This window comes from Anaerobiospirillum thomasii (assembly GCF_900445255.1).
Classification (GTDB): Bacteria; Pseudomonadota; Gammaproteobacteria; order Enterobacterales; family Succinivibrionaceae; genus Anaerobiospirillum_A; species Anaerobiospirillum_A thomasii.
Genome location: NZ_UAPU01000007.1, coordinates 450,001 through 680,686, shown reverse-complemented (window position 1 = coordinate 680,686; position 230,686 = coordinate 450,001). Strand labels below are relative to the sequence as shown.

General features: G+C 41.8%; 186 protein-coding genes, 2 tRNA genes and 1 pseudogene (2 of these 189 running past the window's edge). 97 read left to right on the top strand and 92 right to left on the bottom strand.

Translation table 11 applies throughout. The annotated features are described in order from the left end of the window. From DRZ93_RS10195 to DRZ93_RS10170, 6 genes are all read left to right on the top strand, one after another. Positions 1–519: the end of an NADH:ubiquinone reductase (Na(+)-transporting) subunit B gene (locus DRZ93_RS10195; protein ID WP_113743731.1), read on the top strand. 717 nt of this gene lie to the left of the window's left edge; the window shows 519 of its 1,236 coding nt (coding positions 718–1,236); the start codon falls outside the window, past its left edge; it ends in the stop codon at positions 517–519. Continuing rightward, complete coding sequence (locus DRZ93_RS10190; protein ID WP_172458184.1) at positions 506–1,381, top strand: Na(+)-translocating NADH-quinone reductase subunit C; 876 nt, start codon at positions 506–508, stop codon at positions 1,379–1,381. Before DRZ93_RS10195 ends, DRZ93_RS10190 begins: the two co-directional genes overlap by 14 nt. Next, positions 1,381–2,040, top strand: coding sequence for an NADH:ubiquinone reductase (Na(+)-transporting) subunit D (locus DRZ93_RS10185; protein ID WP_113743733.1), 660 nt, complete (start codon positions 1,381–1,383; stop codon positions 2,038–2,040). Before DRZ93_RS10190 ends, DRZ93_RS10185 begins: the two co-directional genes overlap by 1 nt. Continuing rightward, positions 2,040–2,639, top strand: coding sequence for an NADH:ubiquinone reductase (Na(+)-transporting) subunit E (gene nqrE, locus DRZ93_RS10180; RefSeq protein WP_113743734.1), 600 nt, complete (start codon positions 2,040–2,042; stop codon positions 2,637–2,639). Before DRZ93_RS10185 ends, nqrE begins: the two co-directional genes overlap by 1 nt. A 12-nt stretch (positions 2,640–2,651) precedes the next feature. Continuing rightward, positions 2,652–3,881, top strand: a complete 1,230-nt coding sequence (gene nqrF, locus DRZ93_RS10175; protein WP_113743735.1) for an NADH:ubiquinone reductase (Na(+)-transporting) subunit F — start codon at positions 2,652–2,654, stop codon at positions 3,879–3,881. 214 nt (positions 3,882–4,095) lie between these two features. Next, complete coding sequence (locus DRZ93_RS10170) at positions 4,096–6,036, top strand: hypothetical protein (RefSeq protein WP_113746525.1); 1,941 nt, start codon at positions 4,096–4,098, stop codon at positions 6,034–6,036. An 81-nt stretch (positions 6,037–6,117) separates the two neighbouring features. Here the strand turns inward: DRZ93_RS10170 and DRZ93_RS10165 are convergent, their stop codons facing one another. The 4 genes from DRZ93_RS10165 to map are packed head-to-tail and all read right to left on the bottom strand — an operon-like array spanning position 6,118 to position 10,794. Beyond that, on the bottom strand, positions 6,118–6,468 hold the full coding sequence (locus DRZ93_RS10165) for a hypothetical protein (protein WP_113743737.1): 351 nt from the start codon (positions 6,466–6,468) through the stop codon (positions 6,118–6,120). An 18-nt stretch (positions 6,469–6,486) separates the two neighbouring features. Next, positions 6,487–7,329, bottom strand: coding sequence for a 2,3,4,5-tetrahydropyridine-2,6-dicarboxylate N-succinyltransferase (dapD, locus tag DRZ93_RS10160; RefSeq protein WP_113743738.1), 843 nt, complete (start codon positions 7,327–7,329; stop codon positions 6,487–6,489). An 11-nt stretch (positions 7,330–7,340) separates the two neighbouring features. Beyond that, positions 7,341–9,989: a [protein-PII] uridylyltransferase gene (glnD, locus tag DRZ93_RS10155; protein WP_113746524.1), complete on the bottom strand. Its 2,649-nt coding sequence runs from the start codon at positions 9,987–9,989 to the stop codon at positions 7,341–7,343. 16 nt (positions 9,990–10,005) lie between these two features. After that, positions 10,006–10,794 carry a type I methionyl aminopeptidase gene (gene map / locus DRZ93_RS10150; protein ID WP_113746523.1) on the bottom strand — a complete coding sequence of 263 codons (789 nt, stop codon included), beginning with the start codon at positions 10,792–10,794 and terminating at the stop codon, positions 10,006–10,008. Positions 10,795–11,316: 522 nt separating this feature from the next. Here map and DRZ93_RS10145 point away from each other — a divergent pair. After that, a complete protein-coding gene (locus tag DRZ93_RS10145) occupies positions 11,317–12,099 on the top strand; it encodes a substrate-binding periplasmic protein (RefSeq protein ID WP_113743741.1) in 783 nt (260 codons plus the stop codon). 241 nt (positions 12,100–12,340) lie between these two features. Next, positions 12,341–13,342 carry a peptide-methionine (S)-S-oxide reductase MsrA gene (gene msrA, locus DRZ93_RS14035; RefSeq protein WP_113746522.1) on the top strand — a complete coding sequence of 334 codons (1,002 nt, stop codon included), beginning with the start codon at positions 12,341–12,343 and terminating at the stop codon, positions 13,340–13,342. A gap of 141 nt (positions 13,343–13,483) precedes the next feature. On the opposite strand, the gene aspA is transcribed toward msrA, so the two are convergent. Next, the gene (gene aspA / locus DRZ93_RS10135) at positions 13,484–14,908 is read right to left on the bottom strand and encodes an aspartate ammonia-lyase (protein ID WP_113746521.1); all 1,425 of its coding nucleotides are present in this window, start codon (positions 14,906–14,908) and stop codon (positions 13,484–13,486) included. Between the two features lie 684 nt (positions 14,909–15,592). Between aspA and purL the strand changes: the two genes are divergently transcribed. Together purL and glgC are read left to right on the top strand one after the other, a co-directional pair. Beyond that, positions 15,593–19,489 (top strand): phosphoribosylformylglycinamidine synthase, encoded by a 3,897-nt coding sequence (gene purL / locus DRZ93_RS10130; RefSeq protein WP_113746520.1) that lies wholly within the window; start codon positions 15,593–15,595, stop codon positions 19,487–19,489. A gap of 324 nt (positions 19,490–19,813) precedes the next feature. Further along, positions 19,814–21,133 (top strand): glucose-1-phosphate adenylyltransferase, encoded by a 1,320-nt coding sequence (gene glgC / locus DRZ93_RS10125; RefSeq protein WP_113746519.1) that lies wholly within the window; start codon positions 19,814–19,816, stop codon positions 21,131–21,133. Positions 21,134–21,258: 125 nt separating this feature from the next. Here the strand turns inward: glgC and DRZ93_RS10120 are convergent, their stop codons facing one another. Continuing rightward, on the bottom strand, positions 21,259–22,566 hold the full coding sequence (locus DRZ93_RS10120) for a citrate synthase (RefSeq protein WP_113746518.1): 1,308 nt from the start codon (positions 22,564–22,566) through the stop codon (positions 21,259–21,261). Positions 22,567–22,737: 171 nt separating this feature from the next. Between DRZ93_RS10120 and purU the strand changes: the two genes are divergently transcribed. Next, complete coding sequence (purU, locus tag DRZ93_RS10115) at positions 22,738–23,577, top strand: formyltetrahydrofolate deformylase (protein WP_113743757.1); 840 nt, start codon at positions 22,738–22,740, stop codon at positions 23,575–23,577. A 166-nt stretch (positions 23,578–23,743) separates the two neighbouring features. On the opposite strand, the gene pdxH is transcribed toward purU, so the two are convergent. Continuing rightward, on the bottom strand, positions 23,744–24,382 hold the full coding sequence (pdxH, locus tag DRZ93_RS10110; protein ID WP_113743758.1) for a pyridoxamine 5'-phosphate oxidase: 639 nt from the start codon (positions 24,380–24,382) through the stop codon (positions 23,744–23,746). Between the two features lie 168 nt (positions 24,383–24,550). On the opposite strand from pdxH, the gene DRZ93_RS10105 reads away from it, so the two are divergent. The 4 genes from DRZ93_RS10105 to DRZ93_RS10090 all read left to right on the top strand — a co-directional run bounded on the left by DRZ93_RS10105 (position 24,551) and on the right by DRZ93_RS10090 (position 31,428). Then, positions 24,551–25,762, top strand: coding sequence for an acetate kinase (locus DRZ93_RS10105; protein WP_113746517.1), 1,212 nt, complete (start codon positions 24,551–24,553; stop codon positions 25,760–25,762). Between the two features lie 87 nt (positions 25,763–25,849). Then, positions 25,850–27,799, top strand: coding sequence for an ABC transporter ATP-binding protein (locus tag DRZ93_RS10100; protein WP_113746516.1), 1,950 nt, complete (start codon positions 25,850–25,852; stop codon positions 27,797–27,799). A gap of 8 nt (positions 27,800–27,807) precedes the next feature. Further along, complete coding sequence (locus DRZ93_RS10095; RefSeq protein ID WP_113746515.1) at positions 27,808–29,370, top strand: UvrD-helicase domain-containing protein; 1,563 nt, start codon at positions 27,808–27,810, stop codon at positions 29,368–29,370. A 231-nt stretch (positions 29,371–29,601) separates the two neighbouring features. Beyond that, a complete protein-coding gene (locus DRZ93_RS10090) occupies positions 29,602–31,428 on the top strand; it encodes an AAA family ATPase (RefSeq protein ID WP_113746514.1) in 1,827 nt (608 codons plus the stop codon). Between the two features lie 379 nt (positions 31,429–31,807). On the opposite strand, the gene DRZ93_RS10085 is transcribed toward DRZ93_RS10090, so the two are convergent. The 3 genes from DRZ93_RS10085 to DRZ93_RS10075 all read right to left on the bottom strand — a co-directional run bounded on the left by DRZ93_RS10085 (position 31,808) and on the right by DRZ93_RS10075 (position 34,687). Next, positions 31,808–31,894 (bottom strand) — tRNA-Leu (locus DRZ93_RS10085). Positions 31,895–31,946: 52 nt separating this feature from the next. Beyond that, positions 31,947–33,107, bottom strand: coding sequence for an anhydro-N-acetylmuramic acid kinase (locus DRZ93_RS10080; RefSeq protein ID WP_113746513.1), 1,161 nt, complete (start codon positions 33,105–33,107; stop codon positions 31,947–31,949). A 122-nt stretch (positions 33,108–33,229) separates the two neighbouring features. Then, positions 33,230–34,687 carry an ISL3 family transposase gene (locus DRZ93_RS10075; protein ID WP_113746512.1) on the bottom strand — a complete coding sequence of 486 codons (1,458 nt, stop codon included), beginning with the start codon at positions 34,685–34,687 and terminating at the stop codon, positions 33,230–33,232. Between the two features lie 526 nt (positions 34,688–35,213). On the opposite strand from DRZ93_RS10075, the gene fsa reads away from it, so the two are divergent. The 5 genes from fsa to fbaA all read left to right on the top strand — a co-directional run bounded on the left by fsa (position 35,214) and on the right by fbaA (position 41,957). After that, positions 35,214–35,867 (top strand): fructose-6-phosphate aldolase, encoded by a 654-nt coding sequence (gene fsa / locus DRZ93_RS10070; protein ID WP_113743764.1) that lies wholly within the window; start codon positions 35,214–35,216, stop codon positions 35,865–35,867. A gap of 148 nt (positions 35,868–36,015) precedes the next feature. Beyond that, positions 36,016–37,350 (top strand): hypothetical protein, encoded by a 1,335-nt coding sequence (locus DRZ93_RS10065; protein WP_113746511.1) that lies wholly within the window; start codon positions 36,016–36,018, stop codon positions 37,348–37,350. Positions 37,351–37,364: 14 nt separating this feature from the next. Further along, a complete protein-coding gene (gene tkt / locus DRZ93_RS10060) occupies positions 37,365–39,359 on the top strand; it encodes a transketolase (RefSeq protein WP_113746510.1) in 1,995 nt (664 codons plus the stop codon). 287 nt (positions 39,360–39,646) lie between these two features. Next, positions 39,647–40,810 carry a phosphoglycerate kinase gene (locus DRZ93_RS10055; protein ID WP_113743767.1) on the top strand — a complete coding sequence of 388 codons (1,164 nt, stop codon included), beginning with the start codon at positions 39,647–39,649 and terminating at the stop codon, positions 40,808–40,810. A 64-nt stretch (positions 40,811–40,874) separates the two neighbouring features. After that, positions 40,875–41,957, top strand: a complete 1,083-nt coding sequence (fbaA, locus tag DRZ93_RS10050) for a class II fructose-bisphosphate aldolase (RefSeq protein WP_113743768.1) — start codon at positions 40,875–40,877, stop codon at positions 41,955–41,957. A 131-nt stretch (positions 41,958–42,088) separates the two neighbouring features. Here the strand turns inward: fbaA and DRZ93_RS10045 are convergent. Continuing rightward, positions 42,089–43,000, bottom strand: a pseudogene (locus DRZ93_RS10045) (flagellin N-terminal helical domain-containing protein). A gap of 230 nt (positions 43,001–43,230) precedes the next feature. Continuing rightward, positions 43,231–44,241: a type I glyceraldehyde-3-phosphate dehydrogenase gene (gene gap / locus DRZ93_RS10040; protein ID WP_113746509.1), complete on the bottom strand. Its 1,011-nt coding sequence runs from the start codon at positions 44,239–44,241 to the stop codon at positions 43,231–43,233. A gap of 309 nt (positions 44,242–44,550) precedes the next feature. On the opposite strand from gap, the gene malQ reads away from it, so the two are divergent. The 7 genes from malQ (at position 44,551) to thiI (ending at position 55,448) form a co-directional block, all read left to right on the top strand. Beyond that, positions 44,551–46,752: a 4-alpha-glucanotransferase gene (malQ, locus tag DRZ93_RS10035; RefSeq protein WP_113746508.1), complete on the top strand. Its 2,202-nt coding sequence runs from the start codon at positions 44,551–44,553 to the stop codon at positions 46,750–46,752. 30 nt (positions 46,753–46,782) lie between these two features. Then, positions 46,783–48,972, top strand: a complete 2,190-nt coding sequence (glgB, locus tag DRZ93_RS10030) for a 1,4-alpha-glucan branching protein GlgB (RefSeq protein ID WP_113743772.1) — start codon at positions 46,783–46,785, stop codon at positions 48,970–48,972. 38 nt (positions 48,973–49,010) lie between these two features. Next, positions 49,011–51,185: a glycogen debranching protein GlgX gene (glgX, locus tag DRZ93_RS10025; RefSeq protein WP_113746507.1), complete on the top strand. Its 2,175-nt coding sequence runs from the start codon at positions 49,011–49,013 to the stop codon at positions 51,183–51,185. A 143-nt stretch (positions 51,186–51,328) separates the two neighbouring features. Beyond that, positions 51,329–52,498 carry a 1-acyl-sn-glycerol-3-phosphate acyltransferase gene (locus DRZ93_RS10020; RefSeq protein ID WP_113743774.1) on the top strand — a complete coding sequence of 390 codons (1,170 nt, stop codon included), beginning with the start codon at positions 51,329–51,331 and terminating at the stop codon, positions 52,496–52,498. 4 nt (positions 52,499–52,502) lie between these two features. Then, entirely contained in the window at positions 52,503–53,153 is a 651-nt protein-coding gene (locus DRZ93_RS10015; RefSeq protein ID WP_113746506.1) for a hypothetical protein, read from the top strand. A 10-nt stretch (positions 53,154–53,163) separates the two neighbouring features. Continuing rightward, a complete protein-coding gene (locus DRZ93_RS10010) occupies positions 53,164–53,913 on the top strand; it encodes an FKBP-type peptidyl-prolyl cis-trans isomerase (RefSeq protein WP_113746505.1) in 750 nt (249 codons plus the stop codon). A gap of 68 nt (positions 53,914–53,981) precedes the next feature. Beyond that, positions 53,982–55,448, top strand: a complete 1,467-nt coding sequence (thiI, locus tag DRZ93_RS10005; protein WP_113746504.1) for a tRNA uracil 4-sulfurtransferase ThiI — start codon at positions 53,982–53,984, stop codon at positions 55,446–55,448. 2 nt (positions 55,449–55,450) lie between these two features. On the opposite strand, the gene DRZ93_RS10000 is transcribed toward thiI, so the two are convergent. Next, on the bottom strand, positions 55,451–56,020 hold the full coding sequence (locus tag DRZ93_RS10000) for a DJ-1 family glyoxalase III (RefSeq protein ID WP_113743778.1): 570 nt from the start codon (positions 56,018–56,020) through the stop codon (positions 55,451–55,453). A gap of 281 nt (positions 56,021–56,301) precedes the next feature. Here DRZ93_RS10000 and DRZ93_RS09995 point away from each other — a divergent pair, with 281 nt between their 5' ends. Further along, positions 56,302–56,547: an AAA family ATPase gene (locus tag DRZ93_RS09995; RefSeq protein ID WP_113746503.1), complete on the top strand. Its 246-nt coding sequence runs from the start codon at positions 56,302–56,304 to the stop codon at positions 56,545–56,547. A gap of 135 nt (positions 56,548–56,682) precedes the next feature. On the opposite strand, the gene DRZ93_RS09990 is transcribed toward DRZ93_RS09995, so the two are convergent. The 8 genes from DRZ93_RS09990 to DRZ93_RS09955 form a co-directional block, all read right to left on the bottom strand. Further along, complete coding sequence (locus tag DRZ93_RS09990) at positions 56,683–57,366, bottom strand: hypothetical protein (RefSeq protein WP_113746502.1); 684 nt, start codon at positions 57,364–57,366, stop codon at positions 56,683–56,685. Positions 57,367–57,572: 206 nt separating this feature from the next. Beyond that, positions 57,573–58,814 (bottom strand): FtsX-like permease family protein, encoded by a 1,242-nt coding sequence (locus tag DRZ93_RS09985; RefSeq protein WP_113746501.1) that lies wholly within the window; start codon positions 58,812–58,814, stop codon positions 57,573–57,575. Then, the gene (locus DRZ93_RS09980) at positions 58,814–59,485 is read right to left on the bottom strand and encodes an ABC transporter ATP-binding protein (RefSeq protein WP_113743782.1); all 672 of its coding nucleotides are present in this window, start codon (positions 59,483–59,485) and stop codon (positions 58,814–58,816) included. Before DRZ93_RS09980 ends, DRZ93_RS09985 begins: the two co-directional genes overlap by 1 nt. 8 nt (positions 59,486–59,493) lie before the next feature. Next, the gene (locus DRZ93_RS09975) at positions 59,494–60,678 is read right to left on the bottom strand and encodes an FtsX-like permease family protein (protein ID WP_113746500.1); all 1,185 of its coding nucleotides are present in this window, start codon (positions 60,676–60,678) and stop codon (positions 59,494–59,496) included. Between the two features lie 2 nt (positions 60,679–60,680). Further along, positions 60,681–61,715, bottom strand: coding sequence for an LpxL/LpxP family Kdo(2)-lipid IV(A) lauroyl/palmitoleoyl acyltransferase (gene lpxL, locus DRZ93_RS09970; protein ID WP_113746499.1), 1,035 nt, complete (start codon positions 61,713–61,715; stop codon positions 60,681–60,683). An 84-nt stretch (positions 61,716–61,799) separates the two neighbouring features. Further along, a complete protein-coding gene (locus tag DRZ93_RS09965; RefSeq protein WP_113746498.1) occupies positions 61,800–62,813 on the bottom strand; it encodes a substrate-binding domain-containing protein in 1,014 nt (337 codons plus the stop codon). Positions 62,814–63,025: 212 nt separating this feature from the next. After that, positions 63,026–63,961 (bottom strand): site-specific integrase, encoded by a 936-nt coding sequence (locus DRZ93_RS09960; RefSeq protein ID WP_113746497.1) that lies wholly within the window; start codon positions 63,959–63,961, stop codon positions 63,026–63,028. Between the two features lie 75 nt (positions 63,962–64,036). Continuing rightward, positions 64,037–64,387 carry a restriction endonuclease subunit S domain-containing protein gene (locus DRZ93_RS09955; RefSeq protein WP_113746496.1) on the bottom strand — a complete coding sequence of 117 codons (351 nt, stop codon included), beginning with the start codon at positions 64,385–64,387 and terminating at the stop codon, positions 64,037–64,039. 931 nt (positions 64,388–65,318) lie between these two features. Between DRZ93_RS09955 and DRZ93_RS09945 the strand changes: the two genes are divergently transcribed. From DRZ93_RS09945 to galK, 7 genes are all read left to right on the top strand, one after another. Further along, positions 65,319–66,914, top strand: coding sequence for a type I restriction-modification system subunit M (locus tag DRZ93_RS09945; RefSeq protein WP_113746494.1), 1,596 nt, complete (start codon positions 65,319–65,321; stop codon positions 66,912–66,914). A 2-nt stretch (positions 66,915–66,916) separates the two neighbouring features. After that, positions 66,917–68,152 carry a restriction endonuclease subunit S gene (locus DRZ93_RS09940; RefSeq protein ID WP_113746493.1) on the top strand — a complete coding sequence of 412 codons (1,236 nt, stop codon included), beginning with the start codon at positions 66,917–66,919 and terminating at the stop codon, positions 68,150–68,152. Between the two features lie 5 nt (positions 68,153–68,157). Then, positions 68,158–71,148, top strand: coding sequence for a type I restriction endonuclease subunit R (locus tag DRZ93_RS09935; RefSeq protein ID WP_113746492.1), 2,991 nt, complete (start codon positions 68,158–68,160; stop codon positions 71,146–71,148). 21 nt (positions 71,149–71,169) lie between these two features. Beyond that, positions 71,170–72,411: an AAA family ATPase gene (locus DRZ93_RS09930; protein ID WP_113746491.1), complete on the top strand. Its 1,242-nt coding sequence runs from the start codon at positions 71,170–71,172 to the stop codon at positions 72,409–72,411. Positions 72,412–72,650: 239 nt separating this feature from the next. After that, positions 72,651–73,670: a UDP-glucose 4-epimerase GalE gene (galE, locus tag DRZ93_RS09925; protein WP_113743793.1), complete on the top strand. Its 1,020-nt coding sequence runs from the start codon at positions 72,651–72,653 to the stop codon at positions 73,668–73,670. A gap of 6 nt (positions 73,671–73,676) precedes the next feature. Then, positions 73,677–74,717 (top strand): galactose-1-phosphate uridylyltransferase, encoded by a 1,041-nt coding sequence (gene galT, locus DRZ93_RS09920; protein ID WP_113746490.1) that lies wholly within the window; start codon positions 73,677–73,679, stop codon positions 74,715–74,717. Positions 74,718–74,726: 9 nt separating this feature from the next. After that, positions 74,727–75,881, top strand: coding sequence for a galactokinase (gene galK / locus DRZ93_RS09915; RefSeq protein WP_113746489.1), 1,155 nt, complete (start codon positions 74,727–74,729; stop codon positions 75,879–75,881). Between the two features lie 55 nt (positions 75,882–75,936). On the opposite strand, the gene DRZ93_RS09910 is transcribed toward galK, so the two are convergent. After that, positions 75,937–76,614 carry a TIGR04211 family SH3 domain-containing protein gene (locus DRZ93_RS09910; RefSeq protein WP_172458182.1) on the bottom strand — a complete coding sequence of 226 codons (678 nt, stop codon included), beginning with the start codon at positions 76,612–76,614 and terminating at the stop codon, positions 75,937–75,939. A 270-nt stretch (positions 76,615–76,884) separates the two neighbouring features. Between DRZ93_RS09910 and DRZ93_RS09905 the strand changes: the two genes are divergently transcribed. The 3 genes from DRZ93_RS09905 (at position 76,885) to glnE (ending at position 83,139) form a co-directional block, all read left to right on the top strand. Beyond that, positions 76,885–78,573, top strand: coding sequence for an IS1634 family transposase (locus DRZ93_RS09905; protein ID WP_113746167.1), 1,689 nt, complete (start codon positions 76,885–76,887; stop codon positions 78,571–78,573). A 451-nt stretch (positions 78,574–79,024) separates the two neighbouring features. Continuing rightward, entirely contained in the window at positions 79,025–80,209 is a 1,185-nt protein-coding gene (locus DRZ93_RS09900) for a CYTH domain-containing protein (protein WP_113743797.1), read from the top strand. 2 nt (positions 80,210–80,211) lie between these two features. Continuing rightward, positions 80,212–83,139: a bifunctional [glutamate--ammonia ligase]-adenylyl-L-tyrosine phosphorylase/[glutamate--ammonia-ligase] adenylyltransferase gene (gene glnE, locus DRZ93_RS09895; protein ID WP_113746488.1), complete on the top strand. Its 2,928-nt coding sequence runs from the start codon at positions 80,212–80,214 to the stop codon at positions 83,137–83,139. On the opposite strand, the gene DRZ93_RS09890 is transcribed toward glnE, so the two are convergent. Continuing rightward, positions 83,136–83,534 (bottom strand): hypothetical protein, encoded by a 399-nt coding sequence (locus tag DRZ93_RS09890; protein WP_113743799.1) that lies wholly within the window; start codon positions 83,532–83,534, stop codon positions 83,136–83,138. The genes glnE and DRZ93_RS09890 overlap by 4 nt on opposite strands. Further along, positions 83,534–83,908, bottom strand: coding sequence for a hypothetical protein (locus DRZ93_RS09885; RefSeq protein ID WP_113743800.1), 375 nt, complete (start codon positions 83,906–83,908; stop codon positions 83,534–83,536). Before DRZ93_RS09885 ends, DRZ93_RS09890 begins: the two co-directional genes overlap by 1 nt. Before the next feature lie 208 nt (positions 83,909–84,116). Here DRZ93_RS09885 and DRZ93_RS09880 point away from each other — a divergent pair, with 208 nt between their 5' ends. Together DRZ93_RS09880 and DRZ93_RS09875 are read left to right on the top strand one after the other, a co-directional pair. Continuing rightward, on the top strand, positions 84,117–84,773 hold the full coding sequence (locus tag DRZ93_RS09880) for a single-stranded DNA-binding protein (protein WP_113746487.1): 657 nt from the start codon (positions 84,117–84,119) through the stop codon (positions 84,771–84,773). A 3-nt stretch (positions 84,774–84,776) separates the two neighbouring features. After that, positions 84,777–85,889 carry an AAA family ATPase gene (locus DRZ93_RS09875; protein WP_113746486.1) on the top strand — a complete coding sequence of 371 codons (1,113 nt, stop codon included), beginning with the start codon at positions 84,777–84,779 and terminating at the stop codon, positions 85,887–85,889. 289 nt (positions 85,890–86,178) lie between these two features. Here DRZ93_RS09875 and DRZ93_RS09870 read toward each other — a convergent pair whose 3' ends face one another. Next, positions 86,179–87,867, bottom strand: a complete 1,689-nt coding sequence (locus tag DRZ93_RS09870) for an IS1634 family transposase (protein ID WP_113746167.1) — start codon at positions 87,865–87,867, stop codon at positions 86,179–86,181. A gap of 266 nt (positions 87,868–88,133) precedes the next feature. Here DRZ93_RS09870 and DRZ93_RS09865 point away from each other — a divergent pair, with 266 nt between their 5' ends. Continuing rightward, positions 88,134–89,981 carry an IS1634 family transposase gene (locus DRZ93_RS09865; protein ID WP_146741114.1) on the top strand — a complete coding sequence of 616 codons (1,848 nt, stop codon included), beginning with the start codon at positions 88,134–88,136 and terminating at the stop codon, positions 89,979–89,981. A gap of 108 nt (positions 89,982–90,089) precedes the next feature. Here DRZ93_RS09865 and DRZ93_RS09860 read toward each other — a convergent pair whose 3' ends face one another. Then, positions 90,090–91,676: an IS1634 family transposase gene (locus DRZ93_RS09860; protein WP_113746484.1), complete on the bottom strand. Its 1,587-nt coding sequence runs from the start codon at positions 91,674–91,676 to the stop codon at positions 90,090–90,092. A gap of 288 nt (positions 91,677–91,964) precedes the next feature. Here DRZ93_RS09860 and DRZ93_RS09855 point away from each other — a divergent pair, with 288 nt between their 5' ends. Continuing rightward, positions 91,965–92,942: a hypothetical protein gene (locus DRZ93_RS09855; RefSeq protein ID WP_113745498.1), complete on the top strand. Its 978-nt coding sequence runs from the start codon at positions 91,965–91,967 to the stop codon at positions 92,940–92,942. 35 nt (positions 92,943–92,977) lie between these two features. Next, positions 92,978–94,090 carry a DDE-type integrase/transposase/recombinase gene (locus DRZ93_RS09850; protein ID WP_113746483.1) on the top strand — a complete coding sequence of 371 codons (1,113 nt, stop codon included), beginning with the start codon at positions 92,978–92,980 and terminating at the stop codon, positions 94,088–94,090. Positions 94,091–94,362: 272 nt separating this feature from the next. Here DRZ93_RS09850 and DRZ93_RS09845 read toward each other — a convergent pair whose 3' ends face one another. From DRZ93_RS09845 to DRZ93_RS09830, 4 genes are all read right to left on the bottom strand, one after another. Further along, entirely contained in the window at positions 94,363–97,299 is a 2,937-nt protein-coding gene (locus DRZ93_RS09845) for an IS66 family transposase (protein WP_172458021.1), read from the bottom strand. Positions 97,300–97,360: 61 nt separating this feature from the next. Beyond that, positions 97,361–97,870, bottom strand: a complete 510-nt coding sequence (locus tag DRZ93_RS09840) for a hypothetical protein (RefSeq protein WP_113745867.1) — start codon at positions 97,868–97,870, stop codon at positions 97,361–97,363. A 151-nt stretch (positions 97,871–98,021) separates the two neighbouring features. Continuing rightward, positions 98,022–98,336, bottom strand: coding sequence for a hypothetical protein (locus DRZ93_RS09835; protein WP_113743094.1), 315 nt, complete (start codon positions 98,334–98,336; stop codon positions 98,022–98,024). Between the two features lie 16 nt (positions 98,337–98,352). Then, positions 98,353–99,165: a hypothetical protein gene (locus DRZ93_RS09830; protein WP_113745866.1), complete on the bottom strand. Its 813-nt coding sequence runs from the start codon at positions 99,163–99,165 to the stop codon at positions 98,353–98,355. A 148-nt stretch (positions 99,166–99,313) separates the two neighbouring features. On the opposite strand from DRZ93_RS09830, the gene DRZ93_RS09825 reads away from it, so the two are divergent. Then, complete coding sequence (locus DRZ93_RS09825; protein ID WP_113746482.1) at positions 99,314–99,721, top strand: hypothetical protein; 408 nt, start codon at positions 99,314–99,316, stop codon at positions 99,719–99,721. A 10-nt stretch (positions 99,722–99,731) separates the two neighbouring features. Further along, on the top strand, positions 99,732–100,586 hold the full coding sequence (locus DRZ93_RS09820) for an ExeA family protein (protein ID WP_113743087.1): 855 nt from the start codon (positions 99,732–99,734) through the stop codon (positions 100,584–100,586). A gap of 128 nt (positions 100,587–100,714) precedes the next feature. Here DRZ93_RS09820 and DRZ93_RS09815 read toward each other — a convergent pair whose 3' ends face one another. The 14 genes from DRZ93_RS09815 to coaE form a co-directional block, all read right to left on the bottom strand. Continuing rightward, the gene (locus DRZ93_RS09815) at positions 100,715–101,368 is read right to left on the bottom strand and encodes a hypothetical protein (protein WP_113746481.1); all 654 of its coding nucleotides are present in this window, start codon (positions 101,366–101,368) and stop codon (positions 100,715–100,717) included. Positions 101,369–102,052: 684 nt separating this feature from the next. Continuing rightward, the gene (locus tag DRZ93_RS09810; protein WP_281268129.1) at positions 102,053–103,750 is read right to left on the bottom strand and encodes an AAA family ATPase; all 1,698 of its coding nucleotides are present in this window, start codon (positions 103,748–103,750) and stop codon (positions 102,053–102,055) included. 307 nt (positions 103,751–104,057) lie between these two features. Further along, positions 104,058–105,305: an IS256 family transposase gene (locus DRZ93_RS09805; RefSeq protein WP_113743108.1), complete on the bottom strand. Its 1,248-nt coding sequence runs from the start codon at positions 105,303–105,305 to the stop codon at positions 104,058–104,060. Between the two features lie 48 nt (positions 105,306–105,353). Next, a complete protein-coding gene (locus DRZ93_RS13590) occupies positions 105,354–105,530 on the bottom strand; it encodes a hypothetical protein (RefSeq protein ID WP_172458180.1) in 177 nt (58 codons plus the stop codon). 208 nt (positions 105,531–105,738) lie between these two features. After that, a complete protein-coding gene (locus DRZ93_RS09800) occupies positions 105,739–107,565 on the bottom strand; it encodes an AAA family ATPase (protein WP_113746479.1) in 1,827 nt (608 codons plus the stop codon). Positions 107,566–107,773: 208 nt separating this feature from the next. Beyond that, positions 107,774–109,600, bottom strand: a complete 1,827-nt coding sequence (locus DRZ93_RS09795; RefSeq protein ID WP_113746478.1) for an AAA family ATPase — start codon at positions 109,598–109,600, stop codon at positions 107,774–107,776. Positions 109,601–109,808: 208 nt separating this feature from the next. Then, positions 109,809–111,635: an AAA family ATPase gene (locus DRZ93_RS09790; RefSeq protein ID WP_113746477.1), complete on the bottom strand. Its 1,827-nt coding sequence runs from the start codon at positions 111,633–111,635 to the stop codon at positions 109,809–109,811. 239 nt (positions 111,636–111,874) lie between these two features. Next, on the bottom strand, positions 111,875–112,681 hold the full coding sequence (gene rsmA, locus DRZ93_RS09785) for a 16S rRNA (adenine(1518)-N(6)/adenine(1519)-N(6))-dimethyltransferase RsmA (RefSeq protein ID WP_113743808.1): 807 nt from the start codon (positions 112,679–112,681) through the stop codon (positions 111,875–111,877). Beyond that, positions 112,681–113,724, bottom strand: coding sequence for a 4-hydroxythreonine-4-phosphate dehydrogenase PdxA (gene pdxA, locus DRZ93_RS09780; protein ID WP_113746476.1), 1,044 nt, complete (start codon positions 113,722–113,724; stop codon positions 112,681–112,683). The genes rsmA and pdxA overlap by 1 nt, the downstream gene beginning before the upstream one ends. After that, positions 113,714–115,042, bottom strand: a complete 1,329-nt coding sequence (locus tag DRZ93_RS09775) for a peptidylprolyl isomerase (RefSeq protein WP_113746475.1) — start codon at positions 115,040–115,042, stop codon at positions 113,714–113,716. The genes pdxA and DRZ93_RS09775 overlap by 11 nt, the downstream gene beginning before the upstream one ends. A 113-nt stretch (positions 115,043–115,155) precedes the next feature. Then, positions 115,156–117,738 (bottom strand): LPS-assembly protein LptD, encoded by a 2,583-nt coding sequence (locus DRZ93_RS09770; RefSeq protein ID WP_113743811.1) that lies wholly within the window; start codon positions 117,736–117,738, stop codon positions 115,156–115,158. Between the two features lie 25 nt (positions 117,739–117,763). Then, positions 117,764–118,051: a DNA gyrase inhibitor YacG gene (locus tag DRZ93_RS09765; RefSeq protein ID WP_373854193.1), complete on the bottom strand. Its 288-nt coding sequence runs from the start codon at positions 118,049–118,051 to the stop codon at positions 117,764–117,766. Further along, positions 118,048–118,794 carry a cell division protein ZapD gene (zapD, locus tag DRZ93_RS09760; RefSeq protein ID WP_113746474.1) on the bottom strand — a complete coding sequence of 249 codons (747 nt, stop codon included), beginning with the start codon at positions 118,792–118,794 and terminating at the stop codon, positions 118,048–118,050. Before zapD ends, DRZ93_RS09765 begins: the two co-directional genes overlap by 4 nt. Before the next feature lie 19 nt (positions 118,795–118,813). Beyond that, complete coding sequence (gene coaE, locus DRZ93_RS09755; RefSeq protein WP_113743813.1) at positions 118,814–119,449, bottom strand: dephospho-CoA kinase; 636 nt, start codon at positions 119,447–119,449, stop codon at positions 118,814–118,816. A 421-nt stretch (positions 119,450–119,870) separates the two neighbouring features. Here coaE and DRZ93_RS09750 point away from each other — a divergent pair, with 421 nt between their 5' ends. Together DRZ93_RS09750 and DRZ93_RS09745 are read left to right on the top strand one after the other, a co-directional pair. Next, positions 119,871–120,383: an early set domain-containing protein gene (locus DRZ93_RS09750; RefSeq protein ID WP_146741113.1), complete on the top strand. Its 513-nt coding sequence runs from the start codon at positions 119,871–119,873 to the stop codon at positions 120,381–120,383. 5 nt (positions 120,384–120,388) lie between these two features. Then, positions 120,389–121,282 carry a site-specific tyrosine recombinase gene (locus DRZ93_RS09745; protein ID WP_113743816.1) on the top strand — a complete coding sequence of 298 codons (894 nt, stop codon included), beginning with the start codon at positions 120,389–120,391 and terminating at the stop codon, positions 121,280–121,282. A gap of 2 nt (positions 121,283–121,284) precedes the next feature. On the opposite strand, the gene DRZ93_RS09740 is transcribed toward DRZ93_RS09745, so the two are convergent. Then, positions 121,285–121,698, bottom strand: a complete 414-nt coding sequence (locus tag DRZ93_RS09740; protein WP_172458178.1) for a GNAT family N-acetyltransferase — start codon at positions 121,696–121,698, stop codon at positions 121,285–121,287. A gap of 533 nt (positions 121,699–122,231) precedes the next feature. On the opposite strand from DRZ93_RS09740, the gene DRZ93_RS09735 reads away from it, so the two are divergent. Continuing rightward, positions 122,232–123,173 (top strand): hypothetical protein, encoded by a 942-nt coding sequence (locus DRZ93_RS09735; RefSeq protein WP_113743818.1) that lies wholly within the window; start codon positions 122,232–122,234, stop codon positions 123,171–123,173. Between the two features lie 74 nt (positions 123,174–123,247). Here DRZ93_RS09735 and accC read toward each other — a convergent pair whose 3' ends face one another. The 3 genes from accC to aroQ are packed head-to-tail and all read right to left on the bottom strand — an operon-like array spanning position 123,248 to position 125,641. Continuing rightward, positions 123,248–124,612: an acetyl-CoA carboxylase biotin carboxylase subunit gene (gene accC, locus DRZ93_RS09730; protein WP_113743819.1), complete on the bottom strand. Its 1,365-nt coding sequence runs from the start codon at positions 124,610–124,612 to the stop codon at positions 123,248–123,250. Positions 124,613–124,663: 51 nt separating this feature from the next. Then, positions 124,664–125,149 (bottom strand): acetyl-CoA carboxylase biotin carboxyl carrier protein, encoded by a 486-nt coding sequence (gene accB / locus DRZ93_RS09725; protein WP_172458267.1) that lies wholly within the window; start codon positions 125,147–125,149, stop codon positions 124,664–124,666. Between the two features lie 39 nt (positions 125,150–125,188). Then, entirely contained in the window at positions 125,189–125,641 is a 453-nt protein-coding gene (gene aroQ / locus DRZ93_RS09720; protein WP_245933797.1) for a type II 3-dehydroquinate dehydratase, read from the bottom strand. A gap of 439 nt (positions 125,642–126,080) precedes the next feature. On the opposite strand from aroQ, the gene glyA reads away from it, so the two are divergent. The 8 genes from glyA to DRZ93_RS09680 all read left to right on the top strand — a co-directional run bounded on the left by glyA (position 126,081) and on the right by DRZ93_RS09680 (position 133,445). After that, positions 126,081–127,334: a serine hydroxymethyltransferase gene (gene glyA, locus DRZ93_RS09715; RefSeq protein WP_113746470.1), complete on the top strand. Its 1,254-nt coding sequence runs from the start codon at positions 126,081–126,083 to the stop codon at positions 127,332–127,334. 59 nt (positions 127,335–127,393) lie between these two features. Continuing rightward, a complete protein-coding gene (gene ribD, locus DRZ93_RS09710; RefSeq protein ID WP_113746469.1) occupies positions 127,394–128,581 on the top strand; it encodes a bifunctional diaminohydroxyphosphoribosylaminopyrimidine deaminase/5-amino-6-(5-phosphoribosylamino)uracil reductase RibD in 1,188 nt (395 codons plus the stop codon). 1 nt (position 128,582) lies between these two features. Further along, on the top strand, positions 128,583–129,248 hold the full coding sequence (locus DRZ93_RS09705) for a riboflavin synthase (protein WP_113743824.1): 666 nt from the start codon (positions 128,583–128,585) through the stop codon (positions 129,246–129,248). 15 nt (positions 129,249–129,263) lie between these two features. Next, positions 129,264–129,740: a 6,7-dimethyl-8-ribityllumazine synthase gene (gene ribH, locus DRZ93_RS09700; RefSeq protein WP_113743825.1), complete on the top strand. Its 477-nt coding sequence runs from the start codon at positions 129,264–129,266 to the stop codon at positions 129,738–129,740. A gap of 31 nt (positions 129,741–129,771) precedes the next feature. Then, positions 129,772–130,206, top strand: a complete 435-nt coding sequence (gene nusB / locus DRZ93_RS09695; RefSeq protein WP_113743826.1) for a transcription antitermination factor NusB — start codon at positions 129,772–129,774, stop codon at positions 130,204–130,206. Between the two features lie 2 nt (positions 130,207–130,208). Beyond that, on the top strand, positions 130,209–131,171 hold the full coding sequence (gene thiL / locus DRZ93_RS09690) for a thiamine-phosphate kinase (RefSeq protein ID WP_113746468.1): 963 nt from the start codon (positions 130,209–130,211) through the stop codon (positions 131,169–131,171). Positions 131,172–131,366: 195 nt separating this feature from the next. Then, the gene (locus DRZ93_RS09685; protein ID WP_113743828.1) at positions 131,367–132,131 is read left to right on the top strand and encodes an FKBP-type peptidyl-prolyl cis-trans isomerase; all 765 of its coding nucleotides are present in this window, start codon (positions 131,367–131,369) and stop codon (positions 132,129–132,131) included. Positions 132,132–132,425: 294 nt separating this feature from the next. Next, complete coding sequence (locus tag DRZ93_RS09680) at positions 132,426–133,445, top strand: aldose 1-epimerase family protein (RefSeq protein WP_113746467.1); 1,020 nt, start codon at positions 132,426–132,428, stop codon at positions 133,443–133,445. A 99-nt stretch (positions 133,446–133,544) separates the two neighbouring features. Here DRZ93_RS09680 and dsbD read toward each other — a convergent pair whose 3' ends face one another. Next, positions 133,545–135,476, bottom strand: a complete 1,932-nt coding sequence (gene dsbD / locus DRZ93_RS09675) for a protein-disulfide reductase DsbD (RefSeq protein WP_113746466.1) — start codon at positions 135,474–135,476, stop codon at positions 133,545–133,547. 54 nt (positions 135,477–135,530) lie between these two features. Here dsbD and DRZ93_RS09670 point away from each other — a divergent pair, with 54 nt between their 5' ends. Then, positions 135,531–136,118, top strand: a complete 588-nt coding sequence (locus tag DRZ93_RS09670; RefSeq protein ID WP_113746465.1) for an FxsA family protein — start codon at positions 135,531–135,533, stop codon at positions 136,116–136,118. 54 nt (positions 136,119–136,172) lie between these two features. Here the strand turns inward: DRZ93_RS09670 and DRZ93_RS09665 are convergent, their stop codons facing one another. Then, a complete protein-coding gene (locus DRZ93_RS09665; protein WP_113743832.1) occupies positions 136,173–137,159 on the bottom strand; it encodes a DMT family transporter in 987 nt (328 codons plus the stop codon). Positions 137,160–137,575: 416 nt separating this feature from the next. On the opposite strand from DRZ93_RS09665, the gene DRZ93_RS09660 reads away from it, so the two are divergent. The 4 genes from DRZ93_RS09660 (at position 137,576) to DRZ93_RS09645 (ending at position 143,805) form a co-directional block, all read left to right on the top strand. Continuing rightward, a complete protein-coding gene (locus DRZ93_RS09660; RefSeq protein WP_113743833.1) occupies positions 137,576–137,866 on the top strand; it encodes a co-chaperone GroES in 291 nt (96 codons plus the stop codon). 34 nt (positions 137,867–137,900) lie between these two features. Continuing rightward, positions 137,901–139,550 carry a chaperonin GroEL gene (groL, locus tag DRZ93_RS09655; RefSeq protein ID WP_113743834.1) on the top strand — a complete coding sequence of 550 codons (1,650 nt, stop codon included), beginning with the start codon at positions 137,901–137,903 and terminating at the stop codon, positions 139,548–139,550. A 382-nt stretch (positions 139,551–139,932) separates the two neighbouring features. Beyond that, a complete protein-coding gene (gene phoA / locus DRZ93_RS09650; protein ID WP_172458176.1) occupies positions 139,933–141,381 on the top strand; it encodes an alkaline phosphatase in 1,449 nt (482 codons plus the stop codon). 354 nt (positions 141,382–141,735) lie between these two features. Further along, positions 141,736–143,805 carry an IS1634 family transposase gene (locus DRZ93_RS09645; RefSeq protein ID WP_113746464.1) on the top strand — a complete coding sequence of 690 codons (2,070 nt, stop codon included), beginning with the start codon at positions 141,736–141,738 and terminating at the stop codon, positions 143,803–143,805. A 310-nt stretch (positions 143,806–144,115) separates the two neighbouring features. Here DRZ93_RS09645 and DRZ93_RS09640 read toward each other — a convergent pair. The 4 genes from DRZ93_RS09640 to DRZ93_RS09625 form a co-directional block, all read right to left on the bottom strand. Further along, positions 144,116–144,189: transfer RNA gene (locus DRZ93_RS09640), tRNA-Gly, on the bottom strand. Positions 144,190–144,242: 53 nt separating this feature from the next. Beyond that, entirely contained in the window at positions 144,243–145,562 is a 1,320-nt protein-coding gene (locus DRZ93_RS09635) for a four-carbon acid sugar kinase family protein (RefSeq protein WP_113743835.1), read from the bottom strand. A 4-nt stretch (positions 145,563–145,566) separates the two neighbouring features. Continuing rightward, the gene (ptsP, locus tag DRZ93_RS09630) at positions 145,567–147,234 is read right to left on the bottom strand and encodes a phosphoenolpyruvate--protein phosphotransferase (protein ID WP_113746463.1); all 1,668 of its coding nucleotides are present in this window, start codon (positions 147,232–147,234) and stop codon (positions 145,567–145,569) included. A gap of 91 nt (positions 147,235–147,325) precedes the next feature. Beyond that, positions 147,326–148,507, bottom strand: coding sequence for an MFS transporter (locus tag DRZ93_RS09625; protein ID WP_172458174.1), 1,182 nt, complete (start codon positions 148,505–148,507; stop codon positions 147,326–147,328). Positions 148,508–148,790: 283 nt separating this feature from the next. On the opposite strand from DRZ93_RS09625, the gene gltX reads away from it, so the two are divergent. Beyond that, positions 148,791–150,188, top strand: a complete 1,398-nt coding sequence (gene gltX, locus DRZ93_RS09620) for a glutamate--tRNA ligase (RefSeq protein WP_113746462.1) — start codon at positions 148,791–148,793, stop codon at positions 150,186–150,188. 72 nt (positions 150,189–150,260) lie between these two features. Here gltX and DRZ93_RS09615 read toward each other — a convergent pair whose 3' ends face one another. From DRZ93_RS09615 to DRZ93_RS09605, 3 genes are all read right to left on the bottom strand, one after another. After that, positions 150,261–150,680, bottom strand: coding sequence for a rhodanese-like domain-containing protein (locus DRZ93_RS09615; RefSeq protein ID WP_113743839.1), 420 nt, complete (start codon positions 150,678–150,680; stop codon positions 150,261–150,263). A 242-nt stretch (positions 150,681–150,922) separates the two neighbouring features. Further along, complete coding sequence (gene hldE, locus DRZ93_RS09610) at positions 150,923–152,350, bottom strand: bifunctional D-glycero-beta-D-manno-heptose-7-phosphate kinase/D-glycero-beta-D-manno-heptose 1-phosphate adenylyltransferase HldE (RefSeq protein WP_113743840.1); 1,428 nt, start codon at positions 152,348–152,350, stop codon at positions 150,923–150,925. A 207-nt stretch (positions 152,351–152,557) separates the two neighbouring features. Continuing rightward, positions 152,558–153,511, bottom strand: a complete 954-nt coding sequence (locus DRZ93_RS09605; protein ID WP_113746461.1) for a flagellin N-terminal helical domain-containing protein — start codon at positions 153,509–153,511, stop codon at positions 152,558–152,560. Between the two features lie 264 nt (positions 153,512–153,775). Here DRZ93_RS09605 and DRZ93_RS09600 point away from each other — a divergent pair, with 264 nt between their 5' ends. The 8 genes from DRZ93_RS09600 to DRZ93_RS09565 all read left to right on the top strand — a co-directional run bounded on the left by DRZ93_RS09600 (position 153,776) and on the right by DRZ93_RS09565 (position 162,253). Then, positions 153,776–155,188, top strand: coding sequence for an MFS transporter (locus DRZ93_RS09600; RefSeq protein ID WP_113743843.1), 1,413 nt, complete (start codon positions 153,776–153,778; stop codon positions 155,186–155,188). Positions 155,189–155,705: 517 nt separating this feature from the next. Continuing rightward, the gene (locus tag DRZ93_RS13610) at positions 155,706–156,224 is read left to right on the top strand and encodes a shikimate kinase (protein ID WP_113743846.1); all 519 of its coding nucleotides are present in this window, start codon (positions 155,706–155,708) and stop codon (positions 156,222–156,224) included. Positions 156,225–156,227: 3 nt separating this feature from the next. Continuing rightward, entirely contained in the window at positions 156,228–157,316 is a 1,089-nt protein-coding gene (gene aroB / locus DRZ93_RS09590; RefSeq protein ID WP_113746460.1) for a 3-dehydroquinate synthase, read from the top strand. Positions 157,317–157,371: 55 nt separating this feature from the next. Then, positions 157,372–159,276 (top strand): SPOR domain-containing protein, encoded by a 1,905-nt coding sequence (locus DRZ93_RS09585; protein ID WP_113746459.1) that lies wholly within the window; start codon positions 157,372–157,374, stop codon positions 159,274–159,276. Beyond that, a complete protein-coding gene (rpe, locus tag DRZ93_RS09580) occupies positions 159,277–159,945 on the top strand; it encodes a ribulose-phosphate 3-epimerase (protein ID WP_113743849.1) in 669 nt (222 codons plus the stop codon). Next, the gene (locus DRZ93_RS09575) at positions 159,945–160,631 is read left to right on the top strand and encodes a phosphoglycolate phosphatase (RefSeq protein WP_113746458.1); all 687 of its coding nucleotides are present in this window, start codon (positions 159,945–159,947) and stop codon (positions 160,629–160,631) included. Before rpe ends, DRZ93_RS09575 begins: the two co-directional genes overlap by 1 nt. Positions 160,632–160,639: 8 nt before the next feature. Then, positions 160,640–161,647, top strand: coding sequence for a tryptophan--tRNA ligase (trpS, locus tag DRZ93_RS09570; RefSeq protein ID WP_113746457.1), 1,008 nt, complete (start codon positions 160,640–160,642; stop codon positions 161,645–161,647). A gap of 255 nt (positions 161,648–161,902) precedes the next feature. Next, entirely contained in the window at positions 161,903–162,253 is a 351-nt protein-coding gene (locus DRZ93_RS09565) for a hypothetical protein (protein ID WP_113746456.1), read from the top strand. 29 nt (positions 162,254–162,282) lie between these two features. Here DRZ93_RS09565 and DRZ93_RS09560 read toward each other — a convergent pair whose 3' ends face one another. Beyond that, positions 162,283–163,623: an amidohydrolase family protein gene (locus DRZ93_RS09560; RefSeq protein ID WP_113746455.1), complete on the bottom strand. Its 1,341-nt coding sequence runs from the start codon at positions 163,621–163,623 to the stop codon at positions 162,283–162,285. Between the two features lie 318 nt (positions 163,624–163,941). Between DRZ93_RS09560 and DRZ93_RS09555 the strand changes: the two genes are divergently transcribed. Next, positions 163,942–164,595, top strand: coding sequence for an NUDIX domain-containing protein (locus DRZ93_RS09555; protein ID WP_113746454.1), 654 nt, complete (start codon positions 163,942–163,944; stop codon positions 164,593–164,595). A gap of 28 nt (positions 164,596–164,623) precedes the next feature. On the opposite strand, the gene DRZ93_RS09550 is transcribed toward DRZ93_RS09555, so the two are convergent. From DRZ93_RS09550 to DRZ93_RS13585, 5 genes are all read right to left on the bottom strand, one after another. Continuing rightward, a complete protein-coding gene (locus tag DRZ93_RS09550; protein WP_113746453.1) occupies positions 164,624–166,930 on the bottom strand; it encodes a two-partner secretion domain-containing protein in 2,307 nt (768 codons plus the stop codon). A 9-nt stretch (positions 166,931–166,939) separates the two neighbouring features. Beyond that, positions 166,940–168,460 (bottom strand): ShlB/FhaC/HecB family hemolysin secretion/activation protein, encoded by a 1,521-nt coding sequence (locus DRZ93_RS09545; RefSeq protein ID WP_113743856.1) that lies wholly within the window; start codon positions 168,458–168,460, stop codon positions 166,940–166,942. A gap of 198 nt (positions 168,461–168,658) precedes the next feature. Then, a complete protein-coding gene (locus DRZ93_RS09540; RefSeq protein ID WP_113746452.1) occupies positions 168,659–168,982 on the bottom strand; it encodes a hypothetical protein in 324 nt (107 codons plus the stop codon). Between the two features lie 24 nt (positions 168,983–169,006). After that, complete coding sequence (fliS, locus tag DRZ93_RS09535) at positions 169,007–169,477, bottom strand: flagellar export chaperone FliS (protein WP_113743858.1); 471 nt, start codon at positions 169,475–169,477, stop codon at positions 169,007–169,009. Positions 169,478–169,552: 75 nt separating this feature from the next. Continuing rightward, positions 169,553–169,693: a hypothetical protein gene (locus tag DRZ93_RS13585; RefSeq protein WP_172458171.1), complete on the bottom strand. Its 141-nt coding sequence runs from the start codon at positions 169,691–169,693 to the stop codon at positions 169,553–169,555. A 65-nt stretch (positions 169,694–169,758) separates the two neighbouring features. On the opposite strand from DRZ93_RS13585, the gene DRZ93_RS09525 reads away from it, so the two are divergent. From DRZ93_RS09525 to tilS, 22 genes are all read left to right on the top strand, one after another. Further along, on the top strand, positions 169,759–169,974 hold the full coding sequence (locus DRZ93_RS09525; protein WP_113743860.1) for a hypothetical protein: 216 nt from the start codon (positions 169,759–169,761) through the stop codon (positions 169,972–169,974). A gap of 89 nt (positions 169,975–170,063) precedes the next feature. Next, complete coding sequence (locus tag DRZ93_RS09520; protein ID WP_113746451.1) at positions 170,064–171,692, top strand: methyl-accepting chemotaxis protein; 1,629 nt, start codon at positions 170,064–170,066, stop codon at positions 171,690–171,692. A gap of 69 nt (positions 171,693–171,761) precedes the next feature. Further along, a complete protein-coding gene (locus DRZ93_RS09515; RefSeq protein WP_113746450.1) occupies positions 171,762–172,529 on the top strand; it encodes a substrate-binding periplasmic protein in 768 nt (255 codons plus the stop codon). A gap of 119 nt (positions 172,530–172,648) precedes the next feature. Beyond that, on the top strand, positions 172,649–174,277 hold the full coding sequence (locus DRZ93_RS09510; RefSeq protein ID WP_113746449.1) for a methyl-accepting chemotaxis protein: 1,629 nt from the start codon (positions 172,649–172,651) through the stop codon (positions 174,275–174,277). 72 nt (positions 174,278–174,349) lie between these two features. Continuing rightward, positions 174,350–175,126 carry a substrate-binding periplasmic protein gene (locus DRZ93_RS09505; RefSeq protein WP_113746448.1) on the top strand — a complete coding sequence of 259 codons (777 nt, stop codon included), beginning with the start codon at positions 174,350–174,352 and terminating at the stop codon, positions 175,124–175,126. A gap of 281 nt (positions 175,127–175,407) precedes the next feature. Further along, complete coding sequence (rpsB, locus tag DRZ93_RS09500) at positions 175,408–176,151, top strand: 30S ribosomal protein S2 (RefSeq protein WP_113743865.1); 744 nt, start codon at positions 175,408–175,410, stop codon at positions 176,149–176,151. Positions 176,152–176,256: 105 nt separating this feature from the next. Further along, positions 176,257–177,135 (top strand): translation elongation factor Ts, encoded by an 879-nt coding sequence (tsf, locus tag DRZ93_RS09495; RefSeq protein WP_113743866.1) that lies wholly within the window; start codon positions 176,257–176,259, stop codon positions 177,133–177,135. Positions 177,136–177,150: 15 nt separating this feature from the next. Next, positions 177,151–177,885, top strand: coding sequence for a UMP kinase (gene pyrH, locus DRZ93_RS09490; RefSeq protein WP_113743867.1), 735 nt, complete (start codon positions 177,151–177,153; stop codon positions 177,883–177,885). A gap of 3 nt (positions 177,886–177,888) precedes the next feature. Then, positions 177,889–178,446: a ribosome recycling factor gene (gene frr, locus DRZ93_RS09485; RefSeq protein ID WP_113743868.1), complete on the top strand. Its 558-nt coding sequence runs from the start codon at positions 177,889–177,891 to the stop codon at positions 178,444–178,446. Positions 178,447–178,462: 16 nt separating this feature from the next. After that, the gene (uppS, locus tag DRZ93_RS09480; RefSeq protein ID WP_113743869.1) at positions 178,463–179,221 is read left to right on the top strand and encodes a polyprenyl diphosphate synthase; all 759 of its coding nucleotides are present in this window, start codon (positions 178,463–178,465) and stop codon (positions 179,219–179,221) included. Beyond that, positions 179,211–180,071 (top strand): phosphatidate cytidylyltransferase, encoded by an 861-nt coding sequence (locus DRZ93_RS09475; RefSeq protein ID WP_113746447.1) that lies wholly within the window; start codon positions 179,211–179,213, stop codon positions 180,069–180,071. The genes uppS and DRZ93_RS09475 overlap by 11 nt, the downstream gene beginning before the upstream one ends. 106 nt (positions 180,072–180,177) lie before the next feature. Next, positions 180,178–181,368 carry a 1-deoxy-D-xylulose-5-phosphate reductoisomerase gene (ispC, locus tag DRZ93_RS09470; protein ID WP_113746446.1) on the top strand — a complete coding sequence of 397 codons (1,191 nt, stop codon included), beginning with the start codon at positions 180,178–180,180 and terminating at the stop codon, positions 181,366–181,368. Between the two features lie 2 nt (positions 181,369–181,370). Next, positions 181,371–182,753, top strand: coding sequence for an RIP metalloprotease RseP (rseP, locus tag DRZ93_RS09465; protein ID WP_113746445.1), 1,383 nt, complete (start codon positions 181,371–181,373; stop codon positions 182,751–182,753). Positions 182,754–182,780: 27 nt separating this feature from the next. Further along, entirely contained in the window at positions 182,781–185,180 is a 2,400-nt protein-coding gene (gene bamA, locus DRZ93_RS09460) for an outer membrane protein assembly factor BamA (RefSeq protein WP_113743873.1), read from the top strand. An 18-nt stretch (positions 185,181–185,198) separates the two neighbouring features. Beyond that, entirely contained in the window at positions 185,199–185,741 is a 543-nt protein-coding gene (locus DRZ93_RS09455; protein WP_113743874.1) for an OmpH/Skp family outer membrane protein, read from the top strand. Positions 185,742–185,747: 6 nt separating this feature from the next. Further along, positions 185,748–186,779: a UDP-3-O-(3-hydroxymyristoyl)glucosamine N-acyltransferase gene (gene lpxD, locus DRZ93_RS09450; protein WP_113743875.1), complete on the top strand. Its 1,032-nt coding sequence runs from the start codon at positions 185,748–185,750 to the stop codon at positions 186,777–186,779. A gap of 18 nt (positions 186,780–186,797) precedes the next feature. Continuing rightward, entirely contained in the window at positions 186,798–187,262 is a 465-nt protein-coding gene (fabZ, locus tag DRZ93_RS09445) for a 3-hydroxyacyl-ACP dehydratase FabZ (protein WP_113746444.1), read from the top strand. Positions 187,263–187,286: 24 nt separating this feature from the next. Then, on the top strand, positions 187,287–188,075 hold the full coding sequence (lpxA, locus tag DRZ93_RS09440; RefSeq protein WP_113746443.1) for an acyl-ACP--UDP-N-acetylglucosamine O-acyltransferase: 789 nt from the start codon (positions 187,287–187,289) through the stop codon (positions 188,073–188,075). Next, positions 188,075–189,424, top strand: a complete 1,350-nt coding sequence (lpxB, locus tag DRZ93_RS09435) for a lipid-A-disaccharide synthase (protein WP_113746442.1) — start codon at positions 188,075–188,077, stop codon at positions 189,422–189,424. Before lpxA ends, lpxB begins: the two co-directional genes overlap by 1 nt. A 3-nt stretch (positions 189,425–189,427) precedes the next feature. Further along, positions 189,428–190,120, top strand: a complete 693-nt coding sequence (locus DRZ93_RS09430) for a ribonuclease HII (protein WP_113746441.1) — start codon at positions 189,428–189,430, stop codon at positions 190,118–190,120. A gap of 43 nt (positions 190,121–190,163) precedes the next feature. Further along, positions 190,164–191,117, top strand: a complete 954-nt coding sequence (locus DRZ93_RS09425) for an acetyl-CoA carboxylase carboxyl transferase subunit alpha (RefSeq protein ID WP_113743880.1) — start codon at positions 190,164–190,166, stop codon at positions 191,115–191,117. Between the two features lie 8 nt (positions 191,118–191,125). Further along, the gene (gene tilS / locus DRZ93_RS09420; protein WP_113746440.1) at positions 191,126–192,484 is read left to right on the top strand and encodes a tRNA lysidine(34) synthetase TilS; all 1,359 of its coding nucleotides are present in this window, start codon (positions 191,126–191,128) and stop codon (positions 192,482–192,484) included. Here tilS and DRZ93_RS09415 read toward each other — a convergent pair. From DRZ93_RS09415 to DRZ93_RS09405, 3 genes are all read right to left on the bottom strand, one after another. Next, complete coding sequence (locus tag DRZ93_RS09415) at positions 192,481–192,795, bottom strand: WG repeat-containing protein (protein ID WP_218564286.1); 315 nt, start codon at positions 192,793–192,795, stop codon at positions 192,481–192,483. The genes tilS and DRZ93_RS09415 overlap by 4 nt on opposite strands. Before the next feature lie 319 nt (positions 192,796–193,114). Then, positions 193,115–194,362 (bottom strand): MFS transporter, encoded by a 1,248-nt coding sequence (locus DRZ93_RS09410; RefSeq protein ID WP_113746439.1) that lies wholly within the window; start codon positions 194,360–194,362, stop codon positions 193,115–193,117. Between the two features lie 48 nt (positions 194,363–194,410). Continuing rightward, positions 194,411–195,514 carry a Gfo/Idh/MocA family protein gene (locus DRZ93_RS09405; protein ID WP_113743885.1) on the bottom strand — a complete coding sequence of 368 codons (1,104 nt, stop codon included), beginning with the start codon at positions 195,512–195,514 and terminating at the stop codon, positions 194,411–194,413. 224 nt (positions 195,515–195,738) lie between these two features. Here DRZ93_RS09405 and DRZ93_RS09400 point away from each other — a divergent pair, with 224 nt between their 5' ends. Further along, a complete protein-coding gene (locus DRZ93_RS09400) occupies positions 195,739–196,875 on the top strand; it encodes a transposase (protein WP_113746438.1) in 1,137 nt (378 codons plus the stop codon). Between the two features lie 43 nt (positions 196,876–196,918). On the opposite strand, the gene DRZ93_RS09395 is transcribed toward DRZ93_RS09400, so the two are convergent. The 5 genes from DRZ93_RS09395 to DRZ93_RS09375 all read right to left on the bottom strand — a co-directional run bounded on the left by DRZ93_RS09395 (position 196,919) and on the right by DRZ93_RS09375 (position 202,601). After that, entirely contained in the window at positions 196,919–197,821 is a 903-nt protein-coding gene (locus tag DRZ93_RS09395) for an ROK family protein (RefSeq protein WP_113743887.1), read from the bottom strand. A 112-nt stretch (positions 197,822–197,933) separates the two neighbouring features. Next, complete coding sequence (locus tag DRZ93_RS09390; protein ID WP_113743888.1) at positions 197,934–199,463, bottom strand: sodium:solute symporter family protein; 1,530 nt, start codon at positions 199,461–199,463, stop codon at positions 197,934–197,936. Positions 199,464–199,535: 72 nt separating this feature from the next. Next, positions 199,536–200,417 (bottom strand): N-acetylneuraminate lyase, encoded by an 882-nt coding sequence (locus tag DRZ93_RS09385; protein ID WP_113743889.1) that lies wholly within the window; start codon positions 200,415–200,417, stop codon positions 199,536–199,538. A gap of 22 nt (positions 200,418–200,439) precedes the next feature. Beyond that, a complete protein-coding gene (locus DRZ93_RS09380) occupies positions 200,440–201,111 on the bottom strand; it encodes an N-acetylmannosamine-6-phosphate 2-epimerase (protein ID WP_113746437.1) in 672 nt (223 codons plus the stop codon). Positions 201,112–201,467: 356 nt separating this feature from the next. Beyond that, positions 201,468–202,601, bottom strand: coding sequence for an N-acetylneuraminate epimerase (locus DRZ93_RS09375; protein WP_113746436.1), 1,134 nt, complete (start codon positions 202,599–202,601; stop codon positions 201,468–201,470). Positions 202,602–203,020: 419 nt separating this feature from the next. Here DRZ93_RS09375 and DRZ93_RS09370 point away from each other — a divergent pair, with 419 nt between their 5' ends. Then, positions 203,021–203,893, top strand: coding sequence for a MurR/RpiR family transcriptional regulator (locus tag DRZ93_RS09370; RefSeq protein ID WP_113746435.1), 873 nt, complete (start codon positions 203,021–203,023; stop codon positions 203,891–203,893). A gap of 46 nt (positions 203,894–203,939) precedes the next feature. Here DRZ93_RS09370 and DRZ93_RS09365 read toward each other — a convergent pair whose 3' ends face one another. From DRZ93_RS09365 to leuS, 13 genes are all read right to left on the bottom strand, one after another. Further along, on the bottom strand, positions 203,940–204,917 hold the full coding sequence (locus DRZ93_RS09365) for a SanA/YdcF family protein (RefSeq protein ID WP_245933795.1): 978 nt from the start codon (positions 204,915–204,917) through the stop codon (positions 203,940–203,942). Between the two features lie 9 nt (positions 204,918–204,926). Then, the gene (locus DRZ93_RS09360; protein WP_113746434.1) at positions 204,927–205,202 is read right to left on the bottom strand and encodes an HP0495 family protein; all 276 of its coding nucleotides are present in this window, start codon (positions 205,200–205,202) and stop codon (positions 204,927–204,929) included. 6 nt (positions 205,203–205,208) lie between these two features. Beyond that, entirely contained in the window at positions 205,209–206,372 is a 1,164-nt protein-coding gene (locus tag DRZ93_RS09355) for a serine hydrolase (protein ID WP_425450911.1), read from the bottom strand. 105 nt (positions 206,373–206,477) lie between these two features. After that, the gene (locus DRZ93_RS09350; RefSeq protein ID WP_113746432.1) at positions 206,478–207,623 is read right to left on the bottom strand and encodes a septal ring lytic transglycosylase RlpA family protein; all 1,146 of its coding nucleotides are present in this window, start codon (positions 207,621–207,623) and stop codon (positions 206,478–206,480) included. 9 nt (positions 207,624–207,632) lie between these two features. Further along, on the bottom strand, positions 207,633–208,643 hold the full coding sequence (mltB, locus tag DRZ93_RS09345) for a lytic murein transglycosylase B (RefSeq protein WP_245933794.1): 1,011 nt from the start codon (positions 208,641–208,643) through the stop codon (positions 207,633–207,635). Positions 208,644–208,657: 14 nt separating this feature from the next. Further along, entirely contained in the window at positions 208,658–209,800 is a 1,143-nt protein-coding gene (gene rodA, locus DRZ93_RS09340) for a rod shape-determining protein RodA (protein ID WP_113743896.1), read from the bottom strand. A gap of 3 nt (positions 209,801–209,803) precedes the next feature. Further along, on the bottom strand, positions 209,804–211,822 hold the full coding sequence (gene mrdA / locus DRZ93_RS09335) for a penicillin-binding protein 2 (protein WP_245933793.1): 2,019 nt from the start codon (positions 211,820–211,822) through the stop codon (positions 209,804–209,806). 11 nt (positions 211,823–211,833) lie between these two features. Continuing rightward, entirely contained in the window at positions 211,834–212,304 is a 471-nt protein-coding gene (gene rlmH / locus DRZ93_RS09330; protein ID WP_113743897.1) for a 23S rRNA (pseudouridine(1915)-N(3))-methyltransferase RlmH, read from the bottom strand. A gap of 1 nt (position 212,305) precedes the next feature. Beyond that, the gene (gene rsfS, locus DRZ93_RS09325; protein WP_245933792.1) at positions 212,306–212,662 is read right to left on the bottom strand and encodes a ribosome silencing factor; all 357 of its coding nucleotides are present in this window, start codon (positions 212,660–212,662) and stop codon (positions 212,306–212,308) included. 248 nt (positions 212,663–212,910) lie between these two features. After that, positions 212,911–213,576, bottom strand: coding sequence for a nicotinate (nicotinamide) nucleotide adenylyltransferase (gene nadD / locus DRZ93_RS09320; RefSeq protein ID WP_113746431.1), 666 nt, complete (start codon positions 213,574–213,576; stop codon positions 212,911–212,913). Beyond that, on the bottom strand, positions 213,561–214,661 hold the full coding sequence (gene holA, locus DRZ93_RS09315; protein ID WP_113743899.1) for a DNA polymerase III subunit delta: 1,101 nt from the start codon (positions 214,659–214,661) through the stop codon (positions 213,561–213,563). The genes nadD and holA overlap by 16 nt, the downstream gene beginning before the upstream one ends. Positions 214,662–214,672: 11 nt before the next feature. Next, positions 214,673–215,434 carry an LPS-assembly lipoprotein LptE gene (locus tag DRZ93_RS09310; RefSeq protein ID WP_172458168.1) on the bottom strand — a complete coding sequence of 254 codons (762 nt, stop codon included), beginning with the start codon at positions 215,432–215,434 and terminating at the stop codon, positions 214,673–214,675. A gap of 50 nt (positions 215,435–215,484) precedes the next feature. Then, positions 215,485–218,079, bottom strand: a complete 2,595-nt coding sequence (leuS, locus tag DRZ93_RS09305; protein ID WP_113746430.1) for a leucine--tRNA ligase — start codon at positions 218,077–218,079, stop codon at positions 215,485–215,487. 495 nt (positions 218,080–218,574) lie between these two features. On the opposite strand from leuS, the gene DRZ93_RS09300 reads away from it, so the two are divergent. Continuing rightward, positions 218,575–220,257 carry a transposase gene (locus DRZ93_RS09300; protein ID WP_113745435.1) on the top strand — a complete coding sequence of 561 codons (1,683 nt, stop codon included), beginning with the start codon at positions 218,575–218,577 and terminating at the stop codon, positions 220,255–220,257. 212 nt (positions 220,258–220,469) lie between these two features. Next, on the top strand, positions 220,470–221,381 hold the full coding sequence (locus DRZ93_RS09295; protein ID WP_113746429.1) for a L,D-transpeptidase family protein: 912 nt from the start codon (positions 220,470–220,472) through the stop codon (positions 221,379–221,381). Between the two features lie 67 nt (positions 221,382–221,448). Here DRZ93_RS09295 and DRZ93_RS09290 read toward each other — a convergent pair whose 3' ends face one another. From DRZ93_RS09290 to miaB, 8 genes are all read right to left on the bottom strand, one after another. After that, positions 221,449–222,210 carry an SDR family NAD(P)-dependent oxidoreductase gene (locus DRZ93_RS09290; RefSeq protein ID WP_113743903.1) on the bottom strand — a complete coding sequence of 254 codons (762 nt, stop codon included), beginning with the start codon at positions 222,208–222,210 and terminating at the stop codon, positions 221,449–221,451. Next, complete coding sequence (locus DRZ93_RS09285; RefSeq protein WP_113743904.1) at positions 222,211–222,609, bottom strand: (deoxy)nucleoside triphosphate pyrophosphohydrolase; 399 nt, start codon at positions 222,607–222,609, stop codon at positions 222,211–222,213. A 15-nt stretch (positions 222,610–222,624) separates the two neighbouring features. Next, entirely contained in the window at positions 222,625–225,585 is a 2,961-nt protein-coding gene (locus DRZ93_RS09280; RefSeq protein ID WP_113746428.1) for a DUF3427 domain-containing protein, read from the bottom strand. Between the two features lie 10 nt (positions 225,586–225,595). After that, positions 225,596–227,176: an apolipoprotein N-acyltransferase gene (lnt, locus tag DRZ93_RS09275; RefSeq protein ID WP_113746427.1), complete on the bottom strand. Its 1,581-nt coding sequence runs from the start codon at positions 227,174–227,176 to the stop codon at positions 225,596–225,598. Between the two features lie 5 nt (positions 227,177–227,181). Then, positions 227,182–228,039: a CorC family transporter gene (locus tag DRZ93_RS09270; protein WP_113746426.1), complete on the bottom strand. Its 858-nt coding sequence runs from the start codon at positions 228,037–228,039 to the stop codon at positions 227,182–227,184. Positions 228,040–228,135: 96 nt separating this feature from the next. Continuing rightward, positions 228,136–228,606, bottom strand: coding sequence for an rRNA maturation RNase YbeY (gene ybeY / locus DRZ93_RS09265; protein WP_218564285.1), 471 nt, complete (start codon positions 228,604–228,606; stop codon positions 228,136–228,138). Between the two features lie 61 nt (positions 228,607–228,667). Then, on the bottom strand, positions 228,668–229,741 hold the full coding sequence (locus DRZ93_RS09260) for a PhoH family protein (RefSeq protein ID WP_113746424.1): 1,074 nt from the start codon (positions 229,739–229,741) through the stop codon (positions 228,668–228,670). Between the two features lie 9 nt (positions 229,742–229,750). Further along, positions 229,751–230,686, bottom strand: partial view of a tRNA (N6-isopentenyl adenosine(37)-C2)-methylthiotransferase MiaB gene (gene miaB, locus DRZ93_RS09255; RefSeq protein ID WP_113743910.1) — the 3' portion only. The gene runs 420 nt beyond the window's last position; the window shows 936 of its 1,356 coding nt (coding positions 421–1,356); its start codon lies off the right edge, out of view; it ends in the stop codon at positions 229,751–229,753.

Sequence of the window (230,686 nt, the reverse complement as noted above, 5' to 3'; positions counted from 1 at the left end):
TCAGAAGGTGGCGAGAGCGCACTTGTAAACTTTGCCGGCGAGAAGATCTCATGGATGGATGCCTTCTTAGGTAACATTCCAGGTTCCATGGGTGAGGTTTCAACACTTATGATCCTGGTTGGTGGCCTTATCATCGTTGCAACTGGTATTGCCTCATGGCGTATCATGGCCGGTGTAGTAATTGGTGCCTTCCTGTGCTCATCAATGTTCAATGCCATCGGTTCTGAAACCAACAATATGTTTTCAATGACAATCATATGGCACATCGTATTAGGCGGTTTCGCCTTCGGTATGATTTTCATGGCTACAGATCCAGTATCAAGCTCCTTTACCAACAGCGGTAAGTGGGCCTTTGGTATCCTGATCGGTGTCATGGTAGTGCTCATCCGCGTTGTAAACCCTGCATACCCAGAGGGTATGATGCTGGCAATCCTGTTTGCAAACTGCTTTGCACCACTGTTTGATTACCTAGCAACACAACGCAACATCAAGAGGAGACTTGCTCGTGCCAAAGCTTAATAAAGACTCCGTATTTGGAACATTCGTTGTTATTATTACTTTCTGTCTTGTCTGCTCAGTATTAGTATCTACTGCTGTAGTAGCACTTGATCCATTCAAGAAGGCAGCTATTATCAACGATCGCCAGATCAGTATTTTGCGTGTATCAGGCTTTGAAGTTCAGAGCACTGTCGCAAAAACCTATGAAAAGCACATTGATGCTCATCTTTTAGATGTTGCAACCGGTGACTTCCTTGCTGATAGAAAGGCAGAGGCTGACAGCTACAACTTTGCTTCTTTAGCAAAGCAGCCAGAGTTCTCTGACTCAATTCCTGCAGACGTTGACTTTGCCGGTATCCGCAGCAGATCAAAGCTCATGCCTGTCTACTTCTCAAGAGATGATGAAGGTCAGGTTGTTCGTATTATTCTTCCATTCTATGGTCAGGCCCTGTGGTCAACAGCCTATGGTTACATTGCTGTTGCCGCCGATGGCAATACCATTGAAGCCGTTACCTTCTACAGCCACGGTGAGACCCCAGGTCTTGGCGGTGAGATTGACAACCCACGCTGGCAGTCAATCTGGGTTGGCAAGAAGCTGATGCGTGAAGATAATACCTTTGGTTTCAAAATCACCAAGACCCCAGATCACTCAGGCGAGGGCAAGGACTATGACGTAGATACCCTATCAGGTGCTACTCTTACCGCCCGCGGTGTTGAGAATGCCGTCCGCTACTGGATGAGCGTTGCCTACAGACCATTCCTTGACAAATTACGTCAGGGTCAGGTTGACCTGAGCCCTAAGGTTCTTGCTGCAGAGGAGAGTGCTCCTACAGCTGCAAAGCCTGCAGTTCAAGCAAAGACAGTAAAAGTGGAGGCTAAATAATGTCTGATGTAAAAGCCCCAACATGGAAAGAGGCGCTGGTTGATCCTCTCATTGCCAATAACCCGGTAATGATTCAGGTTCTAGGTATCTGCTCTACTCTGGCTGTTACCTCATCAATGAACACCGCCTTTGTTATGGGTATATCAGTTATCGCTGTTACTGCACTGGCAAACCTTGCAGTATCATGCACACGTAACTATATCCCAGGTTCAGTACGTATTATTGCTCAGATGACCATTATTGCCTCTCTGGTAATTCTGGTTGACCAGGTTTTAAAGGCTTTTGCCTATGATCTGTCAAAGCAGCTGTCAGTTTACGTAGGTCTGATCATCACCAACTGTATTGTTATGGGCCGTACTGAGGGCTTTGCTCTTAAGTATCCACCAATTCCTTCATTCTTTGATGGTATTGGTAACGGTCTTGGCTATATGCTGGTGCTGTGTGTTATTGCAAGTATCCGCGAGATCTTCGGTTCAGGCTCATGGTTTGGTATTACCCTCTTTGAGACTGTAAACAATGGCGGCTGGTATGTACCTTGCGGTCTGCTCGTTATGCCACCTTGCGGCTTCTTCCTCGTAGGTCTTTTAATCTGGGCTGTTAAGTCCTATCGTAAGGATCTGTGCGAGGCTCCTGAGTATGAAACTCACAAGGAGGACTAATGGTTGAGCATTACTTATCTCTTTTTGTAAAGAGTATTTTTATTGAAAACATGGCTCTTGCCTTCTTCCTGGGTATGTGTACTTTCCTTGCTGTGTCAAAGAAGGTTACCACATCTGCAGGTCTTGGTATGGCCGTTGTTATGGTTCAGGTTCTGGCTGTTCCTGTAAATAACATCATCAATACATATGTATTAAAGCCTGATGCAATTGTGCAGGGTCTTGACCTGTCATTCTTAAGCTTTATTACCTATATCGGTGTTATTGCCGCATTAGTACAGATCCTTGAGATGTTCCTGGATAAGTTTGTACCATCACTCTACAGTGCTCTTGGTATTTTCTTACCACTTATTACTGTAAACTGCGTTATCTTCGCCGGTGTATCATTCATGGTACAGCGTGAGTACAATTTCGCAGAATCTGTAGTATATGGTCTGGGTTCAGGTATTTCATGGGCACTGGCTATCGTTCTGTTGGCAGCCATCCGTGAGAAGCTCAAGTACTCAAATGCTCCTGCCGGTATCCGTGGTCTGGGCATCACTTTTGTCACTACAGGACTAATGGCCATTGGCTTCTTGTCCTTCTCTGGCATTCAGCTCTAAGAGGGAGGAAACATGACTACAATTATCTCCGGCGTGATAATGTTCGTAACTCTGGTTGCAGTATTAGTAGCTTTAATTTTAGTTGCTAAGAAATTTCTGGTGCAGTCAGGCGATATCACTATCGGTGTAAATGGCGATCCTTCCCTGGCTATGACATGTCCAGCCGGCGACAAGCTTTTAAACGATCTGTCCAACAAGGGCGTATTCGTTTCATCAGCCTGCGGTGGACGTGGTGCCTGCGGTCAGTGTAAGGTTAAGGTCACCAAGGGCGGTGGCGACGTATTACCAATTGAGTACTCACACTTCACCAAGCGTCAGATCCGTGAAGGCTGGCGTCTTGCCTGTCAGGTAACTGTAAAGTCTGACTGCGAGATCGAGCTTCCAGCCGAAGTATTTGGTGTTAAGAAGTGGGAGTGTACAGTTGAGTCAAATGACAACGTAGCTACCTTTATTAAAGAGTTAAGACTGCGTGTACCTGAGGGTGAGGAAGTTCCATTCCGCGCCGGTGGTTACATTCAGATCGAGGCCGAGCCACATACTGTTGCCTATAAGGATTTTGATATCCCTGAGCAGTATCGTGCTGACTGGGAGCACTTTGGTCTGTTTGATATAGTATCAAAGGTTGACACCCCAACAATCCGTGCCTACTCTATGGCCAACTACCCTGAGGAGAAGGGTCTGATTATGCTTAACGTGCGTATCGCCACACCTCCTCTGCGTCAGCTCAAGGAAATTCCACCTGGCATCATGTCATCTTACATCTGGAATTTAAAACCAGGTGATAAGGTAACCATTTCAGGTCCATTTGGTGAGTTCTTTGCCCGTGAGACTGAGAACGAGATGGTATTCATTGGTGGTGGTGCCGGTATGGCTCCAATGCGTTCACACATTTTCGATCAGTTAAAGAGACTCAATTCAAAGCGTCGTATTTCTTTCTGGTATGGTGCACGTTCCTTAAAAGAAGCCTTCTATGTTGACGAGTTTGATCAGCTGGCTAAAGAGCATCCAAACTTCACATGGCATCTTGCTCTGTCAGAGCCTCTGCCAGAGGATAACTGGACTGGTGCCACTGGCTTTATTCACAATGTTCTTTATGAGAACTACCTCAAGAACCATAAGGCTCCAGAGGATTGTGAATTCTACATGTGTGGTCCTCCAATGATGACCAAGTCATGTGTTGACATGCTTCATTCATTAGGCGTTGAAGATGACAACATCCTCTTCGACAACTTTGGCGGTTAACCAATAACCACTTTGAAAACGCTCACTTATGTGGGCGTTTTCTTATTGGTCGGCAGTATTTTGCTTTGTAAAAGGGCAGACTTTGATATAAATTGCACTCAAACACAAATGACTTAGAAAAAAGACCCTTATAAGAATAAAATTGCATATAGATAAGTTTTTAGTTATTAAATATATTACTATATACAAATAGGATAATACTTGACGTTAATATATGCGCTATATAGTGTTTTGTGCTTTACTTTTTAGCACGGCTCTTGCCCATGCAGCAGGAATGTGGCAGACAGGAAGGCTTGATTATGGTGACGGATCATCTGAGATCTCGGCCTTTGTTGATATTAGCTCTAATGCACAGCTGCAGGTTGTGCTGTGTTCAAAAAATCAGAGTTTAAAATACAGATTTACTCTGGTTCTGCCTAAGGAAATTACCAACTATACTATAATCGAGGCCAAAATCAGCACCGGAGGCACCTCCTCTACTGCCTATGCCGAGGCTGCCGGTAACTCACTTGAATTTCAGATTGACCCTTACACCCTGATTGCTCTGCCTGACAGTCCTGATCTTTCCATAGAATTTAAAGCGGAAGATGCACAGTTTCTTGGGCTTGATGAGCGTATAAATGTAAGCATGTTAGGTGCAGATCTGTCACTTAGATCTGTAGCCTCTGAGTGTACAGCCTTATGTACCACCAATGGTTTTAACTGTCAGGAGTCACTGCTATCTGCCATATTATGGCCGGTACGCGGTTTTATACATGATGATCCTGTGCGCCTAAAGCATCTTTGCAGCAAGGAGACATCGGCTCTTAGCAATATCTTTACACTTACAGATAAATGTAAAGCTGAGCTTGATGACTACTATAGCAGTGTAGGCAGGGTACCTTTGTCTTTTATCTATAAACTCATGCATGATGAAAAAGGTTCATACATGCGCTATAAAAGACTGTGGAATGAAGCTGTAAGTGATTATACAGGACAGAGTTTTACAGAAAAAATCTCAGTTGATGAGAGTGACTGGTATTTACTTGAATATGCTCTGTTGCACTCTCATGGGCTTAAGGAATATCCAAAGAGCTTTTATGATATTTTATCCTACAAACAAGATCCTACCACGCTCATTTATGAAATAGACAACCGTTATGAAATGGAGAGCTTAAAGTACAAATCTGTACTGATGCGACGTGTAGGATCCTCACTTAATACCATTAAAAAAATAGACAGGGCTCTTAAGCACTGGAATGAATTTTACAGGCAGTTTAGTGCGCAGCTACCTCAGGTTAAGCAGGCTTTGGCTTTAAAGCCTCTTATGTACAGAAAGATGCTGCTGCGTCTGTGGCATTTTGCAGGTATGCCTCATGGGCTTGAGCTCAAGCCTGAATATGCATTTATTCAGGGAAGTGCCGGCAGGCTGACATCTGATGATACGCTTGAGAAAAAATGTTCCTACTTTGAAGGAGCCCGTGAAGATCAGTTTTTCCTAGGTGGCGCCGACTGTCTTAAGACTATAAAAAGCTCACTGCGTGACAGAGGTTTGAAGACACCTTTGTATTATGAGATGACCAAAAAGTATGAAACTTTTATTGAGGCCTGGGAAAAATCATCCTTTAATACCGATGGTACTGACAAGGATGCATTAGAGCTGCCTTTAGGGCTGACGCTGCTCTCTGCTCTTAAGGTCTATGGCTTTGGTGATTATTTTTTAATGCGCGAGTGTATTTCAACACGTGATAATGATATCTGCTCCTTTGAGGCACAGCGCTCATACGAGAGCTATATACATGAGTTTAAAAACTCAAGTGCCGCCATTGCTGCAGTTTCACAAAGTGATGGGCGCAGGCTCTTTGATCTCAATACACTCTGGCAGGATTATCAGACTGCACTGTCTGAGTATACGCAGGATCTTTGTGATAAGGGCAAAATTGAGAGCTGGAGAGCCGATCTGATGCTTGGTATGGCCTCTATTATGCAGACAGATCTTCTGTTAAATGCCAGTTATGATAGAGAGGAGCTGCCTGATGAGTCACTGCTACTTGAGTATTCAGATGTGGCAGATGATGGTCTTGTCGCACCTGCAAGAGAGGATAAAACACAGAGCAAAAAGGGTCGTACCGAGCTTGTTGATCTTGACGCCATGCACTACATGGATAAAGATTAATGTTCTGATGCTGTATATGGACAATAGCTGGCAGGGAAAACTCAGTAGGATTGACAGGAGGGGCCATATGGCCCCTTTGTATTAAGAGTTAAGCAGAAAATAAAAGGTACCAACTACTGCAGCCACTGCAAGGGCAATGAGTAGTGCAGTATTGATGGTTTTCTGATAGCTTACGCCTATACAGAAGAATATACACACTAAAATACCGCAAAAGGTTGCTGTTATGCCATTTGGGTAGAGTGCAATTGCTACAGTAAGGACTATAGTCAGAATAAGCGAGGACACAAAGAAGTGCACGCGTCTTTTGGCCATGATCATTTTTTCACGGCGCACGGCATCCTCTCGGGCCTGTTTTAATGCCAGATCTTTTTCCTTTTTGATTTTATCAAAAGGATCTTCTCTAGTTGGTATATTTTGATTTGTATCTTCCACAAAACTCTCCTGAGATAATTAGGCTTTATCGTCTTCAGCCTGGCGCAGAAGCTCATTAATACCTACTTTGGATAATGTCTTCTCGTCAACCTTCTTAACGATAATAGCAGCATAAAGTGAACACTTGCCATCTTTTGAAGGCAGTGAACCTGAAACAACAACAGAGTGAGGCGGTACGCGACCATACATGATCTCACCTGTTTCTCTATCATAAATACGTGTAGATTTGCCGATGAATACGCCCATGGAAATTACAGAGCCCTCACCTACAATCACACCTTCAACAACTTCAGATCTGGCACCAATAAAGCAATTGTCTTCAATAATGGTAGGACCGGCCTGTACAGGCTCGAGAACACCGCCAATGCCGACACCGCCAGAGAGGTGAACATTTTTTCCGATCTGAGCACATGAACCTACGGTAGCCCAGGTATCAACCATGGTGGCTGAGCCTACGCGGGCACCTATATTTACAAATGAAGGCATAAGCACAGCATTTGGCTCGATGTGGCTGCCGCGTCTTACGACGGCGCCAGGGCAGACACGGATCTGCTCTTTGGCAAAACGCTCTTGTGTATAGCCGTCAAACTTTAAAGGTACCTTGTCAAAATAGGCACCACCTGGATATTGTGTAATAAAATTATCCTGAATTCTAAATGAAAGCAGTACAGCCTTTTTAACCCACTGATTTACGATCCAGTCGCTGCTCTCTTTGTGAGCTACGCGCAGTGTTCCGTCATCAAGGCCAGAGATAACATCTAAAATTGCACTTTTAACATTTGGATCAACATTATTTGGATTAATAGAGGCACGGTTCTCAAATGCATCCTCAATAATGGAGATTAACTTTGCTTCAGACATAATGTCTCCTTTTATGTATTATTTAGTTCTAAAACTTTATACAGTTCTTTTTGTAATTTATCCTGTAAAGGCTGACTTAATGGTAACCCTTCATCTGTGGTAATGGAGAAGAAATCGTCAGCGCGTTCTCCTGTAGTGGTAATCCTGGCAGTTACAATCTGACAGTTACACCTGTTAAATACCATGCCGATCTTAGCCAATAGTCCATGAGTGTCAAGAGTTGAGATCTCAAGGCAGGTGTTTTTTGCACTCTTTGTGGGCAAAAATGTAATCACGGTTGGTACTTTAAAGGGTGACTTTACATGAGCAAATAATACATCATATTTAGGCTGATTATGCAAAGAATCGTATAGGGAATTGCGTAAAAGGTGTAGTCTGTCACTTTCATACAGACCACCATGCTGTGTCTGAAACTTTATGGTGCACAGAGTAAAGTTATCATTTTTGCGCATTATTTGTGCACTCTGTACATTAAGCTTTCTGTAAGCCATAGCCAGCACTATACTTGCAAAATTAAAAATCTTATTATTGCTGATAATAAGAACCTCAGTGCCAATATCTGCATGCTGTGCAAACAGAATAAGGGGTTTGTCCTTATTGTTAAACTCAAGAATATTGCGTGTATGCCAGGCAATTTCAAAGGCACTGTAGTGTATAAAATATGTATTTTCAAAACCGCTCCACAGGGCGCTTATCTCCTTGATGCGGTTTTTGGGCAGATGGCGCAGGGCAATCTGCTGATTTTCTTTGACATGCAGTGACATGTCGCGTGGGTTTTCAAAGCCCTGGCGTAGCACCTGACGGGTGGCAAAGTACAGCTGACGGAAGATGGAGTCTTTCCATGAGGTCCATTCTCTGTCATTGGTGGCTGTGATGTCGGCCACGGTCAGGCAGTACAGACAGTTGAGATGATCCTCATCCTCAACCTCGCGGGCAAAGCTGTTGACTATGTTTGGATCGTTGATATCACGTCTTTGTGCTGTAGATGACATTAAAAGATGTTTTAGCACTAAAAATGATATGAACTGTGTCTGATACTGTGTATAGCCGTGCAGCTGACAAAAATACAGAGCCTCTTTGGCACCTTCAACTGCGTGATGGCCACCGGTGCCTTTTGCTATATCATGTAAAAAGGCCGCCACATTTAGAATTTCCACATCTGCAATCTGATTGTAGACATTTTTAAATAAAGCAAAGATGGAATTGTCGCTTTCATTTAAATCGCAGATGTTTTTAAGCACACGTATGGTATGTTCATCTACTGAATACATATGGAACATATCAAACTGTGACTGACCTTCAATTCTCTCCCACTGTGGCATATAGGCAGATAGTATGCGGTGATCATGCATTAAAGGCAGTGTGGTGTTAAGGGCATTGCGCTCATTTAAGATCTTTTTTAGTGTGGCGCGGCACTCTGGAATTTCAAAAAGATATATAGGCAGACGGCGTCTGGCCTCACGCAGCTGACGCAGGCAGTTTACATGCAGACCTAATATATTGTCATGCTTGGAGATTTCATAAAAAACCTCAAGCATCTTCTGCGGATCCTGCATGAAGATATCAGGATCGGCAATATCAATCAAAGGGCCACGGCGCAGAAAATAGCTGTTTAGGTACTCAGGCTCGTCATCATCGCCAAGATGACCTGTAATGCGCACAGTCTCAAGCTGCAACGCCATGGAGTTGAGCTCACGTATACGTCTTACAGTGCGGTAAAAAGAGCGCATGAGCTTTTCAACAGGTCTGTTGCCATCATCGCCATAGCCAAGCAGTGAGGCTACAGCAATCTGCCTGTCCAAGGTAAGTCTGTCACCATGTCTTTGCGTAGCTACATGCAGAGCATAGCGTATATGCCACAGAAAGTTGCGACACACCACAAGCTCATCAAACTCAGAGCGGTTTAAAAAACCAAGATTGAGCATGTCATCTATGGTCTTGGCCTTAAAGTGGAAGTTTGCAATCCACTGCATGACCTGAATATCGCGCAGACAGCCAGGATTGTTTTTTATATCAGGCTCAAGATTGTAGCCTGTATCTTTATAGCTGTGATGGCGGGCCACCTGTTCATTGAGCTTGCCCTTTAAAAACTTTCTTGTATCCCAGAAGTTATCCTGCTCCAGGGCATTTAAAAGCTCATTGTAGATATGCTCAGAGCCTGCTATAAAGTGGGTTTCAAGTAAATTGGTCTTAACTGTTATATCAAGGCGTGAATTTTCAACAGTCTGTGCAACAGAGCGTACAGCAGAGCCTAAATCAAGCTTTAAATCCCACAAAAAGGAGATAAAGTTTTCAATTCTGTCCTTGCATGTCTCATCAGTTATCTCTTCTGCACTTACAACTAAAATGTCTATATCTGACATTAAAAACAGCTCGCGCCTGCCAAAACCTCCTACAGCTAAAAGAGCAATATCAGTGTAGGTGTCAAGGTTGAAGTGAGAGTAGATTTTACTTAAAAGATCATCTATAAAATCAGAGTAGCTAAAGAGCAGGGATTGAATATTATAACCTTCGGCAAAGGCCTGACATAAAAAGTCACGATAGGCACTGATGCTTTTCCTGCCATCTTCGATGCTGACATTGACAAAAGGGGTATCAAAATACCTGTCTTCAATGTCAAGGCTTATCTCAAGACGAGGAACGGTTATAATTTCGTACATGGATAAAAGAGCCTGTTTAGTGCCTTATGATGCGCTCAATACTCTCTTCCTCGCGCCAGGTGAGAATTTCGACACCGTCTTTAATAAGGACAAGAGAGTGCTCATACTGAGCTGAAGGCTGTTTGTCAGCTGTGGTTGCAGTCCAGCCATCCTTTTTTGAAACCTTGCACTTGTAGGTACCGGCATTGATCATAGGCTCAATAGTAAAGGTCATGCCTTCTTGCAAAATAAGAGAAGCATTGTTTCTATAGTGCAGAACCTGTGGCTCTTCATGGAAGTTGCGGCCAAGACCGTGTCCGCAGTAATCGCGTACTACAGAAAAACCGTTTTTATCGGCTATGCTTTCAATGACGCGACCCACCTCTGTAAGATTGATTCCAGGTCTTATAATCTTTATGGCCTCATACAGACACTGCTGTGTAACCTCGCACAGCTTTTTATTTCTAGGAGCGGTCTCGCCGCCTACTATGAACATTTTTGAGGTGTCGCCGTAAAAGCCGTCTTTGATAACTGTAACGTCTATATTGACAATATCGCCTTTACGTAATTTCTTGGTTGATGGAATGCCGTGACAGACCACCTCATTGACTGAGATACAGGTGCACTTTGGATAACCATGATAGCCAAGACAGGCGGAAATAGCATGCTGTTTGTTCTGTATATGATCAAGACAGATATCATCAAGCTCCTGTGTGGTGACACCGGCTACCACATAAGGCTCAATTATCTTTAAAACCTCGGCTGCAAGAGCTCCTGCAACACGCATTTTTTCTATTTCACTTTCTGTTTTTAATGTAATACTCATATCTCACTCCGTTGATGCGCATATTGTATCAAATCACTCTTTTAAAAACTTAAATTTTGTATACAAAAGTTATTAGGTACAGCTCAAATTTAGGCAGGCTGGGCCATAGGGCATATAAAAAAGAGAAAATGAAAAAAAACTTCTTATATATCATATAAATTCCTGTAAGCTTTTCTTGTAGCTACACAAGAGCCATTAGCACTTTGCGCAAAAAATACTTAATGTGTATCTAAATGGCTGATATAAGCTATATAAAGCTATGTTTATGTATAAGAAAATTTAAAAATTTATAGTTTAAAATTTTATGTACAATTGAGCTTTTACCGTAGATAAAATCATACATATGATAAAAATGTTAATCAAAAGTAAAGTATAATTAAGGTAGGATGGAGTAAAATTTTACAAAACCGGGTTAAAAGTGTTTGCAAGATCAAATTTATTGGATTTTTCCTATAGGTTTTAGCTTTTATTTACACCATAATCACTATAGCTATGATGATTTTTTCTACAGGAGTGTGAATTATGCGACGCCTATATTTACGCTTTATCCTTGGCATTGCTGTATGCCTTTTATCAACCTCAAAAGCCATAGGCTCAGAGTCTTTGCATGGGGTGACCTTCAGGGTCTTCTGCGCAGCACAGATGGCTCCTTTCTCCTTTATCAATGATAACTGGCAAAGCCCAGAGGGCATAGATATTGATATTCTTTTAGAACTGCAAAAACGCCTGGGTTTTGAGCTTGAGAACAACAGAATTATTCCTGTACCGCAGGATCTGGCGCTTTATTTTCTGCAAAGCGGTAAATCAGATATTTCCATAGGTGGTGTAGCCGCAACCTATGAAAGAGAAAAGATTTTCTCCTTCTCAAGAGTCTACTCACAATCAGCCCTTGGTATTGTAAAACGCTCTAATGACAATGAGATAACCTGTTTTAGCAGCCTTAAGGGCAAAAGAGTGGCTGTAGTGAGCAGATCAGATGCCTATGACTATGTGACAAGTGTGCTAAAGGAAAGTCAGATTATAGAAATTCCACAGCTGACCAAAGGCTTTTTTATGGTCTATAACGATCAGTGCGATGTGCTCGTGGCTGACAGATATGCCCTGTCATATTTTGTAGATACAGTGCCATCAATTGAGCTGACACTGCTTACTGATGCCTTTAATCTTGATGCAGGGCGTATGGCCATGGTCTTTAATCAGAATTTTGCCTACAAGGATATTATCAATCAGGAGCTTGATCGCATGATGGCAGATGGCACCGTGGAGAAGATAAATCGTAAGTGGCGCACTAAAAGCTCCTATTAAACCATTTTACGTAAATCATTTTATTAACTCTTAAAATATGGCAGGACCGACCATCCTGCCATGCTTTTTGTAATTAAATTTTTCACATTATTTTAAAGCACAGCCAAAATAGTTTAGAGTTTAGTGATACGAGACTTACTGTGGGGTATTTATGCGTTTTTTATCTTTATTAGTACTATTTCTATCCATTTTTTCATTAAACACTGCTATGGCCAATCAGAGCAGTAAAAGGACTTTTTCTATGCTCAGTGTTCACAAGGAAATATATCTGGCAGGCGGATGCTTCTGGGGAGTTGAGGAGTATTTTTCACGTATTGACGGTGTGGTGGATACCATATCAGGCTATGCCAACGGACATACACAAAATCCAACCTACAAACAGGTAATATCACAAAATACAGGCTTCGCCGAGACTGTAAAGGTGGTCTATGACCCAAAGGCTGTGGATTTAAAAACTCTTATTGTGCAGTATTTTAAAATCATAGATCCTACAGTGCTTGACAGACAGGGCAATGATATTGGCAATCAGTACCGCACCGGTATCTACTTTAAGGATAAAAAGGATCTTGATGTCATTTTGCCTGTTATCATGAAAGAGCAGAGCAAATATAAAAAGCCTATAGTGACTGAGGTCAAACCGCTTGAAAACTTCTATGTAGCTGAGGATTACCATCAGGATTATCTTAAAAAGAACAAGGATGGCTACTGCCATATCTCCTTTGACAGCCTTGAGGATCTGAAAAATGAGGATGTGGTTGATGCTGATGACTATGCCATAAAGAATATAGAAGAGGCTATTGCCTCACTTACAGATGAGCAGCGTCATGTAACTCTTGAGGCCGGCACAGAAATGGCCTATTCAGGTGAGTATGACAAGCACTTTGACAAAGGCATCTATGTTGATGTTATAAGCGGCGAGCCTTTATTTATCTCGGCTGATAAATATGACTCTGGCTGCGGCTGGCCTGCCTTTATAAAACCAATCAGCGACAGTGTGATCAAGGAGAATATGGATTATTCACACAATATGGTAAGGGTTGAGGTCAGATCGCGTGTGGCTAACTCCCATCTTGGTCATGTCTTTGATGACGGTCCTGTCATTGACGGTAAAAGACAGCTGCGCTACTGCATCAACTCAAATGCTCTGCGCTTTATTGCCTATGATGATATGGAAGCAAAGGGCTATGGCAAATACAAGGCTCTTATAGATGAGGCTGACAAAAAAGGCTTTAATCAAAAATAGCGTGATAGTCTAATCTGTTATATAAGACACAGGGGCTTAAATAAAATCAGTGCCTGTATTTAAGCACTGATTTTTATGTACCTTAAATTAAAACTAAGACAGGCACTTTTTTACATATAGGTCTGTCTTTATTATATGCAGCTAGTGTCTGAATTTAAGTCTGTCCTCAGCTGACATATGTGGATTTAGCATATTTTCAGGTCTAAAGAGCTCATCTAGCTGCTCTTTGCTCAAAAGGCCACGCTCTAAAGCCAGATCATATACTCTCTTACCGCTGACAAGTGCCTCTTTGGCCAGGGCTGCTGACTGCTCATAGCCAATATATGGATTAAGGGCTGTAACAATACCAATAGAGCCATAGACAAAGTCAGAGCAGATCTTTTCATTGGCTGTAATGCCGTCAATACATTTGTCGACAAGTGTCTCCATGGCATTTTTAAGCATGGTAATTGATTTAAAGAGTGAGTAGGCAATAACAGGCTCAAAGACATTAAGCTCAAGCTGACCGCCCTCTGCGGCAAAGGATATGGCCACATCATTACCTATCACGGCATAGCAGACCTGATTTACCACCTCAGGAATTACAGGGTTGACCTTGCCTGGCATAATGGAGCTGCCAGGCTGCATCTTTGGCAGATTGATTTCATTAAGACCGCAGCGTGGACCTGAGGATAACAAGCGCAGATCGTTACAGGTCTTTGACAGTTTTATTGATATTCTCTTGAGCAGATTGGAGATCTGCACATAATCGCCGCAGTCAGGAGTGGCGGCAATAAGATCCTCTGCTGTTTTGAAGTTAATGCCTGTCACCTGACGCATATACTTCTCAACTGCCTTGGTATAATCTGGATGGGAGTTGATGCCTGTTCCAATGGCTGTACCGCCCATATTGATTATGGTCATAAGCTCGCGGGCATCGGCAAGAAGCTTGATATCACCCTTTAGCACATCGGCATAGGCCTTAAACTCCTGACCCAAGGTCATAGGTACGGCATCCTGCAGCTGTGTACGGCCCATTTTAAGCACATCTTTAAACTCAACTGCTTTGCGATCCAAAGAGGCGAGCAGATAGTGCATTTTATTAATAAGGCCTGTAAGCTCATCGTAGACTGCAAGCTTGATGGCAGTAGGGTAGGCATCATTGGTAGATTGTGACAGATTGACATGATCATTTGGATGACAGTACTGATACTCACCCTTGTTATGTCCCATAAGCTCAAGGGCCACATTGGCAATAACCTCATTGGCATTCATATTGGATGAAGTGCCGGCACCACCCTGAATCATATCTACAACGAACTGATCATGATAGTTACCTTCAATAATTTTATCGCAGGCTTTGCATATGGCAGAGGCAATGGTGCCATCAAGCACACCAAGTTCGCTGTTGGCAAGAGCAGCTGCCTTTTTGACGCGCGCAAAGGCTGTAACAAATGAGGTGTGATTTGACAGTCTGTCACCTGATATTACAAAATTCTGCAAGGCTCTGTAGGTCTGCACTCCATAATAGACATCATCAGAAATCTCAAGTTCACCTATAAAATCATGTTCTATGCGCTTGCTCATATTCAGCTCCTGTAGCTTAAAAAATATATTGCACTTAATGCATATCTAAAACTTACATCAATAATAGTTCATATTTATTAAATAATTTACAAGTTCAAAAAATAATATGCATCTGTGCACACATTTAAAGCTTTATACAAAATAACATTATGATTTTACAAAAGTTTTTGTGAGCTTTGGTACTAACCGCTGTGCCCTTATATTAATTTTTTACTAAAGATAGTGTAAAACAAAAGTTTTTATCTCAAACTTAAGCATAATCAGGCCATAGCTTGTAAAAAAGTAAATTTTTAGCCTGTATCTGAATTAAAAAAGGGGGCTTATTGAAGAATCTGATTGAAGTATAAAACTCTCTTTATAATTTTTTTATCCGCTTAAAAAATTGGCAGGAATAAAAGAGCATTTAGGCCAATCCTATATGCTAAAGAATTAAAACTCTTCAGATCACTGTACTCATGATAAAGTCATATCGCAGCCCTAGTGTAAGCACGTTGCTAAAGGTACATACGTCTTTTGACAAAGTTTTTATCAGTATTTTTAAAACACAGGACAGAGCTTTTTTTATATGTGGTATATGAGGGCAGGTAAATGCCTTCTATTGTGTTATTTAAAGCTTATTTTTGGTAGAATATTAAAGTCGGATTTATCATAAACTAGCATTTAAAGAATGTAGGATCTTATCGTATGGAAATTCTCTTAGGTTCCCGTGCCCTGTCTGATTATAAAATCGAAAAACTCAAAAGCGCCCTTTTAAAGGAAGGTGTGCAGATCTCTTCGATCAATACCTGTTTTGTACATCTTGCAGATACAACTGCTCCGCTTAGCGACAGTGACAGAGATATTTTAAAGAAAATCTTAAGCTACGGCCCTGCATCTGTTGAAACTGCCAGCAAAGGCAGAGTGTTTTTTGTAATTCCACGTGTAGGCACTATCTCTCCTTGGGCCTCAAAGGCAACTGATATTGCCAGAAACTGTGGTCTTAACCATATTCACCGTCTTGAGCGCGGTATTGCCTATTATATTGAAAGCGCTTCAGGTACTCTAAGTGATGATGAAGTTAAAATTATCAAGTCACTTATCCATGATCGCATGATGGAGAGCGTACTTGATTCATTAGAGCAGGGCGAGGCTCTGTTTGATTCACAAAATCCAAAACCATTTAAGACAGTAGCTCTAAAAGAGGGCGGCATCGAGGCCCTTAAAAAGGCCAATGTCGAGCTTGGCCTTGCTCTGTCTCAGGATGAGATGGAATATCTGCTGACTAGCTTTAAGAGCCTTGATAGAGATCCTAGCGATATTGAGCTTTACATGTTTGCTCAGATGAATTCAGAGCACTGCCGTCACAAGGTATTCAACGCCAGCTTTGAAATTGACGGCAAGACCATGGACAAGTCTTTATTTGGCATGATTCGCAATACCTATGAGGCCAATCATGACTATGTGCTCTCAGCCTACAAGGACAATGCCGCTGTTATGGAAGGTTCAACAGCCGGCCGTTTCTTTGCTGACAGAAATACACATGAGTACAACTACCATCAGGAGGATATGCCTATTCTGATGAAGGTTGAGACTCACAACCATCCGACAGCCATCTCTCCATTCCCAGGTGCCGCCACAGGCTCTGGCGGTGAGATTCGCGATGAGGGCGCCACAGGTGTAGGCTCAAAGCCAAAGGCAGGTATGTGCGGCTTTAGCGTATCAAATCTTAAGATTCCAGGTGCCACACAGCCATGGGAATTTGATTTTGGCAAACCAGATCGCATAGCCTCAGCCCTTGATATCATGATTGAGGGTCCTTTAGGTGCAGCCTCATTTAACAATGAATTTGGACGTCCAAACCTCTGCGGCTATTTCAGAACCTATGAAGAGCAGGTTGATAGCTTCAACGGCCTTGAGATCCGCGGCTATCACAAGCCAATTATGCTAGCAGGCGGCTGGGGTAATATACGCCGTGAGCACATTATCAAGGATAAGATTCTGCCAGGTGCCAAGCTTGTAGTTTTAGGCGGCCCTGCCATGGACATAGGTCTTGGCGGCGGTGCAGCCTCTTCTATGAACTCAGGACAGTCAACAGAGGATCTGGATTTTGCCTCTGTACAGCGTGGCAACCCAGAAATGCAGCGTCGCTGTCAGGAAGTTATCGATGCCTGCTGGCAGATGGGTTCTGCCAATCCTATTATGTTTATCCACGATGTGGGTGCAGGCGGTCTGTCAAATGCTATGCCTGAGCTTGTATCTGATGGTGGTGTAGGCGGCCGCTTCAATCTGCGCGCCATTCCAAATGACGAGCCTGGCATGAGCCCGCTGCAGATCTGGTGTAATGAGTCTCAAGAGCGCTATGTGCTTGCCGTATCTGAAGAGAACTTTGCTATCTTTGAGCAGCTGTGCAAACGCGAAAGAGCACAGTTTGCCGTCATTGGCGAGGCTACAGAGGAGCGTCGTGTGGTTCTTTATGATTCACACTTTGACAACTGCCCTATAGATCTGCCGCTTGATATTCTTTTAGGCAAGCCTCCACGCATGCACAAGTGCGTTAAGAGCGCCACCCACAACTCACAGGAATTTGTAGAGGATGGCATCAATGTGCTTGAGGCCTGTGAAAGAGTACTGCGTCTGCCTACAGTTGCCGAGAAGACCTTCCTTATCACCATTGGAGACCGTTCTGTAACTGGTCTTGTCGCAAGAGATCAGATGGTAGGTCCATGGCAGGTACCTGTAGCTGATGTGGCCGTAACTGCAGCCTCCTATGACACCTATTACGGTGAAGCTGCCGCCATGGGTGAGAGAACCCCTGTGGCTCTGCTTGACTATGGTGCCTCAGTGCGTCTTGCCGTAGGTGAGGCCATTACCAATATTGCAGCTGCCTATATTGGCGATCTAAGCCGCGTCAAACTCTCAGCCAACTGGATGGCCGCCAACGGACATCCTGGTGAGGATGCCGGTCTGTACGAGGCTGTAAAGACCTTAGGTATGGATATATGCCCAGAGCTTGGTCTTACCGTACCAGTTGGCAAGGACAGTATGTCCATGCGCACCACATGGCAGGAAAATGGTCAGGACAGAGCAGTAACAGCTCCTATGTCTCTTATCATTTCATCCTTTGCCCGCTGTGAGGATATAAGAAAGACCTTAACTCCACAGCTAAGAACTGATATGGGTGATACCACCTTAATCATGGTGACATTATCTGGCGGTCAGAACCGTCTTGGTGGCTCATGTCTTGCCCAGGTTTACAGAAAGCTTGGCCGTGCCTGCCCAACTCTTGATGACACCTCACGTCTCAAGTCACTCTTTGATGCCGTGCAGTTCCTGAACAAGAATTCACTGATTCTTGCCTATCATGATATCTCTGATGGCGGTTTATTTGTAACAGCTGCAGAAATGGCCTTTGCAGGTCACACAGGTTTAGAGATAAGACTTGATCAGATAGGCTCTACAGATTTAGGTGCCCTCTTTGCCGAAGAGCTTGGTGTGCTTATGCAGGTTAGAACCGAGGATAAGGAGCAGGTGCTCAATATTCTCTCAGGTCATGGTCTGTCAAACTGCTCCTATGCTGTAGGTAAGCTGCGCGATGATGACATGATTGTCTTTACCCGCGATGGCAACAGCGTAGTTTCCCAGTCACGCACCCACTTTAGAACCATCTGGGCTGAGACTACACTGCAGATGCAAAAGCTCAGAGACAACCCACAGTGTGCACAAAGCGAATTTGAGCTTAAGAAAGATGCCACTGACAAAGGCCTATTTGTTGATACCACCTATGATATCAATGAGGATATTGCAGCTCCGTTTATTGTCAAAGGCACTGCTCCACGCATTGCTATTTTACGTGAGCAGGGTGTCAACTCACAGAACGAAATGGCTGTGGCCTTTAACAGAGCAGGCTTTAGCTGTATTGACGTACATATGTCAGATATTCTCTCAGGTGCAGTCAGCCTGGATACCTTCAAAGGTTTTGCAGCCTGCGGTGGCTTCTCCTACGGTGACGTATTAGGTGCAGGTGAAGGCTGGGCCAAGTCCATCCTCTTTAATGCAAGAGCCAGAGAAGAGTTTGAAAAGTTCTTCAACCGTGCCGATACCTTTGCCCTTGGCGTATGTAACGGCTGTCAGATGATGTCAACTCTGCATGAGCTCATTCCTGGTGCCGACAACTGGCCACGCTTTGTAACCAACGAGTCTGAGCGCTTTGAGGCAAGATTTGTACAGGTTAAGGTAGACAAGAGCCCATCTATATTCTTCAAGGGAATGGAAGGCTCCTCAATGCCTATAGTGGTCTCCCACGGCGAAGGTCGTGCCGAGTTTGCCCAGAGCAAGAAACTTGAGGCCTTAGAGAGCTCAGGTCAGATTGCGCTGCGCTATGTTGATCACAACGGCGATGTAACATCTGCCTACCCTCTTAACCCTAACGGCTCACCAAATGGTATTACAGCTGTCACAAACGCTGACGGCAGATTTACCATCATGATGCCACACCCAGAGCGTGTGATAAGAGCTGTGGCCAACTCATGGCATCCTGACTCATTCAAAGAGGACAGCCCATGGATCAGAATCTTTAGAAATGCTCGCGTCAATGTAGGTTAAGATTTAAACTACAGATAGATTAAAGATAAAAAACGGTGCAGATAGTAAAAATCTGCACCGTTTTTTTATTCCTGTTATACTGGTGTAAAAATAAAAAAATATATTTAAAATCAGCATGCCAAAGCGCCTAAAAACAAACATTTATTTATAAAAATGTGCGATAACACGCTTTATTAATAAAAATAAACTAATAATTTGGTGGCGGATCAAAAACTTTAATAAATGAAGTGGAATTCTTAACAGCTTGGGCACACAATAAGGCTGGGAGCTAAGATTAGCCACATGATTTGAGTTAGATATAAAGTATTAATTAAGAGGTGTTAATTGGATAATCCACGTGACGTCGCTAGAGACACAATGGCCCTGGTATTAGCCGGCGGACGCGGCAGCAGACTTCGCATGCTCACAGATTACAGAGCAAAACCAGGCGTATTTTTCGGTGGAAAATTTAGAATTATAGATTTTGCCCTGTCAAACTGTGTAAACTCAGGTATCACCCGTATTGGTGTAGTAACTCAGTATAAATCACACAGCCTTTTACGTCATCTGCAGGCAGGTTGGTCATTCCTGCGCGGTCAGTTCAATGAGTTCATTGATCTGCTTCCAGCTCAGCAGCGTGTGGATGAGGAACACTGGTATCAGGGTACTGCCGATGCTGTTTTCCAGAACGTCGATATTATTAAAAATCACAGACCAAAATACATTGTAGTTCTTGCAGGTGACCACATCTACAAGATGGACTACACCGCCATGGTTATGGATCACATCCGTCACGGCAAGAGAGTGACAGTGGCCTGTATTCCAATTCCACGCAAGGATGCCTATGCCTACGGCGTTATGAAGGTTGACAGCAACTGGATGATCACAGACTTTGTTGAAAAGCCAAAAGATCCTCCTGCAATGCCAAACAATCCTGATATGGCCTTAGCCTCAATGGGTATCTATGTATTTGATGCAGACTTCCTGTATGACATCCTTGAGAGCGATGCCCGCAACCCAGAGTCCAAGCGTGATTTTGGTATGGATATTATTCCATCTCTGGTGCAGAAGCGTCAGGCCCATGCCCATGACTTCTCCTTATCATGCATCAGAAATGAAGGCATGCCAGATATCTGCTACTGGCGCGATGTAGGTACCATTGATGCCTACTGGGAAGCCAACATGGATATTGCAGCTGTACAGCCACAGCTTGACGTATATGATACCAGCTGGCCAATCTGGACCCATCAGGTACAGATGCCTCCTGCAAAATATGTACAGGACATCAATGGCACATCATCCATTGTACGTAACTCTGTATGTTCAGCAGGCTGTATCATCTCCGGCTCATCAATCTGCCAGTCAGTACTGTTCTCAGCCACACGTGTGCACTCAAACTGTTTCTTAATGGATGCTGTTGTACTGCCATCATGTGTTATCCACCGTGGCTGCCGTCTGACCAAGGTTATTTTAGATAGAGGCTGTGAGATTCCACGCGGACTTATTATCGGTGAAAATGCAGCACTTGATGCCAAGCGCTTCTACAGATCAGAAGGCGGAGTAACTCTCGTAACCCGCGAGATGTTAATCAAGCTGCGTGAGGATGAGCCACAGCTCTTTGAAGGCTTTGACTCATACGCAAGCCAGAAGTCACCTATTTACTAAATAACTGTCAAACAGACAATGATAAAAATGCCACCGCGAGGTGGCATTTTTATGTGCACAGTATTATGGTTACACCAATAAAAATGCCACCTTGCGGTGGCATTTTACGAAGATCGTAAAAACTGTTATCTCTTGGAGAGAACCTTTACATTGCGCATGGTCTTGCCTGTGTAAATCTGGCGCGGACGACCGATGCGGCTCTCTGGCATTTTCTGCATTTCTGTCCAGTGGGCAATCCAGCCTACAGTTCTTGCCAGGGCAAAGATAACGGTAAACATAGATGTTGGGATGCCAATTGCATTGAGGATAATACCTGAGTAGAAGTCAACGTTAGGGTAGAGGTTGCGCTCGATGAAGTATTCATCTGACAGGGCAATACTCTCAAGCTCGGTTGCAACATCTAAAATAGGGTGATCCTTGATGTGCAGCTCATTTAAAACCTCATGACAGGTCTCGCGCATAACCACTGCGCGTGGGTCATAGGCTTTATAAACACGGTGACCAAAGCCTGACAGACGGAATGGATCATTCTTGTCTTTGGCACGGGCTACGAATTCAGGAATTCTGTCTGTAGTACCGATTTTCTCAAGCATACGCAGACAGGCCTCGTTGGCGCCGCCGTGAGCAGGGCCCCATAATGAAGCAATACCTGCGGCAATACATGCATAAGGGTTGGCTCCAGAGGAACCTGCAAGACGCACTGATGAGGTTGAAGCGTTCTGCTCGTGATCAGCATGCAGAGTGAAAATACGGTCAAGTGCTCTTTCAACAACCGGATTTATTTTATATTCCTCACAAGGTGTGGCAAACATCATGTGCAGGAAGTTGCCGGCATAGCTTAAATCATTTCTTGGGTACACAAATGGATGACCAATTGAGTACTTATATGACATAGCGGCCAGGGTTGGAATCTTGGCTATAAGACGTATGGCTGTTCTTTCTCTGTGCTCAGGATCATAGATATCCAGATCATCATGATAGAAGGCTGACAGCGCGCCTGCGATACCACACAGTACAGCCATTGGGTGGCTGTCACGTCTGAAGGCTTTGAACAGGGAGGTAATCTGTTCATGGATCAGAGTATGATGCAGTACGGAGTTTTCAAAATCCTTGTATTGAGTTTTGTTTGGCAGTTCTCCCTTTAACAGAAGGTAGCATACCTGCAGATAATTGGCCTTGGTGGCTAGCTGATCGATTGGATAACCGCGATAGAGCAGAACACCTTTGGCACCGTCAATAAAAGTTATACGTGAATTGCATGATGCTGTTGACACAAAACCTGGATCGTAGGTGAAGTAGCCGTTTTTGCCAAGAGCTGAAATATCGATAACTTCAGGGCCCATGGTGCCTTTGAGTATAGGCAGCTGAATAGGATCACGGCCAGGTATGGTTAATGTTGCATATTTGTCGAGAGAAGGATCTTGATTGGACATGTTTAAACCCTCAAAACATCTTTGCAGATAATATAACCAAAATTAGCATGTACATAAAATATGATAATGGTATTATTACGAAAAATGCTCAAAAACAGTGCATGTTTAGTTTTTTTCCATATAATATGTAAAATCTAAAAGATATTGGTTTTTTCGGGTCGTAATACAAATATGGAAGAGAGAATTTTACTTACCGAGTGTGCAGACGCTACAGGAATTATTTCAAAGGTTACCAGTGAGTGTTTCAACTATCAGGTAAATATTGTCCATCAGGATCAGTTTGCTACAACTGATGATAACAGATTCTTTATGCGTACAGTGCTTGAAGGTGATTTTTCCTGCGAGAACGAGCTGGTGCAGTCAATACGTGATCTCCTGCCAGCAGATGCCAAGGTCAGACTGGTGAGCAGAGCTAAAAAGCGCATAGCTGTACTTGTTACCAAGGAAGCTCATGTTCTTGGCGATCTTCTGATTAAATCATATTCAGATGCCATGCGTGGTCAGATTGTCATGGTGGCCGGCAATCACCCTGATCTGCGTGATCTTGTAGAGAAATTTGACATACCTTTCCATTATGTACCAACAGAGGGTATCTCACGTGAGGAGCATGAGGAGAGAATGTGCCAGCTTATAGACGAGGCCAATGTTGACTATGTGGTTCTGGCCAAATACATGCGCATTCTGTCAGAGAAAATGGTGGCCCGCTATCCTCTTGGCAAACTTATCAATATTCACCACTCATTCCTGCCAGCCTTTATAGGTGCCAAGCCTTATCAGCAGGCTTTTGACCGCGGTGTGAAAATCATTGGCGCTACAGCCCACTTTGTAACCAACAATTTAGATGAGGGACCTATTATCGAGCAGGACGTCATCAAGGTAAATCATCGCTATGATGCACGTACCATGGCCAAGGCCGGTCGTGATGTGGAAAGATTGGTGCTGTTTAGAGCTCTAAGCCGCGTGCTTGAGGACAAGGTCTTTATTCACGGCAACAAGACCGTGGTCTTTTAAAGACAGAGAAGATTATAGGCCCTGCTCTGATGCAGGGCTTTTTTATGCCTTCAGGTTGAGTTTTACTTTTTAAATATCATTAATAAATGATCTTTAAAAAGATAGCATAAAAATTTGCAATTCTTTATCAACTACCAGAGGGCAAAAAATTGATACAGATCATGTTTTAAGGGCTGAGACGGTCCACCTGCCAGCCATCATCCTTTCTTACATACATAAATCTGTCATGCAGGCGATTTTCACGGCCCTGCCAGAACTCAACAGTATCAAATTTTATGCGATAGCCACCCCAGAAAGAAGGCAGCGGCACTTCCTTGTTTTTAAATTTCTCTTTTAATTCAAAGAACTTGGCCTCAAGTACTGAGCGGGCAGATATCTTTGACGATTGTGCCGAGGCCCAGGCTCCTAGCTGACTGTCTCTTGGGCGTGAGTGAAAATAGTGCACAACCTCGCTTAAAGAAAGTCTGGAGCAGCTGCCGGTGAATATGACCTGTCGCTCTAAAAAGTACCATGGAAACAGGACGCTGACCTTGGGGTTCTGCTCAATATCTTTGGCCTTTCTTGAGCCAAGATTGGTGTAAAAAACCAGTGAGTCTTTATCATAGTTTTTTAAAAGAACAATGCGCGAATGCACGTTTGCATCAGAATCTGCAGTTGAGATGACCATGGCGTTTGGGTCATAGACATTGGCATCAATGGTCTCTTTGAGCCATTTTTCAAACAGCTCCATAGGATCATCTGTCAGATCCTGCTCTGATAGTCCACTTTGAGTGTACGAACGTCTCAAACTTGAAACATCTATCATATTTTTATTTCCGTAAATTTTTTCAATACATGGTACATGTATTACTTGAATATCTAATAAGTGCTAGAATATAAAAATATTAACACCTTGCATTTTGTTATGTAAGTTTTTTTTGGTTTTTGTAACACGGGCATTGTTCCTGAAAGTTTATCCAGGGTTGTTTTAAAAATGAATTTAAAAAACGCACTTGTTATTAATTGTGGCAGTACCTCTGTCAAGTTTGCAATCATGAATCCAGAAGACGGTACCGTATATTTAAGCGGTATTGCCGAGGCTTTAACTCTGCCAGAGGCAGTTATTTCATGGCGCTTTGGTGATGATGCCAAGCAGAAGGCTACTATTGCCAAGGCTGATCACAAGGATGCATTAAACTACCTGGTTAACACTATTTTAGCCACCCGTAAGGATCTGCTCGACTCAATCATTGCCTGCGGTCACCGTATCGTGCACGGCGGCGAGTTCTACAGCGAGCCTACCCTGATTGATGACGAAGTTGTTACCAACATTGAGAAGGTTATTCCTTTTGCTCCACTGCACAACCCAGCCCACATTCTTGGTATTGAGGCTGCCCGTCACTCATTCCCTAATATTCCACACGTAGCCGTATTTGATACCGCATTCCATCAGACCATGCCTCCTGTAGCATACCGTTTTGCTATTCCTGAGGAGTACTACACTGAAATCGGTATCCGTCGCTACGGCGCCCACGGTACTTCACACATGTACCTGTCTCAGCAGGCAGCCAAGTACCTTGGTAAAGATCTTGAGGACACCAATGTTATTACCTGTCACTTAGGTGGCGGTGCCTCTGTTACTGCTGTAAAAGGTGGCAAGTGCCTTGACACATCAATGGGTTTAACTCCGCTTGATGGCCTTGTAATGGCTACCCGTACCGGCTCTATCGATCCTTCTGTAGTATTCTTCCTGTGCGACAGATACAACATGACACCAGAAGAGGTTAAAGATATCTTTAACAAGAAGTCAGGTCTGTTAGCTTTATCAGGCGTATCATCAGACATGCGTCCTATCTGTGAAGGCTATGAGAATGGTGATGAGAAGTGCACTCTGGCTCTTGAGATGTTCTCATATCGTCTGGCCAAGTTCATTGCCTCTTACTTCATTCCATTAGGCCGTGTTGACGCCATCGTCTTCTCAGGCGGTATTGGTGAGAACTGCTTTGAGGCCCGTGAGCTGACATGCCGTTACTTAAAGGATTCATTTGGTGTTGTACTCGATGAGGAGAAGAACAAGACTGCCCTGGCCCGTTTAGGCTTTGAAGGCGGTGAGCTGTCATTACCTGAGTCACGCCTCAAGGTTCTTATGATTCCTACTAATGAAGAGCTTGTAATTGCACGTTCAGCCATGAACTTTGTCAAGTAAGCTACAAAAATCCTTCAAAAAAAGGTATCATTAAAGCTTGAAGATCCCCCTGTAGATGGGGGATCTACTTTTTATGGAGCCCAAGCTTTGACAGATACTCAAAATTCAAGCACAACATCTACACAAACATCTTCCGATAACAATACTAAAGCTACCACTGCAGAAGCTGCTGGCAAAAGAAGCTATCCTATTGTCCTTAGTGTCACCGATCAGAATGCTCAGACGAGTTTTATCCGTGGCTATAAACAGTTCTGGCCCTTTTTAAAACCTTACTGGCCACTGGCTGTACTTGGCATATTGCTTACCATTCCTGTAGGTGCCCTTGATGCTGTGGTTGCCTATTTTCTAAAGCCTTTTATGGATCTGGTCATGATTGAGCAGCAGACAGAGTTTGCCTCATATGTACCATATATTATTGTAGGCTTTACTGTAATTCAGGGTATCTTTATCTATCTGTCATCCTATGTAAACAGCTATGTCGGCGGCAAAATCAATCTGCTTATAAGATCACGCCTGTATAAAAAGCTTTTAGACTGTGACAGCAATTTTTATGATGTAAACAATTCAGGCTCTGTAATATTCCGTTTCTTTCAGGATGCAGAGCTGGCATCGGCAGGTCTTATTGCCAATATAAAACTGTTTTTAACCAAGTTTTTCTCCTCCATGTCACTAGTTGGCGTCATGATCTATAACTCATGGGAGCTGACCTTGTTTTCAATTGGTATTCTGGTCTTTTTAGTAATTCCGCTGCGTATTGTAAGACGCCGCATTAAAAAGATTGTAGGTAAGACAGTATCTGGCAGTACACAGATTATTACACTGTACAATGAGACTACACAGGGCAACAGAGTGATCAAATCCTTTGGCCTTAAGGACAAGATGTTCAGAATCTTTAAAGAAAGAGCAGATTTCCTTTTTGATATGGGCCTTAAGATGGTGCGCGATACCAACTGGCTCTCTCCTGTTATGCATTTTGTAGCATCTATTGGTGTGGCAGGCGTCCTGTTTTTAGGTACACATCTGATTTTAAGCGGCACCATAACCTCAGGATCCTTTGTCTCATTCCTAGCCGCCCTCATGATGCTCTACACTCCGATTAAATCAATTGGCAACAATTACATTCAGGTGCAGCAGTCACTTTTAGCCATTGACCGTATCTATCAGCTTTTAGATACAGTAAGTGTTGAGGAGCTCTCAGAGCATAGTGAGAATACTGAACTTACAGATATTAAAGAGAGTATATCCTTTAAGGATGTACACTTTTCCTACAATGAAGAGCGCGAGATCCTAAAGGGCATAAGCTTTGATATCAAGGTTGGCAGCAAGGTGGCTTTAGTTGGCAACTCAGGCGGAGGTAAGACCACTGTCTGCTCGCTTATACCGCGCCTTTACGAAATTGACAGCGGTCTTATCACTATTGATGGGCGTGATATTAAAGAGTATTCACTTTCATCTTTGCGTGAGAATATAGCTATGGTCTTTCAGGACAGCTTTTTATTCCAGGGCAGCATTAGAGACAATATTGTCTGTGCCAAGGAGAATGTAAGTGAAGAGGATCTTGAAAATGCCATCAAGGGCGCCTATCTTGATGATTTTATAAGCTCTCTGCCCGAGGGACTTGATACTCAGATAGGTGAGAGAGGCGTATCCTTATCAGGTGGACAGAAGCAAAGATTGTCAATTGCCAGAGCTATTTTAAAAAATGCTCCGTTAGTTATCTTGGACGAGGCAACATCAGCTCTTGACAACAAATCTGAAAAGGTTGTGCAAAAGGCCTTAGATTCACTTATGAAGGGTCGCACTACCATTGTTATTGCCCATAGACTCTCAACCATACGCGATGCCGATACCATCATGGTTATCAATGATGGTTATGTGGTTGAAAGGGGCAGTCATGATGATCTTATGCAGATTAAAAACGGAGCCTATGCCTCCTTATATAACTCACAGTTTAAAAAGCTTGAAGAGCAGCAGACGGCTGCAGATGACAAGGGCGATACTTTAAACACTGATACAGAAAATACTCAGAGTCTTTAGAGGCTAACATGCAGTTAACCGCTCAGCAGTATGAGATAATTGAGCGCTCGAGGTTTATGGAGCGCAACAGTGTCATGAAGATTGAGGCCTGCGCCGGATCTGGTAAAACCTTTACCCTGACGCAAATTGCAGCTGCCAACCCTCACAAGCGCTTTTTATATCTGGCCTTTAACCGGGCCATAGTAGAAAGTGCCAGAAGCAAATTTCCGCAGAATGTAACTATTATGACCACGCATGCCCTGGCCTACAGAGCTGTGGTGATGCGCTTTTTTCAGGGGCGTGACATAGTAGGTATGTTAAGACCTTTTGATATTGCTCCTTTATTTGGTAAAAAGAGCAATTCAGAGCTTATGGAGCTTTTGCGTCAGTTTAACAATTTTCTGCACTCATCTGAGCGCTATACCAATGATCAGCAGCTCTTGCAGCTAATCTCTGCCATTGAGCAGGGAGCTGTGCCCATGACGCATGATTATTATCTTAAGCTCTATCAGGTCATGAATGACAAGGGTCTTAATCATTTTGACTTTATTCTGCTTGATGAGGCACAGGATACCAATGATGTAACCTTATCTATCTTTTTTGACAATACCTGCTCAAAAATTATTGTTGGTGATTCCAATCAGTCAATTTATGGCTTCAGAGGAGCAGTTAATGCTCTTAACAAGATAAAGGCTGATATTGTGCACAAGCTTAGCATTTCCTTTCGCTCCAATCAGGAAATACTAGATAAGGCCAATTATTTTGTAAAAAACTATGCCCGTCCTTCCATTTACAATCAAATGCAGGCCATGTTTGATAAAAAGACTATCATAGGGCATCTATATGGTAATGAAGACAAGGCTGTACTTACAAGAACCAATGCGGCACTGATTGAGCAGATTGCCAATATCTCAAATGCCAATCTTGGCAAATACAATCTTATAAAAAATCCGCGTGATATCTTTTTGCCATCTATAGCCATATTTAATCTGATGAAGGGCGACAGAGACAAGATAGCCCCCTCTGAGGCTTTTATTAGACGCTTTAGAACAGTACTTGAGCTTGAGACCTATGCCAATGAGTGCAAGGACAGGGAGATTTTATTTGCCATTGATATGGCCGAAAAATACAAAGGTCAGCTCTTTGAGCTCTATGAAAGGGGCAAAAAGATCTTTAACAATGCAAGTGCCGGTATTGTGCTGACCAATGCTCATCAGGCCAAAGGGCTTGAGTGGGCCCATGTAACACTGTGCTCGGATTTTGCATCCCTGGCCGAGCTTAAGGCCCGTGAGCTCGATCTGCACAACAGTGATGACAATATTGAGTATATAGAGTCACAAAGCTCATTATCTTTAGTGCAGGAGGCCAATCTTTACTATGTGGCCATGACCCGCGCCAAGGTAGATATTATAGATCTTACTGACAATGACAGTGAGTATATTCAGTTTATGGCCGGACGCAGTCATAAAGATGTGCTTTTGCAAAAGGCATCTGATATTGCAAGAAGTGAAAATAGTATGGCTCAGTCTCAATACAAGGAGACTGCCCATAAGAGCCGTGGCAGAAAAAAATCAGCATCAAAGCGCAGATAGGTTTTATCCCCAACGTAAATGATAGTGTAACTGTACTTTAAAATGTAATATTTGCTGAAATATCATGATATCGCAATTGCGAGCTTCTGATCTAAGCATTGATAAATGTATTCTAATTTATCAAGAATACTTGTAATATAAGGATAAAGTGCGCACATGGATGCATGAAAAGTAATAAAAGAACGACACAAAGGTATTATATAAAATCATAGTGCATTAGAGGTTTTTATTATGGACACACACGCAAAGCCAAAAGTATTACCAGGCTGTGAGATCTTTGAAAAGCTTATTGAATCTAATGCCTATTATGTAGATAAAACCTCATACTTAAAAAATCTCCTTGAAAGCTCTGATGAGGTTGAAAATGCCTTATTCACAAGACCCCGTCGCTTTGGCAAAACCTTAAACATGTCCATGATAAAGGCCTTTTGTGAGCTTGACTATAAAAATCCTGGGGACACATCATATCAGCAAAAACTCTTTATAGACAATGGCCGTAATCTTGCTGTAGCTCAGGATGAGTATAAAGAGCTTCGTGATAAGGTTATGGGACAGCTGCCTGTTATCTATGTCTCCTTTAGAGGTGTTGAGGGCTCCTGCTTTTATGAGGCTGTTGAAAAATTAGTAATTAAGATTTTCAACTTATATGAAGAATTTGCCTTTTTGCTAGATAATCCGAAAATATCAGATAACAGAAAAACTATTTTTTCCACTATATTCGATTTTTGCGCAAATAACCTTAATCTGTCAGCAGATTTAACAAAACTCAATGATGCTGTAACTTATTGTGGTCTTTTTATACCCAATCTTGCAAAAATGTTATACCTTGCATATGGCACAAAGGTTTTAATCCTTATAGATGAGTATGATGTGCCATTGCAAAAGGCAGTAGTGGCTGAGAAGCCTTACTATAATAAAATGCTTGGCATAATACGTGATATAAGTGTTAATACCTTTAAACAGGATCCTGATGCCTGGCTGTATAAGGGCATTATTACAGGCTGTTTAAAAATTGCCCATCAAAGTGTCTTTACTGATGCTAATAACTTTACTACCTTTAATGTAAACGATGAGCTTTACTCATCCTTCTTTGGCTTTACACAGGAGCAGACTGATAAAATCATCAGTGACTTTGGTGTAGAGTCTAAAAGAGATGAGATTAAAAAGTGGTATAACGGCTATAGATTTGGAGATGATTATGTCTACTGCCCATGGTCTTTAATGGAGTACTGCGCCGCATCAAAACGTAACGGAAGCAATGAGCCAAAGCCTTTTTGGGTCAACACCTCAGGCAATGACATTATTACTCTGTATACTAAAAACTCAATTGAGGCTAAAAAGCAAGGTAATATTGATAAATTACAGGACTTAATGGATGGCAAATCAATAGACATTGAGCTATCTGAATTTACAGTTTATCCTGATATAAAAGATTGCCTTGATTTTGATACATTTTTTACAATGCTGTTGCAGACAGGTTATGTTACCTTAACTGAGGACTCAGCACTAAGAGGTGATGTCAGGGTTAAAATACCAAATTATGAGATAAAAGAAGCTTTTGAGAATAAGACTAAAGTTTTTTATTCAAAGAAATATAAAAACTGGAGCTCTCAGGGTTTCAATCTTTTAGATGCATTAATGAGCAATGATATTGCCAGGGCTCAGGATATTATCAATACAGTATTAAAAACCTATATAAGTATTAGGCACTCAGGTCATGAGCAATACTATCATGGTTTTATGCAGGGTCTTTTGATAGAGGCTGTAACCGATTGTGGTATTACTATGTTAGATGAGAGTGAAAGTGGTCTTGGCTATAGTGACATTATTCTTAAAGACTCATCTAATGATAGAGCAGTTATTTTAGAGTTTAAAAGAGCTGCAACAGATGACTGTCTAGAGGTCGCTAATGAGGCTACAGATCAAATCAAAGAAAAGAAATATGCAGATCTGTTTAGTGCACAATATAAACATGTCTATGGCATTGGCATAGGCTTTTTCAAGAAAAAATGTAAGATTGCATCTTTGGGCAATATTGCAAATCAGGATAAAATTTAGGCTCAAGTAAAAAATCTTTGGTTTTTTTTATTAGCACTGTATTTTGCTATGATGCATCCATGTTCATTTTAAAGCATTAGTAAAGGCAAAATACTGAGGGTCAATGATTAGCAAGTCCAACACCCCTAAGGTCTGGTCATTGACTGATAGTTTTGGCATAGATAGTGTAGCATAGGTCTTACACATTCTTATACTTAAGACCTTAGATACTCTTTGCAATTTTGGGTCAAGTAGCTATCTTAGGACTAGCAAAAGCTAATACTCATAACTTTTCTCTTGATCTGCAATTTTTATCTACTCAAACACAGATGTAATATAAAGCCACAAAAAAAGCAAAGCAGGTATTAAAAGCTATTTTAAAAGGAATAAAAATTTGATGTGGTGCCTGAGAAGGGACTCGAACCCTTACACTATCACTAGCGGCGGATTTTGAATCCGCTGCGTCTACCAATTCCGCCACTCAGGCATCAAAATAAAGTTGTGCTATTTTATCTTTAAAAAAATAAAGTGTAAAGTATTTATTTTAGCCTCCTTGAGTAGCAGCCATCAGTTGCAGGGCACAGACAGCCAAGGATTGAAGGTCTTGTCGCTCCCGTGCAGTCTTTTATATCAGGTGCTATGCCTGAGACGAATAAATAGGCAAAGTAGGCAAAGGCCTGAGCCTCAAGATAGGAGGCATCTATACCAAAATCCTGTGATATATAGGTTTTAATATCAAAATCAAGCATTGATTTTTCAAAGAGTCTGACAATAAGAGGGTTTAGGGCTCCACCGCCGCACAGTACAAGCTCGCCGCCACGCTCAAGTTTGTACTTATTTACAATTGCCTCTATATGTAAACTTACGCATTTTACTGTATAGACACTTAGGGTATAGAGCAGATCTTCAATGGCAAGCCTGCCTGCCTTACACATGTCAAGATATGGGGCAATACAGTTGCGGTTAAAGTCCTCACGCCCTGTGGACTTTGGAAATGGCTTTGATAAATAACTGTTTTGTAAAAGCTCATTTAAAATACTATCAACAACATGACCCTGTGATGAGACTTTGGCATCTGCATCATAATCAAGATGCAGTATTTCACGGCAGCACAGATCCAAAAGAGTATTGGCAGGGCCGCAGTCAAAGCCGCACAGTATGCATCCTTTATCATCTAGTGCTGTAATATTGGAAATACCGCCAAGATTTAATACAAAGCGATTGACCCCCTGTTTTGATAAGAGCAGCTTGTGAAAAATAGGGGTCAGTGGTGCACCCTGACCTGCATTTGCAAGATCGGCGGCTCTGAAATTGACAATGGTATCAATGCCGGTAATCGCAGCTACCATAGGGCCGTTATCAAGCTGCAAAGAAAAGTTCTGCTCTGGCCTGTGTCTTACTGTCTGTCCATGTGTGCCTATGGCGCAGATTTTATCAGCGCTGATATTGGCTTTGTCTAAAAGCTCTGTGACAACTCTGGCCTCATGCTCTGCAATAGAGTTGCAGGCTAAAGGCATTTTTTCAATTTCATCAGATGATGAGCTGCAAAGACTATGCAGCAGTGTGTGGACACTTTCATCCCACTTTATGGTGTGGGAGGCAATAAGTTTAAAGCTGTTTTGTGATATGCGGCAAAGGGCGGCATCGAGACTGTCGATGCTGGTGCCTGACATAACACCTATAAATAACTTATCTGACATATAAAATCATCGTGTTGAAAATAGCAAAACAAAAATGTCATATTATCCTACAAATGTTTATTTTACCTACAGATAATGCAAAATTTGAGGTAAAAATGCAGCTGTGACAATTGGACTCATCCCTAAATTTGGGGGTTGACATTATTTTCAACAGGCTCTGAAACTACGGCAGCTTTGAGTGTTGATTTTCTATCTCGAGACAGAGCCTGATGCATTTTCAATATATAGTACCCTATATCTCTAAAGCCGTAGGCTACCCTTTTAATGGTTTTGAATTTAGCATTGCATCCCTCTAAAATACTGGTGTTTAAGCCAGTTGTAGCCGCATGAATAATATAACAGCTCCAATCTTTTAGCTTCTTGCAGAACCTTATCAGTAAAGGAATTTCTGTTGCTTCAGCTTGTGAATACAGGTTTTTAATTTCTGTTTCAACCTGCTCAAGTGTACCTCCGCTATGCCATAGATCTCTGATATGGTCTCCAAAAATTGATATTGTAAACAAGCTCTTATTCTGTTTGAGGGTTTCTACAAGATCTTTTTGCGACTCTTCAAGAGTGTTGAGTTTATCTGAGCCCATGTAAGTCAGCCACTTGCTCTGTCTAAGATCTTTTATACGCTTCTTGTATTCACTTTTCTTTTGTTGATACTCGCCGGCGTCCATGGCGCCAAGCTCCTTGCGTAAATCTTTTATTTTATCAAGCCTTATGGCATCTGCCACTTCACTGTTAAACTGTTGCAGGCAGTGGAATAAATCAAGCACTATCTTTGCATTAGGGCAGAGCTCTTTGACTAGATTCTGATATCCGCAGTTGCCATCCATTACTGCACCTTCAATCTGGTCAAGCAGTCCAAGCTCTTTTAATCTATCAAAGAATGGCCTTAAATCATCTTTCTTTCTGCCGTAGGCAGCATACAAAAGGCGCCTGGTATCGGCATCTATGATGACTGATATATACTTATGGTGCTTTTTAACGCTTATCTCGTCTATAGCTATGTTCCTAACGTCTTCAAGACTTATATCTTTGAACATCTCTATAAGCCTTGCCTTATCAATGTTCCTGACAATATCTGCCTCTACAGCCGTGATAGAGCTTATTTTCTTTAAATCTAGATGACTCTCGCCCAAATCAAGAAGCTGCAGTATCTGCCCATATAAGCGTAAGGTTATCCTATGATGCGGATGGACAAAGCTTGGCTTTAGCCACCTGGCATGATCACAACCACAACAAATGACCTTAGGTACGCGTATCTTTAAAATAACCGCAAATGGTCCTAGTGTGCAATCCTTTACTGTGCGCTCTCCCCAGTCCTTTATATTTACTTTATGGCAGCCACAGATTGGGCAGTTTTGTTCAAGCTCCTCTCTCCAAAGCGTATAGCCAAGATGATAGGTAACAGTCATTGCCGTAGCATCTATTTCAGGCTCACCAGACATTACACAACCCGGGTACATATTGAGAACGCCGTGTTCAAACTTACAGTGCATTAATTCATTAGCACTGGCTTTGATTAAAGTTTCATTTGTTTCTGTATTGGCAGCACTGTAGGAATTTATTATAATGGCACTAGGCTCTGTCATATTCTTTCCTTTGGTCGGGTAAAGTTGTTGTCAGGGCCCTTATTTTATCTGAAATATAAAAATTATTCTCAAGGGAAAATCTTTGGGATTTTTCATAAAGCTTTAGCAAATGCAAAAGACTGACAGTCAATGATTGGCAAAGCCAACCCGTAAGGGCTCGTCATTGACGGACAGTTTTTGCATTGACAATTTGGCCGGGTCTTAAGCATTCTTGTGCTTAAGACCATAGATACCGTTTGCGATCTTGGGTCAACCCCCAATTTCAGGGAAGAACCGACAATTGTGTCTTTGTTTATGATTTAAAGGAAGTTTTTTTGATTTTATGGGCTAATTTTAAGGTACATTTTTTATAATATGGTGAACTGGCTCAAACTTTTAGGTATAAAAATCTACATTTGTTCACAAACGTTTGAATGTGATTTACTAGCAGTATTTAGTCTTGTATTATAGTGATAATTGTTTGCAATAGGCGCCAGCCTAGGTGCTTTTTTCAGTATCACAGACAATAGCAATAGTAGGAGTTGAAATGCGTTTTTTTATTGATACAGCAAATGTTGAAGATATCCGCAAGGCCAATGACATGGGTGTTATCTGCGGTGTAACCACAAACCCATCACTTATTGCCAAAGAAGGCCGTGATTTTAAGGAAGTTATCAAGGAAATCACCTCAATTGTTGATGGTCCTATCAGTGGTGAAGTAAAAGCTACAACATTAGATGCCGAGGGCATGATCAAAGAGGCCCGTGAGATTGCAGCCATTCACGAGAACATGATTGTTAAGATTCCTATGACTGTAGAGGGTCTTAAGGCATGTCACATGTGTAAGGTTGAAGGCATCAAGACCAACCTGACCTTAATCTTCTCAGCCAATCAGGCTTTACTGGCCGCAAGAGCCGGTGCCACCTATGTGTCACCATTCCTTGGCCGTTTAGATGATATCTCACAGCCAGGTATAGATCTTATCCGTCAGATCTCAGATATGTTCTTAGTAGGTGACATTGATGCCCAGATCATCTGTGCCTCTGTACGTAACCCAATCCATGTAACTGACTGTGCCTTAGCCGGTGCTGATATTGCTACTGTTCCTTACAGCGTAATTGAGCAGATGACACATCACCCACTTACAGATCAGGGTATTGCCAAGTTCCAGGCCGACTACAAGAAGGTCTTTGGTGAATAAAATCATGTAAACATTTTAAAGTGCCTGAGTCCAATAATTCAGGCACTTTTTGTTTAATTTTTGATATCCATGTTGGTGCCGCAGCTGTTTTTTAGTTAAAATCAGAAGTTATCCAAAGTATTTAAACATCTCTCAGGATAGAAAGAATATGAAACTTGCCGCAACTCTAATCGGAACAGCTGTCGTACTGACAGGAGCCTATGTAGGAGCTGTTTCCGTTACCTCATCCATGGTTGACAGCCAAATTCGCAATGTAGTCAATGATGCCAGTGAATATATAAACCGCTATTTTGAGCCTGTTCAGATAGCCAATGGCGATATAAGACCTGCCATTACTGTTGCCCTGGCTCATGGTGACAGCGCCATATTTGATAAAAAGGCTGTATTTATTGTAAAGGACAACAGAACAGACAAGGCAGTAACCATTCCGCTTAATATCAAGGTTGGTGCTTTAAATTTTACAGTCAGGGCCGAAGAGGTTGACACCAAGACTCTTGAGGATTTAGGCGTGGTGCAGCTGTTTGAGGATATGCACTATGATCTTGCCGCAACTAAAGTAGACTCACAGTTTCATGTCTCTTTATTCCCATACTCAAGTGAGCTTAAGGTAAATTTAAAATCACCATCAACCCTGGATATTGACAATGCAGTCAATGAAGAAAAATACCCTTTTGAGTTATCTTTAAATGTAAAATCCAAGGGAAATAATGACATTCACACCAGTGCCGATGTCAGACATTTTTTAAGCAGTGATTTTTACATTGACAGAATGACTTTAAATCATGCCTATGAATTTGTCGACAATGATTTTACCAAGTATCAGAGCATTGAGCCTTTGAATATCTATGTTGACGGTTTCTACGCTCCTGAAATGGATTTTAGGGATGTGCTTCTTGAAAACCGCTATATGGGAGATATCAGATCCTACTGCACCAGAAATTCACAGATTAAGAATTTAATTTTAAAGCAGGATATTCTCTCACTCAAAGAGGACAATTTCTCTGTAAGCTTTAATTTTAGTGCCGACAAGATGTTCTCACAAAGAAATGTAAGTGCATCTGGCAAAATCAACAATATTCCAACATCGCTCATTGCAATACACGACGGTCTTGATTTTATCCATGAGATTATGCGCAACAAGCCAGAGCTTGTACTCAAGAACTACAAGGCCGATATGCGCTATATTGCCGAGCGCCCAATTCCAAATGTATCAAAGTACGCCAAGCAGAAGACTATGGTTAAATATGACACCATAACTGTTGAAGGTTCAGGCAAGGCAGGTTTTGATGATTCATTATTAGGCTTAAATGCCAACTTCAGCTTTGAGGCTGACAGAGCCAAGATGGAGGAGCTTAAAAAGAATAACTTCAATCTGCAGGGCGTTATGTCGTTGTGTAAGTACTTTGAAGGCAAGGATAAAAAATCTACCCTTAATTTAGTAATTAATGACAACAATATCTTAGTTAATGGAAAAAGCTATTAAGTTTAGGAGTTTATATGGCAGAAAATTTTAAGAATTTGGCTAATGCAATCCGTGCTTTGAGTATGGATGCTATTCAGAAGGCAAATTCTGGACACCCTGGTGCTCCACTGGGTATGGCTGATATGGCCGAAGCTCTGTGGCGTGGTTTTATGCGTCACAATCCAAAAAATCCTAAATGGGCCAACCGTGATCGTTTTGTTTTATCAAACGGTCATGCTTCAATGCTTATTTATTCACTGCTGCACCTAACAGGTTATGATCTGTCTCTTGAGGATTTAAAACAGTTCCGTCAGCTGCACTCAAAGACTCCAGGTCACCCAGAGTACGGAATAGTACCTGGTGTTGAGACCACCACTGGTCCTTTAGGTCAGGGCATATCAAATGCAGTTGGTATGGCCATGGCTGAGGCTATGCTGGCCTCAGAGTTTAACAAGCCAGGTTTTGATATTGTTGATCACTACACCTATGCCTTTATGGGCGATGGCTGTCTTATGGAGGGTATTTCCCATGAGGCATGCTCCATTGCAGGTACCTTAGGTCTTGGTAAACTGATTGCTTTTTATGACTCAAACGGCATCTCTATTGACGGTGAGGTTAAAAACTGGTTTGGCGATGACACCAAAAAGAGATTTGAGTCCTACCACTGGCAGGTTTTAGAGGTTGACGGTCAGGACGGTCAGGCTCTGCGTGAGGCTATCAGTGAGGCTCAGAAGGAGACATCACGTCCATCACTTATTATCTGCACAACAACCATTGGCTTTGGCTCACCTAACAAGGCCGGCAAGGCATCATCACACGGTGCACCACTGGGTGATGAGGAGATTGCACTTACCAAAAAGGCTTTAGGCTGGAACTATGGTGCCTTTGAAGTACCTGATGATGTTTATGCACAGTGGAATGCCTGTGATAAAGGTGCCAAGCTTGAGAAGGCATGGGATGAGCTTTTTGCCAAGTACAAAGAGCAGTATCCTGCCGAGGCTGATGAATTTGTACGCCGCATGAACGGTGAGCTTGTAGACGGTCTTAAGGAGAAGGCCCGCGAGTTTGCCATGTCACTGCAGAATCAGCCAGCTTCACTTGCTACCCGTAAAGCAGGTCAGAACGCTCTTGATTTCTTTGGCTCAATCATGCCTGAGCTTGTAGGCGGCTCTGCCGACCTGGCTCCATCAAATCTTACAGTAAACAAGGCCTCTGTGAGCGTAAAACCTGGCATTATTTCAGGTAACTACATTCACTGGGGTGTACGTGAGTTTGCCATGGCCGGCGCTATGAACGGCATTATGCTGCACGGCGGTTTCAGACCATATGGCGGCACTTTCCTCATCTTCTCTGAGTATGCAAGAAATGCTATTCGTATGTCTGCTCTGATGGGCATTCCTACCATTTATGTATTTACTCATGACTCAATTGGTGTAGGCGAGGACGGTCCAACCCACGAGCCTATTGAGCAGACTGCCACACTGCGTCTTGTACCAAATCTGCACACCTGGAGACCATGTGATCAGGTTGAGACTGCTATGGCCTATCTGTCAATGGTTGAGAGAAAGGATGGTCCTTCAGACATCGTTCTTACCCGTCAGAATTTAGAGCAGATGTCACGTACTCCAGAGCAGGTCGATAACATTCTGCGTGGTGGCTATATCTTAAAGGACTGCTGTGGTACACCTGATCTTATTATCATTGCCACAGGCTCTGAGGTGGCTTTAGCCTACCACAGTGCTCTGAGCTTAGAGGCCGAGGGTAAGAAGGTACGTGTTGTATCCATGCCTTGCTGTGAGATCTTTGATGCTCAGAGCGATGAGTACAAGGAGCATGTACTGCCTTCAGAGTGCACTGCACGTGTTGCTGTTGAGGCAGGCTCTACCTCACTGTGGTACAAGTATGTAGGACTTAAGGGCAAGGTGCTTGGTATTGACCGCTATGGTGAGTCAGGTCCTGCCGGCAAACTCTTTGAATTATTTGGATTTACTACAGAAAACCTGGTACAAATAGCCAAGAGTGTATTATAATATACTCTTAGGTTAACAAAGCTAAAAAGATCTACAGGTACTCCTGTAGATCTTTTTCACATCATAGGCTCTTAAAATCTTTTAAGACGCATCTTCAATACATGAATTGTAAACGTTTACATAAGTGTGACGCGGCGCATAATTTTTTTTGTGTTTTGCATAAATTAAATGGTTGGCAGGCGTGAGTTTTACAGATTAATAGGTTAAAATAGCTAAGGTAAAGGCTCAACAAAAGAGTTAGTATTTTGTCTAACAAAGACAGGTTTTAATAAGAGGAAATTCTCATTATGGCAATCAAGAAAATGGCCGACCTCGACCTACAGGGTAAGCGTGTTTTAATCCGTGCAGATTTGAATGTACCTATCAAAGATGGTAAGGTCGCTTCAGACAAGCGTATCGTAGCTACATTACCTACCATCGAACTGGCCCTTAAGAAGGGTGCCAAGGTTATGGTGACATCTCACCTCGGCCGTCCTGAGGAAGGTGTATACAATGAGGAGTTTTCTTTAAAGCCAGTTGTTGATTACATGAGCACCAAGCTTGATTGTAAAGTACGTCTGGTTAAAGATTATCTCGACGGTGTTGAAGTTAATGACAATGAAGTGGTTGTTCTTGAGAACTGCCGTTTCAACGCCGGTGAAAAGAAGAATGATGATGCTCTGGCCCGCAAGTATGCAGCTTTATGCGACGTATTTGTAATGGACGCCTTTGGTACTGCTCACCGTGCTCAGGGTACAACCTATGGTGCAGCTCAGTACGCCCCTGTAGCCTGTGCAGGCCCTCTGCTTGCAGCCGAGCTTGATGCTCTGGCTAAGGTAATGGACAATCCAGCCCGCCCAATGGTTGCCATCGTAGGCGGTTCAAAAGTTTCAACCAAGCTGCCTGTATTAAACAGCCTGCTTAAGGTTGCAGATCAGTTAATCGTTGGTGGCGGTATCGCCAATACCTTCATCGCCTCAGCCGGCTTCAAGGTAGGCAAATCACTGTGCGAGGAAGATCTGATTCCTACTGCCAAGGAAATTTCAGAAAAGACTGAAGTTCCTGAGTTTGTTGACGTAGTAGTCGGCAAGGAGTTTGATGAGAACACCAATGCTGAGCTTAAGGATCTTAAGGATGTTGCCGATGACGATATGATCTTCGATATGGGTCCTAAGTCAATGGAGAATATTGCTAAGGTTATCAAGAATGCCAAGACCATTTTATGGAACGGCCCAGTTGGCGTATTTGAGTTCAATCAGTTCGCCTCAGGCACCAAGGCTTTAGCCGAGGCTATTGCTGAGTCTGACGCCTTCTCAGTAGCTGGCGGTGGTGACACAATTGCTGCTATTCAGAAGTTTGGCGTAACCGAGAAGATTTCATACATCTCAACCGGTGGCGGTGCTTTCCTTGAGTTCGTAGAGGGCAAGAAGCTGCCTGCAGTAGAGATTCTCGAGAAGAGAGCTGCTGAGTAATATTTGAAAATCCCGCCGCATCGGCGGGATTAAATCCTATTTTTCTTTTTTCAGGGCTATAAAAATGACCAAGATTTTAGATGTAGTAAAGCCAGGTGTTTTAACTGGTGATGATGTAAACAAATTATTTGCTGTTGCCAAAGAGAATGGTTATGCTTTCCCTGCAGTTAACTGCGTAGGTACAGATTCTGTCAACGCTGTTCTTGAGGCTGCTGCCAAGGCACGCTCAGCTGTTATTATTCAGTTCTCAAATGGCGGTGCTCAGTTCGTAGCAGGTAAGGGCTACAAGACTGAAGTTCCACAGGGTGCTGCTATTTTAGGTGCCATTTCAGGTGCTCTGCACGTTCATAACGTAGCTAAGGCCTATGGTGTTCCTGTTGTTCTGCACACTGATCACTGCGCCAAGAAGCTCCTGCCATGGATTGACGGCCTTCTTGATGCCGGCGAGGAGTACTACAAGGCTCACGGCACTCCATTATTCTCATCACACATGATTGACCTCTCAGAGGAGAGCCTTGAGGATAACGTTGAGTTGTGCTGCAAGTACTTAGAGCGTATGTCAAAGATCGGCATGACTCTTGAGATCGAGCTTGGCTGCACCGGCGGTGAGGAAGACGGTGTTGACAACTCAGACAAGGATGAGTCAGCTCTGTACACCCAGCCACAGGACGTAGCTTACGCTTATGAGAAGCTGAGCAAGATTTCAAAGAACTTCACCATCGCTGCCTCATTTGGCAACGTACACGGTGTTTACAAGCCAGGTAATGTTAAGTTAAAGCCAACCATTCTGCTTGACTCACAGAAGTTTGTTAAAGAGAAGTTTGGTTTATCAGAGGACAAGCCATTAAATCTCGTATTCCATGGCGGTTCAGGCTCAACAGAGCAGGAGATTGCTGATTCAGTATCATACGGTGTTATTAAGATGAACATCGACACTGATACACAGTGGGCCTGCTGGAAGGGCATTAAGGATTACTACGAGGCCAACCGTGACTATCTGCAGGGTCAGCTTGGCAACCCTACAGGTCCTGATGCTCCTAACAAGAAGTACTATGATCCACGTGTATGGTTACGCAAGGGCCAGGAGACCATGGTTGAGCGTGTAATCGAGGCTATCAAGCAGTTAGGCTCAGAGAACTCACTCTAAGATTTGCTTCATTAAATTAATGATACAAAGGGCGCCATACGGCGCCTTTTTTAATTGCTGAGGAGCAGGGTAAGTATCTTCTGGCAATAAAAAAGGAGAGCTTGGCTCTCCTTTGCTCATAGAGTTAAATATTATCTTAGCAGTGATAAAGCCAGCTGAGGTCTTGAGTTGGCCTGTGTGAGCATTGATGATGCTGCCTGCTGAATAATGGTCTGCTGTGACAGTTTAGCAGACTCTTCGGCAAAGTCTGTATCACGGATACGGGCGCGGGCATCAGATACGTTCATAGAAACGTTAGCCTGATTGCGTATGGATGACTCCATACGATTCTGCATTGCACCTAATGAAGCTCTTTGTGAATCAATGATTCCTACGATTTTATCAACTGCATCAATTGCAAGAGCTGCTTTTGACTGAAGGCTTACTGTAAAACCACCATGTGCCTTGTCAAAACCGTCTGAACCGTCATCTTTGAGCTGAGCTGCAGAGGCAAGAGCTGCCATTGTAAAGCCGCTACTATTGAATTTCATAGTGAGGCTATCACCCTTATAAGCGCCAACCTGTATAGTAAGTTCACCTATAGAGTTTAAGAGACCTTTCATCTGATTAGCAGTGCCAGAACCACCAGCAAGCATTTGATCTCCACCAAACTTGGTCTGACAGGCTATACGTGTAATCTCATTTGATAACTGAGTAACTTCCTGCTGAATTGCTTCACGATCCTTGGCATTATTGGTGCCGTTTGATGACTGTACAGCCAAAGTACGGATACGCTACAGCATATTTGTCATTTCATCCATGGCGCCTTCTGCTGTCTGAGCCAGAGCAATACCGTCATTGGCATTACGGTTACCCTGGTTTAAACCGTTGATTTGTGAGGTTAAACGATCGGCAATCTGTAAACCTGCAGCATCATCTTTAGCTGAGTTAATACGAAGGCCTGAGGATAATCTCTGATAGGTGGTATTAAGGTTGTTAGTAGCATTAGTCAGATTGCGCTGACCATTAATTGATGAAATATTGGTATTTACAAACAGGGCCATTTCATTACTCTCCTAAGAAAACTTTTAATATTAAGGCTTAGCTAAGTTAACGGCCGTATAAAAGCTAACTTTAGATAATAAAATATTTATAAATCAAAGAGTTGTGAAAATTTATTCAAATGGAAAGTAATAGGTTGTGAATAAGATCTAAAGAGGGTATTTTTTTATAATGTGATGACATTAAAAAAGAGCGCCTGAGCGCTCTTTTTTAGAATAGAGTCGAAGGATAATTACTTGCCTGACTCTTCCATTGACTTGATTAACTCAAGAACCTTGTTTGAGTAGCCGATCTCGTTGTCGTACCATGATACTAACTTAACGAACTTATCGGTTAAAGCAATACCAGCCTTCTCGTCGAAAACTGAGGTGTGAGTGTTGCCAAGGAAGTCTGATGAAACAACGTCATCAGCAGTGTAGGCCAGAACACCCTTGAGCTCGCCCTCTGAGGCGGTCTTTAATGCTGCACAGATTTCCTCGTAGCTTGCGCCCTTCTTTAATACGCAGGTGAGGTCAACAACTGAAACGTCAGCTGTTGGTACACGGAATGCCATACCGGTAAGTTTGCCGTTTAATTCAGGAATTACCTTACCTACAGCCTTGGCAGCGCCGGTTGATGAAGGGATGATGTTCTGTGAAGCACCACGGCCACCGCGCCAGTCCTTTAATGATGGACCGTCAACAGTCTTCTGAGTGGCAGTAGTTGAGTGAACAGTTGTCATTAAGCCCATCTCGATGCCGAAGTTGTCGTTGATAACCTTGGCCAGTGGGGCTAAACAGTTGGTGGTGCATGAAGCGTTGGAAACGATGTCCTGACCAGCATAGGTCTTGTCGTTAACACCAACTACGAACATTGGTGTAGCGTCCTTTGATGGAGCAGACATAACAACACGACGGGCACCTGCCTCAATGTGCTTGCGGGCCTTCTCATCAGTCAGGAACAGACCGGTTGACTCAACTACGTAGTCAACGCCGATATCGCCCCACTTCAGAGCAGCTGGATCGCGCTCAGCAGTTACACGAACTGTGTTGCCATTTACAACGAGGTTACCGTCAACAACTTCAACTTTACCCTTGAAAGCACCATGCATTGTGTCATACTTTAACATGTATGCCATGTAGTCAGGTGGAAGAAGGTCATTGATACCTACAACCTGAATACCAAGCTCTGGGCGGTAAACAGAAGCGCGGAAAACAAAACGACCGATACGGCCAAAACCATTAATACCAACTTTAATTGTCATTTGATTGTCACCTATAGTAACCTATAAAAATTTACAATATAAATTTACTCTTATTCCGCTCAATGTCAAGATGCGAAAATAAAAATCATCTGATTCTATATGTATTTTTTTTACTGATTTTTTCTGCTATATGGGAAAAACAGGCAATTCCTTATTTTTGTATCCCAAAATGACGCATATGTATACTTTTTGCGTGTCAAATATCACAGGATAACTAATTATACTGACGTTTTTTTCAGCGTGGCTGTACAATATAAAGCATAATAATAAAACTTTAGCTTGGACAAACATTAAAACAAAGTTGTCATTATGAATGATAAGATAGAAAAAATTGAACAGATTGTAGGACTTGCACATTCATATGTAGATGTCTGTAATCAGACTGTAAATATTAGTCAGGAGCACAGAATAAATGCCCTCAAGGCAATGGGCTACGCCACTGATGATGAGGACAGACTGAGCGCTCAGATAAAAGAAAAAGAGTTAAAACCATATGCAGATATAGTTGATCCTGTCTGCGTAATAAGAGATGACGACTTTAATTTTATTTATATCTACGTAAGTGAAGATACAGATGAAAATGCTGTATTTGCCTATGAAATACAACTTGAAGACGGTACTCTTATTAAAAAAAGTATGCCTCTTTATGAAGTTGAGATTGCCTCATACAAAGAACTTTATGGCCAGGTCTATGACAGACGCCGTCTTATCCTCGATAAAAAACTGCCGCATGGCTATCACACCTTCAGTTGCTCTATTGACGATGGCAGAGAGCAGTTAAAATCAATAAACATGTCTTTGATCTGCACTCCTGTAAAATGTTATATGCCAGAGTGTATGGAGCAGGGACAAAGACTGTGGGGTGTTAGTGTACAGCTGTACTCACTGCGCTCAAAGGAAAACTGGGGTATAGGTGATTTTGGCGATCTTAAGAGTCTTGTCAAACATATTGCAAGAAGCGGCGGTCACTTTATAGGTTTAAACCCTCTGCATGCAGGATATCCTGCCAACCCCGATCCTGACATGATAAGCCCATATTCACCTTCATCAAGGCAGTGGCTTAATATTATCTACATCAGAGTTGAGGATATTCCTGAATTTAATACCTGCAAAAAGGCCATAAGTGCCGTGCAGGAAAAGGGCTTTAAGCAAAAGCTAAGAGCATTGCGTGACAGGGAGTATGTAGACTACAGACAGGTTCTGGTTTTAAAGTTGCAGATCCTGCGTCTTATCTTTGATAATGTGCGTGTGGATGACAGACGTACTATACGCGGCCGTAAATTTATAGAATTTATGCAAAAGCATGGTGATGAGCTTATCAATATGGCAACCTATGATGCCCTGCAGGCCCATTACTATGCTAAGGGCGTTGATGCCTGGGGCTGGCAGAAGTTTGACAAGGAATTTGACAATGCAGCCTCGCCTTTTGTAGCTCAGTGGCGCAAGGATCATGAAGATGACGTGCGTTTTTATGCCTATCTGCAGTTTATTGCCGACGAGCAGCTGCATGAGGCCTTTGAGATTTCCAAAAAAGAGGGCATGATTTTAGGTCTGTATCGCGATCTGGCTGTAGGTGTATCAAAGGGCAGCTGTGATGTCTGGTCAGATACAGATCGTGTCTATCGTGACGCCTCGGTAGGAGCTCCTCCTGATCCATTAGGTCCTATTGGTCAGTCCTGGGGTCTGTCGCCTATGGATCCTGACAGTCTTAAGATGGCAGCCTATCGTCCACTTATCAATCTGTATCGACAGAATATGAAATCATGTGGCGCCATGCGTATTGACCATGCCGCAGGTCTTTACAGAATGTGGTGGGTGCCGCTTGGAGAAAATGCCTCAGAGGGGGCCTATGTAAATTATTCAATGCACGATCTTTTAGGTATTATTGCCCTTGAGTCAGTGCGCAGCAGATGTCTTATCATAGCCGAGGATCTTGGCACTATACCGCAGCAGCTGCGTGAAGAGCTTAAAAAGGTTGGTGCTTTGTCCTACAAGCTGTTCTTTGGTGAGATTGCTCATGACGGTGGCTTTATTGCACCAAAGGATTATCAGAGCGTGGCCATGTCGGCCATTACCACACATGACATGCCAACTTTAGTTGGGTGGTGGGGCAATGGCGATCTTACATTAGGTCAGAAGCTTGGGTTGTATACACCTGAGCAGGCAGAGAAGATTGGTCATGACCGCAATATATCCAAGCAGAGAATTTTAGACAGTCTGCACGGACTTCATTCTGTTGGCTCAGAGGTACCGTACAGAGCCTGTGAGATTGAGTCTATGACAGAGGATCTGTGCTTAGGTCTTCAGGTGCATATGTGCCGCGGCTCATGCCTTTTGTACAGCTCACAGCTTGAGGACTGGACCTTTGTAGCCACTCCTGTCAATGTGCCGGGTACATTCAGAGAATATCCAAACTGGAGACGCAAGCTTACATTAAATATTGACGAAATATTTGAAAAGAAATTTGTCTCAAGGCTGACAGCTGCCATGAGCGCTGCCAGGGATGAATAGAATTAGATTTGGTATGGAGTTTAGTTGATTATGTTAATAGATGCATTAAATTCAGCAACATTAAGAAACCCTTTTGAAACTCTCGGCCTGCAGCAAGATGCTGACGGCAAATGGCGCATGCGCGCCTGGATGCCGGGAGCTAAATCTGTAAAAGTGCTGCCTTTAAAGGGGGGCAATGAGATATGCACCTTAAGCTGTATAACTCCAGAGGGTCTGTTTGAAAGTGAAATTGATGTCAAAGAGCCATTTCACTATAAATTCAAGGTTGAATATCCAGATGCCACTATTGACGTAATTGACCCATATCAGTTCAGAGACGAGGCTTTCTACGGTTTATCCACCATGTATGAAAAGCCTGAGAATATCTATAAGACCTTAGGTGCCCAGCTTATTGAAGTTGAAATTGACGGCGTTAAAGTGCGCGGTACCAAGTTTGCAGTCTATGCCCCATCAGCCACCTGCGTAAGCGTCATAGGCGACTTTAACTTCTGGGATGGCCGCCGTCATCCTATGGCCCGTTCATTAATGGGTCACTGGGTATTATTTGTACCAGGTATTGAGCAGGGCAACCGCTATAAGTTTGAGATCAAGGATCCAAACGGCAACAGACTGCCGCACAAGGCCGACCCTGTTGGTTTCTATCACGAGCAGTATCCATCATTTGCCTCTATTGTCTGCGATCAGAAAAACTATCAGTGGAATGACAGCAAGTGGATCAAGAGTCAGCTTAATGACAAGCTAAGACGTCCTATGTCAATTTATGAGGTACACCTTGCCTCATGGAAGAGAAAACAGGATGGTTCATCCTTATCCTACAGAGAGCTTGCCGATGAGCTTGTAGCCTATGTCAAGAATATGGGCTACACCCATATTGAGCTCTTACCTGTCATGGAACACCCATTCTCAGGTTCATGGGGTTATCAGCCAACAGGTCTGTTTGCTCCAACCTCACGTTTTGGCTCAATAGATGATTTTAAATTCTTTGTAGATACCTGCCATCAGAATGAAATTGGCGTGATTTTAGACTGGGTACCAGCCCACTTCCCAACCGATGCTCATGGTCTGGCCCGCTTTGACGGTACACCTCTGTATGAGTATGAGGATCCAAGACGCGGCTGGCATCCTGACTGGAACTCGCTGATTTATGACTTTGGCCGTGATACTGTGCGCAACTTCCTTATTGCCTCAGCTTTAATCTGGCTTGACTACTATCATATAGACGGTCTGCGTGTTGATGCTGTAGCCTCCATGCTCTATTGGGACTACTCACGCAAGGAAGGTGAGTGGGTGCCAAATGTCAACGGCGGCAATATCAACTATGAGGCTGTAAGCTTCCTCAAGTGGTTTAATGAGGAGGTTTACAGAAACTATCCTCATGCCATGACCATAGCTGAGGAGTCAACTGCCTTTACCGGTGTATCACGTCCAACCTTCTCAGGCGGTCTTGGCTTTGGCTTTAAGTGGAATATGGGCTGGATGCATGACTCACTTGAGTACATGAAAGAGGATCCTCTCTTTAGAAAATATCATCATGGCGAGATGTCCTTCTCCATGATCTATGCTTACAATGAAAACTTCGTCTTATCCATATCCCATGACGAGGTCACCCATGGCAAGCATTCACTGCTTTACAAGATGCCAGGAGATGAGTGGCAGCAGTGTGCCAACCTAAGAGCCTTCCTTGCCTATCAGTATGCCCACCCAGGCAAGAAGCTCAACTTCATGGGTACAGAAATTGCCCAGAGCTCTGAGTGGAATCATGACTCTCAGCTTGAGTGGTGGCTTTTGCAGTATGACAAGCATCAGGGTGTCAACAGGCTTATCAAGGATCTTAATACTCTGTACAAGAGTGAGCGCGTCATGTGGGAGAATGACTATGATCCTAAGAGCTTTGCCTGGCTTGATGTTAATGATGCCGAGCATTCTGTTTTTGCTATGCTGCGTACACTGCATGACAAGAGCGGCAATATTGAGGATGAATTTGTAGCAGTATCCAACTTCATACCTGTGCCATATATTGCCTATAGACTTGGTGTGCCGCGTCCTGGCACCTATAAGGTAGTGGTCAATACCGATGACAAGCAGTACTGGGGTTCAGGCTTTGTCACAGGCCCTGAGAAGATGGTTTCATCAAATATCTCATGGCATGGACAGTATCACTCCATAGTGCTTGATCTGCCACCTCTGGCCACTGTATTTATCAAGCGTATAGGTGATTAATAAATTAGGGTAGCTTAAATAAAAAGGGGGTTTGAGCCATGCTTAAATTGCGATCTAATATTCAGTTTTTACATGGCCTTACCTACGGGGCAACACCTACTGAGGATGGGTGTTACTTCGTAATCTGGGCTCCAAATGCCACAGGTATAGTCATTCATTTTTACACCCTGACCGAGCATAAGCTTGGGGCCATTGAGCTCAAAGAGCGCAAGGGCGGTAAATGGATAGGCTTTATCGAAGGGGCTCAGGTTGGCATGTGCTATGCCATTGAGGCTCTGGGTGAGGAAAATATTGATAAGGGCTATTATTTTAAAAAGGGCCGTTTTTTGGTAGATCCTTATGCCAGGGCATTGAACAGACCTTTTAAATATGATGAGGAACTGTATTTAAACAATTCAGAGCAGTTTATACCCAAGTGCATAATAAAGCCTGAGGTTATGGAGTTTGACTGGCAGGGTATAGGCAAGCCTTATGTAGACAGAGAGGGCATCATTCTGTATGAGGCCCATATCAGAAGCATGACCATGCTAAATCCAAAAGTACCGCCACATCTGCGCGGTACCTATCTTGGTTTCTGTCACGAAAGCGTCATTGAGCATCTAAAGCGTCTTAAAATCACCACAGTGCAGATTATGCCTGTAGCTGCGAGCATGTCAGAGCCGCATCTTGTTAAAAACGGCCTTGTCAATTACTGGGGCTATAATCCTGTGTGCTTTATGGCACCAGATCCCCGTTATGCCTGTGATCCAAACAATGTCATAGATGAGTTTAAGACCATGGTGCGCGAGCTGCATCGCAACAATATCTCTGTTATTCTTGATGTGGTGTTCAATCACACAGCAGAGGGCGGCATTGACGGTCCTGTGGTGTGCTACAAGGGTCTTGATGCTATTGGCTATTACTCCTATGAAATTGTCAATGGCAGACGCGATCTGCATCAGTTTTTAAATTATACAGGCTGCGGCAATACCTTTGACTGTGACAACAAGATTGCACTGCGACTTGTCTATGAGAGCATGGTCTACTGGACCAATCAGATGCGTGTTGACGGCTTTAGATTCGATCTTGGTGTCACCCCGGCGCGCGATCATAGAAATACAGGTTTTGAGTTTAACCGCAAATCAAGTTTCTTCAAGCTCTTTACCTGTGACAGATATTTAAATACAGCCCTGCTTATAGGTGAGCCGTGGGATTTAGGTCCTGGCGGCTACAGACTTGGCGGCTATCCTACAGGCTGGTCTGAGCAGAATGATAAATTCCGCGATACAGTGCGTCGCTTCTGGCGTGGCGATCCTGGCCTTACTGCTGTCTTTGCCACAAGACTTATGGGTTCGCGTGATGTCTTTGCCAAGGGGTATCGCTCTATTAATGCTAGCGTCAACTATGTCACCTATCATGATGGCTTTACGCTTGAGGATCTGGTCTCATACAGCCACAAGCACAATGAGCTAAACGGTGAGAACAACAGAGACGGCACTGATGAGAACTTTTCATCCAACTGCGGTGTGGAGGGACCTACAAAAGACAGGGCCATTTTAAAGAAAAGACGTCAGCTCAAGCGCAATTTCCTGGCTACAGTCATTATCTCGCAGGGCATTCCGCACATACTCTCTGGTGATGAGCTGTGCAAGAGTCAAAGGGGCAATAATAACAGCTACTGTCAGGACAACGATCTTAACTACCTTGACTGGACGCACACACAGGAGAAGGAGGATTTAATTAAATTCATAGGCCTTCTGTGCTCACTGCGCAAGCAGTCAAAAGCTATATCAGAGCTTAATCTTGATGATGACAACTTCCATATTCTTGAGAAGAATTATATTGTCAAATGGCGTCTTCCATCAGGGCATCCTGTACGCGATGATGTATGGGAAAGTCCATCATTCAAGAGCTTTTTACTCTATCTTGGCAGTAAGGATATAGATCATGAGCGCTGGTGTCTGCTCTTTAATGCATCAGACAGAGAGGTTATTTTCAATCTGCCAATTACACCGCACAACAAAAAGTGGAGTGCACGTGTGGATACATCAGAGGAGGATGGCATACCGCGCCGTCTGTCTGATGAGTCAGGTCTTAAGGATGTATGTGCCCCATGGAGTCTTAAAATTCTGTATATGGAGACACTTACACAGATACAGGAGTTTGAGACAGGATCAGATCTGCTGCGTCATTTAAACCGTATGACACAGTTAAAGTATGGTAAAAACAGATAGTGTGGCGGCTACATGCTTAAGTAAAAGGTACTAAAAATAATCAAGTACCGCCAATTGAAGCCGAAAGATGCGTTTTTTTCGGCTTTTTTCTAGTATAATGCACAAGTTTAAAAAGGTTTTAAGAGGTTGTAAGAGGTTAATCTATGTCAGTGCAGCGTAACGCTGAAACCAAGCCATTGAGTTCTGAAGATTCAATATTTGATGATATAAGACCATGCAGAGACAGTGAAGTTAAAAGCGAACTTGAAAAGATTTACAATGATGAAGAGCTTATAAGCGGAATTATAAAATTCAGATATCCTCTTTTATCACGACTTGCATCTTTTATCTTAAAACCGCTAATCAGGGCCAGACTTAAAAAATACTGTTCTACCATCAACACCATTGCTGATTTTCAGACAAAGGTTGCAACCTATATGCGCCATATGATGAGTACTACCACAGATGGTGTAGAATTTGTAGGCTTTGATAAATTAGATAATAAAAAAGGCTATCTTTTTATCTCCAATCACAGAGATATTTCACTTGATCCTGCCTTTGTCGATTACGGTCTGCACGAGTGCGGCTTTCAGACAGTGCGTATTGCAATTGGTGACAATCTGCTGCGTACTCCGGCTGCCACTGCCCTTATGCGTCTTAACAAAAGCTTTATTGTAAAAAGAAAGGCCATGTCGCCGCGTGAGAAGCTCAAAGCTATTTTACAGCTTTCATCATATATAGGACTGTCAATTCAGGAGGGGCATTCTATATGGATTGCCCAGAGAGAGGGCAGAGCCAAGGACGGCGATGACAAGACAGAGCTTGCTGTACTTAAGATGTTTTATATGTACGGCCGTGATAAAAAGATGTCCTTTAAGGATTACATGAAGACACTCAATATTGTGCCTGTGTCCATATCCTATGAATATGACCCATCCGATCTGGCCAAAGCCCGTGAGCTTGACGAGCTTGAGCGCAACGGCAGTTATAAAAAGGGTGAGCTTGAGGATATTGATAGCATAGTCAACGGTATCAGAGGTTATAAGGGCCGTGTGCGTATTGTGGCAGGCTCTCCTATTACAGATGAGGTTGAGACCCCAGAGCAGCTGGCATATCTTATTGACAATTTTATCTACAATAATTATGCCATGTATCCATCTGTCATGTACGCTGCAGGACATAAAGACAATTTAAATGCCCAGAGTGTGGATGTCTTTGAAAAGCGCATCAGTCAGATGCCTGAGAATTTACGCAAGCGTGTCCTGTCTATGTATGCAATGCCTTTTGTAAACAGAGAGAAGATAAACAGCCTCAAAGAGAATTACAGGGATTAGACATATGCTTTTTCACCCGCTGTACAATGCAGACGGATCGCTCTCCGTCTTCAGACTAGTATGTCTTACAGTAACAGCCTGCTGTCTGCTATCCTATCCTTTTGTAAAAAATAGCACTCATGGCAGTGAAAGTGCAGATGTCGCACAGGAAGTATCTTCTTCTAAAACCTCGGTTTTAGGCTCATTTATTGAAAGTGATGAGAAAAAGGAGCTAAAAAAACTGCAAAAAATACGCAAAGATGCTCTGGTGGAATTAAAGAGCGGTTTTGATTTTTTAAATTCATGCGGCAATATAAATGCAGGCTTTGAAGGCTGTTCTTTCAAGTTTTCCGAGGAAGTTTTAAAGTTCTACGACGCCAAAGTCACCACAGCCGATGATGGTTTTTCTATTGAACTTAAAGCAAAAAAAGATATACAAAAGGACGAGTGTGTGCAATTTTCTATCAATTCGCTTGGCGAGTTTAAAGCTCTTGATAAAATGAACAGAGCTACTGATAAATGCACGCCCAAGGATTTTGTTAAGAAAAATCTTAGCACAATTTACAGAGCGACAGATTATATTGAGGGGCAGGCGGCACCATCTGGCAGGATACCTGTAGAGGTCAAGACCGCACAGAGCTCATCAAAGCAAAAGGATATTACTTCGATAAACTAGGGAATTATCTATGAAAATTTCACGTAATACAGTTGTGGCTGTAAGTTTTGTTGCAACAGACGAGACAAATCAGGTTGTAGGTCGCACCCAGGCCGGCAAGCCAATTATTGCTCTGGTCGGCCACGGCTATCTCGTGCCAGGTCTTGAAAAGGCCATTGATGGACATCAGCGCGGTGAGGAATTCTCCGTAACTTTAAATCCTGCAGATGCCTATGGCGTTTATGACGAGTCCTTACGTCAGACAGTTTCCATCGATATGTTTGGTGATTACCCTATTGAAGAGGGTGATGTATTTGAAGCTGAAGACTCATCTGGCAGACTGATACCTGTTGTTATCAAGAAGATCAATGAGACCACTGTTGACCTTGACAGTAATCATCCTTTAGCCGGCAAGACAATTACCTTCCTCGTAACTATTGAGGATGTAAGAGCTGCCACTCAGGAGGAGATTGCCCACGGTCACGCCCATCCAAATGGCGTATGCCCATCTGAGAATCAGGGTGGAGGATGCTGCGGCGGTGGCTGCGGTTGCGGCGGACACGGCCACCACCACGGTGAGGATCATGAGTGCTGCGGCGGACATGGCCATCACCACGGTGAGGATCATGAGTGCTGTGGCGGACACGGCCACCACCACGGTGATGATCACGAGTGCTGTGGCGGTCACGGCCATCACCACGGTGAGGATCATGAGAGCTGCGGCGGACACGGTCAGCATGAAGGTCATCATGGCTGCGGCTGTGGCAGACATCAGCACTGATTTATTGTTTAATTTTTAATTTTAAATCCTCTGTCACAAGGCAGGGGATTTGTCATTTTTAAAGATCTATGAAACTAATAGTAAGACTTTTTCCTGAAATATCTATCAAAAGCCGTCCTGTTCGCAACCGTCTTATCAAGCTTTTGCAGAACAATATTATCAATGTAGGCCGTCACCATCACTATGAGTGTCATGTCACTGCACAGTGGGACAAACTTTTAGTGCGTATAGGCGAGGCCTCTGACATGTCTATGCGTGACATGGTCATAAGAGATTTTGGCAGAATTCCTGGTATTCACTCCTTTATGGAAATAAGTGAATTTGAATTTAAGACCTTTGAGGATATTTTTGCAAAGGCAGGCCCTTTATACGGACCTTCTCTTGAGGGCAGAAGTTTTGCTGTACGCGTCAAGCGCAGAGGCAATCATGAGTTTACCTCACAGCAGGCTGAGCGCATGATAGGTGGTATGTTCAAGCAGGGTTATGCCAACAATGGTGTAAGTCTTAACAGCCCTGAGACTACTATCAATATTGAAATAGATCAGGACAGATGCTATCTGATAACTGACAGACACACAGGTCTTGGCGGTTATCCTGTAGGCTCTCTTGGCTCTGCCATGTCTTTAATCTCAGGTGGTTTTGACAGTGGCGTTGCCACCTATCAGGCCATACGCCGCGGCCTTAAGGTTCATTATCTGTTCTATAACATGGGTGGTACAGCCCATGAACTTGGCGTCAAGCAGGAGAGTTATTTTATCTGGGATCGCTTTGCCTCATCCCACAGAGTTAAATTTGTAACTGTTCCTTTTGAGCCTATTGTAGGTCAGATTTTAGAGCGCACCCATCATGGTGTAAGAGGTGTTATTTTAAAACGCATGATGGTGCGTGTAGCCTCGCTTATTGCCTCAAAGCTTGAGTGTGAGGCTTTAGTTACAGGTGAAAGCTTAGGTCAGGTTTCATCACAGACTTTAACCAATCTCTCCCATATTGACAGAGTAAGCTCTATGCTGGTGCTGCGTCCTCTGTCTATGTCAGACAAGCAGGATATTATTGATGAGGCAGAGTTTATTGGTACAGCTGATTTTGCCAAATCCATGCCCGAGTACTGCGGTGTGATATCAGATCATCCTAATGTCTGCCCTAAGGAGTCTTTTGTGCTTGAGCAGGAGGCTTTAATGGATGACAATCTTGTAGAGCAGGCTGTAGAGAGCTGCCGCGTCATGGATATTAAAGATATTCCTGGTGATACACAAAAGCTTGAGACAGAGCTTGAATTTACAGATACCATAGCCTCAAATGAGGTGGTGATTGATGTAAGAGCACCTGATGATGCGCTAAAGACACCGCTTGCAGTTGAAGGATCTGAGGTACTGACTATTCCTTTTTATAAGATTGCCCGTGAGTTTGAAAGTCTTGACAGACTTAAAACCTATGCACTCTATTGTGATCAGGGCATTATGAGTCGCATGCAGGCAGCCCAGCTCAAACAGATGGGCTACCATAATGTCAAAGTCTACAGACCAAAGAGTCTCTAACTTTATTTTGCAGCGCAGCTGTGCAGCATGCCGGCTGCCACTCTGTCAGCTACATCTTTGCCCTCAAGTGCCTCAAGCAGAGCGAGGGCAAAATCAAGAGCATAGGCAGGACCCTGTCCAGTCACCAGTCTTGCATCACTGTCTGTCACCACACCATCTGTGCAGTAATTGATAATGGTATCTGTTTTGCAGCCAGGATAGCCTGTGGCTCTGGCATTGCCAATAAGCCCATGGGTTGAGAGCACAAAGCCTGGAGCGGCGCAGATTGCACCTATATAGCGTCCTGCATTTTTCTGTGACTTTAATTTATTGATTAAAATCTCACAGTCACGGCAGGCCTCAGATCCGGCAAGACCGCCAGGAATTGCAATAAGATCATAATTGTCAGTACAGTCTGCAATATTTTTATCTGTAGTTATAACACTGCCATGAGCCAGTGTCACTGTAGTACGTCCGCTCTCTGCCACTGCAGCCTTTACAACCTTGACGCCGCCACGATTTAGAATATCGGTAATGGCAGTAACTTCAATATCCTCAGAACCATCTGCATAACAGACCAGTGCAGTTGTCATAAAAACTCCTTATATTAACTATTAAGCCTATCAATAGCATGAGTGTATAACACTATATAGGAAAAATCAGCCTTGTGATAAAAATAGACAGGATAGGATATAAATTAACCCAGCCTGACGATACATGCTCTGAGGCTCAAGTAAGTGCTGTGCAATGCTATAATCTACGCACGCCATAATATTTTTATCTTTTATAGCTTTGTAGAATTAAAATTAGCGCCTGGATCTTAAATATGCACAATCCAAATATAAAGCAGGGTAAAAAGCAAGGTAGGGCCTAGATGAAACAAAAATATCTGACATCTGTTTCTGATTTTAAAACAATTATTGAGTCTAAGGCTGTATATGTAGATAAAAGCAGATATTTAAAAGCCATTTTAGATTTTGACCCTGAAAGTTTGGATCAAGGCGATGATATTATGCTTTTTCTAAGACCGCGCCGTTTTGGAAAGACACTTAGTCTGTCTATGATAGAGCACTTTTGCAGGTTAGACTATGATTCCCAGTCAAGTCAGATACAGTTGTAAAATCCTATATCTTTTTATAACTGATCCAAAAAACTTTATACATGCAATCCTGAAAAGCCTTTAACTCGTTTATAGGTTTAAGTTAAAAGAGCGGCTATTTCATGGCAGGGACTCTAGAGCTCAGTTATGTGTAATCTAAAGAGGTCTTTTATTTACTATCTCTATCATAAATGGCTTATTTTCCAAATTAAAATAGACTGATATGCTAAGCTTATGATTATCTAAAAGCTGCTCAATTGTATGCTCTAAAGATATTCCAAATTCAGGGTGGTCTTTATAATTTGTAGGTATATGCTCGTAGTTGTTATCTCTTGTGTAATCTTTAAATAATGTCTGTTGAGTAAGGGATCTTAACTCTTTATTGTTTAATTTTATGCTTGAGCAGTTTTTATCATAAATGGCTGTAATGGACGTGACAACTCCATCTTCAATTTTAATATAAGGTCTGTCACCGCTGCTGTGATTTGAAATTCTAACCTCAATAAATACGCCATCTTTTTGCAAAAGCCTTATAATGCTGCCGCCATCTAAAATGCCCCTGCCATCTTTAGTTAATGACAGATTGGCCCTTGCGGCATAATAATCACTCTGAGAAAAAAAGGTAAAAAAATAAGGCTGTTTATCGCTTATTGACCAGCCATCTTGTATAAGTTTACTTAAGGCGCAGGGCACTGCAAGATGATCGTCATTGACACTAAGAGATAGATCAAGACTATAGATTTTAAAGGCGTTGTTAGCCTTGATATCTTGAGCATAGGTGTTTATAGAGTAAAGTAAAAAGAGAGATATTATAATAATTAAAGGCTTTTTAATTTTCATTGAAATGCTCTTTGCAGTTGCATCTGCAATACTCTTTGTATGATGGCATACATTTTATCAGTCTTTTGACAGGTAAAGAAGCTGTTGCAGATGGTCCTTTCTAAAAGATCCTGCCTTAATTTACTGTACATACAGCCTGATAAGACTACAGCTAAAGCTCAGGCTGTTACAGAGAATATGCAGATTTTGTTTGTGCATATCTAATGTCAGTAGTTAAGACCGTCTACAACATTGGTGCGTGAGGCCTTAAGGGCTGGATATAAAGAAGCTGCAACAGATAAAGACATGGCTGTTGTCACAATAATCATTATGTCAGAGAGCTTTAACTGTGATGGTATAAAGCTTATAAAATAAAGATCCTCATTTAAAAGCACTATACCAAAGCTGTTTTTTAAATATTCTGTAAAAGGTGTCAGCAGTACAGAAAAGGCAATACCTATAAAAGCTCCTATAGCTGTTCCAATAGAGCCTGAGATAAGGCCTAAAAGACAAAAGCTTTTTATAATCTGACTGCGCTTTAGACCCATTGTCAGTAAAATGGCTATCTCTCTTTTTTTCTCTGTCACTGTCATAATAAGATTGGAGATAATATTAAAACAGGCCACAGCCATTACCAGAATCATAGCCAGATACATTATCTGCCTTATCATCATAATATCATTGTAGAGCTTGCCCTGAGAGGTAATCCAGGTGCTAAGTGATGCCCCTTCAGTCAAACCTTTTGCTGCATTGACCACAATATTGCGGGCCTTTAGCAGATCATCTGTTTTTATATGTATGGCATTAGGTCCCTGCAGTGAGGCAAGGTGTAAGGCTTTGTCATAAGCAATATAGACAAGGGAGCTGTCAAGCTCGCCGCCTATCTTTAAAAGACCTGCAACCTTGATGGTAAATTTGACTGAGTGTGAGAGCAGATCAGAGCTTGCCTCACTGCCGGGTTTTACACCAAAGGCTTTGAGTTCATCTCCCACATTGACTTTAAGTTTTTTGGCAAGATTGGCACCAATGATGGCTTTAATCTCATCATTGTCACTGTAAAGCTCAGATAAAGGAGCTGACATAAAGTTCTGTATAGAGACAACCTTACTTTCGCTCTTAGGATCTACACCCATGAGCTTTACAGGATAAAAATCTTTATTGTTAGTTACAACACAGTCAAGCTCCACAGCTGTGGAGAGTGCCTGAATATGGCTGCTTTTACTTAAAATCTCAAGTGTATTGTCACTGTATCTGAAATAATCATTCTGAGCATTTAAAGTGGCATTGGGAATGACTGAAAGTACTCTTGAGTGCAGCTCTCTTTCAAAGCCGTTCATAGCTGAAAGACCTATGATAAGGGCGGCAACACCAAGAGCTATGCCTGTGGTAGAGGCAATGGACATAAAGCGGGCTAAAGGTCCGTACTTTTTTGACAGATAGAATTTTAAGGCAAGTTTTAGACTTAACATCAGCTTATTACCACACCGTCAGACATTTTATAAATAACATCACAGCGCTTTGCAAGTGACATATCATGGGTCACCATGATGACAGTGGTGCCCATCTCGCGCACCAGGGACTCAAAGAGATTGAAAATATTATGGGCATTGCTCTCATCAAGATTTCCAGTAGGCTCGTCTGCAAGAATAATATCAGGATTGTTGATAAGGGCTCGGCCTATGGCCACTCTCTGACGCTGACCGCCTGAGAGCTCTGAGGGCAGATTATCCTTTTTATCAGACAGAGCTACGAGCTCTAACATCTTGCAGGCCTTCTTGTAAGCCTCATCTTTTTTCATACCTGAGATTAAAAGAGGCAGCATAATATTTTCAAGGGCACTAAAATCATTTAAAAGATGATGGAACTGATAGATAAAGCCAAGATGGCGGTTGCGGAATCTGGCCTTTTGCGCTGAGTTTAGAGAGTCAAGGCTCTGCTCTTTAAAGTAAATTGAACCGCTGCTTTTACTGTCAAGCGTGCCAAGTATATGTAAAAGTGTGCTTTTACCTGAGCCTGACGGACCTGTAATGGCACAGAGCTTTTTCTCTTCAATTTCAAGATTGACGCCGCGCAGTACCGGTGTTTCTATTTTGCCCTCTTTATAGGTCTTATAAAGATCGCTGACTTTTAAAATAATCATAAAAACTCCTAGCTGTGGGCAAGATTGGTAATGGCATCTGCTTTGCCGGCCTTATAGGCAGGGTAGAGTGAGCACAGGGCACACAGCAGCAACGTTGACAGTGCTATAAAGGCTATGTGTGCTGCACTTATAAATACAGGCAGAGTGGCAGCATGGGACAGGGCATTTATACCAAGCACTGAGGTGATAAATGAGGCATTGTAGGCAAGAGGCACTCCTGCTGCAATGCCAAGTGACACACCTAAAACACCATAGGTAAGTCCCATGAAGATAAAGATCAGAATAATTTTAAAACTGCCAAGACCCATGGTTTTTAAAATGGCAATATCGCCCTTGCGTGAGCTTACCATCATGGTCAGGGCCGAGAGTATATTAAAGGCGGCCACTACAATAATAAGACAGAGCATAAGCGACATGGAGATACGCTCCATACCCACAGCCTTGAAAAACTCTCCCTGAGTGTCGCGCCAGTCAGAGTAGATAAGTGAGCTGTCTATATTTTCAATCACACTTTGAATAGTAAAAGGGTCTTTTAAAAACATCCTGTAGTAGTGCTCATTGCCAGGTATTCTAAAAAGTGATCTTACATCTGCAAGATTTGATTTTAGAACATACTGCCCCTTAAGCGCTCTGTCATAATTGTAATCGGCAATAGTAAAATTTCTCTGTCGTGGGGTCAGACCTAAAGGACCGTAGGATGCATTGAGTGTAGATATAAGACGTACCTTGCCATCTGGGGTGAGGTTAAAGTCATCAAGAAACAGAGCATTGACCTCAAGCCTGTAGCTTTTTTCCTTAAGTATAGGATTTATATAATCATCAAAGTAGTAGTCAAAATCAGCACGCTTTTTGACAATCTCGCCCTGACCCTGCAAAGTGACTATGCCTATACCAAAATTGCTCTGCACCAGAGCTCTGCCTTCAAAAAAGGGAGCATAGCCTAAAATTTCTTCATTTTGTGCAAAGATTTTCTCAGCTGCAGCTTCATCTGCCTTTATAACAAGATGGGCTGTAGAGCCAAGTACATTGTTTTTAAGTTGCAGCTCAAGACCCTGCATGACAGAGCTTACAACTATAAGGGCCATGACACCTATGGCAATACCAAAGGTTGAGATCATGGCAACAAAGAAGGCAAAAGTATTGGAGCGCCTTTTAAGGCTGTAGCGCAGGGCGGTTTTTATAAGAAAAAGCATAATTATGATATATCTGGATAACGCGGCATCTCACCTTCAGGGGCAGTCTTGAAGCGGCGGTGCATCCACAGATACTGCTCTGGTGCCATTGATATGATGTCCTCAAGTATTTTATTGCAGCGTGCTGTATCAAAAACCTCATCCTCACCTGGAAAGTTTTCAAGGGCATCTTTGACATAAAGATGATAGCCATCAGCTTTGCGTATGGTAAAGGCAGGCTGTACTATAACACCTTTGACCTTGGCCAGATCGTGGGTGCCTGTTACTGTAGCTGCTTTATCCACACCAAAAAAAGGTACAAAGACCGAGGCTTTGATACCATAATCCTGATCAGGGGCATACCATATAGGATGGCCCTGCATCAGAGCTTTGATCATAGAGCGCGGATCCGATCTGTCAATTAAGGCAAGATTGGAGCGCAGACGGCCTCTGACCTGAATATACTCCCAGACAGGATGATCAGATGCTCTGTAGACACCAACACCTGGTTTTATTAAAAGGGCATAGAGTCTTGCCATAATCTCAAGGGTGACAAAATGGCAGGTAAAAACTAAAGTACGGGTATTGGCAGCAGCCAGCTGACAGGCTTTTTTCTGCTCATTTTCAGCTATATGGGCAAGCTTTAACAGTCTTTTATCTGACCAGAACCAGGCTATGCCTGTTTCAAACAAAGCCATGCCTGAGTTTTCAAAAATATCATGTATAAGTTTGTCTTTTTTAGCCCTGTCCATGTCAGGAAAGGCCAGATCCATATTGCGCTCTAGCACATAGGCACGTGATTTCATAAAGCGCTGCATCAGATGGCCAACAGTTCTGCCCAGACCTAAAATGGCGCGGTATGGCAGCAGGGTTACGCACAGATATAAAGTGATGATGGCAGCCCATGAACCCCAGAAGACAGGGTGGAGCATTCTTAACTCAAATTTAGCCTGACTGGTGGCACCTTTGCCCCAGCCGTTTCTTGATATGGTATTTCTATGACTTTTGGCTCTTTTTTCGTAGGACGTATGAAGTTGTATCTTTTTTTTATCGGACATATTTTGCCTGTAAATTTAAGTTCTTAGCAACCTAAAGTATACAGGATAGAGCATGTTTTGTAAAAAATAAAAGGCAGGTGCAGCCTAGTTGGCAACACTAAGATCTCTTACTGATTTTCTTTGCACCAGTGAGATGTCAAAATGGTTTTTTTTGATATGTTTTTGCTTGAATAAAGCAATGGACATCTCTATGGCAAGACAGGCAATCTGATCCACAGGATGGTGCACAGTGGTCAGTGGCGGATTGGTACAGCGGGCAAGATAGAGATCATCAAAGCCTACAACTGAAATATCCTCAGGTATTTTATAGCCAGCCTCGGTAAGGCGGGCCATGGTGCCGGCTGCAAGATAATCGTTATAGCAGGCCACAGCAGTAAATTTATGGCCCTGCTGCATTTTTTCTATAAGCTCTGAGGCAGCATCAAAACCACCTTCAAGATAAGGCTCACGCAGCACAATAAGTGATTCATCCATTTTTATATTGTTCTCTAAAAGGGCTTTTTTAAGACCCTCAAGGCGCTCGGCGGCGTCGGCAATAGTATGGGATGAACCTACAAAGGCTATTTTTTTATGTCCCTTTTTAATAAGCTCCTGACCTACAAGATAGTAGCCTGATACGTTGTCGATATTTAAACAGCGCTCTTCAAAACCCTTTAAAGTGCGGTTGATTAAAATCATGGTAGGTACTTTTTGCATATAGTGGGACAGTTTCTCATCGTCAATACGCAAAGCGTGGACAATCATGCCTCGGCAGTTGCGTGAAATAAGATTATCTATAGCCATAATCTCACGCTGCTCATCATGAAAACCCTGAGTTACGATAAGAGAATTACCACTTTGTCTTGCTGCATTTTCACAGTATTTAACCATAAGACCAAAGTAGGGATCGGACAGGTCAGAGACTACAACACCTATGGTTTCACTGTCCTGATGGGCAAGGGCACGGGCATTGGCATTTAAAACAAAATCAAGCTCCTTCTGGGCCTTGAGCACGGCCTCACGGGCCTTGTCACTGACCTTGCTTGATCCGTTTAAAACTCTTGAAACTGTAGCGACAGAGACATTAGCTATTTGCGCTACGTCACGAATAGTTGCCATGAAAAAAATATAACCTTGTGCCTGTATTTAGTGGTAACGTTTACATTCTATATGATAAGCTTTTGCAAATATGTGATAAATATAGAAAATTTAATAAAAAGTAAACGATTGAGCAATTGACAAAAGTTGAAAAATTGAAAACTTTGTTGATTTTTTGCACTGTTGCGCACAAATTTGAACAGTGCAAAGGCCTCATCATGGAATTGTGACGACTAACTTAAACTTGATAAGGATCGCATCACAAGATCAACGTCCTGGTTTTCAAGTTCATGGATAATGTGCAAATAGGTTTTTTGTGTGGTGTTCATGCTGGCATGACCAAGGCGTCTTGCCACACTGGCAATTGTGACACCTGCAAAGAGCAGTAATGAGGCATGGGTATGCCTAAGACCGTGAATGGAGATTTCAGGTATTTTAAGTTTACTGCAGTGTCTACTAAGAATATCATTGACTGTAGTGTTATACACCTGCTGTCCCTCCTTGATGAAAATTGGCTTGTCAGGATCTTTATCCTTTAAAAGCTCTGAGAATTGAACCACAACCTGCCAGTCAATTTGAATTTTTCTTACAGATGATTTGTTTTTAGTTGGCATAAAGCCGCCTTCCTTGTCTTTGTAGTTCCAGGTTTTATTGATAGACAGAGTCTGATGTGAAAAGTCAAAGTCCTTTGGGGTTATGGCAAGAGCTTCTGAAAAGCGAATACCTGTTTTAGCAACAAGCAGAATAAACCAGTCCCAGGTAATTTTGGAGCCAAGGTGCAATGACTTGAGCAGAGTGTGCAGTTCAAACTGATTTAGATATTTGATCTTTTTACTGCCAGGCTGTCGGCCTTTGATGATGACCTTGCGTGTCGGATCTCTATCAATCAGTCCTTCATCCACAGCATCCAAGATGGCACCTTTTAGCTGATGATGAAAGTCCATAGTAGTCTGACGCTCATGCTCCTGTGCATAGTCATTTAAAAGCTGCTGATAGTTGATGCGGCTTAAATCCTTAAGTGACAGAGTAGGGATAAGCCTTTCAAGCCAGCGTAGTGTCATATGGTATTTGTTGAGCGTTACTTTGCGAATGGCACCCTCCTTATAAACCTTGATCCATTGCCTGTAGTAATCTATAAATAGCGTATTGCAGGTTATCTTGTCTAACATATTACTGCCCTCATGTTGTAAGTGATAAAAATGATGAAGCCTTGATATATATAACGACGGGTAAAAATTGAGTTTTTACATACGCTGATGAAGGGTAATAAGGTTATCTAATTTAGTTAAAAGGTAAGAAATCTTAACTTGCTCTCTAGTAGATGGAAATATGACAAGGCCTTTTAAGGCATTTGCACTAGAAATTTTCATGTCATTTTTTGCGCCCTTATTTACTAGAGGGTGAAGATATTTATTAAGCCTTGAGTCTAGTTGAAAGTATTCTTGTATAAAACTTGCATAAGTATTTGATTTAACGCTATAAACTGCGTATAGAGTAGAAACTATTCCTGCATCACCTTTATTAACCCTAATTATTCCATATGGATTTGATTTTAAAGGTGATTTTGTATATACAACGTCGCCTTTATTAACCACCCCATATTTTTCTAAAGAGTCTCCAGCAAAAGATCTTCCGTGAAATTTTATCTGGTTAATAATTCCAAACTCACCTGATACAGATAGAACATCTTCCCTTAAAAATATGTTATTGATATTTTTTTGATTAGATACATCTAAGTAGTTGTTTAACCTACGCTGTTCCCAAGTGTAATTGAAATTAGTAATATTACTTATGTAACTTTAAGTTTTAAAGTAAATAATTAAAATTCACATACGCTGATGAAGGGTAATAAGATTGTCTAAACAGTTAAAGAGTGTACATATTTTTAATTGCACATCTAGGTTAGGAACACAGACCGGCATCTTAAAAAAAGACTTTGGCTGTACCCTTTTTGCTTTTCTACTGCCATCAGCAATCATCCCATGTTTTATATAAAAATTTGGTCTAGCCACATAATGATACAGAAAGAATGGATTAATACTATGACAATCAAATGCCGGTAAATCCAGCGTCGATTCAAAGCCTTCTAACTCACTTGGAATAACTGCAAAAGCTCCATTTAAAAAGTCTAACTTGCTATAAATAAATTGATTTTGATGCCGAATATAGTACTGGGTACTGTTACTGCCCAAATCATATTTTGGAATAACACCTTTACCCCATAATTTTACAGTGAGCTTTTGGGCTCTATGCCCTTTGTTTCCTTTTTCATGACTCTCTGTTACTAACTCACCAATATTACGCTGTTCCCAAACTTAATAGCTAATCTTTGATAACATATATTTATTACTTGAAGTTTTTATAAGTATTAAAATTTATTACCTAATAAAAAATTGCTATTTACATCTAATCGAGATGATTGGTAAGTTTAATCTTAGAAGGTAATTGTTTTGCTACTTTGCGCAAACTATGGTGTATAATTTTATTGTATGATTGTCCTGTTTTTGTGTTTCCTGAGGAATTTTTATGTCTGACTCTACCAACCTTTTACCTGTGCTGTGGTCATGCGCAGATGTGCTTCGTGGCAAAATGGATGCCAACGAATACAAGAACTATCTTCTTGGTCTGGTTTTCTTTAAGTATTTGTCAGACAGTTATTTGTGTAAAGTATATGACTTTGTAGAAAATTCCAAACCAGAGTCAATGGAAAAGGCTCTTGAGGTGTATGTTCAGGCATATAACGACAGTGATGCGGCCGATCTCCTCTCAGAGCTCAAAGACTCGTGCCACTATACTCTTGAGCCAGATCTTACTTTTACAAGTATCTTAAGATCAGTAAATGAGAATACTTTTACCAGAGAAGTATTAAAAAGGGCATTTAATAAGATTCAAGAGTCAGATTCACTGTTTAACCATCTGTTTGATGATGTTGACTTGTATTCAAGTAAACTTGGAGCTAGTGATCACAAGCAATCTGCTACTATAGCTGAGCTTATCAAGGTTCTTGCCGACGCCGATCTTATTAATACACGCGGTGATGTACTTGGCAATGCCTATGAGTATTTAATTGGACAGTTTGCATCTGAGACAGGTAAAAAGGCCGGTGAGTTTTATACTCCTCATGGTCCAGCTCAGATCTTATGTAAAATTGCAATGTTAGGCCAGGAAGATAAAAAAGGCCTGCAGGTTTATGATCCTTGTATGGGATCAGGCTCCTTACTTCTAAGCTGTAAAAACTATAGTAATCACCCTGATTTTATTAAGTACTATGGTCAGGAGTTGATGACATCAACCTTCAACCTGGCAAGAATGAACATGTTCCTGCATTCAGTACTTCCAGAAAATCAGCATTTAAGAAATGGTGATACTTTAGATGCTGACTGGCCTACAGATGAAGAGACAGAGTTTGATCTTGTAACAATGAATCCTCCATATTCATCAAAATGGTCTGCTGATCCTGGCTTTAAGACTGATGAGCGCTTTATGGATTATGGCGGCGCTCTTGCTCCTAAATCAAAAGCAGACTATGCCTTTTTACTGCATGGCTTCTATCATTTAAAGCAGACAGGAACAATGGCCATTGTTCTTCCTCATGGTGTTTTATTCAGAGGAGCAGCAGAGGGGACTATAAGAGAGATATTACTTAAAAAGGGAGCCATTTACGCTGTCATTGGTCTGCCGGCTAATATGTTTTTTAACACATCAATTCCAACCTGCATCATAGTATTGAAGAAACACAGAGAAGGAAGAGATGTTCTGTTTATTGATGCATCAGATCTGTTTAGTAAGGAAAAGAAGCAGAATGTGATGCATGATGAGCATATAAATCAGGTTATAGAGTTATACAAAAACCGTACTAATGTTGATAAGAGGGCTTATCTAGCTTCATTTGAAGATATTGAGGCAAATGACTTTAATCTGAATATACCTAGATACATTGATAACAGTGAAGAAGAAGATCCTATTGATATTGTTGAACTGACTACAAGCATTACAGAAACTGATTATGCTATTAAAGAAGCAACAAATGAACTTATGGCTATGATTGACGATCTCGATGACAGTACACCTGAGGCTAAGTGCGCTATAGAGAGTTTACGTAAAATCTTTGCAGGTGTCTAACTATGAAGAATGTGCCAAAAATTAGATTTAAAGGTTTTACTGATGCTTGGGAACTGCGTAAGTTAGGAGATGTAGCGGATATTGTGGGCGGGGGAACTCCAAATACTAATAATAAACTATACTGGAATGGAAATATCAATTGGTACTCTCCTACTGAAATATCAGATCAGACATATTTAGAATCAAGTCAAAGAAAAATATCTGATATAGGATATAAAAATTGTTCAGCAAAAATACTTCCAAAAGGAACAGTGTTATTTACATCTAGAGCAGGAATAGGAAAAACTGCAATATTATTGAAAGAAGGGTGTACCAATCAAGGTTTTCAGTCAATTGTTCCTCACAAAAATTCTCTCGATTCTTACTTCATTTTTTCAAGAAGCTTAGAGTTAAAAAAATACGCTGAAACTGTTGGTGCTGGCTCGACATTTATAGAAGTTTCTAGAAAACAAATGCATGAAATGAAACTTATGCTACCAACTTTTTTTGAAGAACAAAAAAACATAGGAATCTTTTTTAAAAATATTGATAATCTTATTACCCTTCATCAGCGTAAGTGTGAGCAGCTAAAAACGCTTAAAAAATTTCTTCTTCAAAAAATGTTTCCAGAAAATGGAAATGAAAAACCAGAGTTACGATTTACCGGTTTTACTGACGCTTGGGAACAGCGTAAGGTCACTGATATTGGTAAAATATTCATAGGGTTAGTAACAACAATGACCGAAAATTATGCAAATAAAGGGACTCTTCTTATAAGAAACTCAGATATTCAAGATGGTCAATTTGTACTTAAAGAAAACCCAATTTATTTAAAAAATTCTTTTGCAGAGACGAACAAATCACGACGCCATAAGCTAGGCGATATAATTACAGTGCATACTGGAGATGTTGGAACATCTGCTGTAATTTCAGAAAATGAAGTAAATTCAATAGGATTTGCGACTATTGTAACAAGACCAAACAATAAACTAGTTGACTCTAATTTTATTTGTTCATTTCTAAACACACATAAGCATAAAAGTATAGCATTAAAGCTATCCACTGGTGATGGTAGAACCAACTACAACTTAAAAGATTATTCAAAACTAGAGGTTCCAATATGCTCCCTAAGAGAACAACAAAAATTGGCAAACATTATAACTACCCTTAGCAACCTAATTACCCTTCATCAGCGTAAATGTGAAGAATTAAAAAAAGTAAAACAGTACTTGCTTCAGAACATGTTTCCTCAGGAGTAGTCATTATGGCTGAATTAGAATCAGAAATAGAACAAAAACTAATCGACCAGCTCTGCAGAACTGACTCTCAGTGGACTTATCGTGACGATCTTAACAATGAAGATAAGCTCTGGGAGAATTTTAAATATATTCTTGAGCAGAATAATAAGGATATTTTAGGAGATACTTGTTTATCTGAGCAGGAGTTTGCCAAGATAAAAAACGATGTTTCTCATTCTTCATTCTATGATGCTGCTGAATGGCTTATAGGAGAAAACGGCAGAGTTCAGGTTCATGTACAAAGAGGCAATGAAACATTGCATCTACTAGTGCTAAACAATGAACATATTGCAGGTGGTACCACAACCTATGAGGTTATAAATCAGTATCAGGCCTTTAAAAATGAAGATGGTGGGGACCACTCAAGATCTCGCAGATTTGACGTAACGCTTTTAATCAATGGTCTGCCTTTAATCCATATCGAATTAAAAAGCAGGTCTCATGCCTATCATGAAGGCTTTAGACAGATTAAAAAGTATATTAGAGAGGGTAAATTTACAGGCCTATTTTCAAATGTGCAGATGTTTGTTGTAAGCAATGTTGTGGATACAAAATACTTTTCTGCAGCTGATGAGTCAGAGCTTAAAATAGATTTTTTAAGTGGCTGGGTGGATGAGGATAACAAACCTGTAGGCAATTATCTTGATTTTGCCAAATCTGTATTAAAAATACCTGAGGCCCATGAAATAGTAACTAAATATAAAGTGCTTGATTATGAGGCTAAGAGACTTCTTCTTTTAAGACCATATCAGATCCATGCCATTCAGGCTATGAGAAGAGCCTCTAAGTTAGGTCAGTCAGGTTATATATGGCATACAACAGGCTCAGGCAAGACCTTAACCTCATACAAGGCTACAAGAAATCTTTTGATGGATATCCCATCAATTGATAAGACCATATTTTTAATTGACAGAAAAGATCTTGATCAGCAGACATCAACAGCATTTAAATCATATGCTGAAAATGACACTATTGATGTTGAGGATACAAATCATACACAGAGCCTTATCAAAAAGCTGTCAGATAACAACAGACGCATGATTGTTACAACTGTGCAGAAACTGACAATCATGATTAATAAAAAGCTTGAGGAGGGCAGCTCTAAGTACAATAAGATTAAAAATCTGCGTCTTGCTTTTGTTGTCGATGAGTGTCATAGAGCCGTATCCCCACAGATGCAGAGAGTTATTAAAAAGTTCTTTCATAACTCTTTATGGTTTGGTTTTACCGGTACACCAATATTTCAGGAAAACTCATATGCCATAAAAGGCGATCTGCCACAGACTACAGATGAGCTCTACGGGCCATGTCTGCATAAATACACTATCAAGGAAGCCATACACGATAAAGCTGTACTTGGCTTTATGATTGAAAATCTTGGGGTTAATCCAAAATCCAATACTGATTTTGAAATTGAGGGAAGCTTGGAGCACATGCGTACTGTGCTTGATGTCATTCTCAATAAATCACAGCATAAGCTTGGATTGAATCTTGGCCGTGGCAATACCTTTGAGGGCCTGCTTACTGTAAGCTCAATCAGGATTGCACAGGAATACTATAAACTTCTAAAGAAAGTTAAAAATGGAGAGGATGAGCTTAAAATTGATGAGGATATTTTAAAAGCCCTGCCTGATTTTCCTAAATTTGCTATTACTTACTCACTGTCAGAAAATGATGAGGCCTCACAGGTTAATCAAGATCTTATGCAAGAGGCTCTTGATGATTACAATGCTATGTTTGGCACAAATGACAGCATTGAAAATATTGCAGCTTATAATGAAAAGCTCAATGAAAGACTATCAAGAAAGAAGAAAAAGTATGCCAAGCGTTCAGAGCAGCTTGATCTGGTTATAGTGGTGGACAGACTGCTGACAGGCTTTGATGCTCCATGTCTGTCAACTGTTTTTCTTGATAGGCCACCTATGAAACCTCAGCATATTATTCAGGCCTTTTCCAGAACCAACAGAATTTATAATGAGTATAAGAAGTTTGGACAGATAGTAACCTGTCAGATGCCTCTTGACTTTAAGGATGCAATTGATGAGGCTCTTACCTTGTACTCATGCGGAGGAGATACTGAGTCAGTGTCTGAGTCCTGGGAGCAGGTATTAAAAAATTTTGAAAAGGCAATCAGCGCCATTAGGAAGCTTATAAAGATGCCAGAGGAGACTCTTACCTTATCTGACAAAGAAAAAAAGATATTTATAAAGCTCTTTAGAGATCTTGATTTTAACTACTCACATCTTAAGGCTTTTTCAAAATTTACACCTGAGGTGTTAAAGCCTTATGAATTTAGTGAAGATGAATATATTGAGCTTGCAGGATATTATCGCAATCTTATAGAAGAGTTAAAGGCCCCTGAGGCACCTGAGAATCCTGATGGAGATGAAGGCTCTGGTAGGGGAGATGGCACAGATGATCCTATATTGGATGATTACGAGCTTATTGCCTTTAATAAAGTTACAGTAGATTATGAGTATATTGTCAAACTCATACGTGAGTTTGTACGCTCATTATCTAATAAAGAAGGCGAGAGTGGAGGACACAGTGACAGCGACCTTGCAGAGATCAGAAAGGTTATAGGCGAGTACTCTGTAAGCAACCCTAAACTTGCAGGTATTTTATATGAGATCCTGGATAAGGCACTTGTTGATCTATCAGCCTTTGATGACGAGGACGTCTCTGTATCAATCCATAAAATGCGCAATATAGCTATTGATAAAGAAGTTGAGAAGTTTGCAAGAAAATGGGGTATGGATCTTGATGCGGTCAGATATGAGGTTATGCACTTTAGAAATGGCGAGATAGCCAATGAGAATAAACTAAAAGAGGCGGCAGACTATGATGCTTACTGTGCACATACTGACAGTCCATTACCTAAATTTAAATTCAGAAAAGCTCTGGTTGATGAGTTTAAGAATGTGCTTATGCCGGAGGTTGCTGAGTTTATAGACTAAAGAGCATATACCAGGATAAAAATGCACGTGTGTAAAAAAAGACTGCCAGCTGATATCTGCTCCTTTGAGCATATGATCTATGACAATTATATCTATGTGGATAAAACAGATCTAATAGGTTCATTGGTGCAGCACAAAGGGCCATTCTTATTTATACGCCCCAAAGGTTTTGGCAAGACTACCTTGCTAAGCACCATGCAATGTCTTTTTGTAAAAGGCCATGAGCACTTCTCTGCCCTTAACATTTCACATAACTTTCAAGTACATAAAAGCTATGCAGTATTGTTAATAGATTTTGCAGCATTTAAAGGCTCAGGATCTGACATTAAAGGTCAAAGAGCCTTTTATATAGAGCTGATTAAGGACTTTTTTAAAGAGCAGGGCGTTGATCTTTGTGATAGCTATATGTCACTGGCCTCTGTGCTTGATGCAGGGCTTAGCCGTATAAAAAAACAGGTGGTTTTACTTATAGACAATTATGACGCGCCATTGTCACAGGCCCTTTGCAATAAAGATCTGTTTGCAGGTCATGCGGCAAGTCTTGGCAATTTCTATGCAGTTATAAAAAGCTACAGTGACAAATTTAAATTTATCTTTATTACAGGATCTTTGCGTTTTACTGACAGCACAGTCTTTGCCTCTTTTAACAATATGCACGATATAAGCTTTAAAAGTGAGTATGCAGCCCTGACAGGCTTTACACAGCAGGATCTTGATCTTTATTTTAAAGATTACATACAAAGCATACTGACAAATAAGTACGCTTTGGGCAATGACAATGCAATCCATTGCACATATTCAAAACTAGTTGAGAGTATGCGCGCGCATTATGGTGGCTACTGCTTTGATCTTAACTGTAAAAACGAGCTGTACAATCCGGCACTGCTTATTGATTTTCTCCAAAGGATACAGCAGGGCCTGTTAAGTTACAATACAGATATTAAAGCTATCACTCCTTCATATTTATCTGAGTTTGTAACTGAGCATAATGATGACAGTGCTGCAGATAGTATGGTAGCAGATGGTATTGCCTCAGTCTTTAATAAGCACTCTTTTATAAAGAGCATAGATTCACTAAAACTTGATGTAAAAGGCTGTGATAATGTGGCAGAGCAGCTGGTCTCTCTTATTTTTTACTCAGGCCTTGTGTCTATTAAGAGTGCGCAGTTAAATGCCCTTGAGCTTGTCATCCCAAATCTTGTATCAAAAAGGGCTTACAGTGCCTTACACTCTTTGCCTGCCACAGGCTGTTATGATACATAGCGACACAGCCTGCTTTTATAAAATGTCTTTAAAAACAGTGTATTTGAGCTTTGACAGTATCTGAATACCACACATTTATAATTGATCCTTTAAACAAATAAAAATTTATTTCCATACAGATCAGTAAAATGTAAAAAAGTTTTAAAGTGTGAGTTTGTGCACATTGAAAAAAGTGATAATAAGATTATAATGTAAACGTTTACATTATGTATTTTATCCTATCTTCGAGGGTTTGTTCTATGGCCACTATTTTAGTCACTGGCGGTGCAGGTTATATAGGCAGTCATACAGTAATCGAGCTTGTCAATGCCGGTTATGATCCTATTATTTTTGATAACTTCTGTAATTCAAAGCCTGCAGCACTTGCCCGCATTAATAAAATCTGCGGACGCAATATTCCATTTGTCTGCGGCGATATCAGAGTTGCAGATCAGCTGCGCCAGGTTTTTGAGACATATAAAATAGATGGTGTCATTCATTTTGCAGGTTTAAAGGCAGTAGGCGAATCAGTTAAAAAGCCTCTTGAGTACTATGACAACAATGTCAACGGCTCACGTGTACTGCTGTCAGTCATGAAAGAATATGGCTGCAAAAACTTTATTTTCTCATCATCAGCTACAGTTTACGGCGAGCCTGATGTTGTGCCAATTACAGAGCAGTCTCCTGTCAAGAGAGCCAACTGCCCATATGGTCAGACCAAGGTAGATGTTGAGTACATGGCTCAGGAGTTATTTGTATCAGATGAGAGTCTGTCAATTGTACTGCTGCGCTACTTCAATCCTGTAGGTGCCCACAAGTCAGGACTTATAGGTGAGGATCCTAAGGGTATTCCTAATAACCTGATGCCATATCTGACTCAGGTTGCAGTAGGCAAACTGCCGATTTTAAATATTTTTGGCAATGACTATCCAACTAAGGACGGCACCTGCATCCGCGATTACATTCACGTAGTTGATCTGGCCAAAGGCCACGTTGCAGCTTTAAATACCTGCCTTGATAAAGCAGGCGTACATATCTACAACTTAGGCACAGGTATTGGCTATAGCGTACTTGATATGGTAAATGCCTTCTCCAAGGCCATAGGCCGCGAGCTGCCACACAAGTTTGCCCCACGCCGTGAGGGTGACGTGGTACAGTGCTATGCCGATCCTAAGAAGGCTTTTGAGGAGTTAGGCTGGAAGGCTGAGCTCACCCTTGATGACATGACTGCAGATTCATACAACTGGCAGAAGAATAACCCTAATGGTTACGAGGATTAAGATACTATGAGCAAGTTTGACGTTTTAGATCACCCACACCGCAGATACAATGCCCTGACAGGCGAGTGGATTTTAGTCTCCCCACACAGAGCTAAAAGACCATGGCAGGGTCAGACTGAAAAGGCAGCCGTTGAGGAGAAGCCAAGCTATGATCCAAAGTGCTATCTGTGTCCTACCAATACCCGTGTCAATGGTGATGTAAACCCTGACTATGAGAGCAATTTCGTCTTTACCAACGACTTTGCCGCATTGACCCCAGATACTCCATTAGATGGTCCTGAGGGCAATGATCTGTTTAAACTTGAGCCAGCCCGCGGTACAGCCAAGGTTATCTGCTTTAGTGCCGATCACTCAAAGACTCTGCCTGTTATGGAGCAGGGCGAGATCAGATCAGTTGTAGATCTGTGGGCCTCAGAGCTTGAGGAGCTGTCAAAGACCTATAAATATGTACAGCTCTTTGAGAACAAAGGTGCTATTATGGGCTGCTCCAATCCTCATCCACATGGACAGATTTGGGCCTGCTCCTTCCTGCCTGAGGAAATTTCAAAAGAGCTCAAGGCCCAAAAAGAATACTATGCAAGACACAACAGCCCACTGCTTTTAGACTATGTACAGCAGGAGCTTGAAAAGGGCGAGCGTATAGTCTGTGAGACTGAATACTTTGTGGCTTTGGTTCCATACTGGGCTTTCTGGCCATTTGAGACCATGATACTGCCTAAGTTCAGGGTCAATGCTATATCGCAGTTAAATGACGCACAGCGCGATGATCTGGCTCTTGCCATCAAGAAGCTTACAACACGTTATGACAATCTGTTTGAGTGCTCATTCCCATACTCAATGGGCTGGCACAATGCACCTGCTGACGGTGAGGAGCATGAGGAGTGGCAGATGCATGCCCATTACTATCCACCTCTGTTGCGTTCAGCCACTGTCAAGAAGTTTGTGGCAGGATTTGAGCTTTTAGCAGAAAAGCAGCGTGACCTTACAGCAGAGCAGGCTGCCGACAGATTACGTAATGTAAGTGAAGTTCACTACAGCAAAAACTAGGAGATTGTTATGACTGATGTAAAGCACAAAGCTATAGAGGCCTTTAAAGAGCATTTTAAGAAAGATCCTACAATGCTCTCTTATGCACCAGGTCGTGTCAATCTTATAGGTGAGCATACTGACTATAATGACGGTTTTGTACTGCCTTGTGCCATTAAGTTTGGTACAGCCATTGCCGCTGCTAAAAGAGATGATAACAAGATCAATGCTCTGGCCCTTGATATAAACGGCGACTGTGATGAGTTTGAAATCACAGCCAATATGGACAAGCATGAGAGCAAGACCTGGAGCAACTATCTGCGCGGTGTTGTAAAGCTCATCTGTGAAAAGGGCTATAAATTTGGCGGTCTTGATATTGTTATCTGCGGTGATGTGCCATTAGGTGCAGGTCTGTCATCATCAGCCTCTCTTGAGGTATGTTTTGGCAATCTGCTGTCAAAAGCCTACGGCCTTAATATTGCCTTGCAGGATATTGCCCTTATAGGTCAGGCTGCCGAGGCCTTTATCGGCTGCAAGTGTGGCATTATGGATCAGACCATATCAGCCTGCGGTCATAAAAACTGCGCTTTAAAGATTGACTGCCGCTCCTTAAAGCTTGAGCAGGTACCGGTACCGGAGTCACTTGAGGTCTTGATTGTAAACTCAAATGTAAAACATGCTCTTGTTGGCGGTGAGTACAATGAAAGACGCGAGCAGTGTGAAAAGGCTGCACAGGTTTTAGGCGTCAAAGCTCTGCGTGATGCCACCATGGAAATGCTTGAGGCTAAAAAGGCTGAGCTTGATGATGTAACCTTCAGAAGAGCACGTCACGTCATTACCGAGGATGACAGAGTGATTGAGGCTGTAGATGCCTTCTCAAAAGGCGATTTGAAGCGTCTTGCCAAGCTTATGTATGCCTCACACGTGTCAATGCGTGATGACTTTGAGATTACCATCAAGGAGATCGATGCCTTAGTTGAGATTATACGTGAGGCTATTGGTGAGGATGCTGCTGTAAGAATGACAGGCGGCGGCTTTGGCGGCAGCGTTGTTGCTGTAGTTGAGCCATCAAAGGTTGAGGCAGTAACTAAGGCCATTGATGAGAAGTATGAGAAGATTGCAGGCCGCAAGGCTACAATTTTTGCAACTCATGCTACAGACGGTGCAAGTTTTCAACTTCTATAATATTTAAGCAAAAGGCCTCATATGAGGCCTTTTTTAAAACTGTATAAAACGGATTTTAGAATCTGTCACGTCTTTTGGCGCGGGTAGGTCTTGGAATAAAGATAAAGAGCGCACCTGCTATAGCACCGCACAGAGCAATTAAGGCACCTTGAGTCCACCAGCGCATCTGCATATCAAGCTCTTTGGTCTGCAGCCTGTCTGCATACTCACGTCTGGTTTCATCTAATGAGGCAATGGTCTCATCTTTCTGGGCAATGGCCTCTTTCATGCCGGCATTTTCAGCAGTCAGCTTTTCAAGCTTCTTGGTGGCATTTTTAAGTTCACGGCTTAATTCATTATCATAGTTTTCAAGCTTGTAGCGTAAATCCTCAAGCTCTTTTTTATACATGGCATCCTTGGTATAGCCAGATGGCTGTGACTGAAGATTTTCCACGCTCATCCAGAAGGTATCGCCGTTGAAGGTCAGCTCGGCATATTTTTTATCAGCGCTGTAGCGTACAAAGCTCATGGCATCACCAGGAATTCTGGCACCTGTTACTCTGTGATTGGTGCTAGGGCCTGATCTGGTCCAGACTTTGACGGCGTCAGTTACATAGATACTGTCACCTTCTTTAAACTCCTGTACATCAAGAGCTGTATTATCCTCTGTCTGCTCTTGTGACCAGGCATTAGAGCCTACAGTCAGGGACAGCACTGATGCACAGATAAGGCTAAATGCACAAAACCGCTTCACTTCAAACCTCAGAATCTATTGTAATAAAAAGTAAGTTAATATCTTAAAGTACACAACATCTTAACAGATTTATACAGCTTTATAAAATTAAAAATAAAGTTGTACGGCTTTGCCTTATAACCTAAATCCCCAAATTAATTATAGGGTAACATAATGGGGTAGCGTTATAATACCATAAAACTAGCATAAACAAGCGATTTTGAGACTTATATGCTAGTTTTTTTATGCACTTTATGATACCCTATAAATATATTTAATGGAGTATCATATATGCTGTACACTGATGTTTCTATATCTTTACCTAATGACTCTAGATATGAGCTTCATAGGCAAAAAAAAGGCCAGACCTATGTAAAGTATCGCATTAAGAGCTATCGCGTTGATGGTAAGCTTAAGCATGATAGACTTTTAATTGGCAAGATAAGCAATGAAGATATTGAGGGAATTAAAACTTTTCATCCAAATGAGAACTACTACTCTTTTTTTAAAATCCCACTTCCTAAAGTCTCAACTGTAAAAGGTCCTGGACGGCCTTGTAAAGATATATCTACAGCGCCGGCACGTAAAGCAAACATTACGTCTTTTGGATATACCTTGGCCTGCCATTCTATTGCAAAAGAGTATTCTCTTGATGTGATGCTTAGGAACGCATTTGGAGAGTCCATGGCTAACAAGATCCTTGCTGTAGCATCCTTCTTTGCAGCTAGTGCTCCTGGTGGGCTTTCAAACATTGATCACTTTACAGATAAACACATGTGCTTTACTGACAGCGTGATATCCTCTCAGGCTTTAAGTCAGCTTTATCGTAGTATTAGCCTTGTTGAGTGCAATGATTTCTTTCAAGACTGGATCAAGTACTGTTGTGCCGATGACTGCATTTGCTATGACGTCACATCGATATCAAACTACTCCACTTCATTACCTATGGTTGCATGGGGATATAATCGCGATAAAGAAAGACTTCCTCAAGTAAATGTAGGTATGTTTTGCACCATTCAACGCAAGTTGCCTGTTTATTTCAGTTGTTACAATGGCTCAATTAATGATTTTACAAATCTGCCATATGTTTTAGAGCAGGCCAAAGCTAATGGTCTTAAGTTAGATGTACCTATAACATTGGTAATTGATGGAGGTTTTGCTGTTGGGGACGCTCTTGATAATGCAAGAGCTCATGGCTGTGACTTTATTGTTGGTGCTCCTCTTGACTTCTGCAAGGACATTAGAGAACAGGTTTTGAACTGGAGACGAAATCCATTATCAGAAAATACAATCCTTATTCAGCGCAGTGATGAGACTATACGCTGCTCTGTTAAGGACTACAATATTGGCCGCATAAATACAAGACTTATGATGTATAAGTCTCCACTTTCAACCTCAAGAGATGAAGCATCTTTGAGCTCGTATGTATCTAAAATTAGTGAAGAGTTAAGATCTGCAACTCGCCTTGGTCCAAATAGGTACAAGCAATACTCTCAGCTCTTTCATATTAATGTAAATGAAAAGAACGAGATTTTAAGTTTTGAGATCAAGGAAAAGCACTACTCTGAGATCCTGGAACTTTGTGGATGTTTTGCTTTGTTCTGTACACGCAATGATTTATCGCCACAAGAGGTGCTTGATATCTATAGAGCTAAAGATTGCGTTGAGAAAGCTTTCAGTGTCTTCAAGAACGATATTCTCTATGAAAGACTCGAGGTTAAGAGTCAAGAAAGCATATACGGCAAGTTGTTTATAGCCTTCATTGCGCTTATTATTCGACGCATGCTTGATAACAAGCTAAGACCTTATCTAAAGATCTCTCGTATTGGTTTAGATAGTGCTATTGCTCGGTTATCTGACATTACCTGTAGAAAATATGGGGAAAGCTGGGTTCTAACAAGCTCCCTTTCAAAGCAACAGAAAGAGCTAGTAGAGACTCTTAACATCCCTATAAGTTTCTTAGATATAAAGAAGGGGTAGTGCCGACCCTCAGTTTTTGGCTTGACACTACTTTAAGTGATACCCTATATTAAATTACGGGATCTAGGTTATAAAGGACAGATGCTGTATGCAAAAATTTAACTCAGATATAAAAATTGGCTCTACATACTTTACAGTTATAAAAGATAAAAAGGGACGCAGACTGATTTTATATACAAAGGTTGGCTGATAATGTCATAAAGGCAGTATCAAAGGAGCTGCAGATTGTGCCTAAGATCCAATATAAAACCTATAAAAGTGGTTTTAATCATATAGTTGCATTAGAATAGAAAGTAATACAAAGCAAATTTGTGTAGGTAATTGTATATATTATTTTATGCACACCTAGCCTATATCATGTCAGTTCTGCAAGGCATTTTTGCAGGTATAAGACAACTGTCATAATATGCAGTTTTGTTCAATAATTTATAAATTTTAAGATGGTTTATATATGAGTAATAATCAGGAAATAGAACTTAAATTTGCCCTTGCAGATAATGTCAGTATTGAGTATCTGCACGATGTGCTCGCCAAGATAGGCAAGGTGGGCGAGATCAAAACTGATAATCTTGCCAATACCTATTTTGACAATGAAGATGGTGATTTTACAGCCAACAAGGCAGGACTGCGCATAAGACAGGCTAATGCCTATACTGAAATGACCCTTAAGGTCAGCAAGAAGCAGGGCAGTTCACTGCATCAGAGAGCTGAATACAATGTGCCTTTGATGGAGGTTTATAAAAAGCCGCCGCTTGAGCGTTTCCCTCTGCCTGTACAACTGTTTTTACAGGAAAATGATCTGCTCTCAAAAGAGATTGGTGAGATTGCCTATATTAAATTTGAGCGCTCCTATTTCCTCTTTGAAAATGAAACAGGCATTTATGAATTTGCCAAGGACGAGGGCGACATAGTACTGCAGGATGGCGTGCTGCCTATTCATGAGCTTGAGATTGAAATAAAGAGCTTTAGCGGTGATGAAAAGAATCTGTATATGACATTGCAGAGCATTGTCAAAACCCTAAGTGACAACAATATTCCAATTACTACCGATCCATACTCCAAGCTCTCAAAGAGTCTGCACTTTAAAGACTATCTGTTCTGCCGCGGTATGCTTACAAAGGCTCAGAGTCTGCAGGGCAGCGAGCGTATCTGCAACAGAATACTTGCACAGGAGAATATGCGTCTTATAAAGGACAGAGCCCGCAATGTCATACGTCATCTTCTAGACAAAAAGTGCTCAACTGAAAAGACCTATATACGTGCCTGCTATGATATGGAAAACATGCTGGGTCTGTATCGCATTACCCATAACTTCTATTATCTGACACTGGCCAAGCTCTCTGTTGACAGAATGTGTGCCATGCAAAATGCTTTTTTAGAGTGCTGCACACAAAAATCAGCCAATCTGTCAAATGGCAAATTCCTGATGCATGAGCTTGCCCTGGCACAAAGTGCTTTTGTGGATCTGCAAAAGCGCCTTGATAATATCATCTGCACTAAAAACGAGTACAGTCTTACCTTAGATGCCGACGATGACGCCTTTGTCAAAGATGTATTTATGGCAAGTGCCTTATCTAAAATTGCCTTTGCCACTATTGCCATAAAGAGTGCTGTCTTATATTTAAATCTTGATTAAAAATGGTTATCAACACACAAAATTTTGATATAACCCCCAATCCAGGTGCGCTCAGGACCCTGCCTCCTGAGCTTTATGATGATGCCAGTGCCTATTATGAGCGATTAAAGATGCGCGCAGATGCAGATGACATGGCTGTCTTTGAGAGCGTTGATTATCTGCACTATGTACTTGGCATGTCAGATTTTATTGCCAAAACCTTAATTCAGTATCCGCATGAGTGCGCCACCATTATACGTGAAGGAGCCCTTGACTCTGAGATCTATTCACTAGATCCAAGTGATGCTGTAGACAGTGTCATTGTGTCAGGCCTTAGTGATGTTGAGCTTAAAAAACGTCTGCGTGTGCTAAGACGTACACGCATGGTGCCAATTGCCATACGCGATCTTACAGGCCGCTCTGATATTGAAGAGACCTTTGTGGCTCTGTCAAACCTGGCTGAGGTTATAGTTATAAAAACCATCAAGGTGGTAAGAGAGGCTATGACCCGCTCCTTTGGCGAGGCCTATGATGAAAAGGGGCAGGTCATGCCGCTTTTGATTTTAGGTATGGGTAAATTAGGCGGTGGCGAGCTTAACTTTTCATCTGATATTGATCTTGTGTGCTGCTATCCCTACGATGGTATGACACAGGGTGGTGCCCGCTCTATAAGCCATCAGGAATACTTTTCAAAAATAGTACAGAAGCTTTCCAATCTTTTATCAGATGTAACTGTGGATACCTTCTGCTACAGAATAGATTTAAGACTTCGTCCTTTTGGTGATGCAGGCCCTTTAGTCAGCTCCTTTGATGCTCTGTCAGTCTATTATGAGACACAGGGGCGAACCTGGGAGCGCTATGCTCTGGTTAAAGCCAAGCTTCTGGGAGATTTCAGACAGTGGGGCAGCTATGGCGATGAGCTTATTGAGCTTTTGCGGCCTTTTGTCTACAGACGCTATCTTGATTATGGTGCTATTGAGTCTTTAAGAAAGCTCAAACATATGATTGAAGCTGAGGTCAGACGCAGACAGCTTAATGACAATTTCAAGCTAGGAGCCGGCGGCATACGCGAGATTGAGTTTATTGCCCAGGTCTTTGAGCTCATGCGCGGCGGCAGAATTCCTGAGCTTGCTGAGAGATCACTGCGCAAGACTTTAAAGTTTTTGGGTAAGTTGCAGCTTCTGCCTGAGGATGTCTGCGCCATGCTCGATGATTATTATATTTATCTGCGCCGTTTAGAGAATATTATACAGGAGATAGGCGATCAGCAGACACAGACACTGCCTGTAAAAGACAAAGACAGAATGCGTGTCACCATAGCCATGAATAAAAACTCATGGGATGAGCTTGTAACTGAGCTTAACATGATTATGGAAAGGGTGCATGATGAATTTGTGCGCGTGATCCGCGATGATGAGAGCGATAATAAAGAAGAGGCTTCACAGAATCTTGAGCTGTGGGAGAGCAATCTTAGTGTTGATGAGATGGAGCAGACACTGCTGCCGCTGCTTAAAAACCAAGATGGCGCTAAAGATATGGCTACAGCTATTGTGTCGCTAAAGCATACCCTCTCACGTCTGCCTGTAGGTCCTGTAGGGCGCAAGACTTTAGTGTCTCTTATGCCCAAGGTTATAAGACTTGTAGCTCATGAGGATAATGCCGGGCGCCTTTTTGCCAAGGTTGCAACCTTGATTGAAAGGGTGGCGCTGCGCACCACCTATCTGCAGCTGTTATCAGAAAATGCCGCAGCCTGCAGACGCCTTATCAGTCTTTTAAATGAAAATGAATTTGCAGGCACGCTGATCTCTGCTCATCCAATACTTTTAGATGAGCTTATAGCTCCGCATTATTTTAAAGCTCCGCCCAAGCCGCATGAGTTTTTAGCCTGGCTGCGTGAAAAACTGATGCGCATTGATCCTGATGATCTTGAAGAGCAGATGGAGGAGCTAAGATTATTTAAAAAGATCATGGTGTTGCGTATTGCCATGTCAGACAGGGCCGAGTCTCTGCCTTTAATGAAGATCTCAGATTCACTGACCTGGCTTGCAGAAGCCATAGTCAGAGAAATATCCATATTATCCTGGAATCAGACACAAAAGCGCTTTGGTGTGCCTCATGGCACCTCAATTGCAGATCCTGGCTTTGCCATTATAGGTTATGGCAAGTTAGGCGGTCTGGAGCTTGGCTATAAATCAGATCTTGATATAGTCTTTATCCGTGATGATAATGACGATGGTGTTACAGACGGCGAGCACAGTGTGCCAAATGCCATGTTCTATCAGCGTCTGGTGCAAAGACTGCTGCATTTATCCACCACGCGTATGTCTGGCGGTACATTGTATGAGCTTGATATGCGTCTGCGCCCTGATGGAGATTCAGGCCTTTTGGTTACTGATATTTCAGGTTTTGGTGATTATCAGAAAAACCGTGCCTGGACCTGGGAGCATCAGGCTCTGGTCAGAGCCAGGGCTATAAGTGGCTCCAAGAGTGTCATAGACAAGTTTAATAAAATACGTGATGATGTGCTGCGCATGCATCGTGACGAGGATAAACTGCGTCAGGATGTAATGGATATGCGCCGTAAAATGAGCTCGCATCTTGATAAGAGCTCTGCTACACTTTTTGATTTAAAGCACGGTGCAGGTGGTATGGTCGATATTGAGTTTATAGCTCAGTATCTGTTGCTGCGTGAGGCTCCGCATCATCCTGATATGGTGCTGTGGTCAGATAATGTACGTATTTTTGATGAGTGCGAGAGATTTAATATACTCTCATCTAAAAATGTACAGGCTCTTAAAAATGCCTATCTTGCCATACGCGGCTATTATCACAGACTGTCTTTGGCCGATCTGCCACGCATTGTGGCCATCAAAGACAGACCTGTGGAATGTGATGATGTCATTCGCATCTGGAATGAGGTTTTTTCTATGAATGAGCTGTGCTCACTTTAGAAAAACTCAGGATCATCAAAAGGTACAGTTATATATTCATACTGCAAAAGGGCTTTGGGATCTGTGCTGGCAGGTCCCTGGCCCTTTTGACATTTATAGGCACGCCCTGACAGGGCAGGGCCATAATCACGGCTTATGCCAAGCTGTGCTGTATAGACATGGGTTTCAACCACATGGGTGGCACCAAGCATGGCGGCGGCATATTTAAGATCATATCTGGCATCCGACAATGTTATGCGAGCACTGCTATCCACATTGCCAAGAAAGATACAGCCATTGATGCTATCTGGCAGAGCCTCAATTACGCTCTGACTTAAGGCTATCTGCTCATCGCTCATACAGCCTGAGACAGCTGCACAGGAGGCTACAATCAGGGCACATAGTGTTTTTTTCATTATTTACCCTCATCCTTGCTCTCATACATAACAGATTTGCTCATAGGCTCATAAACCTTAGGGCCTTTGCCCGCAGGGCATTTATAGGCTCTGCCTGAGAGGCCTACACCAAGATCGCCTCTAAAGCTCATCTGTACAGGATAGGCTATAGTCTCTACAAGGTGGGTGCCGCCAAGTCTTGCTGTCTGCAGTTTAAGATAGGTACGACCACCCTGAATATTAAAGGCCCCTGTGGTATCAACATTGTCAATAAACTCACAGCCTTCAACCTCATTTGGCAGTGCTGTAATTACATTTTGAGCCATATCAAGCTCAGCCTGTGAGGTACAGCCATAAAGTGCACTCATGGCTGCAAGTAAAAGCAGTTTTTTCATATAAATACTCCTTTTTTTTAAATCATAACAAAAAAATTATAGACCCTGGCAGTTTTAATAATTAACTCTTTTTAATATTTAAAAAAAATACTTATAAATCATATAAAAACTGTATGGATTTTAAAAAGATATATGCTTTGAGTGCTTTTAGTATGCGCTTTTTTTTAGCTGTAATTAAGATTTAAGCTCTATATTAAAGAGGTATCTTATGTTTTTTAATACAAATCAGGTCATGCTGCTTGGCCATATATCTACAGAGCATATCAAGAAATTCTATTCATCATCAAATCAGCTAAGTGTGGTTTTTGAGCTGCGTACAGCCGACACCTGGCTCTCGCGCGAGGGGGAGGTCAAAAAGCATTATGATTTTCACAATATCATTATAAGGGATATAGGCAAAAGGGATGTGGCCAGCCGCTATATGCCTCTTATTGTGCCAGGCAACAAGGTTTTGGTGCAGGGTAGATTAAGATCACATATGGGTAGTGACAATACCTGGACTAACAGAGTCTGTGAGATTGATGCAAGCTCCATAGAGCTTATAAGTACAGCTTTAAGCTCTGTAAAAAAAGAATATTATGGCAAAAAGAGTACAGATGCAGGTACTGATGTAACCACTGATTCTGGCGCAGATACGGGCAGTAAAGATACTCTGTCTCAAAGCCTTAGTGCTGCACAGCCTACAGAGTCTGCAGATATGAGCGTGGATATTATGTGTGTATCTGACAGTACAGATAATGTTCAGGATCTGCCATCTTACAGTGGGGCAGTGGACAAGAGCTTAGAGGCTATGGCTCTTTGTGTCAGGGGCACGCAGACAGAGAGCGAGGGTGCAGCGCAAGATGGTGACAGGCAGCAGATGTAATTTATGAGACAGATAGATATTAAAACTACCTTTGGTACCGATCTGGGGCTTGAGAGTATATGCGTGCCTGATCTTATAGACAATGCCTATATTCCTGTAACGGACAATGCCTATGTTTTTGACAGGGATAAACTGCTGCCTGTGCTGCACTATCTGTACAAAAGCTATGGTGATGCGCTGTTTTTGGTGGGACCTGCCGGTGTGGGTAAGACTACACTTATCAATCAGGTGGCCTCGCGCCTTGGCTGGCCTGTACATGAGGTGACACTGTGCAACCGTTCGGTAATAACCGATCTTGTAGGCACGCCTGTGGTTTTTGACAATGCCATGCAATATGTCTATGGACCTTTGACTCTGGCCATGATGCATGGGCATATACTTATTTTAAATGAGATAGATACCATAGGTGCTGGCGATCTGACATTTTTAAATGATGTAATTGAGGGGCGTATGCTGCAGGCGCCTGACAATCCATCACTCAAGGTTAAAGCGCATCCTCTCTTTCGTGTGGTCTTTACTGCCAACACAAGAGGCGATGGGGATGACTGCGGTTTTTACAATGGTACCAGGCTGTTCAATCAGGCCTTTGTGGACAGACTGCGTTTTATTACCTTTGAGAACAACAGTCCTGAGCTGGAGCGGCAGATTTTAAAGCTGCACTGTACAAAACTAAGCGACGAGGATATCAATCTGATGCTAAGTTTTGTAAAAGAGGTAAGATTTAATACCATTGGCAATTTAAATGGGGCCGAGCAGCTGACATCGCCTCTGACCACACGCTCCTTAGTCAAGATTGGACGTTATGTCTGTGATTTTGAAAAGGTAAGTATACAGCAGTCAATTTCAAGCTTTTATGCCAGCCGCTTTAGTGAAGTTGAAAGTGAGTATATTATGCGTCTTTGTGCAGATGTCTTTGGTAACAGCCCTTACTATATAGGTAAAAGCGTCAAGGAATATGACATGGCAGATAGTAAAGATACTGCACAGAAGATCTCATCTGCGCCGCCTGAAACAGGTCTCTGCGCTGCGCTAGATGGGGCGGTGGCAAAGACTGATGGGGCAAAAAGTACAGTGCGTCGAGGCAGAAGAAAAAGTGTGGCAAAAGGCAGCTCTTAAAGACAGGGCAGGAATTATCCTGCCCCTGATGGTTTAAAAAGATTTGAATACAAGTGAGGGACCATTTGAGATTTAACAGATAAACCCGAGTTTAACAGTATTAAAAATTAAAAAACGCTATAAACGGCGTATAAATCGCCATCATAGCGTTTTTCCCATAAAGTGCGTCTATAGATAAGTATAGGCGCATTAATTTTTTCCGACTCTATCTTTACCTAAAACCTAGATCCCGTAATTTAATATAGGGTATCACTTAAAGTAGTGTCAAGCCAAAAACTGAGGGTCGGCACTACCCCTTCTTTATATCTAAGAAACTTATAGGGATGTTAAGAGTCTCTACTAGCTCTTTCTGTTGCTTTGAAAGGGAGCTTGTTAGAACCCAGCTTTCCCCATATTTTCTACAGGTAATGTCAGATAACCGAGCAATAGCACTATCTAAACCAATACGAGAGATCTTTAGATAAGGTCTTAGCTTGTTATCAAGCATGCGTCGAATAATAAGCGCAATGAAGGCTATAAACAACTTGCCGTATATGCTTTCTTGACTCTTAACCTCGAGTCTTTCATAGAGAATATCGTTCTTGAAGACACTGAAAGCTTTCTCAACGCAATCTTTAGCTCTATAGATATCAAGCACCTCTTGTGGCGATAAATCATTGCGTGTACAGAACAAAGCAAAACATCCACAAAGTTCCAGGATCTCAGAGTAGTGCTTTTCCTTGATCTCAAAACTTAAAATCTCGTTCTTTTCATTTACATTAATATGAAAGAGCTGAGAGTATTGCTTGTACCTATTTGGACCAAGGCGAGTTGCAGATCTTAACTCTTCACTAATTTTAGATACATACGAGCTCAAAGATGCTTCATCTCTTGAGGTTGAAAGTGGAGACTTATACATCATAAGTCTTGTATTTATGCGGCCAATATTGTAGTCCTTAACAGAGCAGCGTATAGTCTCATCACTGCGCTGAATAAGGATTGTATTTTCTGATAATGGATTTCGTCTCCAGTTCAAAACCTGTTCTCTAATGTCCTTGCAGAAGTCAAGAGGAGCACCAACAATAAAGTCACAGCCATGAGCTCTTGCATTATCAAGAGCGTCCCCAACAGCAAAACCTCCATCAATTACCAATGTTATAGGTACATCTAACTTAAGACCATTAGCTTTGGCCTGCTCTAAAACATATGGCAGATTTGTAAAATCATTAATTGAGCCATTGTAACAACTGAAATAAACAGGCAACTTGCGTTGAATGGTGCAAAACATACCTACATTTACTTGAGGAAGTCTTTCTTTATCGCGATTATATCCCCATGCAACCATAGGTAATGAAGTGGAGTAGTTTGATATCGATGTGACGTCATAGCAAATGCAGTCATCGGCACAACAGTACTTGATCCAGTCTTGAAAGAAATCATTGCACTCAACAAGGCTAATACTACGATAAAGCTGACTTAAAGCCTGAGAGGATATCACGCTGTCAGTAAAGCACATGTGTTTATCTGTAAAGTGATCAATGTTTGAAAGCCCACCAGGAGCACTAGCTGCAAAGAAGGATGCTACAGCAAGGATCTTGTTAGCCATGGACTCTCCAAATGCGTTCCTAAGCATCACATCAAGAGAATACTCTTTTGCAATAGAATGGCAGGCCAAGGTATATCCAAAAGACGTAATGTTTGCTTTACGTGCCGGCGCTGTAGATATATCTTTACAAGGCCGTCCAGGACCTTTTACAGTTGAGACTTTAGGAAGTGGGATTTTAAAAAAAGAGTAGTAGTTCTCATTTGGATGAAAAGTTTTAATTCCCTCAATATCTTCATTGCTTATCTTGCCAATTAAAAGTCTATCATGCTTAAGCTTACCATCAACGCGATAGCTCTTAATGCGATACTTTACATAGGTCTGGCCTTTTTTTTGCCTATGAAGCTCATATCTAGAGTCATTAGGTAAAGATATAGAAACATCAGTGTACAGCATATATGATACTCCATTAAATATATTTATAGGGTATCATAAAGTGCATAAAAAAACTAGCATATAAGTCTCAAAATCGCTTGTTTATGCTAGTTTTATGGTATTATAACGCTACCCCATTATGTTACCCTATAATTAATTTGGGGATTTAGGCTAAAAATAATTACAACACTTTGATATTTATTTAAATATTTTTTTATTTACCTCTGGCAATTCTAATTTACTTATGCTATCATAGGTACGTATTATTGTACATCTATGAGGTTAATATGGCTGAGCTTATCATTCCTACACTTCCATCTTTGCTTGTCAACAAAGGTAGCAAGTACGACGTTTACTATGTATACACCTATCAAAATGTATGGAACTCTGAGAAAAAGCGCTCTGAGCGTAAGAACTCTAAAAAAGTGGGTGTTATTCATGGCGGCACTAAAGATGGTCTTATTCAATGGGATGAGAGCTTTATTCAGCAGTATCCTGAGCTTGAGCACATTGATACATTCAGAGAAAATGGTAAATATATTTTTAAACCAAAAGCAGATGATGAGACCACGGCTCCTACCATTGAGCGCCCATCTAAAATCTATCATGCTGGCGCTACCTATGCCCTTGATAATATTGTTGCTCAGTCTCATCTTGGTAAAGCTCTTGCCAATGCCTTCCCTCAGCATAATGACTTTAAGAAAATACTCTCTGTTGCTTATTTCCTTATATTAAACAGAGATAATAATATCTCTTTGTATGAAGACTTTGCTGAGAGCACTAGACTGCCGTATCAGCGTGAACTGTCAAGCTCTGCAATTCATAGACTCTTTGCCAGAATTGAACCTCATGACGTTGAGCGTTTTATACAGTTCATGACAGACTACTTTATTAAACATAACTATAAAGATGATGAAAATATCTTTTTAGCCTTTGATTCAACCTCCATCTCAACCCACTCTCAAAACCTCTCTTTAGCAGAGTATGGTAAAAACAAAGATGGAGATGAAATGCCACAGATAAATGTACTAATGCTTACAGATCAGAAAACCGGCATTCCTTTATACTACAGGGCATACAATGGAGCTGTTCCTGACGTTGTTACCTTGCGCCGTACCATTGCTGATGCTACAAGACACAACTTTAATAAAAATCTTGTGTTTGTTATGGATAAAGCCTATCCTTCAGCAGCAAATCTCAATGACTGCATGTGCAACAATGTAAGCTTTGTGGCCAATATGAAAACCAATGTTGCCGGCAGTTTCACTCAGGATGAAATCAATGCAAATTATAACGACCTGATCTCAAGAGCAAGCTACAACCGTCAAATCAAGCAGAACATATTTACCGTTAAGATTAAATGGAAATATGATGCTTATCCTGTACATGGTAAAAATAAAAGCTATAAAGATGAAAAAGAACTGTTTTTACATCTGTACTATGACCAGCAGATATACAATAAATCCTCTGAGGTAATTACGCAAAATGCTGCTCTGGTGTGCGAGATCCTCAATAATGGCGGTGAAATAAAGCACGAAGCTCTAAAATCGATAAAAGAGCGTTTTGTAGTCTTTGATGATAAGCGAAAGGCCTGGATCATATCTGACTTAAAGGTTGAAGAGCATATCAAATATAAAGGCATCAGAGCACTTCTTACAGACTGCGAGCAGGATGCTGTCAAATGCTATGAAGCCTATTATGACCGTAATGAGGTTGAATATGCCTTTAATACGCTTAAATATAGACTTCACTGCAACAGAGCTAAATGTCATACAAATGAAGGATTTTATGGACGTATATTCACGCAGTTTATAGCTACTTCTATTGCTATTATGTTTAGAAAGAGGATTAAGGAGTTTAAAAATAATATTAAAAGCGCAAATATTAGAAATAAGGTGCTTTACTGCAGTGATAACAAGATCCTCTCATCGCTCAACAATATAATGCTTTTAGTTACCCAAAGAGGAAATTTTTACGACGAAGTGGTAGGCAAGAAGGCAGACTTTTTCAGGGCATTAAATATTGAAATACCGTGCAGTACAAAGGATGGATATGATCTTATCTCTGGACTAACTGACGAGAATGAGAATGATATTGATGCCGAGGATCCAATCTTTGATGATATCTTTGCTTAAAACTAAGGTAGGCTACTAGGCCTACCTTTTTCCAATAAGGCACCAATCTAGATCAGTAAATTGGCGCACTTTATGGGGTTTTTATTTTGTGAATCTCTTTATTGCGAATTATGCCTGAGCCATATAAGATTGAATCTTGCAGTTGTCAGCACCGACTAGTTGTTCATAGCCACCAAAAACCTTTAGGCTTCTTGCTACATCCTTTGCATTCATAGCTCCAATCAATGAAGCCAAATTGACAGATTTCAGAATAATATCTATATGACTTTGTCCATTTTTTAATTTATTAATATATCTATCAATAGGAGTAAGCATAGGATCAAGAGGATCTATCTTTGTGTTTTCAATAGAATAAATGTTGTCGTGACATTGGGCATTAGTAAAATATCCATCAATACCATTAGAGCTATGAGCTACTATATTGGCGTTTCTTAAAGCACTGCTTATTTCATCTACACTAAGTTTATTGCCACTTTCTTCAATCTTGATTTGTAATATGCGCAATAAGATCAAAGCCATAACACAAATTGTGATATGTCCTGAAATATGCTCTTTATTTCGCACAAACATAGGTCTTATTGAAAAATTGCTTTTCATTACTCTAAAGCAATCCTCAATACGCACAAGCTTTTTGTAAGAGCTCAGAATATCAGCATCATTAAGCTCTTCTTTTATCTCTTCAGGTTTTTTATAAACCATAGCACTAAAGCCGGCAAGACGTCTGCGCTTTTTAATTAGCTCTTCCTTTAATCCCTTTGCTATATACAGGCTTTCTTTTTTACCCTGTGCACTGTCTGCATCTGTAACTTTTACCTGTACTATAGAACGCCAGTCAGAGCTACATACGGGGGCCATATCTTTTTGGTCCTCAACAGCTTTGCGCGCTTTGATAATATCACTCTCAAGTTGTGCTATATCTCTTTTTTTACGAGACTCACTAAAGGTAAAGACAATCTGACATTCTACTTTTTCCTTACGCTTTTTACCTGTTGATGGGTCGGTAATATAACCGCTCTTTACATATGGAAGTTTACGGTAGTACAGATTATTAGCTCCGTATGTATTTATTTCTTTATCAATATAATCAAGATTTTCATCAAATATATCGATAAAGCTTACATCAGAAGCTTGTATATTGGTATCCTGTGCACTGGTCTTAGTGTATGATTCAAGATCTAGCATCTGAGATTCAAGTTCACTGCTAAGCGCCGTAACCTTTTGAGCTACAATAAAACCAAGTTTGTGATCTAAAAGATTTAAAAGGTTACCAAGTGAGTTTAGCCCTCTATCTGCAACAACGACTGCTGTTTTAATGTCATATTTACTCTTCATCTGCTCAATAAGAACAGGTAAAGTCTTATACTCTGAGGTATTTCCTGCAAAAATTTCAAAATCAATTGGTATGCCTTTATCATCAATGACTAAAGCTACAGAAATTAGTGGTAAGTCAAACCTATGCTCCTTCGATAAACCATGCATACGTACAAGTTGCTCACCATCATCTATGGCTTCATTGAACTTGGTTGTAAAGGCATCACTAAATTCCTGAGAATTAATGTACTCCTCAAACTCCTTAAGTGACATACCATCATTAAGTTTTTGAGCCTTGATATAGTTGATTACCTTACGCTCTAAAAGCTGTTTATCATCATATGGTGACTCAAAATAGCAGTTGGTGCAGTCATAGAAGACCATGGTGTCTATGACATATGAGTATGACCAATTATAGCTAAATCAGTTTGTCATACTTATTTTTATTGTGTCAGCTATTTTTTCATACATTATTTTTATCTACATGCATGTGATCTGAAAATTTGGAATAGAGTGTGCACAAAGATCAGGGTTGCATATGCTTACCTGTGCTCTTTGTTTTTATGTGATTTATAATTAAAATTAGGTGGGTTTCTTATAGAGTTAGATTTTATAAGGGCTACAGCTGCACTGTTTTGGACGACATCAGCTGTAGCCTGCTCAAAAAGCAGTATGATTATATCACAACTTTGTCATCAAAACTCACACAATAAAATAGATAAAGAACAAATTATTCCCGCTTCATTTGCACGCTTTTCTGATAGAGCCACGCTTGTTGACGGTCAGACCGACTTTAAGGCCAGGGTTATTGACTGCACCATAGGTGAGGCTCAAAGAGACAAGGCTGTATGTCCTTACTGTGGCCATCCTTTAAATTTCTTTGGTTATCACTACAAAGCCTTTAAAGATGAGCTTAACGAGTGTCTTTATGCTGTCATGGATAGCAACAACGTCTATTACCTAAAGTGCAACAGAATGCAGTGCACCAACCATGACTGCAGAGGTAAAACAAGATTAAGAATATCCAAAACTCAGGATAGTAACCAACCTGATGAAAGTAAGGAGCAGGATGGTACACAGGTGCAGTGTGGGCATGCTAAAGCAACTGATAACAAAAAAGCAAAGAAAAAGAAGCCAATAGTACTTGTCGCTCATACTCAGAAGCACAGGCCTACACATTTGGTTTTAAGCCCTATATCTTTTCCATTTACATCTTTGTCATTAGATACTGTAGAGGCTTTGATAATATTAAAAAATGATAATGACATTAAAGCTGTCTATCGGCATATCAGAAAGTGTTTGCAGCTTGAGAAAAATGCGGTCAACGATGAGAGAGTACAGAGCATAGCGCTGTATCTACAAGCGCTTTTGCTCGAGCCTACAGCCAAATTGATATTCAAAGTGTATAACAACATATCAAGGATGCTTAACTCAGGCTTAAGTGCGCAAAAGGAGCATGATAAATCGCAAAAGGCTGGCGGTGTTAAAGAAAGCTCTGATTTTGTTCCTGAAGATTGCAGTGATTTTTTAAAACAGCATACATCTGCAGCCTACAGGCTGCAGGCCCTGCTCACCCACCATTTTCCTAATGTATCAACACATCTGTTATGGCTAGAAGGACTGTTAGATATGAAAATAGACTCATCCTAAGGCAAGAGCCTACTTTTTAAAGGGAGGGGTCTGTTATGACCATAAGAAAGAAAAAATATATTGTCGATTTAGACGCCAGATTACGCATTCTGTCAGCGCTTATCATTGCCAAAAATACAGGATGCACTGACGGCACTACCTTTACTGCCATGATAAAAATGGCAGCTGCGAATGCAGGATGCTCGGTCAGGACATTGCAGCGTTGGCTGGAGCGATACATTAATAATGGTAAAGATATTCAGGCTTTAAAGCCATCCTATAAAGGCTCAGAGCCAAAGGCAAAGACCAATAGGCTCTTTGACGCTGCTATTAAGATTGTCATTGCATATCGCAAAGAAAATATGACTTTAACTGTGCCTCAGCTTTTACGTGTAGTTGAAAGTGAGTTCCCTGATTTTGTCGGTTTGCTAAAACGCTCTACAGTGCAGTTATATCTCAAGCGCAACAACTGCAACAGAACACAGATTAAAAAGGACACCTGCGATTACAGAGAGATTTATCTGCGCTACCGCAAAAAGCATGTGCTTGATTCTGTGCAGTGTGACGTAAAGGAGCTGCCTAAAGGTCTGATTACAGACGACAGTGGTATCAGCTGCAATGCCTATATACAGCTCTGCGTGGACAATCACTCAAGAAAAATCATTTCATTTGCTGTGTCGACAGAGCAGAAGGTACAGCTGGTGACAGACTCAATTAAATCACTGGTCTGCAATCTGGGTATACCTAAAACACTGGTTCTGGACAATGGCTCTATATATCGCAGCAAAATACTGGCCAGAGCTGCTTATCTGCTTGATATGAAGCTGCATTACTGCCGTCCATATGCAGCAGAGTCCAAGGGTATGGTTGAGAGAGTAAATCTGGATCTTAATGAAATTGAGAATGACATTAAACATCTGAAAAACATAAGTATTGAAGGTCTCAGGGAGATTGTGGAGATATGGGTTAATGAGCATAACAACAGATCACACTCAACCCTGGACAACAAGACGCCAAATCAGGTGTTTGATGCAGACACGTTTCCAAGGCGCTTTACTACTCCTGACATCATCAATACTGCTTTTAGAATTACTAAAACACGCGTTATAGGCAAGGACGGTACTGTGAGTATCAATGTAACTAGTAACTATTGCGACCCTAGATTGTAAAACCAAGTCAGATTACTATAACTCCCATGGGGAAACCCATAGGATCTGCCTTGTTGCAAATAGATTAGAGTAGCCATGCCGGCTTTGATATATGGCTATAGACGGTCAGCAGCTCGAGTGCAGAGAGTGTAGGATCATTAGAGGCTTTTATTTAAATGCATGCTTTGATAAAAAGCCTTGTTATCAGAGGTAAAATTTTCAGCAGCGCTCAATATAAGACACATTTAATCACTTATATAGGCCTTGGCTCACAAAGAGCCGAGGCTTGGTTATCATTCTCCATGACTTAAGATCAGAGTCTTGAAATCGTATGGGGTAAGTCCTTCATAGCTGATTTCATCAAATATGGTCTTATTAGCCTTATCATACAGCCCAATGCGGATCTTTACTTTATTGTCCCCATCTTCAATAATTTCTGTTCTTGATTTTGGCAGTGAAACTGCATGTGACTGCATACCTTCGAGCATCAGTTTCTGCACAATTCTATATCTGATATTGGCCATAAGCCATAATGTATACTGCGTAAATGATACATTATTCATTGTACAGGTATTGGCAATAGTCAGGTGATCTGCAAAAGCCTGAGCACTGTCCGGGTGATTTAAAAACTGGAAACTGTGACGCGCACAGGCTCCCAGCCTTATAGCTCTTTCAGCTGCTGATGAGGATAGCTCTATATGTGGTTTATCTACAAACTCTCTGAGCTTTGTCTCCTGATTGAGCAGATAGATAAGAGGACCAGAGACAGCATGCTGATTTGATTTTCTGTATTTGACACGGCCATGGCGACTGCCAGAGCATTTAATAACTATATTGCCATTTTCTCTGATTATGTGTCTTACCACATCAAATATAGCATCCAGCACCTTAGAGGATATATTCTTTCTGTACTTTTCTATCTCATCTTCAAATGAGGTGCCTTTAATGATAGCTTCCTGCCAGGCGCTGCTGTCTATATAAAACAGGCAGTTGATGAGGTAATAGACAATAAAACAGTCTCTGTTCAGAGCAGATAAAGATTTTGCACCTTTATTCTTTTGCTCATATTTTATCAGGTTCTCCATAAAAGCACTCATCTCACAGCCATCTGGCAGCAGATATTGATTGTAGATTTTAAGCAGTCCTGATTCAGTTAAATAGCGGTGCAGAGGTCGTCTGGCATGAGTCCAGCACGAGGCATGGCAGATATCTATGCCGGCCTTTTTAAACTCCTCGACGGCAGCATCATAACCTGCATAGCCATCAGTGGTTATAGTATCAATTGAGCTTGGATTTTTACTGTCGAGCAAATCCAGGACATTGTCAGCATTTCTACTGTCTGAGGCTCTGAAATAGGTGGCACTTACCTCCTCCGTCCAGGATGTGGCCATACACCATAACTGTGACTTTTTAATATAACCGCCTTTAGTCTTTTGCGAGCGTACCTTAAGTGTGGTCTCGTCCATAATAACGCTGCGACAGTTATAGAGCATGTCATTATGAATAACCTCAGCCACTCCATGGAAAAAAGCTCTTGAGCCTCCATTTATAATATCTGTGATATGTACACGCGACCAGTCAACACCCAGGCCGTTGAGCATGGTGGTAATACGGCTCTTAGGAGCACTGAGCATGGCAAACATTGAGTGTAATGCACTCATAAGCCCAGCAGATAGAGCGCATTTATTAAAGCATGGCAGCAAGGCAAAGGCATCAAAATCAAAAGTGTTGGGATTTATAATGTCATTTCTGCCCTTATAGCTAATTAAATCATGGGCTATATCATGTGAGCTTTTAACTGCACCATCATGGCGGCAGATATTCTGCAGGATCTTCTTGTTAACCTTAGCTTTATTGTCTGAGTTTTTAAGCTCGCTGTTATCTGCAGACTCATTCGTGTGGGTTTTGGGTGTATTTTGTCTGTCCTGATTTGTAACAATAACCTCTTGATTTAATGACTGTTCTATTTTTGAGTCACATTCGTTTGAATTACGAACACCTTCCTCAGGCCTATCATCGCTTCTGGTTTTTACCTCATAGGTATCATAGGCAGTTATCAGAGCAGGATTGTATTCTATGGTAGTGCCGCAGCCTACACCTATGAGATTCTGTACAGCACTGAGGCTGATTTTGGTATCAATACCCTGATACTCTTTAACCTCATTTGCTCTTTTAACCTTGCCGTCAAATTTAAATTCATGGATATGTTTGCATGTAGGGCAGTAGCATCTGATTCTAAAACCTGTAGGCACTTTGATGGCTTTTGTAATGTCGCTGTCTTTAGAGAGATTTAAAATGCTCCTTTCTTCTGCAAGTGGATCTAAAACCACACCTGCTGAGTTTTTATTATTTTTTCTAATCTCACCTGACAGCTCAATAACACTTTGCACGCTTTGCAGTGTGGACATGCTGTCAGCACAGCACTCTTTCTCCTCCACATCACACATTAAAGAGAGCTCTTCCATGTCCCTGTCATCGTGGCTGACTATAGAGGCCGCTGCCACATCTACATCTTTATGCTCTGTATAATCAGGGTATGTGGCATAGGTTGGTGCAGTATTTTCGCTGTCTTTTGGCTCTACGTTATTTGCACTGGCGCTCTCTGAGCCTTTTATGCTGGAATCTGAGCTATTTTCAGAATCGCTCTGGATTTTATAGTTTTTATTGCTCTCGCTTTGTGATGATACATATGTACCCCTTATATATCTGCCAAGTTGTGCAGTAGCAATGCGGGCATTGGATAAAAATATCATCAGATATGAGTTAATCTCTTTTAGATTATATAAATCCTCAGGAGGATTGTCCTTTATAAGATTTGCAAAGGCATCTCTGTTATCCTTGATAAAGGTGAGTGCATTGACTATAACGTCCTTCTGGCCTGCATTGCCTGCCTTGAGCTCCTCAATTTCATTCTTCTGTTCAGAAGTTAGCTTCTTATAATCGGCAACAGAGTCATTTAGCTCGTTTATACGTGTATCCTGACTTTTAATATGGGCTCGCAGCCTGGTTATGATATCAATCTGGCTTTTCTGCTCTTTAACAGAATGACTCTGTAGCTCCTGCATTTCTTTTTTATGCTGCTGGCTCTGCTCCTGCATCTCTTTTTTATGCTGCCGGCTCTGCTCCTGCAGCAGAGCAATAAGCTGCTCCTTGCTAAGAGCATTTAAGTCTGTACCTGCAATATTGGTGGCAGGGGCTGTGTTACTGTTGTTGCGATCTAAGTGAGCCATATTAATATCCTTATATCCGTATTGTACCGTACCTGAGGCCAAACCCATAGAAGTATGCAGGTCAGCTTTGCTTCCTGCGTCTGCTGTTATTCATTGCCTTGCACTGCTCCATGGTGTAATAGCAGTTGTTTATTATCTTGCCCAGATATATGGTCTGAGTTTTATACTTGTCATCGACTTTAAAGCGCTTACGCTCGACCACATAGATAAAATTACCTGTCTTATAGATACGGACATCAGGACCTGTGGGCAGATTTTTAACCTTGCTCAAATCCACGCCATGCTCTTTAAGTGTGGTATTAAGCCTGGCATGCCTGCGCCTCGTTGGTACAGAGCCATCTGGAACTTCGCGTAAAGACAAATCCTTTTTAAAGCGGCTATGAAACTCTTCCATAGAGTAATAGGTATTATCAACCACACGGCCTACAATAGTTCTTATTCTCTTTTTTCTTCCAGTAGCTTCATCTACCTGAGTTTTATATACAGCCACATAAATTTTGCCCTTGTCTTTATATACTGATACAGGCTCATCCTGTGGCAGATTTTTTATGGAATTTTTATCAATAGGCATAATAAACACCTCAATTCGTGGATAGGTCAATTATACCATAATTATATTGATAAATAAAGAAAATCACCTAAAATAACAGCATTTTTAGGTGATTTATATCACAATTCTATACAGATATTTTTCTTTTATTTTCAATGGTTTAAATCGCAACTTAAGTATCAAGTCTTAGCAGCTCTTCAAGCTCACTGCGAGTATAAGAAAGGGGAATTTTTCCTTCATCTAGCTCTATATCAAAACGACCAGAGTTGAGTACTCTGCGTACCAGCGAAGTTCCACTACTATCCACTATAATCATCGTGGCTATGGTCCTTTTCTTGTTAAAGGTAAGTACTGCTATGCGGTCTACTCCGTTCCAGCCAACACCAAATGCATTATTAGACAGCTGAGCTAAAAGCCTGTACATGCCAAAACGGCCACTGACAGGCTCTCGGACCAGCACAATACGCATATTCTGAGGTAAAAACATTATCTATCTCCTAAGCTCACGCCTGATTTATGCCAATATGACTTATAAGTTTTGCTATAGATAGCTCTGGCTCAGCTACACTGCAGTATTCAAAAGAGATAGTGCCCATATTTACTTTTATCAAATGATTTGATTTAGTATCTGAGTGGGTTACACCATCCTGATTTATAAGCGCAGGAACCGATTTGACGCCGTCTTCTTCCTCTGTTTGACTTCTTAAAGCCACCGACATGGTTGATGAACCTGCCATATCATGTGAAGGCAGAGCTTCAGCTGGTAGTGTTGTATCTGCTAAGGGTGTGGCCTCTGACTGAGCATCATCAATTACATCTATAAAACTAAATGGCTTTAACTTTTCAGAGCAGACATAACTGCCTTGGGTATCTGCCAGCTCATGCTCTTTATTGTTCTGTGGAATATCATTGTTATAATGAAGTATTAGTGTTGGCAGATACATGCCATCGGCAGACTTAAGCAGCGTACCATTCTCAATACAATATTTTGTGGTAGGATGTGAAAACTGTCTTATGATTTTATAACCGAAGTGATTTGAAATACCAAACTTTTTACAAATATATGCTAATCCTCTTCCGTCCTTCACCAGACGGTATATTTCTTTAAGCAATGTTATCAAGGCCAGTTGCTCGCGACTTTCAAACAGATCACCTAAGATCTCTCGGGCGAAAATTAAAATGCTACGCTGAGTGGCCATACCATACTTATGGCTTAATTGATAAGAGCAAAGCTTGGTCTGAATCAAATCGTTAGTAAGAGCCTTACGTTCTTCTTCAGAAAGATTATTTACAGATTTTAAATTTGGGCGATCCATATAGTCTCCTCCGTTTTGGAAATATTCTATATAGATCAGCGACTTTTTAAAGGGTCCTAATAGTTTCTAGTTACGTATCAATAACATAAGCTATAAAGCTATTGTGGATTCCTCTAAAGGTATTTATGTCAATGACTCTGCAGAATTCATGATAGATGAAAAAGGCATTGTTTATCAGGTCCTGGATGTTAAAGATATAAGAGTCATTGAGCCTTTAAATCTCAAGAGCTGCCCTCAGCCAGATTATAAAACAGATACAGATAATAAGGCACCTGCAGACAATGCCTGTGACAAACCTGCAAAGACTGGAGGTAAAGGACAGGGACATAAACAGCGCCCTGATGAGGTCAACACATGCCCACCCCGCTACTGTATGGCTCTGTCACGAGACAAAGCCAGACGGGATGGCACCTATACTACTGAGGATGAGTTTGTCCGAGATTTTAACAGTAAGTTTTATAAGAGCACTGAGAGCAGAAATATGGCAAGAGGCCCAGAGGTGGCATCTCCATATGCTGTTCAAAGCAAAATCAACAATGATAACAACACTTTATAGGATATAAATTATGTACGAGAATCTGCCAAACCTGGATTTTAAGGCTTTTTTCAATATGTCATCTACCCCATTTACGCAGAATATACCTGTCGAGGCCCTCTATCAGTCAGAGCAGTTTCTAGACAGCATGGGGCGTCTGCTCTATGCTGCCAAAAACAAGCAGTTTGCTGTACTTACAGCAGCCCCTGGCTGTGGTAAAAGTACTCTGCTAAGAGCTCTTAGTGCCGAACTTGATGATGACAAGTACACTATTCTCTATGTATCTGACAGTAATCTCTCTGCCCGCTGGCTCTATGCAATACCTCTGACAAAAATGGGCTATGAAGCCAAGTTCCATACCAAAGATGCACGTATACAGCTCCAGGATATGCTCTATAAGGAAATGGAGGTCAAGGGCAAGAATGTAGTCATAATTGTAGATGAGGCTCACCTGGTAGATCATCACAATAATCGTAGCACTCTGCAGGAAATTAGATTTATGCTCAATTGCGAATTTGATTCTGGCAATCCTCTGAGTCTAATCCTCTCTGGCCAGAACGAGTTATGGGACTTGATAGCACATAAAGATCATAAGGCTATTATTCAGCGCATAGATCAGATCTGCAAGATTCCGGCTCTGGATAACTGGCAGGTTGCTCAGTACATAGAGACACATCTCAAATATGCAGGAACCGATGACACCATAATTTCATCGGCCGCTATAGAGATGATAAGTAACGCCTCAGCTGGCGTGCCTAGAGTTATCAACAAAATCTGCACACATTCTCTGATCTATGCAGCTAAATGCAGACAGTCTGTGATCAATGAAGATCTTGTTAGAGCTGTCATTGAAAGAGAACTGCCACCAAACATGTGTTTGGGATAAAGAAGATAATACAAGAAGGATAATACACGAAAATGGTCCCTATATGGGATCATTTTTTTTATGTGCTATTTGAGGTTATTTAATACAATTAGAACAAAATGCTTTAAAGGCATGACAAAATGACTTAGCTAAAATGCGTCATTCTCATTTAGCAGTGACACCATGGTCATCGAGCGATTGAAATTATCACAGATACGATTGTGTATATGGATAAAAATTTCATCCTTAAACTTATGGGCAAAGTCCAAAGCCCTGTATAGGTCGTGCAAGCCTATATCCTTAAGAGGCGAACATAAAAACTTTGTTTGATGATTAAAGGCCTTAAACTGAGATTTTGGATCAACCACCTTTAGAAAAGTCAGATAAGATAACACAGCATTTACATCAAACTGTACTGAGCTTTTACTGTTCTGAATATAGTAAATATGACGCTTTAATGTCAGTACGTTATCCCATAAAGGTTTTAAAGCCCAAAGCCCATAGTTAAGACTTATGGATACGGTCTTTCTTTGTAAATCTGCCTGGGTAATATCAATGCCTTTAATATGTTTCTCAACTAGATCTGCCCTTTGCTCTCTATATTTTAAAGTAGGGGTTTGATATTCCTTGCGTAATTTGGTTAAGGCATCAGGATCTTTCTCAAGAAGCTTATCTAAAGGTCCAAGAGATTTAATAGTCTTCTGTTTTTGCTTTTTGACACCATTAACCTTTATAGATGTAACCTCAACAATGGAGACATATTGGACGCCTTTAGTTTTTTTAACGGCGACAATAGTAGACATAGCAAGACCCCCTATAAGCTTAACTATAGCACCATTATATATTGTATCTAAATAATTCGCAATAGTTTGCAATAATAGAATTCAATAAGTTTTAAGTCAAAAAAAATTGGCAATCCTCGATGGAAAGCCAATTGTATTAATTGTCGTGATTACAAACTGTCAAACTCGGGAGGTCTCTGCGCTGCGCTAGATGGGGCGGTGGCAAAGACTGATGGGGCAAAAAGTACAGTGCGTCGAGGCAGAAGAAAAAGTGTGGCAAAAGGCAGCTCTTAAAGACAGGGCAGGAATTATCCTGCCCCTGATGGTTTAAAAAGATTTGAATACAAGTGAGGGACCATTTGAGATTTAACAGATAAAAATACTGTAGTGGCGTATTAGTCATTATTATATGGTTTTTAGTTCACTCTCAAATTTGTTTATTGCAAACTATGTCTGTTCATTCTGGAGCTGAACTTGCAGAGATCTGCCTTAACGGTCAGCTTGAAAACATCAAAAATAGTTGAGTATTTTGCTGCCTGCTTTGCATCTAAAGTATCACCCAAAGATGGAAAATTTATACCAGATTTTGAGAATAAAACCATGTGTCAAAAGCACTAATCAGCACGCCTTGATGATGGCAATATTACAGTGTGACAATGCATATAGTTCTTAAATCACTTGATATTACTTTTAAAGATATTTCTTTTAAGACATAGCCCGTTTTGCAATATTGCCAAGAGATGATATCTCACAGTATTTTCTACAAAAGCCAATACCTATACCATATACCTGTGTATACTGTGTATCAAAAAGATCTGCATATCTTTTTTTAATAATCTGCTCTGTGGCCTCATTAGCTGTCCTAAGGCATAGATCTTCATCGCCAGCGCGTTTAAACTCCAGGATTATAGCTCTTTTATACATAAAATCTTTAAGTATAATATCGCTATAACCAATACCGCTCTCGCTCTCATCTAGTACCTTAATATTGTTCTTTTGTGCAGCGCTAATTAAAAGACCCTGCATCAAGCCATGATAGTATTGCTCAGAGCCTGAGTGTCTTATACTTATATAGATTCTCAGAACAGAGTTTATAATAGCCTGAGCCTTGTCAATATCATTGCCCATCAGTGCATCTAAAAGCTTAAAACCCTCATCTTTCCAGCTATCATTGTTATTAGAATATAAGTAAGAGAATTTAGTCTCAAAGGCTTGCCTTACCTCATAGTTTGGTATTTTAACGCTGACCATTCCTTTGAGTTTTGAATTTTCATCAAAGGTGACATAGCCTGTTTGCAGCATCATGGTACAAAAGGTATCAAACTCCATACCTTTTGTAATATCAGGATAAACACTAAATTCAGAGAGTTTTATTAAAACTGAATTACCATCCATTAAATCCTGTAGCTTTTGTGTATTGTCAGCATCATTGGCCTCAATTGAGTTTTTTGTATACAGAGTGATAATGTCATTGCCTGAGGTGTTAACCCAAAAAGGCTTTGGCTCATTACTGCCGTTGCGTTTTGATGCGGCGCAGTACTCCATTAAAGACCACGGGCAATAGACATAATCATTGCCAAATCTGTAACCGTTATACCACTTTTTAATCTCATCTCTTTTTGACTCTAGTCCAAAGTCACATAGGATGTTCTCTGTCTCATCCTGTGTAAAACCAAAAAAGGATGAGTAAAGCTCATCGTTGACATTAAAAGTGGTAAAGTTATTAGCATCAGTAAAGATACTTTGATGAGCAATTTTTAAACAGCCAGTGACAATGCCCTTATACAGCCATGGATTACCCTGCTGTTTAAAGACAGATATGCTTATACTTCTTATGATGGAGAGCATTTCATCATAGTAAGGCTCTTTAGCCACAACAGCCTTTTGCAGTGGCACATCATACTCATCTATAATAATTAATACCTGTCTATTAAATTCTTTATGTAAAAGAATTGCAAGAATGCTTATAAAAGATTTACAGAAAGAAACAGCCTGATCTAACTTAATAGGATCAGATAAGTTTTTATATTCAGCTTTACAAAAATAATCAATATCAGTAAATCTATATAAATCATCAGCGGCTAAAATCTTGCTGTTTTTTAAAAAAGAGTAATTAGAATATACCTCATAAATAACTCTTAAAAATTCGACTATGGCTTCTTTAAAACAAAGGCCTTCAATACCTTTAAAAGACACATAGATAACAGGCACCTGTCCCATAACCTTATCACGAAGCTCTTTATACTCATCCTGAGCTACAGCAAGATTACGGCCATTGTCTATAAAGAGTTTTTGCTGATAGGAGGTATCCCCAGGGGTTTTATAGTCAAGCTCACAAAAGGCCTTAATCATGGACATATTTAAGGTTTTGCCAAAGCGGCGAGGTCGGGAGGGAACGGAGATCTGTGTAAACTAAGATCTCTTATTCTTTAATTGCGCAATTTTAGAATCTAAATTTATGCTATCTTGTTTTTTTCAACAATTCAATACCTCATTTCATGATTTTGCCTCTTCCTGCCCCTGAAAGCCTTTTATGGATTGGCGTAGCCAACCCCGTAGGGGCTTGTCCATAAATGGCTGAGGGGGCAGGAATCCCATGTTTATCACGTTTTGTCTCCCTTGGCTCTATGTTTTACAGGATGCGACAACCCATAGGTAATACGTAGTATTACCTATCCGCGCGGCGGGCTTGCTCCTATACGCTTAAAAACTAGTTTATATATGGCCTTATACGTTCAGCCAGACTATCAATGCATGTCATCTGGTTTAAGACAGATGTCCAGTTCCTGACTCTGCTCACACCCCATTTCTTGGCCAGGTCGCCTGTAATTCTTAAATAAAAGACTTTAAACACGGCATTCTTGTTCTCAAACATACCTATTTTAGTGACCTTACGTAAGCTGGAGTTTACGGCCTCTATAGCATTAGTGGTGTACATGATTTTGCGTATTGCCGATGGATAGTTAAACAGCTGTGTTACATGGTTGAAATTGTTCTCCCACACCCTTATAGCTCCAGGGTATTTATCACCCCATTTGTCTATAAGGTGCAGCAGAGCTTCCTCAGCTGCCTCTGCATTAATAGCTCCATACATTGCCTTGCAGTCGGCACAGAAAGCCTTTAAATCCTTGTAAGGGACATATTTACAGGCATTGCGTATAAGGTGCACAATGCATCTTTGTACAACTGTCTGCGGGAATATAGACTTTACTCCGTCTTCAAGACCAGAGACACCGTCCATAGACAGGAAAAGTATGTCCTTAACGCCTCTGCTCTTGATATTGTCAAATATATTCATCCAACATGACTTTGACTCTGTTGGGGATATATAAAGCCCCAAAACCTCTTTATACCCCTCAGCATCTAAGCCTAATATTACATATACGGCATGATTCTCTGTAGAGCCCTTGTCATTCTTCATCTTGACATAGATGCAGTCTACAAAGACAAAGGTATACAGAGGCTTTAACGGCCTGTTAAGCCACTCATTAACATCCGACAGGATAAGGTCCGTTATAGTGGAGATCTTGTCTTGAGAGAGCTTAAAACCATAGATTTCCTCAATGGTTGAGCTTATATCCCTCTGACTCATGCCTCTTGCATACATGGCCAGGACCTTTTGCTCTATCTGAGATACGTCTTTTTCCCTTTTTGGGATAATTACTGGCTCAAAGGTTCCTTCACGATCACGTGGAGTGTTGATCTCTGCCTCACCAAATGAGCCTTGAATGGTTTTCTTAGAATAGCCGTTGCGCCTGTTGGTGGTCTCCTTCTCATCAGTGCTGCTCTTGCTATAGCCTAAATGAGCATCAAGCTCAGTATTAAGGATCCTTTCAAAAACAGGTGCAAATGCTTCTTTAATAGCATCTTGAGCACTCTGGGCATCTTTTGGGTTGTAGTGCTCCATTATAAGGTCAGCTATCTTTTCAGCCATTGGGCTATGTTTAATTCTTGCCATATTAAGTAAACTCCGATAATGGTTATATTTTAAATCATCTATCTTCGTTTACACAGTTTTTAGTTCACTCTCGCGAGGTCTGGTGAATAAAGTGTTTTTATCACCTCTGTTTATAAAGAGATCATTAAGATAATATGTCTTATCAACATAATAGCCATTATTTAAAATATGACTGGCAAAGTCCTCTTCACCAGATAAGACAACTGTGCCATTGTTTTTAATCATAATACGTCCCTTTATCCTGATTATTTATAGCTGCTCTTGTATAAAGATTCGTACTTTATCCAATCTTACTTTACAATCAATATGACACATGGTCATACATACATAAAAAAGCTAATTGTCTATGTGAGCAAATATATAGTTTGCATCACTGTATAAGGTTTTATGAGTTTGACAGCCAGATGAAATCTTCATCTTTCAACATTGCTCACTAAATTGTATCCTGCTTTGCAATATTGCCAAGTGATGCTATCTCACAGTATTTTCTACAAAAGCCAATACCTATACCATATACCTGTGTATACTGTGTATCAAAAAGATCTGCATATCTTTTTTTAATAATCTGCTCTGTGGCCTCATTAGCTGTCCTAAGGCATAGATCTTCATCGCCAGCGCGTTTAAACTCCAGGATTATAGCTCTTTTATACATAAAATCTTTAAGTATAATATCGCTATAACCAATACCGCTCTCGCTCTCATCTAGTACCTTAATATTGTTCTTTTGTGCAGCGCTAATTAAAAGACCCTGCATCAAGCCATGATAGTATTGCTCAGATCCTGAGTGTCTTATACTTATATAGATTCTCAGAACAGAGTTTATAATAGCCTGAGCCATGTCAATATCATTGCTCATCAGTGCATCTAAAAGCTTAAAGCCTTCATCTTTCCAGCTATCATTGTTATTAGAATATAAGTAAGAGAATTTGGTCTCAAAGGCCTGCCTTACCTCATAGTTTGGTATTTTAACGCTGACCATTCCTTTGAGTTTTGAATTTTCATCAAAGGTGACATAGCCTGTTTGCAGCATCATGGTACAAAAGGTATCAAACTCCATACCTTTTGTAATATCAGGATAAACACTAAATTCAGAGAGTTTTATTAAAACTGCATTACCATCCATTAAATCCTGCAGCTTTTGTGTAGTGTCAGCATCATTGGCCTCAATTGAGTTTTTAGTGTACAGAGTGATAATGTCATTGCCTGAGGTGTTAACCCAGAAGGCCTCAGGTTCATTGCTGCCATTTTGTTTTGATGAGGCGCAGTACTCCATTAAAGACCATGGGCAGTAGACATAATCATTGCCAAATCTATAGCCGTTATACCACTTTTTAATCTCATCTCTTTTAGACTCAAGGCCAAAGTCACTGATGATTTTATCAGTCTGCTCCTGCGTAAAGCCAAAGAAGGATGAGTAAAGCTCATCGGTTACATTAAAGGTGGTAAAGTTATTAGCATCAGTAAAGACACTTTGATGAGCTATCCTTAGACATCCTGTGACAATGCCCTTGTACAGCCAGGGATCAGGATCCTGTTTAAAGGTATTAACACTTATATCACGTATTATGCCAAGCATTTCATCATAATACGGCTCTTTGGCAATTACTGCCTTTTGCAATGGCACATCATACTCATCTATAAGGATTAAAACCTTTGTGCCATAGGCAAGGTATAACATTTTTGCAAGATTGGGTATAAAAAGACCACAATAAGTTACAGCATCATTGAGTTTTGTTAAATCTGCTGACAGATTAAGGTTATTTGCGCAAAAATCGAATATAGTGGAAAAAATATTTTTTCTGTTATCTGATATTTTCGGATTATCAAGCAAAAAGGCAAATTCTTCATATAAGTTGAAAATCTTAATTACTAATTTTTCAACAGCCTCATAAAAGCAAGAGCCCTCAACACCTCTAAAGGAGACATAGATAACAGGCAGCTGTCCCATAACCTTATCGCGCAGCTCTTTATACTCATCCTGAGCTACAGCAAGATTACGGCCATTGTCTATAAAGAGCTTTTGCTGATAGGAGGTATCGCCTGGATTTTTATAGTCAAGCTCACAAAAGGCCTTAATCATGGACATATTTAAGGTTTTGCCAAAGCGGCGAGGTCTGGTGAATAAAGTGTTTTTATCACCTCTGTTTATAAAGAGATCATTAAGATAATATGTCTTATCAACATAATAGCCATTATTTAAAATATGACTGGCAAAGTCCTCTTCACCAGATAAGACAACTGTGCCATTGTTTTTAATCATAATACGTCCCTTTATCCTGATTATTTATAGCAGCTCTTGTATAAAGATGCGTACTTTATCCAATCTTACTTTACAATCAATATGACACATGGTCATACATACATAAAAAAGCTAATTGTCTATGTGAGCAAATATATAGTTTGCATCACTGTATAAGGTTTTATGAGTTTGACAGCCAGATGAAATCTTCATCTTTCAACATTGCTCACTAAATTGTATCCTGCTTTGCAATATTGCCAAGTGATGCTATCTCACAGTATTTTCTACAAAAGCCAATACCTATACCATATACCTGTGTATACTGTGTATCAAAAAGATCTGCATATCTTTTTTTAATAATCTGCTCTGTGGCCTCATTAGCTGTCCTAAGGCATAGATCTTCATCGCCAGCGCGTTTAAACTCCAGGATTATAGCTCTTTTATACATAAAATCTTTAAGTATAATATCGCTATAACCAATACCGCTCTCGCTCTCATCTAGTACCTTAATATTGTTCTTTTGTGCAGCGCTAATTAAAAGACCCTGCATCAAGCCATGATAGTATTGCTCAGAGCCTGAGTGTCTTATACTTATATAGATTCTCAGAACAGAGTTTATAATAGCCTGAGCCTTGTCAATATCATTGCCCATCAGTGCATCTAAAAGCTTAAAACCCTCATCTTTCCAGCTATCATTGTTATTAGAATATAAGTAAGAGAATTTAGTCTCAAAGGCTTGCCTTACCTCATAGTTTGGTATTTTAACGCTGACCATTCCTTTGAGTTTTGAATTTTCATCAAAGGTGACATAGCCTGTTTGCAGCATCATGGTACAAAAGGTATCAAACTCCATACCTTTTGTAATATCAGGATAAACACTAAATTCAGAGAGTTTTATTAAAACTGCATTACCATCCATTAAATCCTGCAGCTTTTGTGTAGTGTCAGCATCATTGGCCTCAATTGAGTTTTTAGTGTACAGAGTGATAATGTCATTGCCTGAGGTGTTAACCCAGAAGGCCTCAGGTTCATTGCTGCCATTTTGTTTTGATGAGGCGCAGTACTCCATTAAAGACCATGGGCAGTAGACATAATCATTGCCAAATCTATAGCCGTTATACCACTTTTTAATCTCATCTCTTTTAGACTCAAGGCCAAAGTCACTGATGATTTTATCAGTCTGCTCCTGCGTAAAGCCAAAGAAGGATGAGTAAAGCTCATCGGTTACATTAAAGGTGGTAAAGTTATTAGCATCAGTAAAGACACTTTGATGAGCTATCCTTAGACATCCTGTGACAATGCCCTTGTACAGCCAGGCATCAGGATCCTGTTTAAAGGTATTAACACTTATATCACGTATTATGCCAAGCATTTTATTATAGTAAGGCTTCTCAGCCACTACTGCCTTTTGCAATGGCACATCATACTCATCTATAAGGATTAAAACTTGTCTGTCATACTCTGTATAGAGCATATCAGCTAGTGTTGGTATGAAGGTTCCACAATAAGATATTGCTGTATCAAGCAAAGCATCATTTTTTAATTCACCTTTGTGTTTGAAACAAAAATTGTAAATGCTTAAAAAAAGATCCTTTTGCGCCTGAGGTATTTTTTTACTATCAGCAAGAAACAGAAAATATTTATACAGCAGTGCTATCTTAGTAAGAATTTTATCAACGGCATGATGAAAACATAGGCCCTCAACACCTCTAAAAGAGACATAGATAACAGGCAGCTGTCCCATAACCTTATCGCGCAGCTCTTTATACTCATCCTGAGCTACAGCAAGATTACGGCCATTGTCTATAAAGAGCTTTTGCTGATAGGAGGTATCGCCTGGATTTTTATAGTCAAGCTCACAAAAGGCCTTAATCATGGACATATTTAAGGTTTTGCCAAAGCGGCGAGGTCTGGTGAATAAAGTGTTTTTATCACCTCTGTTTATAAAGAGATCATTAAGATAATATGTCTTATCAACATAATAGCCATTATTTAAAATATGACTGGCAAAGTCCTCTTCACCAGATAAGACAACTGTGCCATTGTTTTTAATCATAATACGTCCCTTTATCCTGATTATTTATAGCAGCTCTTGTATAAAGATGCGTACTTTATCCAATCTTACTTTACAATCAATATGACACATGGTCATACATACATAAAAAAGCTAATTGTCTATGTGAGCAAATATATAGTTTGCATCACTGTATAAGGTTTTATGAGTTTGACAGCCAGATGAAATCTTCATCTTTCAACATTGCTCACTAAATTGTATCCTGCTTTGCAATATTGCCAAGTGATGCTATCTCACAGTATTTTCTACAAAAGCCAATACCTATACCATATACCTGTGTATACTGTGTATCAAAAAGATCTGCATATCTTTTTTTAATAATCTGCTCTGTGGCCTCATTAGCTGTCCTAAGGCATAGATCTTCATCGCCAGCGCGTTTAAACTCCAGGATTATAGCTCTTTTATACATAAAATCTTTAAGTATAATATCGCTATAACCAATACCGCTCTCGCTCTCATCTAGTACCTTAATATTGTTCTTTTGTGCAGCGCTAATTAAAAGACCCTGCATCAAGCCATGATAGTATTGCTCAGAGCCTGAGTGTCTTATACTTATATAGATTCTCAGAACAGAGTTTATAATAGCCTGAGCCTTGTCAATATCATTGCCCATCAGTGCATCTAAAAGCTTAAAACCCTCATCTTTCCAGCTATCATTGTTATTAGAATATAAGTAAGAGAATTTAGTCTCAAAGGCTTGCCTTACCTCATAGTTTGGTATTTTAACGCTGACCATTCCTTTGAGTTTTGAATTTTCATCAAAGGTGACATAGCCTGTTTGCAGCATCATGGTACAAAAGGTATCAAACTCCATACCTTTTGTAATATCAGGATAAACACTAAATTCAGAGAGTTTTATTAAAACTGAATTACCATCCATTAAATCCTGCAGCTTTTGTGTAGTGTCAGCATCATTGGCCTCAATTGAGTTTTTAGTGTACAGAGTGATAATGTCATTGCCTGAGGTGTTGACCCAATAGGCCTCAGGCTCCTCGCTACCATCAGTTACTGATAAACAGTACTCCATTAAAGACCATGGGCAGTAGACATAATCATGGCCAAATCTGTAACCGTTATACCACTTTTTAATCTCATCTCTTTTAGACTCTACACCAAAGTCACATAGAATTTTATCAGTCTCATCCTGTGTAAAGCCAAAGAACGAGGAATAGTGCTTAGAGTTGACATTAAAGGTGGTAAAGTTATTAGCATCAGTAAAGACACTTTGATGGGCAATTTTTAAGCAGCCTGTAATAATGCCCTTATACAGCCAGGCATCAGGATCCTGTTTAAAGGTATTAACACTTATATCACGGATAATGCCAAGCATTTTCTCATAGTAAGGCTCTTGGGCAATTACTGCCTTTTGCAATGGCACATCATACTCATCTATAAGGATTAAAACCTTTGTGCCATAGGCAAGGTATAACATTTTTGCAAGATTGGGTATAAAAAGACCACAATAAGTTACAGCATCATTGAGTTTTGTTAAATCTGCTGACAGATTAAGGTTATTTGCGCAAAAATCGAATATAGTGGAAAAAATATTTTTTCTGTTATCTGATATTTTCGGATTATCCAGCAAAAAGGCAAATGCTTCATATAAGTTGAAAATCTTAACTACTAATTTTTCAACAGCCTCATAAAAGCAAGAGCCCTCAACACCTCTAAAGGAGACATAGATAACAGGCAGCTGTCCCATAACCTTATCACGCAGCACTTTGTACTCATCCTGAGCTACAGCAAGATTACGGCCATTGTCTATAAAGAGTTTTTGCTGATAGGTTGTATCCCCAGGATTTTTATAGTCAAGCTCACAAAAGGCCTTTATCATGGACATATTTAAAGTTTTTCCAAAGCGACGGGGTCTTGTGAATAAGGCATTTTCAACCTCATCAGAGCTTTCAAGGAGATTTTTTAAGTATGAGGTTTTATCTACATAATAGGCATTAGATTCAATCAGCTTTTCAAAGATCTCACAGCCTGGTAATACTTTTGGCTTTGCGTGTGTGTTCATAATAAAGACCTATTATTCTATGTTTTATGTGTGGTGCCTGTTTAAAGATTGATTATGTATCTAATCTTACTCTAAAAGACTTAGATTAACACAGATAAGATTGAGTAAAAATAGATTCTATTGCAATTAAAGATAGAGGCGCACAGAATGATAAAAAGTGCAACGCGCCACGGTAAAAGAAAAAGTGCGTCACAAGATGGCGCCTAGGGCAGGGCAGGAATTATCCTGCCCCTTGTGTATTAAAAAGCTTTTTGTTTGCCTTTGTTTAAAAGATACTTTGCCAGCTCTACATAGGTTTTAACCGACAGATTTTCAGCTCTTTTCGTGCCATCAATATTAAGTGCATTAAGCTCATGTTCATCAAAAAGGCCAGAGAGGGCATTGCGCAGAGTTTTTCGTCTGGCGCTAAAGGCCTTGGTGACAACTGTATTTAAAAATGGAGCCAGAGCTCTCGTCTTTTCATCAAGATTATATGGCTTTAATCTTACAACGGCAGAGACTACCTTTGGACGTGGTGAGAAGGCCTCAGGCGGTACCTCAAGCACAGGCATAATAGCTGCATAAAACTGAGCCATAACAGTAAGACGTCCATAGTCCTTGCTGTCAGGGCCTGAGCACAGACGCTCTACGACCTCACGCTGCAGCATAAAGTGCATATCTTCAATGCCATTTTGCTCAAGCAGATGAAAGATAATAGGCGAGGTTATATTATAAGGCAGATTGCCAAAGACTCTGATAGGACCGTCTTTGGCCAGTTGTGAAAAATTAACTTTCAATGCATCGGCCTCAATTATCTCAAGGCCTTTTAAAAAAGGATCCTCACGCAGCAGTGCGGCGAGATCTCTGTCAAGTTCAATGGCTGTAAGGGCATGAGCTCTGTCAAGCACAGGTCTTGTGATAGCGGCATGACCTGGACCGATTTCAATTAATCTCTGCCCTGGTTTTGGGTTTATTGCATCAACAATTGAGGCAATAATGTAATCATCAATCAAGAAGTTCTGGCCAAATCTTTTTTTGGCTTTCATATGTGGTGGTGGAAGTGCCATTAATTATATCCGTGTTTTATCATATCCATGGCCTTGTCTATGGCCACAAAAAGAGAGTTGGGACTTGCGCTGCCTGTACCTGCTATATCAGGTGCAGTGCCGTGATCAACCGAGGTTCTTATAAAAGGCAGGCCTAAGGTGGTATTAAAGCCATCATCAAAACCTGCAAATTTGAGCACAGGCAGACCCTGATCATGATACATGGTTAAAAAGACATCGCATTTATCAAGATTGTGTCTGCAGAACATGGTATCGGCAGGATAGGGACCTTTAATATCAATACCTTCTTTTTGCAGATCATTGATACAAGGAATAATAAAATCTATCTCCTCTGTGCCAAGATGTCCTCCCTCACCTGCATGAGGGTTTAGACCTGAGATTAGAATGCGCGGCTTTTTAACCCCCATAAAGCGCTTAAAATCACTGTCTATGATTTTTACTGTTTTATAGATTAAATCATAGTTGATGGCAGATGGTATGTCAGCAAGTGGCTGATGTGTGGTAACCAGGGCTACATTTAAAGTAGAGCAGCCTAGCATCATGACCACATGCTCAGCCTTGCTCTTTTGCATAAGATATTCTGTATGCCCTGTAAATTTTAACCCTGTCTCATCAATGACAGCCTTACTGATAGGGCCTGTGACCAGGGCTTTAAACTCACCTGACAGGCATCCATCTATGGCTCTGTCCAGCGTGTTTAGCACATAAGGGGCATTTTTGATATTTAAAACACCAGGCACAGACTCATCATACGCATCAATATTTAAAACTCTGATGCATCCGTATCCTGCCTTGGTGTCAGAACCTTGAGCATAGTCAGTATAGACAATATCCTCAGGGGCTATGACAAAGCTTTTATCCTGTGTTTTTTGTTTATCTTTGAAAATTGAGCTGAAGGTTTGAATGATACGTTTTTGTATCAGAGCCTTTGAGCCTATGACAACTATGTCCTGATAACGGTCAGTCTGGGCAAGATGGTAGATTAGCTCTATACCGACACCTGAAGGCTCACCAGGTGTCAGAGCTATAAGATTATTTTGCATTGGCTACTTGATCTATATCAATTCTGGCATTTACAAGAGCAGGATCCTGTACCTTGATAAAGGCAGAGTCACGCAGCTCCTGCTCCCAGATTATAGACTCCTGGGCAAAAAGTTTTCTGTATATAAGATCGCGGGCCTTGTTCTTGTAGGCCTCATCAGAGCTGCTGTCAAGTTTGACCTTGTTGAGCTTGATAAGATGCCAGCCAAAGGATGACTGTATTGGCATGGAGATCTCACCCTCCTTGAGGGCCACCATGGCACGGGCAAAGCGCGGATCGTATTTCTCTGGTGTGGCAAAGCCCAGATTGCCACCTTTGATGGCAGAGCCTGGATCCTCTGAAAACTTGGAGGCGGCCACATCAAAGCTTACAGCTCCTGATAGAATTCTATCGCGCAGGGCATTTAACTGATTGTAGGCGGCCTCATCTGAAAAGATGATGGATGTTGTCAGAAGAATATGACTTGCATCGTACTCTTTAATAGGAATTACTGCATCGTGTGATACATCAATAAGTTTTATAAGATGCAGACCATATGGTGATCTAAATGGTCCTACCACATCGCCAGCTTTGGCCTTAAGCAGAGCCGGCAGGAAGGGAGCTGGGATCTGAGACTCTGGCATATAGCCAAGATCGCCGCCCTGAGTGGCAAGATTGCCCTGTGTATACATGGCAGCCAGTGAGGTAAAATCATCACCATTTCTTAATCTTGATTTGATGTGGGCTACTGTATTTTCAGCCTTCTGGGCACTCTGGGCGCTGGCTCTGGCTGAAAGTGGCACAATAATCTGTGAGATATGATAGCGCGGCTCAATACTGCCTACCTTTTTTAGGTTTTTGGCCAGAAGATCAACTTCAGTGTCGGAGATGGCAATGCGGTTGCGCACACGTGATCTTTTAACCTCATTTAAAATAAGGCTCTGTTTGAACTGCTCACGGGCCTGTGTCGCGCTAAGACCTGGGGCCAGTCTTTTTAAATACTCATCCACACTTACATTGTTGGACATGGCATTCTGATTGAGGATTTCATCAAGCTGCAGATCGGTAAGATCAATACCCTGTGATTTGGCCATCTGCAGTATAAGTGAATCTGTAATAAGGCCTTCAAGAGCTGCCTTTCTTGCTGAGATCTCATCAATGTTCTGACCTCTTTGCGCAAAGGACTTTTTGACAAGAGCTGTAGCCTGATTGAGCTCTGAGGTAAGAATAATATCATTGTTGACAACAGCTGCGGTTGAATCAAGAGTTATCTCCTGAGCACCAGCATGCATGGCTGTTACCGTACATAAGATGGCAATTGCTTTTATAAATTTATTCATAGCCTTTTAAAACCTTGTGACTGTCTGTCTAAATTGTGCCATATTCTTTTTACATTGTGAACTACAGTGTTTTTAAGAACAGGCACAATTGCTGTATTTTTTCACATACTGCTCTAGCGGTTGAGACTTGTTGGGTTGAAGTATGGAATAAGATGAGTATCTGTACTCTTTGGATCATCATCGCCGCTGATATTAAAGGCCCCAAGTCCCTTGAGCTCAAACTGCACGCCCAGTACTCTGTCTCTCTTGCGCTCAAGTACATCCCAGTTGGTCTGGGTGTAATCTTCATACATAATTGTTGCAGAATAGCAGCACTGCTCATAGCTTAGCGCTACTTTAAAATCAATATTGTTTGACTGCTCAAGATCATAGTATGAAGCCATGACCATGTTCATGTTAAGCCCAAGTGGAATGCGTCCTTGTAAACCTACCTGTGACAGATCAACACTCTTTTCATTGTCATAGGTGCGGTTGCCTTCCCTGGCAAAACGGTAGCTTATCTGACCCATATAGCCGCTGTCACTTTGATACTGCAAGAAGGCATTGTAGTTTGAGATCTCATTGGTCTCATTGGTATAGGCCATGGCACCATGTATGGTCAGCTGTTCAATAGGACTTGCATTGAAGTTAACAGAAAGAGGTGATCTTGGATACTTCTTAGGTGAGTCATTAGGATTTAAGGTCACACGTGTAGGTACAATACTGTAGGTCTGAGCCACAGACATACGATAGAGCTCTCTGTCATGAGGATCTAAAATTCTGGTGGTAAAACCTGCTGTAATTGAGTTATTGTCGGCAATACGATCTATGCCCATAAAGTTTCTGTATGAGAAGTTGGCATAGTAGTCACTCTGTCTGTCGGTGGTATCGTAATTGACTATATTGTCCTGATTTTTATACGGTATATAGCGGTATTCAAATTCAGGCTCAAGAGTCTGTGTATGGCGCAGATCAAGTATCTTTCTTTCAAAGGTGGTTTTGCCGCGCACTGAGAGCATATACAGATTACGATTGACGCTATCATCAATTTCATTAAAGCCAAGACGTCTTATATCAAGGGGCAGATCCTCAATATTATCCTGTCTGTAGCCAGTATAGAAGTATTTGCCAACAGCAGAGAGTGTAGTGCCTCTGGTATTTAAAATCTGATACTCAAGTGCAGGCTCGACATGGATACGGCTTGCATCAAAGTTATGATAGTCAGAGCCTGAGGATGACTCAAAGCGTGTAATCTGAGTTTTTGTGCTAAATAAAAAAGGTCCATAGACAGAGGCAAACTCACCCTCAACTCGCGGCATCAGTGAAAATGGGCGGGAGGAGACTATATAGTCAGGAATAAGGGACTGATATTTTCTGACCTCAAGATTTATATTGTAGTTTTCTCTGTCATAGGTGGTTTTAAAGCTGCGCTTTAAATGATCATCTGTAACCTCAAGATTCTCACCGCCAATATCGGCAATAAATGAATAATCCTTTGATCTTACCTGCTGATAGTCAAGGTTGAACTTAAGATCGCCTTTAAAAAATTCAGAGGTGTGCACCAGATCGATAAGGTAACGGGCGCTGTCGCCTGTCTCCTCACGCTGCTGCCAGCTTGTATCATTTGGCAGATAGGTGGTACGCAGCACGCCATAGCTGCCCACAAGCGGCATATAGCGCAATTCATTTTCAAGCACCAGACCGCGTCTGCCCATAACCTGAGGGGTAAAGGTCATATCATAATTTGGCGCTATATTAAAATATATAGGCTGGGAAAAGGTTATACCATCTTGTGATGAGTATGAGCCTGATGGATATAAAAGACCGCTCTTTCTCTTGCTGGTTATAGGAAAGCTTACATATGGGAAATAAAAGACAGGAATATCTCCCACATAGAGCTTGGCATCTTTAGCGCTGCCAAAATCTGAATTTTTGTCAATATCAACACTGCCTGCGGCTATGGTCCAGGAATTGTCACCTGCAGGACAGGTGCTAAAACGCAGATCCTCCATATGCAGTGTGGAGTTTTTATTATCAAGCTCTATAAGAGAGCTTTTACCGCTGGCAACAGAGCCGTTGAGCTGATAGCTTACATCCAAAAGGCGGGTTTGCTGTTCATCAAGTTTTGATCTGACAGGAGATGAGGTCTGCAATGTGTAGGCGCCGGCATTGTATACAGTATTGCCTGATGAGACAAGAGTCTGATCTTTTGATTTATAGGTAGTCCTGTCAGTTGAGAGGACGTTGTCAGCCTGTGTTATCTGCACATTGCCATTGTAGACAATATTGCCGTCAATATCGCCATAGACAGTATCAGCCTCAAGGGTGACAGGCTCTGTATTGATATCGTACTTTACAGGCTCCTTGTATGACGGTACACCATAATAGCAGGCCATATCCTTTTGTGGTATAGGCATAAAAGGGGCACTCTGCCATGGATTGGTTGCAGCAATATGCATGAGTTTGGCCGGCAGCAGTGAGCTGTCAGCTACATGTTTATTTAATAAAAAGCGCCTGGAGCTCTGTCTTTGCATAGTCATATAAATGCTGTTTGCAAGAGCTGTGGCTTTTTCATTTTTATCAAAGTCAGCTACGGTCTGATTTTTAAGTACATAGGTTGAGGCTGCAAAGCTCTGTGCACTAAATGACAGAATAGCTATAAGCGCAACATGCAAAGCGCTGTAGATATATTTTGAGTTGGTTACTGACTTGTTCAAGGCTAAAACCTGTAAATTAGTGACATCAAAGTCGTGGCAGATTAGGATCTACTATCTGATCTGCATCTTCATCCTCAAGGGCATCCTTGCCTTTGAGTTTTATCTCATCATTAGCCCAGGCTCCAAGATCTATAAGCTTGCAGCGCTCTGAGCAGAACGGTCTGAAAGGATTGGCACTGCTGTAGATAAGCTCCTTTTTACAGGTAGGGCAGGCTACTTTCAATACCTTACCTTGTGTCTGTTCAGGTTCAATACCGCTCTCTTTTATGATTTCATCATAGGTTCCATCGGGCAGAAGATTTTTCAGACTCACATTGATGTTCCTTTGATATAGGCCAGTTCAAATTCAATATCGCCCACAGTGGCACCTTTTTCATAAGGCAGGAAGCGGACGTTGACGCTTGACTGAAAGCCGCTGACCATAGGATAGCCGCGCACCGAGCGTGGATATCTTATCTCAATCAGATCGCAGCTTGAGGTGGTCTCCTGCATAAAGCCGTTTTTGGCAAGTTTAACCTGATATTCGGCACAAAGACGCCACATATAGAGTATAGTGGCTACAGGTATGCGTATGGAGTCAAGTTCATGCAGCCATTTGGTTATGGTATTAATCTGCTCTTCTTTTGGAAGACTTGACCAGAAGGTAAAGAGCGGGGTGTCAAAGCAGTTGACGCCGCATGGGGTTAAAAAGCGTGGTTTAATGGTCTCTAAAATAGGATCATCCTGCAGCACAGTTCTTTGTCTTGTAAACTTGTCAAGAGCCAGGTGGGCCTCGTTGAGCTGGGCTAAAAGCTCCTGCACCAGCTCACTGTCAACCTCAGGGTCATCAGCCCAGATTTTAAGGTTGTGATGCAGTCTTTCAAGATCTTTTACAATCTCTATTTTAAGAGCGCCCGAGCCGTCTATAAGATCCATATAGTCAACTACACCGCGGATCAGAGAAAAAAGCTCAGCCTCTGAATTTATCTGACGGCATTGTTCAATGCGATTGAATATTGCCTCAAACTTCAGATAAGTTCTGGCCTTAGGACTTAAAGGAAAATCGTATACAAACATAAATACCTGCTTTGTAAAATTATTTATGCTGTGAAAGTGCAAGCTCTCTGTAGATTGAATCTAGCTTTTGCACTTTACTGTAAAGTTCATCGGCACTGATATTTTCAGTGTTTATAATATCATCGGCCAAGCTTAGGCGTGTATCGCGGCTGACCTGTCTTTTTAGTATATTATGTGCAATATCCTCACCTGAGCCGTCACGTGCGCATATTCTTTGTATCTGCAGTTGTTCACTGCAGTCTACAACAAGTATTCTGTCAAACATGGCATTAAGCTTATGCTCAAACAAAAGAGGAATTACAGCAATGACATAAACGCTTTGTTTACTGTTAATCTGCTCAATGAGCATTTTATGCACATAAGGGTGCACAATGGAGTTGAGCACCATAAGTTTTTTGTCATCACTAAAAACAATATTTCTTAATTTTCTGCGATCAAGGGTGCCATCGTCATTTAATATATCAGGGCCAAAGTGCTCTGCAATGGCATCAAGGGCCAAAGAGCCTTTAGCTACGGCCTGCCTTGCTATAAGATCTGCATCGACAATATCAATGCCAAGTTCTGCAAACAGGGCAGCAACTGTGGATTTGCCACAGGCAATACCCCCAGTCATACCTATACACCATGGCCTTATAATATCTTTTGATACTGTCATTGTCCTGTAACTTTTTTACGCAAAAAACTCTTTATATAATAAAACAATACCATTTTAAAATCATGTATAAATGCCACAAAGAGCGTAAAAAAAATAAAAATACCGCCATGCAGGCAGCTATATAATTTTTGTGTAGCCAAAAGGCAGTAAATTATGCTTATGCTCTGCACAATAAATTACTTCCATGCTCTTAAGGAAGATTAAAGATCCTTTAAATATTTACATGCAAAAAGGCTCTGATGGATATAACACAGGTCGCTGCCGCTGGATAAAAAAAATTAGGTATGACATTGATTTTTTATCTTATATGACAGGTTATTAAAATAAAGTTGTAACAGAGGCTTTAAAGTCTGAATTTAGGTTGTACAATAAAAAGCCCATATATTAAAAATAACACAAAAAATTTCTATAGGTTTTTATTGTGAAAGTCATGACTGTTGCGGCCTGTGCCGCCTCTTTGCTGGTGCTGTGTTCATGTCAGAGCCATGATGGCAGTTCCAATCTGTTAAATCCTGGTATGAGTATTGACGGCAGAGAAATCTATCTGCGCGGTGAGATGAACGATTATGCTGTAATGTCAGCCTACAGATTGAATAAAATTGATGAAAATACTTTTTGTACTGTAGCCCCGCTCAGAGCGGACTGGGCCCCATACCGCTTTAAATTTGCCGACAGTGCATGGAGCTCAGGCTCCAATTTTGGCTATGCAGCTCCACCTGGTGTACTGCATGTTGACGGCCCTAAGGTTAAGCTCAATGCGGCCTCACGCTTTGAGGAGCTTAGCTTTTCACCAGATGAGGATGGCAATTACCGTTTCTGCCTTATAAAAGAAGGTAAGAGCTATCATGCTACAGTGGATAAAAGCGATGATGAGCTTGCTACACTGCATGATCTGCTCTTTAACAGCGGTAGTTTATTAAGTACTCTTAACTAAGAGCCATGGCAGATAAAAAAGACAGGGTTTATATATTTTTTGCAGACTACATGCTCCTTGAGCTGTCACTGTCACAAAGTACCATAGACTCCTACTGCAGAGATGTGAAGCTCTTTGAGATGCATCTTAAAGAGAGAGGGGTAGATCTTTTTAACTTCACGTTAGATGATATCAGAGTTTTTTTACAGCAAAAAAACTCAGGCAGCGAGCGCTCTATGCGACGCTGGCTTGCAGCTATGCGTCTTTTCTGCAGATTTTTAACTGTTGAAAAGATGCGCCCCGACAATCCTATGTCTACAGTGGAAAATCCAAAAGCAGGACAATATCTCCCGGTAGACATGTCAGAACATGATGTCAATGCCATATTGAACGCACCTGATGTTGCTACCTATGAAGGGCTTAGAGATAAGGCCATGCTTGAGCTTTTATATGCTACAGGGTTGCGTGTCAGCGAGCTTGTCAATTTAAAATTTGAAAATATAAATCTGCAGGAGAATTTTCTTATCATACGCGGCAAGGGTGATAAGGAAAGGGCAATTCCTTTTGGGAAGTATGCTAAAGACTTTTTGGTTGACTTTCTTGAAAATGGTCGCGTTCAGATTGATCCAAAGGGTAAGATTGCCTATATCTTTTTATCATTGCGCACTAAGGGACCTATCTCGCGCAATGCTTTCTGGGGCAGGGTTAAAAACTATGCCAAAAGTGTGGGGCTTAACAAACTGCCATCACCGCATACCTTCAGGCATGCCTTTGCCACACATCTTTTAAATCATAATGCCGATCTGCGCACAGTGCAGATGCTGCTAGGTCACTCAAGTTTGGTGACCACACAGATTTATACCCATGTGGCCACAGAGCGTATGCACAGTCTGTTTAAAAAATGTCATCCGCGCGCCTGATGCTATTTATTTGTCTGGCACTGCCGCATTGTGTACTGCACATAGGCAGTTGCCATATCCACACTCATTCTCTCTATACAAAAGCCATGGTGCAGATAAAAGTTTATGGCTCTTTGATTCTTTTTATAGACATCAAGAGATAAATCCTGGTACCTGTGTACAAGATGCTCTATAAGAGATGTGCCAAAGCCTTTGTGCTGCATACTCTTTTTTATAAAAAAACCTGCAATGTAAGTATCGACAAGGCCTGCAAAACCTGCAATTGTGCCGTCATTATCATCATTTATGATGTAAATTGTCGCACTGTCAAAGGCCTGTTGCACATAGGGAATATGATCTCTAAAGTAGTGCTGTGAGATAAAGCTGTGCGCATCAAGATTGCCCTCAAGCCATATATCAACAAGTGTCCTTATCATCTGAGGGTTGTGCTTTGTGTCTAATGCATAAATCATAAATAATGTGTCGCATAAAAAAGCTGGCATAAAGATTATATTATGCCAGCCGGACGAGGTATTATTGACTTTTATTGTAGAACATAGTTATTAAAAATTTAGTGTTGTGGATCGGAATTTTGATAAAAATCCTGGAATCAGGGTGGTACAAAAAGGCCTTTTTACAGGATAAAAAGCAGTAGTGCTGCAGGGCAGTTCAGGATTTGATGGGGTATAAAGAGCGCAATAAGATAAATTCAGAGCAAATGAATTATAAAAAATGTGTCTAAACTTGGTAGAATAGAAATATTATACAGTTTGCGCCTGTTTTATGGCATGATCTTACCTTTTGTTATATTTTTCATTAAATTTGAATATAACTGCGCTGCAAGTTTTTTATGGCATATTTATATGCTTTGCTGTAAAAATCCCTGATACCTTTGATTTTTTTTAGCAGTTATATTTTAAAATAGACTATATTTGACATTTGTCCGTTTGCGCACTTATAAGGAGTCAATGTGCAGATTTCATACAAGAGCCTGAGCTCGGATAGTTTCAATATTGAATTTAAGCTTGTAAAAAGCGATCAGAGCAATTTTGTTGCTCAGCAGGGAGATGTAAAGTACAAATCACGTATTAAAAAGGCCTTTATATTTGCACAAAGAACATATCCTACACTACAGGAGCATATGCTTGAGCCAATTAGCATCAATCAGACAGATGATGCAGGCATTGTTACAGCACTTTACCGCAATATGGATATTGCAAGAGCTGAGGACTTTTTAAAAAATTCAAACAGTCTGTGGCAGTATGTAATAGGCAAAAGAATGGGGCGTGTGCTCAATCTGCTGCACTCATGTGAACTTACACAAAAGGATGAGTTAAGGGCCAGGCATCATCATGATCGTATGGTTAAAAACTTTCATGCCTATTTAAATGACAGACGCATGCGCTTTTTAAATGATGGTGAGCTTATAGAGGCTATTGAGCCGCGCCTTGATAATTTCACCAGCAAAAAGAATGTGCTGCTTATGGGTGTGGCCGGATTGCAGAATATCTTTTTAACCCATGATGCCACAGTGGTCATAAAACCTACCTATAATTTTGCCATTGGCGATTATGCCGAAGATCTGGCCTCTATTACCAATGAGTGCGCCCAGAGCTATCCTCTGTTTGTAGGTGGTGTGCTAGATGGCTATTTTGGCGCCAAGATTCCATCACAGTTTTATGTAAATTATGCGCTCTTTACCGCCATGAATGTCATCAACCGCGGTTATGCTCAGATCTCACGCTCCATTAAACTAAATGATGGCAGCTCCTTTGAGATTTTCAGAGCCTATATCAGCAAGATTGATTTTCTAAAAGAGCAGTTCTCTGGCTATAAAAAACCAATTCCGCAGTTTTTAATGACAGAGCAGCTGCAGCAGGTAAGACAAAAGGCACTCTCGCGTGCTCTTTAGCAGGTAAAAGCTTTTTTAAAATTTTCAGGTAATAAAAAACCCAGATAAGAATCTGGGTTTTTTAGTAATATTCTTTAGCCTAAATTAAGATCTTTTTCCTTTTCAAGCTTTTCTTCAAGATAGTGAATTGAAGCACCGCCTCTTATCTCCACAGGATCTACTAAAAGCTCCTTGTGCAGAGGAATATTGGTCTTGATACCTTCAATTACAAGCTCGTCTAAAGCCTCAAGGGTACGGGCAATGGCCAGATCTCTGTTATCATCATGAACAATAAGTTTGCCAACTAATGAATCATAGTGTGGCGGAACCTTGTAGGTCTGATAGATATGGCTGTCCCAGCGTACACCAGGGCCTCCTGGCACGTGCAGTGTGGTAATGGCACCTGGAGATGGCAGGAAGGTTCTTGGATCTTCGGCATTGATACGGCACTCAAAGGCATGGCCTTTGATCTTGATATCTTCCTGTCTGATAGACAGTGGATCGCCTGCTGCCACACAGATCATCTCACGTACAATATCAATACCTGTAATCATTTCAGTTACAGGGTGCTCAACCTGTACACGGGTGTTCATTTCAATAAAGTAGAACTCGCCGTTTTCATAGAGGAATTCGAAGGTACCGGCGCCGCGATAGCCAATATCAACACAGGCCTTGGCACAGCGCTCACCAATGGAGCGGCGCTGCTCTTCGGTGATGAAAGGAGCAGGTGCTTCTTCTAAAACCTTCTGATTGCGTCTTTGCATGGAGCAGTCACGCTCGCCTAAATAGACGGCATTGCCATGGCTGTCTGAGAGTACCTGAAATTCGATATGACGTGGGTTTTCCAGGAATTTTTCCATATAGACGGCAGGATTGTTAAAGAACATATCTGCCTCACGGCGGGTCAGAGCTATGGCATCATCAAGCTCTTCATCCTTGTAGACAACGCGCATACCGCGGCCACCGCCGCCACCTGCTGCCTTGATGATAATAGGATAGCCAATCTTGTTGGCAAGAGCTCTGTTCTCCTCGGCATTGTCACCAAGGGCACCTTCAGAGCCAGGCACGCATGGCACACCTGCTCTTTGCATGGCTTTTTTGGCAGAAACCTTGTCGCCCATAAGACGTATGGTATCGGCAGTAGGGCCTATAAAGACAAAGCCTGATTTTTCAACCATTTCAGCAAAGTCGGCATTTTCAGATAAAAAGCCATAGCCTGGGTGGATGGCAGAAGCGCCTGTGGCCTCGGCTGCTGCAATAATGGTTGGAATATTAAGATAGGAATCCTTGGCAGCTGCAGGTCCTATACAGATTGACTCATCTGCAAGTTTAACATGCATCAGATCTCTGTCAGCTGTTGAATGTACAGCCACTGTCTTGAGACCAAGCTGACGGCAGGCACGCAACACACGCAGTGCAATTTCACCGCGGTTGGCAATAACAACTTTTTCAAGTTTCATATTTTTTCCGCAAATAAGATTAATCCGCAGTGTAACTGCGGATTGGTAATTTTATTCAAACTCAAATATTGGCTGGTCAAATTCAACTGTTGAGCCATTGTCAACAAGGATCTTTTTGATCTTGCCGGCTCTGTCTGACTGAATCTGATTCATCATCTTCATGGCCTCGATGATGCACAGAGTATCGCCTTCTTTAACGGTCTGACCTTCCTCAACAAAAGGTGCGGCGGTAGGACTTGCGGAACGGTAGAAAGTACCGACCATAGGGGAACGCATTACATTGCCTGATACAGAAGCAGGTGCTGCCTCTGCAGGGGCTGCAGCTGGAGCAGCGGCTGCGGCAGCAGGAGCTGCTGCAGGGGCGCTGACATGTGCCTGAGGCATGGTCATGGCAACCGGGGCCTGAACATGTACAGGAACAGGAGCCTGCTGGGCACGTGAGATGCGCAGCTCTTCCTCACCCTGTTTAAGATTGATTTCAGCTACATCAGAATTTGATACAAGATCAATAAGTTTAGCTATCTTGTGGATATCAATTTGCATTTGCTATCACCTAGAGTTTGTTGCGGGGCAACGTTATTTAACATTCCTACGGACTAGCTTTGCCGCCTGTGTCAGAGCGTAAAGATAGCCGTCAAGCTTAAATCCAACAATAACACCCACAGCCTTGTCTGAAAGATAAGAGTGGTGACGGAAGCTTTCACGTGCGTGCACATTGGATATATGAATTTCAAAAAAAGGAATATCCACACCACACAGAGCATCTCGTATTGCAACTGAGGTGTGGGTAAAGGCGCCGGCATTGATAAGAATAAAATCCACTCTACCGCGTGCAGACTGTATTTTATCTACAATGGCACCTTCATGATTGGACTGGAAATGCTCAAGCTGTACAGACAGTTCCACGGCCTTTGCATCAAGCATTGAGCGAAGATCCTCAAGTGTCTCATGTCCATAGATCTCAGGTTCTCTGAGTCCTAACAGATTAAGATTGGGACCATTTATAATCAGTATCTGATTGTCAGCCAAAGTCTGTCTCCCTAAGAGCAAAGATGATGACATTTTAGCAATATTAATTAATTTTAGAACTTTTTTTTAACAAAAATTTAAAAAAATGCCGTTTTTTATACGAAAAAATGGGTTTAAAGCCTATATCCTCATACCTTACAGGCGCATAAGGCTCGGCTTTATAGTCTGCCTTGGTGTCAACTTCAGAATGTATTCTTTTGATATTTTAAGGGCTTTATACAGACATCTTTTACCAAAATAAATGTTTGTTTAACTTTTATTAATAGCCGTATTTACTTTAAGAGCCTACGCCATCCTGTCAGGGCATTTACTGTCTTTGATTTTTTCTTGGCAGTCTGTTAGGCCTACTTTGAGTTTTACACGCTAATTTGTTAAAATTAGGCACAAATTTTTTTTACACATTAATGTGTCTGCAATCGCCTTTTAAAGGATTTTTCCCATGAATAAAGCTAAATCTATTGCCGCTTATGATGCTGAGCTTTGGGCTGCCATTGAAGCTGAAAACAAGCGTCAGGAAGATCATATTGAACTTATTGCCTCAGAGAACTATGCATCTGTATGTGTCATGGAGGCTCAGGGTTCACAACTTACCAACAAATATGCCGAAGGTTATCCAAACAAGCGCTACTATGGAGGCTGTGAGTACGTTGATGTAGTAGAGCAGCTGGCCATTGACAGAGCCTGCAAGCTCTTTGGCTGTGAGTATGCCAATGTGCAGCCGCACGCAGGTTCACAGGCCAATGCTGCAGCCTATATGGCTCTTTGCAATCCAGGTGACACCATTTTAGGTCTGTCACTTGACAGCGGCGGTCACTTAACCCACGGCTCATCTGTAAACTTCTCTGGCAAGATGTACAATGCCATTCAGTATGGCGTCAATGAGGCAGGTGAACTTGATTATGAGGATATTCTAGCCAAGGCCAAAGAGTGTCAGCCTAAGGTTATTGTGGCAGGCTTTAGTGCCTACTCAGGCATTGTTGACTGGAAGAAAATGCGTGAGATTGCAGATGCCGTAGGCGCCTATTTAATGGTGGATATGGCCCACGTGGCAGGTCTTGTGGCAGCCGGTGTCTACCCAAGCCCAATTGAGCATGCCCACGTTGTAACCTCAACCACCCACAAATCATTAGGCGGCCCACGCTCAGGCTTTATCCTGTCAAACTGCCATGATGAGACTATATATAAGAAGTTAAACTCAGCCATCTTTCCAGGCTCACAGGGCGGTCCTTTAATGCACATCATTGCAGCCAAGGCCATTGTCTTTAAAGAGGCCATGGAAGACTGGTATGTTGACTATCAAAAGCAGGTTGTAGCCAATGCCAAGGCTATGTGTGAGGAAGTAATCAAGCGTGGCTACAAGGTAGTCTCAGGCGGCACTCACAATCACCTCTTCCTCATGGACTTTATTGGCATGGAAATGACAGGCAAGGAGGCTGAGGCCGCTTTAGGTCAGGCTCACATTACTGTCAATAAAAACTCAGTACCTGGCGATCCAAGATCTCCATTTATAACCTCAGGTTTAAGACTTGGCACTCCAGCCTGCACCCGCCGCGGCTTTAAAGAGGCCGAGGTGCGCACTCTGGCCAATATCATCTGTGATGTACTTGATAACTACAAGGATGAGGCAGTTATTGCCAAGGCCCGTGAGCAGGTTACAGAGCTCTGCTCAAGATTCCCTGTCTATGCACAGTAAATTGTAAAATTGTTTTTTTACTCTAAGGTGGCCATGAGCCACCTTTTTATGGAGAATTTATGTTTTCCTTTGCTGACAAGACTTATATGAAAAGAGCGCTGCGCCTTGCCAAAAAGGGCAGGTACACAGCATCGCCAAATCCTGCCGTAGGCTGCGTTATAGTCAAAGATGGCATAATCCTTGGAGAGGGTTATCATAAAAAGGCAGGACTTGGCCATGCTGAGGTTAATGCACTTGCACATGCCTCTTATAATGTAAAGGGATCCACCTGTTATGTAACACTAGAGCCCTGCTCTCATTATGGTAAAACACCGCCATGTGCCAAGGCTTTAGTCGAGGCTGGAGTGGCGCGTGTGGTTATAGCCATGCTCGATCCCAATCCCAAGGTCTCTGGTAATGGCGTTAAAATCCTAAAAGAGGCCGGCATTGAGGTTGAGGTAGGTCTTTTATCTGATAAAGCCTATGCTCTAAACCGTGCCTTTTTTAAATCCATAACCTCTCATTATCCATATGTGGTGGCCAAGGTTGGCATGTCACTTGATGCCAAAACCGCCCTGCACAGCGGTGAGAGCAAATGGATCACAGGGGCCAAGTCACGCTCATGTGTGCAAAAGCTGCGTGCCCACGCAGGTGCCATTATTACAGGCGCCAATACAGTAAGGGCCGATGATCCATCTTTAAATGTGCGCATGGATGAGCTGCCGCATAAGGTGCGTCCTCTTGTTGACAATGAGTATTTTACTCAGCCTATAAAGGTTATTTTAGATACCAGGGGATCACTGTCTTATAAGGATTACAAAATCTTTAAAAGCGGGCGCTGTCTGCATGTTATAAGTGACAGATACAGACCATCAGAAAGTCTGTGTGCCAATAAGGTGCCATGTGATGACGGTTACATAGAGCTTTTTACCAGTACTGTTGATGATGTCATAACTGTGCTGTATGTGCCAGAGGATGAGAGCGCTCAGATTTCATTAAAATTTGTGCTTAACTATTTAAACTATATACACATTCGTGAGGTTTTAGTTGAGGCCGGAGCCTCGCTTACCACTTCATTTTTAGATAAGAAACTTGTCAATGAGCTTTGTGTCTTTACAGCATCAAAGATTTTAGGTCACATTGCCCGTGGTGCTTTTTTATCAAAAGAGGTTGAGAGTTTAAATAATCTGTTATCCTATAGGATTATCAAGTTAAAACAGATTGATAATGATATTTTTGTACGCTACAGCCTAGATGGTCAGGAGTGATATGTTTACAGGTATAATTGAATGCACAGGAGAGCTTGCAGGCATTGAGCATGTGCCAAACGGTGCCTCTATCAAGGTGGTGGTGCCTGAATCTTTTGCCATAGGCAAAAGGGCGGCCTTAGGTGACTCTGTTGCCAACAATGGAGTATGTCTTACTATAACCTCTCTTGGTGATAATTTCTTTACAGCCTTTGTCTCAAAGGAGACACTTGATCGTACCTGTTTTGCATATTACAGAGCAGGGGCAAGACTGAACCTTGAGCTGGCCTGTACCCCATCAACCCATCTTGGCGGTCATATTGTACAGGGCCATGTTGATGGAGTGGGAAGAGTTATAAGTGTTGATCCATTAGGTGATTCTCTTGATATCTGGATTGAGGCTCCATCTGAGATTGCCATGTATATAGCCCACAAAGGCTCTATTGCCATAGACGGTGCCTCGCTTACTGTCAATGAGGTTGATGGGTGCAGATTCAGGCTTACCATCATTCCTCATACACAGGAGATTGTAAATATAGGCGCCTGGAAGGCTGGTGATAAGGTCAATATTGAAGTGGATGTGCTTGCGCGCTATCTGCATCGTCTGCTTGAGTGCAATGCCATAAAAGGCAGCGGCAGTGTCTCTGCTCTTAGTATGGATACACTGGCTAAAAACGGTTTTTTATAATTTAAGGAGAAGTATATGTCAGTAAATTACATTGAGGCCCCGGTTCCTGTTGCCTCTGATGCAAAGTTTGCTATTATTGTGTCACGTTTTAACAGCTTTATTACAGAAAGACTGCTTGAGGGTGCCATTGACACCTTAAAAAGAGACGGTCAGGTTAGCGAGGAGAATATCACTGTGGTACGTGTACCAGGTGCCATTGAAATTCCTCTTGTAGCCTCAAAGCTTGCAAAAAGCGGCAAGTACAGCGCTCTTATTACTTTAGGCTGCGTTATACGCGGTGCCACCTATCACTTTGAGGTGGTGGCCAATGAGTGTTCAAAGGGTTTAACTCAGGTTATGCTTTCTAACGATATTATTATCGCCAATGGTGTGCTTACAGTAGATACACTTGATCAGGCTGTACAAAGAGCAGGTGCCCACGTGGGCAACAAGGGCTCAGAGGCTGCAAGATCAGCTCTTGAGATGGTAAATATTTTAAAGACCATAGGTTAATTGATTTTATATTGACGTAAAGGAAAAAAGTATGGATGCAATTGAAGGTGCCGTAAGTCCAGCCATGCGCCACAAGGCCAGACATTTTGCTCTGCAGGCTATATATCAGTGGCAGATGACTGGTGACAGTGCTCAGGAAATTGAAAGACAGTTTCTTGAGGATCAGCCGCTAAAAGGTGCTGACCTCGATTATATGCATGATCTTATTTCAGGCGTGGTGGCCAATGCCATGGAGCTTGATGAGATCTACTCACCATTTTTAAGCCGACCTTTAAAGGATCTTGATCTGGTGGATAAAGCTATATTGCGTCTTGCCACCTTCGAGCTGACATACAGACAGGAAATTCCTTTTCGCGTCATTATCAATGAGGCCATTGAACTTGCCAAGTCATTTGCCGAGCAGGACAGCCACAAATTTGTCAACGGCGTTTTAGATAAAGTTGTAAAACAGATTAAACAAGGCTAAATGTGTTAGGTGAGTTTGATTTAATACACAGATACTTTACCAAAGAGACAGACAATAAATCTGTCTCTTTGTCTGTAGGCGATGACTGTGCTCTTATTGACTGTAATGAGCGTGGCTATCTTGCCATAACCACAGATACTTTAAATGAGGGTATTCACTACTTTAAAGGTGAAGATCCTTATATGCTCGGTTACAAGTCACTTTTAGTCAATGTCTCTGATCTTGCCTCCATGGGGGCCAAACCTGAGTACTTTACACTCTCCTTGACCTTAAAAGAGGCTGCTGAGGATTTTTTAAAGGCCTTTGCCGATGGTATGTTTACACTGGCAGATGAGCTTGATATGACCCTTATTGGCGGCAATACCTCAAAGGGCAGTGCCGATTCCTTTAGTATTGAGGCTATGGGTTATGTGGCAAAGGACAGGGCCATGTTAAGAGCAAATGCCCGAGATGGCGATCTTATCTGTGTTACAGGTACCCTCGGTGCTCCTGCCTTATTTGTTGAAAGCGGCTATGGCAAAATTGCGCTTAATGACAGTCAGAGGCTTATAGCCCACAATAAGGCTATGCTTATGCCAAATCGCTGCGCCTTTGCCTGTGAGCTCTCAGAATTTGTCAGATGCGCCATTGATATATCAGATGGCCTTATGGGCGATCTTAAACATATATGTGACAGATCCAATCTTGCAGCCTGTATTGATGTTGACACTCTGCCCGTTGACCCACTTATAAAGAGTGTAGAAAAGACAAGAGAGTATGGGCTTAATCTGGCACTTTTTGGCGGCGGTGACTATGAGCTTTTATTTACCGTGGATAAAAAATATGCAGATGACCTAAAGGCACTGAGCGCAAAGCACAATGTTCAGGTAAGTATTATAGGCAAAATGATAAAAGGCACAGATATTGTGCTAAAGGATGGCCAGAGTATGTTCAACGGCAGCGGCAGAGCCTTTGAGCATTTTTAGAAAGTATCTGTAAAAGACTGTATTTATGAGTTATAAAAGCAAAAGAATTAGTATAAATTAGCATTTCTATTTTTAATCTAAGTTTTTAGATGTAAAATAACTCGCAGTTTGAACATTTAAACAGTTTTTTTGTCAAATACAGAAATTAATCATAATAAGCTGTATCAAATACAGCGTCTATCTGGAGTAAGAATTTTGAACACTAAGTTAGTTAAGAGCTTTTCCATTGGCCTGATTGCAGCATCTGTTATGGCTTTGAGCGCCTGCGGTGAAAAAAAGGTTGAGTTTGATGCTGCCAAGGCAGATTTTGATCAGAAGGCTTCCTATGCTATCGGTGCCGTTTTAGGTACTCAGTTATCACAGGTACAGGCCACACAGGGTGAATTCCTGGGCAAGGTTGATACACAGCTGATTTTAGCAGGTTTTACCGATGCTCTTAACAAAAAGACTGTTATGACTGAGCAGGATTTACAGACAACTTTAGCCTCTCTTGAGCAGAAGGTTGCAGAGGGTATGCAGGCCAAGGCATTAAAAGAGAGCCAGGATAATCTTAAAAAGGGTGAGGACTTCTTAGCTGCCAATGCCAAGAAGGATGGCGTCAAAGTTACCAAGTCAGGTCTGCAGTACAAGGTTGTAAAGCAGGGTGAAGGTCCTACTGCCAAAGCAGGTGATGTAATCTCTGTTATCTACAAGGGCACCACTATTGACGGTACTGTATTTGATGAGCAGAAAGAGCCTGTAGATTTTACTCTTGATAACATGATCCCAGGCTGGATTGAGGCTCTGCAGCTTATGAACAAGGGCTCAGTCTATGAGCTGGCTATTCCAGCCAAGCTTGCCTATGGTGAGAGCAATGCAGGCGGCGTTATCAAGCCAAATTCTGTTTTACTCTTTACTGTAACCTTAGTTGATGTAAAGAGCCCAGCAGCAGCTGCTGCCCCTAGTAACGACAATAAATAATTTATCTGAATAAAAAATCTGGATAAATTTTTAAATGACAAAAGGCATGAGATTCTCATGCCTTTTGTGTATGGAAACAGGCTCAAAACACTTAAAGATCACGCCATTTATTTTCAATGAGCAGATTTTAGCTGCATCTTAAATAAGGCACAGCCTGTACAGGCGCCAAGGGGCTGGAGAATTTTTTTAAAAACTGCCTTGTATAGTCAGATATTGCTACTAAACTTTAAATTAGGTTTGCAGCAGTGCCTGCACAAAATGATGTGTAAGGCGGCATTTATATAAGGTGAAGTCATGGCAAGAGTAAATCTTTTTAAAAGCGATTTTGCAGAGTACAAAAAATGTGTGGCAGAGCTTGATGATCTTAGTGTCTCAACATTTAAATATGCCACAGGCATTGAGTCAGTCACTCTTAAAAACTCACAAGGTTATGTAGAGATACTGCCTTATATGGGGCAGATAATCTGGGATTTGAACTTCAAAGGCAAATCTTTAAAGCTGCATAATATTTTTGATATGCCGCGCAAGGCTCAAAGCATAGTTGATACCTATGGCTGCTTTGCCTTTCACTCAGGACTTTTAGCCAACGGCTGTCCGTCAGATAAGGACAATCATCCTCTGCATGGTGAGTTTAGTGTCATTGATATGTATGAGTCCTACCTTGAGATAGGGCAGGATTACATCTCCATTGTCTCTGTGTGCGATTACTGCAAGGGCTTTGGCTATCACTATGAGGCTGTGGCCAAAGTTACGCTTAAAAGCGCACAGAGCTATATAGACATAAGCCTTGATGTTTTAAATAAGACCTGTACTGATATGCCTTTGCAGTATATGTGTCATATGAACTATGCCTATTTTGACAAGGCCAGAATGAGCTGCAATATTCCTGCCTCGGCCTTTGTGCTAAGAAAGAGCATACCTTCTCATGTCCATCCAACTGCTAAGTGGCTTGCCTATGCCAAAGAGCTTGATGCCATGCATGACAGGGGCGAAACCCTTGAGGTATTAGCTGATAAGGATATGTACGATCCTGAAATTGTCTTTATGGCTGATAATGTCTCATCCTATGTCAAGGATGCTGTCTTTGAGATGCATCTTGATGATGGGAGCACCTGCTTTGTAAGCTATGATACAGCTGATTTTAACAGTGTGACACGCTGGATTATGTACAATGATGATCTCAAGGTGGCAGCCTTTGCACTGCCTGCAACCTGCCACCCTGAGGGGGCACATGCAGCCAGGGAGGCAGGCACTCTTATCTATCTAAAACCAGGTCAGAGCAGAAGCTTTAAGGTAAGAACAGGTCTTAGATAAGATCTGACAGTACCCTTGACAGAAGATGGGAGAGCTTTTAATACAATAAAGGCAGATAAAGATACTTTATCTGCCTTTATCAAATCAGCCCTTTAAAGACTATTTATTTTTATCTATAAAGTTTAGCATCTGCTTTAAATCAGCATAGCCTATATGACGGGCCTTAATGGTATGATCCTCATTTAAAATCACAATATATGGCACGCCTATAACCTCAAAGCTTTGCATCATGGCGGAAACCTTTTCATCAGAGCTGTTGGTTATATCAAAGCTTACAAGATGATAATCCTTTAAAGCTCTGTCCAAAAACATCTCATTTGAGAAGATCTCCTTTTCCATAATCTTGCAGTTGGTGCACCATTTGGCCTTAAAGTCTAAAAGGATCTTCTTATCCTTAAAGTGCTTGAGATCGTCTATGCTGTTAAGTGCCACAAAGTTTTGTGCCATAAGATCAGAGCTTTCGGCCTTATTTAAATTGGTGGTTATGGCAAAGGTTGCAATAAAGCCTATGCACGAGCTTATGATAAAAAGAGTCTTTTTCTTGTGATAAAAGAGCGAGATTAAAATAAAGATAGAATAGCTTATGCACACAAAGCTTGAGATGACGTTGAGGGCATACATATAATCCTCAAGCGGCACTCTTGCAATATACCAGGCGGCAAGCAGCAAAGGCAGGGCTAAAAGTCTCTTTAAAAACTCTGAGAGCTTTGATGATTTTGGTAAAAATCTGCTGCCAAAAAGACCAATTATAAACAGTGGGGTGGCCATACCAAGACCAATGGCTAAAAAGGCCAGGGCTCCAAAAATCACATCACCACCCTGCATTACAAAAAGCAGTGCCCCTGCAAGCGGAGCTGAGGTACATGGAGTTGAGAGCAGGGCTGAGAGTGAGCCAAATAAAAAGGCTGAGAGCAGTACTCCTCTTTTTTGCGCACTGACCTTGGAGCTTATAAAAGAGCTAAAGGATGATGGCATTTTCAGATCAAAAAGACCGGCACTTGACAGAGCAAAGAGCACAAACAGACCTGCAATACTCAAGGTCACCACACTGTTTTGTAAAAAGCTGTTAAGCGCTGCGCCAAGATAGGCAAAAAGCAGACCTAAAAGCATATAGGTAAGTGACAGTCCTGCGGCAAAGGACAGGTTGAGCATAATATTGGCTGCAAACTTTTTATCCTTGGAGCCTAGAATCATGGCTGAGAAAATAGGCAGCATTGGCAGCACACAAGGGGTGAGCATTAAAGCCGAGCCTAAAATAAAGCATAAAAACAGTGATAAAAATGATTTATCTGCAAGAGATGAGGCAATGGCATCAGCGCCTTTTGAAAAATAGCCACCTTCTGATAAAGAGTCCTGCTCCTGTTTTTGCTCATCAAATTTAGATGGAGTTGAGAGTTTTACATCTATGCTCTTGCCAATAACGCCCTCAAAGCTCTGAGGAGGGTAGCAAATACCCTGACTGTCACAGCCCTGATAGGTAATGACAACCTTATCACCAGGCTGTGATTTTAAAATATTGATATTAAGGCTGACCTCATTAAAATACACCTCATGTGTACCCTGAATATCTTTGTGCACAGAGCCTTTGTTAAGAGGCTGTCTGTAAATTACAGCTTTATCTGATGAGACATTGATTGAGTCCTTGTAGATATAGGAGCCGTTAGTGGCCTTTAGTGTCACCTCAAGTACATTATTATCATCAAGGCTGTACTGATGTGAAAATGGTGAGCTCTTTTCTTTGACAAAGGTATTTTGCAGTGAGAGCAGATCTCCATCTAGGTTTATCTGATCATCCTTATCATCTGTATCAGGAGCCGCTAGCTCATCTGCAGCATTGCCAGGGGTTGACTGCATATTAGCAGAGGCATCAGCAGAATCTGCCTTATCCGTGGCAGAATCCACGGCAGTACCTGTCAGCTCTTGTGAGATATAGCCATCTGCGCTTGTCTGTTCTTGTGCAAAAGAGTACTGTGGCATAATACATATGCCAAAAACAGCAAAAGCTACAGAGATTTTTTTTATAAATTTCATCACCACGATTATCCTTAATATGTTAACTTTAATAAAAAGTTTATAGGAGCACCAATGTTTAGATTTATAGGTCTGTTGTTCTTTTCATTTTTTGTACTTGATATAGCAAGTATTATTGTTCTTGGCATGAGTATAGGCGCCTTTAATGCCATAGGCTGTGTTTTTGCCTCTATCATAATAGGAATTTTACTTTTAAAGTTTGCTTTTGCAAGATTTAATCGCACGGATAAGATAAATGGTGTGATGATGCAGAATGTAGCCCCTTATCATATGGTGCTGCTCCTGTGCGGCTTTTTATTTATAATGCCAGGCTTTGTCAGTGATATCCTGGCTCTTATCCTGACTCTAAAGCCACTGCACAAGGCTCTTGGCTTTATCATAAAGCCTCTTATGGTTGTGCTTTTAAAAAAGCAGCTTAAAGATAATTACGCCTTTTTTGCCCAGAATGTCAAAAGCGAATTTGGCCAGGGCACCTCTTTTTCAAATGGCTCTGATCCATTTGGTTTTGATGCCGATGCTTTTTCCAAAAAAGACAGCGGCAATGTCTATGAGGCCAACTTTAGTGTGGAAAAGGATGAGACTGAGCAAAAAGTCCTTGAGCATGATCAAAGCCTTGATAAAAATGATGGCAGAACAAAATAAAAAGCTGCAGCTCAATTGAAAAAGGCCCAGTATAGGGCCTTTTTCATGTTGATTTTATTTTTTTCTGGCAAGGAGCGCCTTGTCATGCTCTTCTTTGAGCTCAGGGAATTTTTCAAGCAGATCCTCAGTACCAGGAGCTGAGTTCTTTTGTTTGATAGAGACCTTTGATCTTACAGTTATTATCACACCAAAGATAATTAAAAGACCGCCTAGGATCTGAGCAAGCTCCACCCTTTCATTTAGCACAGTTATTCCTATAAGCGCGCCAGTAAGTGGCACAATATAGACAAAGGAGCCGGCCTTGCTTGCACCCACCTTGGTGACTGCAAAGTTCCAGGCTATAAAGGAGAACAGACCTGAGGCCAGGGCAAGATAGCTAAAGCCTGCCACAGCCATCATATCAATAACACCAAAGTGCAGTGAATTGGTGGCAAGACCTACAGCAAAGCAGCAGGCTGAGCCAAAGAGAGTGGACCAGGCAGTAAGGGCCAGTGAGCTTATCTTGCCATTGGTTTTCCAGCCAATAATTACATAGGCCGACCAGGCTACCTCACAGGCTAGAATCATTAAATCGCCAATATTGAACTTAAGATTTAAAAGTACATCGATTGATCCTTTGGTGACAATGCACAGTGCGCCTATACATGAGATAAAAATGCCTAAAAGACCAGTACGTGTCAGTCTCTCACCAATAAAGATAAAGGCTAAAAGGGTAGTTGCTGTAGGGCCTATACTTTCAATTAAAGCTGTATTAGTGGCTGTTGTATGATGCAGACCTGCAAAAAGCAGACCGTTGTGCACAGTAATACCCATAAAGCCCATGGCAAAGGTCAGATAAAAAAGCTCTTTGTTGAGTTTAAGCTCAGCTTTTCTGTGTGTCAGCAGTAAAAAGGCAAAAATTACTGCTGATATAAATAAAAATCTAAGACCTGTAAGCAAAAGTGGTGAGAGGGCATCTACAAGAAGCTTGCCGCAGGCAGGAGTGGCACCCCAGATGAAGGTTACAGCCAAAAGCAGAAAATAATATTTGAGTAAACCCATGATAAAGCAACAAATATGCACAAACAACAGATGAGCGCATTATACACACTTTGGCAAAATAAATAACATGAGCGCAGCTGTATTTAAATCAAAACTTTTTTGTAAGTGGGTATTGAAAAAATAAAGTAAAAAAATACATATAAAATCAGATACTTAAATATATGATTTTAGAATAATGACAATAATCTGATAAAAATTTGCATTAACAGTGCAATTTAAATTATATTGTTGAATTTAAAGGATATTTACATGGATAAGCGCTCTTTTAGAAAAAAAATTATAAAAATGGCCTTGAAAGTGACAAAAGCGTCCCCATGTACTTTTACAGTTAAGATTGAGTTTTGAAGTTTTCAGAACGTTGGTTTAGTTTATAAGTTTTTACTTATATAAATGGCGGGTGTTCCGCGGAGTTTAAGATGAAATTAGTTCCATTGCATGATCGTGTTATTGTCAAGCCTTTTGAAGTTGAGGCCAAGTCAGATGGCGGCATTATTTTAGGCAACGCTGCAGAGAAATCAACCCGTGGTAAGGTTGTTGCAGTAGGTAAGGGCCGTATGCTTGAGAATGGCACAACTGCAGCCATGAGCGTAAAAGAAGGCGACATCGTTATCTATAACGAGGGCTATGGCACCAAGAAAGAGCGCATTGACGGTGAGGATGTCTTAATCCTGTCAGAGAGCGACATTTTAGCAATTGTAAATGAATAAGATTTAAACATAAATTTAAGGAAGTTATTTAAAAATGGCAGCAAAAGAAGTATTTTTCGGTAACGAAGCACGTTCACAGATGTTAGAGGGTGTAAACACCCTGGCCAATGCCGTAAAGGTAACCTTAGGTCCAAAAGGCCGTAATGTTGTTCTTGACAAGAGCTATGGTGCTCCACTTATCACCAAGGACGGTGTAACTGTAGCCAAGGAAATCGAGCTTGAGGGCAAGTTCCAGAACATGGGCGCCCAGATGGTCAAGGAAGTAGCTTCAAAGGCCAATGACGCAGCAGGTGACGGCACCACCACTGCCACTGTTTTAGCTCAGGCTATCGTAACTGAGGGCTTAAAGTCAGTTGCAGCCGGCATGAACCCAATGGATTTAAAGCGCGGTATTGACAAGGCAGTTGCTGCTGCTGTTGAGGAGCTCAAGGCTTTATCTACAGAGTGTGCCGACAAGAAGTCAATTGCCCAGGTAGGTACTATTTCTGCAAACTCAGATGCCACCGTTGGTAATTTAATTGCCGATGCTATGGAGAGCGTAGGTCGTGACGGTGTTATCACTGTTGAAGACGGTCAGGGTCTTGAGGATCAGTTAGACTTAGTTGAGGGTATGCAGTTTGACCGTGGCTATCTGTCACCATACTTCATCAACAAGCCAGACACCTCAGCTGTAGAGCTTGAGAACCCATACATTCTTCTTTGCGACAAGAAGATTTCAAACATCCGTGACATCCTTCCAATTCTTGAGGGTGTTGCCAAGGCCGGCAAGTCACTGCTGATCATAGCCGAGGATGTAGAGTCAGAGGCTTTAGCTACTTTAGTTGTTAACAACATGCGTGGTATCGTCAAGGTAGCTGCTGTCAAGTCACCAGGCTTTGGTGATCGCCGCAAGGCCATGCTGCAGGATATTGCTATCTTAACAGCAGGCACTGTAATTTCATCAGAGATTGGCATGGAGCTTGAGAAGGCTCAGTTAGACGACTTAGGCGTTGCCAAGCGCGTTGTAATCACCAAGGACAACACCACCATTATCGATGGTGCCGGTGATGCCTCTGCCATTGAGGATCGCGTAGCTCAGATCCGCAAGCAGATTGAAGAGTCAACCTCAGAGTATGACAAGGAGAAGCTGCAAGAGCGCGTTGCCAAGTTAGCAGGCGGTGTTGCTGTAATCAAGGTCGGTGCTGCCACTGAAGTTGAGATGAAAGAGAAGAAGGCCCGTGTTGAGGACGCTATGCACGCTACCCGCGCTGCTGTTGAAGAGGGCGTTGTTCCAGGCGGTGGCGTAGCTTTAGTACGTGTTGCTGCCAAGCTTGCTTCTCTGCGTGGTGATAACGAGGATCAGAACGTTGGTATCAAGGTTGCTCTGCGCGCTATGGAAGCTCCATTACGTCAGATCGTAGCTAATGCCGGTGAGGAGCCATCAGTTGTAGCCAATGCTGTACGTGAGGGTTCAGGCAACTACGGTTACAATGCTGCAAGCGAGCAGTATGGCGATATGATCGAGATGGGTATTTTAGATCCAACCAAGGTAACCCGTTCAGCTCTGCAGTATGCTGCATCTATCGCTGGCTTAATGATCACCACCGAGTGCATGATTGCCGATGCTCCAAGAAAGGAAGCTGACGCAGCTCCTGCTGCCGGTATGGGTGGCATGGGCGGTATGGGCGGCATGGGCATGATGTAATCTGTCGCAAATTACCAGTTCAAATTTATAAGGCTCCTGCGGGAGCCTTTTATAATTTTATATAGGTAAAATAAGATCCTGACACCACTTTAAAGTCATCAAATCAGCTCTTAAATTTTCTTAATCTTAAACCCTGATCATTTTTAATTCTTTTTTTACAAAAGAGCGTCTCTTTAAATATAGATTTTACATAAGGCCATGCATTTGTCCTTAAAATGAATTTTCATTAGGATAAAAGCGCATGTCTATGCCCTTTTACCGGGGTGAAAAGAATTATTTAAAAAATTTGCATCTTTTACAGCTCTTTTACATGGTGTATGTTTTTACTTAACTGACTGTCACTACAATGCGCATACAACATCTTAATTAAAAGGAAATAGTTATGAATCAGAAGATGAAGACAATATGCGTTGCAATTTCTTGTGTAATGTCAATGAGTATATTAACAGCATGTAGCAATGTTCAGGCCTCATCAACAGCAGACAACGAACAGTTATATATTAGAGGCGCCAGAGGCGATATCACACAGTATGCAGGTGCCAGACGTATAGGTGACAATCAGAGCGAGCTCTATCAGGCAGCTATCAACAAGGCCTCACAGAAAAAGGCCAAGAATGTAATTTTACTTATAGGCGATGGCATGGGCGATAGTGAAATCACTGCTGCCAGAAACTTTGCAAAGGGTGCAGGCGGATATTTTGAGGGTATTGACACACTGCCTTTTACCGGTCAGTACACCCACTATGCACTGGATAAAAACACACAGAAACCTGACTATGTAACAGATTCAGCAGCCTCTGCCACAGCCTGGGGTACAGGTGTTAAGACCTATAACGGCGCCATTGGTGTTGATGTCTATGGCAAATCACATGTCAACTTAATTGAGCTTGCCAAGAGCAGGGGTCTTGCCACTGGTAACGTATCTACAGCTGAAATTCAGGATGCCACACCTGCTGCCCTGTTGGCTCACATTGAGCAGAGAAAGTGCTATGGTCCTGAGGCAACATCACAAAAATGCCCAGCCCAGGCTCTTGAGAACAATGGTGCAGGCTCAATCTCAGAGCAGATTTTAAAGCTGCGAGCTGATGTAGTTTTAGGCGGCGGTGCCAAGTCATTTACTGAAAAAGCCAGAGCAGGCGACTTTAAGGGTGTAAGTCTGATTGAGCAGGCCAAAGCATTAGGTTATCAGCTGCCAACAACAACTGCACAGCTTGATGCCATTACAGTTGCCAATGAGGCTCAGCCTGTATTAGGTCTCTTTGCCGATGGCAATATGCCAATCAGACTTAAAGGCCCACAGGCTAAAGTTGACGGCATCAAGGATGAGGTAGTCAAATGTGAGGTTAACGCACAGCGTGGCGATAATGTTCCAACTCTTGCACAGATGACACAAAAAGCCATTGAGCTGTTAGATGCCAATGAAAAAGGCTTCTTCTTACAGGTTGAGGGCGCCTCAATTGACAAGCAGGCCCACGCTTCAAATCCATGCGGTCAGTTTGGTGAGACCATGGATCTTGACGAGGCTGTACAGGTAGCCATGGACTTTGCCAGACGCGATGGCAACACCTTAGTTATTGTAACTGCCGATCACTCACACTCAACTCAGATTGTTTATCCTGATGCAGACGCCCCAGGCTTTACTCAGAGAGTTATGACCCACGACAATGCTCCAATGTCTATATCATATGGCAACTCACGTGATGTAGATGACACAGGCCACACCGGTGCTCAGTTAAGAATTGCAGCTTACGGCCCTGCAGCTTTAAATGTAGTAGGTCTTAGTGATCAGACTGATTTGTTCTTTACCATCAAGAATGCCTTAGATCTGTAATATTACAAGTTTTTAATAAGCTTTGGTATTGTATGCAAACTCAAGATCCTGATATCAAGTCAGGATCTTTTATGCTTATGGATGCAGTCTTTTGTAACTTGTGTAAATATTGTTTTACAAAAAATATCTGAAATTATAACTTGTTTGTAGATGGCTCTTTTTAACAGCAAAATCAGTGGTTTATTTTATGCATATAAAACCCTGAGATCGCAGTGTAAAAATACCTAGTTTTTTTGTTTTTCTTTATCCTACCAAAAATTCCTTGTTATCAATCAAATTTTTTTTGAATTATTTTTCTAAATGCCTTGACTTTTTTCTTGTTTTATGGTACGATTTACCCGATAGGAGGACATCATGGCCAGTAAAGATAAGAATCAAGATCACCCAGTTTTCAAGAACGTTGTTGCCAGCAAGAGAACCTATGCCTATGCTCTCTTGCAGGGGAAATCTGTATGGAATGCTGAAAAAGGCTATTCAACCCGTGTGGCACCAACTCAGATTGGATCTATCAAAAGCAAAGATGGTATTGGTGAGTGTGTTTTTAATATTAACTTTCTCTCTGAAAATCCTGAGTTTATTCCATGGAAAGTTATACGTGTGGGGCAGGGAAAGTTTGAGTACGAAAGACGCTCAGAAGCTGAAATCAAGGAAATAAAACAAAAACTTGCCGACTCTCAGGATATTTTGGATGATATTAAAGCAAATCCATCTAAACCTGGCATACGCACCAAGGCCTCTGTTGCTAGAAATTCTGGCTCTGCCACCCCCAAGACCTGCGGCACTGCTCGTAAGTTTGGCGATTATTATCTGCTCAAATCCTTTATGGATAAGATGCCATCATTTAATATCCTTAAAAAGATTATGCCTGATGACAAATACATCCTGCTGGTATACATGATAATGACCTGTCTGTCCAAGGGTATTAAATCTATATCTTATGAGATTGAGGCTTTTGTCAGAGAGCACGCTCTTGATTTAGATATAAACTCTTATAAAGATCATATACAGAGACTGTATAAATACATAGATGAAAACGGCGTTATAAATGAGTTTGCCAAATTTAAAACTCAGTATCATAAAAAGAAAAATGGCAATAAGCACATGCAGTTTCTGGCTCTTGATGGTACTAACGTAGACAATGCCGGCAACTGCCTGACTAAGGCACAGTACGGCAAATCTAAAAGCGGTACAGACAACAAGGTTATTAATTTTATAACACTGGTTGACCAGAGCACACATGAGCTGTTTTCCACTGTTACATATGCAGGCAATATTACAGATGTGCTGACTGTGGAGTCAGTATGCAGGCAGCTTGTGGACAGAGGCGCCGGCGACAATATATCTTTAGTCTGTGACAGGGGATTCTGGTCTATCAACAATATCTCGGCCATGCTTGAGCATAATATATCCTTTGTGTGCAACTGTAATATAGCCAAGAGCAAACTTATCAAAGAGCAGGTAGATGCAATATCACGCGATCTGCTAAGAGACAGGGGTCTGGTTTTTAGCAGTAGCGCAGATATTACAGACACTGCGCCTAAACTGCTTGCAGGAAAGACTATACAGCTCCCATGGTCTTATACACAGAAGATTCTAAGTAAAATGGCAAGAGAAAATAATGAGTCTTACAAGCCTGTAAGGCAAAAGGAGAAAACTCTGTATGTACACTTTATTTTCTCCCGCGAGATATATGAAGAGAGCATGAATAAATATAGGGTTTTAATCAAAGAGCTCAATGATGCCTATGATATAGCCAGCAACTGGCAGGAGGTTATTGCAGGTAAAGAGCCATCTGAGCTTACTGCCGCTCATACCAATCTTTTAAAAGACAAGCTCGTTGATTTATTTCAATATAGTGATGAGGTTGCAGACACTGACTCCTCTTTTGACAAAAAGGAGCAGCCTCAACAACACTATTACCCAAGATACTATGTCATATCAAGGCTATGCAGACAAATAGCCACCAGAGTTCTGGTTTCTGACTGTGTGGATAATGTTATTGAGGCAAATGAAATATATGCGCAGAGAAATAATGTAGAGGTGGGCTATAGTATCATTAAAGGCGAGCTTGGAGGCTCTACACTCAATGCCTCCACCGATAAGACAGTAAATGCCAAAGTATTCATACTGTCTCTTGCATCAGAGGTTCAAAGACAAATGATCGAAGCTAATAAAGTCTTTAATAAAGAGCAGATTAAAAACAATCTGCCTCCTGTAAAGCTTTGTCATAACTCATTTAGAGGCACACTGCGCTCTCTGGAGGCTATAGAGGCCACTATTGATAAAGAAAATGGATCTATAATATTCACTGGAGGAATATTAAAAAGGCAGTCTGAGTTAATACGCTCATTTGGCATTGAGCCATTAGATACGCTGACACGTGCAGCATATGCCAAAGAAGAGGGTTTTAGCTTTAAACGATAGTTAAAAAAAGAAGATCTGGTCGCGTCCGGCGACCGGCTTCTGGTCATGAAATTAAGATTGATTCTCGGTATGTTTAGTGTGCGATCTTAGGGATAAAAAATACAGATACAATAAAGGCCCTGACAACAATCTTACCAGACCAGAGGAAACTATATGACAGAGCCTTATGACATTATAATAAATTCCTACTATGCTGCCAATACAGCTTAATGAATTAATTTTTAACTCTACACACTGTTTTTAAAATCACATAATGTAGATACTTTCTTGATTTTTGAGGGATGGGAAGTATTTTGTTATATCTGTGTTATGGAGCGGGCGACGGGAATCGAACCCGCGCTAAGAGCTTGGGAAGCTCCAGTTCTACCATTAAACTACGCCCGCACAAGGCTTATAATGTTGTTGCATTATAAGCCTATTTTATAAAGATTAAAAGCTTAAACTTCAAGCTTTCTTTTTATATATAAAATACTCTCGGTAATGGTGTTGGCATCAGTTGCAGATCCGGCCGAGGCTATGATTTTAAGACCGGCATAGTCACCGTCAATCAGCTCGCCATAGGCTGTAAGAGGCAGCACCTGCCCTAGTATATTGACGCCTACAGATTTAAGCTCACGACACACTGCAAGAGTGTATTCAGCACCTGTGGTATAGAGTGATGCTATATCCTGACGCTTTTGTAAAACCTTAAGGGCAATCTGCCCATAGGCCGATGCAATTGAATCAATGGCCTCCACACGGCTTCTTTTAGTACGCTTTAGCATGTCATCAAAGTCATTTAACTGCTGTGATGAGGCGCCTAAATGCTCTGAGATGGCAAAGACCAGCTTATGTTTTTCATAGGCAGTCATAACCTCACCTACCACACGGTCAATCTCCTGTGCTCTTTTTTGCAGTGAGTCCAAAAGCTCCATATTGCGCACCGAGACTACATAGACACCGCGCTGCTCAAGCTTTAGCGTCTCTACCTGTGCAGAGATCAGAGGATTGGAGCCTCCTATAACACCAAAGAGCTTCCAGCGATCTACAAACTTCTCCTCATCGCGCATAACCTTGCGGGCCAGGGTGGCTGTAAATGGACCTGGATCTACAGCCAGGAATTTAATGCCTGATCGTAAAACAGCATCGGCAATTAAATTTATATCCTCCTGACTGGTGCAGTCCATAACAATGGCACGTGCCCCTCTGTCAGCAAGTTCACGTATCTTATCTGAAAGAGCATGCATGCCCTTTTGAAAATCCTTTAAATGCAGGGCCTCGGCATGATAGCGAAACTTTTCAGTAAAAAGATCGGCAACACGTCCTGATTGATCTGACAGTGTATCTTCCATACCCACAAGGGATTTTTGCAATGGACGGCCGCCAACTAAAATATAGCCGCCTACATTGATACGTTTTAATGTTGGAAAGCCTGGCACTACAATAGCCACGCGATCATTATCTCCTAAAGCATCGAGCAGGGCCTGTGTTTCAATACAGGTATTGCCGCGCATTGATGGGTCAATTCTTTTGGCATAGATTTTGACATTTTCACTCTTTAACAGACGACCTGCGTAAAAGACGAGCTGATAGCTCTGCTCTGCTGTAAGATTGCGTGAGTTTGTAGAGTAGACAAGACAGTCATACAAATTACACCTTTCATCCTTTATTGCCTTGGAGGCCATAAGGGAGCAGACTGAACATCTGTTTTTTTCAAGCATGGATCCTACAGCGCAGCCGCCTGTTATTTCATCGGCTATAACAACACATTGAGCCATATTTTTATCCTAAAGTGGCAATTCTTGCTCTTAGCATTAATATATTGGAAGGTACGACAGAAATTTCATCTATACCAATTCTGATAAGTTCATGGGTAAAGTGTTCATCAGAGGCCAGCTCGCCGCAGATGCCAACCCAGATCCCCGCCTTGTGGGCATTGATGACAGTATTTTCAATAAGGCGCATGACCGCATGATGATATGGATTTAAAAAGCGCCCTAAAGATGCATTCTGTCTGTCAACTGCCAGGGTAAACTGTGTCAGATCATTGGTGCCTATGGAGAAAAAGTCCACAAGCGGGGCAATTTCATCAGAGATAATGGCAGCAGCCGGGGTCTCAACCATAATGCCCTTTTCAATATTTTTATCAAAAGCAATGCCTTTGCTTATAAGCTCTGCCTCTACCTCATGGCAGATTTTAAGACAGCTTTTGACCTCTTCTACTGAATTTATCATAGGGAACATGATGGCAAGATGGCCATGCACTGAGGCACGGTACAGGGCACGCAGCTGTGTTTTAAAGATTTCAGGCTGAGTTAAACATATTCTTACAGCTCTCATGCCCATGGCAGGATTTTCCTCCTTTTTGAGCATGAAATAATCAGCTGTCTTGTCAGCACCAATATCAAGTGTTCTTATAATAACGCGTTTGCCATCCATCAAGGATAAGGCCTGACGATAAATATCATACTGATAATCCTCGGTTGGATAATCATCTGATGATAAATAGATATACTCAGATCTGAACAGGCCTATGCCTTCAGCATCCGAGGCTTTGACCAGATCAAGATCTGACAGGGAGGCTGCATTGGCATAAAGATGGATCTTGCGGCCTGATCTTGTATAGGTTTCACGGCCGCGGTACTGCTCAAGCTTTTCTCTTAGCGCATCTTCAATACGCTTTTTTTCAGAGTACAGAGCAATGGTGTTCTTATCTGGCTCTAGTATGACAATACCCTGAGCACCATCGACTATGACAAATTTACCCTCGAGATCTTCATTGAGCTCATCGCCAATGGTAATAACAGCAGGCAGTCCCATGGTACGGGCAAAAATCACAGTATGTGATCGTGTAGAGCCATGAGAGGTGATGATGCCTGAGACTGCATCCTGATCAAGCTGCACTGTCTCTGACGGGGCCAGATCGTCTGTGGCTAGAATGACAGGCTGTCCATCAATCTTATGGATCTTGGGGCGCTTGAGCGCTCCTTTTTCATACAGAAGTATGTCATTTAAACGGCGTGAGACATCTATGACATCACTCGCGCGTCCTTGCATATACTCATTGTCCATGGCGCGGAACATGGCTGCAAATTTATTGGCTATAAAATCAACAGCATATTCGGCATTGACCCTTTGTGTAACTATGGTGTCATTGATCTGTGAGACATAGTCAGGATCATCTAGCATAAGCTGATGGATCTGAAAGACAAAGGCATTCTGCTCGCCAAGCTTTTCAAGTGAGGTTTCATAAAGAGAGCCAAGCTGCGCTATGGCTGTCTGTCTGGCTTTTTCAAAACGCTCGCACTCTTGAGTGGTATCTTCAACAGTGTGGCGTACTGATGGTTCGCACTCTCTGTGTAAAAAGGTGATACGGCCAAAGGCTATACCGCGCGAGGCCGGAGTGCCGTTGAGGGTCTTGTTGACAGGAACTGAGTATGAACTATCCACAATTTTGTCCTATAGCAGTTTCTTTTTAATATAAACCATTTTTATCTTTTAAAAACAGTTTTTTAGATCTTTTTTAGACACAGCTGTGTGCCTATGATCCCTTTTTCTTATCTGTTCTTAAAATGACAAAGCTTACCAGGCCTAAAATAAGCACATTGATACCAAGACATAAAAATGTCATCTCAAGACCAATTCTTTGTGCAATAAAACCAATAAGAGCAGGGCCTGAGAGTATGCCTATATAGCCTAGCGCATTGACATAGGTAATAGAGACATGCATAGGCATTTCCTTTCTTTTGGCAATATAGGATATAAGCTGTGGCACAATATTTGAGGCACCTACACCAATTAAAAAGAAACCTGTCATAACACCTATAACAGATGGCATGATAACAGTGGTGGCAAATCCTGCAAAGACACAGAGGGATCCTGAGACAATAGTAAAGCGGCGGCCAAGAGAGCTTACAATTTTATCGCCGCTTAATCTAAACAGGGTCATGGCAATGGCAAAGGATGCATAGCCATAGCCTGCGTTTTCTAGTGCCACATTGCGCATCTGATGCAGATACACTGATGACCAGTCAAGTATGGCACCTTCGGTTAAAAACATAATAAAGCACAGTATGCCTATAATAAGGACCATATGATGTATATAAAAGCCTCTGTGAGTCTTCCCATCGCGGCTCTCATCATTCTTTGCAAGTTTATTATCCTCAAGACCTAAAAGGTGAGGACACAGGGTCAAGAGCATAATGGCAAGGGCAAAGGCAGCAAAGATACCGCCATACATACTGTCTTTGGTAAAGCCAAGCACGGCAGTTACGGCACTGGCTCCTAAAAAGCCACCTACAGAGTACATACCATGCAGGCCTGACATTATAGGTTTGTCTAAAATCTTTTCTAAAAGAGCAGCATTGATATTTGAGACCACGTCGGCTGCCACACTAGCCCCGCCAAAGATAATAAGCAGCAGAGCCATGACATAGATATTGTTGATAAGAGGAATGGCACCAAGACAGAGTGATAAAATGGCTATGGTGGCATAGAGCACCTTTTTACAGCCAAGGCGTGTTGTAAGGTATGAGCAAAGGGGCATAAAGGCAAGACCACCTCCAGCCACGCACAAAAGCATAAGGCCTAAACCCTGTTCATCAAGGTCAAATCTCTTTTGTACATAGGGAATCATAGGGGCCCAGGCGGCAATGGCAAAGCCTGCACATAAAAAGGTGCCTCGTCCTGAGAGCATGATTTTATAAAGATTATAAGATTGCATAGTATTTATCCTCATAAGCACAGGGCTATTTTATAACAAAGAGCAGTGAGCTAAAACATATGTTGCCATCCTTTAAAAAATAATGTTAAAAGCTGTTTTTGCCACTAAGATGCTGTAGAAAAAGGTCTTTTTGCAAGGTATGAGAGCTTTTACAATTGTCTTTGATGTAAAAAAGATGTGTGTGGGGAGCCATGACGTGGCTTATGCGCAATAAGTTCTAAAAAGCATATAAATAAGTGTTAAAATAGCGTAATTATTTTTAGTCAAAAGTAGAGATATATTCATGGTTAAGACCCGTTTTGCTCCATCTCCTACCGGTTATCTGCATGTGGGCGGTGCGAGAACTGCTTTATTTTCATGGTTATACGCAAGACATTGCGGCGGTCAGTTTGTATTACGTATTGAGGACACTGACAGAGAAAGATCAACACAGCCTGCTATCGATGCCATTTTAGAGTCCATGCAGTGGCTCGATCTGTCATGGGACGAGGGTCCTTACTATCAGACTAAAAGATTTGACAGATACAAAGAGGTTATTGATGAGCTTATAGCCAAAGGTCATGCCTATAAGTGCTACTGCTCAAAAGAGCGTCTTGAGGCTATGCGTGAAGAGCAGATGAAAGAGGGCAAAAAGCCACGCTATGACGGTCACTGCCGCCATGATGAGACGCAGCATAGTGCTGATGAGCCATATGTAGTGCGCTTTAGAAATCCAGATACAGGCACTGTAGCCTTTGATGATATGGTAAAGGGTCATATTGAATTTCAAAACAGCGAGCTTGATGACTTTATCATTCAAAGATCAGATGGCACCCCAACCTATAACTTCTGTGTGGTAGTAGACGATTTTGATATGGGTATTACCCACGTTATCCGCGGTGATGATCATGTCAACAATACCCCAAGACAGATTAATCTGTACAAGGCTATGGGCGCAGCTGTTCCTGTCTTTGGTCATCTTGCCATGATTTTAGGTGACGATGGCACCAAACTCTCCAAGCGTCACGGCGCTGTATCTGTAATGCAGTATCGTGAAGATGGCTATCTGCCTGAGGCTCTTTTAAATTATCTGGTACGTCTTGGCTGGTCCCATGGCGATCAGGAGCTATTTAGCCGTGAGCAGATGATTGAATTATTCACCCCAGAGGCCATTACCAAGAGTGCCTCAAGCTTTAATACCAAAAAGCTCAACTGGATCAATGCCCAGTATATAAAGACACTGCCTGTAGAACAGGTGGCAGCAGAGCTTTTATGGCATATGGAGCGCGAGGGTTTAAACAAGGACAATGGTCCTGATCCTGTGCTTGTAGTCAAGGCCTATGCCGAGAGATGTCAGACTCTAAAGGAGATGGCACAAAAGGCCCGCTGCTATTATGAGGACTTTAGTGAGTATGATGCTGCCGGCGTTAAAAAATGGATTAAAGAGGGCAGTATTGAAGTGCTTGAGAGATCACTTGTAGCCCTTGAGGGTCTTGAGAGCTGGGATGCGGCCTCTATTGATAAGGTACTTGAGGAACTTGCCGCCAGCATGGAAATTGGCATGGGCAAGGTAGGTCAGCCGCTGCGTCTTGCCATGACCGGAACTCCAACCTCACCTGGCATTGGTGATACCATGCTGCTTGTAGGCCGTGAGCGTACCTATGCACGTATTAAACAGGCCATTGAGCATTTTTCAAAATAGGTCAGTGCCTTTAAATTAAAGATGTAAAAAGGGGAGCTGTATGCTCCCCTTTTAAACTTTTGTCTATCAGAATTAATCCTGAATGAGACCATATGGCCAGGTATTGATACCGCCAAAGTTCAGAACATGCTTATAGCCTGATTTGACAAGATCCTTGCCGACAATGCCGGCACGACGTCCTGATCTGCAGTAGATTAAAATAGGGGTTGATTCATCAGGAGCATACTGTTTTAACATATCAGCAGTGATAACCTCAGAGTCAAGATTGATGGCACCTTCAATATGGCCATTTTCATACTCCTCCTTGGTTCTGCAGTCAATAAGAACACCTACACCCTCTTCAATAAGAGCATGGGCAATAAGCTGCTTTGGCTCGCTGTAGCCTACTGGCATCTCATAATCTTTTAACAGCTCCTTAGGAGAGAGCTCGGCAAAAGATGGAAACATAAAAGTCAGTCCTAAACCTATTAATAAAACCTTAAGAAAGTGCATATATTACTCCATAAACAATTAATAAGCAGATTGTACGCTCAATTTTATCGTTTGATGGTTACATGATAACAATTTATTGTCTGTAGCAAAAAAAAATATAAAATAATTGATATACAGCTCAAAATTGTGCATGAATATGACATTTTTAACACGATGGAACTGTATTTTTGAAATAAAGGCAGGGATTTTTGGAAAAAGGCTAAAAGATTAGGAGCAGGGGGCAGATTTGCCCCCTTGGGTATTTAGAGTGAACCTTTGATTTTATTTACAATATTGGTGGTAGAGCAGCCGTCTACAAAAGGCAGAATAATAACCTGTCCGCCATTTTGCAGTACCTGTTTATGTCCTGCAATCTGCTCTACAGTATAATCGCCGCCTTTGACCAGAATATCTGGCAGCACTGCGGCAATAAGACTCTCAGGTGTCTCTTCATCAAAATAGGTAATAAGTGAGGTGCACTCAAGAGCATCGAGCATAATCATGCGATCCTCAAGGGCATTGATAGGACGGCTTGGTCCCTTTAGCATCTGCACTGAGCTGTCGGTATTGACAGCTACAATGAGTATATCACCAAGTGCTCTGGCTCTTTTTAGATAATCTAGATGCCCTTTGTGCAGTATATCAAAACAGCCATTGGTCATAACTATTTTAAGGCCCTGGGCTTTAAGTTTGGCAACACGAGATAAAAGCTCTTCTTTGCCAAGTATGCTCTTGCTGCTGTTTTGCTTTAGACCCAGCTCATGTTTTATCTCATCAACACTTACAGTTGAGGTACCAAGTTTGCCCACTACAATGCCGGCTGCTGTATTGGCAATGGCACAGGCCTCAGACAGGCTTGAGCCTGAGGCAAGACAGGCGCCAATGGTGCCAATAACTGTGTCGCCTGCACCTGTTACATCATAGACCTCACGGGCATTGGTAGGCAGATGCTCTGCCTTGCGGCCTGGCACAATAAGTGACATGCCATCTTCAGATCTTGTCACTAACAGGGCCTTTAGATTGTATCTTGAGATAAGATCAAGGGCCTTTTTCTCAAGATCTTCATTATCTTTGACCTTGCCCACCACAGCCTCAAACTCTGACATATTTGGAGTCAGCAGTGTAGCATTGGCATATTTTGAAAAATCTGTGCCCTTTGGATCAATAAGCACAGGAATATTGGCATAATTGGCAATATCAATCATGCTTTTTATGGAGGAGAGGGCGCCTTTGCCATAATCTGAGCAGATTACAACTTTACACTCTTTTATGGCACGTCTGTAGCCCTGCAGCATAGTACCCTGATCTGTAGTTTCATAGGCATCTTCAAAATCAACACGCAAAAGCTGCTGATTGCGGCTTAAAACTCTAAGTTTGGTAATGGTATGCAAAGAGCTGTCAGAGACAAAATGGCATGTGACCTTAGCTTGTTCCACAATATCTGAGAGTTTGGTGGCAACTTCATCTACACCTACAATGCCACATAGATTACATGGGGCACCTAGTGTGGCAATATTGATGGCAACGTTGGCAGCGCCGCCTGCTCTGTCCTCGACATCACTGACTCTGACTACAGGTACAGGAGCCTCGGGGGATATTCTTGAGCATGGACCTTTCCAGTATCTGTCAAGCATTACATCACCGACAACTAAGACGCGTCCTGAAAAATCAGGTAGGTTTAAATTCTGCATGCAAACTCCATATCAGTCTTAAATGTGATTAGATTATAGCTTATTTAGCTTCGTCTTTAAAAATGAAAATGACAAGGCACACAGGACACAGACACTAAAGATAGTAGCTAGAACAGGTTTTAAAAGATGAAAAAAAGCCGGATAGAAATTTTTATCCGGCCTGTGAGCACCATGCTCAGGAAAGAGAGAGTAACTTAAAAGTTGGTATTAACCGCCAAGCAGTGACAGAGCAATCTGTGGTCTCTGATTGGCCTGGGTTAAAATGGTCTGTGAGGCCTGCTGCAGGATCTGATTGGCAGTTAAGGCTGCAGTTTCCTCAGCAAAATCTGTATCACGGATACGTGAACGGGCATCAGATTCATTTTCCTGAATGTTGGCCTGATTTCTGATAGTGGATTCCATACGGTTCTGTACAGCACCAAGCTCGGCACGCTTTGAGTCAATAACCTGAATCATTGAGTCAATATTGGCAATAGTCAGCTGGGCCTGTGACTGATTGGTTACAGAAAAACGAACTACACCGTTTGACTGAATAAAGCCTGTTGTTGCGTTACCAAAGTTAACACCATTTGGTAAAATGCCAGCCTGACAGGCAATAGTTGAGAGCATGAAACCTCTTGACATATTGGTTACAGCAATAGTGTCATTGGCATTGGCACCAACCTGGAAGGTTACCATACCGTCTGATCCAATCATGGTAGCTGCTGTATTACTTGTGCCACCACCTTGTGCTGTATAGTAGCCGTTCAGGACAGTTTTGCCGGCAAAGGTTGTCTTGCAGGCTACACGGGTAATTTCTGTACCAAGCTGGGTAAGCTCCTGCTGAATAGAGATACGATCAGTTGGTGAATAGGTACCGTTGGCTGCCTGAATGGCCAGTGTTCTGACGCGCTGGAGCATGGCAGTCATTTCGTCCATGGCGCCTTCAATAGTCTGGGCAAAGGCAATGCCGTCATTACAGTTTCTGTTGCCCTGACCTAAGCCGTTAATCTGTGCTGTTAATCTATCTGAGATCTGAAGGCCTGCGGCATCATCTTTTGCCGAATTGATTCTAAGACCAGATGCTAATCTCTGATATGAAACATTAAGTGCATTGGTTGAATTGGCAAGCTTGCGTTGTCCATTAATGGATGAAACGTTGGTATTTACATAAAGAGCCATTTTTTTTCTCCTGAGTCGGGGCTATGCATTTTTTGCCGTTTTAGCCTCTGTTTTCATATATATGCTCATATAAGAAAAAAACATGCCAACTTTAAATATTTTCTATAAGTGTGTTTTAACTATTGTATGCAGGGCAGGGTCTTACAAGTTCACTGAAAGTGATGCACTGTTGCAGGCATAAGAGTAAAACTGTGTTTTATTTGTTTTAAATATGCAATTTATAATAAAATTGTACAGCATCAGATTTGAAGATATAAAAGATAAATGAAAGACGATATTACAAGCAGCTACAATGTAGCCATGATTCCCCTTAAGTATTCACTTTTGGTGGCCTTTTTTGCACTTAGCTTTGGTTTTTCAATAGCCAATCAGTTCTTTACCACTGATATTAATTCTATTCTTTTTGGTACTTCACAGCCTATACTTTTGATTTCTTTTGGCACCACCATGACAGGAGCTGCTATTGGTATTTTTCTTGGTGCCTGGCTTACCTATGAATCAGGGCGCAAGGTTATTATTCTAAGCTCGGCTCTGTTTGGCATGTTTGCCTTTGTGGCAGCCTCGGTGGCCTCAAATCTCTCGCTCTTTCTTTCTGCCTATTTTGTTATAGGCATAACCTTTGGTCTGTATTTTCTCTCATCTTACATCTATATAGCAGAAATTACTCTATCCACTCATCGCGGTATGGCCTGTTCCTTTATTGTCAGCATGTTTGTCACAGGCTTTATGCTCTCCAAATGTCTCTCATCGATGCAGGGCATAGCTAATATGGCTCCGTTTTTAATCGCCTATATTATTGTCAATTTAATTATCTTTATTATAGCTTTTATAAAACTGCCAGAAAGTCCGCGCTGGCTGTCGCTTGTAGGCCTTAGCGATTCAGCCTTAAACGTACTTTTCAAGTTAAGACAGAATATGGGTATGGCAGCTCATGAGCTGGCTGCCATCAATGAAAGCTCACGCCGTGAGTTTCACGGGGCCCATCTTTTCTTTCAGAATCAGCATTTTAGAAAGGTTTTATGGCTTTATGGCATAACGGCACTGTTTTTACATATGGCAGGCATTTCCTTTGTGCCAAGCATACTGCTCTTTACCATGACTGACAGTCTGTACTTAAGCGAGGATTTAAGCCTTAAGATGAAGGATGTCATGCTCTATGCCATCTTTCTAGTATTTCTGGCAGCCTCGCTTACTGTGACCTTCTCAATTGACAAGTTTGGCAGACGCAAGCTTATACTCTTTGGTATCAGTGCTGACAGCATACTGCTGTTTTTATTGTGGCTTGTTCTTGCAAGCGGGCCTGATGGCAGCTCCTTGTCTATCATAGTTTTAAGTCTGGTATTTATTTTTACATCAAGTCTTGCTGCCTTTTCATTTTTATCCTCATTTGTAGATATTACGCCCAATAATGCCAGGGACTTTGCAGGAGCTACCGTACTTTTTATCTACGTGAGCTCTATTTTATTAAATACAAGGGGCATATATCTTTACTCTGATTATATAAATGTACCTCTTATAGTTTTTGTACTTTTATGCTGTTCTGTAATTTTAGCCATAGTGCTTAAAAGATATTATCCTGATACCTCAAATTTAAGTCTTGAGGAGATTGAGCATAGAATTTTCCAGGGTACAGAGCTTATTCAGATAGGCAATGAGGTCAAAAAAATTATTAAATAAATCTACTGTGTTTTATATAAAGACAACGTAAAAGTACTGACTTAGTTATCCATCGGCTTAACATAAGTTATCTTGCCTATATAAAAGTTATGATGATGCTAACAGCAATTTTTTTAAAGCTGTATTAATTTATATGGCAGATGGGATTTGTGCACTAGTTTTAGAATATACAATATAAAGGCAGATAAGATTTAAAAGAGAAATGTAGGCCTGTCACAGACTAAAAGCCTTTACATACAGCAATGTTGTGGGTTTTTACTATTACAAGAGGCTTTTTGTTTTTATTTATCTTCTTTTGTGTGATTTATATACACAGCGTGTGCATAAGATCCAGGATAAGGATGCAGTGAGCAGGCATGTAACAGTGCGGATTTTTGTAGGTACAGAGTATTTTTATAAGGCTTTTGTCTTATAAGAATAGATCTTAAACGGTGCACTTTTAAAATTTGGCTCTTTGTGTCTTGCATATAATCATAACAGGTGCACAATAGTAGCACTTATACTAAAGGAGTTGTATATGGCATCAGTTACAGGCCCCATTGTGCTTATAGGTCCAATGGGCTGCGGTAAAAGTACAGTAGGCAGAGCTTTGAGTGACAGTCTTGGCTATGATTTTATCGATCTTGATTCTCTTATTGAAAAATCTCTGTCCATGTCTATAAATGATATGTTTAAAATTTATGGAGAGAGTTATTTTCGCTGTAAGGAAAGAGAGTTTTTGTCAGACTGTCTTAAATGCAGCAAAGCTGTAATTGCCACAGGCGGCGGGGCCATTATGGATGCTAAAAACCGTGAGGCCATGGTCAAAGACAGTATCTGTATCTATCTTTATGCCTCGGTTGAGACACAGTATGCACGCACTGCACATGATAACAACAGGCCAATGATTGCAGTTGATGACAGAAAGGGCAGACTCTCAGAGCTCTTTGCCATACGTGATCCGCTTTACAGCTCAATAAGCTCTTTTAAGATTGAAACAGACAATCTTGATGTAAATGAGATTACACGATTGATTTTAGATAAATTACAAGGATAGTAAATGCAGATTTTAAATGTGGCTCTCAAGGATAAGGCCTATAACATCTATATAGGACAGGATCTTGATTTTAAAAAGCTTTGTGGCGACTATATAAAAAAGGGCTCTGATGTTTTGCTTGTAAGCAATGAAACCATAGCTCCTTTGTATGCCTCTGTTATAAAAGAGGCTCTTGGCAGCCTTGAGTGTCATGTCTGTGAGTGCATTTTACAGGATGGAGAGAGATATAAAACTGTAGATTCATATATGCAGATCATGTCAAAGGCCCTAGAGCATGGCCTGTCACGTGACTGCACCTTTATAGCCTTAGGCGGCGGTGTGGTAGGTGACATGACAGGTTTTGCTGCTGCCACCTATCAAAGAGGAGTCAATTATATACAGATTCCAACTACACTTTTATCCATGGTTGACAGCTCTGTTGGCGGCAAGACTGCCATCAATCATCCCCTTGGCAAGAATATGATAGGTGCCTTTTATCAGCCAAAGGCTGTCTTTATTGATGCACTCTTTTTAAAGACACTGCCGCAAAAAGAGATGATTGCCGGCATGGCTGAGGTTATAAAATACGGCATTATCTATGACAAGGCCTTTTTTGAGTTTTTAGAGCAGACTCTAAAGGATGGTCTGGTGCTTGATATTGAAGATACCATCTATATTATTGAGCGCTGCTGTTCTATAAAGGCCGAGGTCGTTGCCTTTGATGAAAAGGAAAAAGGGCTTAGAGCCATTTTAAATTTAGGTCATACCTTTGGTCATGCCATAGAGGCGCATATGGGTTTTGGAACCTGGCTGCACGGTGAGGCTGTAGGTCTTGGTATGATCATAGCCGCCTTTGTGGCAAAGGAGCAGTCTTTAATTGGCTTTAGAGAGTTTGAGCGCATATATACTTTAATTAAAAGCGCCGCATTGCCATGTACCATACCAGATGGCATGGAGCCTTGTGATTTTATAAAGCACATGCATCATGACAAAAAGGTGGCCTCAGGGCGCATACGCTATGTGCTGCCATCTGCTATAGGCAAGGCTGAGATTTTTGATACAATTGATGACGTAAAGTGTGAGAATTTACTGAGTAAATTTAAATCTAGGTAGCATTTATAGATCTATTTGAATTACAATCTGCTAGAAATCAAATGGATATTTAATTATGAACAGCGACGATTATTTAGACATAGAAAGTCAAAGTACTTTTTGTAAGAAAATTACAGATGAGCTTATCTCTTCTGAATCCTTTATTCTGATATCCGGCAGCAGAGGCTCAGGACGCAGTGCTGTTCTTGAAAAGATAGTATCTGGCACCAGTGTTGAGCGTGTGGTTTTTATTCCATGCTCCAAAGAGATGTCACTTATCAATCTGCGTGAAATTGTTCTGACACAGCTCTTTGGCTTTAGCGAGGAGAAGTTTGACTATACTTTAAATTTAGCTGACACCATTATCAAAAGAGGTGTACCTACCAAGGAAAAGATTATCTTTGTGGTAGATGATATTGATCTTGTAATAAGTGCCTTTTTTGATGAGCTGGTGGCCTTGAGCGATGACTTTTTAGGTCAGAGACGCTTTTCTTTTGTAGCCACCTGTCAGGAGAATTTTGCCTCAGCCCGTCTTAGAAATGCCCATTCGGCCAAGACTGAGCTTAAAGAGGAGAAGATACCTCTGTTAAGTGCCACCGAGGCTTTGAGTTTTTGCAGACATCTGTTTTATTTAAACGGACTTATAAAAGTATTTAAACGCATTGAAGGCAAAGTGCCGCCACTGCTTGCACCATGCAACGGTAATTTGTCGGCTCTTATAGATATAACGGAGAAGCTTATGAAAGAACCGCAGAAGACACCTGATGCCACCAATACACGTGGCAAGGCCAGACCGGTTGCACCTAAAAAAGAGAAAAAATCAGGTGCTACAGGCATCTTTATTACATTTTTATGTATAGCCATTGTGCTTGCCTGTCTGGTTCCTATCTTTATGGGTTCAGATTTCTTTTCTAAAAATAGCACACAGGATGAAAGCTCAGCTGCCATGTCACCAAATTCGCAGGCTCTTGAGAGTACCTCATCAAAGCCTGTGCTTGATGATGGTGTACTGCAGCCTGATGTGCCATATGGTGTTGAGGCTAAGACCCCTGAGATGACAACAGAGCATCAGCTTGTAGTTGACGGCAAGGATCTTGAGAGAATTGAAGGGGCAGAGTCTACAAACTCTGGCTATCCCAGGAGAGGACTGGCAGGATCTGCAGTAGAAAAAGATGATAGCACCCAGGTCATAGACTTTGAGGGCACCAACTTTGTGCCTATTGAGCGTGCTGACAATGTGCTGCGCAAAAATGAGATTGAGAAGGTGGCACCTCCTATGCCAACCATTAGTACACCTCAGACAGTACCGGCTCCTGTAGAGCAGGCAAAGACAGAGATTGCAAAGACAGAGCAGGTTAAAGCAGAACAGGCTAAAACAGAGCCTCAGGAAAAGCCTGCTGATAATGCAATCAAGGCTGACAATGAGGTCAAACCATCACTTATTGTGCCTCTTGAAAAGACACAGCAGGCTGCATCTGCCCCTGCAGCACCTGAGAAGAAGGAAGCTGTAAAGACTGATCCAGTAAAGACTCAGAACAAGGGCAATAACAAGGTAGCTGAGAATACAGCCAAGAAGACTCAGCGCGGTGTTAAACAAGAGCCTGTCAAGAAGGATGAGTTTAGAAATCTGACTGCACAGCGTCATAATCTTGCAGCCATGAATGCAGCCAGCAGAGCTCCTGTCACTATGGCTGTGCCAGGTGCTAAAGATGAGCTTAAGGGCATGCCTGATAACAATTATACAGTACAGGTTATTGCAGGTACCAACCGTCAGAGAGTTGCCGATGTTTCAGCCTTCCTGTCTGACAGATACTGGATATATGAAAAGGATGTCAATGGCAAGCGTTATTATGTGCTTATCGTTGGACAGTATTCTGATCTTGGTGCAGCCACTGCAGCTATTGCCCGTCTGCCTCAGACAGTCAAGAAGTCAGGACCTTTTGTTAAGAGATTTAGAACAGTAAAACAAGAGATGAAGTAAATGGAAAAGAGATTTCGCTTTGCAGGCTCAATATTATCTGCTGATCTGTTAAACCTTGAAAGAGAGGTGGCATCAGCTGTAGAGCAGGGTATTGATCTTATACACTTTGATGTAATGGACTATCATTTTGTACCAAATATGACCTTTGGTCCTGGATTTTTAAAGGCCATGCGTCAGAAATTTCCTGATGTAATCTTTGATGTGCATCTTATGGTAAGTCCGCTTACAGAGCAGATTGTGACAGATTATGCCAAGGCAGGTGCTTCATGGATTTCCATTCACCCAGAGAGCACACCGCATGTGGAGCGCTTTTTAACCTTAATCAAGGAAAGTGGAGCCAAGGCAGGTCTGGTGCTCAATCCTTCAACCACTCCAAATATGCTGCGCTATCTGTGGGACAAGATTGATTTTGTGCTCATTATGACAGTAAATCCAGGCTTTGGCGGTCAGAAGTTAATTCCTGCCACCTTAAAGAAAATTGCCGATGTCAAGAGACTGGCAACAGAGGCCAATGTGAAACCTGTTATTGAGGTTGACGGTGGCATTTCACCTGAAACTGTAGCAGTTGCTGCCTCCTACGGTGCCTCAGTATTTGTGGTGGGCAATGCTTTCTTTGGTCAAAAGGACAGAGCTTTAGCTCTTTTAAATCTGCACAAGGCTTTAGAGTAATGAAAAAGGATATTTTACTTTTTGACCTTGACGGTACTCTTGCCCATACACTACCGCAGCTTGCCATAGCAGCCTCAAAGGTTGCTCAAAAGATGGGCTATTTTGTGCCGTCAGTTGAAGAGATAGCCACCTATGTTGGCAATGGCGCAAATATGCTTCTTGCCCGCACGTTAAGGCACAGCATTGATGCCAAAATTGAGGATATTGATGAGTCTGTACTCAAAGAGGCCCGTGAGCATTTTAACAGCTTTTATCTGCAGGGCCTTGGCAGTGACTACAGTATCTATCCTCATGTCAAAGAGGGGCTTGTGCACTTTAAAGAGCTGGGTATTAAAATGGCTGTTATTACCAACAAGCCACAGCTTTTTGCTGTTCCTCTTTTAGAGCATATGCAGGTCTATGAGCTCTTTGATTATGTGCTAGGCGGTGAGGTTCTCGATAAGAAAAAGCCTGATCCATATCCTCTTATCTATGTGCTTGAAAAACTTGGCGGCAGCGTTGATGCTGCGCTTATGGTTGGGGATAGTGTCAATGATATAAAGGCAGGACAGAACTGCAACATGGACACTGTGGGTTTTTCCTATGGTTATAATATGGGCCGTGATATAAGAGAGTGCAATCCAACCTATGCCTTTGACTCTTTTTCACAGTTAATTGAGCTTATTGACTCAATGTATACAAAATAAGGTAAAAAATGTCCGAAAAATCAATTATTTTCAGTGGTATTCAGCCATCAGGTGAGCTGTCTATTGGTAATTACATAGGTTCACTTAAAAACTGGGTGCCAGTGCAGGAGACCTCTGACTGTATCTATTGTGTTGTAGATCAGCACGCCATTACAGTAAGACAGGATCCTAAAATGCTAAAAGAGCGCACTCTTGACACTCTGGCCATCTTTTTAGCCTGCGGTATTGATCCTGATAAATCAACTCTCTTTGTACAGTCTCATGTTTCATGTCATGCAGAGCTTGCCTGGGCATTAAACTGCTATACACAGATGGGTGAGTTAAGCCGCATGACACAGTTTAAGGACAAGTCAAAGCGCTATAACAACAATATATCAGCAGGTCTTTACAATTATCCTGTACTTATGGCCGCCGATATTCTTTTATATCAGGCTGCATTAGTACCTGTAGGTGATGATCAAAAGCAGCATATTGAGCTGACACGTGATATTGCAGAGCGCTTTAACAGCATTTATGGTAAAACTTTTGTGCTGCCTGAGGCATTAATTCCAAAGTCAGGCGCCAGAGTCATGTCTTTGCAGGAGCCTACCAAAAAGATGTCAAAATCTGATGACAATCCAAAGAATGTCATCAAAATTTTAGAAGAGCCTAAGTCTATTGTTAAAAAGATTAAGAGCGCTGTAACTGACAGTGATGATCCGCCTGTTGTAGCCTATGACTGGGAGCACAAGCCTGGTGTATCCAATCTGCTTGATCTTATGTCAGTTGCCACAGCACAGCCTGTAGAGGATCTTGTAAAACACTTTGAGGGCTGCATGTACGGCACTTTCAAGGCTGAGGTTGCAGATGCCGTAGTAGCTATGCTTGAGCCTGTGCAGGCTGAATATGCAAAAATCAGAAAGGATGAGGCCTACATGCATCAGATTTTAAAGAACGGTGCGCAAAAGGCTCATGCAAGAGCCATCAAGACCTTGCATGATGTCTACGATAAAATAGGTTTTGTCGTACCAAGATAGGAGTTAAAAAAGGGAGGCACAAGCCTCCTTTTTTAAGCCTGGCATTTTAATTTAGTCACTTTGTGTAAGTTGATTTAAAATCCCACTGTGAAGGGCATACAGGGCATATTTGAGTGCTTTGTGAGAATTTTGTCCCAAAAATTTGCGTGTCTGCTAGCAAAATTGATAAAAACTTTAATAAATATTAATAAAGTTATGAATATCAGCAATTTGTTGTTTTAATATTTACATAAGACAACAAAAGGGGATTAAATCATGCAAAGCACTAAAGCAGCAGCAGATTTTGCAATGATTATTGCAGTGGATACGACAGCTGAGCCGTACTGCATATGTATCTATGAAAGAAATTTAAACAAGGCTACCACCTCCTATCTAAAGGCTGCAGAGCTTGATGACATATTATATAAAAACAGCTCAGCTCTGTTATTACTGTGCTCAAAATATGCCTCATCTTATCTTGGCAGGATGCATAAGGAAAATATTGTCAATGAGATAAGAAAGTACAGTATGGATGAGATAAATGCCTTTAAAACAGGCAGCAGCCGTGAACATCTTGCTGCCGCCATACTGCAGGCAGGACTGTCGCCTAAGTGCAGCTACAGCTAGAAGGCATGATATCCCATGCCTTTAAATAACTAGCGCTCAAACTCAAGAGGCATGGAGCAGTAATTGCCTGTCAGCACCCCATTTTCAACACTGTGAGCACCATTGACAAAAGTATGTATGACAGAGGTTGTAAATCTGTGTCCTTCAAATGGTGACCACTGACATTTTGAAGCAATATCCTCAGTTGTAACCTTATGGCCCTTTAACAGATTGACAAGGACAATATCAGCATAATTGCCCTCAACCAGGGCGCCTCTGCCTTTAATGCCATAGCGTTTTGCCACATTGTAGGCGCTAAGTCTTGCAATCTGCTCCAATCTTATCTCTCGGCGTGACCACAGATCAAAGAGGGCAGGGAGCATGAACTGCACTGATGGCAGACCTGACGGGCATTTGGTGTAGACATTTAATTTACTCTCTTTTTCATGTGGTGCATGATCAGTGCCCACAGTAGTAATAATGCCACGCTTGATGCCATCTAAAAGACTTAATCTGTCAGACTCATCCTTGACAGATGGATTGCACTTTAAAAAGCCCTTAAGACGATCATAATCTGATGATGAGAACATTAAATGCGGTATGCACACTTCACATGAGATCTGCCTTGTCTGAATATCATCTTTTGCAAAGTGGGAGAGCAGGGAAATCTCATCTTTGGTGCTGACATGCATAATATGCAGCTTTGCATTGTTATCAAGGGCCAGCTGTATGGCAAGACGGGCTGACTGTACACAGCAGTGACGGTTGCGGATAAAATTGTGCATGGTAAAAGGAATATCATCGCCATAGCGCTCTTTATACTCCTTTTCCTTTGTATAAATAAGATTGCTGTCCTCACAGTGTGTAGTAATCATAAGCGGTGAGGCTTTAAATATTCGGTTAAGCTTCTCAACATTGTCAACTAAAAGATTGCCTGTGGTGGCACCCATATAGACTTTGACCGATGGCACCTTGGTAACATCAACACGCTCAATCTCATCAATATTGTCAAGACCGGCACCCAGATGGAAGGTGTAGTTGGCAGCAGAATCTTTCTGTGCTATGGCTCTTTTTTGCTCAAGGGCCTCAAGGCAGGTGCACGGTGGCATGGTATTTGGCATATCCATATAGGATGTTACACCGCCAAGCAGGGCAGCACGTGACTCTGTAAACATTGTTGCCTTGTGCTCCATGCCAGGCTGTCTGAAATGCACATGCGCATCAATAGCACCAGGCAGAGCTAGAAGATCTTTACAGTTAATTTCCCTGGCGCCACTGTCCTGAATGTTTTCATCTATTTTTGCAATAAATTTATCCTCAATTAGAATATCCTTTTTAAGGATGCGCTCAGGCATGACTACAGTTGCATCTTTTAAAAGCAGTTTTTGCATAATAGATCCTCATCAAAATCATCTGTAAAAATCCTGTAGCGTAATTTAAAAGCAATGGCGCTTTAAAGTTTTCAATTCACTGCAGGCTGTCACAGCATAGCTGTATTTAAAATATTATACATTTTATCAAAAGCTCTAAGGTTTAAACCTATATATGATTTGACCTGTTTTATAAAAGAGCTTAAATATAATAGAATAGAGTGTATAAATAATACTTTTATATTTATTTTATTAAAATCAAAGCTTTATAGCTTTGATGTGGCACTTTTGCCATATGGCTGTGCCTTTTTATATATTCTAATTTGATTTGATATAAAAATGTGTAAATGTGAAAAAGATGTGACACCTCTTTTTACTGCAAAGGATGTCACTGTTCATGAAAAAAAGCGTATTTTTAAACAGCGCTTTGCCATTGATCAGTATATTGTCTCCTATAAAAAATTTAGTGGCGGGGAGACTGGCAGACTTGTGCGTGAGATCTTTGAGCGCGATGCCAATGCCGTGGCCATACTGCCATACGATCCTGTAACGGATGAGGTGGTATTGATTGAGCAGTTTCGCCCAGGTGCTCTAAACGATCCTGTCTCTCCATGGCTACTTGAGATTGTAGCTGGCATGATTGATAAAGGTGAAACTCCTATACAGGCTGCACTGCGTGAGCTTGAGGAGGAGTCTGGAATTAAAATGACAGAGGCTCATCTGCATTATGTCAATGCAGTATATCCAAGCCCAGGCGGCACCTCTGAGGTGGTAACCCTCTATATAGGCTGTGTCAACAGCGATAACATTGGCAGTCATGGCGGACTTGACTGTGAGGATGAGGATATAAGAGTCTTTAAATTAAAGGCAGAAGATGCATTTTTGCTCTGCGACAGCGGACGTATCTGCAACTGTGCAGCCCTTGTGTCTCTTATGTACCTGCGCATTCACAAAGATAGGATTCAAAAGGCTTTTTTAAAGCTAAGAAATTAAAAAAATGCCGGCACTTGCCGGCATTTGACTAGATTGTAGTATTTTTATAATCGGCACTGTTTGTGGCCGTCATTGTTGTATTATCCTTATCCTGCGCATCTATAATCATATCTACAGCCTTTTCAGGCTCGCTGCTGTTCTGGGCAAGTGACATATCGCGTATATCGTGCATATAGCGTGACATGTGCATCTCTCCATCTTCTCTTGTGGTAAAGAGGCTGTGTCTGCCTGTACAGAAATCACATGAGTCATGAGTGCTCTGCAAAAGCTGATGATATTTGGCATAATCATGGGCATTTGGTACAGAGTCTCCTGGATTCTGCGGTATCTGTGGCGGAGTTATAACAGGAGGCTTCTGTGCAGGAGGATTAACTACAGGAGGTTTTACAACAGGAGGCACCACAACAGGTGGAGGAGTTACTGTGCCGCCAGTTTTATTTACTGTAAGAGTTCCTTCAATAACGTTAAAGGTATAGTTGTTATGTCCATTTTCCTTTAAGGTTATTTTATAGGTTCCATCGGCGCCATTGTAATTTACAACCTCAAATTTAACATTAAGATCACCAAAGCCCTCGGAGTTGACAAAGTTCAGGGCACCTTCATTGCCAATTGTAAAGTTTGGCAGTTTATCTCCCTGATTTATAGTCTGTGAGTTGATAGTAATGTCACCAAGATGCACCTTGTTGATAGTAAGGTGACCCTGACCTACAGAGCTGTGATTACCTTTGGCATCAACAAAATATAAAAGATCAGGTCTGTTGGCTATAAAATCAATATTGTAGATATTGGCATTGACATGCTTGCCATCATTATTAAGTGAGGCAAAGTTTGCAAGATTAAACCACTGATACTTATCCTTTAAAAAAGAACTGTACTGATGGCTCTTGCCATTGTAGTCAACACTAAAATCCTCTGTAAAAAACGGCATTAAAAAGCCTTTGTTATAGGCAATATTATTGTTTGTAACAAAGTCCTTTGCAAAGCTGTCTTTAAAGTTCTTGGAGGCTTTATCAATGGCAGTTTTATAATCTGTAGCCACGTCTAAAGCTGCCGTATTGACAGCAATGGCATTAAGCTTTTTATCAGAGATTGCCACGTTAAGCCCCTGAAGGGTGGCTGCAGTTTTGGCATTGCCAATAAAGGCTCCTGCCTTTAGATCATTGGTGGCAATGGCATCAAGCTTTGTAAATTTTGTCTCAATATTTTTAAGCACTGATGGGGTGATACCTGATAGTGTACCTGCAAGAGCACCTGTATGTATGGAGCCAGTATTATTGTTGAGGTTTAAGTTAAAATCCTTAATTACAATATTCTCAAGATAGGCTCTGTCTAGTGTGCCAGACAAGGCGCCAATTGACATATCTGCTGTGGTATTGGAGATATTTATCTCAGCTCTGTCAAACATCAGATTGGAGACACGACCACCGTCAATTGATGAAAACAGTCCTGCATTAGCTACATTCTTGCCATCAAGTGACATTGAGTATGAGATGTGATTGAAGGCGCCGTCAAGACTTCCGGTAAAGGCCTTGTCAGATCCTATGCTCTCTTTGATATTACCAAGATCAACGTCATTGGTAAGCCAGTAGCTGCCAGAGAGATTATTGCCTATATTTAAAAACTCCTGCTTGGTAGATATTGCAGTCTGACCTCTGTGATCTACAAAGTCAGTAGCCTTAAGGCCATAGTTTTTTTCAATATCAAAGGCCTTGCTTCCACCTATATCAATACGGCCTGTTGAGCTTTTTAGCTCAACAACAGTACGGCTCATACCTAAAGGATCATGCTTTAAAGGATCTCCATTCTCATTTTTAAGATTTGCAGTGTCTTTAATAATGATTTGGCCGGCATCAACTATCAGGTTATTAGTTTCGACACTACCAAGCAGGGTGACTTTGCCCATGCCCTTAGAGGTAACGCTTAAATTTCCAGTATTGGCAAAATTATCAATACTCTCATCGGAAATATGAGCAGTTGATAACATGAGTTTATTAACTTGTAGTGAAGCTCCAGATCCAACAGATATACCATTTGGATTGACGATGATAACTCTAGAAGCTCCCAAGAGAGTGCCGTCAATAACAGATGGACCGCCACCCTTTACAAGATTTAAATAGTTACGATTGTCGTATTGTACTCGGTGATTAGCAGCGATATTGTAGCTATCCCACTTGATAATATTATTAGCCTGGGTGCTGATGATCTCCATTTCTTTTCCATGGGTATTGATTATGCCTTGATGACCGATAAACTGACCACCAGTTGGCAGATTGGCAGCACTGCACTCAAGGCATACTGCAAATAAAGGAAGCAGGGTGTACTTAATATTATTCATGTAATAATCCTATATAAATGAGTAGCCAAATCTAACCCATAACAGGGCGCTGTCATCAGCTTTGGTCTTATTGCCAAGAGCGGCTGCGGCCTGTACCTTGGTAAAGAAGCCTTTGTAGCTGTAATCAGCATCAAGACCAAGTCCCTTTAAAGATGTGGTCTGTGCAAAGCCCTTATATCCGCTATGGCCATATGAAAGATTTGGAGTAAGGCTAAGTGAGCTGTCCTTGATTGGATTAAACTGCATGCCGCACCTTAAAATATAGCCATAGTCACCTGCAGCTTTGTTGCTCTTGTAGGCGGCAACAGCCTCAGCCCCACTTATGGTAAATGACTCTGATGCATCTAAACTTACAGATGCCATTTGAGCCTCAAAGGAAGATATTGCGCTGACATAATCATTGATTCTGTAATTGATATTTGCTGTTGTATTAAAGATTATGAATTTATCGTCAAAGGCCATGTCATACTCATCATCACTGTAAAGACGGCCAAATGTGAATTTTCCTGTAGCTGAGCCGCTTAGGTTGTCAGTAAATTTATGACTGCCAGCAACTGATGCGTAGATGGCATGTGAGTGCTTTTTAAACTCAATATCAAACAGGCCAAATTCGTCTTTGATATCTCTGTATCTGTAACCTACAAAGATATCGGCTTTGGTGTCAAAGGAGCGCAGCAGAGGCTGTTTTAAAAAGATCTCGCCTGTAAGTGAACTGCCCTTGGCATCAAGAAATTCATACTCATCTGACAGTTCATAGTGGCTGTAGCATGAGCCTAAGCCTAAAACAGTCTTATAACTGTTTACTGGAATTTCATAATTTATATTGTAGTTTTTATAATTCTTTTGTGTGGTGGCAAGAAATACCGACAGAGAGTCAGCATGCTGTGTCAGATTGGATATGGTGGTATAACCCATAAAGCGATACTCACCTACACTTTTGCTGCCATAGTTATCAGCCATTAGGGCGCCTGTAAATTTCTTGCGCTCTTTGATATCAACATCAATGACAGCATGGGACAGATCGTCTGCATCCTCCTGCATGGATGCCTTTATATCAAAGGCACCAAGATCAGAGAGTTTGAGCAGCTCTTTTTGCAGATCGTTTGTATGCACATCACTGTGTCGCAGTGACTTTAAATGCTTAAAAAGCATTTTGGATGTACCTCTTGCAAGAAACTTACTGTCAATATTAAGATTTATATCTGAAATCTTGGTGTAGACAATATCTACAAGCAGCACGCCGTCTGTACCAATTGACTGCTCTGGCAGATAGGCGCGTGAGCTTGGATAGCCGTTTTCTCTGTAGTAGTCAGTAACCTCCTGCAGAATATTCTGCAGCATATATGCATCTATATTGCGACCTTTATATTTGTCTGCAATCTGGCTTAGATATGGAAGTTTTAAAATATTACCTGTAGTGGCAAACTCTATATGACTCAGGGCAATAGAGTTGTCAGCACTGGCCTCATATGTATAAAAGGCAGAGCACAGAGCTAAAGCCAGGGCTGTTTTATTAAATAATTTATGCATAGTAAAAATAAAGAATTTTTAAAATAAAAGACAGGCGCCATTGTAAAGATCTGCAAAAAACACAGAGGCAAAAGGAGGGCAAAATAAAGGCTTTTTTTAAATAGGTGGGGTTAACTAGTTGAAAATAGGGCAGTAAAAAATAAAAAAACTGCAATATGATACTACATTGCAGTTTTAGTTCTGGATATGGATCTTATTTTATGGTCGGCCTACTTTGCCATAAGCCTGAAGACCTGCGTTGCCCTGACGCATTTTGACAAGTTCAGCTCTTGTCTCGCTACGTCTTTCTTTAAGATCTTCAATCTGTCTTAGAGCGTGTGAGGCAAAGGCTTTGGCAAATTCCTGACGTTTGTTCTCTTCCTCTTCATCAAGCTGCATAAAGGTTATACGCTTGATATAGTCAAGACGCTGTGCGCTAAGTTCATTTATGCGCGCATCATCAAGCTCGTCAGCCTCAGCAAGCAGAGAAATTTCCTCCTCAATTGCTACTAATGCCTGAATTAAATCGTCAATCTTATCCATTGCCTTTTGTCCTTATCGAAATTTTTAGATGGTGCCGTGTGCCAGTGAACGAGTATTGTTAAATTCACTGTGGTATGCATCGTTAGTGCGCTGTGCTGAAGCCTGCTGCTGAGCGGCTACAGGGATCTTGTCCCATGCCTCTTTGATCGGCATAAAGACTTTAAGCGCATCGTCAATTGGCTTTTCATTGAGATCAATGGCAGCATCGGCAATGCAGTGAATCATATAGTTGTAGATATTCTTCAGATTGGTGGCAATTTCCTTTGACTGAGAAAAATCAAGGGTGTCCTTTAGATTCTCTAAAATTGCAGTAGCTGAAGATAGACGGTTGGCTTTCATAGCCAGATCGCCTCTGGCAATGGCGCCTTTGGCCTGTGCCAGTCTCTCAAAAATACCCTGATAGAGCATTTTTGTGATTACGTACGGATCGGCTACACTTAACTCGGCGTTAACCGAGGTTTTCTTGTAAGCGCTTAAATCATTAATACCGAACATATTGCTCTCTCCTAAAGTGGCAATTATTGCCGTTTATATGGTGATACTTAGAAAAGAGCAAGAAATATGCCAGTTTTAATCCTTGGCGTTTTCCATCAGGAAAAATACGGAGCGACGCTCTCTCTGACCGCGTTTTATGGCTTTCAAGGCGTATCTGTGGCGTCTTGATCTTTTAAGACCGGTGGCACTCCTGTGAGCAAATGAACCTTTGCGCATAAATACCTCGCTATATGTATTAAAAATACCCTTGATTATTTTAATACGCACTTTTGGCGCATGCAATGTCAAAAACGGCAAGGTTTGTCAGGTACTTTATTTACAAAAAATACAAAAGTGTAGGTTCTAATCGGCAGGGGAGAGAAAAACTTTTGTACTTTTTAAGAAAAAGCTCTTTTTTTTCTGAAAAATATGCACAAGGTCAATTAATACAAAAAAGAATTAAATTAAGCCTTTATAAAACAACAGTTAAACTTGAAAAAAGATCGCAAAAGTCCTAACCTTTAAAAAAACTATATGTTTGTATAACTTTTTATTCATACATAAATATATATAAGTATTTTAATAAATTAGGTTGTTCAGGTGTTTTATGAACTTTTTGAATAATATGAAACTGAGTCTTAAGCTAACGGTCGGTTTTGGATTTGTACTACTGCTTACTGTATTTATTTCTCTGATTGCTATTAACTCGTTGCGCTCAAGTCTGTCTGTAGCAGATCTGGTACACTCACTTGTAGATCAGAGCTATGCAAGAGTCAATGCCTCAACTATTAAATCATCAGAGATGAATAGCTCTATTTCATTTTATTTAAGCCCAGGCAATCAGACTGACAAGGCAAGACAGGATCTTGAGACTGACATTAAAGAAGCTCTTAATCTTGCAGGTCAGCTCAATCTGCCACAGTACAAGGTAGCTACAGACAAGATTGCTGCACTGACACAAAACTTTGCTGACAATTATCAAAATGCCATTGTGCCTCTTATTGAAGCCGGCAAACCATTTGATGCTCTGGCCTTCTATTTAGATCAGATGCAGCCTGTAGCCACAGAAATTGCCAGCATTCACTCAAGCATTGGCAAAGATCTTATCTCTGATATTTCAGAGGAGGTTGACGTACTGCGCGATACCACAGCATTACTTATTGTTATAGGCTGCACCATAGGCGCCATTATCTTAGGCGGTCTTACAGCCTTCTTCACCTCAAGATACATTACACACTGTCTGTCTCACTTATGTCAGATTGCAGGCAGAATTTCACAAAACGATCTTACTGTTGAAATACCTGTCTACTCAAAGGATGAGTTTGGTGAGCTGGCCACGATGATGCGCACCATGCGCAATAACTTAAGTGACTCTGTATCATTAGTTATAGATGTATCAAATAAGCTACGCGATGAGATCTTGGTGATGAATAAATCATCTCAGGATGTGGTAGATGCAGCCAAGACAGCCGAGTCACAGACTGTTACAGTGGCCGCAGCAGCCGATGAGATGGTATCAACCACAGCTGATATTGCAAGAAATTGCGAGAGTGCCGCTGCTGTATCAGATGACTCAAAGCATATTACTCTTATGGGCATGGATGTGGTAAGAACCACAGTTGATCAGATTAGAGATCAGTCAGAGCGCACCAATCAGGATGCCCTCAAGATTCAGGCTCTTGCCGATCAGACCCAGAAGATTGGCTTTATTGTTGGCACCATTGATGAAATTGCAGCACAGACTAACTTATTAGCTCTCAATGCTGCTATCGAGGCAGCCCGTGCCGGTGAGGCAGGACGTGGCTTTGCCGTGGTTGCCGATGAGGTTCGTGCATTAGCTTCACGTACCACCAAGTCAACACAGGAAATCTCCTCCATGGTGTCACAGATTCAAAATGATGCCAATGTGGCCACACAGTCTATGGAGTCATCTGTAAGCAATATGAATACAGTGGCTGAAAAGGCAGGTGAGCTTGAGACTTCATTAAACTCTGTGCTTGATAAGGTCAATGCTGTAAATACACAGATTACTCAGATTGCAACTGCAGCTGAGGAGCAGACTACAGCCACCTCTGAGATTTCAACCAATATGCAGGGTATTACCACTGCAACTCAGATTGTATTTGACAAATCTCAAAGCGCCATTGCTACAACTGAAAAGTCAGTTGTCTCAATACGTGATCTTGTAGAGAACCTCTCAAAGTTCAAGCTACATGATCCAAACGCTGCTAATTAATATTAAGGGGCAGGCTGACCCTGCCTCATGATTCTTACATAGAATTTAGTTAAGTTTATAAGGTGTAACATGAGTTTTATTAAAAAAGCCTGTAGCCTTGCTGCTATTGTTTTGCTTATAAGTCCAGCTTATGCTGCAGGAGAGCTTGCAGGTAAAACCCTGCACGTATCAGTAGATCCGACTACTCCACCGTTTTCAACACTGGCTGATGACTTTATAACCCCAATAGGCCTTGATGTAGATATTATTATTGAGCTGCAAAAGCGTCTTGGTTTTGAAATTGCAGAAAACCGTATTTTGCCTATGATGCGCTCTGAGCAGATGAAAAGGATTAAAAATAATCAGTTGGATCTTGTAGCAGGCTGTCTGTCGGCTACAGCAGATCGCGCCAAGCATCTGGATTTTAGTCCTGTCTATTATGACACAGGACTTAGCATTATTTATTCCAAGAGTAAATATAACAAGGTCACGGATTTTAGAAAGTTCAATGATGCTAAGGTAGGTGCAGTGGAAGGTACAGTAAGTGAGCACTTTATTGACAGACAGCTGCAGGGAGCTCAGAAGGTAATATTCCCAAGCTTCATGATAGCCATGATTGCTGTAACTCAGGGTACTGTTGATGCCATCGTCTATGACAGACCTCTTATTGAGTATTTTGCACAGAGCATGCCTGATTTTAATCTTGAGGTTATAGATGATATCTATGAAAGACAGTACTGTCAGATAGCCCTTGGCTTTGGCAAGAACTCTCCTTATACATTTATTATCTCAAAAGAGCTCTATAATATGAAAAAAGACGGAACACTCGATGCTATTGTAGATAAATACATAAAATAAAAACGTTACATTTAGGAGATTTTAGGTATAACGAAGTTCTGATTTTCAGATTACTTTTGTTTAATAAAACAGGTCTTAAAGTTACTTTTATTAAGTTGTCTTAACTGATTGGGTGATTTATGAACTTTTTAAATAAAATGAAACTGAGTCTTAAGCTGACACTTGGCTTTGGCTTTGTGCTTTTGCTTACCGTGCTTATCTCACTTATAGCGATAAACTCGCTGCGCTCGAGTCTGTCTGTAGCCGATGTGGTACACTCACTTGTAGATCAAAGCTATGCAAGAGTCAATGCCTCCACCATCAAGGCCTCAGAGATGAACAGCTCTATTTCATTTTATCTAAGTCCTGGCAATCAGACTGACAAAGCAAAACAGGATCTTGAGACTGATATTAAAGATGCTCTTAATCTTGCAGGTCAGCTCAATTTGCCGCAGTACAAGGCAGCCACCGATAAAATTGCTGCTCTGACACAAAGCTTTGCTGACAATTATCAAAATGCCATTGTGCCTCTTATTGAAGCCGGCAAACCATTTGACGCTCTTTCTTTCTATTTAGATCAGATGCAGCCTGTAGCTACAGAAATTGCTAACATTCACTCAAGCATTGGCAAAGATCTTATCTCTGATATTTCAGAGGAGGTTGACGTACTGCGCGATACCACAGCATTACTTATTGTTATAGGCTGCACCATTGGTGCCATTATCTTAGGTGGCCTTACAGCATTCTTCACCTCAAGATACATTACACACTGTCTGTCCCACTTATGTCAGATTGCAGGCAGAATTTCACAAAACGATCTTACAGTTGAAATTCCTGTCTATACCTACGATGAGTTTGGCGAGCTTGCCATGATGATGCGCACTATGCGCAATAACTTAAGTGACTCTGTATCATTAGTTATAGATGTCTCAAATCAGCTGCGCGATGAGATTATGGCGATGAACAAGTCATCTCAGGATGTGGTAGATGCTGCCAAGACAGCCGAGTCTCAGACTGTAACTGTAGCAGCTGCTGCCGATGAGATGGTATCAACCACAGCTGATATTGCAAAAAATTGCGAAAGTGCCGCTACTGTATCAGATGACTCAAAGCATATTACTCTTATGGGCATGGATGTGGTAAGAACCACAGTTGATCAGATTAGAGATCAGTCAGAGCGCACCAATCAGGATGCTCTCAAGATTCAGGCTCTTGCCGATCAGACCCAGAAGATTGGCTTTATTGTTGGCACCATTGATGAAATTGCAGCACAGACTAACTTATTAGCTCTCAATGCTGCTATCGAGGCAGCCCGTGCCGGTGAGGCAGGACGTGGCTTTGCCGTGGTTGCCGATGAGGTTCGTGCATTAGCTTCACGTACCACCAAGTCAACACAGGAAATCTCCTCCATGGTGTCACAGATTCAAAATGATGCCAATGTGGCCACACAGTCTATGGAGTCATCTGTAAGCAATATGAATACAGTGGCTGAAAAGGCAGGTGAGCTTGAGACTTCATTAAACTCTGTGCTTGATAAGGTCAATGCTGTAAATACACAGATTACTCAGATTGCAACTGCAGCTGAGGAGCAGACTACAGCCACCTCTGAGATTTCAACCAATATGCAGGGTATTACCACTGCAACTCAGATTGTATTTGACAAATCTCAAAGCGCCATTGCTACAACTGAAAAGTCAGTTGTCTCAATACATGATCTTGTAGAGAACCTCTCAAAGTTCAAGTTGCATGATCCTAATGCAGTTAATTAGGTAGAGTCAGGAAGCAGGCCTGGCCTGCTTTATAGTTTTGTTTATTATTACTGCTATGATGTAAGGTGTAAAATGAGTTTGATAAAAAAGACCTTCGGTGCTGCTGCCATTGCAGCTATGGCTTTGATCGTATGCCCAGCCCAAGCCGCAGGTGAGCTTGCCGGAAAAACACTGCGTATTGGCGTAGATCCGACCAACCCTCCTTTTGCAACACTAGCTAATGATTATATAACTCCAGTTGGCCTTGATATTGATATTATCATGGAGCTAAAAAAGCGCCTTGGCTTTGAACTTGCAGAAAACCGTATTCTGCCTATGCTGCGCGGCGAGCAGCTAAGAAGAGTAAAAAATAAACAGATTGATGTGCTGGCAGGCTGTCTGTCAGCAACAATAGAACGTACTGAGTTTATGGATTTTAGCCATATCTACTTTGATACAGGTCTTAGCGTAATCTACTCAAAGAAAAAATATAACAATGTTGATGATATTAAAAAATTCTCCAATGGCAAAGTAGGTGCAGTTCTTGGCACCACAGGTGAGGATTTTATTGACAGAAATATCCCAGGAGCTGAGAAAGTGCAGCTGTCAAGCTTTATGATTGGCATAGTGGCAGTAACTCAGGGCAAACTTGATGCTATGGTCTATGACAAACCTATTATTGAGTACTTTGCTCAGACTATGCCAGCCTTTAATCTGCAGATTGTTGATAAAATCTACGACAGACAACACGGACAGATTGCCTTTGGCTTTGCCAAGGACTCGCCTTATGCCTATGATATATCAACAGAGATGTATCGCATGAAACTTGACGGTACGCTCGATAAGATTATAAAGAAGTATTTTAAATAATTTTTTCTACCTCTTTTGTTGTGTTAGTTACAAGGCGGCTTCGGTCGCCTTTTTGGTTTTTTATTACAGTATAGTAGTTAAAAGGAAGGTAATTTTTGAGATAAAGTTAAAAATACTTTATAAAAATATAGCTAAACATGATAGAATACAGTGCCTTTAATATAAGGCGTATTTTTAATTTTTTTCGAAAACACACACTGTTTATTCACGCAGACTTTGGGTGCCGTCAAGGTTAAAGCTGCGAAACAGTGGAGGCAAAACCCATTTAAGAGGAAAACTCAATGTCATCAATTACCATGCGCGACATGCTTCAGGCAGGCGTTCACTTCGGCCATCAGACTCGTTACTGGAATCCAAAGATGAAACAGTACATCTTTGGTGCAAGAAACGGTGTACACATCATCAACCTCGATAAGACTGTACAGTGCTACGAAGACGCATTAAACTTCCTGTCAAGCACAGTAGCTCACAAGGGTAAGATTTTATTCGTAGGCACCAAGAGAGCCGCCTGCGACAAGGTTGGTCCAGCTGCCGAGGCCTGTGGTCAGTACTATGTTGATCACCGCTGGTTAGGTGGTATGCTCACCAACTGGAAGACTGTACGTCAGTCAATCAAGCGTTTAAAGGAGCTTGAGATTCAGTCAACTGACGGTACCTTTGACAAGCTCACCAAGAAAGAAGCTCTGTTACGTACCCGTGAGCTTGAGAAGCTCAACCGTTCATTAGGCGGTATCAAGGATATGGGCGGTCTGCCAGATGCCTTATTCGTAATCGACGCTGAAGTTGAGCACATTGCTATCAAAGAAGCCAACAATCTTGGCATTCCAGTAGTTGCAGTTGTTGATACCAACTCAAACCCAGATGGCGTTAACTACATTATTCCAGGTAACGACGATGCTATCCGTGCAGTAGAGCTCTACTTAAAGGGTGCCGTTGAGACCATCAATGCCGCCCGCATGGAGCAGGGTCAGGTTGTTGAGGCTGCCCCTGAGGTTGCTGCAGAGACTGCTGAGCAGGCTGAATAATATAGATTTTTTTAGGCACATGCCTTAATGGCATAATGCGATTTGTATTGTGTTAAAGGCTGGAGTATTCCGGCCTTTTTAAAAACATTTAGAGGAATTTTTTAAATGGCTAATGTAACAGCTGCAATGGTTAAAGAGCTGCGCGATATCACTGGCGCAGGCATGATGGACTGCAAAAAGGCTCTGGTTGCTACAGACGGCAATATCGAGGCTGCTATTGAAGAGATGAGAAAGAGCGGTGCCTTAAAGGCTGCCAAGAAAGCCACCCGTACTGCTGCCGAGGGTACTATTGCCTGTGCACAGGAAGGCAATGCCGCTGTATTAGTTGAGTTAAACTCAGAGACCGACTTTGCTGCCAAGAATGCTGAGTTCCAGGACTTTGCTGCTAAGGTTGCAAACTTAGCTTTAGCTTCAGGTGTAAGCGATGTTGAGGCTTTAAAGAACGAGCAGATAGATGGCCAGAGCGTTGCTGATGCTCTTACAGCTTTAGTCGCCAAGATCGGTGAGAACCTCAATCTGCGTCGTATGGTACGTGTTGAGGGTGAGAACCTTGGTCTGTACGTACACTCAAACCGTCGTATCGGCGTTATAGTATCCTTAAAGGGCGGTGACAACGAGCTTGCCAAGCACGTAGCTATGCACGTATGTGCCTCAAAGCCAGATTTCGTAAAGCCAGAGGATGTATCTGCCGAGGTTGTTGAGAAGGAGCGTCAGATCCAGATCGATATCGCCATGCAGTCTGGCAAGTCAAAGGAAATTGCCGAGAAGATGGTTGAAGGCCGTATGAAGAAGTTCACCGGTGAAGTTTCTCTGACCGGTCAGCCATTCGTAATGGATCCATCAATCTCAGTTGGCGATCTGTTAAAGAACAATGGTGCTGAGGCTATCTCATTCGTACGTTTTGAGGTAGGTGAGGGTATCGAGAAGAAAGAATCCAACTTTGCTGAAGAAGTGCAGGCTCAGATCGCCGCTTCTTCTAAGTAATTTTGGAGAAATAAAATGACCTCTTTACAGCCGGGAAAAGCAAGACGTATCTTATTAAAGCTGTCAGGTGAAGCACTTGGCGGACAGAGCGGTTTTGGTATTGAGCCTGAGATTTTATCAGCTACAGCAGCTCAGATTAGAAAGGTGCAGGAGCACGGTGTACAGGTAGTGCTAGTTATAGGCGGCGGTAATATTTTCCGTGGCGCGGCACTGCAGAAGGCCGGCCTTGACCGTGTTGCAGGTGATCAGATGGGCATGCTTGCCACCGTTATGAACGGTCTTGCCATGCGCGATGAGCTTGTAAGACAGGGCGGTGAGTGTGTGCTGATGAGCGCCTATGGCATTCCATCTATAAGTGCACAGTACAGTGCCGTGCAGGGCCGTGAGATTTTATCCAAAGGCCAGGCCCTTATTGTTGCAGGTGGTACCGGATCTCCTTTCTTTACTACAGATACAGCCGCTATTTTACGTGGTGTTGAGCTCTGCTGTGATGAGGTCTTTAAAGCCACCAAGGTTGATGGCATATACACAGCTGATCCTATGAAGGATAAAAATGCACAGCGTTTTGACCGTCTGAGTTTTGACGAGGTGCTAAAGCGTGAGCTTGAAGTAATGGACTTAACTGCTTTTGCATTGGCTCGCGACCATCAGATGTCTATCCGTGTCTTCTCTATGAACAAGGAGGGCGCACTGCTTCGCGCCTCTTTAGGTGAGGATGAAGGTACTCTGGTTTGTACCACAGGAGTTTAATAAATGGTTAATGATGTAAAACAAAAAGCTAATGATCGTATGCAAAAGGCTTTAGAGTCACTGCGCAGCCGTCTTTCAAAAGTACGTACAGGCCGAGCACAGCCTGCCATTTTAGACGGTGTAATGGTTGACTACTACGGCACTCCTACCCCTTTGCGTCAGGTTGCTCAGGTAAATGTTGAAGATGCCCGCACCTTAAAGCTTACAGTATTTGACAGAAATGCTGTTAAGGACGTTGAAAAGGCTATTCAGAAATCAGAGCTTGGCCTGAACCCTGTAATTACCGGTGTAGATATTCGTGTTCCTCTTCCACCGCTGACAGAAGATCGCCGCAAGGAGCTTGTAAAGGTTGTGCGCGGTGAAGTTGAGCAGAGCCGTGTCGAGGTGAGAAATATCCGCCGTGACGCCAACGCTGAGCTCAAAGATCTGCAGAAGTCAAAGGATATCTCTGAGGATGAGCAGAGAGGCGGAGAAGAGCAGATTCAGAAGCTTACAGATGCTACCATCAAGCAGTGTGATGATCTGTTAGCTGCCAAAGAAAAAGAGCTAATGGAAGTTTAATTCAATCTTAAACTTTATGTTAGACAAAAAAATATGCGCGGGGCGAGATCTTAAAATCCCCCGCCATCTTGCAATTATTATGGATGGAAACGGCCGCTGGGCAGAGAGAAAAGGTATGTCCCGCATCCGTGGTCATCACAAAGGCGCAGATGTAGTCACCAATGTGATTAAAAGCGCCACAGCCTTAGAAATTCAAAAGCTGACTCTTTTTGCTTTCTCATCTGAAAACTGGAGAAGACCGCAGGCTGAGGTCAGTGCCCTTATGGAGCTTTTTGCTCTGTCTTTAAAAAGACAGGTTGCAAAGCTTAATGAAAACAATATCAGATTAAATGTAATAGGCGATATTTCGCGTTTTTCCCCATCACTTGTAAAGTCAATTGAAAAGGCACAGGATCTGACCTGCAACAATGACGGTCTTACCTTAAACATTGCCGCCAACTACGGCGGACGCTGGGATATGGTACAGGCAACAAGAGTGCTTGCCTCCATGGTCAAAAAGGGTCAAGTGCAGGCTCAGGATATTGATGAGAGCATGCTGCAACAACATCTGTCCTGTCCTGATGATGTGGATCTGCTCATTCGTACAGGTGGTGAAATGCGCATCAGCAATTTTCTTTTATGGCAGTGTGCCTATGCTGAATTTTATGTAACTGATACCTTATGGCCTGATTTTGATGACAGTGAGCTGCTTTTGGCCCTGCAATTCTTTTCAAAAAGAGAAAGGCGTTTTGGTATGACCTCAAAACAGATACAGGAGCAAGAAAGTGGGTATTAGAATTATAACCGCACTATGTCTTTTAGCCCTGGCCTATGTATGGCTTTTTGTTGTTGACTATGAGTTTTTTGTAATTGGAGCTCTGGCCATATATACACTTGGTGCCTATGAAATGGGCCCGCTGCTTGGTTTTAAATCACGCCTTACATTTTTACTTACAGCAACTGTGGCCTCAAGTGCAGTATTTTACTTTGCCCCTCCAGGTCTGTATATTGAAGGTATAATTCCATCTTTTGTCTATTATTTAATAGCTATCTCCTGTCTGTTCTGGATAGGCTCCATTCCGCTTTTAAAGAGCTTTCCGAAAAATACTGCCTGGCATAACAATACCACGCTGACCACATTTTTAGCACTGTTTATGCTTCTGCCTTTTTTAATGGGCATTATAGTGCTGCGCTCAGTCAATTATCACAATGACAGACTTGAAGGTTCATTTTTAGTGCTTGCCGTTATGGCACTTGTCTGGCTTGCAGACTCAGGGGCCTATTTTACAGGCCGCGCCTTTGGCAGACACAAGCTTTTAGAAGCTGTAAGTCCTAAAAAGACTCTTGAGGGTGTATATGGCGGCATAGCTGCAGCACTCATCGGTCTTAGCGTTTTTAGTTATTATGATTTTTATTCAATCTATCAGGTTAATACCATAGCACTGTATGTGGCAGGCTGTGCTGCCATTATCTTTTCTGTAATTGGCGATCTGGTGGAGAGCATGTTCAAGCGTATTGTGGATATTAAAGATTCAGGCCGTATATTCCCAGGCCATGGTGGCATGCTTGACAGAATAGATTCACAGCTTGCAGCCGTGCCTGTCTTTATCAGCTTCTATCTGCTGCTTGACAGAGCTCTTTTTTAAAAGATAGTGCTTGGGTTTTAGGCAAAATATGCACTGTTGAACAGTAATTACGCTAAAAGCTCTTTACAATAGCAAAGCTTTAAATAAATGAACATATAGGATTTTAATGAAAAAGGTAACACTGCTTGGAGCCACAGGATCAATAGGCCAGAGCACCCTTAATGTAATTAAGGCTAATGAAGAAAGTTATAAGCTGCACTCTGCTGTAGCCAACTACAATGTCAAAGGCATGGTGGATATTGTCAAAAACTTCGCCCCAGAGCGTGTGGCTATGTATGACAGTAAAAGTGCAGGTGAGCTTAAAGATGCTCTTGTCTCTTTAAAGCTCAAGTGCGATGTTCTCTCAGGCTTTGATGGTGTCTGTGAGATAGCAGGCGATGGAGAGGCGCAGCAGGTTGTCGCCGCCATTGTAGGAGCCGCAGGTTTAAAGCCAACGCTTGAGGCTGTAAAGAGCGGTGTTGAAATAGGCCTTGCCAATAAAGAGGCCCTCGTAATGTCAGGCACCATTTTTTTTGATGCCGTCAAAAAATCAGGCTCACGTGTCATTCCAATTGACTCTGAGCACAGTGCCATTTTTCAGTCTCTGCCAGAGCAGGCACAGAACACCATAGGCTTTTGTGATCTTGACGCTCTTGGAGTAAGAAAAATTCTACTTACAGGCTCAGGTGGACCATTTAGACAAAAAAGTCTTGATGAGTTTGACTCTATAACTCCTGCCATGGCTGTAAATCATCCTGTCTGGAGCATGGGACCTAAGATCAGCGTTGACAGTGCCACTATGATGAACAAGGGGCTTGAGTTTATTGAGGCACGATATCTGTTTAATGCAAGTGACGATAAAATTGAGGTGCTGTTGCACCCTCAGTCTGTGGTGCACTCTATGGTCTCGTATGTCGACGGTGCAGTTTTAGCCCAGCTTGGTACACCATCTATGCAGACTCCTATAGCCAGATCACTTGCCTATCCAGAGCGTGTCGCAGCTGCAGTTGAGCCTCTTGATTTTGTCAATATGCAGCCTTTGAGCTTTGATAAACCTGATTTTAAGCGCTATCCATGTCTTAAGCTTGCCATGGAGGCCTCACGTCTTGGACAGGGCGCCACCACAGCGCTCAACGCTGCCAATGAAGTCCTGGTACAATGCTTTTTAGATGAGAAAATAAGATTTACAGATATAGCCGCAAACTGCCGCAAAGCTCTTGATCATTTTGCCTGTGAGCAGTGTGACAATCTTGATGATATATTACGCATAGACAAAGAAGCGCGCAGCTATATTCTAAGACTTATAGACAGGGATTGAACATGACAGACGCTCTGTGGAATCTTATATTTTTTGTTGTTGCATTAGGTCTTTTAGTTGCCATTCATGAGGCAGGACATTTTTTTGCAGCCCGCGCCTGCGGCGTTAAAGTGCTGCGTTTTTATATAGGTTTTGGCAAAGCCATTATCAAAAGGCGCGGTAAAGATGGATGTGAGTATGGCATTACAGCCATTCCTCTTGGCGGTTATGTACAGATGCTAGGCGAGATGGATGAGGATGATGCCAAAAAGTACAAACCTGAGGATTTTGTAAAATACTCCTTTAAGCACAAGTCTGTAGCGCAAAGAGCCTTTATTGTGGCAGCAGGCCCTCTTGCCAATATACTGCTGGCTCTTGTTATCTATACTATTGCCGCTATGCATGGCATTACCACCATGAAGCCTGTAGTAGGTTATGTCGAGCCTACATCTTTGGCCTATCACAGCGGTCTTAGGCAGTATGATGCCATTGAGGCAATAAATGATAAAGATGTACCTGACTGGTCAGCTCTAATGCTGCCTCTTGTAGGCCATATGGGGCAGAGTGTGACTCTTGATGTCAGAGGCAATATAGGCAAGGATGAGCTGCGCCGTATTGATATGAATCTTGAGTCTGTTACGCTCACACGTGATACAGATATTTTTCAGGCTTTAGGCTTTGCACCGTTTCGCGGTCTTGAAACACAGATTATAGATGTGGTCATGGACAACTCACCTGCCTATAAGGCCGGCATTCGCAAGGGGGACAGACTTATATCTGTAGATGGAGTTGAGATTAAGGCCTTTGCGCAGTTTTATAAAATCATAAATCACAATCCTGATAAAAAGAGTCTTGAGTTTATAGTCAAAAGAGATGGTCAGCTGTATAGCACCACAGTCTATCCGTCAGCACAGCTGCCTGATGATAAGAGTCTTGGTAAAAGTGCCCGTGTTTATGTAGGTGTGGGCTTCAAGGTTGAGCCTTATCAGGGACTGTTTCACACTAAAGAATATGGATTTTTTGAGGCTGTTCTCTATAGCTTTGCTAAAACTTATCAAGTCTCAACCTTTATTGTAAAATCTATAGCCCTTTTAGTCTCAGGCTCAATTGCAGCAGATAATATCTCAGGACCTATAGGTATAGCCAAGGGTGCTGGCAGTTCAGCGCAGTATGGCCTATTATCATTTTTAGGATTTTTAGCTATCATTAGTGTAAACTTAGGTATATTCAACCTGTTGCCGGTACCGGTACTAGACGGCGGACAGCTTTTGTTTATAGCTTATGAGGCTGTAACTAAAAAAACTCCGGGTGAGAGGGTAAGGTATTTTCTTACCATGCTCGGACTTGGTGTGTTGATTGCACTGACAATTTTTTCAGTTTTTAACGATATACAGTCTTTAATGTAGACTAACTTCAAAACATAGGATAACTAAATGAAAGGATTTTATAACAAAACAAAGATGGCCCTATGTCTGGGAGCTGTGCTGTCATCGTCACTGCTGTTTAACGCTAAGGCTGTGGCAGCTGCAGATAGTTTTGTAATTGAAGACATTAAGGTAAGAGGTTTAAACCGTGTCTCACTAGGTGCCGTACTGCTGGCCCTGCCTGTTTCAAAGGGAGATATGCTGACAGAGGATCTCTCTGCCCTTGCCATGAAAAGACTATATGCCACAGGCAACTTTGATGATGTAAGAGTTATAAGGGACGGTAATACCTTTGTAGTTGATGTCAAGGAAAGACCTACAATAGGTGCAATTGAATTTGCAGGTAACTCACAGGTTGAGGAAAAGGCTTTAAAGGGCGTAATTGATCAGCAGGGACTGCGCGCAGGTGAGGCCCTTAATATTCAGACTTTAAATGATATTGTAAAATCACTTGAGGACTTCTATCACAGCGCCGGTATGTATCAGGCAAGAGTAAAACCTGTGCTTACCTATCTGCCACGTAACAGAGTGGATATCAAGCTTGAGTTTACAGAGGGTGTCTCTGCTAGTATTGAGCAGATTAATATTGTGGGCAATAAATCCTTTGATGAGGATGTGCTTTTAGCTCAGATGCAGCTGCGTGACTCTGTGCCTTGGTGGAATTTCTTTGCCAATGCCCGCTATGACAGTCAGAAATTCAGAGCAGATCTTGAGTCTTTAAAATCCTACTATCTTGACCGAGGCTATGTGGCCTTCAAGATTGTTTCAACAGGTGTGGAGCTTACTCCTGATAAAAAAGGTATCTATCTTACCATCACCATTGATGAGGGCGATAAATACACACTTGGCAAGAGTTCACTGCGTGGCGAAACTCTCAAGTATGGCGATGCTATGAATGAACTTTTGACTCTTGAGGAGGGTGAGACCTATTCAGCCTCACAGGTAACAGCTGTGGAGGACTCACTTAAGAATTATCTTGGCAAGTATGGTTATGCCTATTCACGTGTTGAGGCCTTCCCTGTTTTTAATGACAAGGAGAAGACTGTAGATCTTGAGTTCTTTGTAGATCCGGGCTCACGCGTCAATGTGTCACAGGTTATAATTAGCGGCAATACCTCAACTGATGATACTGTAATCCGCCGTGAACTGCGTCAGATGGATGGCACCTGGCTGTCAAATGAGGCAGTTGATCTCTCACGTGATCGTTTAAACAGAACAGGTTTCTTTGAAACTGTTGAAATAAACACACAAAGATCAGGCAATCTTGCCGATACTGTAAATCTTGATGTCAAGGTAAAAGAACAGCCTACAGGCTCTATCTCAGGCGGTATAGGCTTTGGAACCAACACAGGTGTAATGCTGCAGGCCGGTGTTTCACAGAACAATGTCTTTGGCTGGGGCTCAAGAGCCACCGTTATGGCCTATGACAATGACTATAGAAGACATATTGAGGTAGGCTATACCGATCCTTACTTTACTGTAGATCAGATCTCTCTTGGCGGCCGTGTCTACTATGACAAGTTCCAGGGTGATGATGCTGACGTTATTGCCTATGACAACGAAACTATAGGTGTAGAGGTAAACTCAGGCTATCCTATTTCTGAAAATACCTCAGTGCACTATGCTCTTGGCTATGAGTCCACCAAGATTAAAAACTCAGGACGCAATTTCGTGCAGGGTGATTATTTCTGGGGTATCTATGGTCTGGGCGGACGAAAGAAAAGAACCTTTAACAACTACACAGGCACTGCAGGTATAACACGTAACAACCTTGACAGATCTATATTCCCAACTCAGGGCTCACGTCAGTCTCTGGTTCTGTCAGGTACACTTCCAACATCAGATCTGCAGTACTACAAGGTCGCAGCCGATACCTACCATTATTTCCCAATTGATGATGAGCGCGACTTTGTCTTCTCTGTCAAAGGCCGTGTTGCATATGGTGACGGCTATGGCAAGAAGAGAGGACGCAATCAGATACTGCCATACTTTGAAAACTATTATTTTGGCGGTACAGAGTGGCTGCGTGGCTTTAAGCACAACAGTGTAGGAAATAAGGCCATCTATGGGAATACATTTGGAGATGAGAACGTAGGTGGTAATGCCCTGTGGGCAGTATCAGCCGAGTTCCATGTTCCGACACCACTTGTGTCAGAGGCCTATAAGCGTCAGGTGCGCACTACGCTGTTTGTTGATGCAGGCTCCCTGTGGGATACAAATGGTGATAAGTATATCAAGGGCACTAATCTTAACTATAATGGTGCCGGAGATTATCGTGTTTCAGCCGGTGTATCTTTAAACTGGATGTCACCAATCGGTCCTTTGATATTCTCACTTGCCAAATCCATCAAGGATTATGAAGGTGATGAGACTGAGACATTCAACTTTAACATCGGCGGCAATTTCTAATTTTAAGAGGATATAAATATGTTTAAAAAGACAGCAATTGCTTTAACTATGGCTTCTGTATTTGCCGCAACATCTGTTATGGCAGCTACCAAGGATGCACCAAAGGCAGCTTCTCAGGCTATAGCTCCTACCATAGCTGTAATCAATCTGCCATTAATCATGTCAGAAATCCCACAGACCAAGAGCTCACAGCAGGCTCTGGCCAAAGAGTTTGAAGGCCGTGAAAATGAGCTTAAGAAACTGCAGGATGAAGGTCAGAAGTTAGCTGCCGACTTAAACAGTGGCAAGATCACAGGTGATAAGGCTACTGAGGCTCAAAGAAAGCTTGCACAGCTGCACTCTGATTTTAAATTAAAGGCCACAGCTCTTGAGGAGGACAGCAGAGCAAGATTCTCACAAGAGCAGGTTAAGATAACATCTGAAGTACAAAAGGCTATTGACAAGATTGCCAATGAAAGAGGCATTCAGTTAGTACTGCGTGAGGGCTCTATTGCCTACACTATAAATGCTCTTGATATTTCTCAGGATGTTATAGATATGGTCAGCAAGGCCAAGAAGTAATTTACTATGCTGCTTAAAGAATTAGCTGCGTCACTGAACGCCACCTATGAGGGTGATGGCGATCTTGAGCTTACAAAGGTTGCCAATTTAAAAACTGCTGCTGCAGGTGAGATTAGTTTTCTTAGTGATCCTAAATATAAGGAAGTGCTGAGTGAAACTAAAGCCTCATGTGTTATTGTAAGGCAGGAGGATGCAAGTCATGCTCCTTGTGCCTATATTGTCATGTCTGATCCTTATGTGGGTTTTGCACGAGCAGCTCAAATTCTTGATACCACACCGCCTGTGGCTGTTGGTGTCAGTCCCCTGTGTCAGATTGACGAGGGGGCAGTTATCGGCAGGAATGTTGCCATAGGGCCCTTTGTGCATATAGCAAAGGGCGCAGTGATTGGCGATAATGTACAGATTGCCGCCAATTGCACAATAGGTGAGGGTGCCATTATAGGAGAGGGTACAAAGCTCTATCCTAATGTAAGCATCTATCATCATGTTAAAATCGGCAGTGCCTGCCTGATTCAGTCAGGCACGGTTATTGGCTCTGACGGTTTTGGCTATGCCAATGAAAAGGGCAAATGGCTTAAAATTCCACAGACAGGCTCTGTAACTGTGGGCAATATGGTTGAAATAGGCGCCTGCACATGTATTGACAGAGGAGCTATTGATGACACTGTAATTGAGGATAATGTTATTATCGATAATCTGTGTCAGATAGCTCATAACGTACATATTGGCTTTGGAACTGCCATTGCAGGTGGCACTGTATTTGCCGGTAGTGTTAAAATAGGCAAATTCTGTATTATTGGAGGCACCTCAGTCTTCAATGGCCATATTGAAATCTGCGATCAGGTTACTATAAGCGGCATGTGTATGGTTATGCGCTCAATAAACAAGAAGGGTGTATACTCCTCAGGCATACCGGCTCAGACAAACAGAGAATGGCGAGTTACTGCATCACGCGTACTGCATATTAATGATATGTATCGTAAAATGCAGGCTATGGAAAAACAAATTGAGGAACTGGAGCTAAAGCTCGAGAAGTAAATATTATAGGTGATTAAAGTGAGTGAAGGTATCGTAAAGACTTTGAGCGTAGAAGATATTATGGGACTTCTGCCACATCGTTATCCGTTTTTAATGATAGACAAAGTTGTCGACTATTCTATAACTGAGGAGCATAAAACCCTGCGTGCCATTAAAAATGTAACATTTAATGAGCCATATTTTCAGGGCCATTTCCCAGGCAAACCAGTTTTTCCAGGTGTGCTGATTCTAGAGGCTATGGCTCAGGCTACAGGTGTGCTGGCCTTTACCATGGTAGGCAAGCCAGCTGAAGGTGAGCTTTATTATTTTGCAGCTGTGGACAATGCCAGATTCAAGCGCCCTGTGGTGCCAGGCGATCAGCTTGTCATCGATGTTGAGTTTTTAAAGGAAAAACGCGGCATAGCAAGTTTCAAGGGTGTTGCCACTGTAGATGGTGAAATTGCCTGCTCTGCAGATCTTATGTGTGCCAAGCGCCGCAGCTAAAGATAAAATAAATAAGGAGCTCATATGATTGATGACAGCGCCATTATAGACAAGAGTGCCAAAATTGCAGACAGTGTAAACATAGGTCCTAATGTTGTAGTCAAGGAAAATGTTATCATTGAAGGCGATGTGACTATTGGCGAGGGCTGTATTATTGAACCTTTCTGCGTGTTCCGCGGCCCTACAACCATAGGTAAAAACAATCATTTCTATCAGTTCTGCTCCGTAGGTGAGGGCTGTCAGGATCTCAAGTACAACAATGAGCCTACAACTTTGACCATTGGTGACAACAATACAATACGTGAGCACTGCACTCTGCACAGAGGCACCATACAGGGTAACAATACAACAACTGTAGGCTCTGGCAATCTGCTCATGGTAAATGTGCATGTGGCCCATGACTGCATCATCGGCGACAACTGTATTTTTGCCAACAATGCAACACTTGCAGGTCATGTGACTATAGGCTCACATGTAATCTTCGGCGGTCTTAGCGCCATACATCAGTTTGGTCGCGTAGGTTCTCACGCCTTTGTAGCTGGCATGGCCGCACTTAACATGGACGTGCCTCCTTATGTCATGGCCGCAGGTCATTATGCTAAAGCCCATGGTATCAACAAGGTGGGTCTGGCCCGCCGCGGCTTTAGTGATGAGGCCATAAGCGCCATTAAAAAGGCCTATATGATTATCTATCATAAAAAGCTGACCATTGAAGAGGCAATTCCATTAGTACAGGATCTGGCAGATAAACATTCTGAAGTGCAGATACTTGTAGATTTCCTTAAAGAATCAGGCCGTGGCATTGTTCGCTGATGAGTGATTTAATTAATTCGCACCTGTATGCGCTAATAGCAGGTGAGGCCTCAGGTGATACCCTGGGTGCCGGACTTATCAGAGCTATTTTACGCAAGGATCCACAGGCCAAGTTTATTGGCATCGGCGGTCCCAAGATGATAAGCTGCGGCATGATATCCTCCTTTCGTATGGAGGAGCTCTCGGTAATGGGTATTACCGAGGTGGTAAAACATCTTGTGCCTATACTTAAGATCAGACATGAGCTTATCAAGATATTGCTTGAGGCCAGACCATGTGTGGTCATAGGTATTGACTCACCTGATTTTAATTTAAAGATTGAAAAGATTTTAAAGCGCAACGGTATTCCTGCCGTGCACTATGTCAGCCCTTCAGTATGGGCCTGGCGCGAGGGGCGCATGAAAACCATACGCGAGTCATGTGATATGGTTTTATCACTGTTGCCTTTTGAAAAGGAATTTTATGACAAGGCACAGATGCGCTGCACCTATGTAGGTCACAGCCTGGCTGCCAGAATTGCGCTTGATTCTTCATCTGACAAGGCTCGCGAGAGTATTGCTCTTGACAGGACTTCAGTTGAGAGTATCGAGGGCAAGAAGATTATGGGCATTCTGCCAGGTTCACGCCGCGGTGAAATTGAGCGTATGCTGCCAATCTTTGCCAAGGCCTGCTGCATGATTAAAGCCCGCATGGATAATGTGTGCTTTATCTGTGCTGCATCAGACAAGCGCAATGCCTATTTAATCAAAGATATATGGATGAGCTATGCTCCGTTTTTATCCCTGACCATTTATGAGGGTAATACACAGGATGTTATAGCCTCAACCGATGCTGTGCTTTTAACCTGCGGTACCGTGGCTCTTGAGGCCATGCTCTTAAACCGCCCTATGGCAGTTGCCTACAAGGTCAACGCTCTGACAGCATCACTTGCCCGCAGAATGCTTAAAATCGATACTTTCTCGCTGCCAAATCTTTTAGCCAAGCGCAAGATAGTAAGTGAGTTTATTCAGTCAGAGTGTAATGCACAGAATCTGTGTGACGAAATGCTCAAGCTTTTAAATTCTGACAATCTTTTGATGAAAAAAGAATTTACCCGCATTCACTCAAGCATACGCATGAACTCAGATGAAATTGCAGCCAATGCCATCTTTGAGCTTATTGACGATATGAAAAATCAAAGACTCTCAGCTCCTGCCGATGCAGAAGGTGAGAGCGGCAATGAAGCTGTAGCTTTAAAGAACACTGTGCAAAGAAGTGATATGGAGCCGTCATTGTCCTTAGGTGAGGTGGAAAGTGCCCTTACTGATAAGGATAATGATGTCAAAAAAGAGCCTGAGTTTAAGGTTTAGGCCGTGAAAGCATTAAAAGATAAAGAGCCTTACAGCTACAGTCTTGACCCACGCTCACATATTGTCTGCGGTGTCGATGAGGCAGGACGCGGACCGTTGGTTGGTCCTGTAGTGGCTGCCTGTGTCGTTTTAAACTATGATGACATGATAGAAGGGCTTGATGATTCAAAAAAGCTCTCTGAGAAAAAGCGCCTGGCTCTGTTTGATGAAATTGTAAACAGAGCTGCCTCTGTAGGTGTAGGTATGTGCCTGCCGCGTGAGATTGATGAGATGAACATTCTGCACGCCTCGCTTGAGGCTATGCGCAGGGCTTATCTGGCACTAAATCCTGCCCTTAATGTCAATCTTATGTTAGTTGATGGCAACAAGACAGTAAAAAATGTACCGTGCATGGTTGAGGCCGTGGTAGGCGGTGATGCTAGGGTAAAAGAAATTGCCGCAGCCTCCATTGTGGCCAAATGCATAAGAGACAGAGAGATGACAAGACTCTCTTTGCTGTATCCACAATATGGCTTTGACAGGCATAAAGGCTATCCTACCAAGGCCCATCTTGATCTGTTGCAGACACTGCCTCTGCTTGACTGTTATCGCACTGGCTATGGCCCAATAGCAAATCTTATAGACAGAGGTCATAAGATAGTTCCTGCCGATTTTACCTTTGAGTGTGGAATAAATTCCAACTTTAGTGTAAATTAACCATAATTATTTGACTCTGCCTGAGTTGATTGAGGATTATGCAATGAATATTAACTATTTGGATTTTGAGCAGCCTATTGCCGATCTGCTGGCACATATTGAAGAGCTCAAAAGACTGTCAAGTACAGTAGGAAATGACGTAGATCTGTCAAAAGAGTTAGCTCAGCTTGAAAAGAAGAATGTGGAGCTGACCAAAAAACTGTATTCCAATCTAAGTGCATGGCAGATTTCTCAACTCTCTCGCCATCCAATGCGCCCTTATACTTTAGATTATATTGAGAATATCTTTACCGATTTTGACGAGCTCTCTGGCGACAGAGCCTTTGCCGATGACAAGGCTATTGTAGGCGGTCTGGCCCGTTTAGATGGCATGTCAGTTATGGTTATAGGTCATCAGAAGGGCAGAGATACCAAGGAGAGAACCTACAGAAACTTTGGTATGCCACGTCCTGAGGGTTATAGAAAGGCTATGCGTCTTATGAAGCTGGCCGAGCGCTTTAATGTGCCTATTATTACCTTTATCGACACCCCAGGTGCCTATCCTGGTGTGGGGGCTGAGGAAAGATCACAGGCAGGTGCCATTGCCGAGAGCTTAAAGCTCATGTCAGAGCTTAAGGTTCCTGTAATTGCCACTGTTATTGGTGAGGGTGGCTCAGGCGGTGCTCTTGCCATTGGTGTTGCTGACAGAGTGAATATGCTTGAGTATGCCACCTACAGTGTTATCTCACCTGAAGGCTGTGCCTCTATTTTATGGAAGAGTGCTGACAAGGCTCCTTTAGCTGCCGAGGCTATGAAGTTTACAGCTGACAAGCTGCAGGAGTTAAAGCTCATTGACGGTATTGTGCCAGAGCCACTTGGCGGTGCCCACCGTGACTATGCAGCTATGGCTGAAAATTTAAAGGCCAGATTAAAAGAGGATCTCAATATTCTAAAGGCTCTGCCTCAGGAGCGTTTGATTGAGCAGAGATTTACCCGCCTCATGAGCTATGGCTACTAAGCTTTAAATTGCAGCAAAGTCAGGCACAAAGAGAGCTTGATGCTCTTGCCTTGAATCTCATCTCTAAAATCACCCCAGGCCCGCTGACAGTGGGCCTGTCAGGCGGCTCTGACTCAACTTTAGCTCTATTAGTTGCAGTCAGGATGCGCAGCTACAACAGTGCCTTTGAAGTTTTAGCAGTTCACTGCATACATGGTCTTGATGCTTCAGATCCAATCTGGCTTGAGCATTGCACCAGGCTGTGTGAACGCCTTGATGTGCCTCTTGTCACTCCCAAGCTCAATATTGTCTATGGCGGCGGTATCTCCCCTGAGGATAGCTCACGCAAGGAGCGCTATGCAGCTCTTTTAGCCAATCTTAAGGACAATGGCTATCTGCTTTTGGGCCATCAGGCAGACGATCAGGTTGAAAACTTTTTATTGGCCCTCAAGCGCGGCTCTGGCCCTTATGGTCTCTCTGGCATGCGTCAGATTATTAAAGATGAGCGTGGTACTATCTTAAGACCTCTGTTATCCATTAATAAAAAGACTATTGAGCAGATAATTGAGGCTCTGGGCTTTAACTTTGTGTTTGATGAGTCAAATGAGTATTTAAAATTTGAGCGCAATTTTATACGCCTTAAAGTACTGCCATTAATGCGCAAGCGTTTTGCAGGCGTTGACAGAGCAATATTAAGATCATCCTATCTGTGTGCTTTAGAGCATGATCTGGCTATGCGCTATGCCAAAGAAAAAGCTGTATCATGCATTTGTGACAATACCTTGTCAATTGATGCTCTGCCACTTGAGGATAAGGCTCTTGCCACCTGTATCATGCGTCTTTTTATTGAGCAGTATGCAAAGATGCCGCCTGATCTGAATATTATTGAAGATGCACTAAAGCTCTGTGCCATATCCAATGATCAGGAAGCTTTAATTGTCATTGAAAAGGATCTGTATCTAAGACGCTATCTTAAAAAGCTATATATAACCAAAGATTATATTATGCCAGATCCAGGCATTTATACTCTAAAGACAGGGGATGAGCTGCACCTTGGCTCCTTTGTCTATAAGCTGTGTGTACTAAGTGATGCTATGGCCGAGTGCGAGGATAGTGAGTGTCTTGTAGCCAATGATAGTGTAGATCTTGATTTTACCTATACAGGTAAAACCCGGCTTAAACCTTTAAAGCGCGTACACTCGCGTGAGATGAAAAAGCTCTTTGGTGAGTATGAAGTGCCACACTTTATGCGCAAAAGCCATCCTGTGGTGATGCACAATGGAATAGCTTTAGGGCTTGGCAGTTTGTTTACCTGTCACAGGGATAATTACAGATATTATCTTAAAATAAGCTGTGACAATGAGCTTGTAAAAAGATCCTGCCTTTAAAGATCTTTTATCTTTTTGCCTGTCTTATCTATAAGATACCAGTGTGAGCTTTTAAAATAGGTATGCTCCTTATCTGAGCCTTCAACATACTCCATATGACCACTGTCAGTAACCTTGGCTACACCTGCTTTAAATGGATAGGCAAAGGCATAGCGCGGAGCTATGACAGTCTCATGTCTGATATTGGCAAAGCCCATGCGTCCTGTGCAGTCTACAATACGATACAGACCATCACTTACATAATCAGGTCCATTATCAAATCTATAAGGTTCAGGCTGGCAATTAGCATTGCAGGCAGTTAAGGTTGCCAATGACAATGACCATAAGGCAATTTTTAACATAGATACTAAAAATGGAAAATATTTAATAACTGTTAATAATTATACCTTAGTTGATTTAATAAAACCTATTTAGTTAACAGTTAAAGCAATAAAGAGATAATCAAAGAGAGTGAACTAAAAACTGTGTAAACGAAGATAGATGATTTAAAATATAATCATAATAAAAGTCACTATAAAGGCCCTGTGCAAAAGGTCAGAACAACAGTCTATTTTTCTTTTTAAATTCAACCTAGATATCACATAGAAAAAAGGCGGGTAATACCCGCCTATAGCTTATGTTGTAGAAACTTTACGGAGCATATTTGCTCTTAATCTTCTCTGGCAGGTGCAGACCTACAATAATTACCAGCAGTATTGTCCAGAAGGCTGTAACGTAGATTAAAGCCATACCTAAAGCCACATTGAGGTTGTCAGTTAAGAAGGCGCAGGTTACAGGAGCAATACCACCGCCAATGGCTGCGAGGTTGTAGATAAAGCCAAAGGCTGCACCACGCATGCTAACAGGGAAGAGGGTGGAGAGATACTTTGGAATCAGACCGCCTACACCTAAATTGGCTGCCAGCAGGAAAAAGAGCAAGGTGCCTGTAATAAACTCATGACCTGGACCAATCAAGAAGGTAGGGTAGATCAAAAGCAGTGATATAGACAGACCGCCTACCAGGACCTTTACAGTACCAATCTTGTCAGCAAGATAGCCTGAGAGGAGCACGCCAATCATAATACCAAGAGCGCCGATTGACATAATATTTGAGACAGAATCAGCATAGCCGTTTTCAGTTAAGTATTTTGGCATCAGACCTGGAATTGGCCAGTTTGCTGAGAAAATTCCAAAGAGCACCAGATAGGCTATAAGAGTAACTTTGAGCTGACCGCCTACAAACAGAGCTTTTAATGATGAAGAGGAGGCGCTTGACTTTTTCTCCTTAGCAAATTTCTCCCACTCCTGTGACTCTGGGGCATTACGTCTTATATAGAGCACGATAAGAGCAGGAATAATTCCGATAAAGAAGGCTGTACGCCAGCTGTGCATCTCAGCTACCATAGGCATGAGCTGTGAGGCTGCAATATTACCTATAGAAAAACCAGATACTAAAATAGCTCCAGCCAGGCCTCTTAAATGCTTAGGCCAGCTCTCAACAGCATAAGGAGCTGAACATGCGTATTCACCGGCCATACCAATACCTACTATAATTCTGAAGATAAATAGCGTGGCAAAGTTTATAGAAAAACCGCACAGTGCAGTACCTACTGAGTAGGTAAGAATAGCAGCCATCATTACAGGTTTACGGCCATATTTGTCGCACAGGGCTCCAAAGAGGGCACCGCCTACAGGACGGGAAACAAAGGCTGCCATGAATAAAGATGAGGTCTGAACATTGGTCAGATTCAGATCAGCTTGGATTGATACAAGAATATAGGTAATGAGCATGAAGTCAAAGCCGTCAAAGACGTAGCCTAACCATGCAGAAAAAAGTGCCTTTTTTTGTGTGGTATCAACTTGCTTATACCATGGGAGATGTTTTACACTATCGGTCATATCATTTATCCTTTAAAACCTGATCTGAACGATCAGGTTTTATTAAGTCTAGCCAATAATTTCACAAAGTTTCACTCTGCGATCTTCTTTTAAGGACTTGGTCAGTGCATCAGCTGTAGCAATGGCATTGCGGGCAGCCTCACCGGTCAGGAGTTTTTCAAACTCAGCATCTGGCTCCATACCGTGCATAATATCGTTAAGATATTTCATTTCCTTGTTCATAACAGAGAATAGCCACAGTGGTGTTCTCTTGCCAGGTTTGCCGTACTGAATGGCACCATCCATTTCAGTGCTTGTATAGATTCTGGTTCTATCGTCATCTTCCTCCTGGCTCTCATGTACGTTAAAGTGTGTATCAACACCGTCAACACGTAAGGTACCGCCGCAGTGGAACATATCAATCTTGATGGCGCCCTTGGTACCCTGAATCAGTACGTAGTGCTCGCCCCAGTGGAAGGCTGAACCCCACTCACATAAAGCAAAGCGGTTGCCAGGGAACTGCATGTGGATAAGCAGCATGTCATCCTCATCGCCAAATTTCTCACCCTGGTGGGCAACATTGCCGCCAACCATGGAAACCTCATCTGGAATGGCATCCATTAAGAACTGTACGCAGTCAAGCTCGTGAATGTGGTGATAGAGGTGACCACCTGATTTTTCTCTGATCTTCTTCCAGGAAATGCTCTCCTGTACTTCCTCCCAGCCGTTTCTTGCTGTGTGGATGTAAAGTACATCACCAATGCGGCCTTCTTTGATATATTCCTTGGCCTGATGTACACCGTTGAAGAAGTTCATAATGTGACCTGCAAAGAAGCGCACGCCGTTTTTCTTGCACTCCTCAACCATCTCAACACAGTCCTCATACTTAAGGGCAATTGGCTTTTCACAGAACACATGTTTTTTGTGCTGAGCTGCCTTGATTACAGGCTCTTTGTGCAGATAGTTTGGAGTTGCTACTACAACGCAGTCTACATCATCACGTGAGACAAGCTCATCTAAAGAGGCGCAGGCATCACAGCCAAGCTCTTTAGCAATGGTCTTGCCATTTTCAGGATCATAGACGCAGCTGATAGTGGCTGTATCAAAAGATTTTAAAATTCTTGCAAGATCGGCACCAAAATAACCGACACCAACAACACCATACTTAATCATTTCATTTATCCTTTAAAAATTAACTGTAATGTAATGATAGATAATCATGGCTCGTTAAATTACGATATAGATCACATTAAATTTGCCTTTAAATGTGATCTGTATCAAACAGGTGTTATTTGTGGCTAAAAAGTTTCGAAAATTGATAAATATCTTTAGTTAAGTGGTTGATTTATAAATATAATAATCTAATAAAAAGTTTCGCAAAATTTTGGTTTTTTTTTATGGCAGCTAAACAAATTACTGATATTAAAGACTCTCTTTTGCAGGATGGGATTAATGAAAATGACAGAGAGTATTTGAGCTCTGTCATAGTTAAGATGCAAGGCTCACGTCAGGCAAGAAGAGCTGCAATGCTGCTTGATCTTGCAGATGGTATGGATTTAAAAGATGTTGCCGTCAAATATAAGAGCAGTAAAACTCTGATTTACAGAATACTGCATAAACTATCATCAGGCGGAGTGAAAGCTGCCATACAGGATAAAGAGCGTTCAGGCAGACCAGGGCTTTTTTCAGAGGAGGAAAAGAGCTATGTCAGGCAGATTGCCTGTCAGGTACCATACAATGTCGAGGGTGGACCTGATCTGACCTTATGGACAGCATCCGATCTTGCTATGTACATACGTAATAACTGCCGTAAGGTAGGGTTTGGGCACCTTGTGCATATCAGTGCAAGAGATGTGGAGAATCTGTTAAATCGCACCGAGCTTAAGCTGCATATGCAGCATAATACCTATGAAAGCAAGATGCAGGCAGGGGTTGTTCCCATACTTTACAAAAAGCTTGAGTTTCTGGTGACAGTTAAAGAGGATCTTGTTAAAAAGCAGTGTTTTGTTGTTATGGGCTATGATGACAGTTCACATCTGTCAATGGTGCAGAGCAATTATGGCTACAATCACAGTGGCAGTGAGTACAGGCCATATATTTCCAATCGTATTTTGTCTTTTATGGCAGGAGTTAATCTTTTAAACGGTCATATTACGCTGTTAAAGCGCTTTTCCCACACCATGGATGATGTGAAGGACTTTATAGAGCTTATTGCCTCAACCTATGCGCAATCAAGCATAAAACTTATATTAGACAGACATAAATTTCACACCTCAAAGGAGTGCAGCGACTTTATAAAAGCAAAAGCATTAAAGGTGACGCTTGAATTCAATCCAGCGGACAGTTTTTATATAAATCTGTTTGATACTTTTTTTTCAAAAATGATACGCGTAAGGCTCAATTCTCTGCACTCGGCAAGTTTTGATGATCTTGAAACCAAGATAGATGCAGTGGTGCAGGAGATCAATGAATGCCGTGTGATTAAAAGATGGGATGATGACAGCGCCTCCAAAAAGAGGCTGTGCGCGCTTTAGGACAGAAAAAAGCCTGCAGCTGCAGGCTTTAGTAAGAGTTGATTTATTGCATTCTCTGTTTAAGATTGTACAGGGCACCTAGCATGCCTGCATCATTCTGCAGTGAGGCAAATTCAATTCTGGTAGCCTTAAAGACAATTTCTCGTAGCTTGGTGGCAAGTGAATTTTCAATGCGCTCTTTTAGATACTCTTTACGGGCCATGATGCCACCGCCTAAAATAACGGCCTGGGGATTCTGCACTGTTACCACATTGGCAATACCATCTGTAAGATTGTCAATGAGCATATCAATAGCCTCAACAGCCTGAATCTCACCTTTTTGGGCATTATCAAAAATAATGATGCCGTTGACATCTTTAACATCAAGACCTTTCATGGCAGCATAGGTTTTGACAAGATAGGTGGTGGAGGCTGTATCGTGCAGTATGCCCTTTGGGGTTCGCATATAGGCAATTTCACCTGCTGAATTTGAAGCGCCTGATATAAGTCTGTCATTGCAGATCATAGCACCGCCAATTGAGGTGCCTATGGTCATAGCAAAGATAGAGTGACAGCCGCGGCCGGCACCTAGCCATTTCTCACCCATGGCAGCGCAGTTTACATCATTTTCAACAAAGCATGGCAGTTTGAAATTATCGTAGATAATCTCTTTGTAATTTACGCCTGTGTAATCAGGTATGGCATCTGGCAGGGAGTAGACTATTTTGCAGCTGTCAGGATCGACCATGCCTGCTGTGGATATGGCAACAGCATCAATTTTATCTGCATAGGTGGCAAGATAATTTGTGACTATATCTTTTACTTTTTTGACTATGCCAGGACCGCCGTGCTCTTTAGCCTGTGTTGGCATTTGATCTTTTGTCAGGAAGTCTCCTGCATAGGAGCTTACGCCGTATTTGATGGCTGTGCCGCCAATATCAATAAGAATGCATAATTTATCTGACATGACATACCTTCTATGCTTAAAAAACTAAAAGCAGTATTCTTTCATAGATATTAAAAACACTGCTTTTAATTAAAGGCGAAGATATCTTCGCCTTTATACTTAGAGGTTTACACTATTTTTTTGCAGTCATGAAGGTTGAGCCTTCAGGAGCAATATATTCTTTTTGTGTCACAGCTGCCTGAATCTTTGACACTATCACACCTACTACAGTAGTGATGATAATGGCGATTACAGCATATGACCAGAAGTTGATTGATGGTACATAGTACTTGCAGTAGAGCACTACCAGGATTGACACAGCAAAGCCACACAGAGCACCTAAGGCTGAGGTCTTTCTGGTGAAGGCACCCATTACGAAGATACCAGCAAGAGCACCTAAGGCCAGACCTAAGAATGAGTTGAAGAGCTCATAGGCTGATCTGATTGATGCTGTAGCTAAGTACATGGCAACTAAGATAGCAAACACACCTACACCTAATGATACGTACTGAGCAATCTTGGTCTGACGCTCTGAGGTCATGTTAGGAGTAATCTGTGACTGAATATCAAGTACCCATGAAGTGGCTACTGAGTTGATACCGGTTGACAGGGTTGACTGTGAAGCGGCATACAGAGCAGCTAAGATAATACCTGTTACACCAACTGGCAGCTCATAGGTGATGAAGTAGGCAAATACCTGATCCTGTGAACCCTTGAAAGTGTCGGTGATAAGCTCAGGGTTTTGTTCGTAGAAGATGAACAGTGCAGTACCAACGAGGTAGAAGATAGATGCACAGACAATTGACAGAACACCGTTACCAATAGTCATCTTGTTTAACTGCTTAACGTCAGTTGTGGTGGTGAAGCGCTGTACCACGTCCTGTGATGATACATAGGAGCAGAAGGTTGACAGACCACCGCCAACAATGGTCAGCAGGATTGAAGTGCCAAGCAGATTTGACCAGTTGATCCAGTCCTCGCCGTTGGCCAGGAAGCGGCCGCCTTCGGTCAGAGAGTAGGTAATATCGCCAAGACCGTTGTCAAGACGCCAGATCAGATAGACAAGGGTCAGACCGATACCGCCGATTAAGATAACACCCTGAATGAAGTCAGTCCACAGCACAGCCTTGAGACCACCTGTATATGAGTACACAATAGCGATGGCACCCATACCGATGATAAGGATATTTACGTCAATGCCTGCAAGCTTGGCAAGAGCCAGACATGGCAGGTACATAACGATTGACATACGGCCCATCTGGAAGATAACGAACATAATGGCGCCGAGCACACGCAGAGCTCTTGAACCATAACGTATCTCAAGATAGTGGTAGGCTGTATCAATACCTAAGTTTGCATAAACTGGCAGGAAGAATTTGATAGTCAGTGGAATGGCAATGATCATACCTAACTGGGCAAACCATAAAAGCCAGGTACCACCGTAGGAGTTACCGGCTAATGCCAGGAATGAAATAGGGGATAAGAGGGTAGCGAAAATAGATACAGAGGTTACCCACCATGGCACAGAGCCGTCTCCTTTAAAGAACTCTTTGCCTTTCATCTCCTTTTTGGAGAAATAAAAACCTGCAAGCAGCACTGCAATCATATAGATAATTAAAATTACAGTGTCGATCCAGGTAAATCCATGTAAATTATCAAACATGATGACTCCTACAACATAAGCTTAAAAACTGGAGCCCCACAGCATCAGGGGCTCCAAAGGTATTTTTTATAATTAGAAGTATTTGTGATAGATCTTCTTGGCGTTCTCAATCATCTCATCGCTGTAATCGCCCATAGGCTTTCTGCAGTAGCCTGCATCAACACCAGCTTCCTGCAGGCAGATCTTTAAGGTGCCATACAGACCGTTCTTTAATACGTCGGTGATGAAATCATTGGTTACGTGCTGAACATCTAAGGCCTCTTTGATCTTGCCTTCACGGGCAAAGTCGAAGATCTGACGGGCACGTACGCCGTTTACGTTGAAGGTTGAGCCGATGGCACCGTCAACACCTAAAACTGTAGCTGGCAGCATCATCTCATCAAAGCCTGCAAATAAAGCTTTGTCTGGGAAGGCCTTGCGGAATCTCTCAAGCAGATAGAAGTCGCCTGCTGTAAACTTGCAGCCTGTGATCTTCTCGTTGGCAAAGAGCTCGCCAAACTGCTCAATTGATATATTAACACCGGTTAAGAATGGGATGAAGTATACTATCATCTGATTGTCAACATTCTCAATAATGGTGTTGTAGTAATCCTTAACCTCGGCAAAGGAGAATTTGTAGTAGAAAGGAGTTACAGCTGAGAGTGAGTCATAGCCAAGATCTGTTGCAAATTTGGCAAGATGAACTGACTCTTTGATGTTAAGTGAGCCAACCTGGGCAATCAGTTTGATCTGATCCTTAGCCTCATCCTTAACAATCTTGAAGATTTCCTCTTTCTCCTGAGTGCCTAACATGAAGTTCTCACCGGTAGAACCGCCAACATACAGACCGTCAACCTTGTTGACATCGATGTTGTAACGAACTAACTCACGTACACCTTTCTCATTGATGGTGCCGTCATGGTTGAAAGAGGTTAAAAGGGCTGAATAAATGCCTTGAAGTTTTGGATATGCCATTTTTACATTCTCCTATAAAAAATTACTCTGGAAGTGCCTCAATGAAGTTCTTTGCAATTACCTGAGGGCGGGTAATAGCAGAGCCTACGATTACGCCATAGGCGCCAACTTCATAGGCAATTTTTAAATCTGCAGGGGTGTTGATGCGACCTTCGGCAAATACAGGAATTGAAAGTCTGTCAGCCATACGGGCAACAAGGCCAAAATCAGGACCTTTGAGCTTTGGTGTATATGGGGTGTAGCCTGACATTGTGGTGGATACTGCATCAAAACCAATTTCCTGGGCATTGATACCTTCAGCATCATTTGAGATGTCAGCAAGTGACAGAGCGCCACCTGCTCTGATCATAGCTACTAAATCTTCAAGTTTTTCACCGCGTGGACGGGTACGTAATGTGGCATCAAGCGCAATAATCTCGCAGCCTATATCTAAAAGAGCCTGAACCTCATCCTTGGTAGGGGTGATATAGATTTCACTGTCATCGTAATTTTTCTTGATAAGGCCGATGACAGGCAGACCTGTTACCTTCTTAATCTCAACAATGTCATCAACTGACTGACAGCGTATGGCCACTGCTCCGACCTGCTTGGCTGCAAGAGCCATACGGCCCATGATAAATGGGCTGTGCAGAGGCTCATCTGGCAGAGCCTGGCAGGATATGATCAATTTGTTTTTAAACTGTTCAAATAACATAGTGAAATCCTCGTTCTTGATATGGCTAAATTATAAAAAAAATATTCAAGTCAAAATGTGACTTAATCCCACTTTTTGAAAATTTATCGCAAAATATCTAATTATAAATAACAAAATGTTAGTAAGTAACATAGATAATTATAGAGCTATAATTGTCTAAAAGCCTTGAAAGAACGCGTAAAATGGCAGATCAGTAAATTTTTTAACAGTAATTTGTTGGTGGAGTAAACTTTTATAAAACAAAAGTAACAGGATAAAAAAAGTCCCATTATTTCAGGGACTTTTTAACATATAGAACATTAATCTTTTAAAGCATTAAACAAGCTTAAAAAACTTTGTGCACAATGCAGATATCTTTAGTCAATATTGACTTTGCCATCTTTGTAGTAGATATACTGTACAGCACTTGTAGCCTGACCGCCTGTGGTCTCGCCGCCAACTAAAAGCACGCCGCCTTTGTACTCTATGCTCACACCATAGCCAAGAGGCTGTGGCAGTTTGCCGGCACAGACCCATTTGCCATCTAAGAGCATATAGATTTCATCGCGCCAGGTCTTGGTCAAACCCTCATGGGCAAAGTTATGACCCTGCTCATAGGCCCTGGTTGAACCTGGGAAGTTGGCACCGCCTGCAACTAACAGAGCATAGCCTGAGTAACCTGCAAAAGCGCCGGCCACACCGTCTTGTACACTCTCACCATTGGCAGGGCACATATCATCAAGAGCACTGAATGTGGCAACATTCTTATCAACGCTAAACTGCAATGCCTTGGCAGTGCGCAGTCCAGGCTTTCTCTCGCCGTTGACTACAGTTATAACATTATCTTTTTTGGCAATGGCAGAGCCTGCTGTACCGCCTATTGGCATTGTGCCTATCTTGTGCCACAGATTGTTTTTAGCATCATAGGAGAGCACATATTCATTAAAGAAATAATCTTTAACCTCTTTGCCTATATAGTCGGCATTGATCTGAGATAGAGCCTTCTCATCGCCCTGAGCCTTTTCAAGATCATAGAACAGACCGTCAAAGATCTCTTTGTTGACAGAGCCTACAATAACGGCATTGTCCTTATCAAGGGCAATGGCGGCATGACCTGTAAGGCCTACAGGTGATCTTGTTGGCAGCAGCTGCCAGCTGTCATTTTTAGGATCATAGCAGTACACTTCATTAGACACGCTAATACGTGTGGCCACGGCGCTTTCCTTGCCTACACCGCCAAAGACATAAAGCTTACCGTCAAGGGCTACAGCCTGTGCCTGATCGCGTGGCTGACCTGGAAAGAGGGCTATACTCTGCCATACAGGCTTGTCACTTGTTAAATCAATTTTGTACCAGCTGTTGCCTGCAGTACCAAGACCAATATAGATAACATTGTCTATCATGGCACCTGCGCCTGATTTAAATGGTACAGGAGTATCTGGCAGAGTGGCTGCAAAAGAGGCAGCTGAAAGAGTTAAGGCTGAAACGGCCACGACAATTTTCTTAATCATAGAGCTATCCTATAACGTTTTTAGAGGTTAAAACATAAAAGAGGTGACGTAAATATATTTCACAATCTAAATTCATTGAAATATTGTTTCAATGTTATGCCTTTAAAAATGTGAGAGTGATCGCTCAAATTACAGGTTAAAAAAAGACGATATTTATAGACTTTGTTAGCTATAATTAGACAAAAACGATTTATTTTAAAGCAAATAATTCCGTGTAAGCTTGTTTCAAATAAGGCTTTTTTTGACAGGGTTTACAAAACTGTTGAAATTTTTTTTTAATATTTTTAGACAGGCGTATAATAGTTTTTGTATGTGATCTGATATGCACATATAGACAGCACGCATAGTGTCGCAATTATTATTTTACTATTATTGTTATAAAATATTGACTTAAATCAGACATAAGTAAGAGTAGATATATGACTTCAAGCCCCAATCCAAGTGGAAAGATTCTCTCACGTTTGCATTTTATGCAAAATGAAATGCCCAAGGCCATGCAGCGCCTTGCTGTTTATATAATCAACAATCCATCTGCTGTTATAGCCTCAAATATTTCCCGTATCTCACAGAATGCAGGTGTGGGTGAGGCTACAGTGGTACGCTTTGCCAAAAGTCTTGGTTTTCCTGGTTTTCAGGAGTTTAAAATTGAGCTTGCAATTGAAGTCTCCGGCATGAAAAAGCAGGATAGTGACATTGTCGAGTCACAAATACAGGACAATGATTCACCGCATGTGATTGGCAAAAAGGTATCAAATGCCGTAATGACAGGACTTGGCGAGAATATTGATTTTCTCAATGATGACAGCGCCAGGGAGGTGGTCAATACCATTTACAAGGCCAAGCGCGTCTTTATCATAGGTATGGGCAATTCAGGTCTTTGCGCTCAGTACATTAAAAATAAACTGGCCCGCATAGGCATCAATGCCATGTGTGAGAGCAATACTCATTTTATGTATACCACAGCATCTTTGATGGAGGAGGGCGATGTAGCCATTGCCATTTCGCAAAAGGGTATGTCACCTGAGACACTAAAGGCCTTTAAGGTGGCAAAATCCTGCGGAGCCACCACAGTTTTAATCTCACATATGACAGGTACAGCTATTGCCCGTGAGGCAGATTATGTCTTCTTCTCTGGCAATCATGAAGGATTTATGCAAAGTGATTCACTAGGCACCATAGTGGCACAGCTGCATATATGCGAGATTTTATATATTATGCTTGTGCAGCTAAATCCAGACAGAGCCATAAAGACCAAACAGCTGACGCTTGAGGCTTTGGGCTTTAAGGTATAAAAAACTAAAAAAGCCACCTTTTTTGGGTGGCATTTTTATATTGGATCTAATCCCATGGATCGCCATGGCTGTTGCTTACCTCTTCTTTTTTAGGCACCGTCACAGGCAACAGCGGCACACTCTGACGCTCAAGCTTATCTTCAGTCTCAAGCATGTGCTTGAGTCTTAGTCTGGCCTCCTGCTGCTGGCGCAGCATTAAAGCGCTGTCTGTTGGCTGTTTGGCTAAATGGCGCATATCCTCAATACGCTTTTGCTTAAGACCTGCAACAGATAAAGATGGGCGCTTTAACTTTGAGGTTGGCAGCTTGGCCTTGTCTGTTGGCTGCTTTGGCATAGCAGCATCGCCAATGGCAATAGGCTCACCTAAAAACTTTGGCTGCGAGTTTAGAAAATAGATATCAAAGACACACATGATCCTGGCAAAGAACTCACGTACCTCTACTTTGAAATTGGCCACCTCGGATACAGGATTTGAGGCATTGAAGGCAATGGCATTAATGCCGTTGGCCTTAGCTATAAACAGCGCTCTTTCATTATGAAAATCCTGCGAGATAATGGTCAGCTCATTGAGCATGAAGACGCTTTTGGCTCTTATGATAGAGTCAATAGTTCTAAAACCGGCATAATCAGAGATAATTCTTTTGGCCGGCACTCCTGCCTTTATAAGAGCCCGGGTCATCTCACGCGGCTCATTATAGGATGGATGTCTGTTATCGCCTGAGACTAAAATATAATCAATTTTATTTTTCTTATATAAAGTAGAGGCGGCCAGAATTCTATTGGTGAAAAACTCATTTGGTCTGCCAGGTGAGATGTTTGATGATGTACCTAAAAGCAGTCCTACCCTGTTGTAGGGAATATTGTTGTAGCTGTCATAGGTAAAAAACGCATAGGATGAGATGCGAAACAGGCATAAAACCATGTAAATGGTAAAAATGACTACACCTATGATAAACAGATAGGCAAAGCCTTTGATAAAGCCATGCATATCTGATTTAAAACCGCTGCTGTCGTTTTTTATCACTTATCAACCTCAAATTATGTGTTTGACATAATCAAGTTTTGAGATTTTAGCATATAAATTTTCAACAGCTGTGGCATCTTCTACCTTTATTGGCACTGTATAGGATATATAGGTGCCGCTGGAGCTGTGGCGTGGTTTGTCCTTTAAAGGCTGCACGCTGTCTTTGTACAGTGAATTTATATAGGCACAAAGATCAGGCAGTGCATTTTCCTTTTTGGCATCAATAATGATGCGAAAATCTATAATGCATGGAAACTCAAGCAATTCATCAAATTTATATTTCATTGTCACTTAGCCCTCGGATGAAAAAAAGAGCATTATCTTATCTACCATACGTGAGAAGAAGCCGCCTTCAGCTACAGCATGCTTGGCCACAAGAGGGTGACGGGAGAGTACTTTGTTGTCAAGTTTAAACTCAATGACACCAAGCTCCTGATCTTTGGCAATAGGGGCTGTAAAACGGCCAGATGATAAACGATAGCTTATCTTAACATCTCTCTGGCGACCCTTTGGCAGAGTTATAACAATATTGTCAGGTACGGTAAGCTCAACATTGTCTCTGTCACCAAGAATTACATCGCGCACTAAAATATTCTGTCCTGGGGTAAATGGAGCATAGTGCTCAAAATAGCGAAAACCATAGCTTAACATCTGACGGGAGAAGCTTGCTCTCTGTGCCTCTGATTTGGCACCTATAACTGTGCCTATAAGACGCATATTGCCATCTACAGCAGAGGCTACAAGATTATAGCCAACCTGTGACAGATGACCGGTCTTGATGCCGTCTACATTAAGCTCCTTATCCCATAACAGACGGTTTCTGTTAACCTGTCTTATGCCGTTGAAGGTAAATTCCTTTTGCGCATAGACTGCATATTCCTCAGGTAGATCGCGTATGAGAGCACGGCCTAACAGAGCCATATCATAGGCAGTTGAGTAATTGTTTTCAGAAAAAAGTCCATGCACATTGGCAAAATTGGTGCTCTTAAGACCAAGCTGCTTGGCATAATTGTTCATAACAGAGACAAAGCCCTGCTCGGAGCCTGCAAGATGTATGGCCATAGCCACACAGGCATCATTGCCAGACTGAATGATAATACCTTTGTTAAGCGCATCGACACTAATCTGTTTGCCAACCTCAATAAACATCTTGGATGAGTCAGTATAATTTTTTGCCCAGGCATCCTCTGTGATGGTTACCATATCATCAAGTTTAAGACGCCCGGCTTTGAGCTCCATACCAATAACATAGGAGGTCATCATCTTGGTTAAAGAGGCAGGCCAGATTTTCATATAGCCATTGTGCTCAAAGAGTACCTGACCTGTAGCATAATCCATAAGCACCCAGGACTGTGCATCAAAGGTTGGAGGCTCAGGAATAACTATGTTGTTCTGCACATTCTCAAAAGGAGAAGGAGCAGTCTGAGATGCTGCAGGGGCACCGCCTTTTTTCATAGCGGCAAAAGGATCAGGAATATTATTCTGTGCAAGGGCAGGGGCACAAAGTGTCAGTGCCATAGCGGCAGCACTTACTATTAATTTCATCTTTTTCATATTTCTTTATACTCTTTTTACAAAACTGTCAGTAAAGCCGTTGGCCTTTACTGTATTTAATGTCTCATTAAGCCTGCTTTCAGGTACAGGTCCTATGCGTACACGATAAATGCCATTTTCTGCTGCAATAATGACAGGATATGGGGTAATACCTGAAAGTTTCTGCTGCACACGTGTAGCATTATCCTGCATATTGGTTGAAAAGATCTGTATATAGGCAGTGCCGGCAGTTGCAGTCTGATTGTCAGCAAAGAGGGCATTTTCAATACTGTCAGCACCAGATGTTGCAGCTGAATTTGAAGGAGCAGGTGCCGGAGCCGGCGCTGCATGATGTTGACTGCTCACAAGTGCACTGCCTGAGATCTTCTTGCTCTTTGAGCTCTGATTTGACATAGAGCTTACCTTGTCAATAATGGCCACTGTGGTGCCAATTGCGCCAATGGTGGTACCAAGGCTTGGTTTGTTGCCATTTTTAATATCTTCAATAACCTGAGCTATGCTGTCTTTGCCAGATGAGCTCTGACCTGAGAAGATAGAATCACTCTTATTGGCAATGACACCGCCTTTTCTGACATTGATATACTCAAGCATGACCTTGGCTGTGCCCGATCTTGTCATATCAATGGCTCTCGCGGCACCTTCTGACAGATCTATAATCCGTGAGCCGTGGAAAGGACCTCTGTCATTGACACGTACTACTACAGCCTTGCCGTTTTGCAGATTGGTTACCTTAAGATAAGATGGCAAAGGCAGATTCTTGTGGGCGGCACTAAAGCCCTTTTGATTGTAGCGCTCGCCGTTTGAAGTCTTGTTACCATGAAAGCCAGGACCATACCATGAGGCCATGCCCACCTCCTGATAGGAGGTGCAGTCACGCCACACCTGATAGTTCTTGCCAAGTACTGTGTAGTTTTTATTGCCGCCGCGTGAGAGTGGCTCATATTTAATCTTGGCACCGCCCACGCCGTTTAAATTTACAGGCTTGTCCTGAGGATAGGGGCGGGTATTGTTAGGACCCGAGCCGTATTTGGCACCATTGCCGGCATTGCCGCCATGACCTATGTCATAGCCACCGTTTGATGAACAGCCGTTTAACATCAAGGCTGCTGCAAAAGGTAAAAGTGCAAGTACAGTGTATTTAAAAATGTTCATAGTCTAAGATTAAGGTCTGCGTCCTGTTTTGTGTAAAGTCTGTCCATTGGCGTTTTTATAATCACGGTATTCTTTGGCTATGTACTCAGATAGCTCATAGATGGCAGCTGCATACAAAGGGCTTTTATTATAGCGCGTAATTACATAAAAGTTATGCATGGCAACTGTATAGGCCTTTTTGTTGTTCTCAAGATCAAAGGAGTACAGTCTGACCTTTTCACCGCCTTCTATATTGACCTTGGTAGAAACACCGGCACGGTAGAGCTCATCTGCAGTCAGATTCCATTCTTTTTGCATAAGAGCACTGACATCGCCTTTGACGTGGGCAGGGTAGAGTATGCCGCGGTCTTTCATCCAGCCATGCTCTTTAAAGTAATTGGCTACAGATCCTATAGCATCTTCAACATCATTGAAAAGATTGATATGCCCATCTGCGTTAAAGTCCACAGCAAAGTTTAAATATGAGCTTGGCATAAACTGTCCCATACCCATGGCACCTGCATATGAGCCTTTAATCTCAGTCAAAGGCCAGCCCTGTGAGGCTGCAAGCTTTATATAATTGGTAAATTCCTTTGAAAAATAGGCCTCACGTGGTGGATAGTGAAAGCCCAGGGTATATAAGGCATCAAGCACTGACCAGGTACCCATATTGCGGCCATAGAAGGTTTCAACACCTATAATGGCACAGACAATCTCAGGCGGTACACCGTATATGCTCTGTGCTCTGTTTAAAATCTTTTCATGCTCAAGATAGAAAGCCACACCTTTTTGAACGCGATCTTTAGTGATAAAAAGCTTTCTGTAGGCATGCCATGGCTTTGACTCATACGGCTTGGTCATGGTCTTGATAATAGTGTCCTGATAGGTGGCCTGAGCCATAGCCTGCTCAATGGTCTTGACACTAAGACCTGAGTAGGCAGACAGTTCTTCAAGTGAGATAGAGGCAGAGGCACTGCCGCCAAAGACAAAACCTGACATAGCAAGAGCTGCAGATGTGGCTAAAAGAGTTTTTCTAAGCATTTTCTATCCTGGTATCATCTGAAAATAAGCGTCTTTTTGTGAGTATGTATCGACATGATAATACCAAAACCCACTGCAAGTGTGGCCATGGACGTTCCTCCGTAGGAAATCATAGGCAGAGGTACACCTACAACAGGTAAGATACCGCTGACCATGCCGATATTCACAAAAATATAAAACATAAAGGTAAAGGTATAGGCCGCAGACAAGATACGGTGGAAATTGTCCCTGGCATTTAAGGTTATATAGGTACAGCGCGAGAGTATATAGGCATAGATGGCAAAAAGAATAATAAAGCCTATAAGTCCCGTCTCCTCGGCATATACGGCAAAGATAAAATCAGTGTGTGGCTCTGGCAGGAAGTCAAGCTGTGACTGTGAGCCCTGCAGCCAGCCCTTGCCATACAGACCACCTGAGCCTATGGCAATTTTAGACTGAATAATATGATAGCCTGCACCTAATGGATCAGACTCTGGATCAATTAAAGTTAAAACACGCTGTTTCTGATAATCAAGCAGCACATAATTCCACATAATAGGAATGGCCGCCATGGCTACAATGGCACCGCTTGCAAGCCACCACAATGACAGACCTGCAATAAAAATACCAATAAAGCCTGAAACAAAGACTAAGATAGCTGTACCCAGATCAGGCTGATGCAGAATCAAAGCCACAGGCACCATCAGCAGTATAAAGGCTATAATGATATTGGCCGTGCGCGGTGGTATGGAGTCGCGGGAGAGAAAGGCTGCAATGGTAAGAGGCATTACCACTTTGAAAAATTCAGAGGGCTGAATACGGGTAAAGCCAATATTGAGCCAGCGCTGCGCTCCTTTTGAAATATCACCTACAAGCTCTACTAAAATAAGCAGAATCAGACCGCATATATACAGATACACTGCCGATTTTAAAAATATACGCGGATGTATCTGTGCCACTATAATCATAATGCCAAAGGCAATGCCTGTTCTTATAATCTGACGCAACAGCATCTCAGGATGCTGACCTGAGGCTGAATAGAGCACAAAAAGTGAGAGCATCAGCGTCATAATAAGGCCGATTAGAAGCGGCAGATCTATATGCCACCTCTCAAGCAGGCTTAAAGGGCGGCGATTGAAACTGCCCTGTGAATCTATAATTGTATTGTCCTGAATCATAATCTACTGCACAATAGCTGTTCCGCCAAGACCAAACTTCTCCTTGACACCCTCGGCCTCACCCATATAGCCGCCAGGATACAGTTCGGTTAAATATTTGTCTATTACCTTTCTGACAAGAGGAGCGCCTTTAGATGAGCCGCCACCTTCATTCTCAAGAATAATACCCACTAAAATACGTGGTTTGTAATATGGAGCAAAGGCTACAAACAGGGCATTATCTCTATGCTCAACCTTAAGTGCGCTGGCATTGTACTTCTCACCCTGCTTGATAGATACCACCTGAGCCGTGCCTGATTTGCCAGCTGCTTTGTACTTGGTGCCATAAAAGGCGCGGCGTCCTGTTCCCTCAGGGCCGTTTATCACAAGATACATACCGGCACGTGCCACATTGAAATAATCTTTATCCTTGACCTCAAAGTTCTTGCCCTCATCAGGATCTTTAAAGGTGCCTATGACCTTGTTGTTATCCTGTGGATCGGTAATGGCCTTTAGAAGATGCGGAGTCTTAATCTTACCGTAATTGGCAAGTGTGGTCTGAGCCTTGACCAGCTGCAGCAGCGTTGTGGTCCAGTAGCCCTGACCAATACCGATAGGTACAGTATCACCTATGTGCCATGGCTGTTTAAAGCGGCGCATCTTCCACTCTTTTGACGGGTTGATGCCAAGAGATTCTTCATGAATATCAATATTGGTGGCCACACCAAAACCAAAGCGGTTTAAATAGTCATGTATGGTATCAATGCCAGCTCTGTAGGCCAAATCATAAAAGAAGGTATCGGCTGAAACCTCAATGGCTCTGTACACATCAAGCCAGCCGTGACCTGAGGCTCTCCAGTCACGAAAACGGTGGGTTGAGCCTGGCAGCATAAAGGCTGCAGGTCCAAAATAGGTAGAGGTTTTGCTGATAAGCCCTTCATTCAAGCCCATGATGGCAAGAAGTGGTTTAATCGTGGAGGCTGGAGAATAGCCACCTTGTGTCACACGGTTGATTAAAGGCTTACCAGGATGATTTAAAAGCTGCTGATACTCAGAGTTTCTGATGCCGCGCACAAATAAATTCGGATCATAGGATGGATTTGAGTAAAAGGCTAAAATCTCGCCGCTTGATGGCTCTACAGCCACAATGGCGCCTTTCATATTCTGCAGCAGCTCCTGTGCATAATACTGCAGTCTTATATCAATAGAGAGTACAAGATCCTTGCCAGGCTTTGGCGGATTGTATTTTAAGGTGCGGATAACCTGACCGTGGCTGTCAACCTCAACTTCACGTGAGCCTGTCACACCATGGAGCAGATCCTCATAATACTTTTCAATACCAAGCTTGCCAATGGCAGATGAGCCTTCATAATTGTCAATCTTGTTATCCTCCGTAAGCTTCTCCAAATCCTGCTGATTGATGCGTGATACATAGCCTATGGCATGGGTTGCAATATTGGCAAAAGGATAAAAACGCTTTAAGTTGGCGCTAACCTGCACGTTTGGAAAACGATAGCGGTTTACCGAGAAAGTGGCAATCTGCTTTTCAGTCAAAAGATCGGACAGCTCAATGCCTGTAAATCTTTTGCGTGTCTTTGACAAATAGACAAGATTGTCCACATCCTTGTCAGTAAGATTTAACTTAAGCAGGGTGTTGAGCTCTTCTATGCTCTTTCTGGTATCAATTTTTTTAGATGGAAAAATAACCAGATGATATACAGGACGGTTTTCGGCCAGCACCACATGATTTCTGTCATAGATAATACCGCGCTGCGGCACTACAGGCAGCACGCGTATACGGTTTTCATTGGATCTGGTCTGATAGTCATCATGCGATACAATCTGCAGATACCACAGATTGGAAAATAAGATTACAGCCAGGATGACACAGAAGATAATGGCAATAAAAATTCTGTTTCTGAAAATAGAATTTTCAAGCTCAACATTTTTAACCTGTATGCCACCTGAGGAGCGGTGTTTTCTTTTGTGTTTTTTAGGCGAGAAAATCAATTTCTCTTTTTTATTTTTCTTAAAGCCAAACAATTTAAAACCTGCTACTCTCTGTGATATGGAAGGCCGGCATCAATTGACCAGGCCCTGTAGATTGTTTCGGCCAGAAAAACGCGTACTAAAGGGTGCGGCAGAGTAAGTTTGGATAAAGACCACAGCTCCTGCGCCATAGCCTTGCACTCTGCACTCAATCCATTAGGCCCCCCGATTAAAAGCGTAATATCCATAGAGCATGACTGCCATGAGGCTATCTTTTTTGCAAGCTCCATAGATGTATGTTCCTTGCCATGTTCATCAAGTGCAATGACCAGACTTTTTTTAGGAATGGCTGCAATGATGTCACGCCCCTCTCTTTGCATGGAGCGTTCTTCACTGTCGCGTCCGCCGCGTTTGTCAGCCTCTATTTCCTTAAAGACAAGTTTGATATGTGCAGGCATTCTTTTGACATACTCATTGATACCCTCATTGACCCAGGAGGGCATTTTTGTGCCTACAGCAATGACAAGAATTTTCAAATTAGGCCTCAGCTCTTACAACGCGATATAAGCTTTCAAGCTGATAGCGGTCACGGGCCTCCTGCTGCAGAATATGTACAATGACATCACCTGCATCGGCTAAAACCCATAAGCCTTCTTGCTGTCCTGAGATAGAAACCCCTTTGACGCCATACTGACTTAAATGATCAGACAGTCTGTCGGCAATGGCACAGACATGACGATTGGAGGTGCCTGTGCAGATGACCATAAAATCGGTTATAGATGAATTTTCTTTTACATCAATAAAAACTATATCAAGAGCCTTGGAGCTCTCGAGACTTTTTACACATAGTGCAAGTTTCTGCTGCGTATTTTGTATTTTTTTCTCGCTGTTCACTTAGCTAAACCTTTTATCCTTTAAAACATGCTAATTATATAGTATTGCTTTTAATTAGCATAGAAAGGTGCCTTATTTTTTAAATTTGACTTAAAAAATGCGCTTTTTTATTAAGTTTTTGTATTTGACAAATACTTTGAGTGCTTTTTACTCTTTTTGTTCCACTCTTATAAAAAAATTGTGTCACTTTTATCTGTTGACACAATTACTGCTGCTGCCCTTATAAGCACTCTGGCATGTCACATACATCAGTTTTTATAAAGATGATGGTCCAATATATAGGCAAGGACACTTTCATCAATATAGTGTTTAACAGCATTTAGCAAAGTATCATCGCCTTTATAGAAAAGGGAAAAGGCCTTGCGTATAGTGTTTGATGATATATCTCTTTGATGTGTGTCAAGCATATACAATTTGTTGCTGTCAGTCTTTTTATTATTGCTAATATGAGTGTCAATAAAATTCTCAACCTCAGCATTCTTGGCAATGGTGGTGTTAAGCTCGTTGCCGCGTTTTATGCACACAAGATTGGCAAGAGTGATTAAATCAAAGCCTCTGTACCAGGTGTGCAGATTGTAAAGTGAGTCTGTGCCAATTATAAAATAAAGACTGTCATGAGGATAAAGCTCTTTTAGTCTTGATAAGGTATTGAAGGTATAGTGTTTGATGCTGCTGTCAGATTCAATGTCTGATATCTCAATATTGCTATAGGACTTTACTGCAAGCTTTAGCATTTTAACTCTTGTGTCAAAATCAAGCTGCACTGTATCTTTGTGCGGCGGGCAGGCGTTGGGTATAAGCACAAGCCTGTCAAGCTCAAGGGCCGCTGCAGCCTCAAGAGCACCTGCAATATGGCCCTTGTGCACAGGATTGAAAGAGCCGCCCAAAAAGGCTGTTTTTATCTTGTCTGACATAATTGCATAGCTTGAAAATTACGCATGGCAACAGCCATACGCTGTAAAGACAATATCACCTTAGTAAAGTCAAAACAGCTAAAATCATATGAGGCCTGTGACAGCTCCTTGGCAATATAGTCAATAAGCTCATCTGGCATATGTACAGCTGCCTTGGTTATAGCCTGCTGTGTCTTTAACATCTTTATATTGTGGCTAAGGAAAAAGCGTGATTTTGAGGAATAATCTTTTTTGTGTATCTGCTCTTTTTTAAATCTGACTATGGTTTTTAAAGCCTCATCAAGACGGGAGAGTATGAGACTTAATACCACAGATGCAATAGAGCCCTGCTCTTTTAAAAGAGCATCAAGAATGTTCAAAGCTCTTTGTGACTGTGCATTTAAAAGAGCATCGGTAAATTCAAAACCGCTGTAGCGGCTGTCCTGATTGAAAAAGGCATCAGCTGCATTTATATCAATAATCTTATTGGGACAGGTTATCTGCATAATCTTAAGACTCTGATCTATAGTCACAAGATTACCTTCACAGCGCTGTGACAGATAGGCTGCTGTATTGTTGTCAATATTAAAGCCATAAAGCCTGCAGCGCTGCATGATCCATGCAGGCATTTCGTTGATATCAGGCGGGTACATGGATAAAACCTCGCCTCTGGCGCCTAAAATATAGGCTATGGCATTTTTCTTGCGTGTCTCAAGGCCAGGAGTTTTGCCTTTGTCTTTGTCATGTATATTTTTAGGTGTAACCTTGGTATAGATGGTATTGACGCGTGGCAGATCGACAATAATAAGCATACTGTCCATAGCATTGGCGGCAATACACTCAAGCACCTCAACTGCAATTTTATCAAGATCCTTTAAATAGATTTTTATAACTCTAAAGTCACAGAAAAAACCCAGATCCTTAAGCTCATTTTCAAGTCGGGCAAGATTTGAGCTGCCGCCCTCACCTTTAAAATCAGAGTAGGTAAAAAGCAAAAACTCAGGGTTTGTGTGTGAGCTTAAGGCCTCATGCACCAGAGCCTCTGACTTTTCATTTTTAAGCAGAGGATCATCTGAGCATAAAAGATAGACACGTGAATTTGCCATGGAAGTGCCTTTTAAAATCCGCTGTTACCTGGAGCCTGATGTAATAAAATGGCTCTTTGTTTTGGCAGCTGTGGATTATCGCCAAGCACTTTTTTGTGATTGTTAAGTGCGTCAAGACTTACTTTGGAGGCTTTGTTCTTTTCGGCTCTGTCCTGGGCCTTGAGCGCCTCGATAACAGTCATTCCACTGTATGAACCCTGATAGGTCTCACCTTCACTCTCAAGCAGATCGGCAGGGCTTGGGGTCTTGGCATCAGGATCTGACTGACGGCCAAGATAGGATAATCTTAAGACCAGATCGGTGGCAAGCTCCTCATAGCTCTCAAGGGTGATAAGCTCCTGCTGTGTATTAGCTGCTAGGGCCTGACCTGTCTTTTCAATAATGGATCTGGTAATTGAATTGTGCATTAATATTGGCTTGTGTGATCCAATAATAAGTGTAGCATTGACTGCAATGTGCAGATTGGACTCAAGAGCCTGACCTTTTGAATCAACAGCCACCACAGGATTGTTGACCAATGGGGATGGCAGCATAAGGTGCGGAATCTGAGTGTTTTTGGTATCTGGATTTAAATCAGAGTTCTGGGCAATAACCTTGACTCCGTTCAATCTTAATTTTCTTATAACTATTTTGTAAAAAGGATGGTGGTAGTCGCCTGTTACATGAATGGTTGGAATGGCATTGGCTATCTTGGTCTGACTTGGCAGCTGAAAACCACAGCCTGCAAAGATAAGTGATAGGGATAAAATAAAAGGTACAAGTAATTTTTTCACACCATACTCCATAAAAAAGAGGGCAGCTTAAAGCTGCCCCTTTGACCATATTAGGCAACTACAATATTTACAAGACGGCCTTTGACATAGATGACCTTCTTGACTTCCTTGCCTTCTATAAATCTGGCAACTGGTTCATCGTTAAGAGCTGCATCTTTTATGCTCTGCTCATCAGCGCTGGCTGAAACATTGATACGTGATCTTAACTTACCATTGACCTGTACGACAAGAGTTATCTCATCGGCAATTAAAGCCTCAGGATCGGCATTAGGCCAGGTGGCATCTGTATCAATCTCACCCTTGTTGCCAAGCATCTCATAGAGCTTAAAGCAGATATGCGGTGTGATTGGATAGAGCATGGTTACTACAGTATTGCAGATCTCATAGCGCAGAGCAGTGGCGCTCTCGCTGCTCTCGGTGAACTTGCTATAGGCATTTAACAGCTCCATGATAGCGGCAATAGCTGTATTGAAGGTCTGACGGCGACCAATATCATCATTGACCTTTTCAATGGTGGTATGCAGCATATAACGCAGTTTCTTGCCCTCAGATGATAAGGCACTCTTATCAAGGGTCTTAAACTCTTCATTAGCTGTAAGTGAAGTTACATTGTTCCAGAGTTTGCGCAAGAAGCGGTTGGCACCCTCAACACCTGACTGACGCCACTCTAGAGTCAGCTCGGCTGGGGAGGCAAACATCATGAACAGACGTACAGTATCGGCACCATAGAGTTTAACCATATCCTCAGGATCAATACCGTTGTTCTTGCTCTTTGACATCTTGATCATGCCCTCGTGTACAAGTTCATGACCGTCTTTGTCAACTGCCTTTATAATATTGCCCTTGTCATCGCGGGTAACATCGGCATCAAGCGGTGAAACCCAGACGCGGGTACCGTTCTCAAGGTAGTAGAAGGCATCAGCCAGCACCATACCCTGACATAACAGTCTCTTGAACGGCTCATCTGATTTTACAAGACCGCTGTCACGCATAAGTTTGTGGAAGAAGCGTGAGTAGAGCAGGTGCATTACAGCATGCTCAATACCGCCAATATACTGATCTACAGGCAGCCAGTAGTCAGCAGCAGAGCTGTCTACCATGGCCTTGTCATTGCGGGCAGAGCAGTAGCGGGCAAAATACCATGATGACTCCATAAAGGTATCAAAGGTATCAGTCTCGCGGGTGGCAGGACGGCCCTCATAGGTGGTCTTAAACCACTTTTCATCGGTTTTAAGCGGTGAATTTACACCATCAATCTTGACATCTGTTGGCAGGGTAACAGGCAGATTTTCCTCTTTTTCAGGAACCTGCTCACCTGTCTCATCAATGGTGAGCATAGGGATTGGAGCACCCCAGTAGCGCTGACGTGAGATACACCAGTCGCGCAGACGGAAGTTGGTCTGACGCTTGGCACGGCCCATACCCTCAAGCTTGGTGGCAATGGCCTCAAAGGCACCATCAAAGTCAAGTCCGTCAAATTCACCTGAATTAAAGAGAATGCCATGCTCTACATAGGCCTCTTTTGATACATCAACAGTATCAGCATCTGCAGGGCGGATAACAGGCAGAATATCAAGACCATACTTGCTTGCAAATTCATGATCGCGCTCGTCATGGCCAGGTACAGCCATAACAGCACCGGTACCGTAATCCATGATTACAAAGTTTGCGACCATAAGTGGAACTCTGCGGCCGTTTAATGGGTGTATGGCATACATACCTGTGGCCATACCTTTTTTCTCCATGGTGGAGATATCGGCCTCGGCAAATTTCTGAGTCAGACACTCTTTGCAGAAGGCTGCAAGCTCTGGATTGTTCTCGCAGGCTTTTTTTGCAATAGGGTGGGCGGCTGAAATGGCCATATAGGTTACACCCATGAAAGTGTCAGGACGTGTGGTATAAACCACAGCTTTATCATCACTGCCTTCAATATCAAAGGTGATCTCAAGACCTACGGATTTGCCAATCCAGTTTTTCTGCATGATGCGCACACGCTCAGGCCAGCCCTCAAGCTTGTCAATATCATCTAAAAGCTCCTGGGCATAGGCTGTAATCTTTAAGTACCACTGTGGAATTTCACGCAGCTCAACCTTGGTATCACATCTCCAGCAGCAGCCGTCAACCACCTGCTCATTGGCAAGTACGGTATTGTCGTGTGGACACCAGTTTACAGTAGAGACCTTTTTGTAGACGAGACCTTTTTTGAAAAGCTCGGTGAAGAATTTCTGCTCCCACTTGTAATACTCAGGGCGGCAGGTGGCAACTTCACGGGCCCAGTCATAAGACAGACCTAATGACTTAAGCTGCCTTTTCATATAGGCAATGTTTTCATAGGTCCAGTCTGATGGCTGTGCATTGTTTTTAATAGCTGCATTTTCAGCAGGCAGACCAAAGGCGTCCCAGCCTATTGGGGCCATAACGTTCTTGCCCTTTAAACGCTGATAGCGGGCAATAACGTCACCTATGGTGTAATTGCGCACATGACCCATGTGCAGACGGCCTGATGGATATGGGAACATAACAAGGCAGTAGTATTTTTCCTTGTTTTTATCTTCGCTTGCGCAGAAGGTTTTATTATCATCCCAGTATTTTTGAATTTGTGGCTCAATCTCTTGTGGATTGTATGCAACATCGTTGGTTGCCATGGCAAAGCTCCGTTTATTATCTGACCTTAAAAGGCCACTGTTTAAAATGCTTTTATGCTTTAAAGACGTATTTAAATTGGCATTATAACAAAGAAAAGGGAAGGCTCTATATTTAGTTTGATTTTGGTGCACAAAGTTTGTGCCTGCACGGGTATATAGCGCAAAAAGGATGGGGAGCAAAGAGCTAAGTTTGTACTTTTACCTCTTATACTGTATAAAACATTCATTTTTCTTTTATATTAAAAGATTCCCCATAAACTGTACTAATGGGGATTTACTTTAAGCTCATTATATCATATTCACTATCTCCCTAATCTTACCAAATAATTACATAAATCCTTTGTTAACAACAGATTCTTCTTTGCTCTATTATTGTGACATTATTAATAAAATCCATAAAAAAATACTATAAATATATTATTTTAACTGTACATATATGATATAATATGTACAGTTATATCTTAATTAATAGATAATATTTTGAGGGTTTTAGTTATGTCTATACCTGAGAATATAAGAGCCGTCCCAAGACCTACAAATACTGTCGTAGTTCTATCTGGAACTGGCAGATATAGGTACGCTGTTCGTCAAAGATCTGGTACTAAGTATGATGCCAAAGGAAAGGCCCAGCCTATCAATGGAGCTATTATTGGTCATATTATTGATGGTCGTTATGTTGCCAAAGAGACTAAAATTGTATCTCAGGGAGTAATGCCAGATAAATTGTCTTATGGAGCCAGTGCTCTTGCTTTCTCGGTAGTCGGCGATATAAAAGACGATTTGAGGGCCGTGTATGAGTGCGGGGATGTGGATACAATTCTCGCTATGGCCTTGCTAAGGGTAATAAGACCTAGAGTTACAAATACAAGATTGAAGTCCGCCTATGAGCATTGTTTTATTTCAAAATTTATACCTTATGTGGGCCTTAGCAAGAATACAGTAGCAAAGTTCATCTACCACCTTGGCTCAAATTCTCAATTGATGCATGATTTTTATGCAAGACGTATAGACAGACTCCTGCCTTCTTGTCATATTGCTATAGATGGAACTCTTAAGCAGAATACAAGTATAGTTAACGATTTGTCTAACTTTTCAAGGAAGTCTCGTGTCAAAGGTTGCAGAGATGTCTCTATTATCTATGCTTATGTAATAGAAACCATGGAGCCATTATGCTCTATGATTTTACCTGGAAACATTATAGATGCCTCTGCTTATAGAGCCTTTATTAGGAACAATAATATAGAAAAAGGAATTATAGTAACCGACAAAGGCTTTCCACCAAATAAAATTAGACAGGAGCTCGCTGAGCACAAAGATCTTCACTATATAACCCCAATAAGGCGCAATGATGTACGAATCAGTGAGTATTCTCTTTTAGAGTTTGACAGTGCCATCAGATATGAGGAAAAAGCAGTAGTTTGCAGGAAAGTTGTAACAAAAGACGGTCTTTATCTGTATTCTTTCAGAGATATATCAGGCTATGCAAAAGAAAATACAAACTACATAATGAGAACGATAAAAAACAACTCATTTGACGCTCAGGAGTATAAATCTAGAGAAGAAAAGTCCGGATTGATTGTTTTTGAGTCAGATTTAGATCTAGAACCATCTTCTGTATATAAGACATTCAAGGAGCGATGGCTTCTTGAGCTTATGTTTAATCGCTATAAAAATGAAGAGTACTTTGATGAGACAAGAGTTCACAATGACTTTTCTGTGCAGGGTCTTGAGTTTATAAACTTCATATCAACCTTGATTACATCAAGGATTCTAAACAAGCTTGAGGAAAATAATGTACTAAACGGCATAACATATGGAGAGCTTATGGAAGATCTCAATGCCGTATGGAGAAGAACTGATCCACCTATTGAAGGCATACCTGATTTAGATGATGGATACTGGGAAGTGGGGGTTAAATCGAGCTTTGAGGCATTAATTAAACTTGGACTTTGTACCAATAAGCAGGCACCTGAAAAACTTAGAAAAGCTAAAGCTGGTCGACCTCATAAAGAGAAAAAAGAAGTGGACTCGCAAGGAGTTACATCTGAGCCCAAACCAAGAGGAAGACCAAAGAAAAAGCCTGAATTTATTGGACCCAAAAGAAAACCTGGCAGACCTAAAATTGAAAAAACTGACAAGATTAAAAGACCGGTTGGCAGGCCCAAAAAGAGTTCATAGACACTTAAATATGCTATTATTTAAACGGCTTCTTGAGTGGAACAACTTTCCTTTATGATAGCGTCAAATATTGAAGCCGTTTAATAGTACAGATTTTTGGGAAACTTTTATTATATACAAAATAATGCTGATATATTTTTTACAATTGATTCTGTCAGCTGTAAGTTTTTTTGTACAATACAGACTAATATTTGCATGTAAGGTTTAAAGAAATGTTAAAAAGAGCACTTTTAATTGGATCTTTGTGTTTATCAGGGGCTGTAAATGCTTTTACCTATGACATTGATAAAGATACTGTCATGGTAGGTGCAGACGATACCTATAAAGTAAGTGAGGAAGGCACCACAACACTTGAGTATGTGGCTGCCAAATTTAAAATAGGTCTTGCAAATATGATTGAGGCCAACCCTCAGGTTGATCCTATTGTGCCGCAAAAGGGTGTAAATCTTATTATCCCAAATACAGTACTGCTGCCAGAGACTGTGCACAAGGGCATAGTTATCAATGTGCCTGAGATGAGACTGTATTACTATCATGACAATCAGGTTGATGTGCTGCCAATTGGTATTGGTCAGATAGGCACCGGTACTCCTCTTGACTGGACCACCAAGGTTGAAAGAAAAAGAGCCAATCCTACTTGGACACCAACTGCCAAAATGCACGCTGAATACCGTGCCCGTGGTGAGTTCCTACCAAAAGTGTGGCCGGCAGGCCCTGACAATCCAATGGGTCTTTTTGCCTTATATATTGGCAGACTCTATGCTATTCACGGCACCAACGCTGACTTTGGTGTAGGCCTTAGAGTAAGTCATGGCTGTGTCAGACTGCGCAATGAGGATATTGAATATCTCTTTGACAATGTGCCAGTAGGCACACGCGTGCAGTTTATCAACAAGCCTATTAAAAAGGCTATAGATAAAGATGGCAATATCTATATTGAAGTGCATGAGCCTTTATCTATGTCAGAGCAGGAATTTGAAACTTTTGAAAATCTGCCTTTTAACTACACTAAAGAAGAGCTGGTCTTCTTTGAAAATGCACAAATAGATCAGGAAATTCTGCATCGAGCTCTTGAGGAGAGAACAGGCAGACCTGTACTTTTAAACCCACCTAAGTTCTACTAACTTATAACTCTTTTAATAAAAGCCCCGTTATTGAGAAATTGATAACGGGGTTTTTGCTAGTCTGCCTTTAGCCTGCGCACAGGCCGCCGTCAATCAAGTACTGACCACCGGTGCAGAAGGCTGCCTTATCTGATGATAGGAAGTAGACAAACTCAGCCACCTCCCATGGCTGACCTACGCTGCCACGGGCAAACAGGGCATTTTCCTCATCCCAGTAATCTTGAATGTTATCATTGTTGATTTTGGCAAACTTCTCAAAGAGATTGTCTACAAGAGGGGTGTGAATAGTACCTGGGCATACGGCATTGACACGTATATTGTACTGCCCTAAATCTAAAGACAGATTTTTGGTCATCTGTCCTAAGGCGCCTTTGGTTAAACCATAGCCAAAGTTATTTTTCTTGCCTACAAAAACCTGATCTGAGGCATTTATCACAATGCTCGTACCTTTGGATTTAATCATTAAAGGCAGGGATTTTCTTATGGTATTGACGCTGCCTATGATATTGGTACCGACAATGGTATCTAGCTCTTCATCTGTAATATTTAAAATGTTATTTCGCTGATGAATGCCTGCATTGACAAATAAACAGTCAAGACGGTTAAACTTATTTTCAATCTGAGCTACAGCCATCTCTAAATCAGCTGTACTGCGGGTTGAGCCTTTGATAAAAAACACTCTGTCTTTATCATCAAGGGAATTTACAAGATCAAGAGCTGCACCTTCATTAATATCCATAAAAGCAACAGCAAAGCCTTCTTTATAAAACTTTTCAACACAGGCTCTGCCAATACCTGTAGCACCGCCCGTAATAAAAATAACCTGCATCTATTTACCCTCGGTCAAATAAGTTTTTAATTTTTCAATAATGCTGATGTCAGCTGGCAGCCAGGTGACACTGTCAAGATTTGCAGCATCAAGCCACAGCGCATTTTGATGCTCAACTAAAACAGGAGTGCCTTCTTTTATGGTGCACAAAAAGCATTGCATATGCAGATGAAAATCATCGTAGTCATAATCTAGAGTGCAAAAGAGCGAGTCAATGTCAATTTTGATTTTAAGCTCTTCTAAAAGTTCTCTATGCAAAGCTTCATAGGCACACTCTCCCTCATCAATTTTGCCACCTGGAAATTCCCAGAAGCCTTTGAATTTTCCATAGCCTCTTTGTGTGGCATAAATTTTATTGCCATCTTGCAAAATGGCTGCAACTACGTTGATTGTTTTCATAATAGGCCCATATCCTTATTCTTTATTGACAATATAGTCAAAGATATTGCGCTCAACAGCTGTATCTAAGTGTAAATGCATAGTTACAACTTTCTCTTTGATATTGTCTTTACTGTAAATACTACCTTCTTTAGCGTCACTAATGCTATCTACAGCACCAAGGAAGTAAAACTCATTACCTGAATTTACCTTTTGCACATCCTCTTTGTGTTTGGATATAAAAAGATAGATCTTAGCTTTATTGTTTTTTAAATCCAAAAAGGTTTTAACATCAGATGATTGTAAAGTTCTATTCTTTTTTGAATACCACAATAAGGTTTTATCGTCTATAAAACTATCAGCATAAGGCACTGCATCTGAGCTTTTATGGTAATTGACAAAAATAGGTATAGTATTGGTGTGTTTATCATGTAAATAGCCACCTACATTGGTAGCAGGTGGATGAGTTGTCCAATTGAGAATATGCAAAACCTCAGATCGTGTATAGGTTTTATATAAGACAAAAGAGCTATTATCATAACTTTTGCTATAGTGCTCTTGATAAGAGCGTTGCACATACTCAACTATGTCTTTAAAAATAGCGGTAAAATCCTTATTCAAAAGGCATGTAGCAAGAGTATCAGAGAGTGTAAGTCTACCATCAGTAACCTTGACTAGCTCTAGATCATTAAACTTTTCTTTTTGTTGTTTTACATCAAAGCTATTATTGCAATAGTTAATAATATGCTCTTTAGTGTGTAGATCTAAAAGGCAATCTTTGTCTTTAAGATATTGATAAATATCTGTTTGTCTTTGATATAAAGCCTCTAAAAGCGTTGCGTCAAGTAAGGTTAGACCTTTTATAAAGTATCGTGAAATATAGGCTAAGATTTGACTTTCAGTAGCATTTAACTTTATTGGATATTCTTTGTCATATTCACTAGCAAAGGCATATAAAGAGCCTCTAGATTTAATAAAGAGCTTTGGATCTATTTCGTTATAGTATAAAAAGTCTACATGGCGGGGTGAGCGATGTAGTTTTTTCTTTAAAACTGCATATTGCTGCTTTAAAAAAGCAATGGTATTAAATTTAGCCTGATCGATAGATTTTAAAACTCTATCTTTGGCAATTCTATCTAGATTAACACTACAGCGACCATTGATAAGAGCATTTGGCTGTATGACAAAGCGGCGCATCTCTTCTTTGTTATAGCTATTATTGGATGACAGGGCTACTGGTATTAAGAAGTTAGTGTTGTAATTGCCAATAAAATCTAGAACGATTAAATGATCTTTTTTGTCTGAAAGTCGTAAACCTCTACCTAATTGCTGCACAAAAATGATGGCAGATTGTGTAGGGCGCAACATTAAAATTTGATTTACATCTTTAATGTCTATACCTTCATTGAAGATATCAACAGTAAAAATATAGTGTAATTTATCCTCATTATCGCCCTTTAAGCATAATCTAGCTACAGCTCTATCACGCATTTCTTGTGAGCTTGCGCCACTTAGGGCAATAGTTTTATAACCTTTTTTATTAAATTTATCAGATAGGACTTGAGCCTCATCAATACTTGAACAAAAGACCAGACCATTTATTCTATCTAGCTCGTAGCCAAAGTATTCAGCCTCTTGAATAATTCTTGTAACACGCTCATCACTAGTAAAGTTATTAAAACTTGTAAGATCGAGCTTTTTACTCTCTTGTTCGCTATTGCCTATAGTATTTAAATCTGAAATACCAAAGTAGTGAAAAGGGCATAAAAAGTTACTATTTAAGGCCTGAGCTAGGCTTATGTCTAAAAGTATATTGTTATCAAAATAGGAGTAGACATCAAAATTATCTGTTCTATCTGGGGTGGCACTCATACCAAGCTTGAAAATGCTTGGACTAAAGTAATCGGCAATCTCTTTATAGGACTTGGCACCTATATGGTGACACTCATCTATGATAACAATATCAAAACTATCGGGCGCAGCATCTAAATAACGCTTGTTACCTGTAGCATTATTTAAAGAATTTAAAGATTGAAAAGTTGCAAAAACAAAATCAGCATCAAAGGATTTTTCACTGTTTCCTGCAATAAGTGAAGTTGTTTTTGATTCTTTAAAGATAAGCTCAAAGCTCTGTTGAGCCTGCCTTGCAATAAACTCTCTGTGTACTATAAATAAAATGCGCTTGGGCATTATTTTTTGCATAGCAAAGATACATGCAAAGGTTTTACCTGTACCTGTGGCTGAAATTAAAAGACCTTTGTTATGGCCACTTGCAATAGAGTCTTGAATATTATTAATAAAGGTTTTTTGGATGTCATTAGGCTCGTAGTGGGCTTGTATCTTATCTTGATCTGCTTTGGCCTTAACGATTTTCTCTTGTATCTTTATATCTGCATAGATATCTTCATATTCAGTATAAATATCTTTATAAAAAAAGCTTTTAGCATCGAACCACAGCTTATTAAAAGAGGATAAGACTTTACCTGAAAATTCACTATGTACAGAGGTTTTTACACTAACATTCCATTCAATATTAGTGTTCATAGCACTATTTGTAAGATTAGATGAGCCTATGATAATTTCATGACAATGTTTATGAGTAAAGATATAACCTTTAGTGTGAAAGCCTGCAGAGCCGTTAGCTCTGTACATTTTAAGCTCTATATTTTTAAGCTGCATTATAGAGTGCAAGGCTTGTGGCTCGGTAAAGGTCAAATAGTCAGTAGTTAGGATTTTACCTTTAATGCCTGCATTTGACAGATCTCTTAGCACCATAAGCAAGGGAGCTAGGCCTGACTTTGTAATAAAGGCAATTGAAAAGTAAAAGACTGTTTTATTAACAAGCCCTTCATCAAGGCATAGATCTAAGGCTTGTTCAATGGTGGTTATAACCTTTTTACTCTCTATATGAGAGTTTTCATTATAGACAAAATCTATAGCATTATAGCCATAGCTGACAGGTGTAGATTCTTGGTTATTAGCTATAAATTCTGTCATATTTTTTTCTCTAAGGTCTTACCATTGAGACCATTGTATCGTTTTTAGGATCAAAGTCCTTTTTATGAATTAATATACCAAATACAGCGCAAAGGGCTAAAAGTATATAGAGTATGGTGTTGCCAAAACGCGAGTATGGAGTCACACCTGTAGCGCCTGTTACCTCAACATCAAGAACGGCAGCTACATTCTGTGGCAGAGATTTAACTACATTACCCATCTTATCAATGTAGGCTGTTACACCTGAGTTGGTAACACGTACCATTGGCTTTTGCAGCTCTAAAGAGCGCATTCTGGCAATATCTAAATGCTCAAGCGGACCACGGGTTAAACCAAACCATGAATCATTGCTGACCATTAAGATGCCATTGGCATCTTTACTGTCAAGAGATGCAATAAGCTCTGGGAATATTGCCTCATAGCAGATGGCAGGTATGAGCTCAAGATCCTTAACCTTGATATTCTCCTGTATAGCCTCACCCTTGGTAAAGCCAGACATTGGGAAGTTAAAAATCTTACCCCATTTGCGCACAATCTCAGGATATGGCACAAATTCGCCAAATGGCACTAAATGTCTTTTGCTGTAGAGATTTACATTTTCAAGTGTGGTATTGCTATCAATGGTCGCAATAGAATTGAAGATCTCTTTTTTATCATTGTAGTGCTGTATGCCTGTAATGAAATAACTGTCTTTGAAGATCATTCTTTCAACTAAGGTATAGACAAATGGTTCTGCTGACTCTATTACAACAGGTACAGCAGATTCAGGCCATACGGTTACATTGTTGCGTCTGTCAAAGGCATCTTCAGACAGATTCATATATTTTTCAATGGTAGGCATGACAGCCTCAGGACGCCATTTGACTGACTGCTCTATATTGCCCTGCACTAAAGAAAAATTATGGCTGTTTTTGCTATCTACAGTATAGGTAGTGCCCATGAACATAATGCCAAGGATAAAGATGACACCGGCAACAGGCAGGAAAATATAGCGCCTGGTAATGGTCAGGGCAATGGCTGCTGCACATAAAACCATAAGCAGATTAATGCCTCTGACACCTATGAGCGGAGCATAGGTTTCAAATGGAGAGTTGATGGCACTATAGCCAATATAGGTCCATGGAAAGCCTGTAAAGAGATAGCCTACTACAAAATCAGCAGCCACAAAGCCAATTGGCAGGAAGCACAACAGATAGGCAATAATATTTTTTGCTAAAAACTTATAGATTATATAGGCAAGAAGCGCATAGGGCAGAGCCAGATAAGAGGCAAGCACCAGCTCAAAGAGCCATGAGAGCACAAAGTGCATCTGTCCAAAATCCTGCATAACAAAGTTAAGCCAGGAGAGAGTGGCAGCATTTAATCCTGTCATATAGAAAAAGATGACAAGAAATACTGACAGGGCACTTTTTTGCATCATGACAAGCCACAGAGCAAAGCTCAAGGTCAGAACACCAAGCGGCCAGAGATTGTATGGAGCAAAGGATAGTGTGGCAATAAGTCCCAAAATAAAGGACGCCAGGATAGCGCCCTTTTTACTCTGCAAAATGGCAAGCATGCGCTCGCCATTAAATAATCTTTGTAAAAACATATTGTCTATTCTACGTTAACTTTATCTTGATCTTCGTTTATAGAAAACTGAATGGAGTTGACTCTGGTTTTTGAAGAGCTTAAAACTTTAAAGGTAAACTGATTGATAGTTACCACCTCATCATTCTTTGGCAGATGGCCAAAGGCATGAATGACAAGACCTGCAATAGTATCAACGTCAGCCTCTGGCATGGAGCATTTAAAATACCCCTCAAACTCTTCAATTAAAGTAGCGCCTCTGACTACATAACAGTTTTCAGCTGTTTTTCTTATATTGTGCTGCTCAGGCTCTACAGCATCATATTCATCGCCAATATCGCCTACGATAAGCTCAAGCACATCTTCTATGGTCACCAAACCACAAACGCTTCCAAATTCATCGACAACCACAGCTAAATGATTACGCTTTGACTGAAAGTCCTTGAGCATGGAATCAACGCGTTTTGACTCAGGCACAATAACTGGAGGGCGCAGCAGAGATGAAAGATCTTTGTGATTCTGTCCTGACAGGGCATAAGGTAGAAGATCCTTTGCCATAAGAATACCTGCAATATGATCTTTATCCTCGCAGGTTACAGGATAACGGGAGTGGCCGTACTTGGCTATGATGGCTACAGCATTTTCAAGAGTAGACTCTTTATCAATGGTAATCATAGAAGGGCGCGGTACCATGATGTCACCCACGCGCAGACGGGAGATATCAAAAACACCTTTTAACATATCCTCAGTGTTTTCATCTATAACATCATGTTCTTGTGCCTGCTTGATTACTTCCTCAAGCTCTAATTTATTCTTTGGTCTTAAGCCACGTAAAATTCTGAATATAAAATTTTCTTTTTGCTTACTAGATTCGCCACCGTCCATTTAAGGCCAGCTCCTATTAAAAAAAAACACTGTTTTATCTTATCAAAATAAAAAAAATATACAAATAAAATGCACTTTTAAGGCTCTCTGTGCTTATTAAATCTCATCTTTGTAAGGATTGTCATAGCCAAGTGACTGCACAATACTTATTTCAAGAGGCTCCATGATGGTAGCATCTTCACTTTCAATATGATCATAGCCTAAAAGATGCAGTACACCATGCACAATTAAATGGGCATAGTGCTCCTCAAGAGTCTTTTGTTGCTCTAAAGCCTCTTTCTCCACTACAGCCTTGGCAATAATAAGATCGCCAAGCAGTGGCAGCTCTACACCATCAGGGCACTCAAATGGAAATGAGAGAATATTGGTAGGATAGTCCTTGTGTCTGTAGGTCTTGTTCAAATCCTGAATTTCAGCATTATCCACAAAGCGTACAGTAAGTTCAGCCTCTGATGCCTCATAGCCGGCCCCCTGCAGAGCGCCTTGAGCCCATCTTGTTATCTGATCCTCATTTGGAAGATTGTCGGAATCGTCAAGGGCTATCTGTAAATCTAAAAAAACCTGCATAATAAAAGTCCCTTTAAAGATAAAGACCGGCAGAGCCAGTCTTTATTAACTAAGATTAGTACTAGGAAGTCTTGTCTTCTTTTTCTCTGTTCTCTTTTAACAGCTGCTGCTTTTTGTCATAGGCCTCATAGGCATTGACAATGGCTGCTACCACAGGATGGCGCACAACATCTGTTGCATCAAAGAAAGTCATGGCAATTGAGTCTATGTCTTTTAAAACCTCAATGGCACTTTTAAGACCTGATTTGACATTGCGCGGCAGATCTATCTGACTTGGATCGCCTGTGATTACAGCCTTTGAGTTAAAACCTATACGGGTTAAAAACATCTTCATCTGCTCAACTGTGGTATTCTGAGCCTCATCAAGAATGATGAATGAATCGTTTAAGGTACGTCCACGCATATAGGCAAGAGGCGCAATCTCAATAATCTGCTTTTCAATAAGTTTTTCAACCTTCTCAAAGCCTAACATTTCAAAAAGCGCATCGTAAAGAGGCCTTAGATAAGGATCAACCTTCTGTGACAGATCGCCTGGTAAAAAGCCAAGCTTTTCGCCAGCCTCAACTGCAGGTCTTGTCAGAATAATACGTCTTACCTCGTTGCGCTCAAGTGCATCTACAGCACAGGCTACAGCAAGATAGGTTTTACCGGTACCGGCAGGACCTATACCAAAACTTACATCTGAGTTTACAATTTTGCTTATATATGTGCCCTGATTTGAGGTTCTGGCCTTGACTACACCTCTTTTGGTTTTAAGAGTTGAGGCCTTGGCATAGATCTGACCTACAGAGCCACGTTCATTACTATGCTCCTCAAACTGTGGGGCATACTCCTGCTCATCCTGTTCAAGTGAAGTATGCTCAAGTATGGCCAGATGCACCATATTGTCAGTAATATTGGTGGCTTTGCTGCCCTTTAGCGGAGCTGTCTCTATATACAGACTCTTGATAATGCTCATGGCTTTTTGCACATTGCGCTGCTCACCCTCTATACGGAATGAGGCTCCAGAGTAAGCAATAGTAACTCCAAGACGCTTTTGTATCTGTACTAAATTGGCATCCTCAGGGCCTATAAGATAGGCAAGTCTGTTTTTATCAACAGGCTCAAGACTAAAGTTTGCGGTAAAAGGCTTCATATTTAATCCTTAGATCATGACACCTTTGAGGGTATGGGCCATAACCTTTTCAATTTTTACTTTAACCATTGTGCCAATCAGGCTCTTGTCGCCTTCAAAGACCACAATACGGTTATTTGAGGCACGGGCTTTAAGCTCATTGGCATCCTTGCGTGACAGACCCTCAACTAAAACCAGCTGCTCTGTACCAATCATCTTTTGTGAGTACATATTGGCCAGCTCTTCAAGACGGGCCTGCAGTTTGTACAGTCTGCGCTTTTTAGTCTCGGCAGATACAGGATCTTCAAGTACGGCAGCCTCTGTGCCAGGACGGATTGAGTAGATAAAGCTAAAGCTCTGATCAAACTCTACAGCATTGACCAGATCCATTGTTGCCTCAAAATCCTCTTCGCTCTCATTTGGGAAGCCTACAATAATATCTGTTGAAATATAGATATTAGGACGGGCCTCACGCAGTTTTCTGACCAGGGTCTTGTAGTCATCTGCTGTATAGTTACGCTTCATCAGAGACAGAATATGATCAGAACCTGACTGCACAGGAATATGGATGGCATCGGCAATTACCGGCAGATCGGCAATAGCCTGTACAATATCATCTGTAAACTCCATTGGATTTGAAGTTGTAAAGCGCAGACGCTTGACGCCTTCAATGGCGGCTACCTCATAAAGCAGAGTTGAGAATCTGACAATATTGCCATCATTATCTAGGCCTCTGTAGGAGTTTACGTTCTGACCTAAAAGATGAATTTCCTGTACGCCTGATGCTATATGACCTAAGACCTCATCAAGGATATCCTGCAGTGGACGTGAATCCTCACCACCTCTGGTGTGCGGCACAATACAGTAAGAGCAGTTGTTCGAGCAGCCTTCCATAATGGTTACAAAGGCGCTAGGACCGCGCATGCCCTGATCTGGCAGAGCATCAAATTTTTCAAGAGCATCTGC

Coding starts and splice junctions, on each gene's coding strand:
- DRZ93_RS09805 (WP_113743108.1), bottom strand. CDS start 105,305: ATGGCAAGAATTAAACATAGCCCAATGGCTGAAAAGATAGCTGACCTT.
- trpS (WP_113746457.1), top strand. CDS start 160,640: ATGTCCGAAAAATCAATTATTTTCAGTGGTATTCAGCCATCAGGTGAG.
- DRZ93_RS10020 (WP_113743774.1), top strand. CDS start 51,329: ATGTCAGTGCAGCGTAACGCTGAAACCAAGCCATTGAGTTCTGAAGAT.
- DRZ93_RS09380 (WP_113746437.1), bottom strand. CDS start 201,111: ATGTTATTTGAACAGTTTAAAAACAAATTGATCATATCCTGCCAGGCT.
- galK (WP_113746489.1), top strand. CDS start 74,727: ATGACTGATGTAAAGCACAAAGCTATAGAGGCCTTTAAAGAGCATTTT.
- DRZ93_RS09270 (WP_113746426.1), bottom strand. CDS start 228,039: ATGGACGGTGGCGAATCTAGTAAGCAAAAAGAAAATTTTATATTCAGA.
- DRZ93_RS09405 (WP_113743885.1), bottom strand. CDS start 195,514: ATGATTAAGTATGGTGTTGTTGGTGTCGGTTATTTTGGTGCCGATCTT.
- DRZ93_RS09870 (WP_113746167.1), bottom strand. CDS start 87,867: ATGCTGTACACTGATGTTTCTATATCTTTACCTAATGACTCTAGATAT.
- DRZ93_RS09845 (WP_172458021.1), bottom strand. CDS start 97,299: ATGGCTCACTTAGATCGCAACAACAGTAACACAGCCCCTGCCACCAAT.
- DRZ93_RS10010 (WP_113746505.1), top strand. CDS start 53,164: ATGAAAATTTCACGTAATACAGTTGTGGCTGTAAGTTTTGTTGCAACA.
- DRZ93_RS10145 (WP_113743741.1), top strand. CDS start 11,317: ATGCGACGCCTATATTTACGCTTTATCCTTGGCATTGCTGTATGCCTT.
- DRZ93_RS09600 (WP_113743843.1), top strand. CDS start 153,776: ATGAAAGACGATATTACAAGCAGCTACAATGTAGCCATGATTCCCCTT.
- DRZ93_RS09280 (WP_113746428.1), bottom strand. CDS start 225,585: ATGACAGAATTTATAGCTAATAACCAAGAATCTACACCTGTCAGCTAT.
- DRZ93_RS09740 (WP_172458178.1), bottom strand. CDS start 121,698: ATGATAAGGACACTTGTTGATATATGGCTTGAGGGCAATCTTGATGCG.
- DRZ93_RS13590 (WP_172458180.1), bottom strand. CDS start 105,530: ATGATTAAAAACAATGGCACAGTTGTCTTATCTGGTGAAGAGGACTTT.
- DRZ93_RS09560 (WP_113746455.1), bottom strand. CDS start 163,623: ATGCAAAAACTGCTTTTAAAAGATGCAACTGTAGTCATGCCTGAGCGC.
- DRZ93_RS09290 (WP_113743903.1), bottom strand. CDS start 222,210: ATGCAGGTTATTTTTATTACGGGCGGTGCTACAGGTATTGGCAGAGCC.
- DRZ93_RS09885 (WP_113743800.1), bottom strand. CDS start 83,908: ATGAAAAAACTGCTTTTACTTGCAGCCATGAGTGCACTTTATGGCTGT.
- DRZ93_RS09625 (WP_172458174.1), bottom strand. CDS start 148,507: ATGCAATCTTATAATCTTTATAAAATCATGCTCTCAGGACGAGGCACC.
- purU (WP_113743757.1), top strand. CDS start 22,738: ATGGAAGAGAGAATTTTACTTACCGAGTGTGCAGACGCTACAGGAATT.
- nqrF (WP_113743735.1), top strand. CDS start 2,652: ATGACTACAATTATCTCCGGCGTGATAATGTTCGTAACTCTGGTTGCA.
- nqrE (WP_113743734.1), top strand. CDS start 2,040: ATGGTTGAGCATTACTTATCTCTTTTTGTAAAGAGTATTTTTATTGAA.
- uppS (WP_113743869.1), top strand. CDS start 178,463: ATGTTAGACAAAAAAATATGCGCGGGGCGAGATCTTAAAATCCCCCGC.
- DRZ93_RS10105 (WP_113746517.1), top strand. CDS start 24,551: ATGAATTTAAAAAACGCACTTGTTATTAATTGTGGCAGTACCTCTGTC.
- mltB (WP_245933794.1), bottom strand. CDS start 208,643: ATGCTTAGAAAAACTCTTTTAGCCACATCTGCAGCTCTTGCTATGTCA.
- glgX (WP_113746507.1), top strand. CDS start 49,011: ATGCTTAAATTGCGATCTAATATTCAGTTTTTACATGGCCTTACCTAC.
- ribD (WP_113746469.1), top strand. CDS start 127,394: ATGTTTTCCTTTGCTGACAAGACTTATATGAAAAGAGCGCTGCGCCTT.
- DRZ93_RS09975 (WP_113746500.1), bottom strand. CDS start 60,678: ATGCTTTTTCTTATAAAAACCGCCCTGCGCTACAGCCTTAAAAGGCGC.
- DRZ93_RS09855 (WP_113745498.1), top strand. CDS start 91,965: ATGATTATATCACAACTTTGTCATCAAAACTCACACAATAAAATAGAT.
- DRZ93_RS09525 (WP_113743860.1), top strand. CDS start 169,759: ATGTCAAAAACGGCAAGGTTTGTCAGGTACTTTATTTACAAAAAATAC.
- msrA (WP_113746522.1), top strand. CDS start 12,341: ATGCTCAGTGTTCACAAGGAAATATATCTGGCAGGCGGATGCTTCTGG.
- DRZ93_RS09900 (WP_113743797.1), top strand. CDS start 79,025: ATGAGTAATAATCAGGAAATAGAACTTAAATTTGCCCTTGCAGATAAT.
- DRZ93_RS09790 (WP_113746477.1), bottom strand. CDS start 111,635: ATGAACACACACGCAAAGCCAAAAGTATTACCAGGCTGTGAGATCTTT.
- glnD (WP_113746524.1), bottom strand. CDS start 9,989: ATGTACGAAATTATAACCGTTCCTCGTCTTGAGATAAGCCTTGACATT.
- holA (WP_113743899.1), bottom strand. CDS start 214,661: ATGGCAAATTCACGTGTCTATCTTTTATGCTCAGATGATCCTCTGCTT.
- DRZ93_RS09260 (WP_113746424.1), bottom strand. CDS start 229,741: ATGAAGCCTTTTACCGCAAACTTTAGTCTTGAGCCTGTTGATAAAAAC.
- lpxL (WP_113746499.1), bottom strand. CDS start 61,715: ATGTCCGATAAAAAAAAGATACAACTTCATACGTCCTACGAAAAAAGA.
- DRZ93_RS09425 (WP_113743880.1), top strand. CDS start 190,164: ATGAATATTAACTATTTGGATTTTGAGCAGCCTATTGCCGATCTGCTG.
- DRZ93_RS09945 (WP_113746494.1), top strand. CDS start 65,319: ATGTCTGACTCTACCAACCTTTTACCTGTGCTGTGGTCATGCGCAGAT.
- DRZ93_RS09985 (WP_113746501.1), bottom strand. CDS start 58,814: ATGTTAAGTCTAAAACTTGCCTTAAAATTCTATCTGTCAAAAAAGTAC.
- DRZ93_RS09820 (WP_113743087.1), top strand. CDS start 99,732: ATGTACGAGAATCTGCCAAACCTGGATTTTAAGGCTTTTTTCAATATG.
- DRZ93_RS09390 (WP_113743888.1), bottom strand. CDS start 199,463: ATGTTTGATAATTTACATGGATTTACCTGGATCGACACTGTAATTTTA.
- DRZ93_RS09940 (WP_113746493.1), top strand. CDS start 66,917: ATGAAGAATGTGCCAAAAATTAGATTTAAAGGTTTTACTGATGCTTGG.
- DRZ93_RS13585 (WP_172458171.1), bottom strand. CDS start 169,693: ATGCGCAAAGGTTCATTTGCTCACAGGAGTGCCACCGGTCTTAAAAGA.
- DRZ93_RS09605 (WP_113746461.1), bottom strand. CDS start 153,511: ATGGCTCTTTATGTAAATACCAACGTTTCATCCATTAATGGACAACGC.
- DRZ93_RS09965 (WP_113746498.1), bottom strand. CDS start 62,813: ATGGCAACTATTCGTGACGTAGCGCAAATAGCTAATGTCTCTGTCGCT.
- DRZ93_RS10065 (WP_113746511.1), top strand. CDS start 36,016: ATGAAACTTGCCGCAACTCTAATCGGAACAGCTGTCGTACTGACAGGA.
- DRZ93_RS09540 (WP_113746452.1), bottom strand. CDS start 168,982: ATGGATAAGATTGACGATTTAATTCAGGCATTAGTAGCAATTGAGGAG.
- DRZ93_RS09890 (WP_113743799.1), bottom strand. CDS start 83,534: ATGAAAAAAACACTATGTGCCCTGATTGTAGCCTCCTGTGCAGCTGTC.
- malQ (WP_113746508.1), top strand. CDS start 44,551: ATGAATGATAAGATAGAAAAAATTGAACAGATTGTAGGACTTGCACAT.
- DRZ93_RS09295 (WP_113746429.1), top strand. CDS start 220,470: ATGTTAAAAAGAGCACTTTTAATTGGATCTTTGTGTTTATCAGGGGCT.
- DRZ93_RS09800 (WP_113746479.1), bottom strand. CDS start 107,565: ATGATTAAAAACAATGGCACAGTTGTCTTATCTGGTGAAGAGGACTTT.
- map (WP_113746523.1), bottom strand. CDS start 10,794: ATGAGTATTACATTAAAAACAGAAAGTGAAATAGAAAAAATGCGTGTT.
- DRZ93_RS09350 (WP_113746432.1), bottom strand. CDS start 207,623: ATGAACATTTTTAAATACACTGTACTTGCACTTTTACCTTTTGCAGCA.
- pdxA (WP_113746476.1), bottom strand. CDS start 113,724: ATGCAAAATAATCTTATAGCTCTGACACCTGGTGAGCCTTCAGGTGTC.
- DRZ93_RS09520 (WP_113746451.1), top strand. CDS start 170,064: ATGAACTTTTTGAATAATATGAAACTGAGTCTTAAGCTAACGGTCGGT.
- nusB (WP_113743826.1), top strand. CDS start 129,772: ATGGATGCAATTGAAGGTGCCGTAAGTCCAGCCATGCGCCACAAGGCC.
- pyrH (WP_113743867.1), top strand. CDS start 177,151: ATGACCTCTTTACAGCCGGGAAAAGCAAGACGTATCTTATTAAAGCTG.
- DRZ93_RS09410 (WP_113746439.1), bottom strand. CDS start 194,362: ATGACCGATAGTGTAAAACATCTCCCATGGTATAAGCAAGTTGATACC.
- DRZ93_RS09930 (WP_113746491.1), top strand. CDS start 71,170: ATGCACGTGTGTAAAAAAAGACTGCCAGCTGATATCTGCTCCTTTGAG.
- fliS (WP_113743858.1), bottom strand. CDS start 169,477: ATGTTCGGTATTAATGATTTAAGCGCTTACAAGAAAACCTCGGTTAAC.
- DRZ93_RS09355 (WP_425450911.1), bottom strand. CDS start 206,372: ATGAAAAAAGGCGGTGCCCCTGCAGCATCTCAGACTGCTCCTTCTCCT.
- DRZ93_RS09860 (WP_113746484.1), bottom strand. CDS start 91,676: ATGGTCTTCTATGACTGCACCAACTGCTATTTTGAGTCACCATATGAT.
- DRZ93_RS09385 (WP_113743889.1), bottom strand. CDS start 200,417: ATGGCATATCCAAAACTTCAAGGCATTTATTCAGCCCTTTTAACCTCT.
- DRZ93_RS09635 (WP_113743835.1), bottom strand. CDS start 145,562: ATGGCTCAATGTGTTGTTATAGCCGATGAAATAACAGGCGGCTGCGCT.
- rpe (WP_113743849.1), top strand. CDS start 159,277: ATGGAAAAGAGATTTCGCTTTGCAGGCTCAATATTATCTGCTGATCTG.
- DRZ93_RS09395 (WP_113743887.1), bottom strand. CDS start 197,821: ATGTCAGATAAATTATGCATTCTTATTGATATTGGCGGCACAGCCATC.
- DRZ93_RS10095 (WP_113746515.1), top strand. CDS start 27,808: ATGCAGTTAACCGCTCAGCAGTATGAGATAATTGAGCGCTCGAGGTTT.
- tkt (WP_113746510.1), top strand. CDS start 37,365: ATGGCAGAAAATTTTAAGAATTTGGCTAATGCAATCCGTGCTTTGAGT.
- DRZ93_RS09645 (WP_113746464.1), top strand. CDS start 141,736: ATGGCCAGTAAAGATAAGAATCAAGATCACCCAGTTTTCAAGAACGTT.
- rodA (WP_113743896.1), bottom strand. CDS start 209,800: ATGATTCAGGACAATACAATTATAGATTCACAGGGCAGTTTCAATCGC.
- DRZ93_RS09990 (WP_113746502.1), bottom strand. CDS start 57,366: ATGAAAATTAAAAAGCCTTTAATTATTATAATATCTCTCTTTTTACTT.
- glnE (WP_113746488.1), top strand. CDS start 80,212: ATGGTTATCAACACACAAAATTTTGATATAACCCCCAATCCAGGTGCG.
- DRZ93_RS09980 (WP_113743782.1), bottom strand. CDS start 59,485: ATGATTATTTTAAAAGTCAGCGATCTTTATAAGACCTATAAAGAGGGC.
- DRZ93_RS09875 (WP_113746486.1), top strand. CDS start 84,777: ATGAGACAGATAGATATTAAAACTACCTTTGGTACCGATCTGGGGCTT.
- bamA (WP_113743873.1), top strand. CDS start 182,781: ATGAAAGGATTTTATAACAAAACAAAGATGGCCCTATGTCTGGGAGCT.
- gltX (WP_113746462.1), top strand. CDS start 148,791: ATGGTTAAGACCCGTTTTGCTCCATCTCCTACCGGTTATCTGCATGTG.
- DRZ93_RS09575 (WP_113746458.1), top strand. CDS start 159,945: ATGAAAAAGGATATTTTACTTTTTGACCTTGACGGTACTCTTGCCCAT.
- DRZ93_RS09665 (WP_113743832.1), bottom strand. CDS start 137,159: ATGGGTTTACTCAAATATTATTTTCTGCTTTTGGCTGTAACCTTCATC.
- DRZ93_RS09545 (WP_113743856.1), bottom strand. CDS start 168,460: ATGCATAAATTATTTAATAAAACAGCCCTGGCTTTAGCTCTGTGCTCT.
- DRZ93_RS09905 (WP_113746167.1), top strand. CDS start 76,885: ATGCTGTACACTGATGTTTCTATATCTTTACCTAATGACTCTAGATAT.
- DRZ93_RS09510 (WP_113746449.1), top strand. CDS start 172,649: ATGAACTTTTTAAATAAAATGAAACTGAGTCTTAAGCTGACACTTGGC.
- coaE (WP_113743813.1), bottom strand. CDS start 119,449: ATGACAGTATCAAAAGATATTATAAGGCCATGGTGTATAGGTATGACT.
- DRZ93_RS09830 (WP_113745866.1), bottom strand. CDS start 99,165: ATGGATCGCCCAAATTTAAAATCTGTAAATAATCTTTCTGAAGAAGAA.
- DRZ93_RS10170 (WP_113746525.1), top strand. CDS start 4,096: ATGCGCTATATAGTGTTTTGTGCTTTACTTTTTAGCACGGCTCTTGCC.
- ybeY (WP_218564285.1), bottom strand. CDS start 228,606: ATGCAGGTTTTTTTAGATTTACAGATAGCCCTTGACGATTCCGACAAT.
- fbaA (WP_113743768.1), top strand. CDS start 40,875: ATGACCAAGATTTTAGATGTAGTAAAGCCAGGTGTTTTAACTGGTGAT.
- DRZ93_RS09705 (WP_113743824.1), top strand. CDS start 128,583: ATGTTTACAGGTATAATTGAATGCACAGGAGAGCTTGCAGGCATTGAG.
- DRZ93_RS10080 (WP_113746513.1), bottom strand. CDS start 33,107: ATGTCAGATAAGTTATTTATAGGTGTTATGTCAGGCACCAGCATCGAC.
- DRZ93_RS10185 (WP_113743733.1), top strand. CDS start 1,381: ATGTCTGATGTAAAAGCCCCAACATGGAAAGAGGCGCTGGTTGATCCT.
- thiI (WP_113746504.1), top strand. CDS start 53,982: ATGAAACTAATAGTAAGACTTTTTCCTGAAATATCTATCAAAAGCCGT.
- nadD (WP_113746431.1), bottom strand. CDS start 213,576: ATGTCAGACAAGATAAAAACAGCCTTTTTGGGCGGCTCTTTCAATCCT.
- DRZ93_RS09680 (WP_113746467.1), top strand. CDS start 132,426: ATGGCAAGAGTAAATCTTTTTAAAAGCGATTTTGCAGAGTACAAAAAA.
- tsf (WP_113743866.1), top strand. CDS start 176,257: ATGGCTAATGTAACAGCTGCAATGGTTAAAGAGCTGCGCGATATCACT.
- dapD (WP_113743738.1), bottom strand. CDS start 7,329: ATGTCTGAAGCAAAGTTAATCTCCATTATTGAGGATGCATTTGAGAAC.
- zapD (WP_113746474.1), bottom strand. CDS start 118,794: ATGTTTGTATACGATTTTCCTTTAAGTCCTAAGGCCAGAACTTATCTG.
- glyA (WP_113746470.1), top strand. CDS start 126,081: ATGAATAAAGCTAAATCTATTGCCGCTTATGATGCTGAGCTTTGGGCT.
- DRZ93_RS09795 (WP_113746478.1), bottom strand. CDS start 109,600: ATGATTAAAAACAATGGCACAGTTGTCTTATCTGGTGAAGAGGACTTT.
- DRZ93_RS10120 (WP_113746518.1), bottom strand. CDS start 22,566: ATGTCCAATCAAGATCCTTCTCTCGACAAATATGCAACATTAACCATA.
- DRZ93_RS09615 (WP_113743839.1), bottom strand. CDS start 150,680: ATGCACTTTCTTAAGGTTTTATTAATAGGTTTAGGACTGACTTTTATG.
- lpxA (WP_113746443.1), top strand. CDS start 187,287: ATGATTGATGACAGCGCCATTATAGACAAGAGTGCCAAAATTGCAGAC.
- DRZ93_RS10055 (WP_113743767.1), top strand. CDS start 39,647: ATGGCAATCAAGAAAATGGCCGACCTCGACCTACAGGGTAAGCGTGTT.
- DRZ93_RS10090 (WP_113746514.1), top strand. CDS start 29,602: ATGGACACACACGCAAAGCCAAAAGTATTACCAGGCTGTGAGATCTTT.
- glgB (WP_113743772.1), top strand. CDS start 46,783: ATGTTAATAGATGCATTAAATTCAGCAACATTAAGAAACCCTTTTGAA.
- dsbD (WP_113746466.1), bottom strand. CDS start 135,476: ATGAAATTTATAAAAAAAATCTCTGTAGCTTTTGCTGTTTTTGGCATA.
- leuS (WP_113746430.1), bottom strand. CDS start 218,079: ATGGCAACCAACGATGTTGCATACAATCCACAAGAGATTGAGCCACAA.
- hldE (WP_113743840.1), bottom strand. CDS start 152,350: ATGCAGAATTTAAACCTACCTGATTTTTCAGGACGCGTCTTAGTTGTC.
- ispC (WP_113746446.1), top strand. CDS start 180,178: ATGAAAAAGGTAACACTGCTTGGAGCCACAGGATCAATAGGCCAGAGC.
- aspA (WP_113746521.1), bottom strand. CDS start 14,908: ATGAGCAAGCGCATAGAACATGATTTTATAGGTGAACTTGAGATTTCT.
- DRZ93_RS09565 (WP_113746456.1), top strand. CDS start 161,903: ATGCAAAGCACTAAAGCAGCAGCAGATTTTGCAATGATTATTGCAGTG.
- DRZ93_RS09505 (WP_113746448.1), top strand. CDS start 174,350: ATGAGTTTGATAAAAAAGACCTTCGGTGCTGCTGCCATTGCAGCTATG.
- DRZ93_RS09555 (WP_113746454.1), top strand. CDS start 163,942: ATGTGTAAATGTGAAAAAGATGTGACACCTCTTTTTACTGCAAAGGAT.
- DRZ93_RS09360 (WP_113746434.1), bottom strand. CDS start 205,202: ATGAAATATAAATTTGATGAATTGCTTGAGTTTCCATGCATTATAGAT.
- DRZ93_RS09960 (WP_113746497.1), bottom strand. CDS start 63,961: ATGTTAGACAAGATAACCTGCAATACGCTATTTATAGATTACTACAGG.
- DRZ93_RS13610 (WP_113743846.1), top strand. CDS start 155,706: ATGGCATCAGTTACAGGCCCCATTGTGCTTATAGGTCCAATGGGCTGC.
- DRZ93_RS09660 (WP_113743833.1), top strand. CDS start 137,576: ATGAAATTAGTTCCATTGCATGATCGTGTTATTGTCAAGCCTTTTGAA.
- DRZ93_RS09850 (WP_113746483.1), top strand. CDS start 92,978: ATGACCATAAGAAAGAAAAAATATATTGTCGATTTAGACGCCAGATTA.
- DRZ93_RS09825 (WP_113746482.1), top strand. CDS start 99,314: ATGATAGATGAAAAAGGCATTGTTTATCAGGTCCTGGATGTTAAAGAT.
- DRZ93_RS09880 (WP_113746487.1), top strand. CDS start 84,117: ATGTTTTTTAATACAAATCAGGTCATGCTGCTTGGCCATATATCTACA.
- rpsB (WP_113743865.1), top strand. CDS start 175,408: ATGTCATCAATTACCATGCGCGACATGCTTCAGGCAGGCGTTCACTTC.
- DRZ93_RS09840 (WP_113745867.1), bottom strand. CDS start 97,870: ATGCCTATTGATAAAAATTCCATAAAAAATCTGCCACAGGATGAGCCT.
- DRZ93_RS09585 (WP_113746459.1), top strand. CDS start 157,372: ATGAACAGCGACGATTATTTAGACATAGAAAGTCAAAGTACTTTTTGT.
- fsa (WP_113743764.1), top strand. CDS start 35,214: ATGCGTTTTTTTATTGATACAGCAAATGTTGAAGATATCCGCAAGGCC.
- accC (WP_113743819.1), bottom strand. CDS start 124,612: ATGAAACTTGAAAAAGTTGTTATTGCCAACCGCGGTGAAATTGCACTG.
- DRZ93_RS09455 (WP_113743874.1), top strand. CDS start 185,199: ATGTTTAAAAAGACAGCAATTGCTTTAACTATGGCTTCTGTATTTGCC.
- rseP (WP_113746445.1), top strand. CDS start 181,371: ATGACAGACGCTCTGTGGAATCTTATATTTTTTGTTGTTGCATTAGGT.
- DRZ93_RS09865 (WP_146741114.1), top strand. CDS start 88,134: ATGGCTGAGCTTATCATTCCTACACTTCCATCTTTGCTTGTCAACAAA.
- DRZ93_RS10015 (WP_113746506.1), top strand. CDS start 52,503: ATGCTTTTTCACCCGCTGTACAATGCAGACGGATCGCTCTCCGTCTTC.
- DRZ93_RS09775 (WP_113746475.1), bottom strand. CDS start 115,042: ATGAATAAATTTATAAAAGCAATTGCCATCTTATGTACGGTAACAGCC.
- DRZ93_RS09835 (WP_113743094.1), bottom strand. CDS start 98,336: ATGTTTTTACCTCAGAATATGCGTATTGTGCTGGTCCGAGAGCCTGTC.
- frr (WP_113743868.1), top strand. CDS start 177,889: ATGGTTAATGATGTAAAACAAAAAGCTAATGATCGTATGCAAAAGGCT.
- phoA (WP_172458176.1), top strand. CDS start 139,933: ATGAATCAGAAGATGAAGACAATATGCGTTGCAATTTCTTGTGTAATG.
- gap (WP_113746509.1), bottom strand. CDS start 44,241: ATGACAATTAAAGTTGGTATTAATGGTTTTGGCCGTATCGGTCGTTTT.
- pdxH (WP_113743758.1), bottom strand. CDS start 24,382: ATGATAGATGTTTCAAGTTTGAGACGTTCGTACACTCAAAGTGGACTA.
- ribH (WP_113743825.1), top strand. CDS start 129,264: ATGTCAGTAAATTACATTGAGGCCCCGGTTCCTGTTGCCTCTGATGCA.
- DRZ93_RS09815 (WP_113746481.1), bottom strand. CDS start 101,368: ATGTCTACTATTGTCGCCGTTAAAAAAACTAAAGGCGTCCAATATGTC.
- DRZ93_RS09300 (WP_113745435.1), top strand. CDS start 218,575: ATGTCTATACCTGAGAATATAAGAGCCGTCCCAAGACCTACAAATACT.
- DRZ93_RS09745 (WP_113743816.1), top strand. CDS start 120,389: ATGGCAGATAAAAAAGACAGGGTTTATATATTTTTTGCAGACTACATG.
- DRZ93_RS10000 (WP_113743778.1), bottom strand. CDS start 56,020: ATGACAACTGCACTGGTCTGTTATGCAGATGGTTCTGAGGATATTGAA.
- DRZ93_RS09285 (WP_113743904.1), bottom strand. CDS start 222,609: ATGAAAACAATCAACGTAGTTGCAGCCATTTTGCAAGATGGCAATAAA.
- DRZ93_RS09375 (WP_113746436.1), bottom strand. CDS start 202,601: ATGATTAAGAAAATTGTCGTGGCCGTTTCAGCCTTAACTCTTTCAGCT.
- DRZ93_RS09935 (WP_113746492.1), top strand. CDS start 68,158: ATGGCTGAATTAGAATCAGAAATAGAACAAAAACTAATCGACCAGCTC.
- lpxB (WP_113746442.1), top strand. CDS start 188,075: ATGAGTGATTTAATTAATTCGCACCTGTATGCGCTAATAGCAGGTGAG.
- lnt (WP_113746427.1), bottom strand. CDS start 227,176: ATGTTTTTACAAAGATTATTTAATGGCGAGCGCATGCTTGCCATTTTG.
- groL (WP_113743834.1), top strand. CDS start 137,901: ATGGCAGCAAAAGAAGTATTTTTCGGTAACGAAGCACGTTCACAGATG.
- DRZ93_RS09515 (WP_113746450.1), top strand. CDS start 171,762: ATGAGTTTTATTAAAAAAGCCTGTAGCCTTGCTGCTATTGTTTTGCTT.
- DRZ93_RS09400 (WP_113746438.1), top strand. CDS start 195,739: ATGGCAGCTAAACAAATTACTGATATTAAAGACTCTCTTTTGCAGGAT.
- purL (WP_113746520.1), top strand. CDS start 15,593: ATGGAAATTCTCTTAGGTTCCCGTGCCCTGTCTGATTATAAAATCGAA.
- rsmA (WP_113743808.1), bottom strand. CDS start 112,681: ATGGCACTTCCACCACCACATATGAAAGCCAAAAAAAGATTTGGCCAG.
- DRZ93_RS09370 (WP_113746435.1), top strand. CDS start 203,021: ATGACTTCAAGCCCCAATCCAAGTGGAAAGATTCTCTCACGTTTGCAT.
- galE (WP_113743793.1), top strand. CDS start 72,651: ATGGCCACTATTTTAGTCACTGGCGGTGCAGGTTATATAGGCAGTCAT.
- DRZ93_RS10075 (WP_113746512.1), bottom strand. CDS start 34,687: ATGACAGAGCCTAGTGCCATTATAATAAATTCCTACAGTGCTGCCAAT.
- DRZ93_RS09670 (WP_113746465.1), top strand. CDS start 135,531: ATGTTTAGATTTATAGGTCTGTTGTTCTTTTCATTTTTTGTACTTGAT.
- DRZ93_RS09550 (WP_113746453.1), bottom strand. CDS start 166,930: ATGAATAATATTAAGTACACCCTGCTTCCTTTATTTGCAGTATGCCTT.
- galT (WP_113746490.1), top strand. CDS start 73,677: ATGAGCAAGTTTGACGTTTTAGATCACCCACACCGCAGATACAATGCC.
- DRZ93_RS09995 (WP_113746503.1), top strand. CDS start 56,302: ATGAAACAAAAATATCTGACATCTGTTTCTGATTTTAAAACAATTATT.
- lpxD (WP_113743875.1), top strand. CDS start 185,748: ATGCTGCTTAAAGAATTAGCTGCGTCACTGAACGCCACCTATGAGGGT.
- aroB (WP_113746460.1), top strand. CDS start 156,228: ATGCAGATTTTAAATGTGGCTCTCAAGGATAAGGCCTATAACATCTAT.